This window comes from Pseudolysinimonas sp. (assembly GCF_039912695.1).
In the GTDB taxonomy this organism is placed as follows: domain Bacteria; phylum Actinomycetota; class Actinomycetes; order Actinomycetales; family Microbacteriaceae; genus Pseudolysinimonas_A.
The window spans coordinates 115,344-338,841 of record NZ_JBDSPJ010000022.1 but is presented as its reverse complement, the minus strand read 5'-3'; the positions used below and the strand labels follow the sequence as shown (position 1 = coordinate 338,841).

Below are 223,498 nucleotides of genomic sequence, written 5' to 3'. Positions count from 1 at the left end.
TGGCCGAGGCCGTTCGAGCCGTCGACGAAGTTGTAGCCGCGCCGCAGGATGCGCGTTGCGACCACATCGGGGTGCGCCAGGCGAATGTGCGCGTCGGGCGGGATGACCGTGTTTCCGCTCGTCGTGCCGAGCTTGAGGTCGGGCTCGTCGAACTCGCCGGTTCCCGTCAAAGGAGCGCCAGCATCCTTCGTGCGCCCGATGATGTTCTCTTGTTCGGCCAGCGCGGTGCGATCCCAGTTCTCGATGGTCATGCGGATCTTGCGGGTGACAAGGTAGGTGCCGTTCTGCATCCACGGTTGGTCGTCGTCGCCGACCCAGACGTACTCGCCGACCGCCGACGGATCTTCGGACTTGATGTTCGCGGTTCCGTCTTTGAATCCGAACAGGTTGCGGGGCGTCACCTGGCTCGTGGAAGTCGACGAGGTACGGCCGAAACCCAGTTGGGTCCAGCGGATCAAGGCCGTGCCGAAGGCGATGCGGGTGAGGTTGCGGATCGCATGTACGGCAACCTGCGGGTCGTGCGCACAGGCCTGAATACAGAGGTCGCCCCCTGAAATCGGTTCCTCGAGGAGGTCGAAGGCAAACGGCGGCAGCGGACGCAAGGCGTCGGGTCGGCGGTTGGTGAGACCGAATCGGTCGTCGAACAGTCCGGGTCCGAAACCGAAGGTGATCGTGAGCCCGCTCGGCGGCAGGCCTCGGGCCTCACCGGTGTCGTCGGGGGGAGCCAGCGGAGCGCCATCGACGGCGCCGTGCCCGATCTCGCGACCCTGAGTCATCGCAGCGGCGGCGGCCGTCCACGCGGTCAGCAACTGGACCAATCCGTCGCGCGTCGCCGTCGACGTGAGATCGAACGCGGCAAAGTGGAGGCGGTCCTGTGCCGGAGTGATGACGCCGGCTTGATGGTCGCCGTAAAACGGATAAGCGTCCCGCGGGTCGCCGTCGGGAGACCCGGATGCCGTCAGGGCCGCCGTGGTCGCCGCACCCCCGGCAAACCCCGCCCCGACCGCCCCGGCCCCGGCGATACCGCCGAGCAGAGCTCGCCGCGACAACCCGCGCTCGTGGGGCGAGCCTGCTTCGGTGGGTTCCTTCGACATCCCGCTCACGCTACGCCGACGGGATCGCAAGCACGGTGCTCGTGAGTTTCGAGAGCGGCTCGGAGAGGGCGTTGAGCTGCGCGCCGAGTTCATTGCGAGCGGCCTGATCGACAGTGTCGTAGGAGACAAACCCGGCGTCGTAGCTGCCGTAGCTGGTGAGCAGAGCCTTCATCGCCGCAAACTGCGCGTCGAGTTGGCTGACGAGTGCGGCACCCTCGGCATCCTTGCTTTCGGCGATCGAGCGCACGGCGAGGTAGGCCACCTCGGCACCTTCGACGTTGGCGAAAAAGTCGGAGAGGTCGGTGTGCGAGAACTCATCCTCTTCGCCGGGCAATTTGCCGTCGGGGGAGGAGATCTCGTCGAGCAAGCCGATCGCGCCGTTGGTGATGTCGGCGATCGTCAGCTCGAAGTCGGGCGCGGTCACCAGCGTCTGGAGTTTCGCCACGTCGGCGATGAGCCGTGCACCGACCTTCTCGCGGCCGGCCTGGTCGAGTGCGGCGATTGTCTCATTGGGGTAGTTCGCGCGGGCCTGAGTGATCCACAGGTCCATCTCGATGCGGTGGAACCCGGTGAACTCGATCCCTTCGGCTTCGGCGCCCGGCTTGCGGTAGTCAATCGCCGGATCGAGGTCACCGAACTGCTCGGCGGTCGGTTCGACGCGCTCGTAAAACGTGCGGGCAACCGGGTAGAGGCGGCGAGCGGTCTCGTCGTCGCCGGCGAGGTAGGCGTCGACGAAGTCCTGAACTGCCGGCACCAGTTGGGCGACCTGATCTTTCGTGTAGGCGGTGTACGCGGCGACGGCCTCGGCGATCTGCGCGGACTCATCTTCGGTGACCGCTACGGCATCCCCGGTGACGGTGAACGCCGCCGTGCCGACGCCGGCGCCAATCATGCCCGGCTTGCACTCGGTGAAGTAGGTGCCAGGTTGTGCAACGAGGGTGAGATCGCGCGAGGTGCCGGGGGCGATGTTCTCGACCTCCGAGACGATCGAGAGGCCGTCTTCGCCCAAGAGGTAGAACTCGGTCACGCGATCGCCAGAGTTGGTGACGTGGAAAGTCACCGTCCCGCTCGCGACGGTCGCCGCCTCGACGGCGCACGTGTCAGAGCTGCTCTCAACCGCGAGGGTGACGCTCGTGGAGCCCGCGGGTGCGTTGGGAACACACCCAGCGAGCAGGATGCCGGTCGCGCCGATGAGTGCGAAGGCGATGAGGAGGTGGTGCTTCATGCTTCTCCGGGGGATGAGGGGGCGGGGGTCGGTGTGAGGGCGCGAGGTCGGACCGTGGCGCGAATGAACAGGGGCACGATGATCCCGACATAGAGCACCCAGGTGCCCACCTCGAGCCAGGTCATCTCGGGTGAAAACCCGATGGTGCCCTTGAGGATGACGGCGAGCGGGCTGTCAGGCGGGATCACATCGGCGATTCGGAACGCCCACGCACTGTCGCCCCAGAGCCACGGGAAGGCCGCGCCGGGGGGCGCTGGCGCGAACGGGCCGGGGAGCACTCGCGACTCCTGCAAATCGTGGATCGCGTAGGCGAGCACTCCGCCTCCGACGACGATGAGGCTCGCCCCGACGGCGCGGAAAAATCGCCCGAGGTCGATGCGCAGCATCCCGTGCGAGAGCAGCCACCCCAACACGACGGCGAGCAGGATGCCGAGTACGGCTCCAGTGATGGCCAGCGGGGTCTGACCGAACTCCTTGGCCGCCGCCCAGAGGAACAGCGCGGTTTCGATCCCCTCGCGGGCGACCGAGACGAAGGCGAGTGCGATGAGGGCCCAGGGTGTTCCGGCAGAGGCGCTGCCTGCGACGGCGTGGTCGACCCCGAACTCGAGGTCGTTCTTGAGCGTCGGTGCCGTGCGAGCCATGAAGAACGTCATCCAGGTCATGAAGCCGACGGCGACGATCGAGAGCGAACCGCCGAGGATCTCCTGCGCTTCGAAGCTCAGCCCGTAGGCGCCGAAGGTGAGAACGGCTCCGACCACAAGCGACAGCACCACGGCGGCGACCACGCCGACCCAGAGAGCTGGGAGGAAACGACGACGCCCGGTCTTCGCGAGGTAGGCCACGACGATTCCGATGACGAGTGCGGCCTCAAGACCTTCGCGAAGTCCGATCAGAAAGGTGGCCAACACATTGGCAAGGCTAACCTAACCTGGCGCGGCCCGCCACACTTCGTAGACTGGGCAAGTGACGTACGTGATCGCCCTCCCGTGCGTGGATCTCAAAGACCGCGCCTGCATCGACGAGTGTCCCGTCGACTGCATTTATGAGGGCGACCGGATGCTGTACATCCAGCCCGACGAATGCGTCGACTGCGGAGCCTGCGAACCGGTGTGCCCGGTCGAGGCGATCTACTACGAAGACGATCTGCCGAGCAAGTGGTCGGACTATTACACGGCCAACGTCGAATTCTTCGCGGAGATCGGCTCTCCCGGCGGCGCCGCGAAGGTCGGCGTACTGCCCGGTGATCATCCGGTGATCGCGGTTCTGCCGCCCCAAGAGCACTGACACCCAGGCGACCGACCGTCGTGGCGCTGGACCTTCCCGACTTCCCGTGGGACTCACTTCTTCCGTATCGAGCGACCGCGGGCACGCATCCGGATGGCATTGTCGACCTCGCGATCGGGTCACCGATCGACCCGGTGCCGACCATCGTCGCCGAAGCGCTCGCGGCAGCGACCGGGTCACCCGGGTATCCGCAGACCTCCGGCAGTCCCGAACTTCGGCAGGCGATTGTCGACTGGCACGCGCGTCGGGGGATCGAGGTCGGGATCGACAACACCCTGCCGGCGATCGGCTCGAAGGAGTTCATCGCCCTTCTGCCGACCCTCCTCGGGCTCGGCCCCGGCGATGTCGTCGTGCAGCCTTCCCTCGCCTATCCGACCTACGCGGTGGGTGCGGCGATCGTCGGCGCCGACGTTCTCGTCTCGGATGAGCCCGACGAGTGGCCGTCATCCACGAAACTGGTCTGGCTTAACAGCCCGGGCAATCCCGACGGCCGCGTTCACGGGCTCGAGTTTCTGCGCCGTGCCGTCGTGCGGGCTCGCGAACTCGGTGCCGTCATTGCGAACGACGAGTGCTACGCCGACCTCAACTGGGAGGGTGACGAGCCGACCCCGTCGATCCTCGATCCCGCAGTCACTCAAGGGTCGAGACGGCTCACCCTTGCGGTGCATTCGCTGTCGAAGAGCTCCAACCTGGCGGGCTATCGGGCGGGCTTCATCGCCGGCTGCAGTGACCTAGTGGGGGAGCTGCTTGAGGTTCGCAAACACGCGGGCCTCATCCCCCCGGCCCCGGTGCAGCACGCGATGACGGTTGCCCTGGGCGACGACGCCCACGTCGCCGCGCAGAAGGCACGCTATGCGGGCAGGCGGGCCATCCTCGCCGCCGCGCTCACCACCGCAGGTTTTCGGATCGACTCAAGCCGCGCCGGGCTCTACCTCTGGGTGACCCGCGGGGAGGACGCCTGGACGACGGTCGCAACGCTCGCCGACCTCGGAATCCTGGTGACCCCCGGCACCTTCTACGGGGAGGCCGGACGCGATCATGTGCGCATTTCCCTGACCGCGACGGATAATCGCGTGGCCGCCGCCGCCGCACGTTTGGCGGCATCCTCCAACTGAACCCGCTGCATCCTGGCGCTCATCACTGTCGCCGGAAGCGGGCCCTAGGCTGTAGGGGTGAACGATTCCGAGCGGCCAGACACGGCCACGTTCTCTTATGGCGGCGCGACCACGGAGTTTCCCGTGCGTCACGCTGTCGAAGGTCGCGACAGCGTCGACATCTCGACGTTCATGCGCGACACGGGTCTTTCGACCCTCGACCAAGGCTTCGTGAACACGGCCTCGACCAAGAGCGCCATCACCTACATCGACGGGGATGCCGGCATCCTGCGGTATCGCGGCTACGCGATCGAAGATCTGGCCCGAAACTCCACCTACCTCGAGACGGCGTGGCTGCTGATTTACGGCGAACTGCCGACGCCTTCCGAACTCACTGATTTCGAAAACCGCATCCGCCATCACACGCTGCTGCACGAAGACCTGAAGACCTTCTTCTCGGCGCTGCCGCACACCGCGCATCCGATGTCGGTGCTCTCCTCAGCTGTCTCTGCTCTCTCGACCTACTACGAGGATGATCTCGACCCGCACAACCCCGAGATGGTCGAGATCAACACCATCCGCCTTCTCGCGAAGCTGCCGGTCATCGCCGCCTACGCTCACAAAAAGTCGCTCGGCCAGGCGTTCCTCTACCCCGACAACTCGCTGTCGTTCGTCGAAAACTTCCTCAAGCTCAACTTCGGCAACATGGCCGAGACCTACCAGATCAACCCGGTCTTGGTGAATGCGCTCGAACGCCTCCTGATCTTGCATGAAGACCACGAACAGAACGCTTCGACCGCGACTGTGCGGCTCGTGGGTTCGACCGAAGCCAACATCTTCGCGTCGATCTCGGCCGGCATCAACGCCCTGTACGGCCCGCTGCACGGTGGCGCCAACGAAGCGGTGCTCAAGATGCTGCTTCGGATTCAGGAGTCCGGCGAGAGCGTGCAGAAGTTCATCGAGCGGGTGAAGAGCAAGGAAGACGGCGTCAAGCTGATGGGCTTTGGCCACCGCGTGTACAAGAACTTTGACCCGCGCGCCAAACTTGTCAAGGAGAGCGCCGACGAGGTACTCGCCGACCTGGGTGTCAAGGACCCGCTGCTTGACATCGCGAAAGAACTCGAAGAAGCGGCGCTCGCCGACGACTACTTCATCGAGCGCAAGTTGTACCCGAACGTCGATTTCTACACCGGCGTCATCTACAAGGCGATGGGCTTCCCGGCTCGCACTTTCACGGTGCTGTTCGCGATCGGTCGACTGCCCGGCTGGATCGCGCACTGGCGCGAGGCGGCAACCGACCCGGCCACCAAGATCGGTCGACCGCAGCAGTTGTACACCGGCCCGGCCTCACGCGACTGGCCTACCGCGCGCTGAGCTACCTGACGGCGCCCGCCAGTGATCCGGTCGTGCGGCCGGCGGGGTCGTAGATCGTGCACAGCAACTCTCGGTCGCCGCTCGCCCAGCTCTCAACGGTGGGGTAGTAGCCACGAGTTTCTAGGCTGGAGTCGGCATACGACACCCCGACGAAACGGGTAAAGACGTCGCCGCCGCAGAAGGTGTGAAGGTCGGCGTCGAGCGTTGAGGACCCGGGAAAAGCGCTGTCGGTGACCTGACTGCTCGCGAAGACTTCCGAGTCGTGTTCTTGAGTGCAGGCAACGATCGGCACGCTGGTGACCTCGTCACCGACGGTGGCGTCTTCGAGACAGTCACCGATGGCGAGAGTAAAGACCCCGGGCGGCTGGACGCTTGAGCCTGCCGAGAGGGTGTCCAGCACGCTGCACCCGCTGAGCCCCGCACCCAGCACCGCCGCTGCGGCCAGAAGGCGCAGTCCGCGTATCTGCCGGGGGGCGCGGGTCACAGCGTCAGCATAGTCAGGTGGTGAGGCGTTGCAGCAGCTCGTCGTGCAGCGGCCCGTTGGTGGCGACAGCGGAACCGGTGTGCAGCGCTTCGCCGCCGTCGGCATCCGTGAACCGCCCGCCGGCTTCGCGCACGATCGGCACGAGCGCGGCGATGTCCCACGGTTTCAGGTCGAACTCGGCGACGATGTCGATCGCGCCCTCAGCGAGCAACATGTACGGCCACAGGTCGCCGAATGCCCGCGTCCGCCGCACGGCGCGGCTCAGGTCGATCAGTTGGTCGAGGCGGCCCGCCTGGTCCCAGTGCTTGAGGCTGTTGTACGAGATCGTCGCGTCGCTGAGGTCGTCGATTGCGCTGACCGAGATTCGGCGCGCCTCGCCCTCGCCCTCCTGCGCCCACGCGCCGTGGCCGGTTGCCGCCCACCAGCGTTTCCCCATCGCGGGGATGCTGACCACCCCGACCTGCGGGATGCCGTCAATCGCGAGCGAAATCAACGCACCCCAAATCGGAACGCCGCGCACGAAATTGCTGGTTCCGTCGATCGGGTCGATGATCCACCGTCGCCCCGTGTCATGGGCGGTAGTGCCGGCGCCGAACTCCTCGCCCAAAATGGCATCCTCAGGTCGCGCCTCGGCCAGATGCTGGCGGATGACGTGTTCGACGCGCGTGTCGGCATCCGTGACCTGCGTGCGGTCGGGCTTGAGTTGCACATCGAGGTCTTGAGCGCGGTAGCGGTCGATCGAGATGAGGTCGGCTTCGTGAGCGAGCACGAGGGCGACCGCGAGGTCGTCGGCGAGGGTGAAGGTCACGCCGCCAGGCTACCTACTCCGCGCTACCCGGCGAGAGTCGTCAGCAGGCGCTGCAGGGAGTCGACACGTGCGGCGGGGAGCCGGCCGTCGGCGACGGCGGCGTTGAGCTCGCAGTCGGGGGCGTCGGGCAGGTGGGTGCACCCGCGCGGGCAGTCCGCGGCGACAACCGCGAGGTCGGAGAACGCCTTCAGGATGTTGTCGGGATTCACGTGGCCCAAGCCGAACGAGCGAATCCCCGGGGTGTCGATAATCCACCCCCCGGTGGGAACTCTGAGGCTGACCGTCGACGACGAGGTGTGGCGCCCGCGACCTGTCGTCGCGTTGACAACCCCGACCGCGCGGTCGGTCCCCGGCACCAGGGCGTTCACGAGTGTCGACTTGCCAACTCCCGAGTGCCCGACGGCGACCGTGGTGTGCCCGGCGAGGGCCGGTTCGAGTTCGGCGAGCGGGAAAGCATCCTGAGCCGATCGAAAGATCGGGATGTCGAGGGCCGCGAAGTTGGCCAGGAACGGTTCCGGGTCGGCGAGATCCGTCTTCGTGATCACGATCAGCGGAGCGACGCCGGCGTCGTAGGCGGCAACCAGGTACCGGTCGACGAGTCGCGGACGAGGCTCAGGGTTCGCGGCCGCGATCACGATGAGCAACTGGTCGGCGTTGGCGACGATGATGCGCTCGATCTGGTCGGAATCATCGGCGCTGCGGCGCAGCAGCGTCACCCGCGGACTGATGCGCACGATCCGAGCGAGACTGCCCTCGTCGCCGGTGGAATCGCCGACGACATCCACGCGGTCGCCCGTGACGATCGCCTGCTTGCGCAACTCGCGGGCACGGGTTGCCGTCACAGTGCGTTCTTCGGGCCCGTCTTCGTCCACCAGCACGGTGTACCGGCCCCGGTCGACCGAGAGCACCCGGGCGTCAACGGCATCGACATGCTCGGGACGCTGCTTGCTGCGCGGCTTATTGCCCTTCGGATTCGGGCGCACGTGAACGTCGGATTCGTCCCAGGCTTCGAAGCCTTCGTCGTCCTCGTCGGGCGGCAGCCAGCTCACGAGGCGGCGATGGCCTTCGTCGTCACAGCCCAGAGCTCGGCGAACTGCGGAAGCGTCTTCGCGGTGGTCGCGATGTCGTCGACCTTGACGCCCGGCACCGCGAGTCCGAGGATTGCGCCGGCGGTGGCCATCCGGTGGTCTTCGTACGCGTGCCACCGGCCGCCGTGCAACGGTCGGGGCTCGATGAGGAGGCCGTCATCCAATTCGGTTACCTGTCCGCCGAGGGAGACGATCTCGGTTGCGAGGGCGGCGAGCCTGTCGGTCTCGTGACCGCGCAAGTGCCCGATGCCGATAATCCGGCTCGGGGTGCTAGCCAGGGCCGCGAGCGCCACGATCGCCGGGGCCAGTTCGCCGCCGGCCGACAGGTCGAGGTCGAGTCCCGGGATCTCGGCGCCACCGCGAATTCCGATACCGCCGTCGACGACGAGCGCGTCGCCGCGCCACGACACCCGCGCGCCATACCGAGGCAGCAGGTCGGCGAGCATCGCGCCCACCTGGGTCGTCGCGCGCGGCCAGCCCTCGACGGCGACAGTGCCTCCTGAGATCAGGGCTGCGACAAGAAAGGGTGCGGCGTTCGAGAGATCAGGCTCGATCGACACATCGAGTGCGCGAATCGCCTGGTGCTCGACGACCCAGGTACCCGGAGTGGGCGTCTTCACCTCGACGCCGCGCTGCTGAAGGCACGTGATCGTCATTTCGATGTGCGGCAGGCTCGGCAGGCGCTCGCCGGTGTGCCGCAACACCAACCCGCGTTCGAAGCGGGCGGCAGCCAGCAAGAGACCCGAAACGAACTGGCTCGACGCCGACGCGTCGATCGAGACTTCGCCCCCGGCGACAGTTCCGGTCCCGTGGAGGGTGAACGGCATCCCTCCGCGGCCGTTGTCGTCGGTTTCGATGCCGAGATCGCGCAGCGCCCCGATCATCGCCGACATCGGCCGACGGCGCGCCGACTCGTCGCCGTCGAACTCGACCGGACCGTTGGCGAGCGCCGCGACCGGCGGAAGGAAGCGCATCACGGTTCCGGCCAGACCACAGTCGATCGACCTGCCACCGACCAGGGGTGCGGGAGTCACCCGCAGGTCGGGACCGTACTCGGTGATGTTCTCGGTCTCGTCGATTCCCACCCCAAGCGCACGCAACCCGGCAATCATCAGGGCGCTATCGCGGGAGTGCAGGGGAGCGTGCAACGTGCCAGGGCCGGCGGCGAGCGCGGCGAGCACCAGTTCGCGATTGGTGAGACTCTTCGAGCCCGGCAACCGAAGTGTCGCGTCGAGCGGACCCGCAGCAACGGGCGCGATCCAGGGGGCGACGGTGCTGGCCCCGGGCGCGCCCGTGCCGATCCCGTTCTCAGGGGTGGAATATCGCTGCACATCCATCGGTTGTCTAGGGTATGCCCGCAGCCCTGCTCGAACGTCCTCGTGCGGGCACACCCGTAGACTCAACGGCGATGAGCGACACTGCACCGATTCGCAAGAAGCAGCCGACGGCTGAACTGCGGACGTTGTTCGAAGGGCAGGCCCTGGTCTTTATGGACCAGCTGTACGGTGCTGCGATCCGGATGACGCGCAACCCGGCGGATGCCGGCGACCTCGTGCAGGAGACCTACGCGAAGGCGTACGCGGCGTTCGGGTCCTTTGAGCAGGGCACGAACCTCAAAGCGTGGCTCTACCGCATCCTGACCAACACGTTCATCAACACCTACCGCAAGAACCAGCGTGGCCCTTACCAAGGCACGATCGACGACCTCGAGGACTGGCAGTTGGGCGGAGCAGAGTCGCTCACCCAGGGTCGTTCGACGCGGTCGGCCGAGGCAGAAGCCATCGATCACCTGCCCGACAGCGACGTCAAGGCGGCACTCCAGTCGATCCCGGAAGACTTCCGGCTCGCGGTGTACTTCGCCGACGTCGAAGGCTTCTCGTATCAAGAGATCGCCGACATCATGAAGACCCCCGTTGGAACCGTCATGAGTCGACTGCACCGTGGCCGCCGACTGTTGCGCGATCTGCTCGCGGACTACGCCCGCGACCGCGGCATCCCGGTTCCCACTCCCACCCCCAGGAGCGCGAAATGACCGACTGCGGCTGCGACAAAGCCAAGGCTGAACTCGAGGAGTACCTGCACCGTGAGCTGCAGCCTCAGGAGTTCCAGGATGTCAGCGATCACCTCGCGAATTGCGACGACTGCACGGGGGAGCACCTCGTCGGGCTGACCCTCACCCTCAAGATGCAGAAGGCGTGCCAGGAGACCGCTCCCGAAGAACTTCGCCAAGCGATTCTCGCTTCGCTCGACTAACGGGTCTCGACTAACGGGTCTCGACTAACCGGGTCGCACGACTTAGAGGGTGAAAGCCCGCGCAATCAGGTCGGTCTGTTCGGCTGCGGAACGCTTCGACGATCCCGTCGCGGGAGCCGCGGCTGCCCGCCGTGAGATGACTGAAATCGTGCGGTCCCGCAGTCGCGGGGCGAGCTCCATGTTCACGAACGGCCAGGCGCCCTGGTTCTCGGGTTCTTCCTGAACCCAGACCAGCTGAGCATTCGGGTAGCGCGCGACCACGGCATTCACCTCGGCGTCGGGCAGCGGGTAGTACTGCTCGAGGCGCACGAGCGCGAACGAGCCCGCGTCATCCCGCTTCTCGAGTTCTGCCAACAGGTCGTAGTGGAGTTTGCCGGCGTGCAGCAGCACCCTCTTCACGGCGTTCGGGTCGGCAATGCGAGCGTCATCGAGCACCGGCTCGAACTTGCCCGACGTGAAGTCGGCCACCTCGCTGGTTGCTCCGCGCAGGCGCAGCATCGACTTCGGCGTGAAAACGATGAGCGGACGACGTGGCCGCGAGTACGCCTGACGGCGCAGCAGATGGAAGTACGACGCGGGGGTCGAGGGTCGAGCCACGGTCATGTTGTTCTCGGCGCACATCTGCAGGAAACGTTCGATGCGGGCCGATGAATGGTCGGGCCCCTGACCCTCGTACCCGTGCGGCAGCAGCAGCACGACGGAGGAGCGCTGACCCCATTTTTGCTCGGCGCTCGAGATGAAGGTGTCGGTGATGGTCTGCGCCCCGTCGACGAAGTCGCCGAACTGGGCCTCCCAGAGCACGAGCGCGTCGGCGCGTTCGACCGAGTAGCCGTACTCGAAACCGAGCGCGGCGAACTCCGACAGCAGGGAGTCGTAGATCCAGAACCTTGCCTGCGTGTCAGAGAGGTTCGCCAGCGGCAGCCACTCCTGACCGTTCTCGCGGTCGTGGAATACCGCGTGCCGAGACACGAAGGTGCCCCGCCGCGCGTCCTGGCCGACCATCCGCACCGGGGTGCCCTCGACGAGCAGCGAGCCCAGCGCGAGCAGTTCGCCAAAGCCCCAGTCGATCAGACCGCTGCGGCTCATCTCTACCCGCTTGTTGAGCAACTGCCGCAGCTTCGGGTGCACCGTGAAACCTTCGGGCAGGTTGTCGTGCGCGTCACCGATGAGCTCGACGAGCGACTGGGCGACACCCGTGGTGGCGGGTTCGCCCGCGGCGTCATCCTGCTGCGACTCCGGTCGCTCGAGGTCGGCGACCGGCTGCTGATCGGTCGTGACCACCTGGATCGTGCCGGTCTGCGCGGCGTGGGTCTCGGCGAAGGCGCGCTCCAGGCGGTCCTGGAAGTCCTTGTGGGCCGCCTCGAACTCTTCCTGCGTGATGTCGCCACGACCGACGAGTGCCTCGGTGTAGAGGGTGCGCACGCTGCGTTTGGCCTCGATGAGGTTGGTCATCAACGGCTGGGTCATCGACGGGTCGTCGCCCTCGTTGTGCCCGCGACGGCGGTAGCAGATCAAGTCGATGACGACATCCCGCTTGAACTTTTCGCGATAGGCGAAGGCAATTTCTGCGACCCGCACGACGGCTTCAGGATCGTCGCCGTTCACGTGGAAGATCGGCGACTGCACTGTCTTCGCAACATCCGATGCGTACACCGACGACCGACCCTCGGAGGGCGGCGTGGTGAATCCCACCTGGTTGTTGATGACGACGTGCAGGGTGCCGCCGGTCTTGTACGCCCGCAGTTGCGACATTTGCAACTGCTCGTACACGATCCCTTGGCCGGCCATCGAAGCGTCGCCATGCACGAGGATCGGCAGCACTCCGGAGCGGCCGTCATCGGTGCGATCCTGCTTCGCGCGCACGATGCCCTCGAGAACGCCGTTGACGGCTTCGAGGTGCGAGGGGTTGGCGGCGATGTAGACCGAGATCTCTTTGCCGGATCCTGAGGTGAAGGTGCCTTCGGTTCCGAGGTGATACTTCACGTCGCCCGAGCCCTGAACCGTCTTCGGGTCTTGCGTGCCTTCGAACTCGCGGAAGATCTGGCCGTAGGTCTTGCCGGCAATGTTCGTGAGAACGTTGAGTCGGCCACGGTGGGCCATGCCGATGGCAACTTCTTCGAGGCCGGCCTCGCTGGCGCCCTGCAGAATCTCGTCGAGCAGCGCGATCGTCGACTCGCCGCCCTCAAGACTGAACCGCTTCTGTCCGACGTACTTGGTCTGCAGGAAGGTTTCGAAAGCCTCGGCTTCGTTGAGCTTGCCGAGGATGCGCAGCTGCTCTTCTTTGGTCGGCTTCTGGTACTTCTGCTCGAGGCGCTCCTGGAACCAGGCGCGTTCCTCGGGATCTTGGATGTGCATGTACTCGATGCCGACGGTGCGGCAGTACGAGTCGCGCAGCACGCCGAGCACGTCGCGAAGCAGCGCATTGCGTCGTCCCGCGAAACCGCCAACGACGAACTCGCGGTCGAGGTCCCAGAAGGTGAGGCCGTGGTTGGCGAGCTCGAGGTCGGGGTGCGAACGTTGCACATACTCGAGCGGATCAATGTCGGCCATCAGGTGGCCGCGCACCCGGAACGAGTTGATCAGCTCTTGCACGCGTGAGGTCTTCGAGACGCGTTCTGACAGGTCGACGCTGATGTCTTCGGCCCAGTGAATCGGGTCGTACGGGATGCGCAGCGACGCGAAGATTCCCTCGTAGAAGCCGCGCTGCCCGATCAGCAGTTCGTGCACCATCTTGAGGAACTCGCCTGACCCGGCGCCCTGGATCACTCGGTGGTCGTAGGTGCTCGTCAGGGTGATGGTTTTGCCGATGCCGAATTCGGCCAGCGCCTTTTCGCTCGACCCCTGGAAGGCGGCCGGATACTCCAACGCGCCAGCACCGATGATCGAGCCCTGGCCCTTCATCAGACGCGGAACCGAGTGCTCGGTGCCAATGCCGCCCGGGTTGGTGAGCGAGATCGTGGTGCCGGCGAAGTCATCCGCGGTCAGTTTGTTGGCGCGGGCCCGGGCGACGACGTCTTCGTACGCCGCAAGGAAGTCGGCGAAGGTCATGGTGTCGGCGCGCTTGATCGCCGGAACGAGAAGTGAGCGCGTGCCGTCCGGCTTCGGCAGATCGATGGCGATGCCGAGGTTGGTGTGCGCAGGCACGACGACGCTCGGCTTGCCGTCGGGTTCGTCGTAGAACACGTTCTGGCTCGGGAAGTCGTTGATCGTCTGCACCATCGCCCAGGCGATCAGGTGCGTGAACGAGACCTTGCCACCGCGCGCACGGCGCAGATGGTTGTTGATGACGATGCGGTTATCGATCATCAGCTTCGCCGGGATGGTGCGCACGCTCGTCGCCGTCGGAACGGTGAGGCTCGCATCCATGTTGGTCGCGAGGGTCTTCTGCATCCCGCGCAGCGGCGTGACGACATCTTCTTCAGCAGGCGCGTCGGATGGGGCTGCCGCTTGAGGTGCCTCGGCGGGAATCGGCTGCCGTTTCGCGGGCGCTGAGGTGGTGCGAGCGACGGGAGTGCTGCCGGTCGGCGGCACCGTCGCGACAGGGACGGTTGTCGCGACCTCGGCCGCGGGTGCCTCAGCCGCGGGTGCCTCAACGACCGGCGCTTCAGGTGCAGCGGCGTCAGGTGCCGGCGCGAAGCTCTCGACGACCGGGGCAACCGCGGTGCGGCGCTGCTCGAGCACCGGCCACCAGCTCTGGTCGACCGAATTCTTGTCAACGAGGTACCTCTCGTACATCTCGTCGACGAGCCATTCGTTGGCTCCGAATTCGTCTTCTGATGTGATCCCGGGTACGGGGCTCGACACTGCAGACCGCCCACTCTCGTGTGTCGTGGTTTTGGTAGATGTGGTGGCGTATGAAGCCGCTCTAGCTTAGGCCGACTAGCCGGATAGCGTTGGCGGCATGCGGTTCACCGGTCCCCTTCCTGCCCACGATCTGACGTACTCCGACGTGTTCCTCGTTCCGAGCCGCTCCGGTGTGACGAGCCGACTCGATGTCGACCTCACTCCGGATGACGCAACCGGGGCCACCATCCCGATCGTTTCGGCCAACATGAATTCGGTGACCGGGCCGCGGTTGGCTGCCGCGCTCGCCCGTCGCGGAGGTCTCGGCGTTCTGCCGCAAGACCTCGGTGTCGACGACCTGATCGCCGCGATCTCGTTCGTCAAGCAGCAATCGCCGCTCTGGGATGCCACGGTCGAGGGGCTCCCGTCGGTCACCGCCGAAAACCCTCGCGCCGCGTTCGATGCGCTGGTAGCGGGGGATGTCGATCGCGCCAACGTCGTCGTCGGTGGAGCGGCCGCCGGTTCGGTGACCCGCACCGGCGCCCTCCGCGGCACGATCTACCGTCCTGCCATCGACGCCTCGGGACGACTTCGGGTGGCGGCCGCGGTCGGCATCAACCGCGACGTCGCCGTCCACGCGCAGGCGCTCGCCGACGCGGGAGTCGACGTGCTCGTGCTCGACACCGCACACGGTCACCAGGAGGGGATGCTGCGCGCCCTCACCGCCGTGCGTGAACTCGACCTCGGCATCCCGATCGTGGCCGGCAACATCGTGACCGCCGACGGGGTGCGCGATCTCGTCTCGGCCGGGGCCGGCATTCTGAAAGTCGGCGTCGGACCGGGCGCAATGTGTACGACCCGCATGATGACCGCCGTCGGGCGTCCTCAATTCTCGGCGGTGCTCGAGACGACCTCGGCCGCCCTGGAACTTGGTGCGAAGGTCTGGGCGGATGGCGGGGTGCGCTATCCGCGGGACGTTGCGCTCGCGCTCGCCGCCGGGGCGTCATCGGTGATGGTCGGATCCTGGTTCGCGGGCACCCTCGAGTCCCCGGGCGAGATCGAGACCGACTCCGACGGGCGGGTGTTCAAACAGAGCTGGGGGATGGCATCCACGAAAGCTGTGCACGCCCGGTTCGGTGACCTCGATCCCTACGAACTCGCGCGCAAGGAACTCTTCGCCGAAGGGATCTCGTCGTCGAAGATCTACCTCGACCCGATGCGGCCGTCGGTAGAAGATCTGCTCGACATGATCACCTCGGGGGTGCGGTCGTCGTTCACCTACGCCGGCGCGGCCACGGTACCCGAGTTCCACGAGAGGGCGGTTGTCGGTTTCCAGTCTGCGGCCGGGTATGAAGAGGGCAAGGCTCTCCCCGTATCGTGGTGACAGTGGTGACGGTGGGGGCGAGTGCACGCAGCGGCAACGGGCCGACGCTTTCCCGCGAGGGCCCGCAGAGACAGCTTGACCAGCAGTCGCCGCCTGAGTTCTGGGGTCGTCTGGTCGCGGCAGTGTTCGAGTTGCCAGGTGTCGAAGAAGGCCACAGCCAAGTGAGTCCAGCGTCGAGTCGGGCTGTCTTTCTCACCCAGCGCATCGAGGAGTTGTCGCCTGAGCGCTCGCTCGCCCCGGGCGACCGACTCGAGCCGGTGCATCTCCACGGTGTTCACGACACGTCGGTCCATCTCGTTCTGCCGTCTGAACGTGGTGCGGAGCTGGTCCAATTGGGCTGGGCCGTCCCGCATCAGTACGCCGAGTTCGGAACCGAGTTCCTGATCTACGGCCCACGTGATGAAGCGGAACTCGGGATTGTCATCGACATTATTCGCGAGAGCCTGTCGTTCGCCGAAGCGGAGTCTTGACCGACTCCGATTTCCCTCACCGCGTCGATCGTCGGGCGTGTCCTCATTCGAGAAAGGCCCTCCCGGTCACATGGTGACGACATCCCGTCTGGTCTTCGCCGTCGAAATTGTCGACGAGGAAGACCGCGCGATCGCGCAACTCGGCGCCTTCGATACTGAGGAGGCCGCGCAGGAATGCCTCTCCCTCCTCGAAGCCGAGGGACGACACGGGATGCTCGCGATCAACCTCATCGACGTTCACTCGACGGTCACCGACTGGGCCGCCGATCGCTGAGAGTGGCACCGTAAGCTCCTGACATGCCTGAGCTGCACATTACGGGCGACGCCAGCGCCGACACGTTGCTCTCTGACAAGCCGCTCGCGCTGCTGATCGGGATGCTGCTCGACCAGCAGGTTCCGATGGAGACGGCTTTCGCCGGCCCGGCCAAGATCCACGACAGGTTCGGCACCATCGACGCAGCGAAAATCGCGGACGCCGATCCCGAGAAGTTCGCCGCCGTCTTCAAGCAACCACCCGCCGTCCACCGGTTCCCCGGCTCCATGGCTGACCGCACCCAGGCGCTGTGCGCGGCGATCGTCGCCGACTGGGGCGGCAAGGCCGAACGCCTCTGGACCGACGGGCAACCCGATGGGGCCACCATCCTGACCCGCCTCACCGCACTGCCGGGCTTCGGGGAGCAGAAGGCGAAAATCTTCCTCGCACTACTGGGCAAGCAGTACGGGCTGACCGCGACCGTGTGGCAGGATGCCGCGGGCCACTATGGCGACACCGGCAGTTATCGGTCGGTTGCCGATATCGTTGACCCTTCATCCCTCACCAAGGTGCGGGAGTTCAAGAAGGCGGCCAAAGCGGCCGCGAAGGAGACGTAACGCCCGCGATGGACGATCCTCCGTCCCACCGAATCTCGACGATTGACGTCACTCGATGAGTACGGATGTGATCCTGCTGATCGTCGGCCTCGTGCTGACCGTCGGCACCGGCGTGTTCGTGGCGAGCGAGTTCTCGCTGGTCAACCTCGAGCGTTCCGACCTTGAGGCGCGCGAGGAGCGGGGCGAGCGCGGCCTCGGCGCGATCATCCGAGCACTCAAGGTCACCTCGACCCATCTCTCGAGTGCGCAACTCGGCATCACTCTGACCACACTCCTCGCCGGGTTCACCCTCGAACCCGCGCTCTCGTCCCTCCTGACCCCACCCCTCACCGCGATCGGAACTCCGAGCGGTGCCATCGGACCTGTTGCCTACGTGGTCGCGCTGGCGATCGCCACGGTGGTGTCGATGATCATCGGCGAGCTGGTTCCTCAGAATCTCGGTCTCGCGGTGCCGCTGCGTATCGGGAAAATCGTGATCCCGTTCCAGATCGCGTTCACCACGGTGTTCCGACCGTTCGTTCTCGGGCTCAACGGGTCGGCGAACGCCATCTTGCGCGCGATCGGCATCGAGCCGCGCGAAGAGATCTCGGCTGCGCGAACTGCCGACGAACTGGTCAGTCTGGTTCGTCGCTCGGCGCGTGAGGGGGCGCTCAACCAAGGCACAGCGACCCTGCTCGCCCGAACCCTCGCGTTTTCGGAACACACCGCCGCCGACGTCATGACTCCTCGCCCGAAGATCTCGGGCATCTCGCGCACCGACAGCGCGGCCGCCGTCATCGCACTGGCGCGAGCGACCGGGTACTCGCGGTTTCCGGTGTTCGACGAGGACGTCGACGACATCACGGGGCTGGTGCACCTCAAACAGGCTGTCGCAGTGCCCCGCGAACGACGGGCCGACGTGCCCGTCATGGCTCTGCAGTCAGAGGCGCTGCGGGTGCCCGAGACGATGAAATTGGATGTGCTCCTCGCCGAGCTGCGCGGACGTGGATTCCAGATGGCTGTCGTCGTGGACGAGTACGGCGGAACGGCCGGCGTCACGACACTCGAAGACCTCGTCGAAGAACTCGTCGGCGAGGTCTCCGACGAGCACGACAGGTCTCGTGCCGACGTGGTGCGCAGCCGTGACTGGCTCACCTTCCCCGGCGCGCTGCGCCCCGACGAGTTGGCCGATCGCGCCAACGTCGTCGTGCCCGAAGACGGTCCCTACGAAACTGTCGCCGGCTGGATGATGGCCGAGCTCGGGCGGGTTGCTCAAGTGGGCGACACGGTTGATCTCGCGGAAGGCATCTTCCGCGTCGAGCGGATGGACGGCCGTCGCATCGACCGCATCCGCTTCACGCCCCAGGAAGCCGACCCTGCCGCGGGGGTGAAGCCGTGATCGCGTTCACCTCGACCGCGGCCGCCGCCGTGACGGCCGCCGAGACCGCAGGAACGGTCGACGGCTGGGGGATTCTCTGGCTCTTCATCCTGCTCCTCGGCAATGCGTTCTTCGTTGCGGCTTCTTTCGCCGTCATCACCGCGCGCCGCTCTCAGATCGAGCCTCGGGCAGAGAACGGATCCCGCGCCGCGAAGACCGCGCTCTGGGCGATGGAGCACGCGAACCTGATGCTCGCGACCAGCCAGCTCGGGATCACGATCTGTTCGCTGCTGATCCTGAACGTGTCCGAGCCAGCCATCCACCATCTGCTCGAGATCCCCCTGGCCTTGACGCACTGGCCCGAGGAGGTCATCGGCGGAATCGCATTCGGGGTGACGCTCGTGCTGGTGTCGTTCCTGCACGTTGTGTTCGGCGAGATGGTGCCGAAGAACCTCTCCTTCGCGGTGCCCGAACGCGCAGTCCTGATTCTCGCCACCCCCCTGGTCGCCGTCGCGACAGTCTTCCGGCCGATCATCCTGGTGCTCAACGCTGCGGCCCACGGCATCCTGCGGTTGCTGCGCGTTCAGCCGAAGTCGGAAGCAACGAGCGCCTTCACGGCCGACGAGGTGCAGACGATGATCCGTACCTCGACGCGAGAAGGGATGTTCAGCGACACCACCGGTGCCCTGAACAACGCTTTTGAGTTCACCTCGAAGCTGGTTCGGGATGTCGCGGTGCCCAGCGCGCAACTGATCACCCTCCCCGAAGACGGCACCCCGGGCGACGTCGAGCACGCGGTTGCCCAGCACGGTTTCAGCCGGTATGTGCTCATCGATGAAGCGGGCGAACCGACCGGCTACGTGCATCTCAAGGACGTCATCGACCTCCGCGACGACGAACTGGATGTGCCGGTTCCGCCGAAACGGATTCGCCAGTTGATCTCGGTGTACCGCGATGCCGAACTCGAGGATGCCCTCGCCCAGATGCGCCGGTCCGAGGCGCACATCGCGCGGGTGTTCGACGAGCACGGTGTCACGCACGGCGTGCTGTTCCTCGAAGACATCATCGAGACCCTCGTCGGTGAAGTGCAGGATGCCACGCGCCGCGGACGTTAGAGAGCGGCGTTGAGTCTCAGAGCGGGGCGCGCGCCCTGAGGTACTGCGGTGGCCAGTAGTCCAGCTCGACGCCGAGTTCGATCGCAGCGTGCAGGGCAAAGTGCGGATCACGAAGAGCCTCGCGGCCGATCATGACGGCATCCGCCTGACCCGACTCGACGATGTCGGCGGCCTGCCGCGCCTCGGTGATGCGACCCACCGCGTTGACCGGCACCCCGGCCTCGGTGCGAATGTACTGCGCAAACGGCACCTGGTATCCAGGACCTGACGGGATTGTCACCCCGGTCACCAGCCCGCCCGTCGAGATGTCGAACAGGTCGACCCCCGCGTCGCGGCACCATCCCGCGACCACCGCGGTCTGCTGCTCGTCCCAGCCGCCTTCGGCGTAGTCGGTCGCCGAGAACCGCACCAGCACCGGGATGTCGGGCCCGAGTTCTGCAGACACGGCACGCACGATCTCGAGCAGGAAGCGCGCACGATTCTCGAGAGATCCGCCGTACGAATCGGTGCGGTGATTCGAGAGGGGCGACAAGAACTGGTGCACGAGGTAGCCGTGCGCGGCATGGATCTCGACGAGATCGAAGCCCGCGTCAATCGCTCGGCGAGCTCCGGCGGCGAACGCAGCCACGACATCCTGAATCTCGTCGGTCGTCATTGCGCGCGGCGGGTCGTAGTCGCCGAACGCGATCGCCGACGCCGACACCGTCGTCCAGCCGCCCTCCGAGATCGGGATCGTTCCGCGCGACGAGGTACCCCACTCTGGGTAGACGGATGCCTTCCGCCCGGCGTGCGCGAGCTGTAGGCCGATCACCGCCCCCTGGGTGTGCGCGAAATCGGTGACCCGCTTCCAGCCCTCTACCTGAGCGTCGTTCCAGATGCCGGTGTCGTGCGGCGAGATGCGCCCTTCGGCAACGACGCCGGTGGCTTCAGCGACGATCAGTCCCGCGCCGCCGCGGGCGAACGACCCGAGGTGCACGAGATGCCAGTCGGTCGGGATGCCGTCCTTCGCTTCGACCGTGTACTGGCACATCGCTGGCACCCAGATGCGGTTGCGGATGTGCACAGCACGAAGTTCAAGCGGATCGAAGAGCGAAGTCACCGCGTCAACCTATCGTTGAACCCGTGAGCCTGCCTGCTGAGTACCACCTGTTCGGTCGCCACGACGCCGCACCCTGTATCGCGATCCCCGACGACGACTCCGACAAGTACTCCCGCGGGGTGCTCGGGTTCGTGACCGGGTCGGCACACTACCCGGGCGCCGCGGTACTCGGGGTCGAAGCCGCTCTGCATACGGGGGTCGGGATGGTGCGCTACCTCGGTCCCGGACGCGCGACGCGTCTCATCCTCCAGCGACGCCCCGAGGCTGTGACGGTCGACGGGCGGGTGCAGGCCTGGGTGCTGGGGTCAGGGCAGGATTCCGCCCAACGTGACGAACTCACCACCCTGGTGCTCGAAAACGCGTTGGCCCAGGTCGTTCCGACAGTTCTGGATGCCGGCGCACTCGACCTCTGGCCGAAGGTCGCCGGGCCGATCGTGATGACGCCCCACGCGGGCGAACTTGCCGCGCTGCTCGAGATGTCCCGAGCCGAGGTCGAGGCCGACCGGGAGGGAGCAGCGGTTCGCGCCGCCGAAGCGTTCGCCGCGACGGTATTGCTGAAGGGAGCGCAGACTTTGGTGGCGTCCGCCGACGGCGCCATCCTGCGGGTTCGCAACGCGACGCCGTGGCTTGCGACGGCTGGCGCGGGCGACGCGCTCGCCGGCATCCTGGGGGCGTTGCTGGCCACCCACTCGGATGCAACCGACCTCGCACCCTACGCGGCGGCGGCGGCCTGGATCCACGGCGAGGCCGCCCGTCGAGCATCGGCCGGGGGACCTTTCACGATCCTCGACCTGTGCGTCGCACTTCCCGCGGTCGTTGCCGATCTCGCCGGTAGCATGAGCGCATGAAGATGTTCGCGTTCCTGGTCTCGATCGTCCTCTTCGTCGGCGGCCTCGCCCTCCTGGGCTACGCCTTCGACCTGCCCGACTGGTGGCGCAGCGTCGCCTTCCTCGGTGGTCTCGGAGCTATCTCGCTCGCCCTGATCCTGCCGTTCCACGTCAACGAGGCTTTCGACTAACTCCTCGTCTCAATCACCCACCCGAAACGCGATCGGCGTCGAATCTCTCCCATGAGAACGCGATCCGCTTCCGCATCTGGGTTTGTCGCGATGGGGATCGAGCGCGCGTTCCCGAATATCACGACCCACGATCCGACCCGGTTCTACCCGAAGGATGGCGTGCTGCCCGCCGTTGTCGCGGTGCGCGACCAGACCGGGGCGTGGGATGCGGTCGGCCAGAGCCGCCAGTTGGTGCTGTCTGACCGAAGCACGGTTATCGAAACGCTGACCGTAGTCAACTCGCCCGACGTGTTCGGCTACCGCTTAACCGACTTCACGGGACTTTTTGGCACGCTGGTCGCCTGGGCGGAATCGGAGTGGCGGTTCACGAGCGTCAACGGAGGCACGTCGATCGTGTGGCGGTACTCCTACACGGCGCGCACCGGATGGGGGCTCGTCGTCGGCGCAATTGTGCGGTTCGCGTGGGCGCCCTACATGCGCAAGGTGCTGCCACCGATCCTGGCGTCCGTCGAGAACCTTCGGGCCTGAATTCACAGAGCACTCCCACCCGTCTTCCCCCGCTCGGGGATACTCTGGCGGCACGGAGGAGCGATGGGAATGAACGAGCGATCGTCGGTTCGCAACACCCCCATTGAGCCTGCCAAGTCGGTCGAAACGTCGGACTGGCTGGCAGAACTCGCCTCCAGTCTCGACCTCGTCACCCGCGTCACGACACGATTGCGGCCCGACGGGCTGATCGAGGTCGTCGTCTCCGGACTCGTGGTGGGCTACGTCGAGCACGTCGCACCCATCTTCGTCGCGCTCGCCGGCGACCGTCCCGGAGTCGCGATCGAGGTTGCGCAGCGACGTACTCTGCGCGCCGCGGTTGACGCGCTGCGTTCGCACAGCGACGGTCGGGCTTAGGCCGACGCGAGCACGCGTTCGGCGAATGCGTCGACCCGGGCGATGAGTCCCGCCGCGCGTTCGGCAACAACCTGCGCGGCATCGGGTTGCCCGGCAAACGAGGGCGGCGCGATGCGGATCAGCAGCGAGCAGGCCAGGTCGGCGCAGATATAGGTGCCAACGCTGTTTCCGGCACGACCCGCATCCCCCGCGCGAGAGGCGCTGAACATGGTGACTTGACTGGCGGGTTGGGTGGTCGTGCACATCGAACAGATCGCCGATCCGGGTCGCAGCCGTACCTCCGATGCGCGCACCGCGATGCCGATCGCCACCTCCCCGCGCCAGAAGACGAGGTACCCGCGGTGGGGAGCGCCGGGATCGCGCCAGCCGAGGTATTCGCGGTCGGCCCAGACGACCTCGTGCAGTCCCGGCATCGGCATCCGCTCGGCTTCGCCCGGGGCGGCATTGACCAGCGCCGCGCGGATCTCCGCCTCGCTCAGGGCCCTCATTGTGCCGACCAGCCTAACCCTGCGTGTACCGGACGCACCCGGTAGCGTGGCGGCGTGGCTCGGTGGTTCAGATGGCGGTGAGGCTCCCGCGGGCGTTGCATCCGTTCCGAACCCGGCAGTACCGCATCCTGACCACAGCTCTCGTGATCTCGATGCTCGGCGCGGGCACCTGGATCGTCTCGCTGGTCTTTCAGGTGAAGGCCTTGGGTGGGTCCCCGAGCGACCTGTCCTTCGTCGCCGCGCTCAACGCCCTCGGGTTGGTAGCTGCCGTACTCATCGCAGGGGCGGTCGCCGACCGGGTGCCGCAGAAACGCATCCTGATCGTCTGCGAAGCGACCAAGGTTGTCGGCTTCGCGGCGGCGGCGGTGCTCGGCCTCACCGGCACCGTCGAGATCTGGCAGCTCGCCGTCATTTCCCTCGCGCTCGGTATCGTCGACGGTTTCTTCTACCCTGCGTACTCGGCCCTGCTGCCGTCGATCCTGCCCGCCGACGACCTGCTGCCGGCCAACGGGCTGGAAGGCACCCTGCGTCCCGTCGTCGTCCAGGCCGCCGGACCCCTGCTGGCCAGCATCCTGATTGCCGCCTGGTCGCCCGCTCTGGCCTTCGGGGTCGTCGCCTGCGTGCAACTGATCGCCGTCGCCGCGCTGCTGTTCCTGCATACCACTCCGGTGCGCCGCGATATCAGTGCCGATGCTGGACAGCACCCGGTGGCGGCTCTCCTCGTCGATATCCGCGACGGGATGTCGTACATGGTGCGCACCCCCTGGTTGTTTGGAACCCTGCTGTTCGCCTGCCTCTGGGTGCTCGTCGTGCTGGGGCCGATTGAAGTTTTGCTGCCCTTCGCCGTCACCGGACAGACGGGCGGAGGTGCGGGTGCTTACGCGATCGTGCTCGCCGCATATGGCGCGGGCGGCGCGATCGCATCCCTCATCGTCGCGTCGAACAAGTTGCCGCGTCGGTATCTCACGACGATGAATGTGGCATGGGGTCTCTCGACGTTGCCGCTCGTCGTGATCGGCATCACGAACCAGCTATGGCTGATGGCCGCACTGCTGTTTGTGGTCGGGGCCGGTTTCGCGGTCGGCGGCGTGATCTGGGGAACCCTGCTGCAACGACGCGTTCCGCCCGCGATGCTCGGCCGGGTCTCGAGTCTCGACTTCTTCGTGTCGCTCGCGCTGATGCCGGTCTCGATGGCCATCGCCGGGCCGATCGGCGAGGCCATCGGGTTCGAATGGGCGTTCCTTGCCGCGGGCGTCATCCCTGCGGTACTCGCGGTCGTGACGATCGTGGCATTCCGGATGCGACGCGACGAGATCGCGAATCCGCTCGAACCGACGAGCCCACTCCAAACAGTTGGCGCCGTCGAATCGGGGGATAGCCCCCTGTCGTAGCTAGCCCGTTCACCGCAGGCTAAGTGACATGAGTGAACTTCGTCGTCCCCGTTCAGGTCGCGTCCTCGGTGGCGTGTGCGCCGCCCTTGCCCAGCGTTTTGGGTGGGATGTCACCCTCGTCCGCGTGCTCGCGGTCGCCTCGATCCTGCTCCCCGGCCCGCAGGTGATCTTCTACCTGGTCGCCTGGCTCGTCATCCCGACCGAGTCGTCGGTCGTGACTGTCCCGACGTCGACACCGATGGCAGGCTGATCCTCAGGAGTGCTTCAGCAGCCGTTCAGATGCCGCGCTTACTGTCGAAGACGGAGGTTCTTCGATCATGGGTTTTCTGGATCGGCTGTTCGGGACGCAACAGGATGATGTTTCCGTTGCGCCGCGCCGCCGTTCTGTGACCGACGACGAGCGCGTCGTGCAGCGCTACCGATACCTCCTGCGCACCGCACCCTCCGAGACCATCGAGCAGGTGCACGCCCAGGCGTTCGGCAATCTCAGCGACACCCAGCGTGCGCAGATCTACGAGGAGTTGAGCCGGGGAACGGGCACCGGCGAGCGGCCGCTCTCCAGTGAGCCCGCCACGCTGGCTCGTGCCGCAAGCCGTGCCGAATCGCGCATTCCGGGGAGCCTCGAGCGCATCCTCGCGGGCCCGACTTTTAGCACGAGCACCGGTTCGAGCACCGGCACCGGTGTCGTCAGCCCCCTGTTGGTTGAGGTCGCTGAGTACGTCGTCGGCTCAGCGCTGGTCAGCGCGTTTCTGCCGTGGGACGCGGCGTACGACCAGGCGTCGTCGCGGCATCCCGAGCGGTAACCGTTTCTGACCCACCCCAGCGCTGTGGCCATCGGCCCAAAAGCAGGATGGCGACCGAGAACATTCCGGCGCCGAGGATCGCCAGCCACAACTGCAAGAAGAGCACGGTCACGAGGAACGCCGGCACGAAGGTCAGCACCGCCGCCACGGCGACGACCACGATCGGCGGTGTCGGCCCCAGTTCCCGCGGCTGCTCCCAACGGCCCACGAGGAACGACAGCGCGAACAGGGCCGCGAGCACGATCAGGTAGACCAGAATCCGCGACCACCACCACGCCGGGCTCGCCGGCTCCGGGCTGGCACCGGGGATGAGCAGAGCGACGCCCGCGATCATGATGATGATCGGCAGGTGCCACAGGTAGATCGTCATCAGCCGGCTGCCCGCCAGGAACACCACGGCGCGCGCTCCCCGCGTCGACATCAACTTCGCCAGTGCCGGTCGCAGAAGGCGCAAGAGACAGGCCTGAGCAAGGGCGAGCAGCACGAGCGGCAGCGTTGGCGGGTTGAGGTTGGTCAGCATGTTGGTGTCGTACGGGCCGAGGAAGACGATCGGAACGAGCGCGGCGTAGCAAACGATCGGGATCAGGACCAACTGCCACCAGCGTCTGCGGGCGAACCAGCCGTCGGCGTACCAAAAACCGATCTGTTGAACGAGCAGCCAGACGAAGAACATGTTGAAGTACCCGAGTACCGGGATGGCGGTGCTGAATTGGACAGCATCCACGACGATCACGCCAACGAGCAGCACGACAAGCGTTGGCACCGCGGCGCGGGTGTGGAAGCGCACCATGACGGGCACAAACGCCTGGCAGAGGACGTAGGCGGCGACGAACCAGAGCGGCGACCCGGCGCCCATGACAACCGAACCGAGCAGTGCCGGGTCAATCCCGATGATCGTCGCCGCGCCAATCACGACGACGTAAAAGATGAACAGGGGAAGGGTCGGCTGCGCGAGCCGCAGCACGCGCGCCTTCACGTAATCCGCCGCGGTTCCCCCACGACGAACGCTGCTGCGCCAAGCCGTGATGCTCGCGAACCCGCCTACCACGAAAAACAGCGGCATGATCTGGCCGAACCAGGTCGCGGCGGCGAACCACGGTTGCAGTTCGAGAGGCCGAGAAATGACCAGTTGGCCGTCGGCTGAGAAGCCGACCCCGATGAACAGCAGGTGGATGACGACGACCAAGAGCACGCAGAAAACCCGTGCCAGGTCGAGGGTCAGGTCACGCTTGGAGAGATCAATCGACGAGGCTGTTGTGGCAGCGGATTGGGAGCTCGGCGTAGCTGACGACGTTGGCACCCGACCACTCTAGGGCGGCGTCGCGCGACGCTTGCGACCAAACCGCGGTGGGATTCCGCCGCTGGGCTCTGCGCACTTCACCAGGGGTTTGCCAGGACTCGTCCAGGACTGTTTCGCAGAGTGGTTCCTGGCCATCGCGCCCAGCTGTCATCCGATGGCCTTACCCGAAAGTTCTGCTCTGCTATGCCCTCTTTCTCCCGCCGTGCCCTCGTGACCGCAACCGCCACCCTCTGTCTCGCCGGAATCGCCGTCTTCGCAGCGCCCGCCGCAGTCGCCGCGATCCACCAATTCCAACTCGATGCGACCGCGCAGTCGTTCGTCTACGAACCCGTCGTTTCGAGTTCCGCGATGGCCACTTCGGCCGATGCTGTCCAACGTGACGCCTTCGTGATCAGCGAGTTCACCGTCATCCAATGGCCGGTCGACCCGTCGACGCCGATCTCAAGCTACTTCGGCTACCGCTCCTGCGACGGTTGTTCGACCTTCCACACCGGCGTCGACTTCGTTCCTGGCGACGGGCATCCGATCGAGGCGATCGCCGACGGCGTCGTCGTGGGCTCGACGGTGACCGACGGATCGTGGGGCGTGCACGTCACGATCCAGCACGACGTCGATGGAGTGATCTACTTCAGTTCCTACGCCCACATGAGGTCAGGGTCGATGACGCTCGCGCTCGGCGACACCGTCACGCGCGGCGAGGTCATTGGGTTGGTCGGGAGCACCGGTCAGAGCAACGGATCGCATCTGCACTTCACCATTCAGGATGCCGATCGCAACCTGATCGACCCACTCGACTGGATGCAGGCGCACGTCACGCAGGCTTGGGGCGAATAGCCTGGCGGAGTGCCCCCCGCGCTTCGTGCCTTCGTCGATGCCGACCTCCCCGCGCTCGTCGCGATCAACGACGGCGCCTACCCGGCGGTACCGATCACCCCGGCCGACGAACTGGCAGGGCTGATCGCATCCAGCCGTCTGACCCTCGTGGTTGACGATGGCGCGGTCGCCGGCTTCATCGTCGCCCTCGCACCAGGGCTCGACTACGCGAGTGAGAACTACCTCTGGTTCAGTGCGCGGTCGTCCGATTTTCTCTACGTCGACCGGATCGTGCTTGCCCCCCGACTCCAAGGTCAGGGCGTCGGCCCGCGACTCTACGCCGCCGTTGACGACGTCGCCCGCGTTGACGGAGCGACCGAGATCACCTGCGAGGTGAACGTAAGGCCTCCGAACCCCGGGTCGCTGGCGTTCCACACCCGGCTCGGGTTTGTCGAGGTCGGACGGCAGCAGACCAAGGGCGGCACGACCGAGGTTGCCCTGCTTGCCCGTCCGGTCGCGGGTACCCATTCGTGAGCGGCACACGGCGGGATAGGGTGGCGCCATGACCGGTGGACCGACCGTTTCGATCGTCGTTCCTGCCTACAACGAGGAACGCACGATCCGGGCCTGCGTCGTCGCGGCCGTTGAGCAGACAGTTCCCGCTCACGAGATCATCGTGGTCGACAACAAGTCGACCGATTCGACGGTGGCGATGCTGAAAGCGCTTCAGATCGAGTTTCCGGATGCGCCGATCGTCATCCTGCACCAGAACGAAAAACAGGGCATCACCCCCACGCGCAACCTCGGGTTCGACCACGCGACCGGCGACATCATCGGCCGCATCGACTCCGACTCCATCCTCGAACCCGACTGGGTTGAGCAGGTCACCGCGATCTTCCTCGACCCAATCGTGGATGCCGCGACGGGCCCGATGATCTACTACGACATGCCGCTGCGGCGGTTCGGCGCCCGGGCCGACGACAACATGCGTCGCGCGCTGCTGAAGCTGACGCGCGAATATCACTTCGTGTTCGGCAGCAACATGGCAATCAGGGCGACCGCCTGGCGGGACGTCCGCGATTCGACCTGCGCCGACGAGAAAGACGAGATGCACGAGGATGTCGACCTCGGCATCCACCTCTTCGAGTTGGGCCACAAGATCGCCTACGGGTCGAAGATGGTCGCAGGCATGTCGGCCCGTCGACTCGAGGCACCGCCGAAGCAGTACCTGAACTACATCCTTCGGTGGGAGCGCACCTACGACCACCACAAGATCTTCAACCCGGCGCTCCGGGCTCCGATGGTGGTGTTCTCAGCGATCTACCCGGTGCTGCGCGAGGTACGCAAGCAGCATCTGCGGCGGGTCACGAAGGATGGCGGGGTCGGCCCATCCGCCTGGGCCGGGTGAGCACATGAAGGGTGACCAGATGAAGACACTTGCCTATTGGCGCAAGAACTACCTCTTCGGAGTCGCTCGTCCGGCAGCTCTGATCTCGGACGGCACGACTCTGACCTGTCTCGACAACGCGCTGGCTACCGTGTTCAGCGGTCCGCTGTCGTCGGTGACGGTGAAGAAGGGCCTCGGCATCTTCACGGTGTCCGTCGATGGTGAACGGGTTGCATTTTTGACCCCGTCCGGCGGCTCGACCGCTCCTGAGCCGAGCGCAGCGCTGCTCGAGTATCTGCGACAGACTTCGGAGTCTCCTTCGGCCGCAGGGGTCGCCGTGTCGGCGGCTGGCGGAGTGGGCGCCGTGGTCGGCGGGGTTGCGGGCACCGCGCTGGACGCCGTCGCCGGGGCTGCCGACCAAGTCTTCGCGACCGCGAATTACATCAAGGGCACCAAGGCGCTCGGCGCCTTCTTCACGTCGATCGGCGCCTTCGCGCCTAGAGACGTCTGACGAAGGCCGTTAGGGCCTCAGGAACACATCGTCGAAGGTGACCGGCTGAAGGCCGCGATCACGAATCGTCTTCACCAGTTCGTCGAAGTGCCCGAGGATCGTCGGCTGGTTGGCGTGGCCGATCACGATGCGCTGTGCCGTGACCCAGCGGTCGATCAGCATCGACATGTTCTCGTCGGAGATCGGGCCGGAGTCACCAATCGAGCCGTACCAGTGCACGGCCTGCGGGTAACCGGCGGCGCGCGCGGCAGCTAGCACCCGGGCGTCCGCGTTGCCGTACGGCGGGCGGAAGTACGGCGCTGCCTCAACCCCGAAAGTCGTGCGGATGAAATCTCCGCACCGTTCGAGCTGGGAACGGATCTCGCCGTCGCTGATCTTCGTGAAGTCGGGATGGTTCCAGGTGTGGTTCGCCAGCTGGATCTGACCCGACTCGACCATCGGGCGCAGAGCATCCGCGTGGTCCCTCCATGCCGGGTAGCTCGCGGTGACAAAAAAGGTGATGCGCATCCCGGTCGTGCGTGCGAACTCGGCATACGCGCCGACGACGTCGCTGGAGACCCCGTCGTCAACCGTGAACGCGATGAGGTTGCCCTCGCCGGGAAGCCCGTGAATCATCCCGCCCGGGATCGGAATCTTCGTGAGGTGCGGGATCGGAAAATACGCTGGCATCAGCGTCGGTGCTCCTTTCACGTGCGGCACGACCCGAGCATGATCGACGGCGCGGGGAAGCGCGGGTGCCTTCGGCGTTTCCGCGTAGGCGAACCCTCCGCCGACCGCTCCGGCGGCAGCCCCCGCGCTGAGGGCCGCTATTCCGGCAATCAGGGTGCGGCGCTTCATCGCCACGTCCCTAACTCTTGGAAATCGGTGCCCTCGTGCGCAATACGTCGATGAGGGTGCCGATTCCCCAGAGTTACGTCGCCGGAGCCCACGAATTTCACCGCGGGTCTCCGTAGACCGTGGGGAAATGGGTGGTGTCGATGATCGAGGGAGGCCGTTCTTGCGGTGTCGCCCGGGCCTTACCGCGGGACGTCGTCAGAACCTTCTCGTGAAAGGGAGCGGCTTGCGCATCCTGACCAGCAGGAGCAGCGGCACGATCACGTACGGCAGGTTGAACGCCAGGAACTTCACCGGGTTCTGGGTCTGAAATTCAGGCTCGCCGAAGAATTCGACCCCAAAAACGACGATTCCGGTGATTCCCGCAATCATCGTGGCGTAGATGACGGCGGGGAGTTGGATCCGGTTCCAGCCGCGGATCAGCGACGGCACGAGCACGAGGTAGAAGGCCAGGTACACGAAAGCCGACAGACCGGTCACCATGCGCATCCACACCGGCGGATTCATGAAGAGTGGATCGGCGTCGTGGGCGTACCAGTAGTTGGAGTCGACCAAGAAAGATCCGGTGGGGTGCGTGAAGTCGATCCCGACGGTCGGCAGCATGTCCGCGATGCACGAGGTCACGATGAACAGCGTGAAGAAAACCGCGAACACGATGTCGATCGGACGCTGACGCAGGGGGAGGTTCGCAATGGCGGGACGGTGTGCCTCGGCGATGAGGGCGGGCTGACTCACGGCGTCAGCATAGACGCAGCCGGCGGCGCGGCGGGGTTATGCTCGGTGACGAACACGGGAGTCCGGTGTGCCGGGCTGAGAGGAAGCGATCCACGCTTCGACCGTCGAACCTGATCCGGATCATGCCGGCGCAGGGAGGCTATCTCTTCGGCAGCTGCCGACCCGTGCCCCTTCAACGGAAAGGGCACGACAGTGCACCACTCAACTCATCGGGTATTGGCGTCAGCCGCTGCTCTCGCCGCATCCATTCTGGTTCTCGTCGGATGCGCTCCCGCGTCCAACGCACCGGTCACCCTGACGCTGGTCACGCACGACTCGTTCGCGTTGAGCGAGGGAACGCTGGATCAGTTCACCCAAGCAACCGGCATCCGGGTCCAGGTTCAGGCGGCCGGTGATGCCGGCGAACTGGTGAACAAACTGGTGCTCACCAAGGATTCTCCGCTCGGCGACGTCGTGTACGGGATCGACAACACCTTCGCGAGCCGGGCGGCGTCAGGCGGGGTGCTCGAACCCTACGTCTCGGCAGACGTGACGGATGCCGAGGGGCAGTATCTGCTGCCAGCCGGCTCCGGCGGGGAGTACCTCACGCCGATCGACTCGGGGGACGTCTGCGTCAATGTTGATCACGAGTGGTTCGCCCAGGCGGGCATCCCGGAGCCGAAGACTCTCAACGACCTGATCGACCCGACCTACCAGGGGTTGCTCGTGGTCGAGGCGGCGAATTCCTCGTCGCCGGGACTCGCCTTCCTGCTGGCGACGATCGCCGCCTACGGCGACACCGGGTGGCAGGGGTACTGGGCCTCTCTGGTTGCGAACGGCGTGAAGATCGACGCCTCCTGGAGTGACGCGTATGAGGTCGACTTCTCGGGACCATCGAGCTCCGGCGACCGCCCCCTCGTCGTGTCGTATGCCTCATCGCCTCCTTTCGAGGTTCCCGAGGGCGGCACCGTCGCACCGACGGGCGCGCTGCTGGACACCTGCTTCCGCCAGACGGAGTACGCGGGAGTGATCGCCGGCACGGCGCATCCCGTCGAGGCGAAGGAGCTGGTCGACTTCTTGCATTCCACGACCGTGCAGAACGACATCCCCGACAACATGTACGTCTTTCCGGTGAATCCGGATGCCGTGCTGCCCGAGGCGTGGGCGAAGTTCGCGGAACGTGCGACTAACCCGTACAACCTCGACCCGGCACGGATCGACGCGAACCGTGAGAAGTGGATCGCCGAGTGGGCCGCGATCGCGACGCCGTGAGGCCTTCCACGCGCCTGAACGCGCACCCGGCGACGATCGCGGCGTGGACTCTCGGGATCGCGCTTCCGGTCGCCTTCATCGGAGTGTTTTTCGCGTGGCCGGTGGCGACGATCCTGGCGCGGGGTCTCTTCCCGAGCGGTGCACTCGACCTCGCGGGAATCGTCGAGGTGCTCTCGCGCCCCCGCACGATCCGGATCATCGGCTTCACGGTTGGCCTCGCCGCGGCCGCGACAGCGATCACGCTCCTGCTCGGGATGCCGGCCGCCTACGCGCTCTCGAGGTTGAGGTTCCGGGGGCGTGGTGTGCTGCGCGCCGCCGTGCTGGTGCCCTTCGTGCTGCCGACCGTCGTCGTGGGGATCGCATTTCGAACGCTGTTTCGGGGCACACCGCTCGACGGTTCGGTGCTTGCCATCCTCGCGGCGCTGGTGTTCTTCAACGTCGCCGTCGTGGTGCGAACTGTCGGCGTCTCGTGGGAGTCGCTCGACCCGCGGCAGGAGGAGGCCGCCCGGGTATTGGGTGCCGGCCCGGTGAGGGTTTTCGTGACGATCACGCTGCGGCGTCTGGGTCCCAGCGTGGCGGCGGCGGCATCCATCGTCTTCCTGTTCTGCTCGACCGCGTTCGGCACCGTGCTGGTGCTCGGTGGGGCGCAGTACTCGACGATCGAGACCGAAATCTGGTTGCTCACGACCCAATTTCTCGACCTTCGTGCGGCGAGCGTGCTGAGCATCACGCAACTCCTCGTTGTCGTCGCCCTGCTGGTGGTGACGGCGAGGGTGCGGGGCCGCACGACCTTCCAGCGTCGGTCCTTCGCTACCCGGCGCCCGCGTCGCGCAGATCGTCCGGTCGTCATCGTGACGTTCCTCGTGGCGGTGGCGTTGGTCATCCCGCTCGGCGCGCTGTTGAGGCGTTCCCTTCAGGTCGGCGACGACTGGGGGTTGGGCAACTATCTCGCGCTTGCGACGACCGGTTCCCGTAACGCGCTCGCGATTTCGCCGTGGACGGCGCTGGGTAACTCTCTCGGCTTCGCCGCCGCGGCGACCGGCATCGCGATGCTGCTGGGACTGGTCACGAGCGTGCTGCTCTCTCGTCGCCCGCGTTCGCCCTCCGCCCGCCGCGGACTCGACCTGCTCGATGGCGCGCTCATGTTGCCGCTCGGAGTCTCGGCAGTCACGGTCGGCTTCGGATTCCTGATCACCCTCAACGCCCCGCCGCTCGACCTGCGGGCCTCGCCGATTCTGGTCCCGATCGCACAGGCTCTGGTCGCGACGCCGCTCGTGGTTCGCACTCTGCTGCCGGTGCTGCGCAGCGTCGGATCCCGGATGCGCGAGGCGGCCGCCACCCTCGGCGCTGCTCCGTGGCGGGTCATCCTGACGATCGACCTGGGGGTTGCGGCGCGGGCGGCCCTGGCCGCGACCGGTCTCGCGTTCACGGTCGCGCTCGGTGAGTTCGGCGCGACGACGTTTCTTTCCCGCCCCTCGAACGCGACCCTCCCGGTCGTGATCTATCGCCTGATCGGCCTGCCGGGGGGAGACAATGCCGGCATGGCGATTGCAGCATCCGTGGTGCTCGCGGCGTTGACCGTTGCGGTCGTCGCCCTGATCGAGCGCCTGCGCATCGACTCTGCGGGAGCGTTCTGATGAGCAGCGCGGGCCTGCAACTTCGGGATGTGACGGTCGAGTTCGACGGTAAGCGCGCGGTCGACGCGGTGACTCTCGAGATCCCGGCCGGCGAGGTGTTCGCGCTGATCGGTCCGTCGGGGTCGGGTAAGTCGAGCCTGCTGCGGGCGATCGCCGGGCTCGAGCCGTGCACCGGCGACATCCGATGGGATGACGAGTCGGTGCTGAAAATTCCCGTGCATCGGCGCGGATTCGTGCTGATGTTTCAGGACGGACAACTGTTTCCGCACCTCGATGTCGCGGGCAACGTCGGGTATTCGCTGAAGGTCTCCGGTCACCGCGACCCTGCCCGAGTCGAGCAGTTGCTCGCGCTGGTCGGGCTGGCAGGATTTGGCGCGCGCCGGGTCACCGAGTTGTCCGGAGGGGAACAGCAACGCGTCGCGCTCGCCCGCTCCCTGGCGGCCACGCCTCGGCTGCTGCTGCTCGATGAGCCGCTGTCGTCGATCGACCGAGAACTACGTGAGCGTCTCGCGGGGGATCTCCACGACATCCTGCACGATGCGGGAGTGACGACGATCGTCGTGACGCACGACCATGAGGAGGCGGCCGTCATCGCGGACCGGATCGGCATCCTCGAAGCCGGACGCCTCGTTCAAGTCGGCTCGCTGACCGAGCTGCGCGCGCATCCCGTTGATGACCGCGTCGCTCGCTTTTTGTCCTGATCGACACCCGAACCGGGGACTCGAATCGCTGCGGAGTCTGCCGATACGATGTGCCCATGGCACGAGGGGGTCCTCGCGCAAGTGAGGTATTGGCGACGCGAATCCGCACGCTCGCAAAGTCGCAAAATTGGCCCCGCACCGTCGTTCTGATCGACGGCCACTCTGGTGCCGGAAAGACCACCCTCGCCGACGAACTCGCCTATGCAATCGGTGCGCAGCACATCGGGCTCGACGCCTTCTACCCCGGCTGGGGCGGGCTCGAGGTGGGCAGCGCGATGGTCAAGGGCGTACTCGATTCGGCGAACCCCGGTTTTCGTAAGTGGGACTGGAAGCGCAACGAGCCCGCAGGCTGGCAGAAGGTCAACGCCAAAAGGGACATTGTGGTCGAAGGCTCGGGATGCCTCAGCCGCGAGAACCGCGACCTCGCGACGTTCGCGGTGTGGATCCGCCTCGACCAGACGGAACGCAAGCGCCGCGCGATGAATCGGGACGGCGGGCAGTTTCTCGCCCACTGGGATCGCTGGGCGTCGCAGGAGCAGGCATTCTTCGCACGCGAACGCCCCGACCTGCTCGCCGACGCCGTCATCGACGGGCGCACCGGCGAAATCCAGTTCCGCGCCGACCACCTTCCGGCGGAAGCCCCTCTGGCGGAAACCCCTCCGGCTGACGTCCCCGCGTCCGACTAGGTCACCTTCCGTTTTCAGGAAATCTTGTTAACGGAGTTGGTCGTGATCACGATTCGGGTCCTGAAAGCAGACTCCTTCATCGTTTTGCCACAGAACTTCCTGAAAACCGAAAGCGACCGGATGTGACAGGTCAGCCGACGCGCGTCCAGACGCTCGTGAACGGGCTGGCATCCGGATGCGTGGTCAGGGTGTCGCCGTTGCACGTCGTCGTCATCGGCACGCCATCATCGCCCGATGCCGGGATCGCCAGAGGCATATCGGCATTTTGGCCGCCGATGGAGACCGAGTTCGTGATCGTGATGCCGTCGCTCCAGTTCGAGTAGACGACACTCGACTCGGTCGCCGACCACCGCCCGCTACTCGTGCCGGCCTGGTTCTGTGCGATCACCATGTCGAGTCCGTCGGAGAGCGACGCGGTCATCGTGTAGGTGATCGCCGAGGTGTAGGTCATGTTGGCGCCGGTCACGGTGAGGGTGACATCGCCGTCGACGGTGGTCGAGGTGACGGGAGTGCCGTGGTCGGTGAAATAGGCCTGCATCTGGTCGGCGTTGTTCTGACCGTCGAGTTTCCAGGTACCGGCAAGGCAGGTCACGAGGCCCGAGCCTGACCCACCGCCCGAGGCGCCGGGAGTGTCACCGCCGCCACCCGACCCCCCGGCGCCACAGCCGGCGAGAACAAGGAGTGAGGCGGCAGCGAGGCCGGCAGCGAGAAGGAGACGGTTGCGCATGATGGTCACGTTAACCGACGTGCGGGGCCCCGCGGAAGGTTGACAGCGGGTGGGAGTTCAGCCCCACCCGAGTCGGTGCAACTCGTCGTCGTCGATTCCGTAGTAGTGAGCGATCTCGTGCACGAGAGTCACGTGAACCTCATCGCGCAGCTCATCTTCGGTCTCGACGATCGCCAGGAGCGGCTCGCGATAGAGCACGATGCGGTCCGGCAGTTCTCCAAAACCGTAGTGGTCGCGGTCGGTGAGGGCGGTGCCCTCGTAGAGTCCCAGCAGATCGAGGCTTCCGTCGGCCGGGCGGTCCTCGGTCACGAACACGAGATTCTCGAGGCCCTCCACCATCTCGTCAGGAAGTTCATCGAGTTCGTCGATCACGAGTTTCTCGAAGCCTTCGGGCGAGAGATCGAAACTCACGGCTCCTCCAGAAGGTCGATCATCGAACCCTGCAGTCGCCCCAGCCACTCGTACACCTCACCGGCAGGAGTTTCCGGGATGGCATCGGAGTCGACCAGGATGCCGATGCGGTCGGCGATCACCAGCCGCAGGTCGGTGAGCAGCGGGAGCCACCGTTCTGTTTCGGCGAGGGTGAGACGCACGGTCTCTTCGTCAAGGGCGAGCGATACCTGGGCGGCATTCGACGCCTTGCGGTCGACGAGCCCGGTGCGGGTGTACTGCGCGAACTCGTCGGCGGCATCCTGATCGTCGCTGTAGGCCAGCGGAAAGAGCCGGGGGAGTGCCGGGTCTGATCCGGCATCCGCGCTGACGACTTCCAGGTACTGGTCGATCAACGAGCGCAACACCCCCGCCTCACCTTCGGCGAACTCCAGCACGATCGCGTCGTGGCTGCGTGAAACGCGCATCAGTCGTCGGCTTTCGCGACGGTCGCCCACAGTCCGAACTCGTGCATCGCCTCGGTGTGCCGTTCCATCTCTTCGCGCGGCCCGGTCGCGACGACGGCGCGACCCTCGGTGTGCACCAGCATCATGAGGCGTTCAGACTCTTCGCGGCTGAACCCGAAGTAGCCCCGAAAGACGTGGCTGACGTAGGACATCAGGTTGACGGGGTCGTTCCAGACGATCGTCACCCACGGCACGTCGGGAGCAACGAGCGACTCCCGCGAAGTCGCCTCGTCTACGTCGGGGACCGACGTGGACGAGGCTGACACTTCTGCGTGGGAGTTCTGAGGGCGACCGACGGGACTCGAACCCGCGGCATCCGGCACCACAAGCCAGCGCTCTACCAACTGAGCTACGACCGCCATGCGTTGCATACGCAACCTGACGATTCTAGGGTACCCAGCGCCGCCACGCCTCCACCGTTGCGGCGGAAGCGGCCTGCGCCTGTTCGGAGGTCGGGCCGGGCACCGCGATGAAGAGGGCTTTGCGGTAGTAGTCGAGTTCGCGGATCGACTCGAGGATGTCAGCCAGAGCCCGGTGACCGCCAGCCTTCGTTGGCGACTGGAAGTACACCCGGGGAAACCAGCGTCGGGCGAGTTCTTTGATGCTCGACACGTCGACGCTGCGGTAGTGAAGGTGGGCATCAACCCGCGGCATGTACTTGGCGAGGAACGCGCGGTCGGTGCCGATCGTGTTGCCAGCGAGCGGCGCCGTGCCGATCTCGGGAACGAATTTCAGGATGTACTCGTTGACCTCGTACTCGGCCTCGGCGAGGGTGACGCCGTTCGGGATCTCGTCGAGCAACCCCGAGGTCGTGTGCATCCCGACCACGACGTCGTTCATTTGGTCGAGCGCCGACTGGTCGGCTTTGATGACGACCCGAAACCCGGGGTCGACGGGGACGAGGTCGTAGTCCGTGATCACGACGGCGACTTCGACAAGTTGGTCGACGCTGAGGTCGAGACCGGTCATTTCGCAGTCGATCCAGACCAGACGATCCGGGTTCGATGCCATCCCCCCAGACTACAAGCGGGGTGCGGCACTCGCTTCCGGGCGTTGACGCGTCGTCGTCAGGTCAGGTCGTATCGCCGAGCCCGATCGCTTCCGCTTCGAGCAACTCGGGAACCGCGGGGCCGTCGATGCGGTGCAGAGCCTTTCGGCCGATGGCGATCGTGAGTGCCGCCACCACCACGAACGCGCTGGCGAGGAAGTACGGGATGGCGGGGCCGGCCAGGGCGGCAAGCGTCGTGGCGAGCGGGGGAGCCGCCGCTCCGCCGAGGAACCGAACCGAGGAGTACGCCGACGACGCGACGCGTGGCGGCAGGTCGGTCGCGTTCATCACCGACTCCGTGAACACGGTGTTCAGGATGCCGAGCAGGAGCCCGCCGCCAACGACGCAGCAGACGAGGGCGACGGGTGACGAGATGAACACCCCCATGACGACCAGGTCGGCCGCGAGGAGCGGAAGAACCGCCGTGAGCACCGACGTTCTGCGGAATCGGGAGGTCAGCAGTGGCGCACCCCAGACGCTGCTGATGGCCACCGCGACTCCCCAGCCGAAGAAGGTGAGTCCGAGTCCGATCGCCGTAAACCCCAGGGGGAAGGGCGTGTAGGCGAGCAGCACGAAGAAGCCGACGTTGTACCAGAGGGCCGCGATTGCGAGAACCAGGATGGCGGGGTTGCCGAGCGCACGCAGCGGCGCGGAGAGCGGCAGATGCACCCGAGCGACCTTGGCTTCGGCGGTTTCCTTCGGTAGCCACACCAAAATGGCGACGAATGCCACGCACATCAGGGTCGCGACTCCGAAGAACGGTCCCTTCCAACTCACGGTGCCCAGAAGTCCACCCAGCAGCGGACCGATCGCGATACCGAGGCCGAGGGCGGCCTCGTAGAGCACGATCGCGGCGCCACTTCCGCCGGCTGCCGCTCCGACGATCGTGGCGAGTGCGGTGGAGATGAAGAGGGCGTTGCCGAGCCCCCACCCTCCGCGGAATGCGATGACGACATCCACATCGTTCGCGAGGGCGGCGCACAGTGCCATCACGACAATGAGGGCCAGCCCGATCAGCAAGGTCGGCCGGGCGCCGATGCGGCTCGAGATGAAACTGGTGACCAGCATCGCCAAACCGGTGATGAACAGGTAGCTGGTGAACAGCAGTTCGGCCTGGGTGGGGGTGGCGTCGAGTTGTGCCGAGATTGCCGGCAGGATCGGGTCGACGAGGCCGATGCCCATGAAGGCGACGACGCAGGCGAAGGCGACGGCCCAGACGGTACGCGGCTGCTTCAGGATGCTGACCTTCCCGCTCATGACGCCACCGCCGTGGCGCTCGCGGTGCGGGTGGCGAGGATCTCGGCGGCGCGGGAGAGCGCGGCCCAGTCCTGCTCGTCGAGGGAGCCGAAGGCCGGCTCCATCGTGCGGGCGATCGTGTGACGCCATTCCTCAAGCGCGGCAACACCGACCCGGGTGACCGAGATCACTGACGCCCGCGAGTCGGTGGCATCCGAGATGCGTTCGACGTACCCGTCGTCATGCATTGTGCCGACCAAGCGGGTGATGCCCGGCTGGGTGACCCGGCTCAGCGCCGCGAGAGTGCCGACGCGGAGCGGCCCTTCGTGCTGCAGTACCGAGAGCGTGCGCCACACCGCAGCGGGAGTCCGGTCGCCGGTCGCCTGCGCCGCGAGTTGCGTGAGGCGGTGGGAGGCGACCACGAGAGATTCGATCACATCGACATTCATGAGGAAAGTATATGCGCGTGTTATATAACACAGGCATACAGAGTGCGCCTTTAGACTGGGCCAGCCCCCCTGTAGCTCAGGGGATAGAGCAGGTGGTTTCTACCCATCTTGTCGGGAGTTCGAATCTCTCCAGGGGGACATGATCCGCACATCACTGTCAAGGGTCACCTTCGCGGCGGCAGCCGCCACGCTCGGGATCGTTGCGCTTGCGGGCTGTGGGCCGGCGCACAATCCGGTTGCGACGTTCCAGGTGGTCGGGGAGACCTACAAGATCGAACTCGTCACCCCCGAACTGGTGCAGCACGCGCATGATCTGCTCGACGGCAAGGATGTCGCATCCATCCCCAACGGCACGGTCGTGCGCGACGACCCAGGTCCCAACGCCCCGTGGTCGTGGCACATCGACCCCGCGACGCTTGAATTCGCCGACTCCACGATCGAGGTCTGCGACGGACTGCCGTCCTACGTCGAAGACCGGACCGTGACGAGCGATCAGTACTGCCCGTGGAGCGCCAAGATCATCGCGATCAACTAGCTGGTCGGTGTCGTTGTCTCGGTTGCCGGGGCGGCTGGCTTCTGCAACTCGTCGACCGGGATGTTGTCGTAGTCCCACTTGTCGAGGTCGGAGGTGAACAGCTTCTTCGCCCGCTTGGGATGCCGCAGCCAGCTCACGAGACGGTTCTGGTACTCGGCAAGACTGTCGTCGGACTGCAGGCCGAAGTTCGCCGAGTTGACGCGCATCGCTTCGAGCTGGTGCGCGGCCCAGTCGGCGGCAAGGTCGGCGCCGACCACCGGCAGCAGCCGCACCGACACGTCCGCCTCGGTTGCGACTTGCTGCGAATGTTCGCGAGCGTCAGGTCCTTGGCTCTGCCAGCGCACGGCATTGTGCCCCGCGGTGACCAGTGCGGAGACCGCCGCGACACGCGTCTCATGGTCGCGCTGGTCGACTAAACGCTTGACGCCCGAGCGCCCGATACCGGCGCCAATAATGCCGGCGAGCACGATCGAGACGAACGGAATGATCGCACCGGATGTGATGCGCCACCCGTCGTCGGACGTGAACCACCTGACGATGTCATTCCACCACTGCATGCCCGGACCCTACCCTGTGCCCATGCGGAAGTCAGTCATCTGACGCGCTGACTCACCCGAAACGCAGGGCGTCGGTAGCGGCGGTCGCGGTGCGAAATTCGCCCAGCATCCGGAATCCGCGCTCGCGCACGCTGAACCTCATCGCCCGAAAGGCCTGCCCCGCTTCGGTATCGACGACTTCGAGGTGGCCGAGCATGGCTCCCTGGCGCGAGGTCACTCGCCATCTTCCGCCTGCGAGCGCGACGACGCTGACGCCCGGGGTCGAGACGTCAAGCGGAGCAGCGGGGGTGAGGAGGTTCACACCCCGAAACTATGTTCGACCACCGACACTGGGCTCGGCCCCGCGGTGTTGTGCGGGCAGGGGGTGCGCTGGCAGCACGAGGTCAGCATCCACCACCTTGTTGGCGCGGGCGGTCTGAGCCAGCACGATGCCGATCACGACGATCGAGGCACCGATGATGCCGAAGCTATCGACCGATTCGCCGAGCCAGACCCAGGCGACAGCGAAGGCGAAGATGACTTCCGCCGACGCCGTGATTCCGGCTGCCGTCGCACTGAGGCGTTTGAGTGCCGAGAGCGAGAGCATGAACGGCGCGAACGATCCCGCGACGACGGTCACGAGCAACGGGATGCCGAGCGGCAGCACCCATGAACCCCACTGGCCGCCGACATCCAGAGGTTTTGAGAAGATCCCGGGATCGAGGGTCCACCAGCCGCTGAACAGCGCCCAGAACGCGCTCGCGAACAGCATCGTCCAGAACGCGACGGCGAGCGGCGAGGTGCGGCCGACCTGACGTTCGCCGACGATGAAGTAGAGGGCGAGTGTGACGGCGGCGACGAGGGCAAACACAACGCCGAGGGGGTCGAGCCTCGCCTCCCACGGCCGCGCGACCGCGGTGAGGCCCAGCAGAACGAGGCCGATCGCGACCCAGAGGCGGGCTCTGACGCGTTCCTTGAAGAAGATGAACGCGACGACCGCCACCATCAGCACGGCTGTGTACTCGATCAGGAGGGTGATGCCGACCGGGAGCAGGCCGAGCGCGGCGGCGTAGCTCGATTGCAGCAGCGCGACGCCGGCAATACCGAGCACAGCCATGACTGCGAGCTGCCGCGGCGCCAAACGGAACTGCGCGCGATCGGTGATCAGCAGGATGAGCCCGGCCAGCAGCGCGGTGCCCAGGCTACGGAACAGGGTGAGCTGCGTCGCACTCAGGCCGCCGTTGACGAGCAGTTTCGCGAGACTGCCGTTCGCGCCGAACAGCAGAGCCCCGAGGAGGGCGTAGAGGTATCCCACGGGTCGCTAGTTGCCGCCGTTGGCCAGGGCGTGCGGTTCGATGGCGGCGAGTTCGGCATCCGTCAGTTTCGGGGCCTCGAGGGCTCCGACGCTCGACTCGAGTTGCCGCACGCTCGACGCTCCGATCAGCGCGCTGGTCACCTGCGGGTGACGCAGCACCCAGGTCAGCGCGAGTTGGGCGAGAGTCTGCCCGCGACCCTTCGCAATCTCGTTGAGGGCGCGAGCGTGCCCGAGGTACGTCGGCGAGATGTTCTTCTCGCTGATCCAACGACCTTCCGCGGCGCGCGAATCCGACGGGATGCCGTCCAGGTAGCGGTCGGTCAGCATGCCCTGCGCGAGCGGCGAGAACACGATGCTGCCGGCGCCGATCTCGTCGAGCACCGGGAACAGGCCGTCTTCGATGTGGCGGTCGAACATGTTGTATCGCGGCTGGTGGATGAGCAGCGGGACGCCGTCGGCCTTGAGCGCGGCCGCGGCGGCCCGCGTCTGCTCAGGGTCGTAATTCGAGATGCCGACGTAGAGCGCCTTGCCGCTGCGAACAGCGTGGGCGAGGGCGCCCATGGTCTCTTCGATCGGCGTCTCGCGATCGGGTCGGTGCGAGTAGAAGATGTCGAAATAGTCCAGCCCGGTGCGCGCGAGCGACGCGTCGAGGGAAGCCAGCAGGTACTTGCGCGACCCCCAGTTGCCGTACGGGCCGTCAAACATCTCGTAGCCGGCCTTGGACGACACGATCAGCTCGTCGCGGTGCGCGCGAAAGTCCTCGGCGAAGATACGACCGAAGTTCTTCTCGGCGGCACCTTCCGGCGGGCCGTAGTTGTTGGCGATGTCGAAGTGGGTGACGCCGAGGTCGAACGCCCGACGCAGGATCGCGCGCTGCGTCGCGATCGGATGATCGTCGCCGAAGTTGTTCCACAGCCCGAGCGAAATCTCGGGCAGTTTGAGGCCGCTTCGACCGACCCGCTGGTACGACATCCGCTCGTATCGGTCGGGGGCAGCGGCGTAGACGGCGATCGGTTCAGGCACGCACCCAGCCTAAGAGCGGCGCGACCGGGTCGCGGGCAGACGGGACGTCAGTTGACGCGGATCCGCCCCTGCTGCCACAGCCTGATTGCCGAGATGCGCGGGGAAGTCGACTCGTCGTCGTCGACCCCGAGCGCCGCGTAGAGGCGTGAGATCATCCCTTCTGCCGCGCGCAGGGTGGTTCCGCGCTGCTCCGCAATCGCCTTCGTCGTGAGGCCGCTCGCCAACATCCGCAGCATCCCGGCTTGCGCCGCCGTCACGGTAAGGGTCGGTGAGTCACTGTCGGCCTGTCGTCCGGTGCCTCGCCCGGCGAGCGCGTCTCGGATCGCTTCCGCGATGTCCTGCATCCGGCGCAACCGGGATTTGACGACGTAGACGAGGTCACGCGGCAGCGCGTCTGCGGCGCTGACGGCAAGTTCCGGCGACATGTGCGACGTGAGCACGACCAGGGGAATCCACGGTCGTTCCTCGGCCATCCGCCGAAGCAACGGACCCGCCGAGATGCCGTGGCCGAAATCCAGATCGCTCAACAGAACGTGAGCTCCTTCGCCCACCAAATCCCACGCCTCATCGGGAAGTCGCGCCTCGGCCACCTCGAACCCCTCGGCACGCAAGCCGTCGGCGACGAGTGAACGGGTGAAGTCGTCGTCCTCAGCGACCACGACGTGGATGGCACGGGAGTCGTCGGTCATTCCGGGCGCCCCGCCATCGCGACCCGGACAGCGTCCAGAAGGTCAAGAGACGAGAAGGGCTTGTCGAGACTCGCGACCACGTTGCGGCGAGCGAGGGATGCTCCGACCTGGATGGGCACGCCCGACATCGTTACGACGGGCAGAGCGGGGTGGTGCTTGGCGAGCCAGTCGAGAAACTGGCGTCCGGATGTGCCGGGCATGACGAGGTCAGTGAGCACGACATCGATGGGTGGCTCCTCTAGGGCGCGCTGTCCCGCGGCCGCGTCCCGCGCTTTGACGGGGATGCCACCCGCCGCGGCGATGACGAGGGATGCGACCTCCGCAATGGCATCGTCATCATCGACGATCAGGATGCGGGCTCCGTCGAGAGAAGGGAGCGCGGGTGCTTCCTCGAGCTGCGGGGCGTCGAGGTCGTCGTTCTCGATACGCGGCAATTCCATTCGGAAGGTGGTTCCGTGGCCGGGTGAGCTCGACACTTCGAGGGAGCCACCGTGCGTGCGCGCGATAGCCTGCGACACCGCCAGCCCGAGGCCCGTCCCGTGACCGATCCCCTTCGTTGTGAAGAACGGTTCGAAGATCCGTTCCACGACCGCGGCGGGCATGCCCGGTCCGTCATCGGCAACTTCGATGACGACCAGATCGCCGGCTCGCGCCGCGGTCAGCCGAAGGTGTCCCCCCTCGGGCATCGCGTCGCGTGCGTTCGTCGCGAGGTTCATGAGCACCTGCAGCAGCTGGGTGGGGTCTCCGAGTACCCAGAGATCGTCTTCGGACTTCACCGAGACCGCAAGGTTTTTAGGCAGGATGTCGGCACAGAAATCTTCAAAGCGACGGGTGACCTTGGCAATGTCGACGGTCTCCCGAACGCCTTCCACTCCACGTGCGAAAGTGAGCACCTGCCTGATCATCGCTGCGCCACGCTCGATCGTCGCCTGCATTCCGGTGAGGATGCGGGTGCGGTTCGGGTCAGTCTCCCCGTCTGCAAGCAGCTGGGTCGAGAGCATGAGCGGGGTGAGAACGTTGTTGAGGTCGTGCGAGATCCCGCTGGCGAGCGTGCCGATGCTCTCCATCCGTTGATCGCGAAACGCGAGCTCATCCTGCTTGCGTTGATCGGTCAGATCGGTGAGTACACAGAACACCCCGTCGGGAGTGCCATCGACCGCGGCGATGAGATGCCAACGGGCACGGGTCAGCCGTTGCTCGCCATCCGGCCGCACGACGAACAGTTCGCCTTCCCACTTTCCGGTGCGGCCCAGCTCGGCTTCCGCCACGTCGTAGGCAGCCAGGTTGCCGGTGCCGAGCAGTTCTCGCACCGGCAGTCCGTTCAGTTCTTCGACGGTTCGGCCGAGCAATACCCCCGCACTGTGGTTGCCGTAATCCACCGAGCCGGCCAGGCCGCGCATCAGGATCGCGTCCGACGCCTCATCCAGAAGCAGCTTCAGGGCATCCTGCCGCCGATCGCTCTCGTCGAGCTGGATACGGGCTTCTTCGATCTCGGTGACGTCGCGCGCGTGGAGACCGAGAAGTTCACCGGCAGGGAATGCTGAAATCTCGAACCATTTGGCGACCGACGGATCGAAGACGCGGCGAGCGTGACCCTTGCCGTCGCGCATCGTCATCCGAAGCGAGTCTTCGAGGTCGGAGCCGACCGGACGGACCTCCCAGAGGTCTGCTCCGACCAGTTCTTCGATGGTCTTGTTGAGATCGGCGGCGGCCTTCGAATTCGCAAAAATGACGCGCCAGTCATGATCGACGAACATCATCGCCTCATCGACGCCGTCGAGGGCAACGCGCAGCACATCTTCGGTGTGCCCGAGCGACGCGCGGATCCGATCGAATTCGTCGATGTCGTGGGAAATCCCGACGACCGCAACGACCTTGCCTTGGGAGCTGACCGGGATGTTGACCACGTCGGCGGTGAACGTCGAGCCATCGGGACGGATTCCGCGGCTCACATACTGCCGGACATCCCCGGAGACGGCTGCCTGGAACTCGGCCTCGACCAAGTCGATGTCGTCGGGGTGGACGGTCGGTCTGAAATCCATCTCGCGCAGGCGCTCCCACGGCACTCCGGTTCGCCGGGAGAGTGCAGGGTTGCCGGCGAGGTAATGGCCTGCAGTGTCGAGAACGTATACCGCGCTGGGCTTGCTCTCAAAAAGGGTTCGAAGCGCCAGAAGTTCCAGAGAGTCGTTCCACTCCCCGACCTTCTTCCGCGTGGAATCCATCAGTCGGCGCGCGCGTGGTGGCGCGGCGCGGGGAGTGCGCACTGCAGCGGAAGCAGCGAGTCCCGTAAGCATCTGATCATTCGCGCCCCCCTGGCCCGATGGCAGCGAACCACCATGCCTGGAGTGTAGGGGTGGCGCCGTCATCGCAGCAGCCCCCCATCTGGGACGTGAAGCGCATCGAGTTCCGCCGCCGCGCCCTCAAGATGCGCGCGCACGCCCGCAAGGATCGCCGGACGACGCGCATCATCGACCGATCCGTCGGCGAGAAATGCCAGCGCCATCGCTGACGCGGCTAACCGTCCGTTGAGATCGCCCCGCACGAGAGCGAGCAGGCTTTGCGCGGCGGCATCATCGGCTGCGCGCAGCTCGTCTCGCCGCCGATCGAGCGCGCGCTGATCCGCTTCGAGCGCGAGAGCGAGCTCGCCGTTGGAACTCCACAACCCGACGGCCAAGGCGAGCACTGTTGATGCGCCAGCGAAGAGAATCGGGAGCAGGACAAGCAGGGCAATTTCTTGAGCACCCAGACGGTAACCGGGCAGCAGGACGAGAAAGGCCGCGCCCGCGGTGCCCGCGACCAGCCCGGATCCTCTTCCCAGCAGAGTTCGTAGCCACGTACGGGAACGAAAACGCCTCAATAGGAATCCCCCTGCGATGGCCACTGCCACGGCAACCGCGACCGCGAGGGCGATCTCGGTTGCCCGCATCCACCCGCCGAACCTGATCGCGTCGGGAAGAAGCAGCATCGAGGTCATGACCCCGGTGATGAGCGCGGCGTAGACGGGCCGTCGCAGCTCGAAACCGGTCAGCGCTCGCAGCAGCGACACCCGGCGCAGGTGCGGTTGGGATGCGACCTGCGGCGTGACCGAGAACGACGAAGTGAGCTCAGTGAGCGTGTCCAATCGAGCGCGCAGCTCGTCGAAATCGCTGGGGGAGTGCACCCCGGTCGCGAGGCCGGCGCGGATTTCCTCGAGGGCGGGTCTGACACTGTCGTCGAGGGCCTCGGCCATGCGTTCTGCCCGGGCGTCTCCGGACTCGATGTGGCTCGCCTCCAGCGCGGCGAGCGAACGCTTTGCAGCGTCTCGTTGACTGAGCAGGCCGCGGCTTTCGTCAGCCTTTGCCAGAACATAGGTCACGATCGGCACCAGAGCCCAGGCCACCGCGATCCAAAAGCAGATCCGGTAGACCCAGTCTGGGTCGACGCCCGCAGCGAGCGCGACGAGGGCGCCTACGACACCGCGGGCAACCCCGATTCCGGTCCACATGATGCCGGATGCGATCAGCGTGACCCGCCCGGTCAGTGCGCGTGAGATGGCTGCCACGGTGAGCGCCCAGACCGCCATCGCGATCGACTGGAGGAGGGCCGACAGCACGATCCAGCCGAACGTGGGAAACGAGCTGGAGAGCTCCTGGAAGACGACCAGAAGCGAAATCGGGATGAAGGTCAACAGCCAGCTACGCCGATTTGCCGCCCACCGACCGGAGAAGGCCTGAGCGGTCGTAACCACCTGTGCCTCCTTGAGAACAGGATCGGGCCGGTTCCGGTGCTGTGAAGCTACCTGAACCGGCCCGAGCGCTGGATCCGAGTTACCCGTAAACATGGACCCAATACGATTCCCCCGAACCGTTTAAGCGCTTGTCCCAAAACTGATGATGCCCAGTCCCTGCCCCCAGGGCAATCGGGCGCGGCGCACGATGTTCGTGATCCCGAACGAAATCCCGTGTTTCGCCCCGAACGGGGGGCGAGCTGGGGGACTGCTGGGCATTCGCCGCCTCGCCAGGCGTTCGGGGATACCTTCGAACCATGGCTGAAAACACGATGATGACAGGTCAGCGCTGGATCGCTTTCGGTCCGGCCGGAGCCCTCGGCTCCATCCATCGCACCGCAGACGGATTCAGTGTGCGGCTGCTCGACGATTCGCCGGCCCGCGACTTCCCGTCGCTTGAGGTCGCGAAGAGCGCGTTGCACGCGACGCTCCCCACCGGCTCCGAGTGGCCGGAGTTCCGCGAGCACTGACCTCGCCGCTCCTCCCCAACCGCCGACGCCCGGCCGTGTTCCGCAGAACACGTGCCGGGCGTCGCTGCGTCTGGGCTGACGTCGAACGATGGGGAAACCGGATGTCGGCACCACTTCTAGGCACGAGCGGGTTGCCGGCATCCGGGCCATTCCATCCAGATGAGGAGCAGTCCCATGACCGACACGATCACTCTTACCGGCCTGGTCGCCACGCCGCCCAAGCACATCGTCACGAGCGAGGGGCTTCAGATCACCTCGTTCCGCCTCGCCTCCACCCAGCGCAAGTTCGACCGATCCGAACAGAAGTGGGTGGATGCTGACACCAACTGGTACACGATTACCGCGTTTCGCCAGCTCGCCGTCAATGCGATCGGATCGGTGCTCAAGGGTCAGCGCGTCGTCGTGACGGGCCGCCTGCGCATCCGCGACTGGCAGACCGACGAGAAGACCGGCACGACGATCGAGGTGGATGCCGACTCTCTCGGCCACGACCTCACGTTCGGCACCTCGGCGTTCACCCGGTCGACAGCGACTGCCGTCGTTGAAGCCGACACCGAGGCGAGCGCCGCCGCGGCCGAATCGATTCCGGCGGGACCTGATGCCCCGGAGCCCGTCATCGACGATCTCGCTGAAGCGCGGTCGAAGCGGCCCATGGAGTTGCCCGTTCCGTTCTGAGCATTCCCGCGCCGAGCCCCACGTACAATCATCCCGACTCGGTGATCCCGCCGAGTCGGGATGGGGTTTTTCGATGCGGATCGCGCACGCGGGACTCGCCGCGCTCGCCGCGGTGCTCCTGCTCGCTGGCTGCGGTGCGGCGACTCCCACCCCGACGCAGACCTCGGGCGGACAGCCGAGCGCGTCTCCGGCACCCGCGGCAACTCCCGAGATCCACCTTGAGGGTTCGGCCACGAGCAACAAGGCGTACTTCGATCTCGTCAACGAGCGGCTGATTGCTGCCGGCGGCACCCTTGACGGCCGCGCGTTCATCGACAATCTGGTCGCTGCCGGCTATGCCATCAACGTCATGGAGGTCACCTCGGATCGCACGGCGATCAACGGCCCGGCCGACAACATCTCGTTCTCGATCAAGATCAACGGCAACTGCCTCATTGGGCAGTACGGCAACATCGGCTACGACTCGACGACCGGCGCGATCCTCGAGACCGGCCGCTGCCTCATCGGCACCACGCGCACGATCGACTGGTAGTCATCTTCGGGTAGTCGTGTCGTGCGAGCGCCTGTCAGCTCAGGTCAGCCCGATGTTCTTGAGAAACGTCGACACCGCCGTGGGCGGTCGAGTGGGACCGGGTACCACCTCGCCCGCCTTCCGGCGTCGCGTGATCTCGGCCGCGACAGCATCCCGAAGCTCATTGAGCGCGCGGTTGTGAATCTTCGATGCGGCGCTCAGGTCGGGGAACTCCTCAACCGTCGCGAGCCAGCGCTTGTCGCTCTCGCGCCGCTCGATGAAGTAGCTGTAGCCCGTGACATCCATGCGGCCTCCGTCGCGTCCCTCCGACTGTAGCTTCGTCGGCCGAGGCTTCCGCCCGCTCCTAAGCTTGAGCCCATGGCCGAATACATCTACTCGATGGTGCGCGCCCGCAAAGCGGTCGGCGAAAAACTCATCCTCGACGACGTCACCATGTCGTTCTTTCCCGGCGCGAAGATCGGGATGGTCGGGCCGAACGGTGCCGGCAAGTCGACGATCATCAAAATCATGGCCGGGCTCGACACCCCGTCGAACGGTGAAGCGAAGCTCAGCGACGGGTACACCGTCGGCATCCTGATGCAGGAGCCCGAACTCGACGAGTCGAAGTCGGTGCTCGAAAACGTCAAAGAGGGGGTCGGCCCGATCATCGCGAAGCTCGACCGCTTCAACGAGATCTCGACCGCGATGGCTGACCCCGATGCCGATTTCGACACCCTGTTGGCCGAGATGGGCAAACTGCAGGAAGACATCGACGCCGCCGATGCGTGGGACCTCGACTCGCAACTCGAACAGGCGATGGATGCGCTCCGCACCCCGCCGGGCGACGCTCGGGTGAACAACCTCTCCGGTGGCGAGAAGCGCCGCGTGGCGCTCACCAAACTTCTGCTGCAGAAGCCCGACCTGCTGCTGCTCGATGAGCCCACTAACCACCTCGACGCCGAGAGCGTGCTCTGGCTTGAGCAGCACCTGAAGTCGTATCCCGGCGCTGTGATCGCAATTACCCACGATCGGTACTTCCTCGACAACGTCGCGCAGTGGATCGCTGAGGTCGACCGCGGCCACCTCTACCCCTACGAGGGCAACTACACGACCTATCTGGAAAAGAAGGCCGAGCGGCTCAATATCCAGGGCAAGAAGGATCAGAAGCTCGCGAAGCGACTGAAGGAAGAACTCGAGTGGGTGCGCAGCAGCGCCAAGGGTCGCCAGACGAAGTCGAAGGCGCGCCTCGCCCGTTACGAGGAGATGGCCTCCGAGGCTGACCGCACGCGGAAGCTCGACTTCGACGAGATCTCGATTCCGCCGGGTCCGCGTTTGGGCTCCATCGTGATCGAGGCCAAGAAGCTGGAGAAGGGCTTTGACGGTCGCGACCTGATCAGCAACCTGAGCTTCACGCTTCCGCCGAACGGCATCGTTGGCGTGATCGGCCCGAACGGTGTCGGCAAGACCACGCTGTTCAAGACGATCGTCGGACTCGAACCCATCGATGGCGGCGACCTCAAGATCGGCGAGACGGTCAAGATCAGCTACGTCGACCAGACCCGCTCGAACATCGACCCGAACAAGACGCTGTGGGAGGTCGTCTCTGAAGGCCTCGACATCATCACGATCGGCAAGACCGAGATCCCGTCGCGTGCCTACGTATCGAAGTTCGGCTTCAAGGGACCCGACCAGCAGAAGAAGGCCGGTGTGCTGTCGGGTGGCGAGCGCAACCGCCTCAACCTGGCGCTCACGCTGAAGGAGGGCGGCAACCTGCTGCTACTCGACGAGCCCACCAACGACCTCGACATCGAAACACTGTCGAGCCTCGAGAATGCGCTGCTCGAATTTCCCGGTTGCGCGGTGGTCATCACCCACGATCGGTGGTTCCTTGACCGCATCGCGACGCACATCCTCGCCTACGAGGGCACCGACGAAGATCCCGCCAAGTGGTACTGGTTCGAGGGCAACTTCGAGTCGTACGAAGAGAACAAGATCGAACGCCTCGGCCCCGAAGCCGCAGCTCCGCATCGTGCGACGCATCGCCGCCTAACCAGAGACTGACGGTGACTCGGCTGCACGTTCCCATCGGACTGCGGTGGAACGACCTTGACGCCTACGGCCATGTGAACAATGCTGCGATGCTGACCCTCTTGGAGGAGTCGCGCATCTCGGTGTTTTGGGGCGGCGACGGTTTCGGCGTCGAGGGACTCAGCGATGCCGCGTTCGGCCTGGGCGGCGACACGATCACCCTGATCGCGCGGCAGGAGGTCGAGTACCTCGCCCCGATCCCGTATCTGCGCGAACCGCTCGACGTGCAACTGTGGATCGGCCGCCTGGGTGGGGCGAGCATCGAGGTCTGCTACGAAGTGTGCTCACCCGTAGGCGTTGACCCGGTGGTGGTGTTCGCGAGGGCGGCATCCACGATCGTTCTGGTCGACACGGTCAGCCAGAAGCCGCGGCGGATGACGGATGCCGAACGCGAGGCGTGGAGCGCCTTCGTCGACGCCCCGATCGTCTTCGCAAAGCGCTCCTGACGACGTCGGGTCACATCGCATACAGTCACTTGACGATAGTGTGCGACACACAGTAACGTGTGACTCGTGACCGAGAGCGACAACGCACAACTCCAGGAACTGCGACGCGGCACCGCCGTGCTCGCCTGCCTTCTGATGCTGCGCACCGCGCAGTACGGCTACGCGCTCCTCGAAGAGTTGGCGGCAGCTGGCATCCCGGTCGAAGGCAACACGCTCTACCCGCTGCTGCGGAGGCTCGAATCGCAGGGTCTGCTCGTCAGCGAGTGGAACACCGACGAGTCGCGACCACGCAAGTTCTACCGCACGAGTCCCGCGGGGGACGCCCTCGCGACCGTCCTCCTCGACGACTGGAAGAACCTCCACACCTCCATCGACCGCATCTCCCGGAAGGGGAAATGATGACCACCCTCACCGACCGCTACGTGTGGGCCGTTCAGCGTGCGCTGCCCGAGGCCAAGCGCGCCGACATCGACCGCGAGCTGCGGGCATCCATCGCGGATGCCGTCGACGCACGTACCGAGAACGGTGAGCCAGAGTCGGCCGCCGAGCGCGCCGTGCTGCTCGACCTCGGGGAGCCGACTCGACTCGCCGCCGGGTACTCGAACCGTCCGCTGACGCTCATTGGGCCAGACCTCTACGTCGACTACGTCCGGCTGCTGCGCACGCTGCTGGTGATCGTGCTGCCGATCGTCGTTGTGGTGCTCGCCATCATCGGCATCTTCGCCGGCGCGGGGTTCGGCCAAACCGTCGGCACGGTCATCGGCACGACCCTCACTGTGGGCGTGCATATGTGCTTCTGGACGACGCTTCTCTTCGTGGTCCTCGAGCGCACCGGCAACCGGCGTCCGCTCAACGCATTCGACCCCGATCATCTGCCCGCCCTGCCCGTGAGCAAGGCCGTCAAGAACACCGATCTCGTCGCAACGGTCGTCTACGTGATCCTCTCGATCGGGGTGCTGTTCTGGCAGCAGAACCCCGGAATCTTCGTGACCGCCGATGGATCCGCGATCCCGGTCCTCAACCCCGACCTGTGGTCGTTTTGGTTCCCGTTCCTCATTGCGGTCGCCCTCGCCCAACTCATCCACGCCGTCTACGTGTATCGCCGAGGGCGCTGGACCTACGCGCTCGCGGGCGTCCATGCACTCATCCAGCTCGCGTCCGGCATCCCGATCATCGTGCTACTGATGAGCGGTCGCCTGCTCAACCCGGCGTTCTTCGCCGAGTTCGGAGCGGATGCACTGATGGCACCCGGCGGTGCCGGCAACCTGGTCGCGGCGGTCGCCATTGCCGTGATCGTGGTCGGGGCGAGTATCGATCGGTTCGTGAAAGCCGCCCGCACTCCCCGCACCTAGAGGGTCGGGATGCGCACCATGCCCTCTTGGGCGACGGTGGCGAGCAGATAGCCGTCCCGGCTGAAGATGCGCCCGAACGACAACCCGCGACCCCCGACCGCGACCGGCGACTCCTGTTCGTAGAGCAGCCAGTCTTCGTCGACCCTCCCGTCGCGGTGCCACCACATTGCGTGGTCGAGACTCGCGGCTTTGAGTCCCTGCGCCGCCCACGAAATGCCGTGTGCGCGCAGGATCGGTTCGAGGATCGCGTAGTCGCTCGCGTACGCGAGAGCGGCACGATGCAGGTTCGGGTCGTCGGGCAGCCGGCCGATCGCCTTCATCCAGACAGCCTGCTTCGTCGAGCGCTCACCCTCGCCAGGGAAATACACCGGATGCTGGATATGACGGATGTCGAACGCGCGCTGCGTCGCCCAGAAGTTCGCGACCGGATGGTCGTTCTCGCCGAGGGCTTCCGCAGTGCTGGGCAGCGACTCGGGGTCGGGCAACCCCTTCGGCATCTCGACGCTGTGCTCAAGACCGGGGTCGACATCTTGGAAGGACGCGATCATCGAGAGGATCGGCTCGCCATTTTGGTAGCACTGGGTGCGGCGGGTTGCGAACGATCGACCGTCGTGAATGCGGTCCACCGAGAACGTGATCGTCTGGCCGACATCCCCGGGTCGCAGAAAGTAGCCGTGCATCGAGTGCACGTGGCGATCCGGGTCGACGGTGCGGATCGCGGCAATCAGCGACTGCGCCAAAACCTGTCCGCCGAAGACGCGACCGGTCGGCATCCACTGGCTCGGCCCGGTGAAGATGTCTTCCCGTGTGCGCGCGCCGGTGTCGGTCAAATCGAGGGCGGCCAGGAACCCCGCCAAGGGATCGCTCACGGGTTGTAGTTTAGGAGCCAGATGAGCAGCTCCTTCACTTTCGCCGATGCGCCGTCCCTCGATGATCTGCAGGTGTTCCTGTCGCGTGCCGCGCGGGTCGAGGAAGGTTCGGTGCGCCTGATCGCGGGCTCCGGCGTGCTTGCCGTGTACGCCGCGATCTTCTATCCGGTCGGTCTGCTCGACGAGAGCCCGACGATTCTGGGGCTTCGCACGGTCGCGCTGAACGGCCCGGACACCTTCGATGTCGTTGTGCCGTTGCGATCCCTCCTGCAGCGCATCGAACGTGCGCAGGCTGAAGAAACCACGACCGTCGGGATGCCGATGGAGGTCAATACGGCGACCTGGGCGGCGATCTCTCCGCCGCGCGGCGGGTGGCAGGCTGTCGGCGAGGTGTCGGCAGCCGTGCTCGATGAGAGTGCCCGTGCCGGCATCCAGGATGTGGCGGCGGCCGTACCCGATGGGGCCGGTGAGGCGATCGTGCGCAAGGTGCGCGCCGAGGTCTGGAACAAACCCATCCCCGGCGCCGACCACGTTGTCGCCGCCGCAGCTTTCGCTGCCTTCGCCCTTGGTTTCCTCGGCGAAGATCAGGTCCGCCTCTACGAGTCCGGCCCCTGGGCACGACTCAGCACCTCTAGAGGTCACGTCCTGGTGAAAAGGAAGGCCTGGAACCTCCTCCGCTAGAGGTTGCACGTTCGTCCGAGCGCAGCGAAGGCGAGTGACAATCCGCGAGTCAATCGGGGTAGGGGTCCCCGCTTCTTGACTCGCGGATTGTCACTCGCCGCAGCGAGGAGCGCTCACAACGACTCGGCGAGAGCCCGACCGACGACTCGACCGCTGAACAGGCAGCCGCCCAGGAAGGTTCCTTCGAGGGACCGGTAGCCGTGCACCCCGCCGCCGCCGAAACCGGCGACTTCACCCGCGGCGTAGAGGCCGGGGATGGGGGTGCCGTCGGCACTCAGAGCCTGACCCGAAAGATCGGTTTGGATGCCGCCCAGGGTCTTGCGGGTGAGGATGTGCAGTTTCACGGCGATCAGCGGACCGTGCGCCGGGTCGAGAATCTTGTGCGGCTTAGCGACCCGAATGAGGCGATCGCCCCGGTAGCGGCGTGCTCCCCGGATGGCGGTGAGCTGGGCATCCTTCGAGAACGAGTTGTCGAGCTCGCGGTCACGTGCCTCGATTTCGTATTTCATTTCGGTGAAGTCGATCTCGACGTCGGGGGAGAGGCGCCGCATTCCCGAGAACAGTTCGTCGAGGTTGTCGGCGACGACGAAATCCGGCCCCTTGGCTTTGAATTTCTCGACCGGCTGGGTTGCGCCCTTGCCGAGCCGCTGCTTCAGGAGTTTGCGCACGCTCTTGCCGGTGAGGTCGGGGTTTTGCTCACTGCCCGACAGCGCGAACTCCTTCTCGACGATCGACTGCGTGGTCACAAACCAGGAGTGGTCGTACCCGGTCGTGCGCAGGTATTCGAGGGTGCCGAGAGTGTCAAAACCGGGGAAGAGTGGCACCGGAAGTCGCCGACCGGTTGCGTCGAACCACAGGCTCGACGGACCGGGCAGGATGCGGATGCCGTGACTTTTCCAGACCGCGGTGTGGTTGCGGATGCCTTCGACGTAGTGCCACATCCGGTCGCTGTTCACCAGCCGGGCGCCGGCATCCTGAGAGATCGCGAGCATCCGGCCGTCGACATGTTCGGGCACGCCACTGAGCATCGACGCGGGCGGGGCGCCGAGGTACTCGGGCCAGAACTGGCGAACCAGCTCAGGGTTGCCCCCGATGCCACCACTCGCGACGACGACAGCGGATGCCGTGAGAGTGAAGGTGCCCGTCACCTCGCGAGATGACGCGGTGCCGCGTTCGGCGTCATCGGCGGCCAGCACGCTGCCCGACGCGCCGGTAACCGCGCCATCCGAAACGGTTAGCTCGTCGACCCGGTGCCGAAAGCGCAGCTCGACGAGCCCCTTCTCGACGCCCTCCCGCACGGTGGCGATGAAGGGTTCGAGCAGCCCGGGACCGGTGCCCCAGACGATGTGAAAGCGGGGTACCGAGTTACCGTGCCCGGTTGCTGTGTAGCCACCGCGTTCGGCCCAACCGACGACGGGGAAGAATTTGATGCCCTTCGCCGCGAGCCAGTCGCGCTTCTCCTCGGACGCGAAAGCGAGATACGCCTCGGCCCACTGCCGCCCCCAGGCGTCTTCCTCTTCCCGGTCGAATTCGGCGCTGGCATACCAGTCCTGTCGCGCGAGAACGTGGGAGTCGGTGATGCCCATCCGTCGCTGCTCGGGGGAGTCTACGAGAAACAGTCCGCCGAACGACCACCAGGCCTGACCGCCGAGGCTTGCCTCGGGTTCCTGCTCGAGCACGATGACCCGCTTGCCCGCGTCGACGAGTTCGGCCGTCGCCACGAGCCCCGCGAGACCCGCGCCGATCACGATGACATCAGTGTCCGCCATGGTGTTCCTCCCTGGTTTGACAGTATCTCGCGCGAGCGGATCACTCGTCGAAGGTGTTCACCATCGCGTGCGCAGCGCGTTCGAGGTAGTCCCACAGCTGTCCTTCGTACAGCGGGGGGAGGTCGAGTCCGGTCACGGCGGTTCGCATGTGCAGCAGCCAGCGGTCGCGGGCATCCGGGTTCACCTTGAAGGGGGCGTGTCGGATGCGCAAGCGAGGGTGGCCGCGCTCTTCGCTGTAGGTGGCCGGACCTCCCCAGTACTGCTCGAGAAATCCGATCAGCCGCTGGATGGCCCCCTCAAGGTCGTCGTCCGGGTACATCGGGCGCAACACCGGATCGTCGGCGACCCCGACGTAGAACGCCCGCACGAGTTTCTCGAACGTCGGCCGTCCTCCGACTTCGCGCCAGAAGTTGCCGCCGACCGGCTCCCCGCCTTGGCCTGCGCGCAGGGTGAGGCGCTCGTTCACGGTTTACCTTTCACGACGCCGGGGATGACGGGGGAGTCCTTCTGCCCGGTCGCGCGTGACTGCCCGGTCGAGCGTGCCTGCCCGGTCGAAGGTGGCTGGGATCGATCGGTGACCGAGGTCAGCGACGCGACGCGAAGACCCATTCCGTCGAGGGTTGCTTTCATTCGGCTGCGCAGCTCTCGAGCGACCTCGTCTTTGCCTCCGGTGCGCGTTTTGGCCACCAAACGCAGGATGACGGCTTCGGCCGAGACCGACTCGATGCCCCAGATCTCGGGCCTTTCGGTCATCAGGCGGCGCCACTTCGGGTCGTTGCGCATGTCGTTTGCGGTCTCCAGCATCCGTTCCTTCACCGCATCGAGGTCGGCGTCGTACGGAATCGGAAGGTCGAGGATGACGCGCGCCCACCCTTGCGACATGTTGCCGATACGCAGGATCTCACCGTTGCGCACGTACCAGACGGTGCCTTTGACGTCTCGAACGGTCGTGATGCGGATGCCGACCGCCTCGACGACGCCGGTCGCCTGCCCGAGGTCAACGACATCCCCGACGCCCAACTGGTCTTCCGAGACGATGAAGAGACCGTTGAGCACGTCGCGCACGACGTTTTGCGCACCAAAGCCCAGGCCGGCGCCGAGGGCCGCGGTAATCAGCGAGAACGCTCCCGTCGCGTTCGGGTCGATCGCCGAGACGATCAGCACCAGGGCCACCACCACGACGAGGGTTGTCACCGTGCTCGACAGCAGACCGCCGAGCGCGCGGGTGCGCTGAACGATCCGCAGCGCGGCGACCGGAGAGGACTGCAGGGCGGCGGTGTCCTCGACGTTTTGCTTCTTCTTGACCCCGACGATCACCCGGTTGACGATGCGGCGGATGACCACTTGCAGCAGCAGGCGGATCAGCGCAGCGACGACGACGATGAGCACCACGCGCAGCGGGATGCCCCAGGGGCCCTCGAAAAACGCCGCAACTCGTGCCCAGAATTCGCTCACCCGACCATCCTCCCAGTGCTCGCCTGAGAGCGTGCGAGTGTTGGTAAATCCTCAACCTGCGGCCCCGTACTGTGAAAGAACACCACGAGAGGACCATCTTGAAACTGCCTGTGAAGACTTTCTTTGCCGCCCCACTGCTGGGTGCCCTGCTGCTGGCGGGCTGTGCTACGCCGGCGATCTCCCCCGGCACCGCTACCGACCCGGGCACGGCCACGAGCGCGAGCCCGACCGCCGATGCCGGTAACACGCCCGTCCTCGTCGACGGCGAAGCCGCTCCCCCCGGAACCAAGGTGGGCTTCGACACCTACCTGACGTACAGCTATGTCACCACCGACAAAGAGGACGCTCTGCTCAAGGCCAAGCTCGACAGCATTGAGCCGGCTACAGCGGACGAGCTCGCTGTGCTCACCACGAACTTCGGCGACAAGCTTGACCCCTACGACATCTACCTTCTGCGGATGACCGAGAAGAAGGTCTCGGGCGCCACCGTGAAGTACAACGACGACTGGTCATTCTTCGACGTCGTGGATGCTCAGGGCGAGCGCATCCAGAGCATCTCGCTCATCGGCTGGGATGGGTGCGACACGCAGAGCTTCTCCGAGGACTACGACACCGGCGGCGCCGAGATCGCGCAGTGCTACATCGGCGCCGTGAAGAAGGGCTCGGCCGCTCCCGGCGGAATGGCCTACACGGGTGGATACGAGGACGACAACCCGTACGACGCGTTCAGCGGTAAGCCGTTGCTGTTCATCCCGTGACTCTGAATACCTCAATCACGAAGGCCGGGTGCATCACGCACCCGGCCTTCGTCGTTCGTGCGACAGCTCAGTTTGACCTGTCGCGCTGTTGAGCGGTGAGGGCGCGCTCGACGCCCGCGAGGTTCTCGACCACGAGCCGACGAAGCGCCGGGATGTCGCGGTGCGCGTCGAGCCAGGCGTTGGTGGCGTCCACCAGTTCCTGCGACACGAGAGGCGCCGGGTAGAAGCCGAGGATGACGTACTCGGCGATCTTGTACGAACGCTCTTTCCAGATGCGATCGAGCGCGTCGAAGTAGGGCGCGATAAGCGACTCGAGCGCTGACGGGTCGTTGACGTGCTGGTAGCCCATCCCCGACGACCTCAGCACGACGTTGGGAATGGTCGCGTCGGTGAGTGCCGCGTCGAGGGCGCCCTTCTTGTCGCCGGTCGCCCGGGCACGGGCGGCGGCCTGCTGACCGTTCGCGGTGTTGTCCTTCGCCAGTTGCGCGGCGATCTCGGCTTCGCCCGCTTCGCCCAGCAGCACGAGACCTTCGAGCACCTCCCAGGTGAGGTCGGCGTCGATCTCGAGTTCAGGCAGCTTGACCGAGCCGTCGAGAAGTCCCTTCAACGTCGCCGCATGAGCCGAGCTCGACGGGATGTTGGCGAAGAACTTCACGAACTGGAACTGCGCGTCGCTTCCTGCCTGGGCCGTCTCGGCGAGTGACCAGAGCGCGTCGCCGATTCGCTCGATGGTGGCATCCCGCTTCTCCGGCGCGACGTAGAAGCGCGCGACCGTGAGCAACTGGCTGAGCGTCAGGCGAATGGTCGTCGACTCGGTTTCCGTCGCAATGTTGCCGAGTACCAGATCGACGTAGGCGCTGGGAGCTGTCTCGGCATCCCGAGTCGCGTCCCAGGCGGCACCCCACACCAGCGCCCGCGCGAGCGGGTCTTCGATGTCGGCGAGCTTGTCGATTGCGAACTCCCACGACAGCTCATCCATGCGGATCTTCGCGTAGGCGAGGTCGTCGTCGTTCAACAGAATGAGCGCGGGGCGCTTCAGGCCGACGAGTTCGGGCACGTCGGTCGAGGCGTCAGCGTCGAGGTCGAGTTCGATGCGGTGCGTGCGCACGACCTTGGGGGAGAGGTCGCCCTCGACTCCCTCATTCGGCGAACCATCCACGACGTCGTAGAACCCAATCGCCAGGCGGTGCGGCCGGATCGTGGGCTGCTCGGCGATCGCGGTCTGCGCGATCGAGAACGCCGTGATGACTCCGTGCTCGTCGACCGACACCTGCGGCTTGAGGGTGTTGACGCCCGCGGTTTCGAGCCAGAGTTTGCTCCACGTTGACAGGTCTCGGCCGGAGGTGATCTCGAGCTCGTGCAGCAGGTCAGAGAGTTCGGTGTTGCCCCACGCGTGCTTGGTGAAGTACGCCCCGACGCCGGCAAAGAAGTTCTCGATGCCGACCCAGGCGGCGAGCTGCTTGAGCACCGACCCGCCTTTGGCGTAGGTGATGCCGTCGAAGTTGACCTGAACATCCTCGAGATCGTTGATGGTCGCGACGATGGGATGCGTGCTCGGCAGCTGGTCTTGCTTGTACGCCCAGCTCTTCTCCATCGACTGGAAGGTCGCCCAGGCTTCGGTCCACTCGGTGGCTTCAGCGGTCGCGATCGTCGACGCCCACTCGGCGAACGACTCGTTGAGCCAGAGGTCGTTCCACCACTTCATGGTGACCAGGTCGCCGAACCACATGTGAGCCAACTCGTGCAGGATCGTGACGACCCGGCGCTCCTTGATCGCGTCAGTGACCTTGGAGCGGAAAACGTAGGTCTCGGTGAAGGTGACCGCACCCGCGTTCTCCATCGCTCCCGCATTGAACTCGGGCACGAACAACTGGTCGTACTTCGCGAACGGGTACGGGTAGCCGAACTTCTCCTCGTAGTAGGCGAAGCCCTTTCGGGTGATGTCGAAGACGTAGTCGGCATCCATGAAGCCCATCAGCGACTTGCGGGCGTAGACCCCGAGCGGGATCTTCTTGCCGCTCGACGAGGTGAGTTCGGAGTGTACGGAGTCGTAGGGTCCGGCGACGATCGCGGTGATGTACGACGAGATGCGCGGAGTGGTCGGGAACGCCCAGGTCTTGGCGCCCACTTCTTCCGCTCCCTGAGCCGCCCCCGCTCCCTGAGCCGCCCCCGCTCCCTGAGCCTGTCGAAGGGTCGGGTTGGGGGTCGGCGAGTTCGACACGACCACCCAGCTGCCCGGAGCCGTCACGGTGAAGGTGAAGGTGGCCTTCAGGTCGGGCTGTTCGAAGACGGAGTAGACCCGCCGGCTGTCGGGAACCTCGAACTGCGAGTAGAGGTACACCTCCCCGTCGACTGGGTCGACGAAGCGGTGCAGCCCCTCGCCGGTGTTCGTGTACGCGAAGTCGGCCTCGACGACGAGTTCGTTGTGCTCGTGCAGCTCGTCCAGCCGGATGCGGGCACCGTCGGCGACGTCGGCCGGGTCGAGCTCGAGGCCATTCAGGGTGACCGAGTGCACCTTGGCGGTCACAGCGTCGATAAACGTCGGGGCGCCACTCGAGGTGAACATCACCGTCGTCGTCGACCGGAACACCTCCGGCCCGGTGGTCAGATCGAGGTGGACGTCGTACGACTCCACGGCAATGAGCGCCTTGCGCTCTTGGGCTTCGACACGAGTCAGGTTCTCTCCGGGCATCCGACCACGATAGCCCGGGCCGGTTCTGGTCGGCTCCGTGCGAAGAACGATCCGCGAAGAACGATCAGGCGAACAGCGAAACCCGCGCCCTCGTCGCCACCGGTTCGTCGGGAGTACTGATGATCTCTTCGACATCCGTGATGGCGTCGCGCAGCGCCTGCACCAGCATCCCGTCGGCGTCGCCGATGCAGGCGTCGGCAATGCCTTCGATGGCCAGTTGGATGGCGGCGGCACATCCGGTGCGACGAAGGTCGCGCTCCTTAACCGGATGCCGGGTGAGGTGCTCACGCGCCCAGAGGTCGGCCTCTGGCGCAGCATCGAGTGCGTCTCGAACCGCGGAACGGATTGCCGGTGCAACGCCCGACGGCAAAAGTGCGGGGAGGGACAGCAGGGCGACGGCGAGTGCGTGCTGCCGGCTCAGGTTGGCGACCGGGAGTGCGGTGGCGGCGGCGCGCAGCGCGATGACCGGACCCAGGATGCGGTGGTCACCCCGCAGGCCGATCACCCGCGGGATGTCGGCGGCGATCTCGTCACGGCGGGTGTCGCCGAGCTGATCGTTGACGGCACGCGCGAGATGCGACAGCAGCGGGTCGGTGCACTGCGGGGAGTCGCTCCACGGCTCACCGGCGAGGTAGGAGGCGAATTCCATAAAGCAGGCGCCCGACTTCGCGGAACGGTGGCGTCCGCGCGACAGGGCGGGCATGCCATCCGGTATCAGGTCGAGGTCCATCTGAGCTCCCATCCGACTGCACCCATTGTGACTCGTCGACCCCGCGGACGCTGGGCGGGGGTCTTAAGCTGACGGGACCATGCGCATCCATCTGGGTACTGATCACGCCGGCCTTGAGTTCAGCACGGATCTTCAGCACCATCTCGCGGATGCCGGCCATGAGGTCATCGACCATGGCCCCGACGACTACGACGCACTCGATGACTACCCGAGTTTCTGCATCAATGCCGCGCTCGGAGTTATCCGCGACCAGGCGGCCGGCGTTGAGGCGCTCGGCATCGTGTTCGGTGGATCGGGCAACGGCGAACAGATCGCAGCCAACAAGGTGCACGGCATCCGTGCCGCGCTGGTCTGGAACATGGCGACGGCCGAACTTGCCCGCGAGCACAACGATGCCAACGTCATTGCGATCGGCGCCCGGCAGCATTCGTTCGCCGAGGTCGTGAAATTCATCGACGCGTTCCTGACGACTCCGTTCTCAGGGGAAGAACGACACTCGCGTCGAATCGCACAAATCGCGGAGTACGAAACCACCGGCGCAATCGTCGGTCATCCAATCGACCCCGCGGCCCAAGCCGAGGTTCGGTATGCCTGAAGGCCATTCCGTCCATCGGATCGCGCGACAGTTCGAGCGCTCGTTTCAGGGTCCCCCCGTCGAGGTCAGCTCACCGCAGGGTCGGTTTACGGCCGGGGCCGCCCAACTCGACGGGCACGCGATCATCCAGTCGCGGGCCGTGGGCAAGCAGATGTTCCTCGAGTTCGACCACCACCTCTGGCTGCGGGTACACCTGGGCATGTATGGCGCCTGGGATTTCGCGGGAGACATTGCGGTGGGGCCGATCTCGCCAGCCGAGCGTGGGGGGCGGGTCGTCGGCGCCAACGAAGACTCACCCTGGTCGATCGGTGCCCCCCGCAGAACTCGGCTCAGGATGGCCGAGTCGGAAAAGCTGCAACCCGCGCTCGACGTCTGGCCGCCCGAACCGATCGGACAGGTGCGGGTGCGGTTGCTGACCCCTGTCGCGGTGGCCGACCTCCGGGGTCCGACGGCGTGCGACGTGCAGACCGTGGAAGAAGTGGATGCCGTTATCGCCAGACTCGGACCCGACCCGCTGGTCGATGGGCCGAGCGGCGAAGAGGACTTCGTGGTCAACGTGCGCAAACGTGCCGTGCCGATCGGGCAACTGCTGATGGATCAAGAAGTCGTCGCCGGGATCGGCAACGTGTACCGGGCCGAACTGCTGTTCCGCGCCCGACTCGACCCGTACAGGTTGGGTAAAGACGTACCCGAAGAACTCCTCCGCGAGCTGTGGCGGGACTGGACCCACCTGCTGACCGTGGGTGTTGAGACCGGTCAGATGCTCACGATGGACGGACTCGACGGCGACGAACTTCTGAGGGCGAAAGCATCCCGCGATGATCGGCACTGGGTTTACCACCGCACCGGCGAGCCCTGCCGGGTGTGCGGAACCCCCATTGCGATGGCCGAGATGGCCACCCGCAACCTCTACTGGTGCCCGAAAGATCAGGTCTGAGATGCGCCACACCCCCCAGTACCTGGTGACCGAACCGGCCGAGGTGAAACGACTCATCCGCGATAACCCGTGGATGACCTACGTCTCGCCGACCTCCCACGGATTGGTCTCCTCGCACTACGCGACCCTGCTCGAAGAGACCGACCCTTCGACAGGCTCAGGGCGCGACGATGAGATCGTGATCGTCAGCCACTTCGGACGCCCCGACGAGCAGGCGCACGAACTCGGGTCGCACGAGGTGCTCGTCATCGTGCAAGGACCGCACGGCTACATCACCCCCAACTGGTACGCCGAAGGCGACTTCGTACCCACCTGGAACCACGTCACCGCCCACCTCTACGGCACCCCCGAGATCCTCAGCGACGACGAGAACTTCGCGATCCTGCAGCGTCTCGTCGACCACTTCGAGACCCGGATGCCGACTCCGGTCTCGCTCGACATCGACCTCGCAAAAGCCGAACGCATCGCCCGCGGCACCGTCGGGTTGCGCATCCGCGTCACCCGCTTCGACGCGCGCGCCAAACTTTCGCAGAACAAGGACCCCGAAGTCCGCGAAGCGATCATGACCGCACTAGAGGGCACCGGCCCCTACTCGTCCGCGGAACTCGCTGCCGAAATGCGTCGGGTTCACCCCGCATGATCCTTCGTAATGGTCGCGACTTGCGCGGGCTACTGGACGACATCCGCGAGTCAAGAGCGGGGACCCCTACCCCGATTGACTCGCGGATGTCGTCCAGCATCCCTCTCTCGGATATCACCGTTCCCGGTCCTTCGGATGTGGAGGTCGATCTTGAGGGGCGGTGGGTCCTGCCGGGGCTGTGGGACCATCATGTGCACTTTGGGCAGTGGGCGATGGCGTCGCGACGGCTGGATCTGTCGTCGGCGTCGTCTGCGGCACACGTCGCTTCGCTCGTGCGGGAGCGGCTCGCCAGCTCGCCGCCGGAGGCGGGGACTGTGCTGCTGGGCGCCGGGTTTCGGGATGGGTTGTGGGCGGATGCGCCGTCGATCGATCTGCTCGAGTTCGGTGACGTGCCGGTCGCACTGGTGTCGGGCGACGTGCACTCTCTGTGGACTAATCGGGCGATGCTGCGGATGCTGGGGCGGCCCGAGTCGGACTGGTGGCTGCGTGAGCAACCGGCGTTCGACCTCAATCGCGAGCTGAGCGCGGTGCCCGCCGAAGTGCTCGATCGCTGGGCCATCGAGGCGGCCGCGGCGGCGGCGGCACGTGGGGTGACGGGGATCGTTGACTTTGAGATGGAGGATGCGCCGGGGTCGTGGGCTCGGCGGTTCGGGGCAGGGTTCTCAGGGCTCCGGGTGAAGGCGGCCGTGTATCCGCACACGCCCGAATTGCCCGCGGTGGCGTCTGCGTTGTTCGAGATCGGACCGTACAAGTTGTTCACGGACGGGTCGCTGAACACCCGCACGGCGTGGTGCGATCACGCCTATCCGGGAACGGACGGCCACGGCCTTCCGACCTACGGCCCCGGTGAGCTGCTCGCCGCCGCCCGAGCTGGCGTCGCCCGCGGGCTCAGCCCCGCCATCCATGCCATTGGCGACCGTGCGGTGACCGAAGCGCTCGACGTCTTCGAGGCGTTGGGCGGCTCTGCTGCAGTGGTTGGTGGCAGCATCGAACACGTGCAACTGATCGAGGATGCCGACCTCCCGCGGTTCGCCGCGCTCGGGGTGCGGGCGTCGGTCCAGCCTGAGCATGCGATGGACGATCGGGATGTCGCCGAACGGTATTGGGCCGGACGCACCGGTCGATCGTTCGCCTACCGATCCCTGCTTGCGGCTGGCGCCGAACTTGCACTCGGTTCGGACGCCCCGGTGGCTCCGCTCGACCCGTGGATCACGATGGCCGCCGCCGTCACCAGGTCCCGCGACGGGCGTGAGCCGTGGCATCCCGAACAGGCTTTGACCTTTGCCGCGGCGCTCGCCGCATCGAGTCACGACCAGCTCGGCGATCTCGTCATCGTCGAGAGCGACCCGTTCGAGGCGACGAACCTGCGCGACATGCCGGTGCACGCGACGATGGTCGCCGGTATCTGGACTCACGGGCCGTGGGCCGACCGGTGACCTTCGATCCGATCGCGGGGCTTCGGCGACGCCTCGACACCGAACCCGACGCGGACGTGCTGATCAGCGCCACGTCGAGCCTCACCGTCTCCGAACTGTGGGATTCCGCGGCTCGCTGTGCAGCGCTGTTGGCTACCGAGGGGATCGGACCGGGAGCGGTCGTTGGGGTCGAGCTGCCGCCCCTGTTGCAGCCCGTGTTCGCGGTGGCGCTCTGGATGCGCGGCGCGATCGGAGCGATTGCACCGGTCGGTCGTGGCGAGGAGCTGGGCGATGTGCTGGATGTCATGGTGGGGCGCGCACGCCGTGAGGGTTTTCCTGCTGAGCGTTTCATGCAGGTTGACGACGCCTGGCTGATGCGGTCGGCCGAACTCGACCCGACCGTCGAACCGTTCCAGTGGGCCGACAACGACATCGCGCGGGTGGTCTTCTCAAGCGGTACGACGGGCGCGCCGAAGCCCATCGCGTTTACGGTCGCCGACCTTGAGGAACGCGTCAATCGCGGACGCGAGTTCTGGATGCCCACCGGCCCGTTCCTCACGATTCTCGGGATCGGGGCCGTCAGCGGATCGGCGACGTTTTTCGCGGCGCTCGAGGGCGGTATCCCGTACCTGGTTGGAGGCACGTCGGCCGAAAACGTCGCGGTCTTGGCGAAGACCGGGGTTCCCCTCGTGCACGGCTCGCCGATCCAGCTCTCCGACCTGCTGAGCGCGGCCGGTCGTACGGATGCCGACCTTCCGGGGTTGCGAATCGTTCAGTCGGTTGGGGGCGTGCTGTCGGAGGAGCTCGCGGCGCGCCTGGTCCGGCGGTTCGGTGCCGAGATCGAGATCATTTACGGCTCGACGGAGGTGGGTGGCGTGACCCTGCGTCGCGGTGCGCCGATCGCGCCGGGCGATGTCGGCGCGATCCTGCCGTTCGCGACGATCGAGGCCGTCGGTGCGGAGGGCGAACCGGTGGCCGACGGTGAGGAGGGTCTCATCCGGGTTCGACGACCTCGACAGGCGCGCGGGTCGTTCCGCGGGATGCTCGACGACGCGACCTTCCGCGACGGATGGTTCTTCCCTGGAGATGTCGGCAGGATCGCTGACGGGCACCTAATCGTGGTCGGACGCCGCGACGAACTGATCAACGCGGCCGGGATCAAGGTCGACCCGGAACGCGTCGAGCGGGTAGCGCTGCGGTTTCCCGGGGTGGGCGACGCAGTTGCGGTGGGGGTCGAGGATGCCCGCGGCGTCTCTGTCGTGGCGCTGGCCGTAGTAGCGGATTCCGCGGTCGACCTGGCCGAGCTGCGCGCAGCACTTGTGCGCGAACTCGGCGACGCTGCGCCACGGGTGCTCGAACGAATCGCAGTCGTGCCGAGAACGGTGAGTGGCAAGGCTCGTCGGCTCGAAGTAGCGGCCGATCTGCGTGCGCGACTTGGGCGCGCGATCGAGTTCTGATCCTTTGCGGTGCTACTCTCGGCGCAAGGCTTAGTCCGAGCTGTCTACCCCCTCGAGGAGTATCCGTGCACCGTCGTGAACTCGCCCGTGGAATTGCCGCGATCGGGGCCGTCGGCCTCGGAACGGGTGGACTCGTCGTCGGCTTCGCGGCTCCCGCCCTCGCGTTCACGGGCACCTGCCCCACGACTGTCCCAGCTGCCACGCTCGTCGCCGACGGAGTCTGCGAAGTGCGGATCACGGCCGATGGAACGTTCACTCCGCCCCCCGGAATCACCAAGCTCTCTGCGGTTCTGATCGCGGCTGGCGGCGGCGGCAATCATGACGTCACCTTTGGCGGGCTGTACGCGGGCAATGGCGGCGAGGTGGTGTACATCGACAGTGTGACCCTCGGTGCCGATCTCGTCGTCGTGGTCGGCCTCGGCGGCGTGGGCGGCGATGGCTCCGCAACCGGCGGCGACGACACCAGTCTCGATGCGACGATCGCGCACGGCGGCGGCTGGGGCGGCAGCGCCAACCCATGCTCGGGCGCCGATTGGAATCTGTACTTCGGCGACGGGTCACAGACGTTGGCGCAGGAGAGCCCGGATTGCGTCCCCGGCGTCGGCTACGCCCTTTCCGAGATCCCGACCGCTGACGCGACACTCTTCCCGCCTGCGGCCGACGGCACCGACGTCTACGGCAACGGCGGCAACGCAGCCGAGGTCACCGGTGTCCCCGGTGCGAACCCAGTCGCGGGAACCGGTGGCGACGTGAGCGCCGATGGCGCGGGCAACGGGTCGGCCGGACTCGTCATCCTCCGTTTCGCGCCTGCACCTCCCGCGACCGGCCCATCCCTCGCGGCAACGGGCTCCGAGTTGGCGCTCCCGGCGGCAACGCTCGGCGCCACGGCTCTCGCCGCTGGCATCCTGCTCATGGTTCTGCGCCGTCGTCGCACCACTCACGACTGACCGCTTCCTTCCGGGCCGCTTTGGGCGACGGGAAGTGGACTTTTCGTTTAACCGTTCGCCGTAACGCGCTGAGCAATCGCGACGATGATTCCGACGATCACGACGATCGCGGGCACGACCGCGAACGCGATGAGGTAGGTCATCTTCGTCGAGACATAGAACGAGCGGATGCCGGTTTTCCGCAGAGCGGCTACCCACGTCGTAATTCCCGACCGCGCGATCAGTTCGTCGTACTCGATGCTGTCGGCCATCGGGCCGTAGTTCGGGTCGGCAAACCACACCCGGATGGCGTCACCGTCTTTCGGCGTGAAAGTCAGGGACGACGTGAATCCGCCGATGCGCTTGAGATCGCCGATCGGCACGTCCCAGCCACTCGGCCCCACCTGGTGCGAGGTGTGGAGCACGATGTCGTCGCCGTCAGTCCACTCGAGCAGCTTGCTGGGCACCGAGCGTTGGATACCTCCGCCGACTCCGTAGGTGAGGGCGCGCAGTTTCGACATCAGCGATCCTCCGCGGTGCACACGCTTTTCAGCGTAACGGCGGTCGGCAGTCGCAACAGCCGGGGGTTAGCCCCACCGCGTTCGGGATGTGGGCACCATGCCGGTCTCGACGCGTTGTCGCGATGCTGAAGGCATCCCGATCGCGGGAGCCTTCTGCACCCCACAATGGAGCTGACCATGACCACAGTCACCCCGCCTCGCACCCTTCCGCACTACTGGCGGCTCTGGGCGGGCCTCCCTAAAGATTTGGCGTACCTGCTGATCGCGTTCCCGATCGCCTGCGTCACCTTCAGCCTGTCGATCACCTTCGTTTCGGCGGCGGCGGGAACGATCGCGACCTTCTTCTTGGGCATCGTGTTCCTGGTCGGTGCGCTGTACCTCGCGCGGATCGCGGGCACGCTGGACCTCGCACTGCTGCGCTGGATCGGGCGCCCCGCGATCCGCCTCCCGGAATGGAACGACCGCACCGCGAAGACCGGCTTCTTTGCCTGGCTGCGCGCATTGTTCGCCAACGCTCACTACTGGCTCTCCCTGGTCTGGACGACGATCGTGAACTTCATCGTCGCGACGTTCTCGTTCACAATCGCGGTCACCTGGTTCGCGACCGCGTTGGGTGGAGTGACGGCGTGGATCTGGAGCCCCTTCATCCCGAACCAAGACCGCGATTTTTCCCTCTCCCAGTGGGTTGTCGACGTCGTGCTGCACAACGGCACGCAGGTCGACGGGCGCACAGCCGATCTCGCGATCTACGTTGTGCTCGGCGTGCTGTTCACGGCGACGCTGCCGGTGGTGCTGCGCGGGCTGACCTGGATGCACTGGGGTATCGCCCGCGGGATGCTCGGTGCGTTCCGCACGGAGGCTCTCCAACGTGAGGTTGCCGATCTGTCGGAATCTCGGTCGGCTGCGGTTGCCGCAGAAGGCACCGCGCTTCGCCGGCTTGAGCGCGACATCCACGATGGTCCGCAGCAGCGTCTCGTGCGACTCCAGATGGATCTCGCCGCGGCCGAACGTCAACTCGACACCGATCCGGATGCCGCCCGCAAGCTGATCGCGGAAGCCACGCAGCAGTCGCGCGACGCCCTCGAAGAGCTGCGTGCGCTGTCGCGGGGATTTGCGCCGCCGATCCTGCTCGACCGCGGCCTGGTCGCGGCACTGGAGTCGCTCGCCGTGCGCAGTGCGGTGACGGTGCGGGTGGTGTCGACGCTGCCGGCGGGTACCGACCTGCCGATCGAACTGGAACGCAACGCCTACTTCATCGCGGCCGAAGGTCTCACCAACGCCGTGAAGCACAGCGGCTCGACCGCGATCGACCTGCGCCTGTCGCTGCGGCAGGTTGCTGGTGCCGCGTCGGAGTCGGATGCCACGTGGCTCGACATCGAAGTCACCGACGACGGCAAAGGCGGAGCGAAGGTGAAGGCGGATCACGGGATCGCCGGCCTCAAGGAGCGCGTACGCGGACTCGGCGGAACCCTCAACCTGTCGAGCCCTGCCGGTGGGCCGACGGTGCTGACCGCGCATCTTCCCGTTGCGGTCGCCACCCCGGCATCCGCTGGGTGAGCCGTTTCGCTGCGAGAGTCCCTTTCCGTTTTCAGGAAAAGTCCGCGGTTTTGCGACGGAACGGGACTCACAACAGGACAGCAGTAGACACCAGCAACATGGATTCCTGAAAACGGAAAGAACGGCAAGATGAAACAGGTGACCGGACTGCGCGTGGTGGTAGCCGACGACTCGGTGTTGCTGCGCGAGGGGTTGGTGCGCGTGCTGGTCGAGGCGGGGCACGAGGTCGTCGGCTCCTATGGGGATGCCGACGCCCTCCTCGCCGAGGTCGAGACTCTCGCTCCCGACCTCGCGGTGCTCGACGTTCGGATGCCGCCGACGTTTCGGGATGAGGGGGTGCGCGCCGCGATTCGGTTGCGGTCACTGGTGCCGCGCACCGGCATCCTGTTGCTGTCGCAGTACGTCGAAGTCGCCTACGCGCAGGAGTTGCTCGGCAGCGGGAGCGGTGGAGTCGGCTACCTGCTGAAGGATCGCGTCGCCTCACTCGCCGAACTGGTCGACGCGATCGACCGCATCGCCGACGGGGGCACGGTGCTCGACCCGGAGGTGGTGGCGCAACTGATCGGGCGGCGTCACGATCCGTTGGCGACCCTGACCCCGCGCGAGCGCGAGGTGCTGCAGCTGATGGCGGAGGGGCGCAGCAACGTCGCGGTCGCCGAGGCCCTGTTCATCGGAGTCGGCGCAGTCGAGAAGAACGTCACGGCAATCTTCGGCAAACTTGGCCTCGAAGATTCCGGCATCGACCACCGGCGCGTTCTCGCGGTGCTGGCTTGGCTGCAGCGCTAACCCAAGCGGTCACACCGAGGCGAGCAGCCCCGAGACCGTGTCGAGCGAGCCGGGGATCAGTCGGTAGTACGCCCAGGTTCCCCGCTTGCTGCGGGTCAGAAACCCGGCGTCGACAAGCACTTTGAGGTGGTGCGAGACCGTCGGTTGCGCGATGTCGAGCGGATCGGTGAGGTCGCAGACGCAGGCTTCGGCGTCGTCGTGAGCGGCGACCATCGACAGGATGCGCAGCCGCGTCGGGTCGGCGAGCGCTTTGAGTGAGCGGCTCAGGCTCTCGGCATTCGGTGTGCTGATCGCCGCTCGGGTGAGCGGGGCGCAGCAGGCGGCGAGATCGCGCAGCGGGATCAACTCGATGGCTGGCGCAGTGGCGACGGGCATGACGACATCCTCTCATATATTGACAACTATCGATGTTTAAGCCACGCTCACTACATCGACACCCGTCGATGGAAGGGAGAACGCCATGAGCGAGTGCTGCGACCCGATCGCCTGCCCGCCGGGGTCAGAAGACCTCTGCGAGCCGTACTGCTGCTGAGTTCACCGTCCGGCCGTCGCGCGCGGGCGGCCGGGCTCCATCCCTGTTTGACTTGACACTGTTCACCATGAGCGAGGCCCCCATGACCCCCACCGTTCTGTTTGTCTGCGTGCACAACGCGGGCCGCTCCCAGATGGCCGCCGGCTTCCTACGGTCGCTTGCCGGAGATCGCGTGCGCGTGCTATCCGCCGGGTCGGAGCCCGCGGCATCCCTCAACCCGGTTGCCGTCGCCGCGATGGCGGAGGAGGGCATCGACATCGCCGGAGAGAGCCCGGCACTTCTCGCGACGGATGACGTGCGAGCCTCCGATGTGGTCATCACGATGGGCTGCGGCGACACCTGCCCGATCTTCCCGGGGAAGCGCTACGAGGACTGGGAATTGACTGACCCTGCCGGGCTCGGAATCGACGAGGTACGCGTGATTCGCGACGACATCCGGATGCGCGTCGAACGGCTGCTCGTCGGCCTGGAGTGACCCGGAGGATGGCTGTCCTGCCGATCCCCGACGTATTGCCGCTGCCGCGGCGGCTGCTCGCCGAGTTCCTCGGCACCCTGCTCCTCGTCGCGATCGTCGTCGGGTCAGGGATCGCCGCCCAAACCCTCTCGCCGGGCGACGCAGGACTGCAGTTGCTTGAAACTGCGCTCGCGACCGCCTTCGGGTTGTTCGTGCTGATTGCGGTGTTTGCGCCCCTCTCGGGTGCTCACCTCAATCCCGCGATCACCGCGGTCGCGGCTGCGTTCGGGTCGAGCAAGCTTCGTGATGTGCTGCCGTATCTGCTCGCGCAGGTTTCGGGTGGCATCATCGGGGCAATCCTGGCGAACCTGATGTTCGGGCTCGCCCCCGTCGCGATCAGCACCCACGATCGGTGGAGCTGGCCGCACGCCCTCGCCGAAGTCGTCGCCACGGCAGGACTCGTGTTGGTCGTGTTCCTGCTCGAAAACTTCGGTCGCGAAGCGTTGATCGCCCCGGCGGTCGCGGCCTACATCGGAGCCGGCTACTTCTTCACCAGCTCGACGGCCTTCGCGAATCCGGCCGTGACAGTTGGCCGCATGTTCTCCGACACGTTCGCCGGCATCGCGCCTGGGTCGGCCCTCGGGTTCGTGGCAGCGCAGGTTATGGGCGGGGTGATCGGTGTGGTTCTTCTGCGTCTGTTGCTCCCGAAGCATCCGACGCTGCCCGCGACGTGATCAGATAGGCCATGGCCGTCTCAGCAACGCAGCTTCGCGACATCCACATTCCTGGTCGTGCCGAGGGTGGGAGCCCAGAACTGCGTGGCGTACTCGGGGTTCCCGAAGGCACGGGTCCGTTTCCGGCGGTCGTCGTCATGCACGAGGCATTCGGCGCCGACGAGCAGATGCGGCTTCAGGTGGCGAAGCTCACGAGCCTCGGCTACCTGACCCTGATGCCCGACCTCTACTCGATGGGCGGCACACGCAAGTGCCTCATTGCGACGGCACGCGCGCTTCGATCGGGCACCGGTCGCGCCTACGCCGACATCGAGTCAGCGCGGGTCCTGCTGCTCGAACGCCCGGATGCCAACGGCTCGGTGGGTGTCATCGGATTCTGCATGGGTGGCGGCTTCGCACTGATGACCGCTGCCGACCACGGCTTCGACGCGGCGGCGAGCAACTACGGCCTGCTTCCGCGCGACCTGGATGCCGCACTCGAGCACGCCTGCCCGATCGTCGGGAGCTACGGGGGCGCCGATCGGTCGCTGAAGGGCGCCGCCGCAAAGCTGGAGACCACCCTCAGCCGTCACGGCATCCCGCACGACCTCAAGGAGTATCCGGGCGCGGGCCATCAGTTCATGAACACCACCGTCAACGGGCCGGCAGTGTTCCGCCCGTTTGCGCGGGTGTCGGGGTTCGGCCCGAATCCCGACGCGGCGGCGGATGCCTGGCAGCGGATTGACGCGTTCTTCCGCGAGCACCTCGTGCCGCCCGCTGGCTAGCGACCGCGCTAGTCGATCCCGATGTGGAACTTCGGGCCGGGCCCGGCGCCGTCGGGACGTTCACCGGCGAGCACCGGGGCGAGGTCGTCGAGGGTGACGGTCGCCGCGATGAGGGGCCGCGGGTCGACGTCGCCGCGGGCGTAGGCGTCGATCGTCGCGCTGAGACCCGGAGAGGCACTCAGGATGCCGACCGCCGTGACGTCTTTCAGGGCCAGGGTGCGGGTGTCGATCAGACTCTGCGATCCGGCGAGTCCGACGTAGACGACCCGCTTGCCCGGCTCGACGAGTTCGAGCGCTTTGGCCGGGAGTGCCGGGGCGTTCGACGCGTCGATGACGGCATCCCACGGCAGTTCGGGGAGGGCGTCTTCGGTCCAGACCCCGTCGAAGCCGAGGGTGCGGGCGAACGCGAGTGACCGGTCGCCGCGACCCATCAGGTGCACCTCGGCGCCGGCAGCCCGTGCGAACATCCCCACGAGAAGGCCGATCGTGCCGGGTCCGAGCACAAGGGCACGATCCCCCGGTCGAAGTGCGGCGCCCTGTACCGACCGCAGCGCGTTGCCGCCGGGTTCGACGAGGGCGCCGAGTGCGTCATCCACCCCATCCGGTAACTCGCGCAGAGCGCGCTCGGGTACCGCGACCTGCTCGGCCAGCGCTCCCGGTCGCCCGTTCCTGATGCCGATTTCGGTGCGGTTCTCGCAGACGTGCTGATACCCGGAGGTGCAGCGGCGGCACTCCCCGCATCCCAACATCGTGTCGCCCGTGACGCGCCGGCCGAGCCACCGGGGGTTGACGCCGTCGCCGAGCGCGGTGACAGTTCCCATCCATTCGTGGCCCAGCCGCATCGGGTAGTGCGCGAACCCGTCGTGGAGGTACTGCATTTCGCCGGTGAAGAACTCGATGTCGGTGCCGCAGACTCCCGCTCGCTGCACGTCGACGACGACCTCACCTGGCCCGGCGACGGGAGGGTCAACCTCCTGCACGCCGGCCTGGTGCGGGCCGGTGACGACGAACGCTTTCATTCCGTCGCCGAAGCCCCTGGAGCCGAGACCCTCGGCGCGATGACGTTCTGCCGCTGACTGCCGAGTCCGTCAATACCGAGTTCCATGACATCCCCGGGTTGCAGCCAGACTTGCGGCTTCATGCCCATGCCGACGCCGGGCGGGGTGCCGGTGTTGATCAGATCGCCGGGCTCGAGCACGAGGAACTGGCTGAGGTAGTGCACGATGAAATAGGGATCGAAGACCATCGTCGAGGTCGAGCCGGTCTGCCGGCGCGCGCCGTTGATGTCGAGCCACATCCCGAGATTGAGAACGTCGGGAATCTCGTCGGGGGTGACCAGCCATGGGCCTGCCGGGTTGAAGGTCTCGGCCGACTTGCCTTTGCTCCACTGGCCGAGGCGTTCAATTTGGAAGGCGCGCTCGCTGACGTCGTTGACGACAGTGAACCCGGCGACGTGGTCGCGTGCCTCCTCGATCGAGTTCAGGTACGAGGTGCGCTTGCTGATCACGATGCCCAGTTCGACCTCCCAGTCGGGCTTGGTCGAGCCGCGCGGGATGCGCACGTCGTCGTTGGGCCCGATCAGGGTGTTCGGCGACTTGGTGAACAGGATGGGCTCGCTCGGCACCTCGGCGCCGGTTTCGGCGGCGTGGTCGCTGTAGTTCAGTCCGATGCACAGAATCTGGTGCGGCCGCGTGAATGGCGCACCGACCCGCACGCCTTCGAGCGACAGGGGCGTCCCGGATGCGATCCGCTCGGCGACGATCGGCCGGATGCGGTCGAGCCCGCCGCTTCCGAAGAATTCCTCGTTGAAGTCATCCACCACATCTGACAGGTCGACGTACGTGCTTTCCGAGACTGTGCCATCAGAGACCAGAGCGGCGGGCTTTTCCGACCCCACAGGGCCGACGCGCAAGAGCTTCATGTGTTCCTCTTCGTTGGGGTGATTAGGCGGGGAGCCCCGACCAGAGGTTCGCGGGCAGGCCGCGCACTCCCGGATCGAGGGTGAACAGGTGGCCCGACAGCGGGTACTGCGCGAGCGCTTCGGGCGCGAGGTCTTTGGTTGCGGTCGTGATGACCAGGGTGGCGAGGTCGGGTCCGGCGAACGCGACGCACGAGGTGTTCGGGGCGGGCACGTCGATCACCTGCACCAGTTCGGCAGCGGGGGAGTAGCGACGCACCTGGCCGAGGCTCCAGATCGCGATCCAGACGTGACCTTCGACATCCACACACATGCCGTCGGGGTAGCCCTCGTCGAGCGTGAGAAATACCTCGCGCGGTCCGAGGGCCCCGGTGACCGGATCGAATGGTCGAGAGTTCACAATCCGCGCGACGGTATCGATGCTGTACATCGTCGAGGCGTCGGGCGACCAGCCGAGTCCATTCGAGAGGGTCAGGTCGTCGTCGAGCACCTCGACGCGACCGTCGGAATGCACCACCGAGAGCGTCTCGATCACCGTGGGTCCGTCGTCGGGGCGGCAGGTTCCGACCAGGAACCGGCCCAGCGGGTCGACCTTCCCCTCGTTCAGGCGACGACCGGATGCCGGAGGGACGATCCGCGGACCGGTCACGATCTCGCCGCTCGGCTGGTGCACCAGGATCTCCTCGGCGCCGGCGACGATCCAGTCGCCCGCCTCAGAAACCGCGACTGCACCGGTAGTACCGGGAAACGCGACCCGGTCGAGCGTCGTGATCGTGCCGTTTGCATTGAGCGTGCCCGACAGAACCGTGCCCGTGCGGATGTCGACCCAGAGCAACACCCCGCGGATCGGATCCCAGAGCGGACCTTCCGCGAGGTCGAAACTTTCCCCCGTCGCGACGACCAGCGTCATACCCGCAGCGCTCCCATGCCGCCGTCGACGAGCAACACCAGTCCGGTGGTCGAACCAGCGGCCGGGTCGACGAGGTAGGCGATCGCGAGGGCGACCTCGTCGGGGGTGACCAGGCGCCCGATCGGCTGACGCTTACGCAGCGCCTCGGCCGCGGCGACCGGGTCATCGGCGGCGCCGATCAGCCGCCCGACCCAGGCCGTGTCGACGGTGCCGGGCGCGACAGCGTTGACCCGGATGCCGTCCTTCAGATGATCCGCCGCCATTGCGAGGGTGAGTGCTGAGACTGCGCCCTTCGTAGCGCTGTAGAGGGCACGGTTGACGACGCCGACGGTCTCGACGATCGACGAGACGTTGACGATCACGGGATGCGGCGACCTGCGCAGGTGGGGGAGAGCCGCCACACTCATCCGCGCGATCGACACGACGTTGACGTCGAAGACCCGGTGCCATTCGGCAGCGTCGTTCGCGGTCACGTCTCCGGTCGCGCCGATGCCCGCGTTGTTGACGACCACATCGAGTCGTCCGAAGCGCGCGACCACCGCATCCACGGCGTCCTTCACCGCGTCGTCGTCGGTGATGTCGCAGAGGAAGGCCGGGATGCCGTCAGGCGCGGCCGAGATGTCGCGATCGAAAATGACCGCTTCGAAGCCGCGTTCGCGCAGGAGCGCAACCGTGCGCTGGCCGATTCCGCCCGCGCCGCCGGTCACGATTGCGACGAGTTTCTCGGTCATCTCAGGCATCCGGGGCTCCGTTCGGGGTGATTCGCGGCGGTGTGATTCGAGTCAGTGAAATTCGGGTCAGTGGGATTCGCGACTGACGACCGAGCCCGACGATCCGACCAGAAAGTCGAGGTCGGCGCCGGTGTCGGCCTGCATGACGTGGTCGACGTACAGCCTCTCCCAGCCACGGCGCGGTTTCGCGTATCCCGCGACGGTGGCGGCGTTCGGTTGGCGCAGAGCGAGTTCTTCGGCCGAGACCTCAAGGTCGAGTTTCTTGCCCCGCACGTCGAGCGAAATCCAGTCGCCGGTTTGCACGAGCGAGAGCGGCCCTCCGGCGGCGGACTCGGGCGTGACGTGCAGCACGACGGTGCCGTAGGCGGTACCGCTCATCCGGCCGTCGCAGATGCGCACCATGTCGCGCACCCCCTGCTCGAGCAACTTCGTCGGCAGCGGCATGTTCGCGACCTCAGGCATTCCGGGGTAGCCGACGGGACCGCAGCCCCGCAGCACGAGAACCGAGTTGGCGTCGACATCCAGTTCGGGGTCATCGATGCGGGCGCGGAAGTCTTCGATCGAGTCAAACACGACCGCCTTGCCGCGGTGCTTCAACAGATGGGGGGATGCCGCGGCCGGCTTGATGATCGCCCCACCGGGAGCGAGGGTGCCACGCAGTACGGCGATTCCGGCCGACGGCAGCAGGGGGGCGTCGCGTGGAGTGATGACGTCGGCATCCCAGATCTGGGCATCGTCGAGGTAGTCGACGAGCGGCTTGCCGGTGATAGTCAGTGCCGACGGGTCGAGCAGGTCTTTCACCTCGCGCAGCACGGCGAGGAAGCCGCCCGCGCGGTAGAGGTCATCCATCAGGTACTGGCCGGCCGGCTGGAGGTTGACCAGCAGCGGAACGTTCGCCCCGATGCGGTCGAAGTCGTCGATGCTCAACTCGATGCCGAGGCGTCCGGCGATCGCGAGCAGGTGCACGACGGCGTTGGTCGAACCGCCGATCGCGGCGAGGGCGACGATCGCGTTGTGGAATGACGCCTTCGTCAGAAACGTGCTGGGCCGACGGTCTTTTCGCACTAGCTCGACGGCAAGGCGCCCGGTCTCGTGTGCAGCCTGCTTGAGGCGGTTGTCGGGCGCGGGCGTTCCGGCGAGCCCGGGGATGACCGTGCCGAGCGCTTCCGCGACCAGCGCCATCGTCGACGCCGTGCCCATCGTGTTGCAGTGGCCCGCGCTGCGGATCGTCGCGCCCTCCGACTGCAGGAACGACTCGTTCGACAGGGTGCCCGCACGAACCTCTTCGCTCAGGCGCCAGACATCCGTTCCGCAGCCGAGAGCTTCACCGCGGAAGTGTCCGGTCAGCATCGGCCCGCCCGGCACGACGACGGCCGGCAGATCGACGGATGCCGCCGCCATCAGCAGCGCCGGGATCGTCTTGTCACAGCCGCCGAGCAACACAACTCCGTCGATCGGGTTGGCGCGCAGCATCTCTTCGGTCGCCATCGCGGCCATGTTGCGCCACAGCATCGCCGTCGGCCGAACTTGGGTTTCACCCATCGACACCACCGGCAACTCGAGCGGGATGCCGCCGGCCTCGTAGATGCCGTTCTTCACCGACTGGGCGATCTCGGTCAGGTGGGAGTTGCACGGGGTCAGGTCGGAGGCGGTGTTCGCGATGGCGATCTGCGGCCGGCCCTCGAACGCGTTGCCCGGAACGCCCCGCCGCATCCAAGCCCGGTGGATGTAGGAGTTACGGTCGGTGCCCGCGTACCACTCGTCGCTGCGCAGCCCATCGTTGGACATCGTCATCCCGTTCGCTTGTTGCACGCCTGTCGATATTCTCGCGCAATTGTCGATGCGACCCGGACCTGAAAGGATCACGTCATGGAGTTCACACAGTGGTTCCCGAAGTTGTCCGAAGACACCAAGGTCTGGTTCTTGCAGAACATGGAGACACCGATTCCGCCGGAGATCAGCGCCGAGGTCGTCGCAGCCGGTGGCCCGTCGGGTGACATGTTGTCGGCCGCCGATGCCGAGTTGGTCGAGCGGATGAACAACGGCGACGACATCGGGATCTGACGCCGAGGCTTAGCCTCCTGAATTCGGTCGAGCAATCGAGGCCGGATGCGTGGGTGTGTGCGGTCGTGAAGGCGTCTCGTTGCCGCCGGGGTAGGGCTTGATATCATCAAGCAACCTGATAAAGTCAGGCACGCTGTTCGATCGGCCTGACAGGGCGGCGACGCACCCAAAGGAGCCTCGTATGCCCATCTCGCTCACCGGCAAAGTCGCGATCGTCACGGGCAGTGGAGCAGGACTCGGGGCTGCCTACGCGGCAGCCCTGGCGCGGGCGGGAGCGGCAGTCGTCATCAACGACGTGTCGGCTGAGGCTGCCGACCGAACCGTCGCGCGGATTGTGGCGGACGGGGGAAGGGCGACCGCGTTCGTTGCACCGGTCGCCACCTCTGGGGTGGCACAAAGCTTGGTCGACACGGCCGTGACCGAGTTCGGCTCGCTCGACATCCTCGTGACGAACGCAGGAATCCTTCGCGACAAGTCCTTTCTGAAGATGACCGATGACGACTTCGATGCCGTCATCGGTGTGCACCTGCGCGGCACCTTCACCTGCGCACGGGCGGCCTTTGGCTATTTCAAAGAGCACGAGAAGCCCGGCCGCATCATCGCGATCGGATCGCCGACCGGGCAGCGGGGCAACTTCGGCCAGACCAACTACGCCGCGGCGAAGGCCGGAGTGGTCGGGATGATCCGAACCTGGGCGATTGAGATGAAGAAGGCCGGCGTCACCGCGAACGCGGTCATTCCCGTCGCGGCGACGGCGATGACGGCAACGATCCCGTACTTCGCCGCGGCCGTGGAGGCAGCTGACCGGGGCGAGGCGATGCCGGCGTTCTTCCGGCACGATCTGGGATTCGGCACTGCGGAGGATGTCGCGGGCCTGGTCGTCTGGCTCGCCTCCGACGAAGCCGCGGCGATCACGGGACAAGTCATCGGAGCGGGCGGAGACCGGCTCCAGCTGTGGCGTCACCCCGAGGTGCTCGAGTCCTACTTCCATGAGGGCGGCTGGTCGGCCGACGACATCCAGGAAGACCTGTCCGTCGAACTCTCCGATCACCTCCAAACCGTTGGTGACCCACCCTTCCCCGCGCTCCCGGCGGAGCTCGACCGCAGTGTCACTCCCGCCTGAGCCGGGCGGGGGACAATCGTGATGAACCCTATCGAGGCGACGAGCTCGACGACCGTCCGCATCCTCGCGGTCGGCGATCTCGTGCTCGACCAACCCGACATCGCCCGCTGGTTCGAACCGACGCGTGATCTGATCAGAAGCGCGCACCTCGCGATCGGTCAGATCGAAGTGCCGCATTCGACATCGACCGAGGTCGCGACGCTCGACGTTCCCGCGCCACCCGCCGATCCCGCCAACCTGGTCGCCGCAGCGGAGGTCGGATTCGCGGTCGGCACACTCGCCGGCAACCACGTGTACGACTGCGGCCCCCAAGGGATCTCCGACACAATCGCGACAGCCACGGGCGCGGGGATGACGGTGACCGGAGCCGGCGCCCATCTCGCAGCAGCCCGAAAGCCGGCGATCGTCGAACGCCTCGGCCGTTCCATCGGGGTTGTGAGCTACAACTGCGTCGGGCCGCGCGAGTCGTGGGCGACGAGCGCAAAGGCCGGCGCGGCGTACGTGCGGGTCATCACGCACTACGAGCTCGACACCGCGAATCCTGGCGGCCCGCCGTCGGTCTACACGTTTGCCGACCGAACCTCTCTCGCTTCCTTTGTCGCTGATGTCAAAGACCTTGCCGCGACAGTGCAGATCCCCATCGTCGCGTTGCACAAGGGCATCGGGCACGTCCCGGTTGATGTTGCCGACTATGAGATCGAGGTCGCACATGCCGCGATAGATGCCGGAGCGCACGCCGTGATCGGGCATCACGCGCACATCCTGCGCGGAATCGAGATGTACCGAGGCAGGCCGATCTTTCATGGCCTCGGCAACTTCGTGACCGTCACGAACGCCCTCGCGACCAGTCAGGCCGATAGCCCCGAGCGGCAGGCATGGGCTCGTCGGCGTCGCCGTCTGTTTGGGTTCGAACCCGATCCGGCGATGCCGGTCTACCCGTTTCATCCGGAGAGCCGCAACACAATGATCGCCGTTCTCGATGCCGACGACGACGGGCTTCGGGCGGGCTTCATTCCCTGTTGGATTGACGACGACGCGCGGCCCGTGCCCCACGGCGACGACGATCGGGGGATTTCGGTGACCGCCTACATCGCGCGCATTTCGCGTGAGGCAGGATTCGACACGACCTTCACCTGGCAGGACGGCATCGTCAGGGTGGGGGAGCGCTCGACCTAGCGGTCAGTCGCGCGCGTCGCGGCAACCCACCGCGGGTTGACCGACTCGAGCAGTTCTTCAGCGTCCGTCGTCAGCAGCAGCCCGGCCTCGGTCAGCTGGCGCGTCGCCGCGGTAAACGCGGTGCGGTAATCCGATTCGAGAGGAAATCGCTCGAGGACCTGTGTGACGGGGAATCGCTCGACGGTCGCGCGCAGCCACGCCCCAATCGCGGGGTCTCCGAACGGCGTCCAATCCGGCAGCTTGCCGGCGCCGGGTGCGGGGGTGCGGGGTGCCGGGGTGCCGTGGGGAAAATACCGTCCGAGTGGCGCGACGATCCAGGGTGTGCGTACGCCCCCGGTCACGTTGCCGTCAGCGTCGCGCGAGAGATCGCGGCCCTTCGCCGGGGGCGAGTCGGGATCCACACCCTCGGGGTCTTCGGCGAACGTCAAGCGATCCGCGCGCGGCGGGACGCGTCGCTGGGCGACCCAGTCATCCATCCGTTGCAGCACCGCGCGCGCCACGAGGTCGAGCCGTCCATCCGACTCTTCCTCGAGTATCGGCGTCTCGGGCATTTCCTGGCCGATCGCGGCGAGCTGTGCGTTGTTGCTCAGACGTCCGTGCGACCACGCCTCGATGTGACCCGTGCCGGCGACCTGGTACAGCCGGTAGGCGTCGCCGATGTGGTCGGAGTCCTCCCGCAGCTGATGAAAGTGAGTCTCGGATTCGCATTCACTGAGCACCTCGAACACCGGCACGCCGACGTCGCGCACCATCCGACGCGGGTCGAGGGGCGGCAAGGGCGCCGATGCTGCCGACAGCGGGGGGTATCCGGCATCGCCCGCGCCGCCGGATGAGATGAAGATGACCGCGCCATCAACGGAGTTCGGGTGACGACCGGCAAAACCTTCGCGCAGGAACACGCGGACGAAGCTGCCCGTGGCGGACCAGCCCGACAACAGGATGCGTTCGGGGCGAAGTACGGGCACGCCGCCATCGCGAAGCGCGGAGGCGACACCGCCGAGGATGTCCCATTCGAGACCCTCAGCCGGAATGTCAAGTTCCGCGTAGCGGATGGGGTCGACGACTTCGCGGAGAAACGTGGCCATATGCGCGTATACCGTTACTCCGACCCAGGCATCTCCCGAACGCACGATGTGCTCTCCAGCTGCCGCCCAGGTAAGCGCCTCCTCCTGCATCGGGTGAAGCACCTCAAGGTGCACGGTTCCGCTCGCGCGGGAAGGGTCGAGCGGGCGGCGCACGAGTAGGCGCGTCACGTAGGCATGAGGGTGTCCAACTTCGGTCGGCACTCCGGGCACCTCAGAAACCGCCCAGGTCGAGGCCTCCCCTGCGGCGAGGAACTCGGTCTCGATGTAGCCGTGCGTCGCGAGATCGACGGCCGCCCCGAGCGTTGGAGTCGCACCAATGAGAAACTCGGCCGAGCCAAACGGCATTCCGGTCGGTGCGTCGAATGCGCGCAGATGCGGTGGAGTCGAAGTCATCGTTGTCTTCTTCCGAGGGTCAGTTGCAGATTATCAGGTTACTTGATAGGTTCCTCGTCACCGAGCGGCAGTTACAACCCCCGCCGCTCGGCCCGTGAATCGGGAAATTTCGGTTCTTGCAAAGGAGCAGTCCCATGAAACATTCCTCTCGCGTGGTCAAGCTCGCTGTCGCCGTAGCGGCCGCCGCGATCGCCCTCACCTCGCTATCAGCATGCACAACACCAGCACCCTCGCCCTCGAGTGAGCGCGGAGCCTTGCTCACGACGCAGTTCGGCGGCGTTCCGATCAGCCTCAACCCGGCGCTCGCCGGCACGGGCGGAAGCACCATTTTCACCTACCTCGCTTACGACCCGCTGATCTACACCGCGGGCAACGGTGACCTCCTTCCTGACCTCGCCACAGACTGGAAGTTCATCGACGACAACAACACGCAGCTCGAGCTCACCATTCGCGACGGCGTCAAATTCCAGGACGGCACCGATCTCGATGCCGCTGCCGTCGTCGGATCGATGAAGTACTTCCTCTCCGCGGGCGGGCCCTCGCTCGCCGATGCAGGTCCCATCGCGTCGGTCGAGGCGAAGGATGCCCAGACCGTCGTCGTTACCTATTCGACCCCGTTCCCGACCGGTCCCGAAAAGCTCGGGCAGTACAACATGATCGGCCTGATCATCGCGCCGGCGGGCGTCGCCAACCCGGGTTCGCTGCTGACCAAGCCGAACGGTACGGGTCAGTACATCTATAACGCCGATGAGACGGTCGCTGAATCGACCTACGTGTACGACCGCAACCCCGACTACTGGAATCCCGACGCGCAGCAGTACGAACGCATCGACGTGCAGGTCATCGGGGATCCAACGGCCGTGGTCTCTGCTGCGACCACAGGTCAGGTTGACTTCGCCTCGGCGAACCCCGACACCGCAAAGACCGCGGCGGATGCGGGGCTGCAGATCCTCCAGGCGCCGTTCTTCAACTGGGGCATCACGATCCTCGATCGGGATGGCACCCTCGTGCCGGCGCTCGCCGACGAGAATGTGCGCCAGGCGATCGGCTACGCCATCGACCGCGACGCGGTTGTGAACGCACTCGGTGCGGACTACAGCCACGCGAGCGGTCAGATCGCGAACACGGGCGTACCCGGATACATTGACGGCTACGGGTTCGACTTCGATCTCGCGAAGGCCAAGGATCTCATGGCGAAGTCGGCGTTCCCGAACGGTTTCTCGATGACCTTGCTGTCGGAAAGCATCCTCGACTCTCAGTCGACGATTGCCCAGACCGCGATCGCCCACCTTTCCGAGATCGGTATCGATGTGCAGCTGCAGGTAGAGGCGGCCGTGCCCACGTTTATCGGAAGCGCGGGCTCGAAGTCGTACGCTGCCGCCCTGTGGCCGATCGTCGGTCAGCGCGCGTCGGAGCCGGCCAGCAACATCACCGGGCCCGGATTCCTCAACGCGTTCCAGGTCGGGGATGACCAACTCGCCTCGCTCATCAAGGACTCGAACGTCGGGTCAGACCAGGATCGCCTTGCGGCACAAGAGGCCATCACGAAGCGCTCGAACGAGATCGGGTTCTTCATCCCGATCGTCGCGACCGACTCGGTCTACATGGTGTCCTCGAAGGTCGCGAACGTCACCATTTCGGCGATCAACTCGCAGCCCATGCCGATCGGCCCTGACGCCGACCACGCCTGGCACCCGGTGCGCTGATCGGGTGAAACGTCGTCGCCGGGTCGCCCAGAGATAAGGACAACGGATGCTGATCCTCATAGCGCGCCGCGCAGTGATGTCAGTGGTGCTGATCGTGGTGTCAAGCCTCGCGATCTTCGTTCTGATGTCCTTTGTCCCGGGCGACCCGGCGTTGACCATCCTCGGTGAACATGCGACCCCGGAGGCGCTTCAACGCCTCCGGGAGTCGCTGGGCCTCAATCGCCCGCTCTACGAGCAGTACGGCGATTGGCTGTTCGGACTCATCCGGGGAGACCTGGGCACCTCCATCTTCAGCGGTGAACCCGTCGCGAAACTCATCGGGTTGCGCGTCGGGGTGACGGTCTCGCTCATGGTGGGGTCAGTCGTCGTCATCGCGGTGTTCGGCGTCGCCTTGGGACTGCTCAGCGCGGTGAGGGAAGGATGGGTCGGACGGGTGGTCGACGCCGTGTCCCTCCTGGGCTTCGCCCTCCCCGGTTTCTGGATCGCGATTGTGCTCGTCGCCATCTTCGCCGTCACCCTGCGCGTGTTCCCGGCCACCGGCTACGTTCCGCCCACGGTCTCGCCGACCGGGTGGCTTCTCTCTCTCGTGCTGCCGGTGATCGCCCTGTCGATCGGCGGCATCACCATCATCGCCAAGCAGATGCGCGACTCAGCACGCGACGTCCTGGCTCGGGATTACATCCGCGTGCTGCGCGCGACGGGGCTCTCGGAACGTCGCATCCTGCTGCTGCACGTGCTGCGCAACGCGGCCGTCCCGACCACGACGCTGTTGGGGTTAACCGCGGTCAGCGTTCTGAGTGGTGCGGTGTTCATCGAGAACGTTTTCGTGCTCCCGGGGCTGGGCTCCCTGGTGACCTCGGCGACCCTTCGGCACGACCTGCCCATCGTGCTCGGCGTAGGGGTCGTGTTCGCCGTGATTGTGATTGTCATCAACTTGCTCGTCGACCTTGCCTACGGGGTACTCAACCCGAAAGCGCGAGTCGTCTCATGAGAGCCGCTGCTGCGCAGACCGGGTCGTTCGCTGTCCCGGCCCGACGCACGTCCACCGGGTTTACCGCGGCCCTGCTGCGTAAGCCCGTCGCGATCGCGGCACTCGTCGTGCTGATCGTGCTCGTCGTCGCCGCCATCGCCGCTCCGCTCATCGCTCCCTACGATCCAATCGTCCAGGACACCGCGGCGACCCGCCAGGGTCCGAGCTGGGTTCACCTTCTCGGGACAGACTCTCTCGGGCGCGACCTACTCAGCCGTCTCATCTGGGGTGGCAGGGACTCGCTCGGCGGCGTCGCGCTGGCGGTGGCTGTCATGCTCGTGATCGCGCTTCCGGTGGGCATCACCACCGCGTACGCGGGAGGTCGGGTCGACCGCGTGATCATGTCGATCATCGACATCGTCATGTCGGTCCCGACGATCATCATCACCTTTGCCGCCCTGGCGATCTTCGCCAACAGTATGACGGCAGCAATGATCACCGTCGGCGTCCTGGCGTCTGCGGCATTCGCCCGTATTTTCAGAAGCGCGGTGCTCGCGACCCGGAAAGAACTTTTCGTCTCTGCCGCAACGGTCACCGGTCTGCGACCGTTCCAGATCTTGACCCGTCACGTCTTGCCGCACGCGACCGGTGTCGTGCTGGTGCAGACCTCGCTGTTCGCGGCAGCAACGCTCGGCATCCAAACGGGCCTGTCGTTCCTCGCGTTCGGTCCTCCCCCGCCAGCTCCGACCTGGGGCGGGATGGTCGCCGACGCCTCGAAGGTGCTCGCAACCCACCCGTGGATGTTCGTCCCCACCGGCGGCGTGATCGCAGTCGCCACACTCGCCCTGGGCCTGCTCGGCGACGGCATCCGCGACGCGAACGCCGAACGCTTCACCGCGCCAATCCGAACGCGCGACCTGTTTCAGAAGCCGGCCGCCGTCGACTCGGTCGTGCCGACGGTGGCCAGCCCGCTACTTTCGGTCCGCGACCTGAGCATCGGTTTCGGCGAGCATTCCGGGCTCACCGTCGTGGATGCGGTGTCATTCGACATTGCGCCCGGCGAGATTGTCGGGCTGGTCGGCGAGTCGGGCAGCGGAAAGACGGTCACTGCGCTCGCGGTGCTCGGTCTGCTCGGGGGGACTGGCCGGATCACCCGCGGCTCGATTACCTTCGACGGGCTCGAGCTGGTTGGCGATCTTCGCGCCCTCGCCGCGACCCGAGGGTCGGGGATCGGCTACGTGTCCCAGGAGCCCATCACCTCCCTCGACCCGACATTCCGGGTCGGCAGCCAGCTCATCGAGGCGGTGCGCCACCACGATCGGTGCTCCCGCGCAGTGGCCCGCCGCCGTGCCCTGGAGCTGCTCGCCGCGGTCAAGATTCGCGAACCGGAACGGGTATTGCGCAGCTACCCGCACGAGATCTCTGGCGGTATGGCGCAACGGGTCATCATCGCGCGCGCTCTCGCGGGTCGGCCGCGGTTGCTGATCGCCGACGAACCGACGACCGCTCTCGACGTCACCGTGCAAGCCGAGGTGCTCACTCTTCTTCGTACCGTTCAGCAAGAAACCGGAATGGCGATCCTGCTCGTGACTCACGACTGGGGTGTCGTCGCAGAAACGTGCAGTCGCGCCCTCGTCATGTACGCCGGCCAAATCGTCGAGTCCGCGGGCGTCGACGATCTGCTCGATCGGCCGAGGCATCCCTACACGCGAGCCCTTCTCGCCTCGAACCCGCACGGTGCGCGCCGCGGCGAGACGCTGCCGACGATCGGCGGCACCGTGCCGTCACCTGCCGACTGGCCGGTCGGGTGCCGTTTCGCAGCTCGCTGCCCGCTGGCAGTGGATGAGTGCCGCGCGGCGCCCATTCCGCTCATCGAGGCCGGTCCCGCACGAACCAGCCGATGCATCCGGATCGACGCCCTCATCACCGACACCGCAGGTGGCCGACCGTGAGCGCCCCCATTGTCGCTGTCACCGACCTTGCCGTGGACTTCGGGTCCGGCCGCACCCGTCGCCGGGTCATCGAGGGGGTGTCGTTCGAGATCTTCCCGGGACGGACTCTCGCGCTCGTCGGAGAGTCGGGCTCCGGAAAGACGACGATCGGGATGGCGGTGCTCGGCCTGGTCCCCGCCGCGGAAGGCTCCGTCGAGTTCGACGGCAACGTCATCGCCAACCTGCGTGCCCGCGAGCGTCGGGCTCTGGGACGAGAGCGTCAAGTGGTCTTCCAAGACCCGTACAGCTCGCTCGACCCGACAAAGACCGTCGGGTACAGCTTGCTCGAGCCGGCCCGCGCCCACGGGATGGACCGCGCCGCGGCCCGCACTCGGGCCTTCGAGCTGCTCGCCCGGGTGGGGCTGGATGCCGTGGCCGCCCTGAGATATCCCGCACAGTTCTCGGGGGGACAGCGTCAACGGATCGCCGTGGCACGTGCGCTGATGAGCTCACCGCGGTTCCTCGTGTGTGACGAGCCGGTGAGCGCACTTGACCTGTCGGTACAGGCCGAAGTGATGAACCTGCTGACCTCGTTGCAACGTGAACTTGGCCTCGCGATGCTGTTCGTCTCCCACGATCTCGCGGTCGTGCGCCAGATCTCCGACGAGATCGTCGTTCTGCAGCACGGCCGCATCGTCGAGCGTGGCCCGGCCGAGACCATCCTCACGGACCCGACTAACCCGTATACCCGACGCCTGATCGATGCCGCCCCACGGCTCGATCGCCGAGCGTCGACCACTCCCGAGACGGAAGGGGCCAGCAATGCCCACCTGTGAAATTGACGGTGCACGAGTCTGGTACGACTCCTTCGGGGAAGACGAGCGACTCCCGATGTTCTCGAGCGCGATGGGATTCGAGGGCGGCGGCTATCCCGAGATCCTGGCGAGCTCGCCGACATCCCGCCGCGTCGTGCAGGTGCAGGCGCGCGGCTACGGTCGCTCCAGCCGCGTGACCGAGACCCCTCCCGAGGGCTGGCTCGCGCTCTGGGCCGACGACGTCTGCCGGGTTGCCGACGCGCTCGGCGTCGAACGCTTCTACTACACGGGTGTCTCGCACGGCGGCGGCATCGGGTGGTACATCGCCCTGCGTCACCCGGAGCGACTCGCGGGGTTCATCTCGGTGGTCGGCACTCCGCACGACCGGGAAGGCGGGACCGCCAGTTCGGCGGGCCGGGCGATCGTTCAGGCCAACCGCCACGATCCCGCGGTGATCCGCCAGCAGTTCGAGATTCTCGCGGGGTGGACTGACGATCCGACGCGACTCGAAGGCCGAGAACACATGTACGCGCACGTTGCCGCCCGAATGGCAGCACAGGACGAATCCGAGGCTGCGATCAACCAGGGCAAACCGTTCCCCGAGGCGACGACCGACGAGGAGCTCGCAGCGATTCTGCGTACTGTCGACGTGCCGACGCTCATTCTCGCGGGGATGCGCGACGGGGTGATCAGCCCCCTCTCGTCGCTGCGCGGAATCGTCAATGTGCCCCGGGCGAAGGCCGTGTTTTGGGAGGATGAGGGGCACATGATCGCGGGGGAGAGCCCGGCCCGGCTGGCCCGCGAGGTCGGCCTCTGGTTGTCCGAGCAGGAAGGCACCGCCGATCCGGCGGACGGCATCGTCTCGGAGGTGTACTCATCATGAGCCAGGAAGCCGCAGGCCCGGCCAGCCGGGAGTTCTACCACGTCGTCATGCGTCTGGCCCGAGCACTCGGGCGAGCAGGAGAGGACATCGCCTGGGAGACCGGGATCACCGTTGCGGAGTTCAACGTGCTTCTGGTGCTCGGCGAAGGCGTACCCCTGTCGTCGGCTCAGGTCGCCCGCCGTGCGTTCATGACTCCTCAAGCGAGTCACCAACTGGTGACCGGACTTCTCGCGCGCGGTGTGGTGGAGTCGCAACCGCATCCGACCGACGATCGGGTTCGCCTCGTGTCGCTCACCGACGCCGGGTGGGACATCCTGCACAACGCGCGGCAGGCGCTGCACGCGCTGCAGGACCGGGCGACGTCGAGGTTGACATTCCACGACCGGGTGCGTTTCGAGGAGGCACTCACGACGATTGCGGAGACGATTCAAGGTGGCTGGTTCGGCGATATCGACGCTGAGGCGCTCGCGGCCGAACATCGCGCGGGCCGCGGAGCCGGCGACGTTCCCAAGGCTCCGGGAGCGGGCACGCGATGACCGGCAAGCCGCTCGAGGGCATCACGGTCCTCGACCTCACCACCGCGCTCGCGGGACCATACGCGACCCTGTTGCTCGGCGGGCTCGGGGCGCGGGTGATCAAGATCGAGAACCCACACCGGGGCGGAGACAGCTCGCGCGGGAACTCGCCGTTCCTCACGCGTGACGGACTTTCGGCGACCCGGCTCGATCCGTCGGACCTGTCGGTATCGATGATGTTGCGCGGCCGTAACAAGGAGAGCATGACGCTCGACCTGAAGACGGTCGCTGGCGTTGAGATTCTTCATGAACTCGTGCAGCACGCCGACGTGCTGGTCGAAAACTACAGCGACGGGGTGACGCGCCGTCTCGGCATCGACTATGGCTCGCTGCGGACGGTCAATCCGCGCCTTGTCTACGCCTCGATCACCGGTTTCGGCACCGACAGCGACGGCGGGAAAGCGATGGACACCATCGTGCAGGCGCTGAGCGGGGTCATGATGACCGCGGGTGAGCCGGGCGACGCGCCGATTCGGTTCGGACTTCCCATCGGCGATCTCTCCGCCCCGCTGTTCTCGGTGATCGGTGTGCTGTCGGCGTTGCTCGAGGTGCAGCGCTCGGGCCAAGGCCAGCACGTGGATGTCTCCATGCTCGGCGCTCTCACCTCCATCGTCGCGTGCGAACCTTTCGACGCGTTCGAGGAACTCGGGTTGCCGATCCGCACCGGAGACTGGGTGCCGCGGCTCGCGCCATTCGGCACCTTCCGGGCCTCCGACGGCTGGTTCGCTCTCTGCGGCCCGACCGACCAGTTCGCGGCCGCCGTGTTCGCGGCAATCGGCCGCCCCGACCTGGGCGTGGATGCTCGATTCCAGACGCGAGACGCGCGCGTCGCGAACGCCGACGAACTGCACCGGATGATCGCGCGCTGGGCACTCGGGCGAACGGTCACGGAAGCGGTGGCGGATTTCACCCGCGAAGGTGCGCCGGCGGCTCCCGTCCGCTCCGTGGCGGAGGCCGTGCGCGACCCCCAGGTGCTCCGGCGCGGCGACGTTGTGCAGCTTGAGCATCCGTCGTACCACACCGACACCGAGCTCTTCGGGTCGGGGCTGCCCATTCATTTCAGCGAAAGCAAGGCTGGGCTCGATATCCCGGCAGCCCCGCTGGGAGCCCACACCGACACCGTTCTGCAGGGTCTGCTGGGGTACTCCCCGTCGCAGACGGATGAGCTGCGGCGTGATGGAGTCGTCTGAGCCGCGGGGCGCGCGCGTCACGGTTCTGGTCACGGGCGTTGACATCCCGGTCGCGCTCATCCGGGCCGCGGGGTTCGAACCCGAGCACGTGACGGTCGCGGACGCGGAAAGGCGAAGCACCGATCCATCGGTTGCGGCAATCGTCTTTTCGCACCTTCGCGACAGTGACGCTCAGGCCTACCATCGGCTCCGCTACCGAGCGGGGGCGGGCGAGACCGCGCTGCTCTTCCTCGACTTGCCCGCATCGGATGGCGAGGCTCAGCACAGGTACGCGGTGGCTCGGTTGCGGAGCCTCGCTGAACGACTCGCGAAGATCTCCGGGTTCGAGGTCACCGACGATCGGTTACGGGCCGAACTGGCGCATCCCGAGGCCGCGCCAGCGGCATCCATCGCTGATGGGCCGGTGGCTGCACTGGTCGGGCTCGACGGGCCCGCGCGTGATCTTCCAGAGCCCGCCACCTTCACGATTCGCTGGAGAGAACTCGAGCAAGGCTACGGCGCAGCGCCCGCCCCCGCGCTCGATAACAACGGCGACCCGTGGGAAGCGATGGCCCAACGCCACGCGGTGCGAGCTGCAACGACTTCGCGCGCCTCGCTCGAGCTTCGGGTGGCGGCGATCGCCGAGCACGCGCATGCGGCGGGGGTCGCCGTCATCCTGCTCGATGCGGGCGACGTCTCTGACTCGGCAGTGTGGTTCCGTTCGGTGCTGCGCCTGCGACTCGGCGATCAATTCCAGATCGTCACGCTCGGCGAGAGCACGCCCACGGTGGTCACGAAGCCGTCGCCCGACACTCCCGCCGAGCGGCCGCGTGCCCGCAAATTGCTCTCCTTTGCTGACGGTTTTTCGCAGTATCAGAGGGAGTGGTTCGCCGGCATCCGGCAACGGGCGCTGAGCGGCGAACCGTTCGCGGTGGTGAATGCCGACGCACCGCAGGAGGTGCTCCGGGCGCTCGACATCCCGTTCGTCGTGAATCAGTGGTGGGCATCGATCGTCGCAGCCAAAGGCAGCACCGCCGCGTATCAAGCAGCGCTCGCCCGCGCCGGCCTCCCCGCACGAGAGCAGGCCTACAACAGTCAGGGGCTCGCCGAGGCGATCGGAGTCGGGGAACCTCTGCCCTGGGAGGGGCTTCCGCGCCCCGCGATCCTCTCGGCGATGCGGGCTGAGGATGCTGTCGCCGGCATCTTCGAACAATGGGCCGAACGCACCGGCGCCGAAGTTTTGCTTTTCGATCGAACCATCGAGTCACGCGCGGAGTTTCCGCTGGAGTGGTGGGATCTGATGGCCGACGGGTGGGAGGAAGTCATTGAGCCGGAGCGGCTTGACCTGCTCGCGGCCCAACTCACGTCGAGCGTCACCGAACTGGAACGCATCTCAGGCCGGACGCTCGACCCCGCTCGTCTGCGCGAGGTACTCGACCTCGTCAACGAGCAGGAGGAATGGTTTCGACGCACCCGCGATCTGATCGCCCGCACCCGACCAGCACCGGTGAGTATCGTCGACACGATTCCCGCCACCATGATCCCGCAGTGGCATCGCGGCACCGAGTGGGGCCGGGATGCGGCGCGCGCCTTTCACGACGAGGTCGAGAGCCGCATCGCGGCCGGTCTTGGCGCCAGCACCGACGAACGGCTGCGGCTCATGTGGGTGGGGCGCGGCATGTGGGAGCAGATGTGGATCTATCAGGCGTTCGAGGAGTCGCACGGTGCCGTTTTCGTCTGGTCGATGTACCTAGGTCTCGCGGCCGATGGCTACCTTCGCCACATGCGCGAGGGCCAGAATCCGTTGCGCGCCCTGGCCTCTCGATTCGTGACAGTCGGGGACGAGCTCCGGATGCCAGCCTGGGCTTCCGCCTGGCACGTCGCCGAAGCGCGCCGGCACCAGGTCGACGCCGCGATCGCGATCGCTGATGCTGAGCCGGCGGTCATCGCCGCCCTGCGCCAGGCCGGCATCCCGGTGCTCGAACTGGGGATCGACAACCTCACGCTCGGCGAGCCCGAGAGTTTGCTCGCGTCGATCCGGGAGTTCCTTGACACCCTGTGATTCCACCGGCCGGGTGGCAACCTGACGAGTCGCGAATGAACTCAGAAGGCTGGCGCGCCAATGACGACTGAACCGCCGTCGATAAAGTCGCCCCAGCCGTCGAAGTCAAGCGGCAGCTGCTCGGGGTTAGTCAGGTCGTAGACCTCAAGGCCGGAAGCCTGGTCGGGGGATTGGTAGGCGGACGGGTCCGTGTCGGGGAACGGCTGAGTCCACCCGAGCTTCAGCAAGGTGTTTGTCACGCCCTCGCGGGCAATCCCCACGAGTTGCACTTGGGTACCAACGCCCTCCGACCCGCCGCCGTCGGTGGGTGTGGAAACGATCAGGCGACACCCGATCAGAGAGTCGATTTCGGCGGGCGGGAATTCCGCCGTCGCATCTTCCGTGACCGAGACTAAGTCGGCGTTCGCGTCGAACTTGTCAGCGAGATCTGACTGAAGCGCATCGACCAAACCCACCGGGCAACCGGGACTCGATTCGATCGCGGTGGGACTCGGGTCGACGGCTGTGGGCGTGCAACCCGCGAGAAGTGCCGTTGACACAATCGCCACGATCATCAATCTCACGGAGGCCACACCGACCAAGATAGGCCGGGACCGGTGGGATGCGAAGCGATGACTCACGTGCACGTTAACCCCCGAGATCGAAGGGGTGGGTCAGGCGCCACCAGGCGGTCGGTGGGTCGATGTCGGCATCCAAGATCAGCGGTGCCGTGACGGTCGTCGCCCCGGCAACCCAGGTGATCTCGCCGACCGTGTCGCCTCGTGCGCCGGTCGTCAGGGGCTCGACGGTAAACGTGGTCGTGATCGGGGTATCGGACCAGGTCAGCACGATCGAACTCTTGCCCAACACGATCTTCGCGGACTCACCCCACGGGGTCGCGTAGGTTCCGATCTCGTCGCCGCTGTTGCCGAGGTTGACGTTGTGAAATCCCGCGGTGATGCTCGCTAGCAGCGCCTTCACGTCGAGGTCGACCGACTCGTGAGAAAAGCCGCCGAGCACGACCCCCACAACGTTGAGCGGCGTGCCGGTGCCGACATCCATCGTCGCGGAGAAGAGCAGGTTCGAGCCGCTCGGGTCGAGGGTGCCGGTCTTGATTCCGCTGATGCCGTCGACGCCGAGCAGGTCGTTCGTGTTGAGCTGCGGCGGCACGTTGGGAACCTCGAGCGTCTGCATCTTCACGATTTCGGCGACCACCGGATTCGCCATCGCGATCTTCGCGAGCGCGATGAGGTCACTCGGGGTGCTCGTGTTGCGGGCGTCGATGCCGGTCGGTTCGACCATCGTCGTGTGGTCGAGACCGTTCGCGGCCAGCCAGGTCTTCGTCGCCCGCAGGAAGGAGCTCTGCGACCCGAACGCCCAGGTCGACACCGCTTCTGCATAGTTGGATGCTGAGATCACCAGCATCATTTCGAGGGCGTCGTGTTCCGACATCGAGCTGCCCGTCGGCATCGCGGCGATCGTGGCGTCGAGCACGTAGTACTTGTCGTAGAGGGCGTGGTCAGCCTTGTCGAAAGTGATGGTCGGGCCGTTTTCCCCGGCGCCCAGCGGCTTTGCGTCAAGCACGACCAGCGTCGTGATCAGCTTGCTGATGCTCGCGATCGGAAGCGGATCATCGCCGCCCCCCGACATCCAAATGCCGCTCGCGCTTGCCCCGAGGTAATCGTCGGCTCCACTCACGCTGATCGCGGACTCGCCCTCAGGGCTCATCGATATCAGCGTGGCCGCCGGAGGTGTGACGGTCGGAGCTGTCGCATCGATCGTGGCCGAACCGATCGGGGCGGTGAGGGCGAAGGTGATGTACCCGCCGAGGAGGGCGGCGACAACCAGGCCGACGATTCCGCCGATGATTGCGCGGCGTCGGCGGCGCTTGCGACGGATGACGGGGTCGACCGGCGGGGGAACATCGCGTTCGACCTCACGCTCGCGCACCATGGCCTCGGCGAAGTGAGAGAGGTCGTCGGTTGATCGCCGGGGGCGCAGCGGGGCGGTTTCGGCGACCTCGCGCGAGATTGTGACCTCGAGGGGTTCGACCTGCTTTTCTTGCGAGGTGACAGTCGCGGGTTCGGCGTCGCTCTGCGCCGTCAGTTCGGCTTCGAGTTCGGCGAGCCGGCGACGGTCGTCAGCTGTTCCGTCACGCGAGTAGGCGAGGCGTCGCAGTCGCTCGAGCTGCTCGATGGGAGGTTCCTGATCCGCCACCCTTGCACTCTAACTCGGGGCGTCGTAGTACTCGCCGGGCGCGGACGCGACCGGGTCGAATCGGAAAGCCTTCAAGACGAGCGTGTTGACTATGCCCTTCTCCATCACCTGCGAGGCGTAGTTGGTCAGTCCGTATTGCGCGTAGACCTCTCGGATCTGATAGCTAGCGTCATCGAGGTCGCCCTCGCGCCCGACAAGAGGTTCCGGAGGATCTGGCGCGGTCACGTCAGCGACGATATTGAGTTCGGAAGGATCGTCCTTGGGGGATCGGTCCGGCGCGAGCGCTGTCGTTCAGACGTACCCAATCACTTCTCGCGAGACTTCCTCGATCACGTCGGCGGGGATGCCGTCGACCGCGAGCCGATAGATGGCATCTAGCCGGGGATTGTAGACGCCGATGTGAGTCGGGGCGGGTCCGCGCAGGTCATCGGGCCAGGCGCGGTTTTTGAGCAGATAGTCATCGAGGTCCCAGGCTTCAAGCCAGTCCGGCTCCGACGTGGAGTGGTCCCAATGCCAGGTCGGTCGCCAGTTCCAGTCGGAGCGTCGTGCCATGAGCCAGTACATGAGAAGTTGCAAGGTGTCGTCCTTGGTCGGTGGATTCACTGACACTTTGAAATCCCACAGCGTGTCTCGCGTGACGAAGTCGCCATCTCCCGTATCTACGGTTTTCGTGTATCCGCCGAGCATCGTGAAGCCGTCAACGAGTACAGGGCCGTACTCCCACGCGAACGCGAGCGATGCCGCGATCATCTCGGCGATGTGCTCGCGCGTGATCGCGTCGGGGTCTGTCCTCGCGTCTGGGTTGTACGCCGCCATCCCCGCACGGAAGATGACGTCGAAGGACGCGAGTTTGATCGCAGCCTTGATCGCTTCATCGTCAGGGACCAGATAGACCTCGCGGTCGGTGGCCCAGTTCGGATTCTTCGGATTGGGGAGCGCGTGCCTCGCGCTCTCGTCATTCGGCAGCGCCAAGACTCGACCTCGGGATCCTTCGATCAGGTCACAGAGGTCAAGCGCGTATCCCCGCCAGTCATCCCCGAGACGTCCCGCTGCCGCTACCGAGACCGTGAACACTTCTGCGGCCGGCCTCCCCAGCGCGGAGCGCGTGAGGTAGTCGACAGCTAGACCGACGAGCGAGGCGTGGACGTTCTCAAGAGTGTGATCGACGACTGCGGCGACGCCGCCCGATCCGAGGTAGCGAACCTCCATCGTCTTCGGATGGATGTAGCCGCCGCGCGGCTGCTTTACCTGTCTAATGCGCTGAGTGACGCTAACCATGACGCCTCCCTTCATATGCACTCGGCTTGTTCCTGCATACGGGTCGCCCCGACCGCCTGAACTCCCTGCGCACCACATCTTCGCGGACGCGGGGTTTTCGCGGGGATCTCGAAATCGCCCTGTCGAGCGGTGCGGACGGAAACATCCTTCGACCATGAGTTTCTTTGGAGGTCCTAACGGAGGCGCTTTGGAACAGAGGTCCCGCCCTAGAACGGCTCCTTGAGCGGTCTCGCCGACCGGGGTCGCGGCCAGTCGCGGCTGCACCGCGGGTGTATCAGCGGCAAAGGCGACTCTCGGTTGAGGAGCGAGTGGACGTCGCCAGGCGGTACCTCACGGGGGAGACCATGGGTGCTCTGGCGGCTTCGTTCGGGTGTCATCGGGATGCGATTCGGAGGGCGCTCGTGAAGCAAGGTGTCGAGCTGCGCGACTGGCGATCGAAGGTGGCTGACCCGAAGCGGGTGATCGAGTTGTACAAAGCCGGACAGACGGCAGCGCAGATTGCTTCGAAGTTCGACGTCTCGCCTACGGCGGTGCTAAACCACCTACGCGGCGCGGGGGTCATCCTCAGACCGCGAGGGAAGGTCGCTCGCTGAGTCGCCGACTTTTTCTTCTTGCTGGTGACGCATCAGGGCGATGAAAGCCCGGCTGAGCTGATGGACGTCGATCTCCGGTTTCATGATCGGGGCGACGCTGATGTATCTCGCCTTCTGGCCAGACTTTCTTGGGATGTCTGGCTTACGCACGGCGTGCATTCGACGGCGCGGGTCGAGCGGACGAATGGCAGCACTGACTGCGAGGTGATTTGAAAGTGGGACGTCGTACTCGAGCAGCGTTTGATGAACTCGCTCGATGACGCGGTAGGTCTTGCCTACCTTGTTTGCCAGCGAGGGCTTGGTCTTGCGGAGGCCGGCCAGATGCTCGGCGAGTTCGGCTTCGGTGAGCTGCTCGTTCGGGCGGCTGAGCTCGTGCAGATCCCATTGCTCTTGGGGGGTGAGGATGCTGAAGATGACTGGCGCTTCGAGCCAGAGGAGTCGGAGGAGCTGGTGGCGATCAAGTTGCTGATTTGTGGTGACCCGAGGCACTATGCGGTCGAGGCCGACGGCTTGTTGTCGCCTCGGGCATCGATGACCACTGAGAACGGATCACCCCATCCGACACGGTCGACGCTGCCGTTACGGTCTCGACCCACGCATCCTGCGTGAGAGTCACGTCATCCCAGACTACTGACGTACCCACAGTGGCCGCGGCGACGTAGGTGATCTCGAGGTCATGCGAGGTGTCTGTCGCCGTGAACTGATACGACAACTGCTGATAGCCAGCGACGAGCCCCGTCGGTGTCGGCGCTCCGATTCCGGTGACACCGAGCGCGACATTCCACACGTACCCGCTCGAATCAGGATCGAACCAAATGGATGCCGTGTAAGAGCGCCCGATGGTCAGTCCCGTTAGGGTTCGCGTCGCGGAAACGTTCGCGTAGCCGTTGTCCGATGTCGAGGTCTCCATCGTGCCGGAACCTGAGCGTGGATTGGTTGAACCTTGCGCGACTGCCGAATCCACCCTCCCCGGGACCCAACCTCCAGCATCGGACTCGAAGTCTGACGTGTAGACACCCACCGCCGGATGAGTCGTCGTCAAGGCCGGGAATGACCAGGTCATCCCATCCGTCGACCCGGTACTCGCGTTGCGGGTGATCGCCGACAGGCTCGTGCCATTCGTGGGATACGCCACCGACTGCAACAACTGAGTCGAGGTGTAAGTCGGCTGGGCCATCAACACCCCACCCACCGTGAAGGTCAGGATCTTCCCATCCGGGTCATACGTGTGTTCAAGGCGGCGAAGGTTTGCCTGACCGGCTGCATGCGGTCAGCAATGAGCGGCAACCAAGTTGCCGCCCTGATCCAGCCAATCCCTGCCCGATACGCCTTCGTCGCGAAACTCACCCGAGATGGCCGTCTCGAAAATGCCGTCCACGTATTTTCCGATTGCGAAATCCACCCAATGGAAGTTGTCTGGGGCAGACCACGCGACATTTGGCGCGAACGGCTCAGGTGGCGGATTCGTCAAAATAAGGTCGCCTGTCGCAAATTTCACCTCTTCTGCAGAGGTCGCCTCCCAGCCCTTAATCAAACCCTCGTCGCTTCGCAAGAATTCCACTTGGAGCGTATTTCCCTCGACCTCTTGGCACACCACGAATTCGAACGTCGAGGCATCAGGACGATGCAAGTACACCTGAGTGAAAGGAACTCCTGGATAGACGCACGACGAGAGGGTCGCCGAGCTCAGGGACGCTATAACGACAGCTAATGCGCCGCTTTTCAATCGTTTAGCCGTGTGCATAATGCCCCCAAACAACGTTTGCTTCGACCTCGAATGAATTTAGACACTGCGCCACAAGACAATTACCTCGGAGGCTCGGATCTGTAATCAAACCCCAAGCCACCTCCGCCTTCCCCGCCTCGGTAAGGTACGCCGCGAGGAAATCGGACTCTGTATCATACCGTGCCCACTGTGGAGGGTGACCTTCCTCGTGGCGAATAACGTTTGGATCGCGCTGGAGTTCCTTCCAAGAGCTCCCGGTAATGAACACGTTCCCCCAAGTCGTCCCGCCGGAATACCAAATGTCATGCGAGATTTGTCCCAACGAAGCGCTTGCATTATGGCCCGCACCGGTGCAGATGATCAATTTCGTCTCTGTTACATGAGAACAGTCGGCACCGGCGGCGAAGGCTAGCGCCAGATATTTTCTCGTTATCGGGAGATTCTTATCCCACACCGCTCGAATTTTGGAATTTCCTCCACACCAATTGGGTCGGGAAGGGTCTCGCTTACATCCCTTTTCGCCAGTCAGATCCATCTGGTTGACTGGATCCCCAGGGTAGTCGTAGGAGTTGGTGACACCGCCTTCGACGGGGTCGGTTTCGAGGAACCGCCCGAGTGACGGGACATACTGGCGGGCACCCATCTCAATGGTGGCGACTGACCCGCGATGTTCGGTGTATTTCCCTGCACCGCCGACCCAGCCGAGGTCGGCATCCCCGTTAATCAGATCCGGGATCGCGTCATCCGCGGTGGTGGTGCCGATGGCCCAGGTGGTGGGGTTGATGGGTGGCCCGAACGGATCGTACTTCGACCGGTCCCCGACCCGGGTGCCGGTTTGGTCGGCGACGAGGATGTTGTCACCGTGCAGGTTCGGGTAACCCCACTTCTGCGACCCGTCCGCTGTCGTGATGGTGAGGGAGGCACCGCCGGGGAGGGAGATCATCCACTGATCCACATGACCGGTACCGTCCGCGATCGCCCCACCAGCCAGATACCGGACCGTGCCGTTGCCGACCCCGCCTGGGGAACCGGTGACGATGCGTTGCACCATCCGACCCCCCGCATCCAACAGGTAGGTGATTGTGGTGCCATCATCCAGAACCGTCTTGATGTGCCGATCCCCCACGTCATACGTGAGTACCTGATCGGCCAACCGGGTCGTGTTGCCGTGCGCGTCATACGTCAGGGTCGGTGTCGGGCCGGCGGTGGTCAGGGAGACCCCGCCGACCGGGTTCGCCCCGGATGGTGGGTTCGTGACAGTGGTGGCGGTGAGCCGGTCGGCGTTGTCGTAGCAATACGCCACCGACGTCGTCGACCCATCAAAATTGTCGCTGAACCCGGTACGGTTACCGTTCTTGCCGGCACCCGCATTCACTCCACACGCATTCGATGGGGCGAATGCGTAGGTGAGGGTGTGATGCGGGATGCTCGCCAGCACCAGGCGGCCAGCCGTGTCGAAGGTGTAAGTCGACACCTCGGGGGTTACCGTCGTGGTGTCGGTGAGGGCGTCACGAATGATCCGACCCGACTGCGACCGGATCACCCCATCCGACACCGTCGAGACGGGGACCGTTTCGGGCCACGCATCCTGGGTGAGCGTCACGCCATCCCACACCAACAGAGACCCGACATCATCCGCCGCCGTATACCCGACCGTGAGGTCGTGCGAGGTTGCGGTGGTGGTGAACGTGTACGTGAGCTGCCGATACCCGACACCCGGCGCTACCGGGGTCGATGTGTTCTGAAGGACCGGGCGCGACCGCGAACCGATCCCCTCGTCGGACAACGTCGAGGGCGCTGTGAGCATCTCGATCCCTGGTTCTCGACTCAGGTCAGGTCGCCTGCAGCGTGCCGATATCCTCGGCCGCGATGTACTGCAGGACTAGGCCCAGAGGGGCCGTCGATAGTGAGCTTCAAATTGTTAGATCAAAGGGAAGCGCCGGGACATTGCCTGGATCGGCGACGACATAGGGTTTCACGTTAGGAAGCGCCCTCATTAAAGCCAAGGACGCCTCCAGGTCATCGACATCTGTTAACTCCAGGATCGGAACAAGGAATGTAATCTCAATTGGGTCAGGTAGCGTCGATAGCCGAGCGCTGGTAAAGCCAAGACTTCGTAACGCGGTCGCAGCCGCATGTCGATCGCGTTCATTCGGAATGAGGTCCTCGATCTTTTGAACAATCAATCTCAAGTTTCCTCTCAGAAGTCCACTTTTACGGTGTACAGAAAAATTAGTTGCTCATTCGGGTTCAAGTATATCCATTCTGGCCCGCCACCCACATTGGGCACTCCATTGATGTCGCCGTAAGCCAACGCTGGTCTCGTGGCGTCGGGCAACACCAGAGCTCGTGCTACGACTACCCACTCACCCGTGTTGCCCGGCGCGTTGGGGGACCCAATCTTGAGCGTGGATTAGCCATGAGCGCGGGGTTTTCAGGAGTCCATGATCGGCCATCAATTGGCGCAAGCCCACCATATATCCGGTAAACAAAGACCCAATTCTTATCCTTGTCCTTAGTCACATTTGATGGCGGCTCGCCAAAGCTTACATGGCCAGCAAACTGACCCTTGGGGGCGACTAGAGTTGCCAACCCCCATCCTAAACCGAACCCAATGCGCCCCCAAATCGACGGCGCTATTACGGGGCTTGGGATCGGCGGTGCACTCCAGCCAGGCTTTCCGGAATTTCCCCTGGCCAAACCACTTAGGTCATAACCGTTGATGGGATCGGCGGGGTAGTCGTACGAGTTGGTGACCCCCCCTTCGACAGGGTCGGTTTCGAGGAACCTCCCGAGTGAGGGGACGTACTGTCGGGCACCCATCTCGATGGTGGCGACTGACCCGCGGTGTTCGGTGTATTTCCCTGCACCGCCGACCCAGCCGAGGTCGGCATCCCCGTTGATCAGATCCGGGATCGCATCATCCGCAACCGTGGTGCCGATGGCCCAGGTGGTGGGGTTGATGGGTTGCCCGAACGGGTCGTACTTCGCCCGGTCGCCGACCCGGGTGCCGGCTTGGTCGGCGACCAGGATGTTGTCACCGTGCAGGTTCGGGTAGCCCCACTTCTGCGACCCATCCGCTGTCGTGATGGTGACGGAGGCACCGCCGGGGAGGGAGATCAGCCACTGATCCACATGACCGGTACCATCTGCGATCGCCCCACCGGCGAGATACCGGACGGTGCCGTTGCCGACACCACCTGGGGATCCGGTGACGGTACGTTGCACCATCCGACCCCCCGCATCCAACAGGTAGGTGATTGTGGTGCCATCATCCAGAACCGTCTTGATATGCCGATCGCCCACGTCGTAGGTGAGGACCTGATCGGCCAGCCGGGTCGTATTGCCGTGCGCGTCGTAGATGAGAGTCGGCGACCCACCCGCCGTGGACAGGGAGACCCCACCAACCGGGTTCGCCCCCGACGGCGGGTTCGACACAGTGGTGCCCGTGAGTCGGTCGGCGTTGTCATAGCAATACGCCACCGACGTCGTCGACCCATCAAAATTGTCACTAAACCCGGTGCGGTTACCGTTCTTACCCGCGGCGTTGTTCACACATCCGGATGTCGTGCCGAACCCGTAGGTGAGGGTGTGATGCGGGATACTCGCCTGCACCAACCTGCCCGCCGTGTCGAAAGTGTAGGTCGAGGTCTCCGGAGCTGCAGCGGTGGAGTCGGTGAGAGTGTTCTGGATAATCCGACCCGACTGCGACCGCACCACCCCATCCGACACCGTTGATGCTGCAGTGACAGTTTCGACCCACGCATCCTGGGTGAGAGTCACGTCATCCCACACCAACAGCGACCCGACATCATCCGCCGCCGTATACCCGACCGTCAGGACGTGACTGGTGGCGGTCGCGGTGAACGCATACGTCAGCTGCTGATACCCGACACCCGGTGCCACCGGGGTCGAGGTGCCGACACCCGTGACTCCGAGAGAGAGACCGGTCACCCCGGTCGACGTGTTCGGGTTCACCCACGCGGAGGCGGTGTAGGAACGCCCCACCGTCAGACCGGTAACCGTTCGGGTTGCCGTCACCGGACCACCGGCCACATTCGTGGTGGATGTTTCGAGATCGCCGGAACCCGCATGCGGGTTCGTCGCACCCTGCACCGCAACCGTCGACGATTCGACTGAGGCCCACGAGTCGGTGGTTTCGAAACCACCGGCGTAAACCCCCGCCGCGGGATGGTTCACCGTTGAGGCGGGGAACGACCAGGTCATCCCGTCGGTAGAACCGGTACTCGAGTTGCGGTTGATCGCGGACAGGCTCGTGCCATTCGTGGGATACGCCACCGACTGCAACAACTGAGTCGAGGTGTAGGTCGGCTGAGCGGTGAGGGTCCCGTTCACCTTGAAGGTGAGAATCTTCCCGTCCGGGTCGTAGGTGTACGCCTGCACGAGCGGCGCACCCATCCCCGCGGCCGGGGTGACCGTCACCGACAACACCCGACCAGTCTTCGCCTCATAGATCGGCGTCGACACCGTGCCATAAACATCCGTCGACGACACCGACCGACCCAGCAGGTCACCGGTCGAGGTGAGGGTGCCGACCGGATCCGACACCGACGTCACCAACGGGTTACCACCCACCGCAAAGTTATTCGTCACCGTGCGGGCGGTCGTGGTGCCGTAGGCGGAAAGTACCGACGTCACCACCCTGCTGCGGGAATCGTAGGTGAGACACGACCAGGTGGTGTCACCTGACCGTTTCGTACCCGCAACGCGACCCAACACGTCATACACGTAGGAGGTGACGATCGCTGACCCGGATGCCGGGGTCGCCGTCGTGGAAGTCTTCAGGAACCCGTTCTCTTTCGTCCCGACCGGCACCCCACAGGTTGCGGTCGTCACCGTCTCGGCGTCGCCGTAGTAGGTGGAGATGCTGACATCCGCACTGCCTGACGGCATGGTGCGGGTCAGTCGGCGCAGCCAACTGTTCGCTGCCGTCGACGGTGCCTCGTAGGTGATCGAGGTGGTGAGGTTCAGCCCGGTCGGGTCGATCGAGGAGGTGGTCGCCATCCCGAGCCACGGCATGGTGCCGTATCCGGTGGCCGTGCTGATCGGGGTGACCAGACTCGACGACAACCCGCTCCCAGATGGGACGGAGTCATCTGTCGTACTTGAGGTTCCTAACCCGTACCCGGGGGTGAGTGCGGTGTCGGGGATGTTCGTCCAGGCACCCCCATTGATCGACCATTGCAGAGTCAGCGCGGCAGACGCGGTGAGTTCGAAGAAGTCGAGCCGGATCCTGCGTCGTTCACCGGCCGCAACCCCGGGGATGATCGGGCTGACGAGCGTTGAGGTGAGAGCATCCCCTGTCATGTCGTTGATGAGTAGTTCGTCGTTGAGGTAGAGCCGGCCACCGTCGTCGAGGGTCGTTCGGAACTGGTAGCTGCCCGCCGTGGGCAGGGTGAGGATGCCGTTCATCCGCAACGAGAAGTTGTCGGCGGGCACGCTTGCGGTCGGTGACCCGGTAGCCCAGTTGCGGGAACCGAGAGTGCCCGTACCCCCCACCAGGCCGAGGCTGAAATCGACGGGGCGGCCAGAGAGGTTGTTGGTGCCGAAATAGGTCACCTGCAGTCCCTGCATGCTCTCGTCATAACCGGAATGCGAATGCGCAACCGTGATCGGGCACGGCGTTGTGGGGCGACGGTCAGACCCGAAACACGCCACCGGCGCGGGGCCGTAGGAGTCGGTGGGCAGGTCGGTGAACGGGTCGTAGATCGTCGTCGCCATCAAACCTTGAGAGTTCGTGGCCGACAACAACTGGTCCTTGGGCCCCCACGTCTGAGTGGAGGTCAACCCGAGTGGGCTGGTGGCGGAGGTGGCTCGCCAGCTGCTGTCGTAGGTGACCTTCCCGGCATGGGCACCACTGGGTGCTGTGGACAGGTCGAGCCCGTCAACATCCACATAGGTGGTGCCGCTGCTGTAGGTGTAGATCTTCTTCGGTTGGAGAGTTGCCGTGACACCGTCGGGGGCCGGGGACGTCGTGGTCGACAGGCGACCGGCGCTGTCGTAGGTGAACACTGTCGCATCGGTATTGGTCGCCGCGCGGTGGGCGCTGTCAGCGGCGATCCAGTCGTTAACTCGCGGATCCCACACCCCGGTTAGCAACCCGCCGGTGTACCCGAAACGCACCTGCACGGTGCCGGGGTCGACAATCGACACCAGTTGACCGGTGGAGTTGTAGAACAGACGGGTGGTGTCATCCACCCCTCCGGCGCCGCCGACAACATGGCCGGGATAAACGATGCGGCACAAGAACCCGGTCGGCGCGGCACTGTAGCCAGAGCCTGCTGGGATGGGGCACGCGCTGCCCGATCCGTCACTGTCCCCAGCACCCAAGCCGAGAGCGGTGTTCGACACCAGGTCGCCCCCGTACACGAACTGCACCTTACGGTTCGTGCCGCCCGCGACCGGGTCGGCGATCAGGTCCGGGGTGCCGTTCGCCCGGTACTGCACGGTTGGGGTGGCCGGTTTCTTCGCATCCTGCGGGGTTGTTACTGAGATGACCAACCCGGCCGCACTGAACTGGCAGATCGTGCCGCCATCGTCGAGGGTGATCTGCCCAGAACCGTCGATGGACAGCACCCCGTACTCGCCGGCCGGGGCGGTGTAGCCGCCGTCGGTCTTCTTTGCGTAGGTGTGCACCGACCCAGTCACATCCGTCAGCGCGACCGTAGTGCTGGTCTTCGTCGCGAGGGTGTAGAAACCGCCCGACCCGTTGATCGGACCCGAGTTGGTCCACCCTGCAGGCAGGTACTGCACGGTGCGGGTGAACCAGGTTGCTGGCACCGGGATGCCGTCCGGATCCGTAATCCCGGGACCCTTCACCCGCAACTCCAGATTCGCGTTGCCGGTCGAATCGAAATAGTCAACCTGGATTGGTACGGCTGTACCCGCGGTCATCGACGATGCGGTCCCCCACTGCATCCCGGTCGCTGCGCCTGTCCACTGATCCAAAACTGTGGTGGTGCCGATCTTGACTCGGGCTCCGTCGTCATGGATCACCCCGAACGTGTACGAACCGCTCGAAGTGGGGACTGTGACGTACCCGTTCCACTGCGCCAACCAATAGTCAGCCGGAACTGCGGGGGCGACCTTGTCGGGTTGGTTAAACGAGATCGTCGGATCGGTCTGCACCAAAACCGGGGTGCGGCCCGTGAAAGAGAACGTGGTCGTGCTGGTCTGCCCGGGGTCGAGCGCGTTGTAGTACGACCCAACCAACCCTGCATTCGCGGTCGGGTCAGCCTGCGAGTTGTACGAGAAACTCAACCCCATCGGCCCGCCCACAGTCGGAATCGTGGGAGAGGCGAAGTTCAACGCCAGGTTGCCGTTGGCCAGGTTCACGGTCGCGGGGCCCGCCGCATCGAATGGGGACGGCCCCGAGGTGCCGAGCCGCTTGTTGACCGTGAAATGCCCGACCCACAACTGCTCGGCCTGATCGGTACCGTCATCAGCCCACACCCGCCAGGTGTAACTCACACCGTCTTGCAACGAATTCGCCGGAGGAGTCCAGGTGACCGGCGCACCCGTCGTCGTGCTCGGGGGAGTGACCCAACCGGAGTCGACCACAGCACCCGTGCGACCGTCGGCACCCGTAGTGACCACAAACTTGTAGTTCACCGGCACGGAATCGTCAGGATCCGGAGCGTACCCGATGCTCAACAGCGGCGACGTTGAGGTCACCACCTCACCATCCGCCGGAACGGTCGAACTCTGGGCGACGACTGGAGTGTTGTTGGTGGTGAAATACCAGGCGGCGTTCGTCGACACACGTTGGGTGTTGTTGCCCAGCTGACCGTCATACCCGTCGCGAACCGTGACCCGGTACCGGTACTGCGTGTTGAACTCCAACGCATTCGTCGGCACCTGGAAATCACCAGCCGGAACCCAGTTGCTGTCGTATGCAATCGCAGTAAACGGACCCGTCCCGTTGCCCGACCCGCCGGTCTTCTCAAACTCGTACCGGTACTGCAACGCCGTCCCGGAGTCGGTGGTCGCGCTGCCCTGCATCTTCGGGGTGCGCGCTGCTACCGCCCCACCGGACGGCGTCGTACCCGCGATCCCCGGCGACGACGGGTAGTGCGCATACCAGACATAGAGAGCCGAACTGGCACCCTTCAGGCTGTACGCGGAATACGCTTCCGAATCGCTACGGAACCCTAACCAGTTGCTATACGTCCCCGCCCGCATCCATGACGCGATCGTGTAATCGAGACCGTCAGTCGTGTATTCGCTGGCAACCCCGTCGCCACCGCACATGTCAAACGAAGAAACGTCGGTCCCATAGGTACCCACCCCGCTTGGGTTGCTGGTTCCTGAGCCGACATAGTTCGAATAACAGTTCGCTGTGCCGTAGTTGCGGGACAAGTCCAACTCCGTGTCATACACATACGTCCCCGCAATACCGCTCAACGCATACTGCGCCCACCCCCGCCAATACAACGAACGATTCGACTGCCACGGGTTGCCGAAATAGGTCACCCCAGACTGCGGCGTCCCATCTGACTTGTACGACTTCCGAGTACTTGAACCCCACCCAGTCGACGGATCCACCGTCACCGGATACACCCGATCCTTCGCCGTCAACCACTCAAAATCCGGCCTCAACGTCAGCAACCACTCATCGCCAAACGCCTCAACACTCGCACCAACCTGCGCAGACTCCGGTCCCGCACCCCGGCAACCCCCGAGGAATCCCACATCGTCGGAGTCGGAATCGTGAACCGCACCTCACCCGACGGATCAAGCACCACGAACCCGCCCGCGTCATCCGCCTGCACCGTCATACCCGGAGCCGACAACACCCACTGATACGCCGGCGCTGAGTCGGGCGCCGCGTCCAGGACCATCCCCTCCTTCACCAGGGACGGCTGCACCTGATAGTGGAGATCGACCCCGTCCAACACGCCCGGATACGTCACCTGGCTCGCCGGATCCTGACGCGCCTTCGGCGTCGAACCCGCCACATCCGCCGCACCCAACAACCGCCAACTCACCTGGTAACCGTCGTTGTTCAAGGTGACAACGTCACCCCCAGCCCGCGGCGCGAACTCAGGCGACAACGGATGCTCCGCATCGACCCAGCCGCCTGAAACGTGATCAAGCCCCGTATCGACCGGCACCCAATCCCCACCGATTTCAACATTCAAGGGCGACTCCCCAATCGCCATCACCGGCGACCCACCCGGCAAGGTGTAGGTCGTCGTGAACTCATCCCGCGCCGACACCGGCAACGAATCCACATCAACACCCGACAAATCAACCCGCGCATCAGCACGGGAACCAAACGACTTCACCCCACGTGCCGGCGCAGCCAGCTCCCAATCCGACGCGTCCCCGGCGTCGAGCGAGAAATCCCCCTTCGGAAGGGGTTCGGGCACAACCACCGCCGGAGTCGAATCGACCGGCGGAAGGATCTGCGGCACGAACGGATCATCAATAGCCACTTGCGGCGCAGCCTGCACCGGAGCCAACGCCGTCACCGTCAGCACGCCACTCAACAGCATCGCAATCGAAACACGACCCAAAACGCGCACCGTCGACATCGACATCGACATCCCTGATCCCTGAAAAACCCAGCCAGGCAACGACGGCCCAACTACTCCCTGATGGCGAGTCGGCTCACGCTAGTACCAACGATCGACCCTACGAAAGAGGCGAAACACAATGTTCACATTCGCCCTTGGGGGGAGAACTCCGCCCTATTGCGCAGCATGGGCGGAGTTCCAATAAGGAGCTTTTGGAGGGGACGACGGGAATCGAACCCGCGTAATCAGTTTGGAAGACTGAGGCTCTACCATTGAGCTACATCCCCGTGTTGCGCCCACGAGTCTACGTGAGCCCGCGGCATCCAGTTACTAGGCTTCGGGCATGACGTTCGTCGAAGCGATTCAGACCTGTGTCCGCAAGTACGCCGACTTCGAGGGCGTCGCGAAACGTCCCGAGTTCTGGTGGTGGATTCTGTTCGCGGCAATCGTGTCCGGCATCCTGGGCACCTTCGCCGTCATACCGGTCAGTCAGACCGGTACGGTGGGCGGCATCCTGACCGGCATCTGGACGCTTGCCACCCTGCTGCCGACGCTCGGCGTGACCGTGCGACGACTTCGGGATGCCGGCTACGTCTGGCAGAACATCCTCTGGATTCTGGTACCCGTCGCCGGCGTCATTGTGCTGGCCATCTACCTGGCGAAGCCGTCATCCCCGACTGCTCCCGCTCCAGCCGCCGGCTGAGTCGGAACGCGATTACCCGTTGGCCGTGCGACGGCGCGGTCGAGAAGCAGCGCGGGGCCGCTAACATCGCGGTGTGATCAGGCGGCGTCCCATCTTCAGTTGGATCGCCTTCGCCCTCGTCGTGCTCGGGTATGTCGCCATCGCCGGCGCGACGATCTACGGCTACACCCAGACGGCCGACGCCTTCGTTGAGGGGCCGCCCTGGTTCGCCGTGGCGTCATCCGTTGGCATTATCCCGGTCGGCGCGCTGTGCTTGGTCGGACTGCTGGTCGGCATCGTCGGGGTCGCGCGTCGCGAGAAGCCGGGCTGGCCGGCGATCGTCGGGATGATCTTTGCGCTACCCCCGCTCGGCGGCGTCGCTGTTGCGGTGTACGTGAATCTTGTGGTGACGGTCGCGTGTGCGAGCCCGCCGGGGGCGTGCGGCTGAACTTGTGCACTTCGGTTGCGCTCGAACTTATGTTCGAGTAAACTGAACCTGCTCGTGCCGAGTGATTGGAGTTTCGACTCCCCGATTTTTGGATCCCGGTATGCACGCGCCTGTGAGTTTCTCGATTGAGGTCCCTGACCTCTCGGGGGTGTCGCGTGTCTCCGATCTGCAGCTGTTTGAGTTGCTGGAGGCCTACGCGGCGACAGGACGTTTGGTGGATGCGGGGAAGCTAACCCTCGCAGCGGAGGTGGCTCGACGGTCGGATCGCACGCTCGGCTACGACGGGCTGGCGCAACGCACCGGTGACCGCACCCCTGAAGCGCTCGTGTCACGGTTGACCGGTGCATCGGGGTCGGATGCCCGGCAACTTGTCACCGTCGGCGTTCTGGTGGATGCGCCCGATCCGTGGTTGACGGATGTCGCCACGGCTGCCCGCACCGGCGACCTATCGGTGGGGGCGGCATCGGGGATCGCCACCGGACTCGGTAGGCCGAGTGCGGCAGTGAGCGCCGACGATCTGCTCGACGCCGCGAAACTCCTCGTCGCCGAGGCCGGCACCCTGCCGCCGGAGAAGATGCTGCGCCGTGCCCGCGAACTTCGCGACGACCTCGACAGCGACGGGGTGGGAGAGCGTGAGGACGCGTTGCGTGACAAACGGCTTCTTCGATTCACACGCCAATCCGACGGCACGACCCGAATGTTCGCGATACTCGACCCCGAATCCGCTGCCCTCGTCGTCGACGCGGTCGACTGCGTCACCGCACCCCGCCGCGGCGGACCCCGGTTCGTCGATACCGAAGAACTGGCGCGCAGCGAGGCGTTGATGAAAGACCCCCGTAGCACCGAGCAGATCGCCCTCGACGCCCTGGTCGACATGATCCGCATCGCTGCAGCCGCCGACCCTGGCCGCGTGTTCGGAGTGCGCAAGCCTTCAGTACGGGTGTCCGTTGATGCTCGTGACCTCGCCACTGGTACCGGCATCGCTCACCTCGAAGGGCAACCCTCCGCGATCTCGGTGCAGACTGCGGAGCGGATCGTGTGCACCACCGGCTACCTCACCGTGGTCCATCACCCCGACGGCAAACTCGACGTCGGACGGGCCCAACGCCTCTTCACCCCGAGACAACGAATCGCCCTCGCCATCATCTGGGGCGGTTGCGCGGTCGAAAACTGCGACCGACCACCATCCTGGACCGAAGCGCACCACATCACCCCCTGGTCCCACCACGGAGCAACCGACATCTCGAACGGCATCCTCCTCTGCCGCCACCACCACCTTCTCGTCCACAACAACGGCTGGCACATCACCCGCGACAACCGTGAACGCGGGAATGACTGGTGGATGCTGCCCCCACCTGGCGACACCGCAGCCCGGCCGATCCGACTCCTCGCCAAGGGTTCGATCCCGCGGGCTTCGGTCCCACCGGGTTCGATCGCGCGAGAACTCGCTGCGAAACGGTGATCCCGCGAATGGGGAGAGCTCTGCCCCGTCCGCATCCACGCAACATCGTTGGTGTTCACCTGGTCTCCGTCGGCGCGCACCCGGCATCCACCCGGCGCCCACCCGGCATCCACCTGGGCACCCACCCGACGACCACCCGGCATCCGGAGCATTCCGCTCCGTTAGACTGTGCCGGGCCGTTTCCCGCCGGGGCGTAGCTCAGCTTGGTAGAGCGCCCGCTTTGGGAGCGGGAGGCCGCAGGTTCGAATCCTGTCGCCCCGACCAGACTGGCCCCCGTATTTCCCGTAGTAGCAATGCATTCCACGCAGTAGCAATCCAGATGCAGTAGGAGACGTATTCCCATGGTCACGACGACCGTCGAGCGCCTGTCGCCCACACGCGTGAAGTTGAACATCACCGTCACGCAGGATGAGCTGAAGCCCGGCATCGCCCACGCGTACGAGCACATCGCCGAGTCGGTGAACATCCCCGGCTTCCGCAAAGGCAAAGTGCCGCCGCCGATCATCGATCAGCGTGTCGGTCGCGCCGAGGTGCTCAACCACGCGGTGAGCGAAGGAATCGACCGCTACTACCGCGAAGCGGCCACCGAACAAGGTTTGAAGCCGCTCGGTCGCCCGACTGCCGACGTGAAGCAGCTGCCCAGCGAGAAGGATTTCTCGGGTGACCTGATTCTTTCGGTCGAGGTCGATGTGCGTCCCGAGTTTGACCTTCCCAACTACGACTCGCTCAAGCTCGAAGTCGAGCCGGTCACGGTCAGCCCCGACGAGGTCGAGAACGAACTTGAGAACCTGCGCAGCCGATTCGGCACGCTGGTGACGGTTGACCGTCCGGCGAAGAGCGGCGACTTCGTCACGCTCGACCTGAACGCCACGATTGGCGGGGCCGAGGTCGACACCGCCAACAACATCTCGTACGAGCTCGGCTCAGGTGAACTGATCGAGGGCATCGACGAAGCGCTCGACACCCTGACCGCTGGCGAATCGACGACCTTCGAGTCGTCGCTGCTCGGCGGTGACCACGAAGGTGAGAAGGCGCAGATCGCTGTCACCCTGCTCACCGTCAAGGAGCGCGAACTCCCGGCGGCCGACGACGACTTCGCCCAGATCGCCAGCCAGTTCGACACCATCGGTGAACTGCGCTCCGACCTTCGCGAACAGCTCGGCAAGAGCAAAGAGTTCGCCCAGTCGATCGAAGCCCGCGACAAGATCGTCGACGTGCTGCTCGAGAAGCTCGACATCCCGATTCCTCAGCAGCTGATCGACGACGAGGTGCACCGCCACCTTGAGAACGAGAGCCGACTCGAAGACGACGTGCACCGTGCCGAGGTCATCGAATCGAGCACGAAGACGTTCCGTCAGCAGATCCTGCTTGACACGATCGCCGAAGCCGAAGACATCAAGGTCAACCAGAACGAACTCAGCGCCTACGTCGTTCAGGCCAGCGCCCAGTACGGCATGGACCCGACCGAGTTCGTGAAGTTGCTCGACCAGAACGGCCAACTGCCCGGCGTTCTCGGGGAGATCGCCCGATCCAAGGCGCTCGCGACCATCCTGGGCAAGGCGAAAGTTGTCGACACCAAGGGCAAGGCTGTGGATGTCACCGAGTTCGTCGCGCGTGTACTCGACGATGGCGGCCAGGGCGACGCGTTCGCCGAAGCCGACGATCACGCAGGTCACGACCACGCGCCGGGGTCCGGTTCTGGTTCCGGGTCTGCAAAGGGATCCGGCAAGGACTCGCACGGTCGCAAAGCCGGCAACGAACACTTCGGTCACGACCACAGCTAGCTCTCGGGTTCTGAGTTCGAAATGACTCGCTACGTCGCACTCCTTCGCGGGGTGAATGTCGGCGGGGTGACCATCAAGATGGCGGAACTCGCGCAGGTCATTCGTGGCCTCGGGTATGCCGACGTGAAGACGGTGCTCGCGAGCGGCAATGTGCTGCTGACGACCACAGATAGCGCTGAGGTCGCGAAAGAGAAACTCGAGACCGCCCTACGTGGGCACTTCGGGTACGAGGCGTGGGTTCACGTGCTGACTCAGGATGCGGTGGCCGACATCGTCGCGGCGTATCCGTTCACGCGCAGCGACGACCGCCACGCTTACGTCGTCTTTGTCGTACAGCCCGACGTGCGACGAGAACTGCTGGCAGTTCCCCTCGACCCAGCCCTCGAGCAGGCAGCCGAGCGCGAGGGGGTCATCTATTGGACAGTCCCGAAAGGCTCGACCCTCGACAGCGCGATGGGCAAAGCCCAAGGGTCGTCGAAGCACAAGCAGTGGTTGACCACCCGCAACCTCAACACCTTGGAAAAACTGTTGGGCTGACCCCCGTACCTCGGGCCCCGGCAAACCTCAGGCCCGGCAGACCTCAGGCCCGGCAGACCTCAGGCGCGGCAAACCTCAAGCCCCGGTAAGCCGTCCGGCCATCGCGGTCGCGAGGCCGCGCGGAAGCATCCTGACTGCTACCGCCCCGAACGCATTGCCGGCACCCGAGATCAGGCTGCCGCGCCCGTTGCGCTTGTCGAGTGCTTTCATTGCCCGTTTCACCACATTCGCGGCCGTGTCGCGGTTGAAACCGAACCGTTCGCCATTGCCCGCGACGTCGAAGAACTCGGTCTCCGTCGCGCCGGGGCACAGCGCCAGCACCCGCAAGCCACTGTGCCGCGACTCGTACCAGAGCGCCTCCGTGAAGCTCAGCACGAACGCTTTCGTCGCCCCGTAGATCGCCATCTTCGGCACCGGCTGGAAAGCGGCCGTACTGGCTACGGTGACGAGCGCACCGGTTCCGGCGGCAAGCATCGCCGGGTAAAACTCACGCGTGATGTCAACGACCGCCGCGACATTGAGCGCGACCTCATCCGCAACGCGATCGGCGTCCTCGTCTTGGAAGGCAGCGAAGGAGCCAAACCCGGCGTTGGCGATCACGGTGTTGACGGTGATCCCGCGTTTCGCGAGTTCCTTCCCCAAGGCGCGGCCCGGCCGAGCTTTCGAGAGATCGGCCGGGATGACATCCACCGTCACGCTGTGAGCCGCGCGCAGGTCGCTGGCGAGAGCTTCGAGCCGGTCGGCTCGCCGAGCGACGAGCACCAGGTTCGCGCCGCGAGCAGCGAGTTGCCGGGCGAATTGCTCGCCGAGCCCTGAAGATGCTCCGGTCACGAGTGCGGTCGTGCCGCGATAGTCGATGGTCATGGGCTGATCATCGCACCGCGCGCCCTCTCGTCAGTGTGTTGCGCTCTGCCCACGGCGAACAGAGCCACGGGGGGTCGAGCCCGCCAAGTAGATTCGACCTCGGAATCAAGCAGAAGGAGTTTCCGACATGGCCGAACCGGCATTCACGCCGAGCGTCTTCGATCGCCTGTTGAAGGACCGCATCATCTGGCTCGGGTCGGAAGTGCGTGACGACAACGCGAACGAGATCGCGGCGAAGCTGCTCTTGCTCGCCGCGGAAGACGCGGACAAAGACATCTTCTTGTACGTCAACTCACCCGGCGGTTCGATTACGGCGGGCATGGCGATCTACGACACCATGCAGTTCGTTCCCAACGACATTGTCACCGTCGGAATCGGCATGGCCGCCTCGATGGGGCAGCTCCTGCTGACGGCGGGCACCAAGGGCAAGCGCTACATCACGCCGAACGCGCGCGTGCTGCTGCACCAGCCGCACGGTGGATTCGGCGGTACGTCATCCGACATCCAGACCCAGGCCGCGCTCATTCTCGACATGAAGAAGCGTCTCGCCGAAATCACCGCCGAGCAGACCGGCAAGTCGGTCGAGCAGGTCAACGCCGACGGTGACCGCGACCGCTGGTTCACCGCCCAGGAAGCCCTCGAATACGGCTTCGTCGACCACATCCGCGAATCTGCTTCCGACGTCGTCGGCGGCGGCGGCACCAAGTAAGGATCGGAACGATCATGGAAACCCCCACCTTCCGCGCCGGTGGCGACGCCCTCTTCGACGTTGCGAAGATGCCGCAGAGCCGCACTCCACTCGTCGGTGCGCCCGAAGGGCGCTACATCTTGCCCTCCTTCGAGGAGCGCACCGCCTACGGCTTCAAGCGTCAAGACCCGTACGCGAAACTCTTCGAGGACCGCATCATCTTCCTCGGCGTGCAGGTCGACGACGCGTCGGCGGATGACATCATGGCCCAGTTGCTTGTGCTCGAGAGCATGGACCCCGACCGCGACATCGTGATGTACATCAACAGCCCCGGTGGCTCGTTCACGGCCATGACCGCGATCTACGACACGATGCAGTACATCCGTCCGCAGGTGATGACGGTCGTGCTCGGACAGGCGGCTTCCGCTGCCGCCGTCATCGCGGCCGCCGGTGAGCCGGGCAAGCGTCTCGCGCTGCCCAACGCACGGGTGCTCATCCACCAGCCCGCGGTCGGCGAGGCAGGCCGGGGTCAGGCGTCGGATATCGAGATTCAGGCAGCCGAGGTCATGCGTCTGCGCACCTGGCTCGAGGAGACGCTGTCGAAGCACTCGAACAAGACGGCCGAAGAGGTCAACCGTGACATCGAGCGCGACAAGATCCTGTCGGCCGCCGAAGCGCTGGAGTACGGCCTGATCGACCAGGTGCTCACCAGCCGCAAGAACCAGCCGGCCGCGCTCGTCAAGTAGCGCGCGTTCATCGCCCACGTGCGCATCCAGAACGGCCGCGGCCCCTCAGGGGACCGCGGCCGTTTCTCTTCTTACCTGTACGAGGTTCTGCTCCTCGGTTCCTAGTACTCGCTGATCTGATTGCTGCCGGGCTAGCCCCGGCTCCCGGCGGAGAACCAGACGAAATACGTCGCCGAGTCGAAATACCGGTCCATTCCGCTCAGATGCACGTAGTCCGCGACCGGGGTCGCGTGCACCAGCCAGTAGCGCTCGGCGTCGACGGCCAGCCCGTACTGGTAGGGAGCGTCGACGGGGAATGACTGGCTGAATCCATCGGCTACGAGCGCGGCGTCGACCTCGTCCCTCGACGCGCCCGGCAGGAAGACCCACCACTCGTCGTAAAGGATCTCGGCTTCCACGCCGCGTACCGTCAGAACACAGTCGCCCTCTGCGAGAGCGGCGACCGCGGCCGACGGCGTGAGGTCGGCGGGTTCGGCTTCGGCGACCTCGGTACCGTCAGGCTGGAACTGCCGCACATAGTCGACGAGGCCGTTGGGGCATGCGGTTGCTGGCTCAGTCGTCTCGGGTGAGGCGGGGTCGGCGGCGTCCTCAGGAGAGGATGTCCCGGCACAGCCCGAAAGGATCACGGCGGCGAACAGCATCACCCCCGCACCGAAGCGAATCGTCATGCTGCGCGAAGTTGGCTGGTTCATTTTTACTCCTTGGGTTGGTGGGAGGGGAGGGCCTGTCGGTCGAGAGCCGGTGCTGAGCGTGTTCTTTCCATCAATGACCCAGCACGACGGTCGTGCGGAAGGCGCCCGAAGCCATCGCGGCGATGAACACGAGTACGACGCCTGCGGCGACGAAGGTGGTCTTGTGAACGAGGCGCTCGAGCAGGTCGAAAACGCGCCGGGTCGAGTCGGAGTGCATCCGGATGTCTCCGCCCGGAGCTTTCACGGCCGCTGCGATCGCAACGGTCAGGTGGGTCAGGATCAGTCCGACCCCTAGGGCCAGTGCCGCCCACGAAACGATTTCGTTCACGTGCTTCCTTCCATCGGTTCTGATGTTGGTGGGTGGCTTCGATGGCCACGAGTCATGGAAACCCATGACGCCCACCCGGCATCAGCGGTGTGCGAGACTGCGGGCGTGACAGCCCAGGTCGCCACCCGAGTCGCGCTCGTCGACGACCACGAGCTGGTCGGAGTCGCGCTCGACGCAGCTCTCGCGTCTTCGCGTTCACTCGACTACATCGGCAGGTTCGCGACCGTGGCCGAATTCGTCGAGGCCCGACCACGCGCCGGGATCGTCGTGCTCGACCTCCGCCTCGCCGACGGATCGTCGCCGGTACAGAATGCCGAAATACTCATCGCTCGCGGGGCGGCGGTCGTCGTCTACACCGCCGGCGAGAGTCCCTACCTCATCCGGCTCGCTGCCCGGGCACCGATCTCGGGTCTCGTGCGCAAGTCGTCATCCGTCGCTGAGCTGGTGGATGCCCTCGAACGCTGCGCCGCCGGAGAACTCGCCTTCGCCACTGACTGGGCTGCTGCGGTCGCATCGGATGCGGGCATCGCAGACGCTGGGCTGAGCCCGCGTGAGCAGGACGTGCTGGGGCTGATGGCGTCCGGGATGCCGGCGAAGAACGTCGCCGCGAAACTGGGGATCGCGATCCCGACGATCGAGGTGCACCTGCGTCGACTGCGCGACAAGTACGCGCGGGTGGGGCGGTCGGCTGAGTCGCGCAGCGAACTGGTGTTCCGTGCTCTCGAAGACGGCCACCTGCCGTTGCCCGGCGACCCGGAGTGAGAGCGGCGGTCGGCAGCCCAGTGCTGCTCAGCAGGCAGCCCGGGCAGGCGGAGCTTCGGATCCGGCGGCTGATCACCTTCGCGCTCGGCATCGGCATCGTGAGCAACCTGGTCACCGACTTCGCGGTCTACCGCGGCCAGTTCCACCAGTACGGCGCGTGGTGGGCGTTTCCCACGATTGCGGGGCAGGTGCTGGCCGCGGCAGTGCTTCTGTCGCTCCCGTGGTTCTCACGCGGTCGGGCGTTGCAGGTCGCCGGCTTGGCATTCGCTGTCTTCGGTCTGCTCACGGTGGTTCTGATCGTCCCGGCCGCGGGCATCGGGGGGTTGCCTGACGCCGCCGGTGCAGCCTGGCCATTGCGGGTCTTGACGTCGTATGCCCTGGCGGCGATGTTGACCGTGACAGCGCGGTTCGGGTGGGTCTACCTCGCCACTCTCACGGTTGCTGGGTTCTTCGCGCGCCTTCTGAGTTCCGAGTCGGCGAACCCACGGCTCGCTCTGGAAGATTCCGTGGTCAACACAACGGTGACCGTGCTGCTGGCCATCCTCGTTCTGGCTGTCGTGCGCGCCGCGCGGGAACTGGATCGGTCGGCGGAGGAGGCGATCGAAGCGGTGCGCCGCGACAGCGCGGCGGAGGCGAAAGCGATCGAGCGTCGACGCATCGAGCTGCTCGCGCATGACGAGATTCTGCACGTGCTGCGCGTCGTCGGAATGGGCGTGCGGTCAGCGACGGTAACCCCTGCGCGCCTTGCCTCGGCCACGATGGAGCGGCTCGAGGCGCTCGAGTCAGAGACCGGTTTCGAGCCGGACGACGCCCCCCTTGCGGCTGATGAGTTCCTGCGTCGACTGCGGGGTTTGGTCACGGCGATCGCCCCCTTGGCGAGTTTTGAGGCAGCGGATCTCGGAGACCTCGTTCTGCCGGCCGACGCCGCAACGGCGCTGCTCGATGCGAGCGGCGAGAGCTTGCGCAACAGCATGGTGCACGCCGGCGATCAGGATGACTCCGTCGGCCGGACGGTGCGTCTCGAATTCTCGGACGGCATCCTCACCATTTCGATCGCCGACGACGGGCGTGGGTTTCGCCCCGGCGACGTTCCCTCCCGTCGTCTCGGAGTTGCGCGCAGCATCGTTGCCCGAATGCGAGAGGTACCGGGAGGTCGAGCCAGCATCGACTCGACGCCGGGAAAAGGTACTCGGGTGGATTTGCGGTGGGGATGACGACCCCCGCGGCGTCGAGCGTCGCGGACGTGCTGGGCGGTTCGTGGCGGATTAGCGCGCTGCTCTGGGTGCTGATCACCGGAACAGACCTCGCGTTGCTCCTGCTCGACCCAGCAGGCGGCATCCCGCGCTCCGGGGCGTGGCTGACCTGGGCACTCCTCGTGGTGGCCGCGGGTGCGGCACTCTTCCCGCGCCGCGACCCGCTCCGAGCGGGGTGGTCGGCCCTCGCCGCAGGTCTCGCGGTTGTCGCGGCCGCGGCGGTCTTCTGGGATCCCCCGAGCGAGGAATCGGGCTATTCGCCGTGGTACCTGCGAGCAGCAGCCACCGTTCTGATCGTGATCGTGCTGCGACGCCGCCCGGCGGTGGGATGGGTCGGGATGGCGCTGCTCACCGCTGTCGTGCTGACCTGGGCCGCCGTCAGCGGCGAGGACGTCGCACACTGGATCGGCGTCATCGCACGCCCGTTGGCGACTCTCGTAGCCGTACAGGTAGCAGCGATCGGGCTGTCCCTCGCCGCCCGCACTGTCGCCGCCTACCAAGCCGAGCAGCGGCAGCGGGTTCGATCCGAGGTGTTGCGATCCGCCGCCATTCGCGAGCGTCGCACCGAGCTCGCCGCGATTCGCTCGCTAAGCACCTCGGTGTTGGAGCGCATCGCCGCCGATGAGGATGACCCCGCCGTTCGTAAGGAGGCGATCTTGGTCGAGGGCGCCCTTCGGGACGTATTGCGGGGGCGGCGTCTAGCTAGGGAACCGCTGACGACGGAAGCGCGCGCGGCACGTCAACGCGGAGTCGAGGTCGTGCTCTTGGATGACCTCGGCGACGATCTTCGCGATGAACAACCCGGCAATGCTCTGGCGTCCGACGCGCTCGTTTGGGCGGCTGACTTGGTGCGTCGGGCGGCGGGAGCGACGGCGACGGTGCGCCTGAGCCGCCGAAGAGGTCGGCCCTACGTGACCGTTCTCGCGGGAGACGACGACATCGCCTCCCGCGAGTTTTAGATCGTCGGCGGGTTCTGAGGTGGCGTTGAGTCGGGAGGCTCGCGACGAGTGCGTGCCGCTGCTATGCCGATGAATACGGCGATGAGTGCTCCGAAGATGGCGACGCCGATTCCGATCCACAGCGCGGGCGATGAACCGTCGCGCGGGGGAGCGGTCGACGTCGACGGAGCTACGGAAGGCTCGCTCGCCGGATCCTCGCCGCAGGCCGGGGCGCTCGCGTAGTTCGGCGCCGGGGTGAAGCCCACGGGCGCCTCCCAACTGAAGGGAATTTCGCCACTCACCGGATGGCCGTCGGCCGAGATCACCTGCCAGAGCACCGTGTACGTGCCGGATGCTCCGAGGGCCGGTGTCGCCGACATGGTGGCGTCGACCACTTTCACGCAGCCGTCCCCGTAGTAGCGGCCGGCGGCATCCCGAATCTGGAGGGCGAACACCCCCTGGTCACCGAGGTTGAGCAGAGTCTCGTTTGCCGTCACGCTGAACGTGTCGGGGAGCGCGGTGAGCGTCTCGTCGGCGGTCGGGGTGGAGGCGATGATCACGCTGTGCGCCCACGCCGGCGCGGCGGCCCCGGTGAATAACATCACAGCGGCCACCGCCCCGGTGAGCATCGTCGTCGTGAACACCGTGGCGACCGTGCGAGTGCGCACGTTTACCTCACGTGGGTTCTTCATCAGGCCGTCGGCCGCCGACGGATCAGGCTGACCGCGAGGGCGATCGCGCCGAGGGCGAAACCGCCCCCTCCGAGGACGACACCAGCGACCGATGTCGGGTCCGGGCCGGCGCTCTCATGGGGTGCACTCGGTTCGGTGGTCGCCATCGGCGGCTCATCCCCATCCCCGTCGTCGTCGTGGTGCACAACGACCGGATCGTTGATGAACAGGGTGGGGGCATTCTCATCGGCCCAGGCCACGACGCTGCCGTCGCTGTAGCCCTGGTCGACCGGCATCGCGATCTGACCGGTGTCCGGCACCGGGCCGAGCGACACCGGGAACAGCCCCAGTTCGCTTTCGCCCAGTCCCGCGCCGGTTGCCGTCCAGACGATCGAGGTCGGCGCTTCGGTGATGGTCGTGTCGCCGATCTTCACCGGCGTCGCCAGCGTCGTGGTGATGACCTTCGCCTCCCAGCCGGGAATAGGGACCGTGCGCACGCTCACGAACGGCGTGTCGGTCGGCAGGGTCACCGTGACACTCGTCGTGGTCGCGGTGGCCGACTCGGTGGGTACCCGGAAGGTGAGCAGGGCGTAGCTGCCGGGAGCTGCGGTGTTCACGTCGAGCACGACGTGGGCCGACGCGCTCATCGGGATGGCGAGGGCAAGCGCGCCGCCGAGCAGGAATGCCGTTGCCGCCGCAGCGACGGATGTTCGCGTTCTCTTCTTCTTCTTGGTGATCGTCATCGTGATCGTCATAGTGATCGTGTTCTCTTTCGTTCGTCGTCAAGGTGCCGCCTCTGTTCGGGGCAGCGGGGGATTCAGGAAGTGAATCCGAGTCGCGGCGGGCCGCGGGTGGTGACGACGGACAGAAAGAGGGGGAGCGGATGCCGTGGCGCATTCGCGGAAACGATGCGACTCAGGGCGGGTCGGGCTTCGATCGCGGGAAGCCGGGATGCGACCCGATGGAAGGTATCCCGCAGGACCTGCCAGAGGCCGTGCTCGGCGCGGCGGAGGAAGGCGATCGTCGCGGCGGCGGCAAGGGCGTGGGCCACCCACATCGCGGCGTCGGTGTGTGCGAGGTGCCCGACGTGTGCGGCGCCGAACTGGGCGGTCGCGTGATGCCCGGCTGTCTGGTGTGCGGCGACAACAGTCGTCGCGACCGGACTCAGCCAGGAGAAGACCAGATGGAAGGCGCCCTGCGATCCCGCGACGACGAGGGTGAGGCGGGGCAGAGACGCTCGACGTCCGATCGCCAGGGTGCCCAGCATCCCGGCGAAAACCAGTCCCAGAAAGATCGCGAGAGCACTCGGTGCCGAGCCGTGTGCGAGGCCGTGCGACACGGCGGCGATGCCGGTTGCGAACGACCCGGCGATCCAGCCGCGCGCGACGTGCGACGCCCTGTTCTGCACGTCTCAACCCTAAGCGGCACGCCGCGGCAGTTCTGCACCGGCTGCGAGCCCAGGTCACCGGTTCGGGTTAGGCTCAAACACACCTACGGGGGAGGAGGCTGCCATGGCGAGGATCGGTGAGAGCGCCGACCTGCTCAAGTGCTCCTTTTGCGGAAAGAGCCAGAAGCAGGTTCAGCAGCTCATTGCAGGCCCCGGGGTCTACATCTGCGACGAATGCGTCGAGCTGTGTAACGAGATCATCGAGGAGCGTCTCGCCGAAGCCGGCGAAGAGACCAGCTCCGAGTTTGACCTTCCGAAGCCGAAAGAGATCTTCGCGTTCCTTGAGGAATACGTCATCGGCCAGGAGCCTGCGAAGAAGGCGCTCTCGGTTGCGGTCTACAACCACTACAAGCGCATCCGGGCTCGAAACACCCTGACCTCTGCCGACGCCGTTATCGATGACATCGACATCCAGAAGTCGAACATCCTGCTGATCGGCCCGACCGGCTGCGGCAAGACCTATCTGGCGCAGACTCTCGCGAAGCGCCTCAACGTGCCGTTCGCGGTCGCTGACGCCACGGCGCTCACCGAGGCCGGCTACGTCGGTGAGGATGTCGAGAACATCCTGCTCAAGCTCATCCAGGCCGCCGACTACGACGTCAAACGCGCCGAGACCGGCATCATCTACATCGACGAGATCGACAAGATCGCCCGCAAGGCCGAGAACCCGTCGATCACCCGGGATGTCTCGGGCGAGGGCGTGCAGCAGGCGCTGCTGAAGATTCTCGAAGGCACCACGGCGTCGGTGCCTCCGCAGGGCGGCCGCAAGCACCCGCACCAAGAATTCATCCAGGTCGACACGACCAACGTGCTGTTCATCGTGGCCGGCGCGTTCTCGGGACTCGAAGACATCATCTCGGCGCGGGTCGGTAAGCGCGGCATCGGGTTCGGTGCACCCCTCCACTCGAAGCGCGACGAATCGGAACTCTTCAGCGAGGTGCTGCCGGAAGACCTGCACAAGTTCGGTCTGATCCCGGAATTCATCGGTCGACTTCCGGTCGTGACGACAGTCTCACCGCTCGACCAGGACGCGCTGATGCAAATCCTCACCGTGCCCAAGAACGCCCTTGTGCGCCAGTACCAGCGCATGTTCGAGATCGACGGCGTCGAGTTGGAATTCGAGACGGATGCCCTCGAAGCGATTGCAGATCTCGCGAAACTGCGCCAGACCGGCGCTCGCGGCCTGCGCGCCATCCTCGAAGAGGTGCTCGGGCCGATCATGTTCGAGGTGCCCTCCGACGACGATGTCGCCCGAGTTGTGGTGACGAAGGCCGCCGTGCTCGAAAACGCGGCGCCGACGATCGTGCCTCGTACGGAGCAACGCCGCGAGAAGTCAGCGTGAGCGACTTCTCGCCAGCGAGCACCGAGAAGTCTGCCTAACCCCCGATGGCTGAACCGATCCGCCCGCCGCGGCTCAAGGCGGGCGACCGGGTCGCTGTCGTCGCCACCTCGCAGTCGCTGAGCGCTGTCTACCCGCGCGTCTATCAGGCGGGCCTGCGCACTCTGCGTGAGACGTTCGGGCTTGAGGTGGTCGAATATCCGTCGGTGTCGTTCGACCCCGAGTACAGCTACCGGCATCCCGAGGCCCGTGCGCAGGACCTGAACGACGCCTTCGCCGACCCCGGGATCGCCGCCATCATCTCCCAGATCGGCGGCAGCGATTCGATTCGGCTGCTGCCGCATCTCGACGTCGAAAGTGCCGTGCGCACGCCGAAGGTGCTGATGGGATATTCCGACACCGCCACCCAGCTGCTGACCTACGCCCGAGCCGGGTTGGTCACCTTCAACGGGCCGGCGGTCATGGCGGGCTTCGCTCAACTGCCCAACTTTCCGCACCTTGAGGCGCACATCAGGTCGGTGCTGTTTGAGCCGACGCCCGAGTACTCCTACGCTCCCTATCCCGACTGGGTGAACGACTATCCGAACTGGAGTCGGCAGGCGGGCCACGAAGTCGGCGTACTGCGGCCGTCCACCGGGTGGCGCTGGCTGCAGGGCGAAAGTCCCGCGCGGGGTCGGCTGCTGGGGGGATGCGTCGAAGTGCTGCAATTTCTCAAGGGGACGCGGTTCTGGCCTGAGCCCGACGAGTGGGCGAACCGGATTCTGTTCCTCGAGACGTCGGAAGAAAAGCCGCCGGTGTCGTTCATCGAGTACTGGCTGCGTAACTCGGGGGTGGCTGGAATGCTCGACGGGCTGTCGGCACTGCTGGTCGGCCGGCCGCGGGACTACACCGACGACGAATCGGCCGAACTCGACACCGTCATCGTGCAGGTGCTCGCCGAGTTCGGTCGCGAGGATCTGCTCGTGGTCAGCAACCTCGATTTCGGCCACACCGACCCGCAGTGGGTCATGCCGAACAACGTGCTCGCCGAACTTGATCCGACGGCGCGAACTTTCCGGCTGCTCGAACCCGCCGTGGCCTGAGCCGCGATTCTGCCGCTCAGCCCGGTCGGCTCAGCCGCTCAGTCGGTCAGCAGCCCGTCGCGGATTTCGACGGTGCGATCGGCGTAGGCCGCCATCCGCGGGTCGTGGGTCGAGACGATTGCGGCGACCCCACGGTCGTGCACAAGTGCGGCGATCAGCGCCATCATCGTCTCGGCGTTCGTCGAGTCCAACTGGCCGGTCGGTTCGTCGGCGATGAGCAGCTTCGGTTCATTGGCAAGCGCGCGGGCGATGCCGAGGCGCTGCTGCTGACCGCCGGAGAGCTCATCCGGTCGCTGGGCGGCGTGGTCGGCCAGTCCGACTGCCGCGAGCAACTCGGTCGTGCGCGCCAGGCGTTCCGGTGCGGCAACTCCGGCGATCCGCATCGGCAGTTCGACGTTCTCGAGTGCCGAGAGCACCGGAAGTAGAGCGAACCCTTGAAAAACGAAACCCAGTTCGTGGCGACGCAACTCCACGAGTTCGCTCTCCGAGGCGCCCGTGATCTCGCGGTCGTCGAGGCGCACGGTGCCGGAGGTGGGAACGTCGAGGCCACCCAGAATGTTGAGCAGAGTCGTCTTGCCCGAGCCAGAGGGGCCGCGCAGCACGATGAGTTCCCCGGCGTGCACATCGACGGTGACGCCGCGCAGGGCGTGCGTCGCTGTCGCGCCCGATCCGTAGGTGCGGGTGAGATTCTCGCCCCGCAGCACCACGGCATCCGTGCGGGTGGTCATCTTCTGCGTCGTCATCGGGTCTCCTCGTTGTCGTCGACCGAGCTGTCGTCGACCGAGCTGTCGTCGACCGAGTCATCGTCGCCCGAAGGGTGCACCTGCACGTGGTCCGACTCGAGTTCGAGCCGAACCCGGTCGCGCATCGAGAGCCGCGTCAGGTAGTCCTGGGGGAGTTGCAGCCGCCCGACCCGGTCGAGCACCGCGTACTCGCGGGCAAAGTGCTGCTCGACCCCGTGCTCGTCGCGGCTGGTGCTGCGCAGCACCTCGGTCGAGGTGCGCCCGTCCCGGATTTGCACGGTTCGACGCACCTGTTTTGATACCGCCTGGTCGTGGGTCACGATCACGACTGTCACGCCGAGGCGCTCGTTAACATCGCGCAGGGCGTCGAATACTCGTTGCGAGTTCACCTCGTCGAGCTCGCCGGTTGGCTCGTCGGCGAACAGCACCTCGGGCGAATTAGCGAGCGCGACGGCAATTGCAACACGCTGCTGTTGACCGCCCGACATCTGTGACGGCAGCCGGTCGCGTACGTCGGTGACATCGAGGAGTTCGAGCAGTTCGTCGACGCGCGCGGCGCGGTCGCGGCGGCGACTGTGGGCGATCGCGAGCGGGGTCGCGATATTCTGCGCCGCGGTGAAGTAGGGCAGCAGATTGCGAGCGGTCTGCTGCCAGATAAACCCGGCGACGTGGCGTCGGTAGCGCGTGCGTTCCCGCGATCCCATCGCGAGCAGATCATGCCCCGCGACGCGCGCTTTGCCCGCGGTCGGCACATCGAGACCCGACAGGATGGCGAGCAGCGTCGACTTGCCCGACCCTGACGCGCCAACGATCGCGGTGAGTTCTCCGCGGTCGACCGTGAGGGTCAGCCCCTGGAGAGCCTGCACCTCGACGCCCTCGGCCGAGAAAATCCGCACCAGGTCGCTGCACTCGATCTGCGTTTGCAGTGTCTGCGTGCTCATCCTTCTCCCATCTTGACGGCACCCGCTGGGGCGATCCGCCGTCCGACTACTCCAGCGACCGCAGCCGCAACGATGACCGCGATCGCAAACGCTCCGACCCCCACCAGGATCCAGAGCGGTTGGATCACGATGCCGGGTTGCAGGTTGCCGCCGACGAACGGCCGAAGGTCGACGACCCCGGTCACGATCGCCGACAGGGCGATTCCAAGGGCGACGCCGACAACGATGGCCGTGATCGCGAGCGGCCCCAGTTCCCACGCAACCACTCCGCGTATTTGGCGCGGCGACATCCCGATCATGCGCAGCACCCCGATCATGCGGTTGCGCGCGGTCGCGACCGTGACTGACGCGAGCACGATCGTGAGCACCATCAGGGCGAGGGCAGCGGCCGCGGCGATCAGCAGGGCGTTCTCAAGGCTCACGATCACGGGTGTCCGCGTCGTCTGGAGTTCAGTCGCGACGCTCTCGACGGTGAGCTTCGTGCCCGCCGTTGGCCTCGCCACCTCACGCACCCCTGCCGCGACAACGGCCGAGTCGGCACCGGGTTCGACGGTGATCAGCAGGTACTGCGCCGACGACACCGAGATGCCCAGCTGGTCGACCGAGGCCGCGTCGATGAGGAGCCAGTCGTTCGAAATCCCGGGCAGTGCGTCGGCGGGCAGCGCCCCCGCAATCGCGACCTCGCTCCCGGCCAGCGTCGAGTCGGGCCCCTGGATGGCGCTGCTCCAGTCGTCGGAGAGCAACACCGGCGGGGGCCCGGTGCCGCGATCGATCACCGGGATGTCGGGCCGAATCGAGTGAAGAGCCTCGGTGTCGGCGATGACGACGGTGATCTGGCGCGGGCGGTCGGTGTGCACGAAGTCGACGGCATCCAGCACGGTGAGCGCCGCGGTCTCTTTCACCCCGGCGACGTCTCCGATCGCACGAACCGTGGCGGCATCGAGCGCTGTCGCCTCGAGCCGTACATCGGCGCCGACGACCTCCCGCGCTGACTGTTCGATACCGGCCCGAAGGGTCCCGACGAAGACGATCGAGAAGACGATGACCGAGACGCCGACCACGAGGGCGAGTGCCGTCGCGAACCCGAGGGCGGGGTCGCGGATCGCGCGGGACGACCCCAGCAGGCCGACCGCGCCATTCCGGCGCCTGAATACCCGCTGCAGGGCGAGCAGCGGGAGCGGGTAGAGCCGCAGGACTACGACGCAGACAGCCAGGGCGAGCAGCAGCGGCGTCGCACTCAGCAACGGGTCGACGCCGACACTGGCTGCGGAGGTTGCCAGGCCGCGTCGGGACAGCAGGAACAGCGACAGCAGCGCCAGGCCGACGATCGTGAGTTCGGCGATCTCTCGCAGGCGGGAGCGTCCCCGCATCCGAAGGTCTGCGCGCGAGGGACGCAACCCGCGCGGTGCGGTGAATACTGCCGACAACACGATCGGCGCGACGGCGATCAGTCCCGGCAGAACCCAGGCGGCAACGGCGGACGGGCCGACGAGGGGTTCGGGCAGGATGAGCAGCGCCACGACTGCCCCCACGATCCCCGCCGGAATGGAGATCAGCGCCCCCTGGATCGCCATCAGGGTGCGCAGTTGAGTGCCGCTCGCCCCCCGTGCCGCCGCGAGCGAGAGGGCTGTGGCTCGGCGCGTGATGATGACCCGCACGCCGAGCGCGAACACCGCCAGCAGCACGCCCAGAAGTCCGGAGAGGCTGAGTGCCAGGAGTGCCGTGATCGTGGTGACCCGAGCGCCGACGAGCTGGATGCTGTCCGCCAGCGCCGTCTGGAGCTCGAGGTCTCCGTCATAGGGCAATAAGGTCATCTGCTTCGTAGCGAGGGCGCGGGCCTGGGTCGCGATGAGGTCGGCGTCGTTGGCGTCGATCTCGGCGCCGTCGATCGGTATCCAGGCGTTGAGGGTGCCGGCGCTGAAGTCCTCAGTAAATGCCGCAGCCGACTCCGTCGCCAGGTAGAAACCGGCGCTCACTGTCGGGAAGCCGCCGGCGGCGGGCGAGACAATCGGGGTGGCAAGGTCGGGTTGGTGCGCCCAGTACCGGTCGTTGGGTTCGAGGGGTTCGTAGATGCCAGCGACGACGAGAGGCACCAGCTGGTAGCCGATCCGATCACCAGCCTTGAGTCCCGTCGCCTGAGCTGTCGCAGCCGAGATCGCGACCTCGAGCGGTGCGTCGGGATCGGCCGTGGCATCCCGAGCGGCCGGCGGCGACCCCGCGATGAATCTCACCCGATCCATCCAGTGCAGGTCGAGCGCAAGGTCAGCCAACACATGGAGTCGGGGCACGCCGGGGAGGATGGCGTCGAGCGGCGCCGTACGGCTGACCCACTGCGGAGTTCCGGCCGCGGTCGCGAGAGGATTGGGGAGGACATTCGGCAGCGCCGCAATCACGGCATCGAGTTCCGAAACGCGTTTGGCGACCGTTTGACCGGGGCCAGCCGGCTTGAACGTCATGTATCCCGAGCCGTTGATGTCAACCAGCACGGGCGAGCGCGCCGCCAGGTTCGTATGCAACTCATCGGCCGCGACGACCGCCAAGGCGCGGGGGGCGATCACTGTCGCGAGAACCGCGACAGCCACGAGCGCTGCGACCAGAACCGAGGCCGCCCGACCGTATCCCAGGTGGCGGTTCACCAGCGCGAAGGTGCCGAGTCTGCTCATCGGCTTTCCTCGCGTCGAGCAGTCCGGGCTGCGACCCCGACGGAACCGCTCAGGATGGCGATCACCGTTCCCAGCGAAACGGCGAGCACGGCGAGGGCGAAACCCCAACCCGCAAAGTCCATCAGCAGGGGTGTGGCGATCCCGTCCGTCACACCGGGAACTGCCGATCGGGCGAGTGGTTGCACGGTGAGCAGGAGCGCCGCCACTCCGGCCGCCACGCCGACCGCCACCCCGGTGAGGGAGACCATGGTCAGTTCGCGACGGCTGATGGCGACCTGGTCACGGGACGAGAGGCCGAGCGCACGCAGCACGGCGATGTCGTCGCGTCGGTCGCGGCGTAGTGCTCGGCCGGAGGCAGCGACCCCGACGATAGCGAGGATGCCGCAGCCGCCTCCCGCTAGCCAGAGCGAGGTCGCCGCCGCAGCCAGCACCGCGCGAGCACCTGGGTCGGTGACGGTGTCGACGCGTGCGTTCGCGGGAAGGAAGGGTCGGATCGCGCCGACGACGGAATCAGGGTGATCGCTCGCGATCCACAGTGAATGCGGTCCATCGGGGGCCGCGTCTCGCTCGAGCGCAAAGGGTTGCAGCGCGCTCGCGTCGATGAGGATGGCCGGCTCCGCATCGGCGGAGGGAATGACCGGCACGACCGCGGCAACAATCACGAAGAGCTGTCGGCCGTTGGTCACCAACGTGGCCGTGAAATGGTCGCCGGTACCGAGGCGATAGTCGTGGGCCATCTTCTGCGAAATGACGGCGCGCACGGCGTCAAGCGGGGAGGGGGCCGCGATCAACCGGGCCCCGATGCTCTGTGCGTCGAAACGGAACCCGTGTCCGTCGGAGGTCGGGGTGGGAGTCGACACCTGCGGGGTTGGCGACGCGGCGTGCCAGCGGTTGCCGAGGTCGAGATCGACCTTCCCCGCGGCTGTCGTGGCCACCAGGGTGGCAAGAGTAAAGCTGTCGTCGAGGCCGTCGAGTGCGGTTCCCGGCGCGATCGAGACGTCGATCGCGACGATCTGCAGGGGCGAAACGCTGCTCAGTATCTCGGGCACCGCTAAGACGTACGTCGAGGGGGTTCCTGGGACGTGCGTGAGCGCCAGCACTCGCGTGATGCCGCCCGAGTCCCGCAGGTGGATCGCGAGGGCCGGATCGGCCGTGAGACCGTGTGTCGAAACTGTCAGCTGTAGTCCGGTCGTTCCCGCGGGCAGCACCGGACCGGGGGAGCTGGCCCGGAAGGCTTCGGCGACACCGGCAAAGCCGAGTGATGGGGGAAGGGTCGCGGCGACCGCGGCGAAGGCGTCCGGGGAGGCGGACACGAGAACCCCGTTGTCAGCGCCAAGTTGGATGGCCGCGTGGTCGAGTGCGGCGACAGAATCCACGCCGTCAATCGCGCGCAGGGCGTCGACAGTGTCGGTGGCGATGGCGAAGTCGGAGGTCACGCGAATGTCACCCCCCGTTGAAAGGCGCGATCCGACGTCGAAGGCCGATGCCCAGGTCGCCTGGTAGCCCGCAGCCGTCGTGAGACCTGCCACCGCAACGGCGACCAAGAGAAGAGGGGCAGCAGCCAGGGCTGGCCGGCGCGCGACGTTGCGCAGCGCGAGAAGACGCCGGATGCCGGCATTTCGACCCTGCCTCTCGGCCAGTGCGGCCAGGGTTGGGAAAAGGCTGAGCGCGACCAGGACAACAGCGACGAGAGCCAGCACGGGGGCAAGCACCGCAATCGGATCAACAGCAACTCCGCCGTCTGCCGTCGGCGTAAGCGAACCTCCGTAGAGCCGCAGCTGCCACACCGACACTGTCGCCGCCATGACGACGAGCACGACGAGTCCCGAGCCGGCGACCTGGCGCGCACGCCCGGCACCGCGGGAGGGATCCCGCACTGTCTGACGGGATGCCGACCGCGCTGCCGACACCGCGACCAGGACGACGGCGACGGCAACGGTAGCGACCCCCGCACCGAGACCGGAGAGCGGCCCGTCCGAATAGGTTCCGGTGTTCAGAGTGGTCACCATCAACCAGGCCGAGCCGAGTCCGAGTAGCGCGCCGACGATCGTCACGGCAGCGGCATCCACGACGGAACGACCGGCAATGGTCAGAGTCGACGCGCCCCGCGACCAGAGCAGTGTCGTCTCGGCGGCGCGCACTGTGGTCAGCAAACGCGCGAGCTCCGCGAAGGTCACGATCGCGACGATCGCGAGGAGCAGGACGCCGAGAGGCTGAACTGCGGCCAGGCCGGCGATGGTGGCATTCAAGGTGACCAACGTGGGCAAGAGTCCGCCGCTGAGGGCCAAGTCTTGGAGCCCGGCGGGGTCGCCTCGCCACGCGCGCGTCATATAGCGCCAGTCCGTGGGCAGGGCAGAGACGTCGTTCACGGCGAACTGCGGCCCATCGGGGATGAGGGTCCACTGTGCGACGGGCACGACCTTGAGGTCGGACCACACCGACTCATCGATCACCACCGGCCCGATGTCGAGGGTGGAGGCACCGGTCTCCAGGAGCGGGTCGCCGAGAGTGCGAGGGTCGAGGCGGTCGGCGAGCATCCAGGTTCCGACAACGTCGAACCTGACGCCGTCGATCTCGACCGAATCACCGGGTGCGATGCCGATCCCTGCCGCGGCCCCGGCCTGAACGGTGACCTGACGCGGACCTGATGGCCAGGCACCCGCGACAAGCGTCGCGCGGTTCTCCAGGTCAGGGATGCTCATGGCGACGACAGAACGCGCCCCCAAGACGCCCGCAGCCGTCACCGGTGCGAGCGGCACGACGCCCTGCACCGTGCGATCGACGGCGATCGACGCCTCGAGATTGCTAAATGCGCGAGCGACCATGTCGCGCGCGTCGCGGTCTTGGGTAGTCGGGTCAGCGGCAAGCGGCAGGCTGAAGCGCAGCGCTCGGGCCGCACCCGTGTGTTCGGAAAGGTCGGCGCGAACGCCATCCGTCGCCTGGCGGCCAAGAAGCCCCGAGGCCCCCGCGAGCAGCCCTGAGACGAGGAACGCCGTGATCAGGAACGCCGCAAACAAGCCCGCGTGTTCACGCATCCGCGTGAAGGTCGACAGCACCGTTTGACCTCATTAGAACTGGGTGTTTGGCGAGTCTAGCGGTGCGCCGGATGGCCCTGACATCACGAGCCCGTGTCGGCAATAGGCTCGTCTGGATGCGCTCCGCCACCCTCGCCCAGCCGGTCTTCGCGGGCATCGTCGCGGGTGTGACCGGGTTCGCCAGTTCGTTTTCGCTGTTGATCGCCGGGCTGCACAACGTGGGGGCGACCGACGATCAGGCGGCGTCGGGGCTGCTCGTGCTCTGCCTCGTGCCGGGGCTGCTGACTGTCGCGTTCAGCACGATCACCCGGCTGCCCATCTCGCTGGTGTGGTCGACGCCGGGAGCGGCGCTCATTCTCGCCTCGAAGGGGATCGACGACTACCGCAGTGCGGTGAGCGCCTTCCTGCTCTGTGGGGTGCTCATCGTGGTTACGGGGCTGTGGCCGTGGCTCGCGCGAACGGTCACCCGCATCCCGAAGCCGATCGCGAGTGCGATGCTCGCCGGCATCCTGTTTCCCATCTGTCTCGCGCCTGTGACAGCGAGCGTGCAGGAACCGCTCCTCGCACTCCCGATCGTGCTGACCTGGCTCGTGTTGGCCCGACTTGCACCCCGCTGGGCCGTCCCCGCCGCTGTTGTGGTCACGGTGATCGTCGTCGCCTTCTCAAGTTCGGGCGTCGACCTCTCGGCCGGGCGGATTCTTCCGGTGCTCGCCCCCGTCGTGCCGGGCCTTGATCCCGCGATCATCTTCGGGATCGGCATCCCGCTCTACCTCGTCACGATGGCGGGTCAGAATGTGCCGGGGTTCGCCGTCTTGCGCACCTTCGGATACGACCACCCTCCGGCCCGGGCGATCTTCATCACGACCGGTGCCGGGGCGATCGCCGCGGCTCCGTTTGGCGGGATCTCGCTCAACCTGGCGGCGATCACCGCGGCGATGGCGGCAGGGCCGGATGCGCATCCCGACCGTTCGAAGCGTTGGGTCGCGGCCGCCACGGCGGGCGGCACGCTCGCTCTCTTCGGACTGCTGTCGGGAGTGAGTACGGTGCTGGTTGCCGCGAGCCCGCCCATTCTGATCACGGCGGTCGCGGGCCTGGCTCTGCTGAACGCCCTGATTTCGGCGGTGACCGGAGCGCTCGAAGAGCCCGCGTATCGACTGGTCGCGATCGTGACGTTCCTGGTTGCGGTGTCGGGGCTCTCGATTGTCGGGATCGGCTCGGCACTCTGGGCGCTCGTGGTCGGCGGGATCGTGATGCTCTGGCTGGGGTGGCGGCGCCGACCCGCGGCCATGCCGCCCCGAGAGCCCACCCCGGACGACGTGGTATCAGAGTGATATGATCGCCTGATGGCAATCACGATTCGCATTCCGGAGAGTCTCGACGCGCGCCTCGACGAGGTCGCGGCGCAGCAGCACACCTCGAAGAGCGCACTCTTGCTTCAAGGTGCGTCGTGGGTCGTCGAGCGGCACGATCGCCGAGGCGACATAGCTGAGGGACTCGACTTCGTCCTCACTCACGACGCCGAGTTGCTCACCCGACTCGAAGACGCGTGACTCGTTACCTCGATCTCGACGACGCGATGCAGGCGGTCGCCCGTCTTGGATTCCACATCCGCGATGCTGGCCTGCTTTCCGCGGCGCTCGCGAGACCCGCGACCACGCTCTACGGGACCGACGCGTACTCGACCCTCGAGCTCAAGGCGGCAGCCCTGCTGGAATCTGCAGCGCGAAACCATCCCCTCATCGACGGCAACAAGCGACTCGCGTGGACCCTCACGGTGCTGTTCCTGTGGGTCAACGGCCGAAAGCATGACATGCCGTCTGACACTGCGTTCGACCTCGTGCTCGGGGTCGCGCGGGGCGAAATCGGGCTCGATGACGCGGCCGCGACCATCCGGCAGCACCTCGTCGCGCGGTAGCTCGGGCCGATAACGAAGTCGCTGGCTAACTCAGCCCGCGACGCTTCAGCAGCGGCTCGATCACCGCGTCACGGCCGCGGAAGTCGCGGTACGCCTCAAGCGGATCCTTCGAGCCGCCGACTCCGAGCAGCAAACTCCGGAAGCGGTCGCCATTCTCTCGAGTGAGTCCGCCGTTTTCCTTGAACCAGTCGACGGTGTCGGCATCCAGCACCCCGCTCCAGATGTAGGAGTAGTACCCCGCGTCGTAGCCGCCCGCGAAGGTGTGCGCGAAGTAGGCGCTGGAGTACCGAGTCGGCACCGCCGGGTTGTCGAGCCCGGCCTCTTTCAGCGCGCCGGCCTCGAAGGCAGCGACGTCGGTCACCTTGGCCGCGTCGGCAGCAGACAGACGATGCCACGACTGGTCGAGCATCGCCGCGGCGAGGTACTCGCTGGTCGCGAAGCCTTCGTTGAAGGTCTCCGACCCGCGGATGCGGGCGACAACTCCGGCGTCGATCGGCTCGCCGGTCTGGAAGTGGATCGCATAGGCCGCGAGAACTTCGGGCCAGAGCATCCACATCTCGTTGACCTGGCTGGGAAACTCGACGAAGTCGCGGTAGACGTTGGTGCCAGCGAACTTCGGATAGCTGACTCGAGCGAACAGCCCGTGCAGCGCGTGGCCGAACTCGTGGAAGAACGTCGACACCTCGTCGAAGGTGAGGAGCGTCGGCTCGCCCGCCGACGGCTTGGGCACGTTGAGGTTGTTGACGACAACGACCGGCTGATCGAGCAGGGTGTTCTGTGAGATGAGCGGATTCATCCACGCCCCGCCGCGCTTCGAATCGCGGGTGTACAGGTCGAGCAGGTAGAGGCCGACCGGCGACCCGTCGTCGTTCGCCACTTCGAAGATCCGCACGTCGGGGTGGTAGCCGATCAGGTCGGTGCGCTCGGTGAAGGTGATGCCGTAGAGCGCGTTTGCGGCTCCGAAGACGCCGAGTTTGAGCACTCGCTCGGCTTCGAACCAGGGGCGCAGCGCGGCGGTATCGACGTCGTACTTCTCTTGCCGAACCTTCTCGGTGTAATACGCCCAGTCGGCGGCGGTCACGGGATGCCCGGCCAGCTTCTCGAGGTCGGCCTGCTCCGCGCGGGCGTTCTTCGCCGCCGCGGGGGCGAGTTGGCCGAGCATCGCGGCGACCGCCTCGGGGGTGCCAGCGGTTTCGTCCTTGGTCACATAGGCGGCGTGACTGGTGAACCCGAGAAGTTCGGCCCGTTCGGCGCGCAGTCGCACGATTTCCAGGATGTTCTCGCGGTTATCGAAGTCGCCGCCGTGCGAGCCACGCGCGCGTGAGGCCGCCATGATCCGTTCCCGCGCTGCCGGCGTGGTGAGAGAGGCCAGGAATGGATGCCCGGTTGGCAACACGAGGGTGACCAGCCAGCCGTCGAGGTTGCGGTCGGCGGCGGCTTGCTGAGCGGCAGAGATCTCGCCGGGTTCGAGGCCCTCGAGGTCTTCGGGATCCGTGAGGTGAACCGCCAACTCGTTGGTGTCAGCGAGCAGGTTCTTCTCAAACCGCGTGGTCAGGGTCGCGAGCTGCTGGTTGAACTCTTTCAACCGGTCCTTCTGCGCGTCATCGAGTCCCGCGCCAGCAAGGGTCATCTGGGTGTACCAACGCTCGACGAGGTAGCGCTGCTCGGCCGTGAGGTCGGGGTTCTGCGCCAGGCTCTCGTGCACGGTGCGCACCCGGAAGTAGAGCTGACTATCGAGCACGATCGCGTCGTTGTGAGCCGCCAGTTTCGGGGCGATGCGCTCTTCGAGCTCGTTGGTGAAATCGGTGGAGTCGGCCGACGACTTGTTGTAGAACACGTTGGCCACCCGGGACAGGGTCTGCCCGCTCGCCTCGAGCGCCGGGAAGGTGTTCTCGAAGATCGGGGCGTCGCGCTTGCGGGTGATCGCCGAGATCTCCTGAAGCTGCTCGGTCATCCCGACCTCGAAGGCTTCCTCGTAGTGCTCGTCGCGGATCTCGGCGAACGGAGGCAACTGGTAGGGAAGGGTGCTCGGCGTGAGGAAGGGGTTCGTCATGCCTCCACCCTATGCACTCGAGTCATTTCGCAAAGAAACAGTTGCAAAGACTGCATTGCAAAGACTCCATTGCAAAGAACCTGTTGCAAAGAAACCTTTGCGGATGTACGGTAAGCACATGGCCCACGCATACGAGAACGAGCGCACTCTTGAGATGACAGCGCTCAAAGCTCTCGCCCACCCGCTTCGGGTACAGCTGCTCGACGCGCTCTCGGCGTACGGTCCGGCCACCGCGAGCGCTCTCGCCGACCGCTTGAGCGAGTCGAGCGGCGCCACCAGTTATCACCTTCGGCAACTCGAGAAGCACGGCTTCGTGACCGAGGATGCCACCCGCGGCAACGCACGCGAGCGCTGGTGGCAGCGGGTGCAGCAACCGATTTCGCTGAGCGTCGAGGGCACCGTCGACACAGCGACACGCGCGGCGAGTGAACTCGTGATGGCGGAGTGGCAACGCACCCGCGCGACTCGGTTGCGCGAATTCCTTGCACACGGGCTCGAGACCCTCGGGTCGGATTGGCTCAACGCCAGCGGCATCGTCACCTCGAACGTGCAACTCACCCAGGCTCAGTCGTCTGCTCTCCTCGAAGAGCTGTCGGCCGTCCTCGATAAATACCTCAAGAAGTACCGCAATCAGTCCAACCCGGGCGCTCGCCCGTTCCAGATCCACCTCGACGTCTTTCCCATCGTGGACGGCGTCGAACAGCCCGGCGTGAAGCCCGGTGACGTGAGTGGCTCCGGGAAGGATCAGGCCTGATGAACGAAGGGAAAGGCACCATGACTTACAACACGTTCCTGCCGACGCGTGCAATGACCGCGAGCTATCCGGGCGTTGCGGGCCTCGCAGTTCGACTCGGCCGCGCACTCGAGAATTGGGGCCGCGAGGCCGCCGATCCGATCGATCGCGACGCTCGGCGCCGTGAATACGAACGGCAGTTGGGGATCGCGACGAGGATGCAGCAGATGGAACGCCTCGGACTCCAGCGCCGGTAGGGCGAACGCAGCACCGAACGCCGTACCTAACGCAATTCCAGCCGTCAGTCGAGCGGACTCTCGACTGTCACGGAATCGTCGACCGGGTCGTAGCGGAGGGTCGTTCCATCGTCGAGTTCGACGACGGGGCGGCCCTCTAACCAGGTGAGGGTCCAGCGCCATCCGGTGGTGTCGAACCCCGCGAGGTCGATTTCTACCGACGCGATTGCGGCAAACATGGCGGCCGGGAGTCGCGAGGGCGGTTCCGCGCCAATCTCCCACCGGGTGCCGAGTTGCATAGGCCCACGCTAGCGCGCCCCCGAGAGCCTGCGCCCCTAAAGCCGCACTTCGTAGGTGACCCAGGTCGTGCGCGTCGCGACCCGGTCATAGACCCGCTGGGCACGCTCGTTGGTCTCGGCGGTGATCCAGCGCAGTGTGCCCGGTCCGGTTGCTTTGGCGAGGGCGGTGAGGTGCTCGATGAGCGCGGTCGCAGCGCCCTTGCCCCGTGCCGTCGGATCCACATACAGGTCGTCGAGAAACCAGTCTCGTCCCGCGCTAAATGTGTCGGGATGCGACCGGTAGTGCGCGAAACCCACGACATCACCGTCATGCTCAGCGGTCAGCGCGGCGACGCCCGCCCCCGGAGTCATCAGCAGCGTCCAGACCCTCTCGAGAACGTCATCCTCGAAATCGGTCTCATAGAAGACGCCGTAGTCGCGAAATAGCCGTCGCCACGACTCCTCGTCAGTCGCAGCGAGAGGGCGCACGTCGATCGTCATGCGGCCAGCCTAGGAGCCCGCCCGCCCTTCAGCGGGAGAGGTTAGCCAGCCTTCAGCAGAGTGCGACGGATGCCGACGGCTCCAGCGCCGGCAACGAGCAGCAGCAGAGCGACGCCGGCCGGAACCCACGGCAGCTCTGAGCCCGTCGCCGCCAGGACAGCCTGAACTTCGACGGACCCGATGTCGACGCGACCGCCGGAGATGCGGGCAAAGCCGGTACCACGCTGGTCGAACGACGGCGGGCTCGGCACAGCCGGGTCACCCAGGTTGATGGCGGGGCTGCCCGCGAGCGGGAGGCGGGTGAATGTCGGTCCACCGTTGTCGGCGAGGGGCGCAAGCATCGGGTCGGCGACCGAGAACTGGTTGCCCCCGAGGTCGTTGATCCACGGGTAGGTGCCGACGTCGGAGTCGATGTTGTAGCTCATCGTCACCCGGTAGGTCACCTGCGCGTCATCAAGAACCAACGCTTGGGTGCCCACCGCAGATGACGACAGGATGTTGTCGATCAGCACGGTCTGTCCCGAATTGCCCTGACCGATGTACAGGACACCCGGAGCGACGATGGTACTCAGACCGACGCCGATCGCCAGGCTCGCGTCGTCATCGGCGTCAACCGCACCGAACGCGAGGCCGAAGAGGCCGCCACCCGATTCGGGGTCGTCGATCGTCGACTGGGACATCGTGAACTGGGAGTCCACGGAGTCGACGTAGATGCTCGTCCCTCTCCCGTCCCCGGCGCCGTTGAACGCGTTCTCGACGACGTTGCCCGCGAACGTGCTCGAGACGATGGCGACGGTTCCTGAGATGGAGTTCTCGACCGCGAGAGCGCCTCCGAGGTGAGTCGCCGTGTTGTCGAAGAACGACGAGTCGGTTATCTGGGTGTCATTGGCGACCGCTTGGAATGCGATCGCGCCGCCGTTGCCGCTCGTCGAGTTCTCGGAGAAGGTGGAGCCGCTGATCGTCGTGGTGACTGGATCGGGTGAAGCCACGTAGAGCGCGCCACCGCTGATGGCTGCAGAGTTGCCGCTGAAGCTGGAGTTGGTGATATCGAGGGAGTTGGTGGGACCCGCCACGTAGAGCGCCCCCGCGCGATTGCCGGTGGAGGTGTTGTTGCTGAAAATCGACCCGTCGATCGACAGGCTCACCGCCGATGAGTAGATAGCGCCACCGCCGTTCGTGGTCGTATTTTTGCCGAATCCCGAGTTGGAGATGATGGCAGCGCCAGAGCCAGCGCTGCCCTCGATGGAGATGGCGCCGCCTGATTCCCCGAGGTTGTCGGTAAATGTCGAGTCCGTAATTGTCTTCGTTCCCGCGCCGCGATAGATGTACAGCGCGCCGCCGCCGTAGTTGATGGCGTTGTTGTGGTCGAAGACACTGCCCTGCACGATCGTGGCGCCAGCGACGCCCCACAGCGAAACCGCTCCGCCGCCGGTGCCCGAACCGCCCTTGTTGTTGGTGAATGTCGAGTCGGTGATGGTCGCGGTGCCGGTCAGCAGCGAGTCTTCTCGCAGTCCCGCGGCACCGTTTGTCGTCGTCATGCCGTCGATGGTCACGCGGGTGACGGTGAGGTTCTGCGGGGCTTGAGCTCCCGAGAACACGTGAATGCCGACGCCGCCACCGCCTACGACGCCCTGGATCGTGAGATCCGCGATGGCGAAACTCTGGTTCACGGCGAGCGGTGCGAAAGCCAAGAGGTCGAAGTCGGCGCCCGCGCCGCGAGTGATCGTCAGGTTCGCTTGTCCGGGGCCGGTGATCGTGAGGCCCTGAAGGATCGGGATGGACGAGAGCAGGGTGATCGTGTGAACCGTTGCTGAGAACGTGATCTCGTCGCCGGCATTGGCATCCAACACCGCATCTCGCAGGCTGCCCGCGCCGGAATCGTTCTCGTTCGTCACCGTCAGCGTGTTGGCGGATGCGGGAGTTGCCGTCAGCGCGACTCCCGCGAGGCCGAGGACGAGTGCTGCGACCGCCGCGAGAACGCGGGTACGGGTGGGGGAGGTGGCCTGGGCGGTCATCTGATCCTCTGACGGTAAACGGTGCGGCGCAGTCCGAATAGTTCGGAGTCGGCCAACGCTAGCAGTACTCAGGGAGCCGCCGGGGATTCCGCGAGCACGATTTCGCGCACCTCGATCTCGGCCGCTGCGACGAATTCGAGCGACGCGATGCGGCCGACACCTCTGAGATCGTCAGCAGCCTCGGCGAGCATCGTCGGACCGGCAAGCACAGCGCGCGAAACCTCGGTCTTCTGCGAAGCCTGAGCCTCGGTCTTCGCCCGACGGATGCCGATCAGCGCGGCGCTCACGGCGGGCAGCAACCCGCGCGGGGCTTCCGCTTCGAGAGTCGGCCAGGCGGCAGTGTGCACCGAGCCATCGTGGGTCCACGACCACACCTCTTCGGTCGCAAACGGCAGCACCGGAGCCAGCAGTCGTAGCAGGATGTCGATCGCTTCTCGCAGCGCGGCGACCGACGATCCGTCGCCGGCGTACGCGCGCTCCTTCACGAGTTCGAGGTAGTCGTCGCAGAAGGTCCAGAAGAACTGTTCGGTCACCTCGAGTGCGCGCGCGTGGTCGTACTCCTCGTATGCCTTGGTCGCGATCCGCACGACTTGGGCGAGTTCGGCGAGCATGTCGATGTCGAGGGGGGCGGTGACCGTGGCCGGGGTGGCCTCGAATGAATAGACGAACTTCGCGGCGTTGAGCACCTTGATCGCCAAGCGGCGCCCGATCTTCATCTGCTTCGGGTTCTGCGGGTCGAAGGCCGCGTCGGTGCCCAGCCGCGACGACGCCGCCCAGTAGCGCACGGCATCCGACCCGTGTTCGTCGAGCATCGCGGCCGGGGTGACCACGTTGCCCTTCGACTTCGACATCTTCTTGCGGTCGGGGTCGACGATGAAGCCCGAGATGCCGGCGTTCTTCCACGGGATGGCGCCGTGCTCGAGTTGCGCGCGCAGCACGGTCGAGAACAACCAGGTGCGGATGATGTCCTGCCCCTGTGAGCGCAGGGAGTAGGGGAACACCAGGTTGAACAACTCGTGGTCGGTCTCCCAGCCGCCCGCAATCTGCGGGGTGAGCGACGAGGTCGCCCAGGTGTCCATGATGTCGAGGTCGCCCTCGAATCCTCCGGCCACCCCGCGCTGATCTTCTGTGAACCCGGGCGGCACATCCGTCGAGGGGTCAATCGGCAGGCTGTCTTCGGTGGGCACGAGCACGTCACCGCGCTCACCGTCGGCACCGATTCGGTACCACACCGGAATCGGCACCCCGAAGAAACGCTGCCGTGAGATCAGCCAGTCGCCGGTCAGCCCGCCGACCCAGTTGTCGTACCGCACGCGCATGAAGTCGGGATGGAAGGCGACCTTCTTACCCGCGTCGACGAGTCGCTCGCGCAGGCCGGCATCCCGTGCGCCGTTCGCGATGTACCACTGCAGGGTCGACACGATCTCGAGCGGCTTGTCGCCCTTCTCGTAGAACTTCACCGCGTGCATCATCGGCTTGGGCTCGCCGATCAGGTCGCCCGATTCGCGCAGCAGTTCGACGGTGCGCGCCTTCGCGCTAAAGACGGTCTTACCCGCGAGGTCGGCGTAGGCGGCGCGACCCGCGTCGGTGAAGAGGTCGGCGGCGGGCGCCTCGGCGAGGAATCGGCCGTCGCGGCCGAGCACCGTGCGGTTGGGCAGGTCGAGTTCGCGCCACCACACGACATCGGTCACGTCGCCGAAGGTGCAGATCATCGCGATGCCGGTGCCCTTGTCTTTCTGGGCGAGATGGTGGGCGACCACGGGAACCTCGACGCCGAAGATCGGGGTCGTCACGGTCGTGCCGAACAGGTGCTGGTAGCGCTCGTCATCGGGATGCGCGACCAGTGCCACGCAGGCCGGAAGCAGCTCGGGGCGCGTGGTCGCGATCTCGATCGTCTCGCCGTCGGGGCGGTGGAAGGTCACCTGGTGGTAGGCCGCCGGCTGTTCCTTATCTTCGAGCTCGGCTTGCGCGACCGCGGTGCGGAAGGTGATGTCCCAGAGGGTCGGGGCGTCAGCCTGGTAGGCCTCGCCGCGCGCCAGGTTGCGCAGGAACGCGCGCTGCGCCACCGTCTGCGCCTCGTGCCCGATGGTGCGGTAGGTGAGCGACCAGTCGACCGACAGACCCATCGTGCGCCAAAGGTCTTCGAACTGCTTCTCGTCTTCGACGGTCAGCCGTTCGCACAGTTCGATGAAGTTGCGCCGCGAGATCGGCACCTGGTCGGCAGCCTTCGCGGAGGCGTTGTCGACGCCCTCCATCGGGGGAACGTAGCTCGGGATGTAGGGCAACTTCGGGTCACACCGCACGCCGTAGTAGTTCTGCACCCGTCGCTCGGTAGGGAGACCGTTGTCGTCCCAGCCCATCGGGTAAAAGATCTGCTCGCCGCGCATTCGGTGAAAACGGGTGGCGAGATCCATGTGCGTATACGAGAAGACGTGCCCGATGTGCAGACTTCCGGATGCTGTCGGGGGAGGGGTGTCGACGCTGAACACCGAGCCGGCCGCGAGCGCAGCTGCACGGTCGAAACGGTAGGTGCCCTGGGTTTCCCAGGCTCCGCTCCACTTGGCTTCGAGCCCTTCGAGGGCCGGCTTCTCGGGAATCTGCGGGGTGGGGATGACAGCGGTCATGGTGCTACTCCGTATCGCTATGTGCGGCACCGTGTCGGTTGGTGAGGTGCCTGAGTGTGCGTCCGTGGGGACGCGCTCAGCCTAAACCTTCGATGCCCCGAAACGGTGGGGAGCGAGCTACGGAGCGGGGCTCACCGAATGGGTGGGCGTGGGCGCCGCGCCGCTCGCGGTCAGGAAGGTGAACAAGCCGTACCCCACGAGGGCAACGCCGAGCACCGCGATCACCACCGTGCCCTGGGGCGACCCGAAAATCCCTCGGCTCGGTCGCCGCCGCATCGGGTCAGACTTCTGCTGCGTCATGTCGGCTCTACTTGGCCTTCAGGATGACGGTCTTGCTGGCCTTCGAGCCGTTCCCGAGGATGGTGATCGTGTAGGACTGCGTGTCGCCAGCCTTATCCGGACACGTCACCTCGTACGGACGGTAGCCGTCCGGGAAGTCGTGATCGCTCGTCCCCGAAGCCGGAAGATCCCAGCCCATTCCGCCCCCCTGGGCGTCTGTCGTGTTCACCCCGAAGTACGCGACGAGGCCGTTGGCGCTCTGCCACTTGATGTGCACCGTGACCTTCTCGAGGTGTGTGCAGGTTGTCGGCGAGATCGAGTACGAGGTCACGTGCACGTTGCCGTCATCCGGGGTCTGCGGCGGCGCGGCCGTGACGGTCACTGTCGGGGCGGGCGTCGGGTTGGGAGTGTCCGACGGCGTCCCGCTCGGGGTCGGCGAGGCGCTGTCGGTCGGGGTCCCACTCGCGCTCTGCGAGTTCGTCGGGAGCGCGGTGCCTCCGTCGCCCTTGGAACCGCCGAATACGACGATCAGCAGCACGATGATCGCGGCGAGGAAGAGAGCGCCAACGCCGGCCAGCACGAACAGCAGCGTCCGCGACTTCTTCTTCTCTTCGGCCAATTCGCTGCTCACGTCGCACCTCGCCTCGTGCCGGGGCGCGCCCCCGGACGGGTCACAGCCTAGGGCTAGCGCAGGACCGGCATCAATTGCACTTGTTCTAGAGCAACTAGAACTATAGGCTAACGATGTGCTCTTTCGAATCGATCCCGCGTCGAGCGTTCCGCTCTTCGATCAACTCGCCGCCTCGGTGCGTGCCGAGGTGTCGAGAGGGGCCCTGCGCGCGGGCGACCGGCTGCCGGCGGCGCGCGAACTCGCCGCATCGCTCGACATCAACGTGCACACCGTCCTGCACGCGTACCAAGAACTGCGCGACGAAGGGCTGCTTGACCTCCGCCGGGGGCGCGGAGCCGTGGTGACCGCCAACGCTGAGGCTTCCGGCGAACTCATCGCCGCCATCCGAACTCTGGTCATCGACGCGCAGTCCCGCGGCGTCGGCCTTGCCACCCTGACCGCACTTCTTCGAGAGGAATATCCATCATGAGCACCACCCGGGCGATCCGTCGCCTTCCGCTATTCGTCGTCGCCGCTGTCGTACCCGTCGTGGTGCTCGTCGGTTCGCTGATCGTCGCCGCTCTGCTGGCCGCGGGGATCACGCATCCGGTCGTCGTGCATTTTGGCGTCAACGGCAACTCGACCGCTCCCGCCTGGACGATTCCGATCGCGATGTTCGGCGTCGGCCTCATCGCGCTCGCGCTCGGGTTGGGGGTCGCCATCGCCCGCCCCGACTCCCGACACCTGTCGTTTGCGCAGAAGGTGCTTGCCGTGATCGCCCTGGGGCAGTCGGTACTCGTTGCTGCCCTCGGCGTCTGGTTGCTCGCGGTGCAGCAGTCAGCCGACGCGCCGACACCCCCGGTCCTCCCGGGAATCCCGATCATTGTCGGCGGCGGCCTGCTGATCGCTGTGATCGCCTGGTTCCTGCTGCCTCCGGCCGAAGCGTGGGGATCCCGGATGCGCACCGCCGAGCCGCTAGCGCTCGCCCCGGGAGAGCGGGCGGTCTGGACCGCGACCACTCGACTGACGACCCTCGCGATTGTCGTGCTCGTGGTCGCCATCCTGCTCGTTGCATCCGTCGCGATTGTCGTGACCGTGCTGACCGCGGGGGCCACGTGGATCGTGCTCGCGCTCCCCGTCATCCTGGTCGCGGTGCTGTTCAGTTCCTCGTCGTACGGCGTCCGTGTCGACGAGAACGGGCTCCGGGTGCGCAGTGCTCTGGGCTGGCCGGTGTTCAGCATCCCGGCGCGCGAGGTTGAGTCAGCCGGGGTGAGTGCTATCGAGCCGCTGCGCGAGTTCGGGGGCTGGGGGCTGCGCGGAACCCCGCGCCGCTTCGCCGTCGTCACTCGAGGTGGCGAGGGCCTCGAGGTGCACCGCCGTGACGGGCGCGTTTTTCTGGTCACCGTCGACGATGCCGCGACCGGCGCCGCCCTGCTGACCGCGGTCGCTGAGCGCTAAGCTCTCCACAACGACTTAGATCCGGCTATCACCGGGGAGTCTCCGGAAGAAAGCCCTCGTGTTCCGACGAACGCAGGGGTGACTAGAACCGGGCGGGTGAGGCCCGTCACAGCCTGTGATGAAGCGGCGTATCCGAGGGATGCGCAAGCGAGGTGGTACCGCGGTCTCCGATTCGAAAGAACGGATGTCGTCCTCGTGGTGAGTGAACCCACGAGGAGACCCATGTACCCCCTGCATTCCCAGAACGCCGGAGTCCCGTCGAGCCCGGACTTTCCCGAGATCGAGACCGGCATCCTCGCCTTCTGGAAGGGTGACGACACCTTCCGCGCATCCATCGCCAACCGCGAGGGATGCCAGGAGTGGGTGTTCTACGACGGCCCGCCGTTCGCGAACGGGCTGCCGCACTACGGCCACCTGCTGACCGGGTACGCAAAAGACCTGTTCCCGCGCTACCAAACGATGCGCGGCAAGAAGGTCGAGCGTCGCTTCGGCTGGGACACGCACGGGCTTCCGGCCGAACTCGAGGCGATGCGCCAGCTCGGTATCACCGAGAAGCAGCAGATCGAGGAAATGGGCGTCGCGGCGTTCAACGCCGCCGCGAAGAAGTCGGTGCTCACCTACACCGACGAGTGGGAGCAGTACGTCACTCGCCAGGCGCGCTGGGTCGACTTTGAGAACGACTACAAGACGCTCGATGTGACCTTCATGGAGAGCGTTGTCTGGGCGTTCAAGACCCTCTACGACAAGGGTCTCGCCTACGAGGGCTACCGCGTTCTGCCGTACTGCTGGCGCGATCAGACCCCGCTGTCGAACCACGAACTGCGGATGGATGACGACGTCTACAAGATGCGTCAAGACCAGTCGGTCACGGTGACCTTCCCGCTCGTCGGCGAGAAGGCCGAAGCGCTCGGGCTCACCGCTGTTCAGGCGCTCGCCTGGACGACGACCCCGTGGACGCTGCCCACCAACGCCGCACTCGCCGTTGGTCCCGACATCTCGTATGCGGTCGTCGAGGGGCCCGAAGGTCAGCAGTACCTGTTGGCCGCCGACACGATCGGTACCTACCTGAAAGAGCTGGGCGCCGAGTCTCGGGATGACGTGGTTGTCACGCGCACCCTGCTCGGCAGGGAGCTGGCCGGCATCCAGTACGACCGTCTCTGGGACTACTTCGCTGACGCCCCAGGGATGGAGCAGGCCTGGCAGATTCTGGTCGCGGACTACGTCGCAACCGGCGAGGGCACCGGCATCGTGCACCAGGCCCCAGCGTACGGCGAAGACGACCAGGTCACGGCGGCGGCGGCCGGCATCCCGGTCATCCTGTCGGTCGATGACGCGGGACGCTTCCTGCCGATCGTCGACGACTTCGTGGGCGTTCACGTCTTCGAGGCGAACCCCGGTCTGATCAAGAAGCTGCGGGATGACGGCCGGCTGTTTCAGGTGAAGTCGTACGAGCACTCGTACCCGCACTGCTGGCGCTGCCGCAATCCGCTGATCTACAAGGCGGTCTCGTCGTGGTTCGTGAAAGTCACCGACATCAAAGACCGGATGCTCGAGCTCAACCAGCAGATCACCTGGGTTCCTGAGAACGTCAAAGACGGCCAGTTCGGGAAGTGGCTCGCGAACGCCCGCGACTGGTCGATCTCGCGCAACCGGTACTGGGGCTCGCCGATTCCGATCTGGAAGAGCGACGACCCGGAATACCCGCGCGTTGACGCCTACGGATCTCTCGCCGAACTCGAGCGTGACTTCGGTCGCCTGCCCCTGAACACCGAGGGCGAGGTCGACCTGCACCGTCCGTACATCGACGAGTTGACGCGGCCCAACCCCGACGACCCGTCGGGTGCGTCGACGATGCGACGGATCCCGGATGTTCTCGACGTGTGGTTCGACTCGGGGTCGATGCCGTTCGCTCAGGTGCACTACCCGTTCGAGAACCAGGAGTGGTTCGACGGCGTGGATGGGGAGAACGGGCACAACCCGGCCGACTTCATCGTGGAGTACATCGGGCAGACCCGCGGCTGGTTCTACCTGATGCACGTGCTCGCAACCGCGCTGTTCGACCGGCCAGCATTCTCCAACGTCATCTCGCACGGAATCGTGCTCGGCAACGACGGACAGAAGATGTCGAAGTCGCTGCGCAACTATCCCGACGTGAGCGAGGTCTTCGATCGCGACGGTGCGGATGCAATGCGCTGGTTCCTGATGTCGTCGTCCGTCATCCGGGGTGGCAATCTGGTCGTCACCGAGGAGGGCATCCGCGGTGGGGTGCGTGAACTGCTGCTGCCGCTGTGGTCGACCTATTACTTCTTCACCCTCTACGCGAACTCATCGGGCGTCACGGCGACCTGGCGTACCGACTCGACGAACGTTCTCGACCGGTACATCCTGGCTAAGACCCGCGAGGTGCTTGAGCAGGTGCAGTCGCACCTCGACCAGCTCGACAGCCCCTTCGCGGCGCTTGCCCTGCGCGACTTCGGCGACGTGCTCACCAACTGGTACGTGCGACGCTCGCGTGATCGCTTCTGGGACGGCACCGATCGGGATGCCTTCGACACCCTCTACACGGTGCTCGAAACCCTTTCGCGGATGGCGGCGCCCCTGCTGCCGCTCGTCACCGAGGAGATCTGGAAGGGTCTCACCGGCGGTCGGTCGGTGCACCTGGAGGACTGGCCGTCGGCCGCTGACTTCCCCGAAGACCACGCCCTCGTCGCGGCGATGGATGAGGTGCGGGCTGTCGCGTCGGCCGGCCTCGCCCTGCGCAAGGTGCGTCAGCTGCGCGTGCGCCTGCCGCTCGCGCGGTTGACCGTGGTGGCGGATGCCGGTGGGCTCGACCAGTTCGCCGACATCCTGCGCGAGGAACTCAACCTGAAGGACGTGGTCTTCACGCCCCTGGTCGAATCGAGCCTCGGTGACTTCGGCATCGAGCGCCGTCTGACCGTGAACGCCCGAGCTGTCGGGCCGCGGCTGGGTAAGGATGTGCAGCGGATCATCCAGGCGGCGAAGGCCGGGAACTGGACGCAGGATGGCTCGGCCGTTGTCGTGGATGGAACTCCACTCGAAGACGGGGAGTTCGAGCTCGAGCTGTTCGCCGCCGATCCGGAGGCTGCGGTCGCGTTCCTGCCCGGAGGCGGGTTTGTCGTGCTCGACACCACCGTGACGCCCGAGTTGGAGGCCGAGGGACTCGCGCGCGACGTCATCCGTGCCGTGCAGCAGGCCCGTAAGGATGCCAACCTCGACGTGAGCGATCGCATCGCACTCACCATCCACGGTGATGATCTCGCGGTGGTGGCTGTCGGCATCCATCGTGATCTGATCGCGGGAGAGACTCTCGCCACAACGCTTGAGGTCACGGCGGGCAAGAATGGAGCAACGGCCGTCGGAGCCGGATCCATGGTGTCGATTGAAGTGGAGCGCTCGAAATGAGTGAGGATGCCCTCGATGAACTCTTCGACGACGACCCTCAGTATCAGTCGGCGGCCGACGAGGTGTACGCCGAACTGATTGCCCGTCTCGGCGAGGCCACCCCGCAGCCGCGCCTCGAGCCGACGCGCAAGGCCTGCGAACTGCTCGGCGACCCGCAGCACGCGGCACCGGTCGTGCACATCACCGGAACGAACGGTAAGACCTCCACGTCCCGGATCATCGAGTCGATCCTGCGCGCGTCGGGGCTCCGCACGGGACTGCTGACCTCCCCGCATCTGGTGCGGGTCAACGAGCGCATCATGATCGACGGTCTTCCGGTGCGCAACGAAGCGATGGCGCGCAACTGGAGCGAGATCGCCCCGGTGCTCGCGATCGTCGACGCCGAACTGGTCGCCAACGGCGAGGAACCTCTCACCTACTTCGAGGCTCTCACCGTGCTGGCGTTCGCGGTCTTCGCCGACGCGCCGGTGGATGTCATGGTGCTCGAAGTCGGCATGGGCGGCGAGTGGGATTCCACTAACGTCGCCGATGGCCAGGTCGCGGTGCTCACCCCGATCGCCCTCGACCATCAGGCACGCCTGGGCAACACCATCGCCGAGATCGCGCGCACCAAGGGCGGCATCATCAAGCCGTCGGCGTCGGTGGTCACCGCGATTCAGACCATCGAAGCGCTGGATGAGTTGCGCGAAGCGGCCGAGCACGACGAAGCGAGTCTGGCGATCGAGAAGGTCGACTTCGGGCTGGAGTCGACAACCGTCGCCGTCGGTGGCCAGGTCATCACGGTGCGCGGCAGGGCCGGGCGGTATGACGATCTGTTCCTGCCCCTCTACGGCGACTATCAGGCGCAGAATGCGACCCTCGCGATCGCGGCGGTCGAGTCGTTTCTCGGTGACGGTTCCCGCGCGCTGGAGCACGACATCCTGGTTGAGGGGTTGTCGCAGGTCACCTCGCCCGGTCGGTTGCAGCTCGTCGGCATCGAGCCGACAGTGCTGGTGGATGCCGCCCACAACCCGCACGGGGCGAAGGCTCTCGCCGGGGCGATGACCGAGTACTTCGACTTCGCCGAACTGTGCATCGTGATCGCGGTGCTCGGTGACAAAGACGCCCACGGCATCGTTGAAGAACTCAGCCCCGTCGCGACGCGGTTCCATGTGACTCGGTCGCATTCGGAGCGCGCCATCCCGGCCGACGAGCTCGCAGCGCTGGTGGCGTCGGTCGCCGGCCAGGATTCGGTGTACTCCTACCCGGAGGTCGCGGAAGCAGTGGAAGCGGCCCGCGAGTGGGCTGCCGAAGCGCCGAGTCGCGCGGTGCTTGTCACCGGATCGATCACCCTCGTCGGCGAGGCCATCGCGCTCGCCGAAGCGGGTGGCTGGAAGTGACCTCGGGCGAGGCGCGCGCGCCACGCACTCGGGTTCGGCGCGAGCGCGGTGTCGCCGAAAGTCTGCTGTCGATCGTGCTGGTGCTGGAAGCCGCGGTGCTGTTTTTCGCGACCCTCGCCATCCGCGGACTCACCGCCCTGCCGACCGGAGTCGTGATCGGCGGGGGAGCGGTGTTCCTCGTGCTCCTCGTGGCGGTGTCGCTCGTGCAGCGCTACCCCTGGGGAATTGCGATCGGCGGCGTGCTGCAGGTGGCGTACGTCGCGCTGGGGTTTCTGCATCCATTCATGTTCGTCATCGGGGCGGTCTTCGCCGGGATGTGGGTCTGGTGTCTGGTGCGCGCTCGGCGCATCGAGAATTCGCGGCGTCTGGCCGCAGAGGGAGAAAACGCATGAACGTCGAAGAGACTTTGGTGCTGGTCAAGCCGGATGGCGTTGCCCGCAATCTGACCGGCGAGATCCTGCGCCGCATCGAAGCGAAGGGCTACGTGCTGGTCGACATCCGGATGCTGCAAGCGCCCCGAGATCTGCTGGCTGCCCACTACGCCGAGCACGAGGGCAAGCCGTTCTACGAGCCGCTCGTGGAGTTCATGGAGTCGGGGCCGATCGTCGCTCTTCGGGTCACCGGCAACCGGGTGATCGAAGGATTCCGCGCGCTGGCCGGCACGACCGACCCGACGACCGCGGCGCCTGGAACCATCCGCGGTGACCTCGGCCGTGACTGGGGACTCAAGGTTCAGCAGAACCTCGTGCACGGGTCGGACTCGCCCGAATCCGCGACCCGCGAGCTCGAACTCTGGTTCCCGTTCTCCTGAGTGCTCGGTTCCTGAGTAGTTGGCTATTTGCCCAACTTCGGGCCTTCAGCGACCGTCGTGGACCTCAAGTCGGGCAAATAGCCTCGACTGTCGCTCCAAGACAGTACGCACTCGTGCGACCAGTTCGACGGGGTCGCGGAGGTCGTCGCCGTTGAGTTCCATGACGTACCAACCGAGAGCCTCGAGTCGGGAGCGGCGCGTCATGTCTCGGCGCCATTGCTCTCGCGACCGGTGATAGTCACCCTGGTATTCGATCGCGAACATCAGTTCAAGAAAAGCGAAGTCGGTTCGCATTTCGCGGCCCGACGAGGTGTCCACGAGCTCGTGGTTGATGCGGGCTGGTGGTAGTCCTGCTTTATCGAGAAGGACGCGAAGGATGGACTCAGGTCGAGACTCCGCACGCTCGTCGCAGAGTTCGAGCGCGTACCTGAGCCGCGGTGAACGAGTGATGCGATCGCCCACTTCGATTCGGGCGGATAGTTCTTTCAGCGATGCAAGCGGCGAACCGCGTCGGATGATGTGGTCGGCGATCGCGACCAGGTCCGAAATTGTGAGAACGCTCGCCATCTCGCACAACATCCGCGGAGCTGAGCTGAGGCGAATCCCGTCGTCGTCGACGAGCACGTCGCCGGGAGAGACCTGACGGCTGTGGCCGATCACTCCCTTCGAGTGCGGTGCGCGAGCGGGCGCCTCGACGGTTGCATGAAGTGAGGTCATCCGCTCGAATCGCAGGGGCAGCGGTGCGCCGAGAAGTCTTGCCGCCGTCGAGTGGCTGAAGAATGTCGCTTCAGGCAGACGCGCGGCGAACATCCGGCTGCGTTTACGGAGATCATCCGCGGATCCGGCCGGCGCTCGGATTCCGTAGACGCGGGCGTCGAGGTCGCGCGCTCGGAGTCGATCGGGCGAGACGCCGTGCTTGCGTGCATCGCCCGTTGTGAATGCTGCGTCACAAAGCGGCTCAGGTAGCGGCAAGGGTGCGCGAGGAGTCATCCTCTGATGCTGTTATGCGCGCTCGTAGCTCCCGATGGGCCGCGCGTGATCGGCTATTTGCCCGACTTGGGGCACTCCTGTGGAGGAGTAGCCGCAAAGTTGGGCAAATAGCCGAACGCGAAGCGCGCTACGGAGTCGGAGTCGGGGTCGGCGTGGGCGACGGCGTCGCGCCACCGCCCGAGCTGAAGTCCGCGTTCTTGGTGAGGAAGGTCGCGAACTCCTGCGGGTCGCTCAGGTTGCTCGGCTGGTAGAAGACGCCATTGACGATGATCGTCGGGGTGCCGAACTTGCCGGAACCCGGATTCTTGAGCGCGGGATCAGACAGCACGCGCGTAGTTGAGGCATTCACCCAACCCTTGAACTCCTCGTTGTTGACGCAGGAGGTGATCTTGTCGGAACTCGCCCCCGCGGACGCGAGCAGCGTCACAATCTCGGCATCCGTCAGGCCCGCGGTGTTTTCCGCCGGCTGCTGCTTGAAGAAGGCGTCGCTGACGTCGAGGAACTTGTCGGGCGCATAGGCCGCGACGCAGGCACCGGCGTTCGCGGACCGGAGCGAATACCCCGACCCGAGAAAGCTGGTCGACAACAGGTTGATCGGGTGTACTTCGAGGGTTCCGAGGCCGTCTTGCAGCAGCTGGCGGATCTGCCCCGAGTTGGCGGTCTCGAACTGGTTGCAGAACGGGCAACCGAAGTCGATGTAGGTGACGATGTGCACCGGCACGTCGTACTTCTTGGGGTCGGTGGGCGTCGGGTCGGCACCGGCCGGAACGCCGTCGGTCGTCACCGGGGTGATTGCCCCGTTCGATCCGGTTAACAGGATGCCGTCAGACGCCATGTTTGCCGGTCCCGCGCCTTCGGGCCGCGTGCCGATCCAAATGCCCCAGCCCACGGCCGCAATCACCGCGACGATCGCAACGGTCACGCCGCCGCGGATCAGGATCGTGTTGCGGGCCTCGGACTTCTGGCGCTTTTCGCGCTCAATCCGAGCGATCTCGCGCGCTTCGTCGCGACGCTGGTCCTTGGTCTGACGTTCTTGAGCCACGAGAGGAAACCTTATCGGTCGAGTTCTATGGATCTGCTTAGAGGCGAGGAGCTCAGAGCGAGCCGACCATGAGGTGCCCGATGATGTCGAGGCGCAGCTGGGCGAGCAGAGCCACCACGGCGTAACACACGACGGTCACCGGGATTGCCCACGACCGCAGGCCTTTCCCGAACCCCACGGCACGCGACCCGAAGACACCCTCGGCCAGATTCCTCGACGTCACGACCCAGAACAACGGGATGGTGACGAGCCAGACGAGCATGCACCACGGGCAGAGCGTGCCGAGCACGAAGATGCTCTGCGAGATCAGCCAGCCGATGAAGATGAGTGCGCCGAGGATGCCGACGTTGAATGCCGCCCAGAACCAGCGCGCGAAACGGGCGCCGGCGAGCAGCCCGACGCCGACGGCAATCGGTGCAACGAATCCGCCCATCCCGAGCAGCGGGTTGGAAAAGCCGAACACCGCGCCTTGCCACGACGAGAGGTTCTTGCCGCACTGCACGATCAGGCTGAAGTTGCAGTTCAAGGCGGCGTCGGGATTCTCGAGCACGAGGAACTTGTCGATCGTGAGCTGGAAGGCCGCCCACCAGCCCAGCGCACCAACAACGATCAGGAAGATTGCCATGGCGAGGGGGCGGCGCGGAGTTTCGATGTCGGTCACGGAGTGATTATCGCAACCCCCGTGTGATACTTGACCTCAAGTCAATCGGGCCGCGCCCGGTTGCACCAGAAAAGCTTGACCGGGCACTGTGCTAATCGCAAAGGCGATAGGCGCAGAACCGGGCCGCGAGTGCAGACGCTGTGTTGCTACACAGCATTTCGCACCGTGTCGGATGCCAGTTCCGAATCCGCTGTGACAGAGCGAGCGCAGTGACAGAGCGCATGGTGGCGCTGTACCCATACCAGGAACGTGAACCGTTCAGGGAATCGGTGACCACCGTCCACAAAAATTCGCGGGAACCGCAGAGCGACCCGCACGAGAGAGTACCGACGGGCGGCGCGGCCCCCTTCGGTCGAGGAAGCAGAGCTCCAACGATGGCGGAGAAGCGATCACCCAAGAGCGCAGTAGCGCACCTGTCGGCCGGATCCGAGATGGATATTCTCCCGGTCGCCGATGACACTGTCGAGAAGCCCAAGCGCGGGCGGATCAAGAAGGACAAGACCGTTCAGGATGCCGCTGACGCGGCTCCCGCGAAAGGGTCGCGCCTGAAGAGAGCGCTTCTCGGTCGCAACGACACCGCCACGGTCGCGAAGGAGTCGGTCGACACTGAGAACGTCGGCACTGAGAACGTCGGCACTGAGAACTCTGTCGACACGAAGCCGGCTGCCGCACCCGCCGCTGCCGAGGTGGCGCCCGGCGCTTTCTCGCTCCTGTTCCAGGCGCCTCCCATCCCGACGCCTGTGATTGGAGCGAACGGCCCCGACGACGATGCGACTCCCGCCGCGTCAGGTACTGGTACCGGCACGGCATCCCGTCGTCGGTCGCGTCGACGCCCGGGTGAGGGTCCGCAGGAGGGCGATGACGCGCCCAACACGACCGTGCGCGTGCGTCAGCCGCGCCCCCCGCAGGAACCGAGGCTCATCACCGAGCCGCAACGGATCAAAGGCTCGACCCGTCTCGAGGCGAAGAAGCAGCGCCGTCGCGACGGTCGGGATGCCGGTCGCCGTCGTCCCGTGATCACCGAGGCCGAGTTCCTCGCGCGCCGCGAAAGTGTCGACCGAGTCATGGTCGTGCGCAGCAAGTACGGCCGCATCCAGATCGCCGTTCTCGAAGATGGCGTGCTGGTCGAGCACTACGTCGCTCGGGCCGCCGACGCCAGCCTGATCGGCAACGTCTACCTCGGCCGCGTGCAGAACGTGCTGCCGTCGATGGAGGCCGCGTTCGTCGACATCGGTCGCGGCCGTAACGCCGTCCTCTACGCCGGCGAGGTCGACTGGGAGGCCGCCGCGGCTGCCGCCGAGGGTGACGGTAACAAGAACCAGGCGCGCAAGATCGAACTGGCGCTCAAGCCCGGCGACAAGTTGCTGGTGCAGGTCACGAAGGATCCGGTCGGTCACAAGGGTGCCCGCCTGACCTCGCAGGTCTCGCTCCCCGGTCGCTACCTGGTTTACGTGCCCAACGGGTCGATGAACGGCATCAGCCGCAAACTCCCCGACACCGAGCGGGCACGCCTGAAGCGCATCCTCAAGGAGGTGCTCCCGGACGAGGTGGGCGTCATCGTGCGCACCGCCGCCGAGGGCGCGACCGAAGAGCAGTTGACGCTCGACGTGCAACGTCTCATCACGCAGTGGACCGAAATCGATCACGCCGTGCAGACCCAACCGGCGCCGGCTCTGCTGCACAGCGAACCCGACCTGCTGTTGAAGATCGTTCGGGATGTCTTCAACGAGGACTTCCACAAGCTCGTGGTTGAGGGCGACGACGCTCTGGCAACTATTCAGGGCTACCTCGACGCCGTGGCACCCGATCTGGTCGACCGGCTCGAAAAGTACGACGATCAGGTCGACTCATTCGACAAGATGCGCGTCAGCGAGCAGATCGACAAAGCCCTCGACCGCAAGGTCTGGCTGCCGTCGGGCGGTTCGCTGGTCATCGACCGCACCGAAGCGATGACGGTTGTCGACGTCAACACCGGCAAGTTCGTCGGCTCGGGTGGCAACCTCGAAGAGACCGTGACGAAGAACAACCTCGAGGCCGCCGAAGAGATCGTGCGCCAACTGCGGTTGCGTGACATTGGCGGCATCATCGTCATCGACTTCATCGACATGGTGCTCGAGTCCAACCGAGACCTCGTCCTGCGCCGGATGGTGGAGTGCCTCTCACGCGACCGCACGAAGCATCAGGTCGCGGAGGTCACGTCTCTCGGGCTCGTGCAGATGACCCGCAAGAAGCTCGGACTCGGCCTGCTGGAATCGTTCAGCGAGAGCTGTGAGGTCTGTGCCGGACGCGGGCTCATCATCCATCACGACCCGGTGTTCAAGCACCGTGCGGGAAACGAAGGATCGTCGAGCAACGGTGGTGGCGCTCCTGCGTCGTCGTCGTCGGCATCGTCGCGCAGTCGTCGCGGTCGCGGTGGCGGAAGCGGCAGCGGACTGGCCGGCGTTGCGAGTTCGGGCGTCAAGAACGGCGTCGGCTCGACAGGCACCCACGCGATCACTGAGGACGTCAAGAACGCCCTCGCCCAGATCGCCAAGAGCACTGTCGTCCACGCCGAGGGTGAGGCATCCGCGCAGACAGTTGCGGTTGCTGCGGCCGAGACGGCCATCCAGATCCTCGATATCCCGGTCGCCAAGGCGTCGCGCAGTACCCGTCGAGTGAGCCCGAAGGACGCCGAAGACATCCTCGGGTCCGTCCTGGAGGCTCTGCCCGAGCCGAAGCAGCCCGGTCAGGGCCGCCGCGGATCGCGTCGCGCCTCAACCGGCGGGAACGTCACGCCGACCACGCCGACGGAGTAGTTGAGAGGCTCTCAGTGCGCGGAGCGGGGGTCTTTCGGCGACTTGTCTTTCTGCCGCACCCGCAGACCGGCGTGCTGAAGCCGACGCAATAGCTCGCGCCCGGTGACCGGCAGTGCGCCACGCTCGACGAGTTCGTTCCAGCGTTCCCGCGGCACGTCGTAGTGGTCGTTGTCGAACGCTCGTGGCGGGATGCCGGCCGCCTTCGCGAAGGCGTGCAACTCGGCATACGACGCGTCACTCACGAGGTGCGCCCAGACCGTGGCATGAGCCGGCCAGACGGGCTCATCGATGAGAATCACCTGGATAGTCTGCGCCCTGGCTAACCTGGCCCCATGACCGAGCAGGATGTCGCCCGAGTTCTCAAGCGTCGCGGCGCGTTGCCGGCACTGATGACCGCCGTGGGCATTTTCGTCGCCCTGATCGTGCTGGGCTTCCTCGGCGCTACGTTTTCTTCCCTTGCGGTAATCGCCGACCCCGTTGTTGACGGGCGATTCTTTGGATCGATCTGGTCGACCCAGCTCGTGGGGTCGCTGGCCGGTCCGCTGCCGATCGCCCTCGGAGTATTCCTGTGTTTCTGGCAGATCGCCCCGATCGCGGCCAGCCTGCGCCTGGGACATGTCGTGACCAGAGCGGTGCTCGCCGCAACGGTGGGGGCACTGCTGCTGTTCGTCGTCACCCTGGCTTACGCTCTCGCGGTCTGGGGGATTGAGGTGGCCGGATCGATGCTGGGCTCCACCGACACGTCGGGGCCAACCTCCCCGGCGGTGCTGGCGTTCCGGTCTCTCAGCGTGTTGGTGAACGTGCTTCCCGTGGTCGTTCTTGGCGCGATTTTGCTCTGGGGATGGCTTCAGCGGCATCCCCTCGACTACAAGGTGAGCGGCACGCTCGACGAGGTCTGAGCTGCGTTTGATAGTTCGCCCGTTTTGGCGCTAAACTCGACCCTTGGTGTGCTCCCGGCAGGTGCCGGGCTCTGTTTGCTCAACAGACTCTTCGCTCAGCGGAGGATGCACCCGAAATCTTCCCTAACAAAGGATTCTTCGTGGTTTACGCAATCGTGCGCGCCGGTGGGCGTCAAGAAAAGGTTGAGGTCGGCACCATCGTCGTTCTCGACCGCATCGCGGGCGACAAGGATGGAAACATCCAGTTGACGCCGGTGCTGCTTGTCGACGGAGACACGATCACCCACGAGGCCAAGGCGCTCGCGAAGATCACCGTCACGGCCGAGGTCGTCGGTGACGAGCGCGGCCCGAAGATCGTCATCCAGAAGTTCAAGAACAAGACCGGGTACAAGAAGCGCCAGGGTTTCCGCGCTGACCTCACCCGCGTCAAGATCACCGGCATCAAGTAGGGGCTGACAGACATGGCACACAAAAAGGGCGCATCATCCACCCGCAACGGGCGTGACTCGAATGCCCAGTACCTCGGCGTCAAGCGCTTCGGCGGCCAGGTCGTCAAGGCCGGCGAAATCATCGTTCGTCAGCGCGGCACTCACTTCCACCCCGGCGCCAACGTCGGCCGTGGCAAGGACGACACTCTGTTCGCGCTTTCTGCGGGCGCTGTGCAGTTCGGCCAGAAGGGCCGCCGCAAGGTTGTCAACATCGTCGCGGCGGTCGCTGCGGTCGTTCCGGCGGCCTGACGCCCCACCATCGATTTCGACGAGGGCGGACTTCGGTCCGCCCTTCGTTGCGTTTCAGCCCAATCTGCGTTTCAGCCCGATCTGCTCGGAAGGAGTGACACCGCATGACGACCTTCGTCGACGAGGTGACGCTCCATCTGCGGGCAGGTCACGGCGGCCACGGCTGCGTTTCGGTGCGCCGCGAGAAGTTCAAGCCGCTCGCCGGACCTGACGGCGGCAACGGTGGGCACGGTGGCGACATCACTCTCGTCGCCGACCCTCAGGTCACGACGCTCCTCAGCTACCACCGCGGGCCGCACCGCTCCAGCGGCAACGGCGGTCCGGGGATGGGCGATCACCGTGCCGGCGCGAGCGGCGAGTCTCTTGAGCTCGCGGTTCCGATCGGCACCGTCGTCTCGACTCCCGACGGTGTGCTGCTCGCCGACCTCGACGAGCCGGGAATGCGCATTGTCGTCGCCCCCGGTGGCCAGGGTGGTCTCGGAAACTCCGCGCTCGCGAGCACCAAGCGCAAGGCGCCCGGGTTCGCGCTGCTGGGCACCTACGGCTGGGAGGGCGATGTCCTCCTCGAGCTGAAGACCGTGGCAGATGTCGCGCTGGTCGGATTCCCGAGCGCGGGCAAATCGAGCCTCGTCGCCGCGATGTCGGCCGCGCGGCCGAAGATCGCCGACTACCCCTTCACGACCCTGCACCCGAACCTGGGGGTCGTCGAATCCGGGTCGACGCGTTACACCGTGGCGGACGTTCCCGGGCTGATCGAGGGCGCCAGCGAGGGCAAGGGTCTCGGGCTCGAGTTCCTGCGTCACGTCGAGCGGTGTTCCGCCCTGCTGCACGTGATCGACTGCGCCACGCTTGAGCCCGGACGCGATCCGCTCAGCGATTTGGATGTCATCCTCGGCGAGCTGGGCGCCTACCCGGTGCCCGAGGGGCAAGTGCCGTTGCTCGAGCGTCCGCAGCTGATCGCGCTCAACAAGGTTGACGTTCCCGATGCCCGCGACCTGGCAGAGATGGTGCGTCCCGACCTCGAGGCGCGCGGCTACCGGGTCTTCGAAATCTCGGCCGTGACCCGCGAGGGTCTTCGCGAACTGTCGTTCGCCCTCGCCGAACTCGTGGAGGTTGACCGGGTTGCCCGCGTCGCGGCCGCGCTGGCAAAGCCCCGCATCATCCTGCGTCCGAAGGCCGTCGACGCGATCGAGTTCACGATCCGTGTCGAGGGCGGCACCGAGACGCTGTACCGCGTGCTGGGGGAGAAGCCCGAGCGCTGGGTTCAACAGACCGACTTCAACAACGAGGAAGCTGTCGGGTTCCTCGCCGACCGGCTGGCGAAGATCGGCATCGAGCAGGCTCTGTTCGCGCACGGCGCCGTGCCCGGATCCGCCGTCGTTATCGGCGAAGGAGACGGGCAGGTCTTCGACTGGGAGCCCACGCTCACGTCGGCGGCCGAGCTCATCACGAGCCCGCGCGGCACCGACTCCCGGTTCGACGACAACCGCCGGGCCACCCGCGGCCAGCGTCGCGAAGAGTACTTCGAGCGGATGGATGCCAAGGCTGCTGCGCGCGCCGAACTCGAAGCCGAGCGCGAAGCCGGCATCTGGAACGTCGGAGACGAGCAGACCGACGCCCGCGCATCGGGAGCGGACGAGGAATGACGCGGGATGCCGTGCTGGCGGCTAAGCGGATCGTCGTGAAGGTCGGTTCCTCCTCGGTCAGTGGTGACAACGCGGGTCAGATCGAACCCCTCGTTGACGCCCTCGTCGCAACGTATCGTCGGGGGGTCGAGGTCGTGCTCGTCTCGTCGGGTGCGATTGCGAGTGCCCTGCCGATCCTCAACCTCGGCGGACGCCCTCAGGACCTGGCCACTCAGCAGGCTGCGGCCGCGGTCGGACAGAACATCCTGATGTGGCGGTATCAGACGAGCCTCGACCGCTACAGCATCCTGGCCGGCCAGATTTTGTTGACCGCGGGGGACCTCGAGAACCCCACACACCGTTCCAACGCCCAGCGCGCGATGGAGCGGCTTCTCGACCTGCGCGTGCTGCCGATCGTCAACGAAAACGACACTGTGGCAACGCAAGAGATCCGCTTCGGCGACAACGATCGGCTCGCCGCCCTGGTGAGCGAACTGGTCGGCGCCGATCTGCTCGTGCTGCTCTCCGACGTCGACGCTCTCTACACGCGACCGCCGTCGGAACCCGGCGCCCGCCCGATCCCCGAGGTGCCGTTCGACGACGACCTCTCGGGTGTCGAACTGGGGCCGATCGGCGCTGCCGGGGTCGGTACCGGGGGAGCGGGCACCAAGATTGCCGCCGCGAAGCACGCCGCCGCCGCCGGCATCCCGGTGTTGCTCACCTCGACCGCCAACGTCGCTGTCGCCCTCGCCGGCGAAGAGACCGGTACCTGGTTCAACGCTCGGGCGTAGCGTCCTTCGGCACCAGAGGGAGCGCGGCGGTCGGGAAGGCCGCGACGATCGCGAACGCCCAGGAGTATCCGACGGCCGTGATGAGCAAACCGAAGAGTGGGGCGACCAGGGCAGCCGCAATGAACTGACCGGTGTTTTGAGCGCCGAGCGCACGTCCCGACCACTGCGACCCCGCGATCTCGGCCACCGCGGTGAACGCGAGCCCGTTGTCGGCGACGCTGACGGCCGAAGCCAGCACGTAGAACAGCCCGACGGCGGGCGCCCAGTGCAGTGCTCCGGCGCCAGCGGTGAGCAGCACCAGCGGGATGCCGGCGAGGGCGACCCAGCGCAGCGGCTTCAGCCGACTCCCGACCCGGTCGCTCAGGATGCCGACTCCCACCCGTCCGCCGGCTCCGATCAGTTGGGAGCCTGCGACGAGCAATCCCGCGGCGAGCGGATCCCACCCCTGGTCGACGATCAGCCAGACCAGCCCAAAGGTCGCGAGCGCGTACTGCGGCACGACGAGCAGGGCAGACACGGCGTGGATGCGGGCCAGTATCGAATCGCCCCGATACGGGTTTGCCGGGCGGCCTTCGACATCCGTCGGGCGCGATGGCCGCGGCGGATTGACGATGAACAGTGCGCTCGCCGCTGCTGCGACCGCGACGATCGAACCCGCGACGACGAAGGCGGGCCAGAGCTCGTTGTGCGTGGTGAGGGCAGGAACGATGAGGGCGCCCGCTGCAGTGCCGAGCGGAAGAGCCATCTGACGCAGTCCCATTGCGAGCCCCCGACGGGACGCCGGGAACCAGCCGATCACGACGCGTCCACTGGTCGCGCTCGTCGCAGCCGCTCCGATGCCGCACAGCCCGAGAGCGAGACCCAGGGTCAGATAGTCCGGTGCGAGGGCGGCGGCTGCCGCCCCGGCGACCGCGACGACGAGGCCGGTGACCAGCACTACTCGCTCGCCCCAACGGTCGGTCGCCGCACCCCAGAGGATCAGGGTGAGCAGCACCCCGACGCTCGGCGCGGTCGCGAGCAGGCCCACTTCCGCGAGCGACAGGCCGCGGCGCGTGTGCAGGAGGGGAAACAGATACGCCGGGATCGAGATGAGGAGTGCGGTCGTGGCCTGCGACCCGCCGCCGACCGCGAGCATGAGCCACGCTCGAGGCCGCCGCGGCCAGGGGATCGGGGGAGCCGCGGTGGTCATCCCTCCCATCCTGCTCCTGCCGTCGGCCGCCCGTAGAATCGCGCGTATGTCCACTCCGGTTTTGGCGACCTCGATCGACGCGAAACTCGACCGCGCCCGCGTCGCCGCGCGCACCCTGGCGACCACGGCATCCGCCGCGAAGGATGCCGGCCTCGAAGCGATCGCGACAGCCATCGAGAACGGGGCCGATCGCATCCTGCCGGCCAACGAGCTCGACCTCGCGAATGGCCGCGAAAGCGGACTTTCCGCGGGGCTCCAGGACCGCCTCAAGCTCGACCCCGCGAGGCTGACAACGCTCGCCGACGCCGTGCGTCAGATCGCCACTCTGCCCGACCCGGTCGGCGTCGTGGTGCGCGGCTCGACTCTTCCGAACGGTCTGTTGCTCAGCCAGGTGCGGGTGCCATTCGGAGTTGTCGGCGCCATCTACGAAGCCCGTCCCAACGTGACGATCGACATCGCCAGCCTGGCGCTCAAGAGCGGCAACGCCGTCGTGCTGCGGGGCGGCCGGGCGGCGTTCAACACCAACGGGGTGCTGGTCGAACTGCTTCAGGAGGCCCTCGAAAGCGCCGGACTCCCGGGCGATGCCGTGCAGACGATCGACGAGTTCGGCCGCGAAGGCGGAACGCTCCTGATGCAGGCCCGAGGCAAAGTTGACGTGCTGATTCCCCGGGGCAGTGCCGACCTCATCGACACGGTCGTGCGCGAGTCGAAGGTGCCGGTGATCGAGACCGGCGCCGGCGTTGTGCACCTGTTCCTCGACGAGAGCGCCGACGCGGCGATGGCTGCCGAGATCGCGGTGAACGCCAAGGTGCAGCGGCCGAGCGTGTGCAACGCCCTCGAAACGCTGCTCGTCGATTCCCGATCTGCCGCGCGGCTGCTTCCGCCCGTGTTGAGCGCCCTTCGTCAGCAGGGGGTCACCCTGCACGCCGACGCGGCGACCCGCGCGATCTTCCCGGATGCCATCCCCGCGACCGACGAGGACTGGGCGACCGAGCACATGAGCCTCGACCTGAACGTCGCCGTCGTCGATGACCTGGATGCGGCGCTCGAGCACATCCGCCGGTTCTCGACCCACCACACCGAGTCGATCGTCACCAACGATCTGGCGCGCGCCGAACGGTTCCTCGCCGAGGTCGACTCGGCCGTCGTCATGGTGAACGCCAGCACGCGGTTCACGGATGGCGGGGAGTTCGGGTTCGGCGCCGAAGTCGGCATCTCGACCCAGAAACTGCATGCGCGTGGTCCGATGGGCTTGCCCGAACTCACGAGTACGAAATGGATCGTGCGCGGCAGCGGTCAGGTCCGAAGCTGAACGCGGTCGCAGTTTGCCACGGCTAGGCTGATCCCGGAGGAATGATGCTGCCCACCCTGCTTCTTGTTGACGCTCCCGAGGAGCTCGCCCAACTGGTGCTGCCTGCCTGGGGGTTCCCGCTGATCGTTGCCATCATCTTCGCCCTTCTCGCTCTCATCACCTGGAGCTTCCGCGACGTCGCACACCGTCACGCGAACAAGACCGACGCGGCCGCCGCGGCGCATCAGGACGCGCACCACTAAGGGCCCCGGGATCGTGACCACGGGCGCCGCGCGCCGACTTCGAGTCGGTGTCATGGGCGGCACCTTCGATCCGATTCACCACGGCCACCTCGTTGCCGCGAGCGAAGTGCAGCAGAGCTTCAACCTCGACGAGGTCGTCTTCGTGCCGACCGGCGAGCCGTGGATGAAGGTCGCCGTCACGGATGCGGAGCGCCGCTACGAGATGACCGTCATCGCCACCGCATCCAATCCGCGGTTCACGGTGAGCCGCGTCGACATCGAACGCAGCGGCCCCACGTACACGATCGATACCCTCCGCGACATCCGGAAACAGCGACCGGATGCCGAGCTGTTCTTCATCACCGGTGCCGACGCGGTCGCCCAAATCGTCGAGTGGAAAGACGTCGAAGAGCTCTGGGATCTGGCCCATTTCGTCGCTGTCTCGCGTCCTGGGCATCCGCTGAGTATTCGCGAATTACCGGAGCAAGGCGTAAGCTCCCTTGAGGTACCCGCCTTGTCGATCTCCTCCACGGATTGCCGACGGCGAGTCGGCCGGGGTTTCCCGGTGTGGTACTTGGTCCCCGATGGTGTTGTGCAATACATCTCCAAGCACCACCTGTACCGGAGTACCGCTGTCGGAGACATCGCCATTGGAGACAAGGCATGACCACTTACCAGGATCCGCCGTTGCAATCGCGACGCGCCTCCCGGCAGGGTGAGCGAGCTGAATTCTCGGCCCCCACGTTTACCCCGCCGCAGCTTCCGCGCGCCGCGGCTGGCGCCGGTGAACCGCTCAGCTACGTCACACAGAATCGCCCCGCGCTGCCCGGCTACGACGGAGCGCAGAACCGCGGCCGTCGCGCCGCCGAACCGCCGCGCGAATCCGCCGCCCCCGAAGCGCAGGCTCCGGTAGTACCAGCACAGGCACAGGCACAGGCACAGGCACAGGCACAGGCGCCGGCACCGGCGCCGGCACCGGCCTTCCGCCCCCGCGATTTCAGTCCCGAGGCTCGCACGGCACCGCCGGCCTGGTCTCCCGAGTACGACCGCGATGGCCTCGACGCCGACCGCGACCAGGGCGTCGTCGACTATCAGACGCAGGCGCGCTCCTCTGTTCAGATTCCCGATGCGGTCCGCGGATCGCTCGCCGCTGCGCTCGCGCGCGAGCCGCGGGAAGAGACTCTCTCGCGCCGCGAGCTTCGCGCGATCCGGGGCGCGGCGGGCATCACCGTCACGTCCCCCGAGTCAGCGCCCTACGACTCCGCACCGGCCGCTGAGGCACCCGTCGTAGCGGCTCCGGTCGCTCAGGCACGGGTTGCTGAGGCACCGGTTGCAGAGGCACCGGTTGTAGAGACACCGGCCGCCGCGGGCACGTCACGTCGACTTCGCCGCGCCGCCGTCGAACCGGCTCCGGAAGACGGCCTCGCCTCGTTCAGCGCCCTGTATGGACAGCCTGCTCCCGCAGCCGCCCCGCCCCAGCAGGATGTGCAGCCGCAGCAGCCGTATCAGCTGGTCGAACCGCAGCACTATGCGCCGCCCGAGCAGCCGCAACAGTTTGTTCAGCCCGTGCAACTTGCGCCCGAGCGGCAGGCGCCCGAACACCAGGCGCCCGTGCAACTTGCGCCCCAGCAACTTGCGCCCCAGCAGTTCGTTCAGCCCGAGCAGGCGCCCGAACCGGTCGCCCCCGCTGCCATGCCGACGACGGGCGAACGCCCCATCGGACACTGGACCAATCAGGGCGACATCGACGACCGCGTTCAGGTCAGCGAGACGAGGGTGTCGCGAACGGTGCGTTCCGGCGCGCTGACCACGAGCGCCCTCGTTCTGCCCTCGATCCCCGGGCACGACATGTCGACAGGCGAGGTGATGTTGACGGGTTCGATCAGTCTGCCGAGCTCGCTCTCCTCGATCGGCGCTCATTCGCCCATTGACGAGTCCGACATTGACCACCTCCTCGACGCCGGCGACCACCAGATGGTCAACACCGACTCGGTGCCGATCCGCGCGATCAAAGCGGTCTCGAGCAACACGGGAAGCCGTGCCGTGATCACCACCCAGAAGCCGCACCGCGCCAACCGTGCGCTGACCGCGCTGATCATCTCGGCATCCGCCATGGTCGTTGTCGTTGTCGTCTTGCTGGTCGTAGCTTTCGCGACGGGCGTGCTCTGATCGCCCGCTTCGACCCACTCACTATCGAAGGACATCGTGGCGGCATCTGAACGCGCCCGCGAACTGCTGCGCGTCGCAGCTCTCGCGGCCGACGAAAAACAGGCAGAAGATCTCGTGGCGCTCGACGTCTCGGGCCCCCTGCCGCTGACCGACATCTTCTTGCTCGCGACGGGACGCAATGAGCGCAACGTCATGGCGATCGCCGCGGAGATCGAAGACAAGCTCAACGAGTCCGGCGTGAAGACGCTGCGTCGCGAAGGCCGCAGCGAGGGTCGGTGGATTCTGCTCGACTTCGGTGACCTCATTGTGCACGTCTTCCACGAGGAAGACCGCATGTACTACTCGCTCGAGCGCCTCTGGAAGGACTGCCCCGTCCTGCCGCTCGACCTCACTCCTGCTACGGCCTAGCGCCGACCGCGTAGCAGCCAGGGCCTCAGCGCCCGGGTGACCAGGGGCAGCGCCAGGTAGGTCATCACGGGCGTCACCACCACGACGAGCACCAGCACGCGCAACGGCAGCGGCCACCCCGGAATCAACCCGCCGAGCAGCAGATTCGCGCCGAGACTCAGCGGGTAGAACACCAGGAAGATCGCCACCATCTGCTTCCAGCGTGGCGGGGACGGGGGAGACGAGTGGATGACTTCCACGCTCGCCGGCTGATCGAACCAGCCCTCGATCCCGGTGCGTCGCTCCTGAGTCTGGTTCTCGATCAGACCTTGAGCGGATGCCACCCACCACGCCCGCTCGGGCGACTTCTCCCAGGTGGCGAGGCTCTCGGCATCCTTGAACCTGAACAGCATGTGCCACTCGGAACTGTCAGGGTCAGGGCGGATCCAACCGTTGCCCAAGAAACCCGGACTTGCGCGCAGCAGATCCTCGCCGGCGCGCGCCCAGGCGGCGACCTCCTTCGCCCGCCCCGGATCGACGTGTCGGGTGATCGCGACGGTGATCGGCTCGTTCGTCATGGCATCCATCCTGGTCGGCGAGACCGGATTCGTCGGGCCGAACCGGTGTTGTAAGCTGATCCGGTTGTCCCGTTCGCGGGGCGATGCAAACACAACATGGGTCTGTGGCGCAGCTGGTAGCGCACCTGCATGGCATGCAGGGGGTCAGGGGTTCGAATCCCCTCAGATCCACTCAATCGCCGGTCCGGCGACTGTCCACCCAACCCGCTCTTGGTGCGGCGATCCACCAAAAGATACTGTCTTCGAACCCCGTCCGAGAGATCTCTCTGGGCGGGGTCGTTCTTCGCGCTCGCGAGGGACTTTAGCTAGTCGACGGCGAGGATCTCCCGAAGCGCCCTTCTCGCGCGCGAGTAGCGAGCACGAGCAGCTTCCGGTTTCACCTTCAGTATCTGGGCTGCCTCGACGAGCGTGAAGCCATCTCTGCCGACGAGGAGTACTAGTTCCCGGTCGTGCTCCTTTAGTTCCTTGAGGGCGCGTCGAAGGTCGATATCGACTGTGGGTTGGCGGCTGGTAGCCGGCGCCCAGGATCGAAGCTCCGCCGTGAGAGCTTCGTGCCTCCGCCGCCCGCGCCGTGCGTTCGCGAGGACTCGTCGTGCGATCCCAAACACCCACGGATCAAACTTCGCGGGGTCATCAGGGATGTCCCGGTGCCGCCTCCAAAGCACGACAAGTGTCTCGGCGAGAGCGTCGGCAGCATCGCCCGGGTCTCGCATTCGAAAGTTGAAATACGAATGCAGGCGAGGCATCAGGGGTAGAAGAGCGGTTTCGATCCGTTCCTCGTTGCCTTCTCGGCGCGGGGTCACTGCTGGTTGTAGTGGTCAGAAAACCACTCGGTCGGCGCCGAGCCATCGGCAGTCGAACAATGGTGGAACTGAGCGGCAACTTGCATGCCTTCCACATCTGTGTCGGTGGCGGCGGTGGCGAACACTTGCCGTGTAGCGATGCCGTCCGGGCTCTGAGTCATTGGCCCGTGCCAGTCGAGAGCACCGACGATCTCGGCTGTGGCGGTCGCGACGTCGGCGGTCCGTCCTTGAGCTTCAGCTCGATTCCACTCATCGACCCAGCCGCAGTAAACGATCTCTTCGTATGTGCCGACGATGTTGATATCGAAAGTCGTGGCGTTTTCCATCGGTGGGTTGAGGGTCTGAACTTGAAGGATCAGGTCGTCCCGCGTGAGACCGGGCGGCAAGGTCAGGTACTCCGGGTACAGGCTCGCGATATAGGGAGACAAGTCGGGTTGATTGAGATCGACCACAGCATCACCTTTGCCACACTCCGTGCTCCCGTCTGCACAATGCGCACCGGTGAGCGCCAAGAAGTGTTGAACCGTCGAAGCCACCGCAGGGGCGGCAGCGACCGACGCTCCTGCCGTGACCAGAAGTGCGATGGCGCCAGCCACAAACCGCCGCCGCGCACGCGACCGCGCAGCGTTGCGGGCGCCTCTGATTAGACGTCGATAAGTTTCAGAGCCGGACTCGGTCAGATCCGCTCGACTCGAGACCTTCGTTGCCTTGTTGGCTTCGTCCTCTAGCATGTCGTTCCCTACTCCCGTCGTGCTGTCACTTGTTAAGTGTCCGGCTGGGTCGAAGGTGTGACAATCCGTCTGTCGGGCTAGTGAGACGTAACAAGGCAGCCGACCCGAAGATCTCGGGTCGGCTGCCTTGTTGCAGTCGGCTAGCCCGAGATGTTATACACCAGTGTCCCGCTCCAAGTTGGCCCGAAGTCGCAGCCACAGCTGCCGAACCCGTACGAAGTAGTTAGCCAGAACATCCCGTACGGCAGATGCTGGCTCTGGCTCACGATCAACCGAAAGAATGAGGCGTTTGGCAGGTTCTGCATGGTCGCAGTCTTCGCGAAACTCGACACGTTTGCCGATGAATTGCGCATACCTGCTGTAAATGGGTAAGACCCGATGTTGGTCCCATTGTAAGGATTGATCGACGTAAGGTTGGATGCGAATGAGTTAGTTCGGGCGGTCGCCCAGAACACCGTGCTGTTATTGGTCTGACTCCCGTGAATCGCCGCGGTGGACGCGTACGCCGGGGTGACGTTGACGAAGACCAGTGCAAGGGCGACAAGAAGCGCCGCCAGGGCGATCTTTGTTCGCGGCGTCCGGTGCGTCGAGTTGGCTGTCGAGGTGTGCATCAGTTTTCCCATCCGCTGCAGGCGTACGCCAGCAATGCTTCGTTCGAAGACTTGAAGCCCTGCTCTTTCGCGATTGCAGCAAGGCGTTCGATTGTGAGGCCCGACTGGTCGAACTCAGCAACCGACGGTAGGGACCAATAGGTCGCAAGCGCGGCTGAGACTTCGTCCGGCGCCACGGTTCCCAGCTCGCCAGCGGTCAGCCACGAGCACCGGTAATCCTCAGCGATCATCATGTCGATGAGCGACGCCTCGAAGAAGAGCCTTTCGCCATCAGTCTTTTCGTATGTCGTTCGCAGATCTGTCGGCGGAGCGTAGCCCTTCGGATACGACTCGGGGAACGCGTCGACAACCGCCTTCCAAGCATCACGCGCAGTCGCCTCGTCGTACAGAAGCGAATCGCCGACCTTCTCCGTTGGGGGCACAAGATCCAAAGCAGAAGTTCTGGAGTGGCCCAATGTTGCTGCGTTAGCGGCAGTAACGGCGACACCCCCGCTTACCGCTACGACCGCAATCGCGGCCACTACCCAGCCAGTTCGTTTCATTGTCTTCCTCCATGGTTGGTCTAGGAACCTAGGTCCTCGGGGACATCCAATGCCTGTGTGAATGCGCGCGCTATGGGCCGAAGGTTGCATCTGATGTGGGCGGGGGCCCATCTCATGTCCGGACTAGCTCGTGCGGGCCACTCGCGTGAACCGAATGTGATGCAGCACCGGGGATCGGATGCGATTCTCGCGGCAACGGTGGGTCAGAGCCCGATGGCACCAAGACGTCTTGCGAGGGCGACGGCTTGGGAGCGAGAGCGCACTTCAAGCTTGCGCATCAGCTGGTACACGTGTCTCTTTACGGTCGCTTCTGCAATGAGGAGAGCGCCTGCGATTGAGCCGTTCGATTGCCCCTCGGCAATCAGGGCGAGGACCTCGAGCTCGCGATCTGTGAGCCCGAGGTCCTCGCGTTCGTCAAGGATCGACGGCACCGCGGGGAGCGATGACGTCATAGTCCCGAGCGCGCCTGCCTGTAGCGATCGCGCCAATTCGGGCCTCGACACTGAAATCGGAAGGATTCCCCAAAGGAGTTCGTGTGTTCGGCCCGCGAATGTTGCAGAGGTCACGCCAATCACCCGTGTCGTCCCGTGCCGCCGGCGGATCCGCTGCAGCAGGCTCGAAGCTACGCCACCGCACAGATCGAGGCTGACCAGGAGTGCGTCGGTTTCCCCTACAACAAGTTCGCGAAGTACCTCATCGGGCGTTCTTGCAAGCCAAACTTCACGCACGGCTTCAACGTTTGAGAGTAAATGACACGAGACCCGCGCCAATAACGTCCCTATCTTCTGCCACGCCAACGCGCAGCTGTGCATTGCCCAGCAAGCGGACTCCCTGAATCGTCCACGAACCACATCCCAGTACGGGCACGTTAGCTCGTCTCGCGCGACCCGTCTGTCCGCGCTACGGGGGACATAACGAAATTCCCTCAGATCCGGCCCCTTGAAGCGAAACCCGTGGCGGGCGTTCCGGCCTACGTCTAAAGGTGGATAGCGACCCTACGGCGCGGGCTGTTTACGTTGAGAAGCGCGCGAACGTTGTCATCTATGCACGGCGCGCAGTTGGGGTATCCCGTGTTTTCGAGTGCATTCGGCTGGCCGCACCTTCTGATCATCGTCGGCGTCCTCGTGCTCCTTTTTGGTGCCACGCGGCTGCCAGCCCTCGCCAAGAGCCTCGGTAGCTCCCTTCGTATCCTTCGAAATGAAGTGCGCGATCAGGAAGGCGACAGCGATGAACAAGCCAAGTAGCGGCGGGAGCCCAGATCTGGCTTCCCGCGGTACCTCTCGACGCGCATTTGTCATCGGCGCTGCCGGCGCGGCGACAGTTGCGGTGCTTGCGCAGGGCTCGCCCGCGAGCGCAGATGTGATGCCCGCGACTTCCAGCGTTGCTGCCAAGAATGGCCTTCTTTCGCCCGAGTCGTTGCGAAAGATTAGTTGGTTAGATGCCAGTGGATCGCATCAATTGGATTTGGATGTACCAACTTCCTTCAACGTCTTGTGGCCGTCCAAATGGGGGCGCACTGCAAATCTGACGCTAACTGGTGACCGCCGGCTGGTTGAGTTGGACGGCAGCGTGACCCTGCAGGGTGACGGCTGGCAACAGACTGTTCCATTAACGATTTCGCTCACGAGCGACCGGCAGGTTTCAGCTGCGGCGCGGTTCGAGATCCCCAAGACTCGTGTTGCCGAGATGTCTCTGGCGATCGGTTTCATCACGCTGAATCCCTACCCAAACGATCTGTTCGATGACGCTGAGCCGTTCACCGTTAGCCTCACAGGTGTTGTGAACTCGGCTCAAGCACTCTTCAGCTCGTCGAACCCGTACTCCCAGGGTGACGTCAGCGCGTGGGGTGTCGAGTTGTATCCGAGCTTTTCGTCCCTGGAAATCGACGGAGGGTATCGCAGGCCAATCTCATGCTTGATCGTGAGCGTCGGCCCGAATCCAATTCCGCAGGGAGCTCAACTGTTGGCAAGCGCCGACGCACGAAAGGTCAGCGGGTTTTCGATCGCGTCTGCAGCACTTGGCGAAAGTGAGCCGACTGCCCTATCGGCTGTCGTAGACCTTGACGCGACGGGGATCGCGCTTGTCGTAGATCTGCCGCCGCTCGCCGAGGGGGAGTCGATCACCCTAGGTATCGATTCGACGATTTTTGACTCGAAGCCTGGTATCGGCGATCTTTCGCCGGCAGCCGTGAATCTCTCGTGGAGCCAGGAAAGCCGTTCATTTCAAAGGGCGACCGGGCGCTACAGCGTTGCCGACCGAACGCCAACTGGTAACGCTGTAACGACGGGAGACTGAACATGGATGTGATGGTCGCTGCCACGCAGACTTGGATCAATAGCCACTACTCAACGGTGAGTGGAATCCCTCACCTCGACGTGGACGGTCAAACCGGATGGACGACGGTCAACGCGTTGACCCGCTGTTTGCAGCACGAGCTAGGGATCACCGCCCTCTCTGACTCGTTCGGGCCTACAACCCTTTCCTACCTAACTTCGCAGATCGGTAGCGTCTCCTCATCTACAACCAATGCCAATGTGCTCGGAATCATGCAGGGCGGCATGTGGTGCAAGGGATACGTGGGAGGGTACCAATTCGGCGATTGGTCGCTTTCCACTGAATTGAACGACTCGCTCCCTCAACTGAGGCAAAGTATGGGGCTCGGCTATATCGCGGCGCTGCCGCCGAAGGCGTTCAAGAGTCTCCTGAACATGGACTCTTACACGACCCGGCCGAGCGGATCGAGTGATTCCACGACGGCGCAGCGATGGCTCAACGGCACCTACTACGGGCGCGCTGACTTCTTCATCATCCCTTGTGACGGGATCTACTCCCGAGATGTACAGAAGGGGTTGATGCTTGCGATCCAGTACGAGCTCGGCATGGCGGATGGCGTGGCGAACGGCAACTTTGGCCCGGTACCCAGTCCGGCCTTCAGACCTACGGCAACTTCGGACTTGGTGCGACGGATTCCACGCGGAAACTCGTGCGTCTCTTTCAAGCGGCTCTGATCTTCAATGGCTACGTTGTGCCTCTCAGCGGAACCTTCGATTCGACCACTGCTTCGCAGACCACGGCATTCCAGTCTTTCTCGGGATTGTCGGCTACAGGTGCTGCGAACTTCCAGACGTGGGCCGCGCTATTGGTCAGCACCGGAGATCCCAACCGGGCCGTTTCGGCCGCAGACACGGCGACGCCGATCACAGCGTCGAAGGCGACAACTCTCGCGAACGGTGGATACCTCACCGTCGGGCGGTACTTGACGGTCTCGAGCAAGCGCATCCAACCCGACGAACTAGGCACAATGTTCGCGGCGGGCCTGCGTGTTTTCCCAATCATGCAAGAAAGCAACAACGCGCTGTCGCTGTTCACGCTGTCGGAGGGCAAGCGACAAGGCGAGATCGCGATAAGGCGAGCTCGCCAACTTGGACTTGCTAGCGGTACGACGATCTACTTCGCGGTGGACTTCGATGCGACCGACGACGACATCACCGCAGCGGTCCTACCGTTCTTCGATGGTGTCAAGCAGGCCGTCGGGTACTCAATGAACCCTTCGTATCAGGTCGGCGTCTACGGCACGCGTAACGTGTGTTCCCGTGTTAGTGCAGCGGGATTCGCGGTGAGCTCCTACATCGCCGCGATGTCTACTGGATGGAGTGGCAACCTCGGATTTCCAAAGCCTGCGAACTGGGCCTATGACCAAATCCAAACGGTGACCATCGGGTCTGGATCAGGATCGATAGCGATTGACCGGGACGCGAAGACTTCAAGTTCGCCGTCGTTGGGCTCCGGCAACGTTGCGCGTACGCCGCGGATAGTGTCCGGGGGAACCAATCAATATGACGAGTCTGGTTGGTGGAAGTGGGCTGCGCTCGCGATGCTTGCAGAACGTGCCGACAGCCTGAATCAGTGGACCACCGGTGACCGGAACTATGCCGCGCTCAGCAGGATTCGAAAGCCCGCCTACTGGCTGATGCCCGGGCAGAACCCCGCTGAGAATCCGACGGGACTCGCTTGGACCGTTGTCACAGCCGACCCGCCTATAGGCCTGGCCGGTTCGCTATTGAGCTCATGGATTTCCATGACCATCAATTTTGACAACCTCTACGGTACGGCCGAGTATCTTTCCCCCGTGGATTCAAGAATTGGAGACACTGCGCATTTCGCTGTGTCGACGCTGAGCCTTATGACGTGGGGCTCTCCGACGACGGGCGACACGTCGCCAGGGATCGGCGAGTACGGGAGTTGGGGCTTGGATTTGGCGACTGCCTGGAATGACTACGAGGAGGCAAGGATTAATGCGGGAGGGACATGGAACTACTCCGTCCGCACATGGATGGCTGCGTACATTGGGGCGGGCTCTGCACACTTCGGACGTAGGGACCTTCAAGCAGACATGGCAGCCGACATCTGCGCCCGAGTCTGCAACGGTCCCTCTGCGCTGACTCTCGACGAAGCTCTTCGTCGCATCTACGTTGGGGTAGAAGACAATCCAGGCTACTTAGCGACTACGTTCGTCGCCGATCGATTCGGGTCGCGCGCGACAATGGTGAGCGCGGCCACGGCTCTGCTTAGCAATGGCCCGCCTGCGAGCTGGCCTGTCAGGCTTCTCATGACGGCAAATCGAAAGCCGGGTCTTGTCACGGACTCTGCCGCGCCAACGCCCACGGTTCCGGATCCCCCGGCCGGTGTTCTCGCGACCGAGATCGATGACTTTGCTAATGGATTTGCGGATGCCGTATACGCTGCGATGGCTTGGACTACTGGGGACTAAACTCACAGCATGGTGCGGGGGCTGAGGGTTGTGCTCGTCGCTCTCTTCGTGATCCCGATGGGTGTGGTCGCGACGGCGTTTGGGTTCTTGCAAGTGACGCAGACCGCGAACTGCGTCAGCCCGGGAAGCCCGAACTCCGACTTATTCATCGGAATGGGTCTCAGTCTGCTGACGGTACTCGTTGGTGCTCTGCTCTTGCCGACCCCGATCGATGCGCTCGAAGGAGCGCTCTTCATCACTCTGGGGGTCGTCACCGTCAGCTTGATCGGGTTTCTCGTGGCGACTTTTGGCGTTCACGAGCAGAGCGCGGCGATGGAAGCAGCCTGGTCGGCATGCGGCCGAAATGCTGCTGGAGTGCGAATCCGCAGCTTGTCTCTAGTTCTGACCCTTGCTGGCCCGCTAGCCGTGGTCCCGATAACTGCGAAGAAGAAGACGCCCGCTCGCGTGTTGGTGTCTGCAGGAATCGCCGTCATTGGGTGGGTGCCCGCTCTTGTGGTTGCGAATCCGTTTAGCTAAGGCGTCGCTGAGCGATCCACCGATCAGGCGGTCGCTTCGACTCCTCTAGTCGACGGCTTACATCTGTGCGGCCTTTGACTTACGTCGCCTCGCGCGCTGGACCGGGTTCGGGCCGACTGCTTTCGCCATGTCTTCGTAGTCTGCGACTTCGGCAGTGGACTCTTGATCCGCTTCGTCTAGCGCTTCGTAGAAGTCGGGGCTACTCAGTAGTGCCTTCCCGAGGGGTGTCTCAACCCGAAGCCCCGGGAGAAGCGTTCCGATTTCCGGAAGCATTAGAAGGCTGAACAGGGCGAAAACTACCCACATCGCACCTATCGGGATGGCTGCTGGGCTGCAATCTGAGTCGGAGGAGTTGTCGTAGATACCAGGGTCGCCACCACCAACAGTCGTTTCCTGATGAGAACTGACTTCACAACTTAGGCCCGGCCCGAAGGGAGCGGGCCATCTCGTTGAGATGGCAAGGTACAAGATCACCAAGGCGGCGATGACGGCCAGAGTTAGGAGTACGGGCCTGAGTTTTGAGTCCGTCCACGACCCGACCGGGTTGTCCTTCAACCAGTGCCATGCATTGACCGCGGCTGAGCTTAGGTTCGGAAGCTCCTCGCGAAGGACCACCAAACCGGCCCTTCGGGCCGCGAACCACCAAATCGCTGTTTCGGCGACAATCCACCAAATCGCCGTTCCGGCGGCGCCGGACCATACAGACAACTTCTGCGCCAGTCAACGGCCAGCCGATTCACACCCTCGGCGGCTACTGTCCCATTACAGGCCACACGCGTTCGGTGTTTTCGGGCGTCGGCCAACCGGGTTGCAACGACGGGATCCCACGGGAGGTCCCGCTCAGCCGACAACTCGAGAGCGACCAGCCCCTCGCGGGATCGCCTCAGGATCGGAACGCACACGATGACCGTTTACGGATTTCTCAGTACGTACCCGCCCACGCGCTGCGGGCTCGCCAGCTTCACCGACTCGCTCGCCTCGGCGGTGCCTCGCCCCTGCGACCCAGACGCCCGCGTCGTGCGAGTCGATGACCTCGTGCCGACCGGCCCGCCAGTACTCGGTGCACACACGGTCGTCGTCGACGACCTCCACCCCGGCAGCTTGAACAGCCGCATCGCGGCAGCGGCGGCGCTCAACGCCTGCGATGTCGCGATCGTCCAACACGAGTACGGCATCTACGGCGGACGGGACGGGGACGAGATCCTCGACGTGCTGGATCGGATCACCGCCCCCTGCATCGTGGTGTTCCACACCGTGCTCGAGCAGCCCTCCGCCCACCAGCGATGGTTGCTCGAACGCATCGCGGAACTCGCTTCATCGGTCGTGGTCATGACGCGAACCGCCCACGATCTGCTTGAGCGTCACTACCAGATCGCCATGTCGAAGGTCAGTGTCATCGCCCACGGCGTTCCCGAGTGGTCGCCGTCCAGCGTCTCCGACCCCTCGCGGCGTCCGACGGTACTCACCTGGGGACTCCTCGGGCCCGGTAAGGGCATCGAGTGGGGGATCCGAGCGTTCGCCCGGCTCCGCGCGATGACACCGGCACCGCTCTACCGCATCGTCGGTCAGACGCATCCGAAGGTCCTGGCCGAGCAGGGTGATACCTATCGCCAGTCGCTCATTGACCTCGCCGCCGAGCTGGGCATCTCCGACAACGTCGAGTTCGACGACGGCTACCAGTCCGCCGCGCAGCTCGCCGCGATTGTGGCGGCATCGGATGTCGTCCTCCTCCCGTATGACACCCGTGCTCAGACGACATCCGGTGTTCTCGTCGAGGCGATCGCAGCGGGCAAACCTGTTGTCGCGACCCGGTTCCCACACTCGATCGAACTGCTCGGTCACGGCGGGGGCATCCTCGTCGATCACGAGAACCCGGAACAGATCGCGGCGGCCCTGCAACGTGTCCTCGACCGCAGCGGGGTCGGGGCCGACCTGGCCGAAGCCGCGCTCGCCGACGCACCCGCAACACCGTGGAGCGAGGTCGGCTCCGCATTTCGAGCGCTCGCGGCGAAGTTCGAGGGAGTACGTGCCGCATGAGTACCACTCAGACGGCATCCGTTCTCTCGCCCGCGGGCGCCCCGTCGTTCGAACATCTCGCCGCGATGACCACGCCGTGGGGTTTGTTCGAGCACGCTCGCCTCGACGCTCCGATGGTGGGCGAGGGCTACTGCGTCGATGACGTGGCGCGTGCGCTCGTCGTGATGGTGCGCGAGGGCGGCTCTTCGGCGACAGTGCTGCATCTCACGGAGATCTACCTGTCGTTCCTCGAAGATGCGATCAGCCCCGAGGGTCTCGTGCACAACCGGATGGCGCACGGCGGGGCCTGGACCGACGCCCCAAGTATCGGCGATTGGTGGGGTCGCGCCGTCGGCGCTCTCGGATTCACAGCCGCACACGCGACCGATCCCTTCCACCGCACTCGCGCGACCTACGCCTTCCTGCGGGCTGCCGCTCAACGCTCGCCTGACGTGCGCGCGTCAGCGTTCGCGGCGATCGGTGCCGCCGAACTACTCAAGGCCAGGCCGGATGCCGACGGCGCCCGCATGCTGCTGGAGGACTCGCTCGCTAACGTGCCGATCGCGCCGGGCGTCGAGTGGCCCTGGCCGGAGAGCCGCTTGCGTTACGCGAATGCCACCCTGTGCGAGGCCCTGATCATCGGGGGGCAGGTGCTCGGTCTCCGGGGGACGCTGAAGCGTGGTCTGGAGATGCTGGCGTTCCTCCTCGAACTCGAGACCGGCCCCCGAGGCCGACTCTCGGTCACCGGATCCGCGGGTCGCGGCTCGCGTGACACCGGTCCGCTCTGGGACCAGCAGCCGATCGAAACGGCTGCGCTCGCGGATGCCTGCGCACGTGCCTTCGAGGCGACCGGCGACGTTCAGTGGCTTCACGGCGTCGATCTCGCGTGGAACTGGTTCCTCGGGGCCAACGACAGCGACATCCCGATGTACGACGCGGCCTCGGGCGCGGGATATGACGGGCTGACTCCGACGGGCCGCAACGAGAACCGCGGCGCCGAATCCACGATCGCCGCGCTGAGCACCCTGCAGCGTGCCCGCTCGCTCGGCCTGTTGGACCAAGCATGACTCTCGAGGTTCGGGATGCCGGAGTCGAGCTCCGTCACGACCCGGCCCGCGTCGTCGTCGAACTGTTCGCTCCCGGTGAGAGCACGCCGGGCGGATCGTCGCGCACCCTCCAGGTGCTTGACCGCGTTCTCGCGATCCCTACTGAGGAGATCGGGCCGGCCGCGGAGCGCATCCTCACCGATTTCGGCGAACGCCACGTCGACCTGCGTGACACCCTCGTCGCAAACGCGATGAAGGTGCATCCCGGCGTAGCCGATCTGGATGCTGATCTCGGGGTCGTCCTCGGAGCGTCGTTCAGCGCCGAGCACTCGATCGAGGGCGCGGCCCTGTGCAACCCGAGCGCCGTCCCGCATCCCGATCAATCAGGTCTCGCCCCCGGCGCACTGCGCGTGGCCGTCTCGATGCGTTCGATCGGCGAGGGCCACGTCTCGACGATCTCGTTCGGCACTGCGGTCATCGCCGCCGATCGCACCTGGACCTTCGGCGAGCGGGCTCTGCCTCTCGTGCGGGCCGTGGTCTCCGAAGGGGAGTGGGAGGCGGATCATTTCCGCCGCGCGCTTGAGCATCACGGTCAGCTCACCGAGATCGCCCGGGTCGTTCTGCAAGGAGTAGGCGACCGTTTCAAGAGTTCCGATATCGAGGCGGTCATCCTTCGCTTGCCCAACGAATTCCTCACGCACTTCGATTCCCGGGCGAAAGTCGAAGCGGTGCGACTCATTGGTCGCTCGGCCTACGACGCCGCCTTTCCTGCGGGCAGCGACCTGTCGCAACGCGTGCTGCTCCCCGCGGCAGACGAGGAACGCCACGGGGTCGAGGACGCGCGTTTCGTGCGATTCGTCGGAGACCAGGGCGAGGTCGAGTACCGCGCGAGTTATACGGCTTACGACGGGCGATCCATCGCATCCCGCCTGCTCCTCACCGACGATTTCGAAACCTTCACGGTGCATCGCATGACGGGTGACCCGGCTCGCACGAAGGGGATGGCCTTCTTCCCGCGGCGGATCAACGGCTGGCTGTACGCACTCACCCGCAGCGACGGCGAGAGCAACCTCCTCGCTCGCTCGCGCGACGGTCTCGACTGGGGCGACGAAGTGCTCGTGCAAAGCCCCCGGATGCTCTGGGAAGTTGTGCAGACCGGCAACTGCGGTGTGCCGATCGAGACCGATCGCGGCTGGCTGGTGCTCACGCACGGAGTCGGGCCGATGCGACGCTACGGCCTGGGCGCGATCTTGCTCGACCTCGACGACCCGTCCCGAGTGGTGGCGCAGCTCGAGAGTTCGCTTCTCCAACCACGGGGCGCGGAGCAGAACGGCTACGTGCCCAACGTCGTCTACTCCTGCGGCGGCCTGGTGCACGACGGCATCCTGTGGATTCCGCACGGCGTCGGCGACGATCACATCCGGGTGGTGTCGGTCGTGCTGGACGACTTGCTCGACGCGATGGCGCCGACGGGCTGACGCCGTCGGGCTGATCTCGGGGTGGTCGCCTCGAGGTTGTCGCCTGACAGAGTCGCCTGACAAAGCAGAGGCGGGTACCGAGAGCCCTGATCGCTCGCGGTACCCGCCATGCCGCTGAGCGATACATCCCCAGCAGCTGCCAGAGACCTCATTTCCGACGGAGGCCGGAACCTTACGGAGCTAGCTAAAACACTTCCGGGGCTAGCTGAAACAGACGAGATCTGTGAGCGTGGCAGCGTTGGAGGGCTTCCCCGTGTTGGCAGCCATTGTGTAGACCACGGTTGCCCCGTTTACCGCGTTGACCGTTCCCGACGTGCGGGCATTGGCCGTCGAACGTACCAATCCGCCGAGGGGCGCCAGGCTGCTGGACGTTCCGCCTACGGAGCATGAGGTGAATGCCAACTTCGTGCCGGAGTAGAGGGTGTTGCTCCACGCGCAATATTGACCCGTCGAGCAGGTACCGATGGATCGGGCGCTGAACTCCGATTCGAGAGTGAGGGTGACGGCGCCCTTCTGCCACTCGATCACTCCGGGGGCGACCTCGATTCCGCCGGGAAACTCCTGGAGGATTTCTGCAACCCGGGAAGAAAGCGAGGTGAGCGGGTCGGCAGTTGCTGCGGCTGAGGCTCCCAGCAAGGCAAACGTCGCAATGGTGCAGGCGGCAAGGTGGAGCAGTTTCACGGTTGAGCCTTCCAGGCGACGTAGTTGAAAACTGAGGGCGACGCGAGTGAAATGTCGGGGTCCCCACCGAGGTAGATCTCCTCGGAGGCCAGGAGTGCACCGGACTCTTTGTCAAAGAGCAGAACATCCTCGAACGTGCCATGGGCGCGAGTGCTTGTTGCGACGGCGATGGCGGGTCTGCCGAGGCGATCCATGACCTCGCCCAGGATGGAAACGTCGGGGAGTGACGCGAGCATCTCCGTCAGGGCAGCGGTCTGTGCGCCATCCAATTCCCACTCGTTCCTGAGATTTTCGACCGCCCCGAAGTACTCGCCCGTCGTGGTCGCCTCGGTAAAGCCAAAAATCCCGCCCAGGTAGGCTCGCAAATCCTCACCGCTCGACGAAGGAGGAGGGGTCAGGAAGAGCCTCGGGCTCTCTGCTGCGGTGAAGTCGAGCCGTTCCAGCACGGTTCCCGGTTGGGGAGCTGCGGTCTCGTTCGGCACGGTGCCCCATCGCACGGAACCAGCGAGAGTGACAATCGAGGCAGAGCCGTCGGGGTGATACGTTCTCGTAACCTCACGGGGCTGCACAAATGTGGTCGTCGTGCCCGCTACCTCTGTCAGGTCTGCCGACCACGTTTCGCTCGCGATGACGCTGGATGTTGGGGTGAGGATGCTGCTGCGCGCCACTTCGCCTAGCCTTCCCAGCACGGTCGACGGAGATCCCGAGACGGGTATGAAGGTGAGAAGCGGCGGTGAAGCCACCGCGGGGGGTGTCGCGAACGGCATCGTGACCGTCAGGATGACCGCGATTGCCGCAGCCACCGCCGAACCCCAGATCAACCTCCGACGCCACCGCAGGTCACGATGAGCCGGGATCGGTGGCGACGCCGACAGGATCGCCGCAAGATCCGCTTCGGCACGGGGCGACAGTGACGAAGTTCGGCGCACCGGCGCCGCGTTAGCTTCTCGAATGAGGCGCTCGATGTCATCCATTTCTCTGACCCCCTGAGTTCCCTGAGTTCCCTGATTTCCCTGATGAGGCAGGTGCAAGTTCGGTCGACTCGAGTTGTCGTCGAAGGGCGTCTCGTGCCCGCGAGAGCCTCACCCACACCGCGGCCGCCGAGATCGTCAAGATCGCGGCGATCTCGTCTCCCGCGAGGTCTTCCCAATACGACATGAAGAGGATTTCGCGATCGGCCGACTTCAGACGGCTCATGGCCTCAAGCACGGGCGCATTTATCTGCGTCGACGTCACCAGGGCCTCTCCTTCCAAACGATCTCGAAGTGCTCGCGATCGCTTGGATCGTCGGTACTCATTGCCGACGACGTTGCGCGCTACGCCATACAGCCATGCCACCGACGGCGCGTCGCCGCCTTTGAACTGATCCCAGGCGATGCGAAACACCTCCGCCGTCGCATCTTCGGCGGCAGAGAAATCGCTCAACCGCCGGAAGCACGTAGACACAATGAGCGAGTAGTGCTGCCGGTAGAAGGCCGTGAAACGCGCAGTTGACTCCTCTTCCATCTGCACGCTCCCACCTGTTCTCATGGTTGTTGTTTCCGCCCGCGGCAAGATCCTTACGCCGCATCCCCGGTTGATGTGGGCGGACTCCATTTCTACGCCCTGTCGAAGGGGCAAGCATCCCGATTCTTGACCACCCCACCCCGAATACGATGGGCACATGGCAAAAGCGGACCTCATGGACTACGACAAGGCGCTCGAGCTGTACGAAGTGGTGATCGGCCTCGAGATTCACGTCGAGCTCAGCACGAAGACGAAGATGTTCTCGGATGCGCCGAACCCCGCCAACGAGGCGAACCATGACGCGGCGCCGAACACGCTGATCACTCCGGTCGATCTGGGACTGCCGGGCAGCCTCCCGGTGGTGAACCAGACGGCCGTCGAGTACGCCATCTCGCTGGGACTCGCGCTGGGGTGCGAGATCGCCGCGAAGAGCACGTTCAGCCGCAAGAACTACTTCTACCCCGACCTCGCGAAGAACTATCAGATCAGCCAGTACGACGAGCCGATCGCGTTCGAGGGTTCCGTCGAGATCGAACTCGCGGACGGTTCGCTGGTGCAGATTCCGATCGAGCGGGCGCACATGGAAGAGGATGCCGGCAAGCTCACGCACCTCGGCGGCGCGACTGGTCGCATCCAAGGTGCTGACGCGAGTTTGGTGGACTACAACCGTGCCGGTGTTCCGCTGGTTGAGATCGTGACGAAGCCGATCATGGGAACTGAAGGTTCCGCACCTGAGGTCGCGAAGGCGTATGTGGCGACGATCCGCGACATGGTGCGGTCGCTCGGCATCTCGGAGGCGCGCATGGAGCGCGGCAACCTGCGCTGCGACGCGAACGTGTCGATTCGCCCGCGCGGGCAGGAGAAACTCGGCACCCGCACCGAGACGAAAAACGTGAACTCGCTGCGGTCGGTGGAGCGCGCGGTGCGCCACGAGATCCAGCGGCAGGCCGCCATCCTCTCCGCCGGTGGTTCGATCACCCAAGAGACCCGTCACTGGCACGAAGACACCGGTACGACTTCACCCGGACGTCCGAAGTCGGATGCCGACGACTACCGGTATTTTCCGGAACCCGACCTGCTGCCGATCGAGCCGCCCGCGTCTCTGGTGGATCGTTTGCGGGCTAAATTGCCGGAGGCGCCCGCCATCCATCGCCGTCGTCTTCGCGAGGCCTGGGGGTTTACGGCGCTGGAGTTCCAGGATGTCGTCAACGCCGGACTGCTCGTCGAGATCGAGGACACCGTGGCCGCCGGTGCGGCGCCGGCTCAGGCCCGCAAGTGGTGGACCGGCGAGATCGCGCGGCTCGCGAACGCCGCTGGCGCCGAGTCCGGTGGCTTGATCTCCCCGTTGCACGTGTCGGAGCTGATCGCTTTGGTGGAGTCGGGGAAACTGACCGACCGCCTCGCCCGCCAGGTGCTCGAGGGCGTCATCGCGGGGGAGGGCCGGCCGTCGGAAGTCGTGGCTGCTCGTGGTCTCGCGGTGGTGTCGGATGATGGTGCCCTGCTTGCCGCGATCGACGAGGCACTGGCGGCTCAGCCGGATGTGCTCGAGAAGTTGCGGGACGGCAAAGTTCAGGCGGCTGGCGCAATCATTGGTGCCGTCATGAAGGCGATGGGCGGGTCGGCGGATGCCGCCCGCGTTCGCGAACTGGTGTTGGAGCGGGCGAATGTTTGAAGCGAAAGCCGCTGGCGGGCGACGCTCGAGCCGCTTTGCCTAGTTCGATTGTCCGAAAAGCTGGGTTACGTAGTCGATTCCGGCGCGCGATACTCGATAGCTCGTGCCGACTTTGAACACGCGCTTGGCTTTCAGGTTGTTCGTCATGGACTGAGACGGATTTCCGACCTTGTAGCCCTGCTCGAGCAAGAGACTGCTTGCGTCCTTTGTCGTGAATGTGTTGTCTGCCGACTGGCGCTGGGCAAACAAGCCCGCGACGAGCATCTGGTCCGTGCCAGTGACGGAGTTCGGAAGGCCGATCATCAGCTCCCCGAAGTCCGCAGACTCTAAGGCATTCTGAGCAACGCTCCCCGGTGCCGAGGTTGAGGACGTCGACGGCTGCGATTGATGCGTGTTGCTGCCGCGGAGCAACACGCGCATGAAGTCGAGCTCGGGGCTATAGGCGTCGAGCAGATTCTGGTCGCCAGAGACCGTGATGGCCTTGTCGGCGACCTGGATGTGAACGGTGTAGTCAACCATTCACGAATCGTACCACTGGAGTGAATCAAGTGGCGAGTCCTTACCCTGATACTTGTTCGAGAACACCGTCATTTTGTTGGCCGCTTCTAGCTCGGAGAAGGGAGAAGCATCATGATCTCATGCCTTGACAATCTTTCGTGGAGGAATGGAGGCAAGAAAATACCTGATCAACATGATAAAAAACTGGGAAATCATGTGTGACTATGGACGACGTGACTCACTGGTGCAGTCCTGATCCAAAACGGAGACCACAACCCAAAGAGTCGGCACCCGCTGTTCTGACTTGGCCGCCTAAGTCAGAACAGTGCCGATGATCCTTTAGGATCGCAGCGTGAAGCCCTCCATGGACTGGCCACTGCACGCTTCCGAGGTACGCCCCTGGCAGCAAATGGTACGAAGAGGTCCACGTGCCGACCGGACCGTTACTCAAGTAGAGGTGCGCCTTCCACCGTTCATTGGCGAACTCGATGTTCGTTTGAGCGGCCCCTTGATCGCGGTCGGCGAGAAGGCAGCTCGCGACGCCACCACTCTGGATTCAGGAATGGGGCGCCAACTCGCGTCGCTGGGTGGCTTCCTGATCAGAACGGAGTCGGTCGCCTCATCGAAGATCGAACACATCGATGCTTCAATCGAGGACTTCGCGCGGGCGCTCATCGGCATCAAGTCGAATGACTCGGCAACGAGCATGGTCGCTGCGATCGGCGCGCTGACTTCCCTCATCGAGAAAGCCGGCGATGGCGAGATCGCAATCTCGGACATTCTTGAAGCCCACCGACAGCTCATGTTCGAAGACCCGGTCGACGCCGCGACTGCCGGTCAGTTCCGACAGGTCCAAAACTGGATTGGTGGAAGCGACTTCTCTCCTCGCGGCGCGCTCTACGTGCCACCTCCATACGAGCTGGTTGAGGCATTGATGGCGGACCTAATGATTTTCGTCAACCGAGAAGACATCCCGGCACTGGCTCAGGCTGCACTTGCGCACGCTCAGTTTGAGTCGATACACCCGTTCGTTGATGGCAATGGGCGCATTGGGCGGGCATTGATCAACGCGGTCCTTCGCCGAAGAGGCGTGACCACGTCCACTGTGATTCCGATCGCGTCGGTCTTAGTTGCCGACCGCGACCGCTATTTCAGGCTCTTGGATGACTATCGACTCGGCGCCGTCGACGAACTGGTTGAGCTCATGTGTGCGGCGACTTCGCTCGCCAGCAAGGAGGCCGAAGCCTCGGCGACAGTGCTGGCTGGCCTGCCAGACATCTGGCGGTCGGCCGTCCGACCGCGGAAAGGGTCGGCGGCCGACCGAATGTTGGACTTCATGCTGGACCTTCCTGTCTTCACCGTTGATCAGGTGGTCACGAGGACAGGAACTAATCTCGCCAGCGCATACCAGGCAGTGGAACGGCTTGAGCAAGAGGCGATCATTTACGAGATCACGGGCCGAAAGAGAGACAGAGTTTGGGCCGCAAGCGATGTTCTGGAAGAACTTGACGCATTAAATGCAAGAGTCGCGATGAGAGTATCCCCGGCACCATGAGCTGACCGCGAAACTCAGGCTCGGTGGCCCCAGGAGGGTTCGGCGTATTCATGGCTAGGCAATTGGCCGCCGACCGCACTGAATACGAGTCAAGCCACTCGGAGGTGGCTAGCATCTGGGTAAACGCATCGGAGACCCAAATGGCTGTTAGCGAAATGATCGCCGAGGCGTGGAAGGCAGTCAAAGACGCCGGCGTTCCTGAGAACTTGCAAGAGGTCGCCTTCAAGGAGGCGATGGAAGAGCTCCGCGCCGCGCGCCATCCGATTGGCAAGCCGTGTGCCTTACGAGCTGCGGCGGACGCCGCAGTAGGCACGTCAGACCGCGCAAGCAAACAGAAGCGGAACACTGCGCGAGCTTCCGCGAGTCGAAGCCGGAAGCGACGGACGATGACGTACTGGGGCTAGTGCTGCCGAACGATGAGCTGTTCGCGAAGTTCGCTCTCGAGTCTGGTCTCGAGCAGCAGGTTCTTGAGGGACTGTTCCATTTCGAACGAGGCAGGCCGATTCTCAACGGCCGGACGATCCAGCTCGGAGCGAACTTCGCGGAGCAGTCGAGGTCGATCGCGGTCGCACTGACCGCCGCTTACCATTACGCACTCGGTGTTCGCGACGTGCCGGTGAGTCGGATCGCCGACGAGTGCCGGCGGAAGAATGCTTACGATGTCGACAACTTCTCCAGCTCGCTTGCTCGGGAGAAGGCAATCACGATCGTCGGTTCGCGGGGAAACCGTTTTGTGCACATCAAGGGTGGCGACACTCTCAAGCGGCTCGCGGTAATCATCGACGCCCACCGAGGACAAAAGGGTGAGTAGCTGTTGAGCTCGCTTGACACTTCGACACTGGAGTCTGGCTTTGTCGCCGCAGGAGTCCCTTCCGACTTGGCACGGGAGCTCATAGAGTCGTTCGTCGAAGCGAAGCGGCGCTACTACTTAGAGGACTTCATGCCGAACGCGGTCCAAGGCGGCCGCTTCGCGGAAGCGGTAATGAGGATCCTTGAGTGGAGAACGACCGGCTCATTTACCCCACTCGCAGACCCGCGTTTTTCCGTTGAAGCGACGATAAAGGCGCTCGGCGGTATCGCCGTCAGCGCCGAACCGGAGTCCGTTCGGCTCCATATTCCTAGATCCGTGCGGGTCGTCTACGACATCAGAAACAAGCGAAACACAGCTCACCTTTCCGATGGCATTGATCCGAATGTCCAGGACGCGACACTCGTGGTCGCGGTACTGAGCTGGATACTTGCCGAGCTCGTTCGCCTCTACCACGCCGTGTCAGCGGCCGATGCGCAAGCGTTGATTGAGGTACTCGTCACTCGAGAAGTCCCGATGATTCAGGTCTTTGATGGATCACCTCGTGTGTTGCGAACCCTGCCTGCCTCGGACCACTTGCTCGTCCTTGCGTACTGGGCGGGGCCGCTAGGAGTTGACCGGAAGACACTTGCGAGTTGGCTTCCCGCCAGCATGCAGGCCAACGCGCTGCGAACGCTCGGGCAGCTTCATGCGAAGCATCTCGTCCACCTGGTTGATTCATTAGTGCGAATTACAATCGTTGGTCAAAGGTCTGTTGAAGAGCGCGGTCTCGTTCAGCCCCTCTGACTTCGGCTCTTCAACCGCTCTGGTCGCCGTGGCTGCCCCTCCGTCCTTTGGGGTGACGCGCGTCGAGGTGACGCGACTCACAAGCGACCGGTCTTTCGAACGAGACTCTCGTCACCACCACGATCTCGAAGGGTCAGTCGCCAAGGCCCAGGAGCTGCTCGACCGCCCGTACCTGCCACGGCGGCGTCTTGCGGGTCAGGTACAGCAGGTCGCGCTCACTCTCGGGGAGGAGCGGCGCCAAGCCTGACTCGGTCACCGTTTGACGATAGCGGGCGGGGTGGAGGTGAGCGCAGGCTTGGTTTCCATACACCGCGCTGCGCACAGCAATGAACTGGCGGTTCGGCCTGACGAAGATACTCCAGCGGGATGAAGCGCCAGGACGCCGTCGCGCGTACCTTTGACCCCATGACGAGAGTGACCCTGCGCGCCCAGGCGCTGCTCGTCGCGCTGGCCGGCGTCGTCGCTCTCGTACTCGCGACCGCCCACGCGCCTACGCCGGGTTCCGTGTTGGCTGCGCTCGCGGCATCCACTCTTGCAGCCGCGGTGATCCTGGTCGCGCAGCGCACCGTCGCCGTGCCGATCGAACGCCAGACCTTCGTCGGGCAGCGCGCACGCACTCATGCGGAGTCGCTCAGCCGAATCGCGGAGCCGAGCCACCCTGACTCCGACGGACGGGTGCGCTCACGCGCTCCGGGCGGGATGTTCTCGGCCGCATAGTTTTCGTTCCTGCGAACGGATGTGCGGCCAGACGCGCCCACATCCCACCCATCGCAAGGAACTGAAAACCTATGAACATCCCATTCATCGGCGTGCTGCTCGACGGCGCGCACTCGCTCATCCTCAGCCTCGCCACACTGCTCGAACCCGTCGCCGGGGGAGCCGCCGCCGCAGCCGCCATCGTGCTCGTCACGCTCATCGTGCGTGCGGCGCTGATTCCGCTCGGCGTGCGGCTCATCCGCGCCGAGATCAACCGCAAGAGGATGGCGCCCAAGGTCGCCGAACTGCAGCGGCGCTTCAAGAAGAACCCCGAACTGCTGCAGCGCAAGACGCTCGAGTTGCACAAGGAGGAGGGCGTCTCGCCGTTCGCCGGCATCCTGCCGTCGCTCGCGCAGATCCCGGTCGTCTCGCTGCTCTACGGCGTCGCGGTGTCGGCGACGATCAACGGGCATCCTAATGAGCTGCTCACGCAACAACTGTTCGGAGCGCCGCTCGGTCACTCGTTCGTGACCGCTCTCACGTCGGGCGACTTCGTGGCGGCTCTCGTGCCGGCGGTGCTGCTCGTCGTGATCGGCGTCGTCGCGTGGTTCACGCGGCAGCAGGCGCTCAGGATGGCGACGCCCGTCGACCCCGCCAGTCCGCTTGCCGGTTTGACCGGGATGCTGTCGTGGTTGCCGTTCATCTCGGTGGTGATCTCGGCGTTCGTGCCGCTCGCCGCCGTGTTGTACGTCAGCGTTTCGACGACGTGGACGTTCTTTGAGCGAACGATTCTGCGGCGGCAACTGCCGGGAGGTGCATTGAATCCGGCGACCGCCTGACGGATGGCATGGAAGTGGGTGGAGCGCTTGCGCTCCACCCACGAGTTGCTAGTTCAGCAGCGCTCGCATTTCCGGTACCCGCCGATTCCGCTCACGCGATTGGCGGCCGGGATCTGCTTCCCAACGGGGCAATCATCCCGATCGTGGTAGACATCCGGATCGGAAGGGTTAGACGAGTGATACGTCATGGATCCACTCCATTCGTGATCTTGGCGGTTGGTTGGCCGCCTTCGACTCGAACGTTAGACCGGCTCGCCGACATCGCTGCTAGCCATACGGCCTCGCGTGGCGGCTAGCGTGATCACTGTTTTACAGCTCGGGACGGGTTGATTCCACCCCAGAGGTGTCTGTGCCCGATGCTTCCCCAGAACCGAAGCGCTCCCTCATCTTCAACGAGAGTCTCGGTCAGCCTGGCGGCGTGCGTGACTACATCGGACTGGTGGTCTGCGCGCCGAGTGTCGAAAGGAAGCTGAGGTCGAAGCACGGCCTCACCGCCGATCTGGTTCGCGAAGCGATCCAGTATCCGGCGCGCGTCATGCTCGCTTGGGATGACGATCCCCGGCACGGTGGGCGACTTGTCGTCCTTGGGACCACGGCAACGGGACGGCAACTTGTCGTCTGGCTCGTCCCGACGCCGGAGTGGGATCCCGACACCGATGTTTGGCTTATCAAGACTGCTAGGTGGGTGAGATGATGAAACGCATGGAGAAGGACTGGCTTGAAGACGACGATATGTCGCCCGAAGAGACCATGCGCCGCTTCGAGGCCCTGAACCCGCAGCCCAGTCGTGGACCCCGCCCGGGGCAGCATTGGTTCATCGAAGTCCCGGCTTCCGCCGACGATGAGGCCGACCAGACGGCTCGATAGGCTGCTCAGCACCGAGGGCAAGGGCGAGCACACTGGTGCCATGCCCGAACGCCGAACCGTCACGACCACCGTCGGGCCGGTGGAGTTCGTCGACCTCCCGGGTGAGAAGCCGCCGGTGCTGTTCTTCCCCGGCGGCCACTCCTCCGCCGCGGTCGACTGCGGGTGGGAACCGTACCGCCGGCTCGGCCACCGGGTCATCGCGTTCTCCCGCCCCGGCTACGGCGCCACCCGCGTCGGGCACCTCGACCCCGCCCAGTTCGCGGACCTCATTGCCGAGGTATGCGCACAACTCGGCGTCAGCACGATCGCGGCGGCGGTCGGGGTGTCCTTCGGCGGGATGCAGGCGGTCCACGTCGCCACGCATCCCAGTCTCGCGGTCGAGCGGCTCGCGTTGCACAGTTGTGCGCCGTCGGCCCTGTCGTATCCGGATACGCGGGCGGAACGCATCCTCGGCCCTATCGTCTTCTCGCCGCTTTTGCAGGGGGTGGTCTGGGGCCTCGTGCATCGAATGGTGCGATCCGAGAGCGGTCTGAAACGGATGCTGGCGCCGCTGTCGAGAATCCCGATCGACGAGTGGTGGGGCGACCTGACCGCTGATGACCGGGATGAGGCGCGCGACCTGTTTCTCTCGATGTCGTCGGATGCCGGCTTCGCGAACGACCTGCGCCATTCGGGTCCTGACGGCGCGGATGCTCGACGCGCGGCAATCATCAGCGTGACCTGCCCGACGCTCGTGACGGCATCCCGTGATGAGGGTGGGGTGAGTTTCGCGCACTCGGAGGAGTTCGCCGCGCTCATCCCGAACGCCACGCTCGTGGAGTTGGGTTCGCCGACGCACCTGGGATGGATCGGACCGGGCAGGCCGAAACTCGACGCCGCGGTTGAGGAGTTTTTCGGCTGACCGCCGTGTAACTGTCGAGTTCGAGGAGATGCTGACGTAACAGCATCAATGCTGCGATAATCGCAGTATGACCATTTCGATCACGATTCGCGACCTCCCCAACGAGACGCGTGACGTGTTGGCGGCCCGTGCTGCGCGGTCGGGCCGCTCACTTCAGGAATACCTCTCACGGGAACTTCGCCTGCTCGCAGCCCGCCCCAGCGTCGATGAGGCGCTCGACACCATCCGCGGTCGCGCGCGCGCCTACCCGCAGCTCGATGCGGCGGATGTTCTGAGCGATCTTGAGGCTGATCGTCGGTGAGAGTCGTCGTCGACGCATCGGCGGTGTTGACGCTGCTGCTCGAACCAGGGTCACGTGGTGACGAGGTGGCGGGGATGCTCGCCGACGCCGAATTGCATGCGCCCGACCACCTGCCCGTGGAGGTCGCGAACGTTGTGCACCGCCGCCGCAACGCGTCCCTGCTGAGCGAGGCGGAATCCCGGTTGGCCCTGGATGGCTTCTGGGCCTTACCGCTGCACCTCTGGCCGTTCGAAAAGCTCTCTGAACGGGCCTGGCAACTTGGCGCCAATCTCAGCAGCTACGACGCGGCGTACGTCGCGCTTGCCGAACAACTTGAGGTGGATCTGGTGACCGGCGACGTGCGCCTCAGCCGGGCACCGGGGATCGCCTGCAGCATCCGTCTCGTCTGAGCTGGCTTGTGTGAGCCGGCTTGTGTGAGCGGGCTGGTCTGAACCGCGTCACATCAGGCCGGCGGCCAGACCCCGACGATGACAGCCATCACGAGGATGGTGACGAGTTCATGCGCGCAGTTGAGCACGGTCAAACCCACAGTGTGCCGATCGAACTGGTCGTGGGTGATGAACCGCGCGGCCGTGAACCCCGCCCACAGGATCGCCGCCGTGACGAGAGCGTTCACGAAGAACGATCCGCCCAGGATGAGGTGAGGTGACCGCGTGTGACGGCGGTTTTCGTTCCGTGACTCCCGCGGTCGGAGTGTGACGTCACTATTGGCGGTGACGTCGAGATGCGGGCTACCGTCGCCGCCATGACACTTCTCGCACCCTCCACCATTCCCGCATCCACCGCCGCCGAGCGGTCGGAACGGCTCACCGCCGCCGGCTCCGCCTGGGGCGAGCGGATCGCCGCCGACACCAAGGCGGCCCACCTCACCTACACCGTGCACGGCACCGGTCACGGGTCGGTCGCGACGGCCGTTCGGGCCGGTAAGCACGAGTTCGTGATCGACGAGCCCGGCGCCCTCGCCGGTGACGACGTCGCGGCCAGCCCGGTCGAGTACGCGCTCGGTGCGCTCGCCGCCTGCCAGGTCGTCGTCTACCGTCTCTATGCTCAGGCCCTCGGCATCCAGGTCGATGAGGTCGACGTGAAAGCTGAAGGCGACCTCGACGCCCGCCGCCTGTTCGGGATCGACCACGAGGTGCGCGCCGGCTTCCACGACGTGCGACTCGAAGTCTCGATCACCGGACCCGAGACCGAGGAGCGCTACCAGGAACTGCGCGACGCCGTGGATGCGCACTGCCCCGTGCTCGACCTGTTCCAGAACGCGACCCCGGTCACGACGACGCTGGTCAAGCGCTAGACCGTACGGGTGGCCTTCTTGAGGTTCTCGAGCAGCTCGTCCCGGTTCTGACGCACGACATAGGCCGGTCGGTCCCGCTCGAAGCGCCACGACTCGTCGATCGCGACGCTCACCGAGTCGAACCCCAGCTCATCGAGCAACGCGGTGGCGAAGGCGAGGGCATCCGGGTCGTCCCCGGCGATCGGGAGAGCGCGGCGGTCGGGCGTTCCGGCGGGGGATCCGGTGGTCGGGATGTCGCTCGCGGTGATGTTGTTGAACACCTTGACGACCCGAGACTCGTGCAGGTGCTGCTGCATGAGGCGCGTCACGGTGGTCTCGCCGTCATCGAGCTCCGGGATGTGGCCGTCGCGCTCGAAATAGTAGTTGTCGGCATCCAGCACGATCTTGCCGGCGAGGGGCGTGACCGGCACCTCGCGGTAGGAGTTGAACGGAACCGCGATCAACGCAACATCAGCCGCAAACGCGGCCTCGTCGACAGTCGCTGCCCGCGCTGCAGGGCCGAGCTCGGCGACCAGGTCGGCGAGGGTCTCGGGTCCGCGGGAGTTCGCGATCAAGACCTCGTGGCCGTGGGCCAGGACGGCCCGTGCGAAGTTGCTGCCGATGTGGCCCGCGCCAATGATTCCGAAAGTGGTCATGGTCGCCTCAACCGCGACGGGAGACTCCGCATTCCGCGCCGAGGAGGACGAAACGGCGCGGAATGCGGTGGGTGGGGAGGCCGCTCGCACTCTCGCATGTCTGCGGCCTCCCCGTTCTTCCGAGGGTAGGGAGCGGGTCTATCTGTCTCGTTTGGTCATGCTGAGAGCACCCTATGGATGCCGGCGGCCGACGTAACTCTTGGAAATCCGGCCCCTCAGCCTTCATGCGTCGATGAACCCTCGGAATTCCGAGAGTTAGGTACGCGCGCGCAGGTTGAGAAGTACCCGAACGGGCAACGCTCAGCCCGAACGGGCAACGCTCAGGAGGCGGTGGCTGCCGATTTCGCCCGCCGGGGTGCCCGCTTAGCGGCGACGGGAGTCTCAGCTGGCGTCTCTTCGCGCATGCGCACGTACCGCTGCTGTCCCTCTTCTTTCACTTCGACGAGGTCAGTGCTGGCTGTGACGAAGTCCATAAAGCTCTTGTAGCCGAGGGTCTTCTCGTTGAACGACGGGTTGAGCCGTTTGATCTGCGACTTGAGCGCCGAGGCGTTCAACCATTCGTCGACTCCCGCCTTCGCACTGCTGAGGCCGATCGCGCGCACGAGCAGCCGGGAGGCGTCGTCTGTCGTCATCGCGGGCGGGGCGACGGTCTCGCTCACCGGATCGACCTCGGCCCGTTCGGCGCGAGTTTTGGAGGCTGCGATGGGGGCAGCGACTACGGCGACCGCCTCTTCGCGCTGGATCGCGTCGTACGACTCGAACTCGTCGAGCGCCGACATGAGTGCCTGGCTGGTCGATCCCGAGACGCCGATTCCGATGACGATGCGGCCCATGCGCTTGCAACGCTGCACGAGCGGGATGTAGTCGGAGTCGCCCGCGACCACAACCACGTGAGTGATGTCGGGCAGGCGGAACAGGTCGTCGATGACGTCGACGGCAAGCCGGATGTCTGCCCCGTTCTTGGTGCTGCTTGCCGGGAAGAGCTGGGTGAGGTCGATCGCGCGGTCGACGAGCTGCCTGCGGTATGCCGCATTGGCGGGCACCGACCAGTCGGCGTAGGCGCGACTCAGCGCGACAGTGCCGAACGACGACGCGTAGTCGAGGATGGCGCCGATGTCGACGCGGGCGACATCCAGCTTGCTCGCCAGTTTCGGATCGTTGCTGCGCGCCTCATCGCTGCGCCAGGCGTTGCGGCCGTGCATCTGGTCGTAGCGCGAGATGACGACGTTGTCGAAGTCGATGTAGACGGCGACGCGCGCCTCGGTCAGATCCCCGGACTCGGCCATGGTGCGACCCTAGCGCGCCCCCTCATAAACTCGGGGGATGCCTCCGAGTCCGTCCGTAATCGGCATCCTGGGCGCGGGAAAGGTCGGTACCGTCCTCGCTCGGTTGGCGCTCGCCGCCGGGCATCGGGTGCTCATCTCGGCATCCGGTTCGGCCGAGCGCATCGCCCTGATCATCGAGGTGCTCGCGCCGGGAGCTGAGGCCGCAACGACTTCCGAAGTGATCGAGCGATCGGATGTCGTCATCCTGGCCCTACCGCTCGGCAAAGTGCGCTCGCTGCCGGTCGATCTGCTCGTCGGCAAACTGGTCATCGACTCGACGAATTTCTGGGAGCCGGTGGATGGTCCGCTCCCGGAATTCACCGCCGACCCCCGTGGCACGAGCGAGGTTGTCGCCGACCTGCTGCCCGGCGCCCGCGTGGTGAAAGCCTTCAGCCACCTCGGTTACCACGACCTCGACGAGCGACCCCTCCCGACGGGTCACCCCGACCGCGTCGCCCTAGCAATAGCCGGCGACGACGAATGCGATATCGCCGAAGCGGCGACCCTCATCGACGAACTGGGTTTCGAACCCGTCCCCACCGGCCCACTCGCGACAGGCAAAGACTTCCAAGCCCACACGAGGGCATTCGGCTACCCCTTAACCCCTCAAGAACTCCGGGATGCGATAGCCAACCCGATCGAGCGAGAGGGGTGAGGAAGGGACCGCGCGAGTCAATCGGGGTAGGGGTCCCCGCTCCTTTGACTCGCGCGGTCCCTTCCTCACTCCGCCACACAGCAGAAGCATAGGAATGAGCTGTCTCATACCGGAGTGACCGTAACTCTGACCCGCGCCGACGGTTCCCCGATCCGCGCCCTGGTCGTCGACGACGAACCGATGCTCGCCGACATGCTGAGGATGGCGCTGCGGTCGGAAGGATGGGACACCCGGGTTGCGAACGACGGTCAGACGGCGCTGAAGTTGGCCCGCGAGATCCCGCCGGATGTCGTGGTGCTCGACATCATGATGCCGGGGATCGATGGGCTCACCGTGCTGCGCCGACTGCGCGAGGCGGGCAACGATGCCCCGGTCCTGTTGCTGACAGCGAAGGATGCTGTCGAGGATCGCATCGCAGGTCTCACTGCGGGCGGCGACGACTATGTGACGAAACCGTTCAGTCTCGAAGAGGTGATGGCGCGGCTGCGCGGGCTCGTTCGCCGGTCGTTGCGTGGCGCGAATGACGACGGACCGGTGTTGCGGGTCGGCGATCTCACCCTCGACGAGGAGAGTTACGAGGTCGAGCGGAGCGGGCATCCGATCGCCCTGACGCCGACCGAGTTCGAGTTGCTGCGCTATCTGATGCGCAACCCGAAGCGCGTGCTGAGCCGCGAACAGATTCTCGATCGGGTGTGGAGTTATGACTTCGGCGGCCGTGCCGCAGTCGTCGAGCTGTACATCTCCTATTTGCGCAAGAAGATGGATGTTCACGGCCCGACGATGATCCACACGGTGCGTGGCGTCGGCTATTCGATCCGACCGGGTAGCTGAGTGAGGCGCTGGTCGCTCAGCGGCCGCCTGGTCGCCGGGATCGTCGTGCTGCTCGCCGTGCTCTCGGTCGCGATCGGGGCGGTGACGGTTGCGGCATCCCGTGCGCAGCAGATCGGTCGGCTCGACGCGGTGCTGATCGCCGCGTCCGAGCGCACCACCCAGGCCGTCAACGGGGAGCCGACGGTGGGCACGGGGGGCATTGCCGCCATTTTGCCGGGCCAGGGGGCCGGGGCGGTCGGCCTCATCACCGACGGTGAGCACGTCAGCGCGGGGTACATCGGAGTCGACTCGCACCCGATCGGACTCTCGCACGACCAGGTTGCCGTTCTGCTCGCGGTGGCGGCCGACCGGGTGCCGCGTACCGTTTCGTTGGGCGACCTCGGGTCGTACCGGGTGGTGGCGACACCGATCACGAGCACCGGTTTCGTGGTGAACGGACTGTCGCTAGCCGAGGCGGATGCCACCACCAGTTCTCTGCTCGAGACGATCGCCGAGGTGACTCTGGGGGCGATCGCCCTCGCCATCCTGCTCGGCTCGCTCGTCGTGCGGCTCGCCCTGCGACCGTTGAACCGGGTGGTCGACACGGCGACGCGAGTCTCGGAACTTCCGCTGGAATCCGGCGAGGTTCTGTTGAGCGAGCGGGTTCCGGATGCCGATACCACCGCGAGCACCGAGGTCGGTCGGGTCGGGGCGGCGCTCAACCGGCTGCTCGGCAAGGTCGAGCACTCGCTCGCCGCGCGCCACGCGAGCGAGCAGAAGGTACGGCAGTTCGTCGCGGACGCCTCTCACGAATTGCGCACCCCGTTGGCGTCGATCCGCGGCTATGCCGAACTCGGGCTTCGCGAGGCCGGGGACCTTCCCCCTGACACCGCCCGCTCGCTGGCGCGGATCGAGTCGGAGTCGAAGCGGATGACCTCGCTCGTCGAAGACATGTTGCTGCTGGCCCGACTGGATGCGGGGCGCGACCTGCGCTCGGAGACCGTCGCCCTGGGCGCGTTGCTCGTCGAAGCCGTGTCTGACGCGCACGTCGCGGGGCCCGACCATCAGTGGGATCTTGAGCTGCCCCCCGATGACCTCGAGGTTCCCGGCGATCCCGACCGGTTGCGCCAGGCCATCGCGAATCTGTTGTCCAACGCTCGCCTGCACACCCCCGCGGGCACAACCGTGACGGCATCGCTGGAGGCGACCCCGACCGGAACCGCGATCCTGGTTGCCGACGACGGGCCCGGCATCGACCCGAATCTACTGCCCAACCTGTTCGAGCGCTTCAGTCGGGGTGACGACTCGCGCTCACGCGTCGCTGGCAGCACGGGGCTCGGCCTCGCGATCGTGGCGGCGATCGTCGAGGCCCACGGCGGAACTGTCACCGCCACCAGTGAGCCGGACCACACGGTCTTTCGAATCGACCTCCCGGTCGCCGACGCCGAGAACGGGCCAGCCGAGAAGGGGCCAGCCGAGGAGGGGCCAGCCGAGAAGGGTTAGCCCAGCTCCCGCCGCCGGGCGAGAGCTGTGTCGAGCGTGAGCCGAGCCTTCTCGTGGGTGTCGGCCACGACATCCCGCTGCCGTTCGATGGCCGCAGCCTCGCGTTCAGCCGCACTGAGAGTCTTGCGCGCCTCACGGAGCCGCAGGTCGAGGTCGCCGAGCTGCCGCGCGATCTCGGCGGCATCGTCGTCGGCGCGTTTCGCGACAGCGTCAGCACGGGTACGGGCACGGGCCAACTCCGCGTCGCCGTCGTCAACCAGGTGGGGTTTGGGGCGTTCGACGACGGCGCGCTTCTCGGCCGCCCGCGAGCCTCGGCCGGGCAGGGCCACCGCTTCGGCGAGGTCGACAGGCTCGAAGCCGATGGTTTCCAATGCCCGCACCAGACGACCGGTGCGGATCGCTTCGGCCGCTTCTGCGTCCGCAAGTCCGGCATCCAGGGTGCCGGCGACAGCGTCGAGCACGGCGGCCGTGACGGGATGCCCGGCGGCCTCGGCGAGTTCGCCCCCGGTGTGGGCAAGACCTGTCACGGCGGCTCGACGCTCCTTGCCGAGACGAGTGATCGCCTCCCGATCCAGAGAAGTCTGGGCGGCGCGCAGGGCGATCCCGAGGTCAAGCACCTCGTCGAGTTCGCCGCATCGCTCGCGTGCCAGCAGGTTAACCACCCAGGCTGCAGGTGCCGGACGCCGCAACGCTCGAAGTCGCGCGCCGAAGCCGGGCTCCGTTCGGTTCGCCTCGGCCGCCGCGGTGCGCGCCGAGATGAACTGCGCCGGCGGGAGCCCGTAGAGCTCCTGCGCGATGTCGTCCAGCTGGTCCGCCATGGGCACAGTCAAGCACTGTGACCTCTCGCAAGCACCGCGACCTCTCGCAAGCACTGTGACCTCTCGCAAGCACCGCGACCTCTAGCCTGGGGCGGTGTCTTCGCCTCGGGTGGTGGTTGTCGGGAGCCTCAACGTCGACCTCGTGTATCGAGTCGCACACCTGCCGCTCCCCGGCCAGACGCTGCTCGGTACCGGATTGCGTCGGCTGTCGGGCGGCAAGGGCGGCAACCAAGCTCATGCGGCGGCCCGGCTCGCCGCGCCGGGAACCACCGTGTCGATGATCGCTGGAGTCGGAACCGACGACGCTGGCACGTTCCTGCGCGACGACCTGCGCGCGGTCGGCGTCAACGTCGGGGGAGTCGTCACCGTGCCCGGACCCTCGGGGATGGCACTCATTGCCGTCGACGACGAGGGCGAGAACGCGATCGTTGTCATCCCGGGCGCGAATACCGGCTGGACCGACCTCCCTACTGACTTCGGCCCGGCGGACGTCGTCGTCGTCCAGCTCGAGATTCCGGTCGATGTCGCCACGCGGGAACTCAGTCAGGCGCGGGCGAGCGGTGCCCGCACGGTGCTGAACGCCGCTCCGGTCGACCGGGCCGTTCTCTGTCTGCTCGACGACGTGTCGGTTCTGGTGGTCAACGAGATTGAGGCTCGCGAGCTGTTTCCCGTTGATGGTGATCTCGACGACGTCACCATCGCGGATATTCGGGCCGGCATCCCGTGCGATCTCGTGGTGACGCTGGGGGCCGTGGGTGTGCTGGTCGCGACCGACCGAGTGACCCGCATCCCGGCCCTTGAGGTTCAGGCGATCGACACCGTCGGTTCGGGGGACGCGTTCGTCGGAGCGCTGGCTGCCGAGCTTGCCAACGGCTCCTCTCTGGAGGCCGCCGCGCGCTTCGGCGCAGTCGCCGGAGCGCTCACCGCAACCGTGTCAGGAGCACGATATTTGGGGCTCGTTCGGGGCGACGTTGAGGCCCTCGCGAGGTCGCTGGAGTAGACGGGAAGGTCTGTGCAGGCGTCGGGGGACAGATTATTAGGTTCTCAGAATTCCGTGCAACACTCTCATCAGCCGCGCCCGTGATCTGATGCACGCGCCGGTCAGGTGTCCGCCGCAGCATTCCCTGATCCGCCGCGGCGGGCACCGTTCTCAATCCAGAAGTCTCTCGGCACCGAGAGACTTCTGACCGAGGTTTTGAGCAAGAACAGCGCGGTCAGGCGACGCCCACCCAGAGCCCGTCGCGGGCGCGGGTCATTCCGACAAACAGTTCGCGCCGCTGAAGCGCCGTGCGCTCCGCGGCCGCGTCGTCACCCGTGTCGAGCCCGGGAGTCACGAGGTGCGGGGGAGTGCGAACGACCAGGACTTCGGCGAACTCGAGTCCTTTGGCACGCTTGATCGTGCCGACCTTGACGGCGTCGACAGGCGTTCCGTCGTACTCGGTCAGGTCGATGGTCGGGATGCCGGCCGCCTCAAGCGCGTCGGCCACCTCGCGAGCGTGCCAGGCGTAGAGGGCGAGCACGCCGATGTCGCCCAGGCTGATGTCGGCACCGGACGCTTCGGCGTCGGAGACGATGCGCCGCACCCGTTCGACGAGCGACCTGTCGTGGGCGGCCCGCGACGGAAAGACCGTGTGCACCGGTCGCGAGCCGTGCCGCGGAGTCTCCGCGAGATCCCCGACGGTTTCGCCGCCCTCGATGTCGGTGTGCGAGTCGCCCTTCACCAGCAGGTTCGCGAACCCGGCGATCTCGGCCGTGTTGCGGTAGTTCGTAGTCAGCACCACGGCACGGCCCGCGATCGAGACGCCCGCCTCGGCCAAGGTCGAGCCGCCCGGGTAGATCGTCTGCTGACCGTCGCCCACCAGGTTGAACCCGTCGGGTTGGTCGCCGACCAGCGAGTGCAGCATCCGGATCATGACGCACGACAGGTCTTGCGCCTCATCGACGATCACGGCGCGGTAGGTCGTCAGCGGCTCCTCGGCGAGCGACGCGTCAGCTTCGAGGATGACGTCTTGCCAATCGGAGACGTCGCTTGCGCGCAGCTGCTCCTCGTAAGCAACGTAGAGCTGCCAGACCGCAATGCGCTGGTCGACCGTGAGTGGCCGGCGGCGGCCGTGCCGGGCGAGCCCCGCGTACTGCTCGAAGCGCGTGAGGCCGCGGCCCTTGATGACAGCACACACCTCTTCGTACCAATACCCGGCGACGGGATCGATCGCGCCCAGCGGACCCTGCAGCCCGATCTTGCGCCAGATCGTGTCGAAGATCTTCGAGGCCGCTTCGGCATCGACATCGGGGTGGATGCCGCGGCTCGCGAGCACCTCGGTCGCGAAACTGTGCACGCTGCGAAATTCGACACGGTCGACAACATCCGGTGCGAGTCGACGCAGCAGAGACTCGAGCACGATCGGCAGGGTCCGCACGAAGGTCGTCACCAAAACCGGTCCGCCGGTCATCCGGGCTAGGTACGCGGCGCGGTGCAGGGCGACGACGGTTTTGCCGGTACCTGCGGCTCCGCGAATGCGCGACGGCCCGTTGAACGAGCGGCGCACGAGCCGAGCCTGCCCCGGGTGCAGCATCGTCATCCACTCTTCGATCGGCGCGCGGCGAAGACCTTCGTAGAGGGCATCCTGAATCTGCTCGGCGCTCAACGACTCGGCACTCGACGATTCGGCACCGTCGGTGGCGGCGAGCACCGGTTCCGGTATCGACGCGATCGGAAGGGGGACCGGGCCGGTGGCGTACGGCGGAAACAGTTTTTCGAGAACCGACCGCACCTCGCCGACTCGTGCCGGGCTGAGCCGACGTCCGAGGCGCGAGATCTCGGTCACCGCGACAGCATCGCCGAGCAGCGTCACCCCGAACAGTTCGGTCTTCGGGATGCGGTGGCCGGTGAACGCGACGATCGCGTGCACTTCGCCGGGGGCGAGTCCGATCTCGGCGAGTTCGCCCTGAGTGGAGTGCAGAAGGTCGGCGAGTCGTTCGACTTCGGTCGTCGCATCCTCGCTGCCGCGCCACACGCGCCCGTTCACAATCGTCACCTCGCGCCACGACTTCGCGTCGAGGATGATGACGCCGCCCGGTCCGACCAGGATGAGGTCGACATTGCCGCGCACCGAGCCAGGTCGACGACGATCGGCGAGCAACGTGTACCCGAGAGGTTCGAGTTCGATCAGGGTCTCGGCGAGGCGGCGCTCACTGTGTGCGGCAGCCTCGAACGACCGAGCCATCTGACGTGCGATCCCCGCGCGGCGGGCGTGCTCGTCCGCCAACTCTCGTTGCCGCGTCGCTTCCCACGCGGCGGATCCCCCCGCTGCCATGATCCCCCCGGATCGTTAGGCCCAGCTCCCCAAAAAATGCGAGTCCCCGGAAAACCTGACGGCGCCTATATACCCCTCATGGTGAGGCGCCGTCGAAACCCAGTGTGACGGTTTGTGACATGAGCGGGTAGCGCGTCTTTGGGGGTCATAGATTTCGGGTCGCGGGCGGTCAGGATTTGGGGAGGATCTCGGCCAGCACCGTCGGCAGACCGAACAACCCGAGCGAGTAGATGGCGCCGATGACGATCGCGAAGATCCCCGGAGCTTTCGAACCCGGCGCGAACATGCTGACGATTCCGAGGATGAGAGCCCCCACCGCAAGCGGCGAGGTGATCGAGATGACCTCGAGGATGACGATGAGGCCACCGAAGAGAACGATCATGATCGCGTTATCCCGGCTTTCCGCGCTGCCGGCGCCAGCGATCGCCAACACAATCCAGCCGACAATCGGGGCGACCACAAGAAAGAGGACGATCACCATTGCGACGATGCCGATCTTGTTGCGCGGTCGGCGCGCAGGGAGCGGCATCGGACCCGGGGTCGCAACGGGAGAGGCAGCATCCATCGTCATGTCGCCGAGATTACTGCGTCGCCGCCGCGCGTCGGTAACCTCAAGCTCATGCCTACGACGCGTCCCCTCGCCACCCGATGAGTCTCGACTGGACCGCGTTCACAGCGCCCGTGTCGCTTCAGCAGGTGCAGACCTGGAAGCTCGCGGCGAAGGCGAGCGGCGCCCGATGGGCGGGCGACAACACCGGGCGGATCGTGCTGGTGCTGGTACTCGCTGTTCCGATGATCGCGATCAGCATCCTGGTCGGATTTGCGTCGATCGCCGGGGCGATCGGCGGGTTTGGTGCGGGGAACTCGAGCGGAGCACTCTCCGGTGGCTTAGCGCTCCTCCTCAGTCTCTTCAGCTTCGGCCTCGTGGCACTCATGATCTGGGCATGTTTCAAGGTGTTCCCGAGCGAACGTCGCTGGGAACGCTGGTTGCGCCTCGACTGGTTCGCGCGTACCAACCGCATGACCTTCTCGCCCTTGGATCCGAAGCCCAACTACGTCGGCGCCATCTTTAGCAGCGGTGAAAGCCGCGCCGCGGTCGACCACTTCCGTTCGGTTGAGGGGCGATTCTTCGACGTCGGCAACTTCCGGTACGTCGTGAGTAACGGCAAAACCTCGCAGACCATCACGTGGGGGTTTCTCGCCCTCAACCTGGAGCGCAAGCTGCCGAACATGTTCCTCGACTCGATCGCGAATAACTCCTGGGCGTTTTCAGGCCTCTCCCGCCTCTACGCGCGCGACCAGGTGCTCTCGCTCGAGGGTGACTTCAACCGGTATTTCACGCTCTACTGCCCCAAGCAGTACGAGCGGGATGCGCTCTACGTCTTCACGCCCGACCTGATGGCCCTGTGCATCGACGAGGCCGCTCCGTTCGACATCGAGATCGTCGACGACTGGCTGTTCGTTTATTCGCCTCGCGCGTTCGCAATGGACAACCCGCAGTTGCTCTCGCGGCTTTTCCGAATCATCGACCTGGTCGGAGCGAAGGCACTGCGCCAGACCAACCGGTACCAGGATGACCGCGTCGCGGCCCCGTTCCCGGCGAACATCGTCGCTCAGCCCGGGCAGCGGCTTCGACGCCGGTTCCCGGTCGCGGTCATCGTTGTGCTCGCGCTCACACTCGTGTTGCCGATGGTCATCGGTGCAATCGTGTTGGTCACCGCGGTCCTCGGCGCGACTGCTGGCGGCTTAGTGGGGCACTAGCCCCCGGAACAATCCGCGAGCCGCGCCGAGTATTCTCGGGGGGTGAGCGCCCGCATCGAGACCCTCGTCATCCTGGGTGCCGGGGGAGACCTCACCTCGCGATTGCTGTTGCCGGGTCTGGCGTCGCTTCTGGCCTCGTCGCGGGCGCAGCCCATCCGGTTGATGGGCGTCGATCGCGGACCGATGACGGATGCCAAATGGCGCGCCCTGGTGACGAAGGCGTTCAAGGACTTTCCGTCGAAACTCGCCGAGAAAGTTATCGCCGAGACGACGTACCTCCAGGCCGACGCGACGAGCGCCGAAGATCTGGAACGGGTACTCACGACGGCGACAGGTCGCACGGCGCTCTATTTCGCGCTGCCTCCTGCCGTTGCCGCCATGGTGTGCTCGACACTCGCCGCGATCGATCTGACGCCTGGAATCGTGCTCGCCCTCGAGAAGCCCTTCGGCACCGACCTCGCGTCGGCCCGTTCGCTGAACCGACTCGTGACGCGTCTTGTTCCCGAAGAGCAGGTTTTTCGGGTCGATCACTTCCTCGGCAAATCGACGGTGTTGAATCTGCTCGGGTTGCGGTTCGCGAATCGCATCTTCGAGCCGCTGCTGTCGGCCCAGAACGTCGCCCACGTCGAGGTGCGCTTCGAGGAGGAGTTGGGCCTCGAAGGTCGAGCGGGCTACTACGACAAAGCCGGCGCACTGGTCGACATGATTCAGAGCCACCTGCTGCTCGTGCTCGCACTTGCCACGATGGAGCCGCCGGCCACTGTCGGGTCGGAAGATCTGCGCGGTTCGATGGCCCAACTGTTGCGCGCCACCCGGCCGTGGAAACGGGACGGCACCGAGGGTCGTCGGGCGCGCTACACAGCGGGCACCGTCGGACGCCGCAAGATGCCGTCCTACGCGTCAGAGAAGGGCGTCGAACCCGCGCGCAAGACGGAGACCCTTGCCGAGCTGACTGTCGCGATCGACAACTGGCGGTGGGCGGGAGTTCCGTTCGTGCTGCGGTCCGGCAAGGCGCTGGGGAATCCCCGCCAAGAGATCGTGTTCACCTTCCGCGATGTGCCGCACCTGCCGACCGGATTCGAGGGGCCGAGCCGTCAAGCAACCCTGCGCATTGGCATTAAGCCCGCAACGATGTCGCTGGACCTCGTCACCAACGGTCGCGACGACCCGTTCGATCTCGAGTGGGAGACCCTCAACGCCGAGTTCGGTCCGAGCGAGCTGAGTGCGTATGGCGAAGTGCTCGCCGAGTTGCTGGAAGGCGACCCGACCCTGTCGGTGCGCGGCGACATTGCCGAGGAATGCTGGCGGATCGTCAGCCCGGTACTGGCAGCATGGCGCAAAGATCTCGTGCCGTTGGAGACCTATCCGGCGGGGAGCCACGGACCGAAGTCCTGGCGTTAGTGCGTCGCGACCTTACGACGTCAGTTTCGCGATCGTCGCCGCGACGCGACGCTGACGGGTCTCTTCGGCCTTGGCCTCGGTGATCGACCGCGCGTGCTCCTTGCGATGCGTGTAGGCCAGCTTCTCCCAGGCAGCCGCGGCGGCCGGGTTCGCAGCGAGGGCGGAGGCGAGAACTTCAGGCACCTCGACCTCTCGCGGCGCCGTGTCGTGTTCGAGCGTGACGTCGACCTCATCCCCGCCTCCGAGCCCGGTGTCGGCACGCTGCGCGGAGTTGAATCCAACCAGGAATCTGCCCCCCATCGAGACAATCGTCGATCGGTACGTGTACCCGCCGTCGATTGTCACGTTCACCGGTACCCGCTTGCCCGCGTTGAGCGAGGCGACCACGTCATCCGGAACCACGATCCCGACGTTGTTGCCGATCTGGTGCAGTGTCGTGCGGAAGGTGGTCATGAGGACTCCTGCGTGAAGAAGCGGATGAATTCCGGCTTCAGGGCGGCTGGCGCGACCTGGTGGGTCTGGCCGTCGAGCACGCCCATTTCGGCGTTCGGAATCGTCGCGGCGATCTTCTGCTGTGCGGCCGCCATCTTCTTCGCAGCTTTGCCGCCGACGAGCACGAGCGTCGGGATGTCGATGCTCTTCAGCTCGTCGATCGGTGGCTCGAAGTCGCCGCCCATCACGCGCGTGTCGTACGGGAGGGTGTGCGCGACCGCCTGGAGCTGCCTCCAGACTTTGCCCATCATCCGCATCATCAGCGGCAGAAAGAACGGACCGCCGACCATATCGACCATAAAGAAGCCGACGGCCTTGCCGCGCTCACCCTTCGCGAGGTAGCCCTCGAGGGTGCCGAGGTAGTCCTTCGGGCTGCCGTCCTTGTTCTTGTTGAGCCCGACCCACGGCGCTTCGTAGCCGATCAGGCGTCGCATCGGCACTCCCGCGGCGGCGGCGCGGTACGCGATACCCGCGCCCGACGATTGACCCATGACGAAGGCATCCCCACCGGCCGCTGTGATCACGGCGGCGAGGTCGTCGAATTCGCGTTCCGCCGCGTACGGAGCGGTGTCGCCGCTCTCGCCACGCCCCCGACGGTCGTAGGACACGACCGTGAAGTCTTCCTTGAGCGCGCCCGCGAGTTCCGGTGAGGGACCAAACGCGCGGGAGCAGAGGGCGCCGTCGACCAGGACGAGCAGCGGTCCCCGTCCAGCCCGCTCGAACGCGATCTTCGTCCCGTCTTTCGACGTCGCGAACTCCGTAGCCGTCACCGTCTGAGTCTCGCTCATGCCGCACCGCCGGCCAGAATCGCGTCGACCTTGAGGAACGACTCGAGCCAGCCGTCGTTCGTCGCCTGCCGAAACTCCGGGTTGAACGGCCCCTGGTGCAGAGTGATCCGCGTTTTCGTACCGTGGTCGTGCAACCAGATACGCAGTGTCACGCCCGCGACCGTTCCCTCGGAAGTCTCGGCGGAGGCTTCACCCTCAAGATATTCCGGGGGGATGACTGCAGTCAGTCGCGCCCGCATGGGGTAGTGATCGCCGGTCTCGTTGTCGACCATGTCGAGCCCCCAGGCTCCGCCGACGTGCGGTTCGACGATCACCGATGCTTCGTCGACGTGCACCGTGCTGGGCCCAAACCACTGCGCGAGGTACTCCGGCTCGGTGAAGAATTTCCACACCACCTCCCGCGGGGCATCGAACGCCCGGGTGATGAATACGTCGCTGTCGGTGGCGACGGGGATCTCGGGGATGGCGCTCATTTCTCGTCCTTCTCTTCCGGTTCGGTGGGGGGTTCTGTCGTGGCGGCTAGATACTCGGCCAGGGCGGTGTCGAGGCGGTCGAAACTCTCGTTCCAGAAACGCTTGTAGGACTGCATCCAGGCGGTCGCCGCCTTGAGCGGTTCGGCCTCGAGGTGGCTGTACCGCGTGGTCGCGACCTTGGTGCGCGAGATGAGTCCGGCGGTCTCGAGCACCCTGAGGTGCTTCGACACGGCGGGCTGGCTCATCTCGAACGGCTGGCCGAGTTCGGCGACGCTTGCGTCACTGGTCATCAACCGGGTGAGGATCGCGCGGCGGGTTGGGTCGGCCAGGGCGGCAAACACGCTGCTCAGCGCATCTGCGCCCGCCTGATCAGCGTCCGCCTGATCCGCGCCCACCTGATCCGCGCCCGCGTGGTCTGCTTCGATGGTCGGCATCCATAACCTCCTGGTTTCGATAACCATAGGGTTATGTAGAGAGAGGGGTCAAGAGACCCCGCCTTTTGCCCGACCTGGGGCTATCCCCTGGCCCCGATTGCCCGAAGTTGGGCAAATAGCCGTGGTGCGGCGAGGATCAGCGCTCTCAGCCTGCGGTCAGGTGTCGAATCGTGACGCGATTACGCTGTGACCAATGAGAGCGATTGCGCGGAGTCCGATCGCCCTCTGGACCGGTTTCGTGCTCGCCCACCTCTGGCTTGGGTTCCTCGCGCTCTATGCGCCTGGGCAGCCGATCGGCGACGTCACGAACGTCTACAAGTTCTGGATGGAGTACGGCTTCCAGGGTCGGGGCTGGGTCGGCATCGACACCATCTGGGTCTACCCGATTGTCGCGATCGTGCCGATGTTGGCCTCATTCGCCCTGGGCGCGGCCCTGTACGCGAGCACCTGGCTGAGCCTCGTGATGATCATCGACGCGGCCGCGTTCGCCGTCATCGTGTCGATGAGTCGGCGCGCCGACCGCGGCCACATCGGTTGGTGGTGGCTCGGATTTCTGGTCGTACTCGGACCTGTCGCGATCGGGCGCATCGACTCGTTCACGGTCCCGATTGCAATCATCGGGATGCTCGTCCTGGTGACTCGTCCGCTGCTCGCCGGCGTGCTCCTCACCGTCGCCGCGTGGATCAAGGTCTGGCCCGCTGCGATAGTCGCCGCGGTGATCGTCGCGGGACGTGACCGCGTCCGAATCATCATCGGAGCGGCCGCCATCACAGCTGTCATCGTGATCGCCGATCTGGCGCTCGGCGGCGGGGGAACGCTTTTCAGCTTCTTGTCGGAGCAAACCGGGCGTGGACTTCAAGTCGAAGCGGTGATCGCGACCCCGTGGATGTGGGATGCCACCCTCGGTGTCGGGCACAGCCAGGTCTACTACGACCACGGCATCCTCACCTTCCAGTTGCGAGGTCAGAATGTGCTCGCTGTTGCGGCTGCCGCGACCCCGATGTTGGCGATCGTGGCCCTCGTGCTGCTGGGCCTGGGGATCCTCGCAACGCGTCGTGGTCGCACACCCTCCGAGGTGCTGCCGCCGCTCGTTCTCGCGCTGACTGTTGCGCTCATCATCTTCAACAAGGTCGGGTCGCCGCAGTTCGTGACCTGGCTCGCCGTGCCGATCGTCTTCGGACTGATGACCGCAGCGGTCAGCGGCGGGCGCTCGTTCCGCGTCCCCGCGGCTCTGGCGCTCGTCATTGCCGGTCTGACCCAGGCGTTCTATCCGTACCTGTACGCCGAACTACTCGCCGCGAACCTGCCGATGGTGCTCCTGCTGACGGCGCGCAACATCCTGTACGTGGTGCTGTTCGTGTGGGCGGTCGTCGCTCTGATCTCGGTGCTTCGGCGCCCGGTCGACCTCGCTGCTGGCGACCAGGGGGAGCACCTCGACGACTCCTTCGAGCGTGTCACCGCGGGCCGCGTCACCGAGAACCGTGTCACCGAGAGCTCAGGCACGCCCGAAAAAGTCACCCCGTGAATACTCTGTCGCCGACGCGCGTGCGGCTCGCGTTGCTCGCGCTTGCCCTCGGGGGCTTCGGAATCGGGTCTACCGAATTTGTTGCGTCGGGTCTCTTGCCGCAGATCGCAGCCGACCTCTTTCCGACGATGGCTTCCGTCGATCACGCGCAAGCGATCGCCCAGGCGGGGTGGATGATCACCGCCTACGCCGCCGGTGTCGTGGTCGGTGCCCCGACGATCGCGGTGTTCGCCGCCCGGATGCCGCGGCGCGGTCTGTTAGTTGCTCTGGTTGCGGCGTTCATCCTGGGCTCGATCGCCTCGGCTCTGGCCCCCAACTTTCCGACGCTCGTCATCGCCCGATTCGTCGCCGCACTGCCGCACGGCGCCTACTTCGGGATCGCCTCACTCGTGGCGGGTTCGCTGATGGGTCCCGGCAAGCAGGGTCGCGGTATCTCGATCGTGCTCGCGGGGCTCACGATTGCGAACGTGATCGGGGTGCCCGCGATCACTTTTCTCGGGCAGCAAGCCGGATGGCGCGCCGCCTATGTCGCGGTCGCCGTGGTCTTCGCGTTTGCACTCGTCGCGATTCTGGTGGCGGTGCCCAGCAGCCCCGGCGATCCGGGGGCGACGGTCAAACGCGAGCTCGGCGGATTCCGTCGCGGTGAGGTGTGGCTCGCCCTGCTGACCGGGGTCGTGGGTTTCGGCGGTTTGTTCGCCGTGCAGAGCTACATCGCCCCGATGACAACCCAGCTGACGATGCTCCCCGCCGTGATCGTGCCGGTCGTGCTCGTGGTCTTCGGGGTGGGGATGACGATCGGAAACTGGCTCGGCGGGCCGCTCGCAGACCGTCACGCGGTGCGAGCGATCGTGCTCAGCTTCATCGGATCGGCTGCCTCTTTCGTGGTGCTGATCGCGGTCGCCTCGACGCCGGTTGGACTCTTCGTCGGAATCTTCTTGATGGCTGTCGCGTCGTCGGTGCTCGCTGTCGCCATCCAGACCCGGCTGCTGGAGGTCGCGCGCGAAAGTCAGACGCTCGCCGCAGCTGTCAACCATTCGGGACTCAACCTCGGCAACAGCCTGGGCGCGGTGCTCGGTGGTCTGGTGATCGCGGGAGGTTACGGGTACGCCTCAACAGCATGGGTGGGCCTGCTCCTGTGCATTCCCGGCCTCGGGCTCGCGCTCCTCGGCGCACTCATCACGAGGCGCGCGGCAGAACGAGCCAGCTTGAATCAGAACGAGCCGGCAGGCGCATCCTGAATCAAGATGCCGTCCTGGATGGCACGCCGACGTAGCCCCACCTTGGTGCCGACATCGATGCCGGCGACTCGGTACTTCTCGCGGATGCGCTTGAGGTAACTCTTAGCGGTCTCTTCGGAGATGCCGAGCTGATAGGCGACTGCCTTGACCGGTTCACCACCGCCGTAAAGGGCCATGACGCGACGCTCCTGTGCCGACAGTTTCGGCGCCCCGCCGATATCGGCGGCGTTGATCGCCAGGTCGAGTTCGGCCGAGATGAAACTCTCGCCCTTCGCGGCGGCCCGGATGGCCTCAACGATCATCTCGGTGTTTTCGCTCTTCACGAGGTAGCCGAGAGCGCCGGCAGCGAGGGCTTCACGCACGACGTTGGGCTCCGAGTACGTGCTCATCAGCACCGTGCGCACCCCGGTGGTCTTCAGGGTCGAGATCTTCAGCGCGACCGGCAGATTGTCTTTGAGGTCGAGGTCGAGCAGCACGACGTCGACCGGGAATTCCGGATGCGTGAGCAACTCGGGCCAGGTTGGTACCGCGGCGACCATGTCGATGTCATCCGCAGCGCCGCGGATCCACTCCGTCAGCGCGCCCAGGATCATGCGGTGGTCGTCAACGAGGGCGACACGGATGTTGGCCACGAGTGTTCCTTCCGGTCAGGTACTACAGGCTTCTGCGGGGGGAGATCAGATGTCGGCAGGGTTGTCGACGATGCAGTCGATATCGACCCGCAGGCTGGCGTCCTGAGTTGAGTCAGAGTAGCGCCCGATGCGGCCGATGGCGTCCCAGACACCCGAGTCCACCCGATTTCGTCGAACGCCGGTCGAGGTCATGGTGACGGGGATCGAGATCTTGTGTTCGGGCACGTTCGGCGTACCCGGCAGCACCGGCCCGATCTGGAGGTTGAGGGTGCGGCTGGTGCTTCGCCGACGACTGGCCGCCGACGGGACGTCCGCCACGAGCAACCAGGCAGCGCTGAGCAGACCATCGCGCTGGGTCGCATCGAGAAGGCCGGCGAGGCTCGACTTGTCCGACAGCGTCACCGACTTGCCCAACTGTTCCGACTCGCTGATCGCGTGGTAGAGCCAGGTTTCGCGGCGGCCTTCGATGAGGTGCAACCGCAACTCGGTCGCCAACTGCGCGGCCACCGACGCGTTCTTCGGCGTGAGCGGCAGGTTCGTCTTTTTGTTGGCGACAGCGTCGAGCAGCTCTTCGGCCGCCAGGTCGAGGCGTGCGAGCTCTTCGGAGGCCAGCATGCCGACCGCAAAGCGTGGCGCTGACACGGTGCTCTGAACGAGCACCCGGTCGAGTTCGATCTGCACCATTCGCCGGAAGCCTTCGATGATGATCACGCCGATGACCGGTGGCAGCACCGCCCCGGCGATCGCCGTGATCTGCGTCGCGATCCAGGCGGAGTCGGATGCCTCGGCGCCCAGCGGCGCATCAAGGAAGATCACGACGGCAAGACCGACGCCGAGCACCGCGGATGCCGTGAGAATTTCGACCGACCCGCGGAGAGCAACCAGCACGAGAAGCGCCATCCCCGCGGTGAGGGCCGCTGTTGCGTAGCGCCCGATGTCGTGCAACGACCAGACGGCGATCACGTCGAGCGCGATCGCCGTCACGATCCCGGCCAGGAAGAGGCCGAACATCCAGTCGGGAAGGCGGTCGCTCCTCACCCGCGACATGACGATGGCGCCCGTCAGAACGGCCGCGAAGACGATCCAGGCCGCGAGGGCGGCGAACGGTTCGGGGTAGGCGCCCCATTGCGAGGCAAACCAGATCGCCCCGTAGACGGCGCGGAGGCCAACGATGATCGCCGCACCGAGGCCGAGGAACGCGGTGCCGAGGCTCGCGCGATGTGTGCTGGCGGCGCGACCGAGGCGGCGGGCGGTCGTGGTCATAGCGCGGCGAGCGTTGCCGACGACCACGCCGAGAGTGTTCTCGTCGGGACGCGAGAAGGTGATGGTGTCTTTGTTCATCGCCGGTATCCGCTCATGCCCGTGGTACCTCGAGTGCGACGGTGGTGCCCGAGCCGGGCGACGAGAACAGCCGCGCGTTGCCGCCGACTTCGCGTAAGCGTCCGACCACCGACTCGGCGAACCCCAGCTTGGTGGCCTCGATGTCGGTGATGTCGAACCCCACCCCGGCGTCGGTGACGAGCGCACGCACCATCTTGGCGTCGTCGGTGATCGTGACGTGCGCCTCGGTGACTCCGGAGTGACGTCGCACATTCTCGAGGCATTCCGCCAACGCCAGCAGGAACGCGTCGAGGACGTCGCTGGGCAGGAGAACCTGCCCGGTGCCGTGCCACGAGACTTTGAGGCCCATCCGTCCGAACCGCTGTTTGACGGACTCGAGGGTCGTGCCTAAGACGGTGTCGTCAGGATTCGGGTTACTCGCGGGCGAGCCGTCTGCCGTCCCGCCCGCTGCGGGCTGCGGGATCGGAACGGTGCCGAGCCGTAGCTGGCGCAGCAGTTTTGCGTCCTCGGCGGCCTGCTGGCGAAGAGCGTCGGGTTTGACGCCGACCCCCGAGTGCGCGAGCAGGGTCAGGCTGGCCAGCACGGTGTCGTGCAGGAGGCGAGCCGACTGGCGCCGCTGAGCCTCGAGCTCGCTGGCCTGACGTTCGGCCCGGTGGGCGCGACCGATGCTGGCGATGCGTTTAGCGACCTGCGGAACGCCCGCGCTTATCCACACCGTGATGAGGGCCGCGAGCCCCCAGCCCACGAGGACCGTTCCGGCGCTACGCAGGGCCTGTGCGGGGCTCGAAATTTCGGCGACAACGACCGTCGCGACGGTGGCAATACCACCCAGCGTGAGAAGGGCGATTCGAATCGGACTCGTGGTGAGGACGAGTGAGACGGAAGCGAGGGATGCGGCGCCCAGGTTGAGGATCGCGAGCCAGGCCGCGGGGCCGGGTGGAGCGTCAAGGAGGGCGACGACGAGCACGATCCCGTTCCCCCCGGCGAGTGCGAGCAGGGGCCACCAGATCGAGCGGCTCAGGCCGATCGCGACCTGCGCCGCCACCACCAGGACGTAGAACGGGATTCCGAGCAGGAGCACCCTGAACGAGACCGCACCGGGAAGTGCGAAACACAGCGCGGAGACAGCGGTAAAGGTGAGACCGTACGCGCGGGCGCTGCGCTGGAGCAGCCGGTCACGCTCCCTGCTGATCAAATCCATTCTGAACGAATCGTGACACACCGCGACACGCGAATGGGGGGTGCCACGCGGAGCGCGAGCAGTACGCTCCTGACAGCAACAGTTCCACCGCACTGCTGGGGGACACGAGGGGCCGACGATACTTCTTCGGACGTATTGCCGCCACACATTCACCAGGGGGTGTTCGAGGGTCGCGCTCACCACGCGACCCTCGCCAGCTTTACGCCCGAGCTTGCGCCCCTCGCGAGCTAGGTGGCCTCAGCTGGCGAGGAGTCGCCTCAACTGCGCGGCAACGAGAGCGTCTTCGATCAGGAACGCGTCGTGGCCGAACGGCGACGAGATGACGACCGGCACGTCGCCATCGATGTTGCCTGTCAGGTGTCGCGCGATGGTCTCTTGACCGACGACCGGAAAGAGCCGGTCGCTATCGATGCCGAGGACGAGCGCCTTCGCGCGCACCCGCGCGAGAGCGGATGCAACCCCGCCTCGGTCGCGACCGACGTCGTGGGAGTCCATGGCATCCGTGAGCACCAGATAGGAGTTCGCGTCGAAGCGACGGGTGAACTTGTTGCCGTGGAAGTCGAGATAACTCCCCACCGCAAATCGTCCGCCCCCGCCGAGAGGGCTGATGCCGCTCTGCCAGGATCGCTCGAACCTGTCGTTGAGTTCGGTGGGGGAGCGGTAGTTGAGCAGGGCCATCCGGCGTGCCAATGACAGACCGCGGTGCGGTCCCTCGCCTTCGGAGGCGTCGTAGTAGTCGCCGCCACGGAAAGCCGGATCCATGCGGATCGCCTCGGCCTGCACCGAGTTGAGCGCGATCTCGTCGGCACTCGAGAACGGGGGAGCGGCGAGCACCGCGATGCGTTCGACCCGATCGGGGTGCATGATGCCCCACTCGAGGACCTGCATGCCGCCCATCGACCCGCCGACGACGAGGGCCCAGCGGTCGATTCCGAGCAGTTCGCTGAGCGCAGCTTGCGCGGCGACCTGGTCGCGAATCGTGAGGTACGGAAACCGCGGCCCCCACTCCGCGCCGTCGGGCGCCAACGAGGCCGGTCCCGTGCTGCCTTGGCAGCCGCCGAGCATGTTGGGGGCAACCACGAACCACTCCGCGGGGTCGAGGACTTTTCCGGGACCCACCAATCCGCCCCACCAGCCGGCGGTCGGGTGTCCGGGCCCCGGCGCACCGACGACGTGACTGTCGCCGGTGAGGGCGTGAAGCACGAGCACCGCATTCGATCCGTCGGGGGCGAGTTCACCCCACGTCTCGTAGGCGATCGTCACATTCGGGATGCTGCCCCCACGCTCGAGCGTGAGGTCGCCAATCGCGGCGAAGCTGCGATCTCCCGGGTCGTCGCCCTGTCGCCATGCGCCCGACGTCGGCGGCTTGCCGGCGACCTGTCGTCGCTGTGACTCCGTCACAAACGCCGACGGCACGGCGTCTTCGGGAGTCTGCCAATCCATCGCACTGATTCTGTCGGAAAGCGGAGACCCCCGCCGTCATATGACGCGCGGGGGTCTGGCTCGGCCGGAAGACATCCGGGCCAGATCAGTGCTTAGACGGCTGCGTTCGCCGCGCTCACCTTGCGTGCTGCCGCGAAACCAGCCTCAAGGTCGGCCGTGAGGTCGTCGATGTTCTCCAGCCCGACGGAGAGCCGCACGAGGCCCGGCGTGACACCGGTCGTCAGCTGCTGCTCGGGGGTGAGCTGGGAGTGCGTCGTCGATGCCGGGTGAATGATGAGCGAGCGCACGTCGCCGATGTTGGCCAGGTGGCTGAACAGTGAAACGTTCTCGACGAGGGCGCGACCGGCATCCACGCCGCCCTTGAGTTCGAACGACACGACAGCTCCGACGCCGAGGGGGGCGTACTTGTTCGCGGCCGCGTACCACGGGCTCGACGGCAGGCCGGCGTAGTTCACCGTCGCGACGTCGGGGTGGTTCTCGAGCCACTCGGCGACAGCCTGAGTGTTTTGCACGTGACGCTCGATGCGCAGCGACAGGGTCTCGATGCCCTGGATCAGCGAGAACGAGCTGTCGGGGGAAAGGGCGGCACCCGTGTCGCGCAGCAACTGCACGCGGATCTTGATGACGTACGCGATCGCGTCGCCGAGCACACCGGTGTACGACGCGCCGTGGTACGACGGGTCGGGTTCGGTGAGGCCCGGGAACTTGTCGACGTGCTTGCTCCAGGCGAACTTGCCGCCGTCGACGATGACGCCGGCGATGACCGTGCCGTGGCCGCCGAGGAACTTGGTGGCCGAGTGCACGACGACGTCAGCACCGAACTCGAACGGACGAATCAAGTACGGCGTCGCGATCGTGTTGTCGACGATCAGCGGGAGGTCGTTGTCGTGAGCGATGCCCGCGACCAGCTCGATGTCGAGGATGTTGATGCGCGGGTTGCCGATCGTCTCGGCGAAGAACAGTTTCGTGTTCGGCCGAACCGCGGCCTTCCACTCGTCGGCGTCATCCTGGTTCTCGACGAAGGTGACCTCGATTCCGAGCTTCGCGAGGGTGTACTTGAAGAGGTTGTAGGTGCCGCCGTAGATCGAGGACGACGAGACGATGTGGTCACCGGCGCCAGCGATGTTGAGCACGGCGTAGGTGATTGCGGCGGAACCTGACGCGACGGCCAGGGCGGCGGTGCCGCCTTCGAGCGCGGCGACGCGCTGTTCGACGACATCCGTGGTCGGGTTCATCAGACGCGTGTAGATGTTGCCGAACTCGGCAAGGGCGAACAGGTTCTTCGCGTGATCGGCCGAGTTGAACACGTACGACGTCGTCTTGTAGATCGGCGTGGCCCGCGCGTTGGTGACCGGGTCGGGTGCAGAACCTGAGTGGATCTGCTTGGTCTCGAACTTCCAGTCCGACATGGTGGCTCCTTGCGATGAATCGGGGGTCGGGATCGACACGGGCGAGCCTAGGTTCGCTCATCGATCACCGCCAGCGGCGACGAAATCTGACGTAACCGGATGGTCATTCGCCGTCTCGGAGCGTCGTACGGTGGAGGGATGACGAGGCGCGTGATCGTGACGGGTGCGAGTTCGGGGATTGGTGCCGCCACGGCGCGGCTCTTCGCAGCGCACGGTTGGGAAGTCGTCGCTGTCGCGCGACGAGCGGAGCGGCTCGCTGCACTTGCCGCCGAAATCGGCGCGCACGTCATCGTGGCCGACCTCACGCAGGCCGACGACGTTGCGCGGGTGCGGGACGAGGTCTCAGCGCTCGGACCGCTGCACGCCCTGGTCAACAACGCGGGCGGCGCCTTCGGGCTCGCGAGCGTCGAAGAGAGCGACCCGAACGATTGGCGGGCGATGTTCGAGATCAACGTTCTCGCGGTCAAGAACCTGATCACGGCTCTGCTCCCCGCGCTGCGTAACGGGGCACGGGATGCCGGCAGCGCCGACATCCTGACCGTCACGTCGATCGCCGGACACACCGCGTACGAGGGCGGGTCGGGCTACATCGCCGCGAAGGCGGGCGCCCACATGCTGATGGCCGTGCTGCGGTTAGAACTTGCCGGCGAACCGATCCGCGTGCTCGAGATCGCGCCGGGCATGGTCAAGACCGACGAGTTCTCGCTCGTGCGGTTCGGCGGCGATCAGGCCCGCGCCGACGCCGTATACGACAACGTGCCCGAGCCGCTCACGGCCGACGACATCGCCAGTTCGATCGTGCACATGATCGAACTGCCCGCGCATATCAACCTGGACCTCGTGACGATCAAGCCTGTTGCTCAGGCGGCGCCGTGGAAGGTCATCCGCGGTCCGCTGACACCCAAGGCCTAGGGCTATTTGCCCTCAACCTCGCGGGGTCGCCGCGGCGATCTCCTCGGGTTCGACGGATTCCACATCTGCGAACGCCAGTTTTGGCACGAAGAACAGCAGCGCGGCCGAGACCAGGGCACCGATTCCGCAGACCAGCCAGACGACGACGTACCCGCCGTAGCTGGCAGCAGCGCCGACTCCCGCTCCCGCACCGACGGCGAGGACGACACCGAACACCGACGACGCGAACGACCCGCCAATGGTCTTCGTCGTGTTGGTCAGGCCCGCGGCGATCCCGGTCTGACCGCGTGGCGCTGCGGCGGCCGCAGCAGCGGGCAGCGCGGCGACGAGGGCACCCGAGCCGATGCCGGCAATCACCATGTTCATGATGACCTGCCATACCTGGCCGTGCAGGGGGAGGAACAGGAGGTATCCGGCCGCGACGAAGAACGACGCCACGATGAGGGCGATCCGCGGACTCGCGCGTTTCGACAGCACCGGCAGCAGCAGCGCGCCCACGATCATCGACACGAGGTAGGCGCCGATCAGGTACGAGATGACATCCGACTCGAGACCGAGACCGTACCCATTCTTCGGATCGGTGCCCGCGTAGGTCGACAGAGGCGCCTGCGCTCCGAGCACACTGATCCCGAACAGCGCGGCCGTGATGAGCACGGGCCACATGGTCGGCTGGCGAATCACCTTCAGATCGATGGCGGGATCGGGTTGCTTGCGTTCGTAGAGCACGAACGGAATGAAGGCCAGAATTCCGACGACAACGAGCGCAATCACCAGCGGCACGATCGGACCGTCGGTGCGCAGGTAGCCGAGCCCCGCGGTGATCAGCAGCAGCGCGATGGTGAGGATCGCGAACCCGCCCGCGTCGAGTTTGCGACCGGGCAACGGTTGCGATTCGGGAACCCCGAACAGGATGGCGAAGAACACCAGGCTCACGCAGATCGCCGGGACGAAGAGGGTGGGCGTCACGTCATGGCCGAAGGCCGCGAAGACCTTCGAGCTCGCGAGCGCGCCGATGATGGCCCCGGCCTCAAGGGCGACGACCAGGAATCCGGCCGCGCGGCGAGTCTGCGACGCCCCGGTCGCGGTGCGACGACCCCGGTCGAAGATCAGGGCGACCTCAAGGGGGAGCCATACGACGTAGAACCCCTGCAGCGCCCAGGCGATCAGAAAGGAGGTGAAGTCTCCGGTGAATGCCAGCCACCACGAGGCGCCCGCCGTCAAAACGGTGGAGATCAGCAGGATCTTCTTATGCCCGATCATGTCGCCGAATTTGGCGAGCACCGGCACGGCGATCGCCGAGAGCAGCAACTGCGCCGCCTCGAACCAGTTGAAGTCGGCATCCTGGATGCCCAGGTGCTTGACGAGGTCGGGGATGAGCGGAACGTAAAACCCCTGAAGGATTCCGCTGGTCAGCTCGACGAGGAACAGGAAACCGACGAGGCGGAACGTGATCGTGCGCATCGAAGTGGGAAGTGCGGCCGTCATGATCGGATGCTAGAGCTTCGCCGGGGTCGCTGTCCTCTCCGTGTTGCGGCCTCCTAGTGTTGGGGTGTGGCCGACGAACGCGAGATTCTCACCTATGAGCTGTTCGGAACAGCCGCTCGGCAACTCGCGACCACGATTGCTGCCGATGGTTTTCGCCCCGACGCGATCATCGGAATCGCGCGCGGCGGCCTGACCCTCGCCGGAGCGCTCGGCTACGCACTGGGCGTGAAGATGCTCGGCAGCCTCAACGTCGAGTTCTACACCGACGTCGAGAAGACTCTCGATGCGCCGATCGTGCTGCCACCGACTCTCGATCAGGAGGCGCTTCGGGGCAAGAGCATCCTGCTCGTCGACGACGTCGCCGACTCCGGTCGCACTCTCGACCTGGTCGTGAAACTTCTTGAGTCCGGAGGGAGCGAGGTGCGCACCGTGTGCCTCTACGCGAAGCCGCAGACGATCCACGCGCCCACCTACACCTGGCGCCACGTCGACGGCTGGATCATGTTTCCCTGGAGTTCCGAGGGAACCGTCAGCTACCCGGAGCTCTAACGTGCCTGAACCTCGCCCCCTGTCAGACCTGGTCGACTCCGGCTGGGCTGCCGCACTTCAGCCGGTCGCCGGTCAGGTGGCGGCGATGGGGGAGTTTCTGCGGGAGGAGGTCGAGGCCGGTCGTCGCTACCTGCCGGAGGGAAAAAACGTGCTGCGCGCGTTCACGACCCCGTTCGAGGCGGTGCGCGTTCTGATCGTGGGGCAGGACCCGTACCCGACTCCGGGACATCCGATCGGGTTGTCCTTCGCCGCCGAGCGGCACGTCAGGCCACTGCCGCGCAGCCTCGCCAATATTTACCGTGAGTTGAATGACGACCTCGGCATCCCACCCGCGGCGCACGGCGATCTGAGCGCGTGGGCGCAGCAGGGCGTTCTGCTGCTCAACCGGGTGCTGACCGTGCAGGCCGGGGTCTCCGGCTCGCACCGCGGCAAAGGATGGGAGCCGGTGACCGAGGCTGCCATCCGCGCCCTGGTCGCCCGCGACACCGCGACACCCCTCGTGGCGATCCTGTGGGGTCGGGATGCCGGCACCCTTCGCCCGATGGTGGGCGAGACCCCGGTCATCGCGTCGGCGCACCCGAGTCCGCTGTCGGCATCCAGCGGCTTCTTCGGGTCGCGGCCGTTCAGCCGCGCCAACGACCTGCTGGTTGCGGCGGGTGACGCGGCGATCGACTGGCGCGTCGACACTTAGGATCGACCCGTGCTGGAAGAGGAGTACAACCCGCCGCGCAAGCGTCCGCCGCACCTCACGCGTGCGGCACCGGCGGAGGCGCCGTTCGCGTTCTCGATTCGGGATGCCGTGATGACCGACGTTCCCCATCTCCTCGAGATCTACAACCACTACGTCGCGAACTCGACGGTCACCTTCGACGAAGACCTGCTCACGCTCAAAGAGATGCGGGCCAAGTTGGCTCACGTGCACGAGCTCGGCTACCCGTGGCTGGTCGCCGAGTCGCCCGGCGGAATCGTGCTCGGCTACGCGTTCGTCACCCCCTGGAAACCGAAGGCGGCCTATCGCTTCACGACCGAGAACTCGATCTACCTCGGGCCCGCTTCGACCGGCAAGGGGCTGGGCACCGCGCTGATGAAGGAGTTGTTGCCGCGGGCCAAGGCGGCCGGCGTCAAAGAGGTCATCGCCGTGATCGCCGACAAGGGCGCGGAAGCATCACTCAAGCTGCACGAGCAGTTTGGCTTCACCGAGATCGGTCACATGGGCAAAGTCGGCTTCAAGTTCGGGCGCTGGTTGGGCACCTACCTGCTGCAAAAAAGCCTGAAGTAAAAAGGCATCCTCAGGAGTAGACGATGCTCGTGACCTCGTCGACAAGTTCGGTCGAAGTCTGGAACAGGTCTTCGCCGCCGCGAGCTTGAAGCACCGAGATCCAGCTATCCGAGCGGATGACGTTGAACACCGAGGGGGAACTGACCTCGTCGCCGATTTGGGCGTAGGTGAGCGCGCCCTCGATCTGGTCTTCGACGAGACCCTGGGAGAGGAGATCGCTGACGATGCCGCTGCGGGTTGCTGTCGTCACGGGAGCAACGGAGATGGTGAATGTCGACTCGGGTCGTTGCTCGTCGCCCCATACGCAGGTGATGCCGCCGACGCGCTCTTCGGGGGTGTCGTCGGCGAAGTAGTCTCCGCCGTACTTTCCGCCCGGTCCGCCGAGCAACGCCAGCCCGTCAGAGGTGAAACGAGCGAGGGTCGCCGGGGAAACAATGTCGACGCACCTGGTGGGCATGACGAAGGCGCGAGCCTCGGGGGTCGGGGTGGGCGTCGCCGCCGGTGTCTGCTCAACGGTGGGGGTCGCGGTCGGTTTGTCCGCTACCGCGGGTACGCATCCCGTCAGCGCCCCGACCGTCACAACGGCGATCGTCAGCATTGCTGCCGCCATCGCCGTCGTTCGGCGGTCGGCACCGATCCGCTCGCCCATCGGTTCGCCTTCCCTGTCGTCGGGTGGCAATGTACCATCCGACCCCGTCAGGATCTCGGCGTCGCCCGTCGCATCACCAGGTACCCGGCCCATCCCGCGAGCGCGCTCACGACGAGGCTGAGCGAGAACCCGCCGAGGAATCCGATGGTCGTGAAGAACGACCCCACCGCCGGCCATGAACCGGTGAGCGAGATCAGTGCCGCGCCGCCGATCAGCAGGAATCCGGCAATCACCAGGCACGCCAGCAGGCCGCGCTGCTTCCAACGCACGTAGGTCGAGGCGATGGCGGCGCCGATGAAGAAGAAGAACACGAACGCGCAGAAGGCGAAGAAGTACCGCAACCCGATCGGAGAGTCGAGGCCGAAGTAGATGCTGGTGAACATTCGACCGTTCAGGCCCCAGCCGTTCGTCGCTTGCTCGATCGCGGCGAGAGTGCCGAAGATCGCGGCGTAGAAGACCGAGAGGCCGAGAAAGGTGAGGACCGACCCGAGGTAGAAGTCTCTCCGAGTTGAGGAGAAACCCAGGGCGAGCGAGAAGGTGAGGTTCATGGCCTGGATGGCGACGACCATCATGTAGACGAAAATCCAAAAGCTTGCGCCGCTGTAGGAGAGGCCCTCCGCGGCATCCGCCACGTCGGCCGGCTTGGCGACGATGGCGATGATCAGCCAGATCGCCCAGTTCGCAGCGAAGATGATGCCGAGGATCATCAGCGGCATCCCGATGATGGTGAATGGGTTCGCGAGGTGGAGCCTCACGACGTTGAGGATCCGGCGACTCAGCGGTGCCGTGTGGGACGGGGTGATGGCAAGGGCAGTCATGCGGACTCCTGGAATTCGTTGTTTGTGCTCTCGGTGAGTCGCACGACGAGTTGTTGAAGGGAAACAGCGGTGAGCTCGAGCCCGGCGTCGCGGGCTGCGGTGCGCTCGGCGTCGGTGAGTCGAGAAACGGTGGCGGAAACCAGGCCGCCGATGCCGTCGCTGTGCAGAACCTCGCGCCCGGCGGTGAACCTGTCGACGGCATCACGGCCGCCAACAACGTTCACCACCGAACCCCGCAGTTCGTCGGTAGGGGCATCGACGATGATCCGACCCGCATCGATGAGCAGCACATGCTCGAGGAGGTCGGCGACCTCGTCGATCAGGTGAGTCGAGAGCACGACGGTGCGCGGATGATCGGCATAGTCAGCGAGCAGACGGTCATAGAACAACTGCCGCGCGACAGCGTCGAGGCCCAAATAGGGCTCATCGAAGAAGGTGAGCGGCGCCCGCGACGCGAGGCCGACGATCACTCCGACGGCCGAGAATTGGCCGCGGGAGAGCTTCTTCATTTTGCGGTTGAGCGGAAGGTTGAAGTCGGTGACGAGTGCGGCAGCGAAGTCGGGATCCCAGTTCGGAAAGAACCAGGGGGCGCTTCGCAGAACGTGCTTGATCTTGAAATCGTCGGGATAGCGCTGGCTTTCCTTGATGAAGCAGACACGCTGCAGCACGGCGGCGTTCTCGACCGGCGACGTGCCGAACACTTCGATGTCGCCGGAGGTCGCGAACTCTTGACCGGTGAGCAGAGACATCAGCGTCGTCTTGCCCGCGCCGTTGCGGCCGAGCAGTCCGTAGATGCGGTTCTCATCGAGGCTGATGCTGACCCCATTGACGGCGGCGAGTGAACCGTAGCGTCGGGTGAGATCGCGGGTGTGGATGACGGGAGTCACTGCGATTCCTTCGTGGTCGTTGACGGGGATGGTGCGGTGGTCTGAATGAGCGCGGCGAGCTGACGTTCGTCGATCCCGAGTTTTCGGGCTTCGGCGAGGAGTGGCGCGAGGTACTCGTCACGGAAGCGTTCCCGACGCTCGGCGGTCAGCCGATCGCGGGCGCCGCGGGTGACGAACATTCCGATTCCGCGCTTCTTGTAGAGCACGCCTGAGTCAACGAGCAGCCCAACACCCTTGTTTGCGGTGGCCGGGTTGATGCGCAGGAAAGCGGCGAATTCGTTCGTCGACGGCACCTGCGTTTCTTCGGGGAGGGCGCCAGAGATGATGTCGTTTTCGATCCGTTCCGCGATCTGCTGGAAGATCGGCTTGCTCTCATCCATCGGTATTCCTCCTCTCGGTTCGTCGGTTCATTACTTGTGTAACTAACCAAGCAGGCTTACCCGACGATGTCAAGTTGTGAGGCTCACCTCCTTAGGCTCGGATCGTGTTCGAACTCCACCACCTCACGGCGCTCGAGCAATTGGATGGGCTCCGTCGAGGCGAGATCACCCCGGCAGAACTGACCGACCACTACCTCGCTCGAATTGAGCGGCTGAACGTCGAGCTCGGTGCATTCGCCCACGTGACCGCCGATCGTGCGCGCCAGAGGTGCGCGGAGGTAGCAGCGATGTCGCACGCGCTGCCGCTGTGGGGGCTCCCGTTCGCCGACAAAGATCTCGTGCGCCGCGCCGGAGTGCCCACCCGATTCGGATCGCGAGCTTTCGCCGATCACGTCCCCGTGCAATCCGATGAATTAGCAACGCTCTTCGACGCCGCAGGCGCGGTCAGCCTCGGAAAGACCACAACGCCCGAGTTCGGGCTCTCGAGCAACGCCGAGCCGCTCGTCGGCCCCGTCGCGCGCAACCCCTACGACCTCACGCTCGGGCCGGGTGGGTCAAGCGGGGGAGCCGCTGTCGCGGTGGCGGCTGGACTCCTCCCGTTTGCCCCGGGATCGGATGGCGGCGGCTCGATCCGCATCCCGGCCGCGGCCACCGGGCTGGTGGGGCTCAAGCCCTCCCGTGGCCGGATCGCGGCCGCGGCCGGTTTCGCGGGTCTCGCGGGACTCGTGGTGGCGGGACCTCTTGCTCGGACGGTGGCGGATGCCGCCCTCCTGCTCGACGCGCTGGTCGCACCGGGACCGCCGCACTGGGCAACGTCCCCGCCCACCTGGGATGGCGGCGCGTACCTGTCGGCTGCGGTGCGAGGAGAGGGACGGTTCTCGATCGGGGTGACTCGCGACACCCCGTGGGCGGCCGCGTACGAGCTCGAGCTCGCGCCCGAAGCGGAGGCAGCCCTTACCCTCACGCTGGCCGAACTTGACGCCCTCGGCCACGGGATTGACGAACTGAGCCTTGGCCCCGAGCCGGACTATGCGGCGATGTTCCGCAGGGTGTGGCAAGGCGGCGCGGCCGGGATCGAGCTCAACGAGGTGCAGCTCTCTCAGGTCGAGCCGCTCACCCGGTGGCTGGTCGGCCAAGGCCGTGCGCTCGGAGCGCGGGAGCTCGGCGCAGCGCTGTCTTGGTTGGCGGGCTACGAGCGGCGGCTGATCGCGCAGTTGGCGCCATTCGACGCTGTCGTGACTCCCGCGATGGCGCTCACCCCTCGCCCGATCGGGTGGTACGACGCCGAGGATGGCGACCACAACTTTGCGCAGCAGGTGCAGTACACGCCGTACACGAGCATGGTCAACGTCAGTGGACTGCCCGCGATCGTGCTTCCCGTGCACGTGACCGCCGACGGAGTGCCGATGGGAGTGCAACTCATCGGCCGACCCGGCGGCGAGCACGTGCTGTTGGCGATCGGGGCGCAGCTCGAGCGTCGCCTCGGGTGGGCGCGCCGGCATCCGCCTCAGTGGTAGCTAACGCAGTGGTAGGTCGCTACCGGGCAGGCACGTTGCCGAAGATCTCGTCGAGCCGCGGTTGGTCGTACCCGCAGGCTGCGCCGCCGCTGTAGTCGAACGAGCAGGCGAAGACCACTCCGGTGCTGAGGGGGTCGAGAGCGTAGTCAGCACCCGAGGCGGTCGGTGTTTCGGTCCAGCCAGCCGACACCAGTGCGGCCCGGAAGTCAGCCGAATTTTCTTTCGTGAACGGAGCCCAGCCGTACCATTCGACCGGCGTCGTGCCGTCGACGACCTCGCAGAGGACGCCGCCCACGTCGAAAAACGCCGCGAAAGGATCTTTCTGGGCGTGCAGGTCTGCCGAAAATGCGGCCGGGTCGGCGAGGTCGAGTCCGCTGTCAACGAGTTCGTCGAGGGACTGTTTCTGAAGGATGCTGGTGCAACTCACCGCGCCGGAGCTGGCCGTTGGACTCGGAGTCGGAGCCGGAGCACCCGAGGCCGAGCACGATGTCAGCCCCATGACGACTCCGCCGACGAGGATCACCATGAGCCGGATCATGGGGGGAGCGTACCTCGCGTCCCTTGTCTAACAGCCCTACGGGTTCGGCGAGGGGTGGTGGGGAAGGGCATGCGGCCGCAGGTAGCCGCCCTTCTCGAGGCCCGCCTCGACCTCGAACCGGTTGGTGAGAGCCGGCGATCCGGCTGCGATGTAGAGCGGGATGAAGGCGAGACCGTATGCCCGCCACTGGGTGCGGTGCACCGCCTCGTGTTCGAGGATGCGTGGGGCGACGTTGTCAGTGGTGAGGTAGATCGCGCCGATCGTCGTGCCGCCGCGACCGTATGACCACTTCGGCATCCTCCAGAAGTACCAAATCTGCGGCCCCTTGGTGAAGCGACCGAACAGGATGCGGCCCCAGACAAATGCGCACGCCGTCGCGAACCAGTAGCCGGGTCGCGCGATCGGCGGCCACATCAGCAGGCGCCGCAGTCCGGGGATGCGGGCTCCGCCGCGGACGAACGACCCCATGCCCCGTTCGAACCGCGACAGTTTCGCGGGATCGGGGCGCACCGGGAGGCTCATCGCCCGGTGAACTCGGGTTCGTCGCGAGCCAGGAACGCGCGGATGCCTTCGGCGGCATCCTGACTTGCCGCGAGCCTGACCAGTTCAGGCTGAAGTCGCGTTGCTGCGGCTTCGTCGCCCTCCCGGATTGCCGTTCGGGCATTGGCGAGCGTGGCCTGCACGGCGAGAGGAGCCTGAGCGGCAATGCGCTGGGCGAGCTCGAGCGCCCGGTCCAACTGGGTTCCGTGCGGCACGACTTCCTGCACGAGCCCGATGCGCAGCGCCTCGGTGACGGGGAACATGTCACCGGTCAGCATCCACCGCATCGCGTTTCCCCAGCCGACCGCGCGGGGAAGGCGGATGGTTGCGCCGCCGAAGGGCAGGATGCCGCGCTGCACCTCGATCTGTCCGAAGGTCGTGGAATCGGCCGCAATCACAATGTCGCTGGCCAGCGCGAGTTCGATGCCGAGAGTCAGGCAGGTGCCCTGCACCGCAATCACGACCGGCTTGCTGATTGACGGCCCGCCCACCTGCCAGGGATTGATCCCGCCCTCCGGAACGAGGTCGAGCCCGTCCCGACCGATCCGGGGTGCGACATCTGCAAGATCTAGGCCCGCGGTGAAGTGATCCCCATGCGCGAACACGACGGCCGCGCGAAGCTGCGGGTCGCGTTCCAACTCGCCATACGCCAAACACAGCTCTTGCAGCATTGCGAAATCGGCGGCGTTGCGTTTTTCCGGCCGGTTCAGCCCGATGAGCAATACCTGGCCGTCCCGTTCGACACTCACACGTTCGCCCACCGCTCCAGCGTAGGGGCCGGTTTCCGATAGCGTTCAAGCAACGACAAGAATCTCAAGGAGCCGCTCGTGCCGTTGCGTCCGTTCACCCTCGTCCCGGTGGCCGCCTTTGCGCTCGCCGTGCTCGCCGGCTG

General features: G+C 65.7%; 234 protein-coding genes, 5 tRNA genes, 1 pseudogene and 1 riboswitch (2 of these 241 only partly in view). Of the genes and pseudogenes, 129 read left to right on the top strand and 111 right to left on the bottom strand.

Annotation, left to right across the window (positions count from 1 at the left end):
- The 3 genes in view from efeB to efeU are tightly spaced (at most 10 nt apart) and all read right to left on the bottom strand, a layout consistent with a single transcriptional unit that may run on beyond the window.
- Positions 1 to 1,094, bottom strand: the 5' portion of a protein-coding gene (gene efeB, locus ABIR17_RS09990; protein WP_348004225.1) for an iron uptake transporter deferrochelatase/peroxidase subunit. It extends 181 nt beyond the left edge of the window; the window shows 1,094 of its 1,275 coding nt (coding positions 1–1,094); it begins with the start codon at positions 1,092 to 1,094; its stop codon lies off the left edge, out of view.
- Between the two features lie 10 nt (positions 1,095 to 1,104).
- Positions 1,105 to 2,319 (bottom strand): iron uptake system protein EfeO, encoded by a 1,215-nt coding sequence (gene efeO / locus ABIR17_RS09985; RefSeq protein ID WP_348004224.1) that lies wholly within the window; start codon positions 2,317 to 2,319, stop codon positions 1,105 to 1,107.
- Positions 2,316 to 3,227, bottom strand: coding sequence for an iron uptake transporter permease EfeU (efeU, locus tag ABIR17_RS09980; protein ID WP_348004223.1), 912 nt, complete (start codon positions 3,225 to 3,227; stop codon positions 2,316 to 2,318). The genes efeO and efeU overlap by 4 nt, the downstream gene beginning before the upstream one ends.
- Positions 3,228 to 3,282: 55 nt before the next feature.
- On the opposite strand from efeU, the gene fdxA reads away from it, so the two are divergent.
- Genes fdxA through ABIR17_RS09965 form a run of 3 tightly spaced genes read left to right on the top strand, consistent with a single transcriptional unit; the run spans position 3,283 to position 6,071 of the window.
- Positions 3,283 to 3,603 carry a ferredoxin gene (fdxA, locus tag ABIR17_RS09975; protein ID WP_348004222.1) on the top strand — a complete coding sequence of 107 codons (321 nt, stop codon included), beginning with the start codon at positions 3,283 to 3,285 and terminating at the stop codon, positions 3,601 to 3,603.
- Between the two features lie 20 nt (positions 3,604 to 3,623).
- Positions 3,624 to 4,718, top strand: coding sequence for a succinyldiaminopimelate transaminase (gene dapC, locus ABIR17_RS09970; protein ID WP_348004221.1), 1,095 nt, complete (start codon positions 3,624 to 3,626; stop codon positions 4,716 to 4,718).
- A gap of 57 nt (positions 4,719 to 4,775) precedes the next feature.
- Complete coding sequence (locus ABIR17_RS09965) at positions 4,776 to 6,071, top strand: citrate synthase (protein ID WP_348004220.1); 1,296 nt, start codon at positions 4,776 to 4,778, stop codon at positions 6,069 to 6,071.
- A gap of 1 nt (position 6,072) precedes the next feature.
- Here ABIR17_RS09965 and ABIR17_RS09960 read toward each other — a convergent pair whose 3' ends face one another.
- Genes ABIR17_RS09960 through aroA form a run of 4 tightly spaced genes read right to left on the bottom strand, consistent with a single transcriptional unit; the run spans position 6,073 to position 9,788 of the window.
- Positions 6,073 to 6,555 (bottom strand): septum formation family protein, encoded by a 483-nt coding sequence (locus tag ABIR17_RS09960; RefSeq protein WP_348004219.1) that lies wholly within the window; start codon positions 6,553 to 6,555, stop codon positions 6,073 to 6,075.
- Positions 6,556 to 6,568: 13 nt separating this feature from the next.
- Entirely contained in the window at positions 6,569 to 7,363 is a 795-nt protein-coding gene (gene hisN / locus ABIR17_RS09955) for a histidinol-phosphatase (RefSeq protein WP_348004218.1), read from the bottom strand.
- Positions 7,364 to 7,386: 23 nt separating this feature from the next.
- A complete protein-coding gene (gene rsgA, locus ABIR17_RS09950) occupies positions 7,387 to 8,412 on the bottom strand; it encodes a ribosome small subunit-dependent GTPase A (protein ID WP_348004217.1) in 1,026 nt (341 codons plus the stop codon).
- Complete coding sequence (gene aroA, locus ABIR17_RS09945; RefSeq protein WP_348004216.1) at positions 8,409 to 9,788, bottom strand: 3-phosphoshikimate 1-carboxyvinyltransferase; 1,380 nt, start codon at positions 9,786 to 9,788, stop codon at positions 8,409 to 8,411. Before aroA ends, rsgA begins: the two co-directional genes overlap by 4 nt.
- A gap of 71 nt (positions 9,789 to 9,859) precedes the next feature.
- On the opposite strand from aroA, the gene ABIR17_RS09940 reads away from it, so the two are divergent.
- Together ABIR17_RS09940 and ABIR17_RS09935 are read left to right on the top strand one after the other, a co-directional pair.
- The gene (locus ABIR17_RS09940; RefSeq protein WP_348004215.1) at positions 9,860 to 10,483 is read left to right on the top strand and encodes a sigma-70 family RNA polymerase sigma factor; all 624 of its coding nucleotides are present in this window, start codon (positions 9,860 to 9,862) and stop codon (positions 10,481 to 10,483) included.
- The gene (locus ABIR17_RS09935; RefSeq protein WP_348004214.1) at positions 10,480 to 10,704 is read left to right on the top strand and encodes an alpha-ketoglutarate decarboxylase; all 225 of its coding nucleotides are present in this window, start codon (positions 10,480 to 10,482) and stop codon (positions 10,702 to 10,704) included. Before ABIR17_RS09940 ends, ABIR17_RS09935 begins: the two co-directional genes overlap by 4 nt.
- Before the next feature lie 42 nt (positions 10,705 to 10,746).
- Here ABIR17_RS09935 and ABIR17_RS09930 read toward each other — a convergent pair whose 3' ends face one another.
- Positions 10,747 to 14,508 carry a multifunctional oxoglutarate decarboxylase/oxoglutarate dehydrogenase thiamine pyrophosphate-binding subunit/dihydrolipoyllysine-residue succinyltransferase subunit gene (locus ABIR17_RS09930; RefSeq protein ID WP_348004213.1) on the bottom strand — a complete coding sequence of 1,254 codons (3,762 nt, stop codon included), beginning with the start codon at positions 14,506 to 14,508 and terminating at the stop codon, positions 10,747 to 10,749.
- Positions 14,509 to 14,605: 97 nt separating this feature from the next.
- Here ABIR17_RS09930 and ABIR17_RS09925 point away from each other — a divergent pair, with 97 nt between their 5' ends.
- From ABIR17_RS09925 to ABIR17_RS09900, 6 genes are read left to right on the top strand one after another with little or no spacing between them, the layout of a single operon-like run.
- On the top strand, positions 14,606 to 15,871 hold the full coding sequence (locus ABIR17_RS09925) for an IMP dehydrogenase (RefSeq protein ID WP_348004212.1): 1,266 nt from the start codon (positions 14,606 to 14,608) through the stop codon (positions 15,869 to 15,871).
- A 2-nt stretch (positions 15,872 to 15,873) separates the two neighbouring features.
- On the top strand, positions 15,874 to 16,341 hold the full coding sequence (locus ABIR17_RS09920; protein WP_348004211.1) for a hypothetical protein: 468 nt from the start codon (positions 15,874 to 15,876) through the stop codon (positions 16,339 to 16,341).
- A gap of 37 nt (positions 16,342 to 16,378) precedes the next feature.
- Entirely contained in the window at positions 16,379 to 16,615 is a 237-nt protein-coding gene (locus ABIR17_RS09915; RefSeq protein ID WP_348004210.1) for a hypothetical protein, read from the top strand.
- 23 nt (positions 16,616 to 16,638) lie between these two features.
- Positions 16,639 to 17,211: an HhH-GPD-type base excision DNA repair protein gene (locus ABIR17_RS09910; protein WP_348004209.1), complete on the top strand. Its 573-nt coding sequence runs from the start codon at positions 16,639 to 16,641 to the stop codon at positions 17,209 to 17,211.
- Between the two features lie 55 nt (positions 17,212 to 17,266).
- Positions 17,267 to 18,589, top strand: coding sequence for a hemolysin family protein (locus ABIR17_RS09905; protein WP_348004208.1), 1,323 nt, complete (start codon positions 17,267 to 17,269; stop codon positions 18,587 to 18,589).
- Between the two features lie 29 nt (positions 18,590 to 18,618).
- Positions 18,619 to 19,683: a hemolysin family protein gene (locus tag ABIR17_RS09900; RefSeq protein ID WP_348004309.1), complete on the top strand. Its 1,065-nt coding sequence runs from the start codon at positions 18,619 to 18,621 to the stop codon at positions 19,681 to 19,683.
- Between the two features lie 16 nt (positions 19,684 to 19,699).
- Here the strand turns inward: ABIR17_RS09900 and ABIR17_RS09895 are convergent, their stop codons facing one another.
- The gene (locus ABIR17_RS09895) at positions 19,700 to 20,782 is read right to left on the bottom strand and encodes an NADH:flavin oxidoreductase/NADH oxidase (RefSeq protein WP_348004207.1); all 1,083 of its coding nucleotides are present in this window, start codon (positions 20,780 to 20,782) and stop codon (positions 19,700 to 19,702) included.
- Between the two features lie 23 nt (positions 20,783 to 20,805).
- Here ABIR17_RS09895 and ABIR17_RS09890 point away from each other — a divergent pair, with 23 nt between their 5' ends.
- The 4 genes from ABIR17_RS09890 (at position 20,806) to ABIR17_RS09875 (ending at position 22,703) form a co-directional block, all read left to right on the top strand.
- The gene (locus ABIR17_RS09890; protein ID WP_348004206.1) at positions 20,806 to 21,630 is read left to right on the top strand and encodes an ADP/ATP-dependent (S)-NAD(P)H-hydrate dehydratase; all 825 of its coding nucleotides are present in this window, start codon (positions 20,806 to 20,808) and stop codon (positions 21,628 to 21,630) included.
- Positions 21,627 to 21,800: a hypothetical protein gene (locus ABIR17_RS09885; protein ID WP_348004205.1), complete on the top strand. Its 174-nt coding sequence runs from the start codon at positions 21,627 to 21,629 to the stop codon at positions 21,798 to 21,800. Before ABIR17_RS09890 ends, ABIR17_RS09885 begins: the two co-directional genes overlap by 4 nt.
- A 51-nt stretch (positions 21,801 to 21,851) precedes the next feature.
- The gene (locus ABIR17_RS09880) at positions 21,852 to 22,328 is read left to right on the top strand and encodes an SRPBCC family protein (RefSeq protein ID WP_348004204.1); all 477 of its coding nucleotides are present in this window, start codon (positions 21,852 to 21,854) and stop codon (positions 22,326 to 22,328) included.
- A gap of 63 nt (positions 22,329 to 22,391) precedes the next feature.
- On the top strand, positions 22,392 to 22,703 hold the full coding sequence (locus ABIR17_RS09875; RefSeq protein ID WP_348004203.1) for a hypothetical protein: 312 nt from the start codon (positions 22,392 to 22,394) through the stop codon (positions 22,701 to 22,703).
- Here ABIR17_RS09875 and ABIR17_RS09870 read toward each other — a convergent pair.
- Positions 22,700 to 23,191, bottom strand: a complete 492-nt coding sequence (locus ABIR17_RS09870) for an FBP domain-containing protein (protein WP_348004202.1) — start codon at positions 23,189 to 23,191, stop codon at positions 22,700 to 22,702. The genes ABIR17_RS09875 and ABIR17_RS09870 overlap by 4 nt on opposite strands.
- A 71-nt stretch (positions 23,192 to 23,262) precedes the next feature.
- Between ABIR17_RS09870 and ABIR17_RS09865 the strand changes: the two genes are divergently transcribed.
- From ABIR17_RS09865 to ABIR17_RS09855, 3 genes are all read left to right on the top strand, one after another.
- The gene (locus tag ABIR17_RS09865) at positions 23,263 to 24,582 is read left to right on the top strand and encodes an MFS transporter (protein WP_348004308.1); all 1,320 of its coding nucleotides are present in this window, start codon (positions 23,263 to 23,265) and stop codon (positions 24,580 to 24,582) included.
- Between the two features lie 28 nt (positions 24,583 to 24,610).
- Positions 24,611 to 24,832 carry a PspC domain-containing protein gene (locus tag ABIR17_RS09860; RefSeq protein WP_348004201.1) on the top strand — a complete coding sequence of 74 codons (222 nt, stop codon included), beginning with the start codon at positions 24,611 to 24,613 and terminating at the stop codon, positions 24,830 to 24,832.
- A 67-nt stretch (positions 24,833 to 24,899) separates the two neighbouring features.
- Positions 24,900 to 25,385, top strand: coding sequence for a hypothetical protein (locus ABIR17_RS09855; RefSeq protein ID WP_348004200.1), 486 nt, complete (start codon positions 24,900 to 24,902; stop codon positions 25,383 to 25,385).
- Here ABIR17_RS09855 and ABIR17_RS09850 read toward each other — a convergent pair.
- Positions 25,321 to 26,685, bottom strand: coding sequence for an acyltransferase family protein (locus ABIR17_RS09850; protein WP_348004199.1), 1,365 nt, complete (start codon positions 26,683 to 26,685; stop codon positions 25,321 to 25,323). The two genes, ABIR17_RS09855 and ABIR17_RS09850, sit on opposite strands and share 65 nt — an antisense overlap.
- A gap of 183 nt (positions 26,686 to 26,868) precedes the next feature.
- On the opposite strand from ABIR17_RS09850, the gene ABIR17_RS09845 reads away from it, so the two are divergent.
- From ABIR17_RS09845 to ABIR17_RS09830, 4 genes are read left to right on the top strand one after another with little or no spacing between them, the layout of a single operon-like run.
- Positions 26,869 to 27,519, top strand: coding sequence for a M23 family metallopeptidase (locus tag ABIR17_RS09845; protein ID WP_348004198.1), 651 nt, complete (start codon positions 26,869 to 26,871; stop codon positions 27,517 to 27,519).
- 9 nt (positions 27,520 to 27,528) lie between these two features.
- On the top strand, positions 27,529 to 28,032 hold the full coding sequence (locus ABIR17_RS09840; RefSeq protein WP_348004197.1) for a GNAT family N-acetyltransferase: 504 nt from the start codon (positions 27,529 to 27,531) through the stop codon (positions 28,030 to 28,032).
- A gap of 28 nt (positions 28,033 to 28,060) precedes the next feature.
- On the top strand, positions 28,061 to 28,906 hold the full coding sequence (locus ABIR17_RS09835) for a glycosyltransferase family 2 protein (RefSeq protein WP_348004196.1): 846 nt from the start codon (positions 28,061 to 28,063) through the stop codon (positions 28,904 to 28,906).
- Positions 28,907 to 28,925: 19 nt separating this feature from the next.
- Positions 28,926 to 29,396 (top strand): hypothetical protein, encoded by a 471-nt coding sequence (locus ABIR17_RS09830; protein ID WP_348004195.1) that lies wholly within the window; start codon positions 28,926 to 28,928, stop codon positions 29,394 to 29,396.
- 9 nt (positions 29,397 to 29,405) lie between these two features.
- Here the strand turns inward: ABIR17_RS09830 and ABIR17_RS09825 are convergent, their stop codons facing one another.
- Positions 29,406 to 30,233, bottom strand: a complete 828-nt coding sequence (locus ABIR17_RS09825; RefSeq protein ID WP_348004307.1) for a polysaccharide deacetylase family protein — start codon at positions 30,231 to 30,233, stop codon at positions 29,406 to 29,408.
- A 195-nt stretch (positions 30,234 to 30,428) separates the two neighbouring features.
- Positions 30,429 to 30,965 carry an emopamil-binding family protein gene (locus tag ABIR17_RS09820; RefSeq protein WP_348004194.1) on the bottom strand — a complete coding sequence of 179 codons (537 nt, stop codon included), beginning with the start codon at positions 30,963 to 30,965 and terminating at the stop codon, positions 30,429 to 30,431.
- A 53-nt stretch (positions 30,966 to 31,018) separates the two neighbouring features.
- Positions 31,019 to 31,119: riboswitch (TPP riboswitch) on the top strand.
- 38 nt (positions 31,120 to 31,157) lie between these two features.
- On the opposite strand from ABIR17_RS09820, the gene ABIR17_RS09815 reads away from it, so the two are divergent.
- The 4 genes from ABIR17_RS09815 to ABIR17_RS09800 are packed head-to-tail and all read left to right on the top strand — an operon-like array spanning position 31,158 to position 35,240.
- Positions 31,158 to 32,216: a thiamine ABC transporter substrate-binding protein gene (locus ABIR17_RS09815; protein WP_348004193.1), complete on the top strand. Its 1,059-nt coding sequence runs from the start codon at positions 31,158 to 31,160 to the stop codon at positions 32,214 to 32,216.
- Entirely contained in the window at positions 32,213 to 33,853 is a 1,641-nt protein-coding gene (locus ABIR17_RS09810; protein ID WP_348004192.1) for an ABC transporter permease subunit, read from the top strand. The genes ABIR17_RS09815 and ABIR17_RS09810 overlap by 4 nt, the downstream gene beginning before the upstream one ends.
- A complete protein-coding gene (locus ABIR17_RS09805) occupies positions 33,853 to 34,554 on the top strand; it encodes an ABC transporter ATP-binding protein (protein ID WP_348004191.1) in 702 nt (233 codons plus the stop codon). The genes ABIR17_RS09810 and ABIR17_RS09805 overlap by 1 nt, the downstream gene beginning before the upstream one ends.
- Positions 34,555 to 34,610: 56 nt before the next feature.
- Positions 34,611 to 35,240, top strand: a complete 630-nt coding sequence (locus ABIR17_RS09800; RefSeq protein WP_348004190.1) for an ATP-binding protein — start codon at positions 34,611 to 34,613, stop codon at positions 35,238 to 35,240.
- 130 nt (positions 35,241 to 35,370) lie between these two features.
- Here the strand turns inward: ABIR17_RS09800 and ABIR17_RS09795 are convergent, their stop codons facing one another.
- The 8 genes from ABIR17_RS09795 to ABIR17_RS09760 form a co-directional block, all read right to left on the bottom strand.
- Positions 35,371 to 35,967 carry a hypothetical protein gene (locus ABIR17_RS09795; RefSeq protein WP_348004189.1) on the bottom strand — a complete coding sequence of 199 codons (597 nt, stop codon included), beginning with the start codon at positions 35,965 to 35,967 and terminating at the stop codon, positions 35,371 to 35,373.
- Positions 35,968 to 36,024: 57 nt separating this feature from the next.
- Positions 36,025 to 36,306, bottom strand: coding sequence for a metallopeptidase family protein (locus tag ABIR17_RS09790; RefSeq protein ID WP_348004306.1), 282 nt, complete (start codon positions 36,304 to 36,306; stop codon positions 36,025 to 36,027).
- 68 nt (positions 36,307 to 36,374) lie between these two features.
- Positions 36,375 to 36,824 carry a DUF2017 family protein gene (locus ABIR17_RS09785; RefSeq protein WP_348004188.1) on the bottom strand — a complete coding sequence of 150 codons (450 nt, stop codon included), beginning with the start codon at positions 36,822 to 36,824 and terminating at the stop codon, positions 36,375 to 36,377.
- Entirely contained in the window at positions 36,824 to 37,129 is a 306-nt protein-coding gene (gene clpS / locus ABIR17_RS09780) for an ATP-dependent Clp protease adapter ClpS (protein WP_348004187.1), read from the bottom strand. The genes ABIR17_RS09785 and clpS overlap by 1 nt, the downstream gene beginning before the upstream one ends.
- Positions 37,130 to 37,149: 20 nt before the next feature.
- Positions 37,150 to 37,222 (bottom strand) — tRNA-His (locus ABIR17_RS09775).
- A gap of 28 nt (positions 37,223 to 37,250) precedes the next feature.
- On the bottom strand, positions 37,251 to 37,874 hold the full coding sequence (gene orn, locus ABIR17_RS09770; RefSeq protein ID WP_348004186.1) for an oligoribonuclease: 624 nt from the start codon (positions 37,872 to 37,874) through the stop codon (positions 37,251 to 37,253).
- Positions 37,875 to 37,935: 61 nt separating this feature from the next.
- Complete coding sequence (locus ABIR17_RS09765; protein ID WP_348004185.1) at positions 37,936 to 39,168, bottom strand: MFS transporter; 1,233 nt, start codon at positions 39,166 to 39,168, stop codon at positions 37,936 to 37,938.
- Positions 39,165 to 39,596 (bottom strand): MarR family transcriptional regulator, encoded by a 432-nt coding sequence (locus ABIR17_RS09760; protein ID WP_348004184.1) that lies wholly within the window; start codon positions 39,594 to 39,596, stop codon positions 39,165 to 39,167. The genes ABIR17_RS09765 and ABIR17_RS09760 overlap by 4 nt, the downstream gene beginning before the upstream one ends.
- Positions 39,597 to 39,661: 65 nt before the next feature.
- On the opposite strand from ABIR17_RS09760, the gene ABIR17_RS09755 reads away from it, so the two are divergent.
- Together ABIR17_RS09755 and ABIR17_RS09750 are read left to right on the top strand one after the other, a co-directional pair.
- Positions 39,662 to 39,734: transfer RNA gene (locus ABIR17_RS09755), tRNA-Arg, on the top strand.
- Between the two features lies 1 nt (position 39,735).
- Positions 39,736 to 40,131, top strand: a complete 396-nt coding sequence (locus ABIR17_RS09750; protein WP_348004183.1) for a hypothetical protein — start codon at positions 39,736 to 39,738, stop codon at positions 40,129 to 40,131.
- Here ABIR17_RS09750 and ABIR17_RS09745 read toward each other — a convergent pair.
- The 7 genes from ABIR17_RS09745 to ABIR17_RS09715 all read right to left on the bottom strand — a co-directional run bounded on the left by ABIR17_RS09745 (position 40,128) and on the right by ABIR17_RS09715 (position 47,421).
- Entirely contained in the window at positions 40,128 to 40,688 is a 561-nt protein-coding gene (locus ABIR17_RS09745; protein WP_348004182.1) for a hypothetical protein, read from the bottom strand. The two genes, ABIR17_RS09750 and ABIR17_RS09745, sit on opposite strands and share 4 nt — an antisense overlap.
- A 52-nt stretch (positions 40,689 to 40,740) precedes the next feature.
- Complete coding sequence (locus tag ABIR17_RS09740; protein WP_348004181.1) at positions 40,741 to 40,989, bottom strand: hypothetical protein; 249 nt, start codon at positions 40,987 to 40,989, stop codon at positions 40,741 to 40,743.
- Between the two features lie 9 nt (positions 40,990 to 40,998).
- Positions 40,999 to 41,982 (bottom strand): DMT family transporter, encoded by a 984-nt coding sequence (locus ABIR17_RS09735; RefSeq protein WP_348004180.1) that lies wholly within the window; start codon positions 41,980 to 41,982, stop codon positions 40,999 to 41,001.
- A 6-nt stretch (positions 41,983 to 41,988) separates the two neighbouring features.
- Positions 41,989 to 42,954 (bottom strand): aldo/keto reductase, encoded by a 966-nt coding sequence (locus tag ABIR17_RS09730; RefSeq protein ID WP_348004305.1) that lies wholly within the window; start codon positions 42,952 to 42,954, stop codon positions 41,989 to 41,991.
- Between the two features lie 98 nt (positions 42,955 to 43,052).
- The gene (locus ABIR17_RS09725; protein ID WP_348004179.1) at positions 43,053 to 43,694 is read right to left on the bottom strand and encodes a response regulator; all 642 of its coding nucleotides are present in this window, start codon (positions 43,692 to 43,694) and stop codon (positions 43,053 to 43,055) included.
- A complete protein-coding gene (locus ABIR17_RS09720; protein ID WP_348004178.1) occupies positions 43,691 to 45,916 on the bottom strand; it encodes a PAS domain S-box protein in 2,226 nt (741 codons plus the stop codon). Before ABIR17_RS09720 ends, ABIR17_RS09725 begins: the two co-directional genes overlap by 4 nt.
- Before the next feature lie 140 nt (positions 45,917 to 46,056).
- Complete coding sequence (locus ABIR17_RS09715; protein WP_348004177.1) at positions 46,057 to 47,421, bottom strand: hypothetical protein; 1,365 nt, start codon at positions 47,419 to 47,421, stop codon at positions 46,057 to 46,059.
- Between the two features lie 296 nt (positions 47,422 to 47,717).
- Here ABIR17_RS09715 and ABIR17_RS09710 point away from each other — a divergent pair, with 296 nt between their 5' ends.
- From ABIR17_RS09710 to ABIR17_RS09700, 3 genes are all read left to right on the top strand, one after another.
- Entirely contained in the window at positions 47,718 to 47,930 is a 213-nt protein-coding gene (locus tag ABIR17_RS09710; protein WP_348004176.1) for a methyltransferase, read from the top strand.
- 174 nt (positions 47,931 to 48,104) lie between these two features.
- Positions 48,105 to 48,605 (top strand): single-stranded DNA-binding protein, encoded by a 501-nt coding sequence (locus tag ABIR17_RS09705; RefSeq protein WP_348004175.1) that lies wholly within the window; start codon positions 48,105 to 48,107, stop codon positions 48,603 to 48,605.
- 73 nt (positions 48,606 to 48,678) lie between these two features.
- On the top strand, positions 48,679 to 49,137 hold the full coding sequence (locus tag ABIR17_RS09700) for a hypothetical protein (RefSeq protein WP_348004174.1): 459 nt from the start codon (positions 48,679 to 48,681) through the stop codon (positions 49,135 to 49,137).
- 39 nt (positions 49,138 to 49,176) lie between these two features.
- On the opposite strand, the gene ABIR17_RS09695 is transcribed toward ABIR17_RS09700, so the two are convergent.
- Complete coding sequence (locus tag ABIR17_RS09695; RefSeq protein WP_348004173.1) at positions 49,177 to 49,422, bottom strand: hypothetical protein; 246 nt, start codon at positions 49,420 to 49,422, stop codon at positions 49,177 to 49,179.
- 72 nt (positions 49,423 to 49,494) lie between these two features.
- Here ABIR17_RS09695 and ettA point away from each other — a divergent pair, with 72 nt between their 5' ends.
- From ettA to ABIR17_RS09675, 4 genes are all read left to right on the top strand, one after another.
- Entirely contained in the window at positions 49,495 to 51,177 is a 1,683-nt protein-coding gene (gene ettA, locus ABIR17_RS09690; protein ID WP_348004172.1) for an energy-dependent translational throttle protein EttA, read from the top strand.
- Positions 51,178 to 51,179: 2 nt separating this feature from the next.
- Entirely contained in the window at positions 51,180 to 51,650 is a 471-nt protein-coding gene (locus ABIR17_RS09685) for a thioesterase family protein (protein ID WP_348004171.1), read from the top strand.
- A 66-nt stretch (positions 51,651 to 51,716) separates the two neighbouring features.
- Positions 51,717 to 52,049 carry a helix-turn-helix transcriptional regulator gene (locus tag ABIR17_RS09680; RefSeq protein WP_348004170.1) on the top strand — a complete coding sequence of 111 codons (333 nt, stop codon included), beginning with the start codon at positions 51,717 to 51,719 and terminating at the stop codon, positions 52,047 to 52,049.
- Entirely contained in the window at positions 52,049 to 53,002 is a 954-nt protein-coding gene (locus ABIR17_RS09675; protein WP_348004169.1) for a permease prefix domain 1-containing protein, read from the top strand. Before ABIR17_RS09680 ends, ABIR17_RS09675 begins: the two co-directional genes overlap by 1 nt.
- Here the strand turns inward: ABIR17_RS09675 and ABIR17_RS09670 are convergent.
- A complete protein-coding gene (locus ABIR17_RS09670; protein WP_348004168.1) occupies positions 52,999 to 53,871 on the bottom strand; it encodes an acyl-CoA thioesterase II in 873 nt (290 codons plus the stop codon). The two genes, ABIR17_RS09675 and ABIR17_RS09670, sit on opposite strands and share 4 nt — an antisense overlap.
- A gap of 21 nt (positions 53,872 to 53,892) precedes the next feature.
- On the opposite strand from ABIR17_RS09670, the gene ABIR17_RS09665 reads away from it, so the two are divergent.
- Positions 53,893 to 54,552 (top strand): hypothetical protein, encoded by a 660-nt coding sequence (locus ABIR17_RS09665; protein ID WP_348004167.1) that lies wholly within the window; start codon positions 53,893 to 53,895, stop codon positions 54,550 to 54,552.
- Between the two features lie 113 nt (positions 54,553 to 54,665).
- On the opposite strand, the gene ABIR17_RS09660 is transcribed toward ABIR17_RS09665, so the two are convergent.
- From ABIR17_RS09660 to ABIR17_RS09650, 3 genes are read right to left on the bottom strand one after another with little or no spacing between them, the layout of a single operon-like run.
- Positions 54,666 to 56,321: an FAD-binding dehydrogenase gene (locus tag ABIR17_RS09660; protein WP_348004166.1), complete on the bottom strand. Its 1,656-nt coding sequence runs from the start codon at positions 56,319 to 56,321 to the stop codon at positions 54,666 to 54,668.
- Positions 56,322 to 56,361: 40 nt separating this feature from the next.
- Entirely contained in the window at positions 56,362 to 56,787 is a 426-nt protein-coding gene (locus ABIR17_RS09655; RefSeq protein WP_348004165.1) for a globin, read from the bottom strand.
- The gene (locus tag ABIR17_RS09650; protein ID WP_348004164.1) at positions 56,784 to 57,776 is read right to left on the bottom strand and encodes a mechanosensitive ion channel domain-containing protein; all 993 of its coding nucleotides are present in this window, start codon (positions 57,774 to 57,776) and stop codon (positions 56,784 to 56,786) included. The genes ABIR17_RS09655 and ABIR17_RS09650 overlap by 4 nt, the downstream gene beginning before the upstream one ends.
- 98 nt (positions 57,777 to 57,874) lie before the next feature.
- Here ABIR17_RS09650 and ABIR17_RS09645 point away from each other — a divergent pair, with 98 nt between their 5' ends.
- Positions 57,875 to 58,534 (top strand): hypothetical protein, encoded by a 660-nt coding sequence (locus tag ABIR17_RS09645; protein ID WP_348004163.1) that lies wholly within the window; start codon positions 57,875 to 57,877, stop codon positions 58,532 to 58,534.
- A gap of 67 nt (positions 58,535 to 58,601) precedes the next feature.
- On the opposite strand, the gene pepN is transcribed toward ABIR17_RS09645, so the two are convergent.
- A complete protein-coding gene (pepN, locus tag ABIR17_RS09640) occupies positions 58,602 to 61,226 on the bottom strand; it encodes an aminopeptidase N (protein WP_348004162.1) in 2,625 nt (874 codons plus the stop codon).
- Between the two features lie 64 nt (positions 61,227 to 61,290).
- Positions 61,291 to 61,968, bottom strand: coding sequence for a hypothetical protein (locus ABIR17_RS09635; protein ID WP_348004161.1), 678 nt, complete (start codon positions 61,966 to 61,968; stop codon positions 61,291 to 61,293).
- A gap of 67 nt (positions 61,969 to 62,035) precedes the next feature.
- On the opposite strand from ABIR17_RS09635, the gene ABIR17_RS09630 reads away from it, so the two are divergent.
- From ABIR17_RS09630 to ABIR17_RS09605, 6 genes are all read left to right on the top strand, one after another.
- A complete protein-coding gene (locus ABIR17_RS09630; RefSeq protein ID WP_348004160.1) occupies positions 62,036 to 62,551 on the top strand; it encodes a ribose-5-phosphate isomerase in 516 nt (171 codons plus the stop codon).
- Positions 62,544 to 63,488: a DNA-formamidopyrimidine glycosylase family protein gene (locus ABIR17_RS09625; RefSeq protein WP_348004159.1), complete on the top strand. Its 945-nt coding sequence runs from the start codon at positions 62,544 to 62,546 to the stop codon at positions 63,486 to 63,488. The genes ABIR17_RS09630 and ABIR17_RS09625 overlap by 8 nt, the downstream gene beginning before the upstream one ends.
- Before the next feature lies 1 nt (position 63,489).
- Positions 63,490 to 64,128: an FMN-binding negative transcriptional regulator gene (locus ABIR17_RS09620; protein ID WP_348004158.1), complete on the top strand. Its 639-nt coding sequence runs from the start codon at positions 63,490 to 63,492 to the stop codon at positions 64,126 to 64,128.
- An 86-nt stretch (positions 64,129 to 64,214) separates the two neighbouring features.
- Entirely contained in the window at positions 64,215 to 65,564 is a 1,350-nt protein-coding gene (locus tag ABIR17_RS09615) for an amidohydrolase family protein (RefSeq protein ID WP_348004157.1), read from the top strand.
- On the top strand, positions 65,549 to 67,000 hold the full coding sequence (locus ABIR17_RS09610) for a long-chain fatty acid--CoA ligase (protein ID WP_348004156.1): 1,452 nt from the start codon (positions 65,549 to 65,551) through the stop codon (positions 66,998 to 67,000). Before ABIR17_RS09615 ends, ABIR17_RS09610 begins: the two co-directional genes overlap by 16 nt.
- Positions 67,001 to 67,065: 65 nt before the next feature.
- Positions 67,066 to 67,947: a hypothetical protein gene (locus ABIR17_RS09605; RefSeq protein ID WP_348004155.1), complete on the top strand. Its 882-nt coding sequence runs from the start codon at positions 67,066 to 67,068 to the stop codon at positions 67,945 to 67,947.
- A gap of 47 nt (positions 67,948 to 67,994) precedes the next feature.
- Here the strand turns inward: ABIR17_RS09605 and ABIR17_RS09600 are convergent, their stop codons facing one another.
- A complete protein-coding gene (locus ABIR17_RS09600) occupies positions 67,995 to 68,447 on the bottom strand; it encodes a hypothetical protein (protein ID WP_348004154.1) in 453 nt (150 codons plus the stop codon).
- 177 nt (positions 68,448 to 68,624) lie between these two features.
- Here ABIR17_RS09600 and ABIR17_RS09595 point away from each other — a divergent pair, with 177 nt between their 5' ends.
- Positions 68,625 to 70,004 (top strand): sensor domain-containing protein, encoded by a 1,380-nt coding sequence (locus ABIR17_RS09595; RefSeq protein WP_348004153.1) that lies wholly within the window; start codon positions 68,625 to 68,627, stop codon positions 70,002 to 70,004.
- 138 nt (positions 70,005 to 70,142) lie between these two features.
- Positions 70,143 to 70,790 carry a response regulator transcription factor gene (locus ABIR17_RS09590; RefSeq protein ID WP_348004152.1) on the top strand — a complete coding sequence of 216 codons (648 nt, stop codon included), beginning with the start codon at positions 70,143 to 70,145 and terminating at the stop codon, positions 70,788 to 70,790.
- A 9-nt stretch (positions 70,791 to 70,799) separates the two neighbouring features.
- Here the strand turns inward: ABIR17_RS09590 and ABIR17_RS09585 are convergent, their stop codons facing one another.
- The gene (locus ABIR17_RS09585; RefSeq protein ID WP_348004151.1) at positions 70,800 to 71,165 is read right to left on the bottom strand and encodes a metalloregulator ArsR/SmtB family transcription factor; all 366 of its coding nucleotides are present in this window, start codon (positions 71,163 to 71,165) and stop codon (positions 70,800 to 70,802) included.
- Between the two features lie 224 nt (positions 71,166 to 71,389).
- Here ABIR17_RS09585 and ABIR17_RS09580 point away from each other — a divergent pair, with 224 nt between their 5' ends.
- Genes ABIR17_RS09580 through ABIR17_RS09570 form a run of 3 tightly spaced genes read left to right on the top strand, consistent with a single transcriptional unit; the run spans position 71,390 to position 73,274 of the window.
- Positions 71,390 to 71,797, top strand: a complete 408-nt coding sequence (locus ABIR17_RS09580; protein ID WP_348004150.1) for an arsenate reductase ArsC — start codon at positions 71,390 to 71,392, stop codon at positions 71,795 to 71,797.
- Between the two features lie 8 nt (positions 71,798 to 71,805).
- Positions 71,806 to 72,510, top strand: a complete 705-nt coding sequence (locus ABIR17_RS09575; RefSeq protein ID WP_348004149.1) for an MIP/aquaporin family protein — start codon at positions 71,806 to 71,808, stop codon at positions 72,508 to 72,510.
- 11 nt (positions 72,511 to 72,521) lie between these two features.
- A complete protein-coding gene (locus tag ABIR17_RS09570) occupies positions 72,522 to 73,274 on the top strand; it encodes a dienelactone hydrolase family protein (RefSeq protein ID WP_348004148.1) in 753 nt (250 codons plus the stop codon).
- 8 nt (positions 73,275 to 73,282) lie between these two features.
- Here ABIR17_RS09570 and ABIR17_RS09565 read toward each other — a convergent pair whose 3' ends face one another.
- The 5 genes from ABIR17_RS09565 to ABIR17_RS09545 form a co-directional block, all read right to left on the bottom strand.
- Complete coding sequence (locus tag ABIR17_RS09565) at positions 73,283 to 74,293, bottom strand: alcohol dehydrogenase catalytic domain-containing protein (protein WP_348004147.1); 1,011 nt, start codon at positions 74,291 to 74,293, stop codon at positions 73,283 to 73,285.
- Positions 74,290 to 75,195: a fumarylacetoacetate hydrolase family protein gene (locus tag ABIR17_RS09560; RefSeq protein WP_348004146.1), complete on the bottom strand. Its 906-nt coding sequence runs from the start codon at positions 75,193 to 75,195 to the stop codon at positions 74,290 to 74,292. Before ABIR17_RS09560 ends, ABIR17_RS09565 begins: the two co-directional genes overlap by 4 nt.
- Positions 75,196 to 75,217: 22 nt before the next feature.
- Entirely contained in the window at positions 75,218 to 76,102 is an 885-nt protein-coding gene (locus tag ABIR17_RS09555) for an SMP-30/gluconolactonase/LRE family protein (RefSeq protein ID WP_348004145.1), read from the bottom strand.
- On the bottom strand, positions 76,099 to 76,833 hold the full coding sequence (locus ABIR17_RS09550) for an SDR family oxidoreductase (protein WP_348004304.1): 735 nt from the start codon (positions 76,831 to 76,833) through the stop codon (positions 76,099 to 76,101). Before ABIR17_RS09550 ends, ABIR17_RS09555 begins: the two co-directional genes overlap by 4 nt.
- A gap of 66 nt (positions 76,834 to 76,899) precedes the next feature.
- Complete coding sequence (locus ABIR17_RS09545; protein ID WP_348004144.1) at positions 76,900 to 78,627, bottom strand: IlvD/Edd family dehydratase; 1,728 nt, start codon at positions 78,625 to 78,627, stop codon at positions 76,900 to 76,902.
- 75 nt (positions 78,628 to 78,702) lie between these two features.
- On the opposite strand from ABIR17_RS09545, the gene ABIR17_RS09540 reads away from it, so the two are divergent.
- The 3 genes from ABIR17_RS09540 (at position 78,703) to ABIR17_RS09530 (ending at position 81,196) form a co-directional block, all read left to right on the top strand.
- Positions 78,703 to 78,897, top strand: coding sequence for a hypothetical protein (locus ABIR17_RS09540; RefSeq protein ID WP_348004143.1), 195 nt, complete (start codon positions 78,703 to 78,705; stop codon positions 78,895 to 78,897).
- A gap of 187 nt (positions 78,898 to 79,084) precedes the next feature.
- Positions 79,085 to 80,020, top strand: coding sequence for an SDR family oxidoreductase (locus ABIR17_RS09535; protein WP_348004303.1), 936 nt, complete (start codon positions 79,085 to 79,087; stop codon positions 80,018 to 80,020).
- A 21-nt stretch (positions 80,021 to 80,041) separates the two neighbouring features.
- Positions 80,042 to 81,196: a CapA family protein gene (locus tag ABIR17_RS09530; RefSeq protein ID WP_348004302.1), complete on the top strand. Its 1,155-nt coding sequence runs from the start codon at positions 80,042 to 80,044 to the stop codon at positions 81,194 to 81,196.
- Here ABIR17_RS09530 and ABIR17_RS09525 read toward each other — a convergent pair.
- Entirely contained in the window at positions 81,193 to 82,674 is a 1,482-nt protein-coding gene (locus ABIR17_RS09525) for an alpha/beta hydrolase domain-containing protein (RefSeq protein ID WP_348004142.1), read from the bottom strand. The two genes, ABIR17_RS09530 and ABIR17_RS09525, sit on opposite strands and share 4 nt — an antisense overlap.
- A 134-nt stretch (positions 82,675 to 82,808) precedes the next feature.
- Between ABIR17_RS09525 and ABIR17_RS09520 the strand changes: the two genes are divergently transcribed.
- From ABIR17_RS09520 to ABIR17_RS09485, 8 genes are read left to right on the top strand one after another with little or no spacing between them, the layout of a single operon-like run.
- Positions 82,809 to 84,380 carry an ABC transporter substrate-binding protein gene (locus ABIR17_RS09520; RefSeq protein WP_348004141.1) on the top strand — a complete coding sequence of 524 codons (1,572 nt, stop codon included), beginning with the start codon at positions 82,809 to 82,811 and terminating at the stop codon, positions 84,378 to 84,380.
- Between the two features lie 46 nt (positions 84,381 to 84,426).
- Positions 84,427 to 85,371 carry an ABC transporter permease gene (locus ABIR17_RS09515; RefSeq protein ID WP_348004140.1) on the top strand — a complete coding sequence of 315 codons (945 nt, stop codon included), beginning with the start codon at positions 84,427 to 84,429 and terminating at the stop codon, positions 85,369 to 85,371.
- Positions 85,368 to 87,302: a dipeptide/oligopeptide/nickel ABC transporter permease/ATP-binding protein gene (locus ABIR17_RS09510; RefSeq protein ID WP_348004139.1), complete on the top strand. Its 1,935-nt coding sequence runs from the start codon at positions 85,368 to 85,370 to the stop codon at positions 87,300 to 87,302. Before ABIR17_RS09515 ends, ABIR17_RS09510 begins: the two co-directional genes overlap by 4 nt.
- Entirely contained in the window at positions 87,299 to 88,117 is an 819-nt protein-coding gene (locus ABIR17_RS09505) for an ABC transporter ATP-binding protein (protein ID WP_348004138.1), read from the top strand. The genes ABIR17_RS09510 and ABIR17_RS09505 overlap by 4 nt, the downstream gene beginning before the upstream one ends.
- Entirely contained in the window at positions 88,104 to 88,979 is an 876-nt protein-coding gene (locus ABIR17_RS09500) for an alpha/beta hydrolase (RefSeq protein WP_348004137.1), read from the top strand. Before ABIR17_RS09505 ends, ABIR17_RS09500 begins: the two co-directional genes overlap by 14 nt.
- Positions 88,976 to 89,515, top strand: a complete 540-nt coding sequence (locus tag ABIR17_RS09495; protein WP_348004136.1) for a MarR family winged helix-turn-helix transcriptional regulator — start codon at positions 88,976 to 88,978, stop codon at positions 89,513 to 89,515. The genes ABIR17_RS09500 and ABIR17_RS09495 overlap by 4 nt, the downstream gene beginning before the upstream one ends.
- Complete coding sequence (locus tag ABIR17_RS09490) at positions 89,512 to 90,744, top strand: CoA transferase (RefSeq protein ID WP_348004135.1); 1,233 nt, start codon at positions 89,512 to 89,514, stop codon at positions 90,742 to 90,744. Before ABIR17_RS09495 ends, ABIR17_RS09490 begins: the two co-directional genes overlap by 4 nt.
- The gene (locus ABIR17_RS09485; protein ID WP_348004134.1) at positions 90,731 to 92,785 is read left to right on the top strand and encodes a 2-hydroxyacyl-CoA dehydratase family protein; all 2,055 of its coding nucleotides are present in this window, start codon (positions 90,731 to 90,733) and stop codon (positions 92,783 to 92,785) included. The genes ABIR17_RS09490 and ABIR17_RS09485 overlap by 14 nt, the downstream gene beginning before the upstream one ends.
- 41 nt (positions 92,786 to 92,826) lie before the next feature.
- Here ABIR17_RS09485 and ABIR17_RS09480 read toward each other — a convergent pair whose 3' ends face one another.
- The 11 genes from ABIR17_RS09480 to ABIR17_RS09430 form a co-directional block, all read right to left on the bottom strand.
- On the bottom strand, positions 92,827 to 93,357 hold the full coding sequence (locus tag ABIR17_RS09480) for a hypothetical protein (protein WP_348004133.1): 531 nt from the start codon (positions 93,355 to 93,357) through the stop codon (positions 92,827 to 92,829).
- A gap of 55 nt (positions 93,358 to 93,412) precedes the next feature.
- Complete coding sequence (locus ABIR17_RS09475; RefSeq protein WP_348004132.1) at positions 93,413 to 94,981, bottom strand: D-alanyl-D-alanine carboxypeptidase; 1,569 nt, start codon at positions 94,979 to 94,981, stop codon at positions 93,413 to 93,415.
- 9 nt (positions 94,982 to 94,990) lie between these two features.
- On the bottom strand, positions 94,991 to 95,206 hold the full coding sequence (locus tag ABIR17_RS09470) for a hypothetical protein (protein WP_348004131.1): 216 nt from the start codon (positions 95,204 to 95,206) through the stop codon (positions 94,991 to 94,993).
- A gap of 66 nt (positions 95,207 to 95,272) precedes the next feature.
- The gene (locus ABIR17_RS09465) at positions 95,273 to 96,259 is read right to left on the bottom strand and encodes a hypothetical protein (RefSeq protein ID WP_348004130.1); all 987 of its coding nucleotides are present in this window, start codon (positions 96,257 to 96,259) and stop codon (positions 95,273 to 95,275) included.
- Positions 96,260 to 96,801: 542 nt separating this feature from the next.
- A complete protein-coding gene (locus ABIR17_RS09460) occupies positions 96,802 to 97,341 on the bottom strand; it encodes a hypothetical protein (RefSeq protein WP_348004129.1) in 540 nt (179 codons plus the stop codon).
- Positions 97,310 to 98,029: a hypothetical protein gene (locus ABIR17_RS09455; protein ID WP_348004128.1), complete on the bottom strand. Its 720-nt coding sequence runs from the start codon at positions 98,027 to 98,029 to the stop codon at positions 97,310 to 97,312. The genes ABIR17_RS09460 and ABIR17_RS09455 overlap by 32 nt, the downstream gene beginning before the upstream one ends.
- 93 nt (positions 98,030 to 98,122) lie before the next feature.
- Positions 98,123 to 98,413 carry a hypothetical protein gene (locus tag ABIR17_RS09450; protein ID WP_348004127.1) on the bottom strand — a complete coding sequence of 97 codons (291 nt, stop codon included), beginning with the start codon at positions 98,411 to 98,413 and terminating at the stop codon, positions 98,123 to 98,125.
- 169 nt (positions 98,414 to 98,582) lie between these two features.
- Entirely contained in the window at positions 98,583 to 100,181 is a 1,599-nt protein-coding gene (locus tag ABIR17_RS09445; RefSeq protein ID WP_348004126.1) for an RHS repeat-associated core domain-containing protein, read from the bottom strand.
- A gap of 755 nt (positions 100,182 to 100,936) precedes the next feature.
- The gene (locus tag ABIR17_RS09440) at positions 100,937 to 106,885 is read right to left on the bottom strand and encodes a PA14 domain-containing protein (RefSeq protein ID WP_348004125.1); all 5,949 of its coding nucleotides are present in this window, start codon (positions 106,883 to 106,885) and stop codon (positions 100,937 to 100,939) included.
- Positions 106,886 to 107,199: 314 nt separating this feature from the next.
- The gene (locus tag ABIR17_RS09435) at positions 107,200 to 108,147 is read right to left on the bottom strand and encodes a hypothetical protein (RefSeq protein WP_348004124.1); all 948 of its coding nucleotides are present in this window, start codon (positions 108,145 to 108,147) and stop codon (positions 107,200 to 107,202) included.
- Positions 108,148 to 108,330: 183 nt separating this feature from the next.
- Positions 108,331 to 108,404, bottom strand: a tRNA-Gly gene (locus ABIR17_RS09430).
- Positions 108,405 to 108,460: 56 nt separating this feature from the next.
- Between ABIR17_RS09430 and ABIR17_RS09425 the strand changes: the two genes are divergently transcribed.
- The 6 genes from ABIR17_RS09425 (at position 108,461) to ABIR17_RS09400 (ending at position 113,030) form a co-directional block, all read left to right on the top strand.
- Positions 108,461 to 108,820: a DUF805 domain-containing protein gene (locus tag ABIR17_RS09425; protein ID WP_348004123.1), complete on the top strand. Its 360-nt coding sequence runs from the start codon at positions 108,461 to 108,463 to the stop codon at positions 108,818 to 108,820.
- 73 nt (positions 108,821 to 108,893) lie between these two features.
- Positions 108,894 to 109,247, top strand: a complete 354-nt coding sequence (locus ABIR17_RS09420; protein WP_348004122.1) for a hypothetical protein — start codon at positions 108,894 to 108,896, stop codon at positions 109,245 to 109,247.
- 100 nt (positions 109,248 to 109,347) lie between these two features.
- On the top strand, positions 109,348 to 110,709 hold the full coding sequence (locus ABIR17_RS09415) for a DUF222 domain-containing protein (RefSeq protein ID WP_348004121.1): 1,362 nt from the start codon (positions 109,348 to 109,350) through the stop codon (positions 110,707 to 110,709).
- Between the two features lie 187 nt (positions 110,710 to 110,896).
- A tRNA-Pro gene (locus ABIR17_RS09410) sits at positions 110,897 to 110,973 on the top strand.
- Between the two features lie 77 nt (positions 110,974 to 111,050).
- A complete protein-coding gene (tig, locus tag ABIR17_RS09405; RefSeq protein ID WP_348004120.1) occupies positions 111,051 to 112,493 on the top strand; it encodes a trigger factor in 1,443 nt (480 codons plus the stop codon).
- 21 nt (positions 112,494 to 112,514) lie between these two features.
- Positions 112,515 to 113,030 (top strand): DUF1697 domain-containing protein, encoded by a 516-nt coding sequence (locus tag ABIR17_RS09400; RefSeq protein WP_348004119.1) that lies wholly within the window; start codon positions 112,515 to 112,517, stop codon positions 113,028 to 113,030.
- 75 nt (positions 113,031 to 113,105) lie between these two features.
- Here the strand turns inward: ABIR17_RS09400 and ABIR17_RS09395 are convergent, their stop codons facing one another.
- A complete protein-coding gene (locus ABIR17_RS09395) occupies positions 113,106 to 113,894 on the bottom strand; it encodes an SDR family oxidoreductase (protein WP_348004118.1) in 789 nt (262 codons plus the stop codon).
- Positions 113,895 to 114,021: 127 nt separating this feature from the next.
- On the opposite strand from ABIR17_RS09395, the gene ABIR17_RS09390 reads away from it, so the two are divergent.
- A complete protein-coding gene (locus ABIR17_RS09390) occupies positions 114,022 to 114,603 on the top strand; it encodes an ATP-dependent Clp protease proteolytic subunit (protein WP_348004117.1) in 582 nt (193 codons plus the stop codon).
- 68 nt (positions 114,604 to 114,671) lie between these two features.
- Positions 114,672 to 115,328 (top strand): ATP-dependent Clp protease proteolytic subunit, encoded by a 657-nt coding sequence (locus ABIR17_RS09385; RefSeq protein WP_348004301.1) that lies wholly within the window; start codon positions 114,672 to 114,674, stop codon positions 115,326 to 115,328.
- A 131-nt stretch (positions 115,329 to 115,459) separates the two neighbouring features.
- On the opposite strand, the gene ABIR17_RS09380 is transcribed toward ABIR17_RS09385, so the two are convergent.
- Both ABIR17_RS09380 and ABIR17_RS09375 read right to left on the bottom strand, forming a co-directional pair.
- Complete coding sequence (locus tag ABIR17_RS09380; protein WP_348004116.1) at positions 115,460 to 116,020, bottom strand: hypothetical protein; 561 nt, start codon at positions 116,018 to 116,020, stop codon at positions 115,460 to 115,462.
- 70 nt (positions 116,021 to 116,090) lie between these two features.
- Complete coding sequence (locus ABIR17_RS09375; RefSeq protein ID WP_348004115.1) at positions 116,091 to 116,348, bottom strand: hypothetical protein; 258 nt, start codon at positions 116,346 to 116,348, stop codon at positions 116,091 to 116,093.
- A gap of 105 nt (positions 116,349 to 116,453) precedes the next feature.
- Between ABIR17_RS09375 and ABIR17_RS09370 the strand changes: the two genes are divergently transcribed.
- From ABIR17_RS09370 to ABIR17_RS09360, 3 genes are read left to right on the top strand one after another with little or no spacing between them, the layout of a single operon-like run.
- Positions 116,454 to 117,110: a response regulator transcription factor gene (locus ABIR17_RS09370; RefSeq protein ID WP_348004114.1), complete on the top strand. Its 657-nt coding sequence runs from the start codon at positions 116,454 to 116,456 to the stop codon at positions 117,108 to 117,110.
- Positions 117,107 to 118,324 carry an ATP-binding protein gene (locus ABIR17_RS09365; RefSeq protein ID WP_348004113.1) on the top strand — a complete coding sequence of 406 codons (1,218 nt, stop codon included), beginning with the start codon at positions 117,107 to 117,109 and terminating at the stop codon, positions 118,322 to 118,324. The genes ABIR17_RS09370 and ABIR17_RS09365 overlap by 4 nt, the downstream gene beginning before the upstream one ends.
- The gene (locus ABIR17_RS09360; RefSeq protein WP_348004112.1) at positions 118,321 to 119,322 is read left to right on the top strand and encodes a hypothetical protein; all 1,002 of its coding nucleotides are present in this window, start codon (positions 118,321 to 118,323) and stop codon (positions 119,320 to 119,322) included. Before ABIR17_RS09365 ends, ABIR17_RS09360 begins: the two co-directional genes overlap by 4 nt.
- Here ABIR17_RS09360 and ABIR17_RS09355 read toward each other — a convergent pair.
- The 3 genes from ABIR17_RS09355 to ABIR17_RS09345 form a co-directional block, all read right to left on the bottom strand.
- Positions 119,319 to 119,969, bottom strand: coding sequence for a copper resistance CopC family protein (locus ABIR17_RS09355; protein ID WP_348004111.1), 651 nt, complete (start codon positions 119,967 to 119,969; stop codon positions 119,319 to 119,321). The genes ABIR17_RS09360 and ABIR17_RS09355 overlap by 4 nt on opposite strands.
- A 23-nt stretch (positions 119,970 to 119,992) precedes the next feature.
- Positions 119,993 to 120,727 (bottom strand): DUF1775 domain-containing protein, encoded by a 735-nt coding sequence (locus ABIR17_RS09350; protein ID WP_348004110.1) that lies wholly within the window; start codon positions 120,725 to 120,727, stop codon positions 119,993 to 119,995.
- A 62-nt stretch (positions 120,728 to 120,789) separates the two neighbouring features.
- Positions 120,790 to 121,380: a hypothetical protein gene (locus ABIR17_RS09345; RefSeq protein ID WP_348004109.1), complete on the bottom strand. Its 591-nt coding sequence runs from the start codon at positions 121,378 to 121,380 to the stop codon at positions 120,790 to 120,792.
- 103 nt (positions 121,381 to 121,483) lie between these two features.
- Between ABIR17_RS09345 and clpX the strand changes: the two genes are divergently transcribed.
- Together clpX and ABIR17_RS09335 are read left to right on the top strand one after the other, a co-directional pair.
- Positions 121,484 to 122,761 carry an ATP-dependent Clp protease ATP-binding subunit ClpX gene (gene clpX, locus ABIR17_RS09340; RefSeq protein ID WP_348004108.1) on the top strand — a complete coding sequence of 426 codons (1,278 nt, stop codon included), beginning with the start codon at positions 121,484 to 121,486 and terminating at the stop codon, positions 122,759 to 122,761.
- A 44-nt stretch (positions 122,762 to 122,805) separates the two neighbouring features.
- Complete coding sequence (locus tag ABIR17_RS09335; protein WP_348004107.1) at positions 122,806 to 123,840, top strand: S66 peptidase family protein; 1,035 nt, start codon at positions 122,806 to 122,808, stop codon at positions 123,838 to 123,840.
- A 38-nt stretch (positions 123,841 to 123,878) separates the two neighbouring features.
- Here ABIR17_RS09335 and ABIR17_RS09330 read toward each other — a convergent pair whose 3' ends face one another.
- The 4 genes from ABIR17_RS09330 to ABIR17_RS09315 are packed head-to-tail and all read right to left on the bottom strand — an operon-like array spanning position 123,879 to position 131,243.
- Positions 123,879 to 124,583, bottom strand: a complete 705-nt coding sequence (locus ABIR17_RS09330) for an ABC transporter ATP-binding protein (protein ID WP_348004106.1) — start codon at positions 124,581 to 124,583, stop codon at positions 123,879 to 123,881.
- Entirely contained in the window at positions 124,580 to 125,524 is a 945-nt protein-coding gene (locus tag ABIR17_RS09325; RefSeq protein WP_348004105.1) for an ABC transporter ATP-binding protein, read from the bottom strand. Before ABIR17_RS09325 ends, ABIR17_RS09330 begins: the two co-directional genes overlap by 4 nt.
- The gene (locus tag ABIR17_RS09320; protein ID WP_348004104.1) at positions 125,521 to 128,187 is read right to left on the bottom strand and encodes an FtsX-like permease family protein; all 2,667 of its coding nucleotides are present in this window, start codon (positions 128,185 to 128,187) and stop codon (positions 125,521 to 125,523) included. Before ABIR17_RS09320 ends, ABIR17_RS09325 begins: the two co-directional genes overlap by 4 nt.
- The gene (locus ABIR17_RS09315) at positions 128,184 to 131,243 is read right to left on the bottom strand and encodes an FtsX-like permease family protein (protein ID WP_348004103.1); all 3,060 of its coding nucleotides are present in this window, start codon (positions 131,241 to 131,243) and stop codon (positions 128,184 to 128,186) included. The genes ABIR17_RS09320 and ABIR17_RS09315 overlap by 4 nt, the downstream gene beginning before the upstream one ends.
- A 95-nt stretch (positions 131,244 to 131,338) precedes the next feature.
- Between ABIR17_RS09315 and ABIR17_RS09310 the strand changes: the two genes are divergently transcribed.
- The 3 genes from ABIR17_RS09310 to ABIR17_RS09300 are packed head-to-tail and all read left to right on the top strand — an operon-like array spanning position 131,339 to position 133,137.
- The gene (locus ABIR17_RS09310; RefSeq protein ID WP_348004102.1) at positions 131,339 to 132,553 is read left to right on the top strand and encodes a benzoate/H(+) symporter BenE family transporter; all 1,215 of its coding nucleotides are present in this window, start codon (positions 131,339 to 131,341) and stop codon (positions 132,551 to 132,553) included.
- A gap of 12 nt (positions 132,554 to 132,565) precedes the next feature.
- A complete protein-coding gene (locus ABIR17_RS09305) occupies positions 132,566 to 132,772 on the top strand; it encodes a ribbon-helix-helix protein, CopG family (protein ID WP_348004101.1) in 207 nt (68 codons plus the stop codon).
- Entirely contained in the window at positions 132,769 to 133,137 is a 369-nt protein-coding gene (locus tag ABIR17_RS09300; RefSeq protein WP_348004100.1) for a Fic family protein, read from the top strand. Before ABIR17_RS09305 ends, ABIR17_RS09300 begins: the two co-directional genes overlap by 4 nt.
- A 25-nt stretch (positions 133,138 to 133,162) precedes the next feature.
- Here the strand turns inward: ABIR17_RS09300 and ABIR17_RS09295 are convergent, their stop codons facing one another.
- Positions 133,163 to 135,190, bottom strand: coding sequence for a M3 family metallopeptidase (locus ABIR17_RS09295; protein ID WP_348004099.1), 2,028 nt, complete (start codon positions 135,188 to 135,190; stop codon positions 133,163 to 133,165).
- 118 nt (positions 135,191 to 135,308) lie between these two features.
- On the opposite strand from ABIR17_RS09295, the gene ABIR17_RS09290 reads away from it, so the two are divergent.
- On the top strand, positions 135,309 to 135,944 hold the full coding sequence (locus ABIR17_RS09290; RefSeq protein WP_348004098.1) for a helix-turn-helix domain-containing protein: 636 nt from the start codon (positions 135,309 to 135,311) through the stop codon (positions 135,942 to 135,944).
- A 20-nt stretch (positions 135,945 to 135,964) separates the two neighbouring features.
- Positions 135,965 to 136,180: a hypothetical protein gene (locus ABIR17_RS09285; RefSeq protein ID WP_348004097.1), complete on the top strand. Its 216-nt coding sequence runs from the start codon at positions 135,965 to 135,967 to the stop codon at positions 136,178 to 136,180.
- A 44-nt stretch (positions 136,181 to 136,224) separates the two neighbouring features.
- Here ABIR17_RS09285 and ABIR17_RS09280 read toward each other — a convergent pair whose 3' ends face one another.
- From ABIR17_RS09280 to ABIR17_RS09255, 6 genes are all read right to left on the bottom strand, one after another.
- Positions 136,225 to 136,458, bottom strand: a complete 234-nt coding sequence (locus ABIR17_RS09280) for a hypothetical protein (RefSeq protein ID WP_348004096.1) — start codon at positions 136,456 to 136,458, stop codon at positions 136,225 to 136,227.
- 36 nt (positions 136,459 to 136,494) lie between these two features.
- Complete coding sequence (locus ABIR17_RS09275; RefSeq protein WP_348004095.1) at positions 136,495 to 136,938, bottom strand: GNAT family N-acetyltransferase; 444 nt, start codon at positions 136,936 to 136,938, stop codon at positions 136,495 to 136,497.
- Positions 136,939 to 136,979: 41 nt separating this feature from the next.
- Complete coding sequence (locus tag ABIR17_RS09270) at positions 136,980 to 138,953, bottom strand: choice-of-anchor Q domain-containing protein (protein ID WP_348004094.1); 1,974 nt, start codon at positions 138,951 to 138,953, stop codon at positions 136,980 to 136,982.
- Between the two features lie 68 nt (positions 138,954 to 139,021).
- Positions 139,022 to 141,577, bottom strand: coding sequence for a valine--tRNA ligase (valS, locus tag ABIR17_RS09265; protein ID WP_348004093.1), 2,556 nt, complete (start codon positions 141,575 to 141,577; stop codon positions 139,022 to 139,024).
- 117 nt (positions 141,578 to 141,694) lie between these two features.
- Positions 141,695 to 141,877: a hypothetical protein gene (locus ABIR17_RS09260; protein ID WP_348004092.1), complete on the bottom strand. Its 183-nt coding sequence runs from the start codon at positions 141,875 to 141,877 to the stop codon at positions 141,695 to 141,697.
- 7 nt (positions 141,878 to 141,884) lie between these two features.
- The gene (locus ABIR17_RS09255) at positions 141,885 to 142,487 is read right to left on the bottom strand and encodes a hypothetical protein (protein ID WP_348004091.1); all 603 of its coding nucleotides are present in this window, start codon (positions 142,485 to 142,487) and stop codon (positions 141,885 to 141,887) included.
- Between the two features lie 115 nt (positions 142,488 to 142,602).
- Here ABIR17_RS09255 and ABIR17_RS09250 point away from each other — a divergent pair, with 115 nt between their 5' ends.
- From ABIR17_RS09250 to ndk, 6 genes are all read left to right on the top strand, one after another.
- Entirely contained in the window at positions 142,603 to 142,956 is a 354-nt protein-coding gene (locus tag ABIR17_RS09250) for a GntR family transcriptional regulator (protein WP_348004090.1), read from the top strand.
- Positions 142,953 to 143,924, top strand: a complete 972-nt coding sequence (locus tag ABIR17_RS09245; RefSeq protein ID WP_348004089.1) for a hypothetical protein — start codon at positions 142,953 to 142,955, stop codon at positions 143,922 to 143,924. The genes ABIR17_RS09250 and ABIR17_RS09245 overlap by 4 nt, the downstream gene beginning before the upstream one ends.
- Positions 143,925 to 144,146: 222 nt before the next feature.
- Complete coding sequence (gene ileS / locus ABIR17_RS09240) at positions 144,147 to 147,347, top strand: isoleucine--tRNA ligase (protein ID WP_348004088.1); 3,201 nt, start codon at positions 144,147 to 144,149, stop codon at positions 147,345 to 147,347.
- Entirely contained in the window at positions 147,344 to 148,726 is a 1,383-nt protein-coding gene (locus ABIR17_RS09235; protein ID WP_348004087.1) for a folylpolyglutamate synthase/dihydrofolate synthase family protein, read from the top strand. The genes ileS and ABIR17_RS09235 overlap by 4 nt, the downstream gene beginning before the upstream one ends.
- Positions 148,723 to 149,118 carry a DUF4233 domain-containing protein gene (locus tag ABIR17_RS09230; RefSeq protein ID WP_348004086.1) on the top strand — a complete coding sequence of 132 codons (396 nt, stop codon included), beginning with the start codon at positions 148,723 to 148,725 and terminating at the stop codon, positions 149,116 to 149,118. The genes ABIR17_RS09235 and ABIR17_RS09230 overlap by 4 nt, the downstream gene beginning before the upstream one ends.
- Positions 149,115 to 149,537, top strand: coding sequence for a nucleoside-diphosphate kinase (gene ndk / locus ABIR17_RS09225; protein WP_348004085.1), 423 nt, complete (start codon positions 149,115 to 149,117; stop codon positions 149,535 to 149,537). Before ABIR17_RS09230 ends, ndk begins: the two co-directional genes overlap by 4 nt.
- A gap of 45 nt (positions 149,538 to 149,582) precedes the next feature.
- Here the strand turns inward: ndk and ABIR17_RS09220 are convergent, their stop codons facing one another.
- The 3 genes from ABIR17_RS09220 to ABIR17_RS09210 form a co-directional block, all read right to left on the bottom strand.
- Complete coding sequence (locus ABIR17_RS09220) at positions 149,583 to 150,527, bottom strand: hypothetical protein (protein WP_348004084.1); 945 nt, start codon at positions 150,525 to 150,527, stop codon at positions 149,583 to 149,585.
- A 127-nt stretch (positions 150,528 to 150,654) separates the two neighbouring features.
- Positions 150,655 to 151,569, bottom strand: coding sequence for a thioredoxin domain-containing protein (locus ABIR17_RS09215; protein WP_348004083.1), 915 nt, complete (start codon positions 151,567 to 151,569; stop codon positions 150,655 to 150,657).
- A 52-nt stretch (positions 151,570 to 151,621) separates the two neighbouring features.
- Positions 151,622 to 152,230, bottom strand: coding sequence for a vitamin K epoxide reductase family protein (locus ABIR17_RS09210; protein ID WP_348004082.1), 609 nt, complete (start codon positions 152,228 to 152,230; stop codon positions 151,622 to 151,624).
- 374 nt (positions 152,231 to 152,604) lie between these two features.
- Between ABIR17_RS09210 and ABIR17_RS09205 the strand changes: the two genes are divergently transcribed.
- Positions 152,605 to 155,025, top strand: a complete 2,421-nt coding sequence (locus ABIR17_RS09205; RefSeq protein ID WP_348004081.1) for an Rne/Rng family ribonuclease — start codon at positions 152,605 to 152,607, stop codon at positions 155,023 to 155,025.
- Positions 155,026 to 155,036: 11 nt separating this feature from the next.
- Here ABIR17_RS09205 and ABIR17_RS09200 read toward each other — a convergent pair whose 3' ends face one another.
- Positions 155,037 to 155,324 (bottom strand): DUF4031 domain-containing protein, encoded by a 288-nt coding sequence (locus ABIR17_RS09200; RefSeq protein WP_348004080.1) that lies wholly within the window; start codon positions 155,322 to 155,324, stop codon positions 155,037 to 155,039.
- 33 nt (positions 155,325 to 155,357) lie between these two features.
- On the opposite strand from ABIR17_RS09200, the gene ABIR17_RS09195 reads away from it, so the two are divergent.
- From ABIR17_RS09195 to proB, 5 genes are all read left to right on the top strand, one after another.
- Positions 155,358 to 155,924, top strand: a complete 567-nt coding sequence (locus ABIR17_RS09195; RefSeq protein WP_348004079.1) for a hypothetical protein — start codon at positions 155,358 to 155,360, stop codon at positions 155,922 to 155,924.
- Positions 155,925 to 156,064: 140 nt separating this feature from the next.
- A complete protein-coding gene (rplU, locus tag ABIR17_RS09190; protein ID WP_348004078.1) occupies positions 156,065 to 156,373 on the top strand; it encodes a 50S ribosomal protein L21 in 309 nt (102 codons plus the stop codon).
- Positions 156,374 to 156,385: 12 nt separating this feature from the next.
- Positions 156,386 to 156,661, top strand: coding sequence for a 50S ribosomal protein L27 (rpmA, locus tag ABIR17_RS09185; RefSeq protein ID WP_348004077.1), 276 nt, complete (start codon positions 156,386 to 156,388; stop codon positions 156,659 to 156,661).
- Between the two features lie 104 nt (positions 156,662 to 156,765).
- Positions 156,766 to 158,307: a GTPase ObgE gene (gene obgE, locus ABIR17_RS09180; RefSeq protein WP_348004076.1), complete on the top strand. Its 1,542-nt coding sequence runs from the start codon at positions 156,766 to 156,768 to the stop codon at positions 158,305 to 158,307.
- Positions 158,304 to 159,077, top strand: coding sequence for a glutamate 5-kinase (gene proB / locus ABIR17_RS09175; protein WP_348004075.1), 774 nt, complete (start codon positions 158,304 to 158,306; stop codon positions 159,075 to 159,077). Before obgE ends, proB begins: the two co-directional genes overlap by 4 nt.
- Here proB and ABIR17_RS09170 read toward each other — a convergent pair.
- Complete coding sequence (locus ABIR17_RS09170) at positions 159,061 to 160,266, bottom strand: MFS transporter (RefSeq protein WP_348004074.1); 1,206 nt, start codon at positions 160,264 to 160,266, stop codon at positions 159,061 to 159,063. The two genes, proB and ABIR17_RS09170, sit on opposite strands and share 17 nt — an antisense overlap.
- Before the next feature lie 46 nt (positions 160,267 to 160,312).
- Between ABIR17_RS09170 and ABIR17_RS09165 the strand changes: the two genes are divergently transcribed.
- The 5 genes from ABIR17_RS09165 to rsfS are packed head-to-tail and all read left to right on the top strand — an operon-like array spanning position 160,313 to position 164,376.
- Positions 160,313 to 161,578, top strand: coding sequence for a glutamate-5-semialdehyde dehydrogenase (locus ABIR17_RS09165; protein ID WP_348004073.1), 1,266 nt, complete (start codon positions 160,313 to 160,315; stop codon positions 161,576 to 161,578).
- Between the two features lie 41 nt (positions 161,579 to 161,619).
- The gene (locus ABIR17_RS09160) at positions 161,620 to 161,820 is read left to right on the top strand and encodes a hypothetical protein (protein WP_348004072.1); all 201 of its coding nucleotides are present in this window, start codon (positions 161,620 to 161,622) and stop codon (positions 161,818 to 161,820) included.
- Positions 161,821 to 161,833: 13 nt separating this feature from the next.
- Entirely contained in the window at positions 161,834 to 162,466 is a 633-nt protein-coding gene (gene nadD, locus ABIR17_RS09155) for a nicotinate-nucleotide adenylyltransferase (protein WP_348004071.1), read from the top strand.
- Positions 162,463 to 163,968 carry a hypothetical protein gene (locus ABIR17_RS09150; RefSeq protein ID WP_348004070.1) on the top strand — a complete coding sequence of 502 codons (1,506 nt, stop codon included), beginning with the start codon at positions 162,463 to 162,465 and terminating at the stop codon, positions 163,966 to 163,968. Before nadD ends, ABIR17_RS09150 begins: the two co-directional genes overlap by 4 nt.
- 36 nt (positions 163,969 to 164,004) lie before the next feature.
- Positions 164,005 to 164,376, top strand: a complete 372-nt coding sequence (gene rsfS / locus ABIR17_RS09145; protein ID WP_348004069.1) for a ribosome silencing factor — start codon at positions 164,005 to 164,007, stop codon at positions 164,374 to 164,376.
- Here the strand turns inward: rsfS and ABIR17_RS09140 are convergent.
- Complete coding sequence (locus ABIR17_RS09140; RefSeq protein ID WP_348004068.1) at positions 164,373 to 164,933, bottom strand: antibiotic biosynthesis monooxygenase; 561 nt, start codon at positions 164,931 to 164,933, stop codon at positions 164,373 to 164,375. The genes rsfS and ABIR17_RS09140 overlap by 4 nt on opposite strands.
- 98 nt (positions 164,934 to 165,031) lie before the next feature.
- Here ABIR17_RS09140 and ABIR17_RS09135 point away from each other — a divergent pair.
- Positions 165,032 to 165,104: transfer RNA gene (locus tag ABIR17_RS09135), tRNA-Ala, on the top strand.
- A 134-nt stretch (positions 165,105 to 165,238) separates the two neighbouring features.
- On the opposite strand, the gene ABIR17_RS09130 is transcribed toward ABIR17_RS09135, so the two are convergent.
- From ABIR17_RS09130 to ABIR17_RS09110, 5 genes are all read right to left on the bottom strand, one after another.
- Positions 165,239 to 165,736, bottom strand: a complete 498-nt coding sequence (locus ABIR17_RS09130) for an RNA polymerase sigma factor (RefSeq protein WP_348004067.1) — start codon at positions 165,734 to 165,736, stop codon at positions 165,239 to 165,241.
- Positions 165,733 to 166,188, bottom strand: a complete 456-nt coding sequence (locus tag ABIR17_RS09125; protein WP_348004066.1) for a hypothetical protein — start codon at positions 166,186 to 166,188, stop codon at positions 165,733 to 165,735. The genes ABIR17_RS09130 and ABIR17_RS09125 overlap by 4 nt, the downstream gene beginning before the upstream one ends.
- A gap of 419 nt (positions 166,189 to 166,607) precedes the next feature.
- Entirely contained in the window at positions 166,608 to 167,090 is a 483-nt protein-coding gene (locus tag ABIR17_RS09120; RefSeq protein ID WP_348004065.1) for a hypothetical protein, read from the bottom strand.
- Positions 167,078 to 167,620, bottom strand: a complete 543-nt coding sequence (locus ABIR17_RS09115; RefSeq protein WP_348004064.1) for a hypothetical protein — start codon at positions 167,618 to 167,620, stop codon at positions 167,078 to 167,080. The genes ABIR17_RS09120 and ABIR17_RS09115 overlap by 13 nt, the downstream gene beginning before the upstream one ends.
- Before the next feature lie 203 nt (positions 167,621 to 167,823).
- On the bottom strand, positions 167,824 to 168,072 hold the full coding sequence (locus ABIR17_RS09110; RefSeq protein WP_348004300.1) for a helix-turn-helix transcriptional regulator: 249 nt from the start codon (positions 168,070 to 168,072) through the stop codon (positions 167,824 to 167,826).
- Between the two features lie 591 nt (positions 168,073 to 168,663).
- On the opposite strand from ABIR17_RS09110, the gene ABIR17_RS09105 reads away from it, so the two are divergent.
- From ABIR17_RS09105 to ABIR17_RS09095, 3 genes are read left to right on the top strand one after another with little or no spacing between them, the layout of a single operon-like run.
- Positions 168,664 to 168,864 (top strand): twin-arginine translocase TatA/TatE family subunit, encoded by a 201-nt coding sequence (locus ABIR17_RS09105; RefSeq protein ID WP_348004063.1) that lies wholly within the window; start codon positions 168,664 to 168,666, stop codon positions 168,862 to 168,864.
- Positions 168,848 to 169,915 carry a hypothetical protein gene (locus ABIR17_RS09100; RefSeq protein ID WP_348004062.1) on the top strand — a complete coding sequence of 356 codons (1,068 nt, stop codon included), beginning with the start codon at positions 168,848 to 168,850 and terminating at the stop codon, positions 169,913 to 169,915. The genes ABIR17_RS09105 and ABIR17_RS09100 overlap by 17 nt, the downstream gene beginning before the upstream one ends.
- Before the next feature lie 2 nt (positions 169,916 to 169,917).
- Positions 169,918 to 170,628: a hypothetical protein gene (locus tag ABIR17_RS09095; RefSeq protein WP_348004061.1), complete on the top strand. Its 711-nt coding sequence runs from the start codon at positions 169,918 to 169,920 to the stop codon at positions 170,626 to 170,628.
- A 10-nt stretch (positions 170,629 to 170,638) separates the two neighbouring features.
- On the opposite strand, the gene ABIR17_RS09090 is transcribed toward ABIR17_RS09095, so the two are convergent.
- On the bottom strand, positions 170,639 to 170,899 hold the full coding sequence (locus ABIR17_RS09090; protein ID WP_348004314.1) for a hypothetical protein: 261 nt from the start codon (positions 170,897 to 170,899) through the stop codon (positions 170,639 to 170,641).
- On the opposite strand from ABIR17_RS09090, the gene ABIR17_RS09085 reads away from it, so the two are divergent.
- From ABIR17_RS09085 to ABIR17_RS09065, 5 genes are all read left to right on the top strand, one after another.
- Positions 170,877 to 172,391, top strand: a complete 1,515-nt coding sequence (locus ABIR17_RS09085) for a glycoside hydrolase domain-containing protein (RefSeq protein WP_348004299.1) — start codon at positions 170,877 to 170,879, stop codon at positions 172,389 to 172,391. The genes ABIR17_RS09090 and ABIR17_RS09085 overlap by 23 nt on opposite strands.
- 9 nt (positions 172,392 to 172,400) lie before the next feature.
- On the top strand, positions 172,401 to 172,907 hold the full coding sequence (locus tag ABIR17_RS09080) for a hypothetical protein (protein WP_348004060.1): 507 nt from the start codon (positions 172,401 to 172,403) through the stop codon (positions 172,905 to 172,907).
- Positions 172,908 to 173,810: 903 nt separating this feature from the next.
- A complete protein-coding gene (locus ABIR17_RS09075; RefSeq protein ID WP_348004059.1) occupies positions 173,811 to 174,944 on the top strand; it encodes a glycosyltransferase in 1,134 nt (377 codons plus the stop codon).
- Positions 174,941 to 175,990, top strand: coding sequence for a glycosyltransferase (locus ABIR17_RS09070; RefSeq protein WP_348004058.1), 1,050 nt, complete (start codon positions 174,941 to 174,943; stop codon positions 175,988 to 175,990). The genes ABIR17_RS09075 and ABIR17_RS09070 overlap by 4 nt, the downstream gene beginning before the upstream one ends.
- Complete coding sequence (locus tag ABIR17_RS09065) at positions 175,987 to 177,447, top strand: glycosylase (RefSeq protein ID WP_348004057.1); 1,461 nt, start codon at positions 175,987 to 175,989, stop codon at positions 177,445 to 177,447. The genes ABIR17_RS09070 and ABIR17_RS09065 overlap by 4 nt, the downstream gene beginning before the upstream one ends.
- Before the next feature lie 201 nt (positions 177,448 to 177,648).
- Here ABIR17_RS09065 and ABIR17_RS09060 read toward each other — a convergent pair whose 3' ends face one another.
- Genes ABIR17_RS09060 through ABIR17_RS09050 form a run of 3 tightly spaced genes read right to left on the bottom strand, consistent with a single transcriptional unit; the run spans position 177,649 to position 179,634 of the window.
- Positions 177,649 to 178,128 carry a peptidase inhibitor family I36 protein gene (locus ABIR17_RS09060; protein ID WP_348004056.1) on the bottom strand — a complete coding sequence of 160 codons (480 nt, stop codon included), beginning with the start codon at positions 178,126 to 178,128 and terminating at the stop codon, positions 177,649 to 177,651.
- On the bottom strand, positions 178,125 to 179,102 hold the full coding sequence (locus ABIR17_RS09055; RefSeq protein WP_348004055.1) for a hypothetical protein: 978 nt from the start codon (positions 179,100 to 179,102) through the stop codon (positions 178,125 to 178,127). The genes ABIR17_RS09060 and ABIR17_RS09055 overlap by 4 nt, the downstream gene beginning before the upstream one ends.
- Positions 179,095 to 179,634 carry an RNA polymerase sigma factor gene (locus tag ABIR17_RS09050; protein ID WP_348004298.1) on the bottom strand — a complete coding sequence of 180 codons (540 nt, stop codon included), beginning with the start codon at positions 179,632 to 179,634 and terminating at the stop codon, positions 179,095 to 179,097. Before ABIR17_RS09050 ends, ABIR17_RS09055 begins: the two co-directional genes overlap by 8 nt.
- A 157-nt stretch (positions 179,635 to 179,791) precedes the next feature.
- Between ABIR17_RS09050 and gatB the strand changes: the two genes are divergently transcribed.
- Positions 179,792 to 181,306, top strand: coding sequence for an Asp-tRNA(Asn)/Glu-tRNA(Gln) amidotransferase subunit GatB (gatB, locus tag ABIR17_RS09045; protein WP_348004054.1), 1,515 nt, complete (start codon positions 179,792 to 179,794; stop codon positions 181,304 to 181,306).
- Between the two features lie 39 nt (positions 181,307 to 181,345).
- On the opposite strand, the gene ABIR17_RS09040 is transcribed toward gatB, so the two are convergent.
- Positions 181,346 to 181,825, bottom strand: coding sequence for a hypothetical protein (locus ABIR17_RS09040; protein WP_348004053.1), 480 nt, complete (start codon positions 181,823 to 181,825; stop codon positions 181,346 to 181,348).
- 331 nt (positions 181,826 to 182,156) lie between these two features.
- On the opposite strand from ABIR17_RS09040, the gene ABIR17_RS09035 reads away from it, so the two are divergent.
- The 3 genes from ABIR17_RS09035 to ABIR17_RS09025 all read left to right on the top strand — a co-directional run bounded on the left by ABIR17_RS09035 (position 182,157) and on the right by ABIR17_RS09025 (position 184,953).
- Complete coding sequence (locus ABIR17_RS09035) at positions 182,157 to 183,359, top strand: Fic family protein (RefSeq protein ID WP_348004052.1); 1,203 nt, start codon at positions 182,157 to 182,159, stop codon at positions 183,357 to 183,359.
- A 403-nt stretch (positions 183,360 to 183,762) separates the two neighbouring features.
- Positions 183,763 to 184,170 carry a hypothetical protein gene (locus ABIR17_RS09030; RefSeq protein WP_348004051.1) on the top strand — a complete coding sequence of 136 codons (408 nt, stop codon included), beginning with the start codon at positions 183,763 to 183,765 and terminating at the stop codon, positions 184,168 to 184,170.
- Positions 184,171 to 184,173: 3 nt separating this feature from the next.
- The gene (locus ABIR17_RS09025; protein ID WP_348004050.1) at positions 184,174 to 184,953 is read left to right on the top strand and encodes a hypothetical protein; all 780 of its coding nucleotides are present in this window, start codon (positions 184,174 to 184,176) and stop codon (positions 184,951 to 184,953) included.
- A gap of 133 nt (positions 184,954 to 185,086) precedes the next feature.
- On the opposite strand, the gene ABIR17_RS09020 is transcribed toward ABIR17_RS09025, so the two are convergent.
- Positions 185,087 to 185,209 carry a hypothetical protein gene (locus tag ABIR17_RS09020; RefSeq protein ID WP_348004049.1) on the bottom strand — a complete coding sequence of 41 codons (123 nt, stop codon included), beginning with the start codon at positions 185,207 to 185,209 and terminating at the stop codon, positions 185,087 to 185,089.
- A gap of 110 nt (positions 185,210 to 185,319) precedes the next feature.
- Here ABIR17_RS09020 and ABIR17_RS09015 point away from each other — a divergent pair, with 110 nt between their 5' ends.
- From ABIR17_RS09015 to ABIR17_RS08985, 7 genes are all read left to right on the top strand, one after another.
- Positions 185,320 to 185,670, top strand: a complete 351-nt coding sequence (locus ABIR17_RS09015) for a hypothetical protein (RefSeq protein ID WP_348004048.1) — start codon at positions 185,320 to 185,322, stop codon at positions 185,668 to 185,670.
- Positions 185,671 to 185,741: 71 nt separating this feature from the next.
- Positions 185,742 to 186,488: a YidC/Oxa1 family membrane protein insertase gene (locus ABIR17_RS09010; RefSeq protein ID WP_348004047.1), complete on the top strand. Its 747-nt coding sequence runs from the start codon at positions 185,742 to 185,744 to the stop codon at positions 186,486 to 186,488.
- A 418-nt stretch (positions 186,489 to 186,906) separates the two neighbouring features.
- Positions 186,907 to 187,182 (top strand): hypothetical protein, encoded by a 276-nt coding sequence (locus ABIR17_RS09005; protein WP_348004046.1) that lies wholly within the window; start codon positions 186,907 to 186,909, stop codon positions 187,180 to 187,182.
- The gene (locus tag ABIR17_RS09000; RefSeq protein WP_348004045.1) at positions 187,179 to 187,355 is read left to right on the top strand and encodes a hypothetical protein; all 177 of its coding nucleotides are present in this window, start codon (positions 187,179 to 187,181) and stop codon (positions 187,353 to 187,355) included. The genes ABIR17_RS09005 and ABIR17_RS09000 overlap by 4 nt, the downstream gene beginning before the upstream one ends.
- 40 nt (positions 187,356 to 187,395) lie before the next feature.
- The gene (locus ABIR17_RS08995; RefSeq protein ID WP_348004044.1) at positions 187,396 to 188,256 is read left to right on the top strand and encodes an alpha/beta hydrolase; all 861 of its coding nucleotides are present in this window, start codon (positions 187,396 to 187,398) and stop codon (positions 188,254 to 188,256) included.
- Between the two features lie 67 nt (positions 188,257 to 188,323).
- Positions 188,324 to 188,557 carry a hypothetical protein gene (locus ABIR17_RS08990; RefSeq protein WP_348004043.1) on the top strand — a complete coding sequence of 78 codons (234 nt, stop codon included), beginning with the start codon at positions 188,324 to 188,326 and terminating at the stop codon, positions 188,555 to 188,557.
- Positions 188,554 to 188,946 carry a type II toxin-antitoxin system VapC family toxin gene (locus ABIR17_RS08985; RefSeq protein ID WP_348004042.1) on the top strand — a complete coding sequence of 131 codons (393 nt, stop codon included), beginning with the start codon at positions 188,554 to 188,556 and terminating at the stop codon, positions 188,944 to 188,946. The genes ABIR17_RS08990 and ABIR17_RS08985 overlap by 4 nt, the downstream gene beginning before the upstream one ends.
- A 53-nt stretch (positions 188,947 to 188,999) precedes the next feature.
- Here ABIR17_RS08985 and ABIR17_RS08980 read toward each other — a convergent pair.
- Positions 189,000 to 189,188 (bottom strand): annotated as a pseudogene (locus ABIR17_RS08980) (DUF1761 domain-containing protein); the annotation flags it as partial.
- 114 nt (positions 189,189 to 189,302) lie between these two features.
- On the opposite strand from ABIR17_RS08980, the gene ABIR17_RS08975 reads away from it, so the two are divergent.
- The gene (locus tag ABIR17_RS08975; protein ID WP_348004041.1) at positions 189,303 to 189,854 is read left to right on the top strand and encodes an OsmC family protein; all 552 of its coding nucleotides are present in this window, start codon (positions 189,303 to 189,305) and stop codon (positions 189,852 to 189,854) included.
- Here ABIR17_RS08975 and ABIR17_RS08970 read toward each other — a convergent pair.
- Positions 189,851 to 190,579 (bottom strand): NAD(P)-binding domain-containing protein, encoded by a 729-nt coding sequence (locus ABIR17_RS08970; protein ID WP_348004040.1) that lies wholly within the window; start codon positions 190,577 to 190,579, stop codon positions 189,851 to 189,853. The genes ABIR17_RS08975 and ABIR17_RS08970 overlap by 4 nt on opposite strands.
- Positions 190,580 to 190,809: 230 nt before the next feature.
- Complete coding sequence (locus ABIR17_RS08965) at positions 190,810 to 191,775, bottom strand: NYN domain-containing protein (RefSeq protein ID WP_348004039.1); 966 nt, start codon at positions 191,773 to 191,775, stop codon at positions 190,810 to 190,812.
- A 37-nt stretch (positions 191,776 to 191,812) separates the two neighbouring features.
- On the opposite strand from ABIR17_RS08965, the gene ABIR17_RS08960 reads away from it, so the two are divergent.
- The 3 genes from ABIR17_RS08960 (at position 191,813) to ABIR17_RS08950 (ending at position 194,782) form a co-directional block, all read left to right on the top strand.
- Positions 191,813 to 192,469 (top strand): NAD(P)-binding domain-containing protein, encoded by a 657-nt coding sequence (locus tag ABIR17_RS08960; RefSeq protein ID WP_348004038.1) that lies wholly within the window; start codon positions 191,813 to 191,815, stop codon positions 192,467 to 192,469.
- Positions 192,470 to 192,583: 114 nt separating this feature from the next.
- Positions 192,584 to 193,300, top strand: a complete 717-nt coding sequence (locus tag ABIR17_RS08955; RefSeq protein WP_348004037.1) for a response regulator transcription factor — start codon at positions 192,584 to 192,586, stop codon at positions 193,298 to 193,300.
- A complete protein-coding gene (locus tag ABIR17_RS08950; protein WP_348004036.1) occupies positions 193,301 to 194,782 on the top strand; it encodes an ATP-binding protein in 1,482 nt (493 codons plus the stop codon).
- Here the strand turns inward: ABIR17_RS08950 and ABIR17_RS08945 are convergent.
- Complete coding sequence (locus ABIR17_RS08945; protein WP_348004035.1) at positions 194,779 to 195,600, bottom strand: hypothetical protein; 822 nt, start codon at positions 195,598 to 195,600, stop codon at positions 194,779 to 194,781. The genes ABIR17_RS08950 and ABIR17_RS08945 overlap by 4 nt on opposite strands.
- Positions 195,601 to 195,694: 94 nt before the next feature.
- Here ABIR17_RS08945 and ABIR17_RS08940 point away from each other — a divergent pair, with 94 nt between their 5' ends.
- Entirely contained in the window at positions 195,695 to 196,600 is a 906-nt protein-coding gene (locus ABIR17_RS08940) for a ribokinase (RefSeq protein WP_348004034.1), read from the top strand.
- A 214-nt stretch (positions 196,601 to 196,814) separates the two neighbouring features.
- On the opposite strand, the gene ABIR17_RS08935 is transcribed toward ABIR17_RS08940, so the two are convergent.
- Positions 196,815 to 198,914 carry a UvrD-helicase domain-containing protein gene (locus ABIR17_RS08935; protein WP_348004032.1) on the bottom strand — a complete coding sequence of 700 codons (2,100 nt, stop codon included), beginning with the start codon at positions 198,912 to 198,914 and terminating at the stop codon, positions 196,815 to 196,817.
- A 169-nt stretch (positions 198,915 to 199,083) separates the two neighbouring features.
- On the bottom strand, positions 199,084 to 199,485 hold the full coding sequence (locus tag ABIR17_RS08930; RefSeq protein WP_348004031.1) for a hypothetical protein: 402 nt from the start codon (positions 199,483 to 199,485) through the stop codon (positions 199,084 to 199,086).
- A gap of 77 nt (positions 199,486 to 199,562) precedes the next feature.
- Here ABIR17_RS08930 and ABIR17_RS08925 point away from each other — a divergent pair, with 77 nt between their 5' ends.
- Positions 199,563 to 200,675, top strand: coding sequence for a hypothetical protein (locus tag ABIR17_RS08925; RefSeq protein ID WP_348004030.1), 1,113 nt, complete (start codon positions 199,563 to 199,565; stop codon positions 200,673 to 200,675).
- Between the two features lie 42 nt (positions 200,676 to 200,717).
- Positions 200,718 to 202,076, top strand: a complete 1,359-nt coding sequence (locus ABIR17_RS08920; protein WP_348004029.1) for a glucose-6-phosphate dehydrogenase — start codon at positions 200,718 to 200,720, stop codon at positions 202,074 to 202,076.
- 12 nt (positions 202,077 to 202,088) lie between these two features.
- Here ABIR17_RS08920 and ABIR17_RS08915 read toward each other — a convergent pair whose 3' ends face one another.
- The 4 genes from ABIR17_RS08915 to ABIR17_RS08900 are packed head-to-tail and all read right to left on the bottom strand — an operon-like array spanning position 202,089 to position 204,263.
- On the bottom strand, positions 202,089 to 202,529 hold the full coding sequence (locus ABIR17_RS08915; RefSeq protein ID WP_348004028.1) for a YdeI/OmpD-associated family protein: 441 nt from the start codon (positions 202,527 to 202,529) through the stop codon (positions 202,089 to 202,091).
- A complete protein-coding gene (locus ABIR17_RS08910) occupies positions 202,526 to 203,356 on the bottom strand; it encodes an alpha/beta fold hydrolase (protein WP_348004027.1) in 831 nt (276 codons plus the stop codon). The genes ABIR17_RS08915 and ABIR17_RS08910 overlap by 4 nt, the downstream gene beginning before the upstream one ends.
- Positions 203,353 to 203,829 carry an SRPBCC domain-containing protein gene (locus tag ABIR17_RS08905; RefSeq protein WP_348004026.1) on the bottom strand — a complete coding sequence of 159 codons (477 nt, stop codon included), beginning with the start codon at positions 203,827 to 203,829 and terminating at the stop codon, positions 203,353 to 203,355. The genes ABIR17_RS08910 and ABIR17_RS08905 overlap by 4 nt, the downstream gene beginning before the upstream one ends.
- Positions 203,826 to 204,263, bottom strand: a complete 438-nt coding sequence (locus tag ABIR17_RS08900) for a metalloregulator ArsR/SmtB family transcription factor (RefSeq protein ID WP_348004025.1) — start codon at positions 204,261 to 204,263, stop codon at positions 203,826 to 203,828. The genes ABIR17_RS08905 and ABIR17_RS08900 overlap by 4 nt, the downstream gene beginning before the upstream one ends.
- A gap of 193 nt (positions 204,264 to 204,456) precedes the next feature.
- Here ABIR17_RS08900 and ABIR17_RS08895 point away from each other — a divergent pair, with 193 nt between their 5' ends.
- Together ABIR17_RS08895 and ABIR17_RS08890 are read left to right on the top strand one after the other, a co-directional pair.
- Complete coding sequence (locus ABIR17_RS08895) at positions 204,457 to 205,788, top strand: glycosyltransferase 87 family protein (RefSeq protein ID WP_348004024.1); 1,332 nt, start codon at positions 204,457 to 204,459, stop codon at positions 205,786 to 205,788.
- Entirely contained in the window at positions 205,785 to 207,026 is a 1,242-nt protein-coding gene (locus ABIR17_RS08890) for an MFS transporter (RefSeq protein WP_348004023.1), read from the top strand. Before ABIR17_RS08895 ends, ABIR17_RS08890 begins: the two co-directional genes overlap by 4 nt.
- On the opposite strand, the gene ABIR17_RS08885 is transcribed toward ABIR17_RS08890, so the two are convergent.
- From ABIR17_RS08885 to ABIR17_RS08865, 5 genes are all read right to left on the bottom strand, one after another.
- A complete protein-coding gene (locus ABIR17_RS08885) occupies positions 206,999 to 207,658 on the bottom strand; it encodes a response regulator transcription factor (RefSeq protein ID WP_348004022.1) in 660 nt (219 codons plus the stop codon). The genes ABIR17_RS08890 and ABIR17_RS08885 overlap by 28 nt on opposite strands.
- Positions 207,659 to 207,703: 45 nt before the next feature.
- Positions 207,704 to 208,999, bottom strand: coding sequence for a hypothetical protein (locus ABIR17_RS08880; RefSeq protein WP_348004021.1), 1,296 nt, complete (start codon positions 208,997 to 208,999; stop codon positions 207,704 to 207,706).
- 13 nt (positions 209,000 to 209,012) lie between these two features.
- On the bottom strand, positions 209,013 to 210,200 hold the full coding sequence (locus ABIR17_RS08875; protein ID WP_348004020.1) for an ATP-binding protein: 1,188 nt from the start codon (positions 210,198 to 210,200) through the stop codon (positions 209,013 to 209,015).
- A gap of 237 nt (positions 210,201 to 210,437) precedes the next feature.
- Entirely contained in the window at positions 210,438 to 211,643 is a 1,206-nt protein-coding gene (locus ABIR17_RS08870) for a homoserine O-acetyltransferase (protein WP_348004019.1), read from the bottom strand.
- Between the two features lie 92 nt (positions 211,644 to 211,735).
- On the bottom strand, positions 211,736 to 213,085 hold the full coding sequence (locus ABIR17_RS08865; RefSeq protein ID WP_348004297.1) for a bifunctional o-acetylhomoserine/o-acetylserine sulfhydrylase: 1,350 nt from the start codon (positions 213,083 to 213,085) through the stop codon (positions 211,736 to 211,738).
- 105 nt (positions 213,086 to 213,190) lie between these two features.
- Here ABIR17_RS08865 and ABIR17_RS08860 point away from each other — a divergent pair, with 105 nt between their 5' ends.
- Positions 213,191 to 213,964, top strand: a complete 774-nt coding sequence (locus ABIR17_RS08860; RefSeq protein ID WP_348004018.1) for an SDR family oxidoreductase — start codon at positions 213,191 to 213,193, stop codon at positions 213,962 to 213,964.
- Positions 213,965 to 213,976: 12 nt separating this feature from the next.
- On the opposite strand, the gene ABIR17_RS08855 is transcribed toward ABIR17_RS08860, so the two are convergent.
- Positions 213,977 to 215,449 (bottom strand): MFS transporter, encoded by a 1,473-nt coding sequence (locus ABIR17_RS08855; RefSeq protein WP_348004017.1) that lies wholly within the window; start codon positions 215,447 to 215,449, stop codon positions 213,977 to 213,979.
- 66 nt (positions 215,450 to 215,515) lie between these two features.
- Here ABIR17_RS08855 and ABIR17_RS08850 point away from each other — a divergent pair, with 66 nt between their 5' ends.
- Genes ABIR17_RS08850 through ABIR17_RS08840 form a run of 3 tightly spaced genes read left to right on the top strand, consistent with a single transcriptional unit; the run spans position 215,516 to position 217,277 of the window.
- On the top strand, positions 215,516 to 215,998 hold the full coding sequence (locus tag ABIR17_RS08850) for a phosphoribosyltransferase (RefSeq protein ID WP_348004016.1): 483 nt from the start codon (positions 215,516 to 215,518) through the stop codon (positions 215,996 to 215,998).
- Position 215,999: 1 nt separating this feature from the next.
- Positions 216,000 to 216,689, top strand: coding sequence for a uracil-DNA glycosylase (locus ABIR17_RS08845; RefSeq protein ID WP_348004015.1), 690 nt, complete (start codon positions 216,000 to 216,002; stop codon positions 216,687 to 216,689).
- A 9-nt stretch (positions 216,690 to 216,698) separates the two neighbouring features.
- Complete coding sequence (locus tag ABIR17_RS08840; RefSeq protein WP_348004014.1) at positions 216,699 to 217,277, top strand: N-acetyltransferase family protein; 579 nt, start codon at positions 216,699 to 216,701, stop codon at positions 217,275 to 217,277.
- A 10-nt stretch (positions 217,278 to 217,287) separates the two neighbouring features.
- Here the strand turns inward: ABIR17_RS08840 and ABIR17_RS08835 are convergent, their stop codons facing one another.
- Genes ABIR17_RS08835 through ABIR17_RS08820 form a run of 4 tightly spaced genes read right to left on the bottom strand, consistent with a single transcriptional unit; the run spans position 217,288 to position 220,011 of the window.
- Entirely contained in the window at positions 217,288 to 217,926 is a 639-nt protein-coding gene (locus tag ABIR17_RS08835; RefSeq protein WP_348004013.1) for a hypothetical protein, read from the bottom strand.
- Positions 217,927 to 217,973: 47 nt separating this feature from the next.
- Complete coding sequence (locus ABIR17_RS08830) at positions 217,974 to 218,744, bottom strand: hypothetical protein (RefSeq protein WP_348004012.1); 771 nt, start codon at positions 218,742 to 218,744, stop codon at positions 217,974 to 217,976.
- A complete protein-coding gene (locus tag ABIR17_RS08825) occupies positions 218,741 to 219,631 on the bottom strand; it encodes an ABC transporter ATP-binding protein (protein ID WP_348004011.1) in 891 nt (296 codons plus the stop codon). The genes ABIR17_RS08830 and ABIR17_RS08825 overlap by 4 nt, the downstream gene beginning before the upstream one ends.
- Positions 219,628 to 220,011 (bottom strand): GntR family transcriptional regulator, encoded by a 384-nt coding sequence (locus ABIR17_RS08820; protein ID WP_348004010.1) that lies wholly within the window; start codon positions 220,009 to 220,011, stop codon positions 219,628 to 219,630. The genes ABIR17_RS08825 and ABIR17_RS08820 overlap by 4 nt, the downstream gene beginning before the upstream one ends.
- Positions 220,012 to 220,115: 104 nt before the next feature.
- Here ABIR17_RS08820 and ABIR17_RS08815 point away from each other — a divergent pair, with 104 nt between their 5' ends.
- The gene (locus tag ABIR17_RS08815) at positions 220,116 to 221,528 is read left to right on the top strand and encodes an amidase (RefSeq protein ID WP_348004009.1); all 1,413 of its coding nucleotides are present in this window, start codon (positions 220,116 to 220,118) and stop codon (positions 221,526 to 221,528) included.
- A gap of 19 nt (positions 221,529 to 221,547) precedes the next feature.
- Here ABIR17_RS08815 and ABIR17_RS08810 read toward each other — a convergent pair whose 3' ends face one another.
- Genes ABIR17_RS08810 through ABIR17_RS08800 form a run of 3 tightly spaced genes read right to left on the bottom strand, consistent with a single transcriptional unit; the run spans position 221,548 to position 223,367 of the window.
- Positions 221,548 to 222,066: a hypothetical protein gene (locus tag ABIR17_RS08810; RefSeq protein WP_348004008.1), complete on the bottom strand. Its 519-nt coding sequence runs from the start codon at positions 222,064 to 222,066 to the stop codon at positions 221,548 to 221,550.
- Positions 222,067 to 222,102: 36 nt separating this feature from the next.
- Complete coding sequence (locus tag ABIR17_RS08805; RefSeq protein WP_348004007.1) at positions 222,103 to 222,588, bottom strand: hypothetical protein; 486 nt, start codon at positions 222,586 to 222,588, stop codon at positions 222,103 to 222,105.
- The gene (locus ABIR17_RS08800; RefSeq protein ID WP_348004006.1) at positions 222,585 to 223,367 is read right to left on the bottom strand and encodes a crotonase/enoyl-CoA hydratase family protein; all 783 of its coding nucleotides are present in this window, start codon (positions 223,365 to 223,367) and stop codon (positions 222,585 to 222,587) included. Before ABIR17_RS08800 ends, ABIR17_RS08805 begins: the two co-directional genes overlap by 4 nt.
- 66 nt (positions 223,368 to 223,433) lie before the next feature.
- On the opposite strand from ABIR17_RS08800, the gene ABIR17_RS08795 reads away from it, so the two are divergent.
- A protein-coding gene (locus ABIR17_RS08795) for a hypothetical protein (protein WP_348004005.1) crosses the window boundary here: on the top strand, positions 223,434 to 223,498 show its beginning. It continues 514 nt past the right edge of the window; 65 of the gene's 579 nt are visible here — the first part of the coding sequence; it begins with the start codon at positions 223,434 to 223,436; its stop codon lies off the right edge, out of view.

Coding starts and splice junctions, on each gene's coding strand:
- efeO (WP_348004224.1), bottom strand. CDS start 2,319: ATGAAGCACCACCTCCTCATCGCCTTCGCACTCATCGGCGCGACCGGC.
- aroA (WP_348004216.1), bottom strand. CDS start 9,788: ATGGATGTGCAGCGATATTCCACCCCTGAGAACGGGATCGGCACGGGC.
- ABIR17_RS09940 (WP_348004215.1), top strand. CDS start 9,860: ATGAGCGACACTGCACCGATTCGCAAGAAGCAGCCGACGGCTGAACTG.
- ABIR17_RS09935 (WP_348004214.1), top strand. CDS start 10,480: ATGACCGACTGCGGCTGCGACAAAGCCAAGGCTGAACTCGAGGAGTAC.
- ABIR17_RS09925 (WP_348004212.1), top strand. CDS start 14,606: ATGCGGTTCACCGGTCCCCTTCCTGCCCACGATCTGACGTACTCCGAC.
- ABIR17_RS09910 (WP_348004209.1), top strand. CDS start 16,639: ATGCCTGAGCTGCACATTACGGGCGACGCCAGCGCCGACACGTTGCTC.
- ABIR17_RS09905 (WP_348004208.1), top strand. CDS start 17,267: ATGAGTACGGATGTGATCCTGCTGATCGTCGGCCTCGTGCTGACCGTC.
- ABIR17_RS09885 (WP_348004205.1), top strand. CDS start 21,627: ATGAAGATGTTCGCGTTCCTGGTCTCGATCGTCCTCTTCGTCGGCGGC.
- ABIR17_RS09880 (WP_348004204.1), top strand. CDS start 21,852: ATGAGAACGCGATCCGCTTCCGCATCTGGGTTTGTCGCGATGGGGATC.
- ABIR17_RS09875 (WP_348004203.1), top strand. CDS start 22,392: ATGGGAATGAACGAGCGATCGTCGGTTCGCAACACCCCCATTGAGCCT.
- ABIR17_RS09870 (WP_348004202.1), bottom strand. CDS start 23,191: ATGAGGGCCCTGAGCGAGGCGGAGATCCGCGCGGCGCTGGTCAATGCC.
- ABIR17_RS09865 (WP_348004308.1), top strand. CDS start 23,263: ATGGCGGTGAGGCTCCCGCGGGCGTTGCATCCGTTCCGAACCCGGCAG.
- ABIR17_RS09860 (WP_348004201.1), top strand. CDS start 24,611: ATGAGTGAACTTCGTCGTCCCCGTTCAGGTCGCGTCCTCGGTGGCGTG.
- ABIR17_RS09855 (WP_348004200.1), top strand. CDS start 24,900: ATGGGTTTTCTGGATCGGCTGTTCGGGACGCAACAGGATGATGTTTCC.
- ABIR17_RS09845 (WP_348004198.1), top strand. CDS start 26,869: ATGCCCTCTTTCTCCCGCCGTGCCCTCGTGACCGCAACCGCCACCCTC.
- ABIR17_RS09835 (WP_348004196.1), top strand. CDS start 28,061: ATGACCGGTGGACCGACCGTTTCGATCGTCGTTCCTGCCTACAACGAG.
- ABIR17_RS09830 (WP_348004195.1), top strand. CDS start 28,926: ATGAAGACACTTGCCTATTGGCGCAAGAACTACCTCTTCGGAGTCGCT.
- ABIR17_RS09825 (WP_348004307.1), bottom strand. CDS start 30,233: ATGAAGCGCCGCACCCTGATTGCCGGAATAGCGGCCCTCAGCGCGGGG.
- ABIR17_RS09805 (WP_348004191.1), top strand. CDS start 33,853: ATGAGCAGCGCGGGCCTGCAACTTCGGGATGTGACGGTCGAGTTCGAC.
- ABIR17_RS09800 (WP_348004190.1), top strand. CDS start 34,611: ATGGCACGAGGGGGTCCTCGCGCAAGTGAGGTATTGGCGACGCGAATC.
- ABIR17_RS09795 (WP_348004189.1), bottom strand. CDS start 35,967: ATGCGCAACCGTCTCCTTCTCGCTGCCGGCCTCGCTGCCGCCTCACTC.
- ABIR17_RS09790 (WP_348004306.1), bottom strand. CDS start 36,306: ATGGTGGAGGGCCTCGAGAATCTCGTGTTCGTGACCGAGGACCGCCCG.
- ABIR17_RS09785 (WP_348004188.1), bottom strand. CDS start 36,824: ATGCGCGTTTCACGCAGCCACGACGCGATCGTGCTGGAGTTCGCCGAA.
- orn (WP_348004186.1), bottom strand. CDS start 37,874: ATGGCATCGAACCCGGATCGTCTGGTCTGGATCGACTGCGAAATGACC.
- ABIR17_RS09765 (WP_348004185.1), bottom strand. CDS start 39,168: ATGAGCGGGAAGGTCAGCATCCTGAAGCAGCCGCGTACCGTCTGGGCC.
- ABIR17_RS09760 (WP_348004184.1), bottom strand. CDS start 39,596: ATGAATGTCGATGTGATCGAATCTCTCGTGGTCGCCTCCCACCGCCTC.
- ABIR17_RS09750 (WP_348004183.1), top strand. CDS start 39,736: ATGATCCGCACATCACTGTCAAGGGTCACCTTCGCGGCGGCAGCCGCC.
- ABIR17_RS09745 (WP_348004182.1), bottom strand. CDS start 40,688: ATGCAGTGGTGGAATGACATCGTCAGGTGGTTCACGTCCGACGACGGG.
- ABIR17_RS09730 (WP_348004305.1), bottom strand. CDS start 42,954: ATGTCGTACCAGCGGGTCGGTCGAAGCGGCCTCAAACTGCCCGAGATT.
- ABIR17_RS09725 (WP_348004179.1), bottom strand. CDS start 43,694: ATGACCGACGACTCCCGTGCCATCCACGTCGTGGTCGCTGAGGACGAC.
- ABIR17_RS09720 (WP_348004178.1), bottom strand. CDS start 45,916: ATGGATTCCACGCGGAAGAAGGTCGGGGAGTGGAACGACTCTCTGGAA.
- ABIR17_RS09710 (WP_348004176.1), top strand. CDS start 47,718: ATGGCTGAAAACACGATGATGACAGGTCAGCGCTGGATCGCTTTCGGT.
- ABIR17_RS09705 (WP_348004175.1), top strand. CDS start 48,105: ATGACCGACACGATCACTCTTACCGGCCTGGTCGCCACGCCGCCCAAG.
- ABIR17_RS09700 (WP_348004174.1), top strand. CDS start 48,679: ATGCGGATCGCGCACGCGGGACTCGCCGCGCTCGCCGCGGTGCTCCTG.
- ABIR17_RS09695 (WP_348004173.1), bottom strand. CDS start 49,422: ATGGATGTCACGGGCTACAGCTACTTCATCGAGCGGCGCGAGAGCGAC.
- ettA (WP_348004172.1), top strand. CDS start 49,495: ATGGCCGAATACATCTACTCGATGGTGCGCGCCCGCAAAGCGGTCGGC.
- ABIR17_RS09675 (WP_348004169.1), top strand. CDS start 52,049: ATGACCACCCTCACCGACCGCTACGTGTGGGCCGTTCAGCGTGCGCTG.
- ABIR17_RS09665 (WP_348004167.1), top strand. CDS start 53,893: ATGAGCAGCTCCTTCACTTTCGCCGATGCGCCGTCCCTCGATGATCTG.
- ABIR17_RS09660 (WP_348004166.1), bottom strand. CDS start 56,321: ATGGCGGACACTGATGTCATCGTGATCGGCGCGGGTCTCGCGGGGCTC.
- pepN (WP_348004162.1), bottom strand. CDS start 61,226: ATGCCCGGAGAGAACCTGACTCGTGTCGAAGCCCAAGAGCGCAAGGCG.
- ABIR17_RS09635 (WP_348004161.1), bottom strand. CDS start 61,968: ATGGGAGCTCAGATGGACCTCGACCTGATACCGGATGGCATGCCCGCC.
- ABIR17_RS09630 (WP_348004160.1), top strand. CDS start 62,036: ATGCGCATCCATCTGGGTACTGATCACGCCGGCCTTGAGTTCAGCACG.
- ABIR17_RS09625 (WP_348004159.1), top strand. CDS start 62,544: ATGCCTGAAGGCCATTCCGTCCATCGGATCGCGCGACAGTTCGAGCGC.
- ABIR17_RS09620 (WP_348004158.1), top strand. CDS start 63,490: ATGCGCCACACCCCCCAGTACCTGGTGACCGAACCGGCCGAGGTGAAA.
- ABIR17_RS09615 (WP_348004157.1), top strand. CDS start 64,215: ATGTCGTCCAGCATCCCTCTCTCGGATATCACCGTTCCCGGTCCTTCG.
- ABIR17_RS09600 (WP_348004154.1), bottom strand. CDS start 68,447: ATGTCGAAACTGCGCGCCCTCACCTACGGAGTCGGCGGAGGTATCCAA.
- ABIR17_RS09595 (WP_348004153.1), top strand. CDS start 68,625: ATGACCACAGTCACCCCGCCTCGCACCCTTCCGCACTACTGGCGGCTC.
- ABIR17_RS09585 (WP_348004151.1), bottom strand. CDS start 71,165: ATGCCCGTCGCCACTGCGCCAGCCATCGAGTTGATCCCGCTGCGCGAT.
- ABIR17_RS09580 (WP_348004150.1), top strand. CDS start 71,390: ATGAGCGAGGCCCCCATGACCCCCACCGTTCTGTTTGTCTGCGTGCAC.
- ABIR17_RS09575 (WP_348004149.1), top strand. CDS start 71,806: ATGGCTGTCCTGCCGATCCCCGACGTATTGCCGCTGCCGCGGCGGCTG.
- ABIR17_RS09570 (WP_348004148.1), top strand. CDS start 72,522: ATGGCCGTCTCAGCAACGCAGCTTCGCGACATCCACATTCCTGGTCGT.
- ABIR17_RS09565 (WP_348004147.1), bottom strand. CDS start 74,293: ATGAAAGCGTTCGTCGTCACCGGCCCGCACCAGGCCGGCGTGCAGGAG.
- ABIR17_RS09560 (WP_348004146.1), bottom strand. CDS start 75,195: ATGAAGCTCTTGCGCGTCGGCCCTGTGGGGTCGGAAAAGCCCGCCGCT.
- ABIR17_RS09555 (WP_348004145.1), bottom strand. CDS start 76,102: ATGACGCTGGTCGTCGCGACGGGGGAAAGTTTCGACCTCGCGGAAGGT.
- ABIR17_RS09550 (WP_348004304.1), bottom strand. CDS start 76,833: ATGACCGAGAAACTCGTCGCAATCGTGACCGGCGGCGCGGGCGGAATC.
- ABIR17_RS09545 (WP_348004144.1), bottom strand. CDS start 78,627: ATGACGATGTCCAACGATGGGCTGCGCAGCGACGAGTGGTACGCGGGC.
- ABIR17_RS09540 (WP_348004143.1), top strand. CDS start 78,703: ATGGAGTTCACACAGTGGTTCCCGAAGTTGTCCGAAGACACCAAGGTC.
- ABIR17_RS09530 (WP_348004302.1), top strand. CDS start 80,042: ATGAACCCTATCGAGGCGACGAGCTCGACGACCGTCCGCATCCTCGCG.
- ABIR17_RS09525 (WP_348004142.1), bottom strand. CDS start 82,674: ATGACTTCGACTCCACCGCATCTGCGCGCATTCGACGCACCGACCGGA.
- ABIR17_RS09520 (WP_348004141.1), top strand. CDS start 82,809: ATGAAACATTCCTCTCGCGTGGTCAAGCTCGCTGTCGCCGTAGCGGCC.
- ABIR17_RS09515 (WP_348004140.1), top strand. CDS start 84,427: ATGCTGATCCTCATAGCGCGCCGCGCAGTGATGTCAGTGGTGCTGATC.
- ABIR17_RS09510 (WP_348004139.1), top strand. CDS start 85,368: ATGAGAGCCGCTGCTGCGCAGACCGGGTCGTTCGCTGTCCCGGCCCGA.
- ABIR17_RS09500 (WP_348004137.1), top strand. CDS start 88,104: ATGCCCACCTGTGAAATTGACGGTGCACGAGTCTGGTACGACTCCTTC.
- ABIR17_RS09495 (WP_348004136.1), top strand. CDS start 88,976: ATGAGCCAGGAAGCCGCAGGCCCGGCCAGCCGGGAGTTCTACCACGTC.
- ABIR17_RS09490 (WP_348004135.1), top strand. CDS start 89,512: ATGACCGGCAAGCCGCTCGAGGGCATCACGGTCCTCGACCTCACCACC.
- ABIR17_RS09485 (WP_348004134.1), top strand. CDS start 90,731: ATGGAGTCGTCTGAGCCGCGGGGCGCGCGCGTCACGGTTCTGGTCACG.
- ABIR17_RS09465 (WP_348004130.1), bottom strand. CDS start 96,259: ATGGTTAGCGTCACTCAGCGCATTAGACAGGTAAAGCAGCCGCGCGGC.
- ABIR17_RS09455 (WP_348004128.1), bottom strand. CDS start 98,029: ATGGCCCAGCCGACTTACACCTCGACTCAGTTGTTGCAGTCGGTGGCG.
- ABIR17_RS09435 (WP_348004124.1), bottom strand. CDS start 108,147: ATGTCGATGTCGATGTCGACGGTGCGCGTTTTGGGTCGTGTTTCGATT.
- ABIR17_RS09425 (WP_348004123.1), top strand. CDS start 108,461: ATGACGTTCGTCGAAGCGATTCAGACCTGTGTCCGCAAGTACGCCGAC.
- ABIR17_RS09415 (WP_348004121.1), top strand. CDS start 109,348: ATGCACGCGCCTGTGAGTTTCTCGATTGAGGTCCCTGACCTCTCGGGG.
- tig (WP_348004120.1), top strand. CDS start 111,051: ATGGTCACGACGACCGTCGAGCGCCTGTCGCCCACACGCGTGAAGTTG.
- ABIR17_RS09400 (WP_348004119.1), top strand. CDS start 112,515: ATGACTCGCTACGTCGCACTCCTTCGCGGGGTGAATGTCGGCGGGGTG.
- ABIR17_RS09395 (WP_348004118.1), bottom strand. CDS start 113,894: ATGACCATCGACTATCGCGGCACGACCGCACTCGTGACCGGAGCATCT.
- ABIR17_RS09390 (WP_348004117.1), top strand. CDS start 114,022: ATGGCCGAACCGGCATTCACGCCGAGCGTCTTCGATCGCCTGTTGAAG.
- ABIR17_RS09385 (WP_348004301.1), top strand. CDS start 114,672: ATGCCGCAGAGCCGCACTCCACTCGTCGGTGCGCCCGAAGGGCGCTAC.
- ABIR17_RS09380 (WP_348004116.1), bottom strand. CDS start 116,020: ATGAACCAGCCAACTTCGCGCAGCATGACGATTCGCTTCGGTGCGGGG.
- ABIR17_RS09360 (WP_348004112.1), top strand. CDS start 118,321: ATGACGACCCCCGCGGCGTCGAGCGTCGCGGACGTGCTGGGCGGTTCG.
- ABIR17_RS09350 (WP_348004110.1), bottom strand. CDS start 120,727: ATGACGATCACGATGACGATCACCAAGAAGAAGAAGAGAACGCGAACA.
- clpX (WP_348004108.1), top strand. CDS start 121,484: ATGGCGAGGATCGGTGAGAGCGCCGACCTGCTCAAGTGCTCCTTTTGC.
- ABIR17_RS09335 (WP_348004107.1), top strand. CDS start 122,806: ATGGCTGAACCGATCCGCCCGCCGCGGCTCAAGGCGGGCGACCGGGTC.
- ABIR17_RS09330 (WP_348004106.1), bottom strand. CDS start 124,583: ATGACGACGCAGAAGATGACCACCCGCACGGATGCCGTGGTGCTGCGG.
- ABIR17_RS09325 (WP_348004105.1), bottom strand. CDS start 125,524: ATGAGCACGCAGACACTGCAAACGCAGATCGAGTGCAGCGACCTGGTG.
- ABIR17_RS09320 (WP_348004104.1), bottom strand. CDS start 128,187: ATGAGCAGACTCGGCACCTTCGCGCTGGTGAACCGCCACCTGGGATAC.
- ABIR17_RS09310 (WP_348004102.1), top strand. CDS start 131,339: ATGCGCTCCGCCACCCTCGCCCAGCCGGTCTTCGCGGGCATCGTCGCG.
- ABIR17_RS09305 (WP_348004101.1), top strand. CDS start 132,566: ATGGCAATCACGATTCGCATTCCGGAGAGTCTCGACGCGCGCCTCGAC.
- ABIR17_RS09295 (WP_348004099.1), bottom strand. CDS start 135,190: ATGACGAACCCCTTCCTCACGCCGAGCACCCTTCCCTACCAGTTGCCT.
- ABIR17_RS09290 (WP_348004098.1), top strand. CDS start 135,309: ATGGCCCACGCATACGAGAACGAGCGCACTCTTGAGATGACAGCGCTC.
- ABIR17_RS09285 (WP_348004097.1), top strand. CDS start 135,965: ATGACTTACAACACGTTCCTGCCGACGCGTGCAATGACCGCGAGCTAT.
- ABIR17_RS09280 (WP_348004096.1), bottom strand. CDS start 136,458: ATGCAACTCGGCACCCGGTGGGAGATTGGCGCGGAACCGCCCTCGCGA.
- ABIR17_RS09275 (WP_348004095.1), bottom strand. CDS start 136,938: ATGACGATCGACGTGCGCCCTCTCGCTGCGACTGACGAGGAGTCGTGG.
- ABIR17_RS09270 (WP_348004094.1), bottom strand. CDS start 138,953: ATGACCGCCCAGGCCACCTCCCCCACCCGTACCCGCGTTCTCGCGGCG.
- valS (WP_348004093.1), bottom strand. CDS start 141,577: ATGACCGCTGTCATCCCCACCCCGCAGATTCCCGAGAAGCCGGCCCTC.
- ABIR17_RS09260 (WP_348004092.1), bottom strand. CDS start 141,877: ATGACGCAGCAGAAGTCTGACCCGATGCGGCGGCGACCGAGCCGAGGG.
- ABIR17_RS09245 (WP_348004089.1), top strand. CDS start 142,953: ATGAGCACCACCCGGGCGATCCGTCGCCTTCCGCTATTCGTCGTCGCC.
- ileS (WP_348004088.1), top strand. CDS start 144,147: ATGTACCCCCTGCATTCCCAGAACGCCGGAGTCCCGTCGAGCCCGGAC.
- ABIR17_RS09235 (WP_348004087.1), top strand. CDS start 147,344: ATGAGTGAGGATGCCCTCGATGAACTCTTCGACGACGACCCTCAGTAT.
- ndk (WP_348004085.1), top strand. CDS start 149,115: ATGAACGTCGAAGAGACTTTGGTGCTGGTCAAGCCGGATGGCGTTGCC.
- ABIR17_RS09220 (WP_348004084.1), bottom strand. CDS start 150,527: ATGACTCCTCGCGCACCCTTGCCGCTACCTGAGCCGCTTTGTGACGCA.
- ABIR17_RS09205 (WP_348004081.1), top strand. CDS start 152,605: ATGGCGGAGAAGCGATCACCCAAGAGCGCAGTAGCGCACCTGTCGGCC.
- ABIR17_RS09195 (WP_348004079.1), top strand. CDS start 155,358: ATGACCGAGCAGGATGTCGCCCGAGTTCTCAAGCGTCGCGGCGCGTTG.
- rpmA (WP_348004077.1), top strand. CDS start 156,386: ATGGCACACAAAAAGGGCGCATCATCCACCCGCAACGGGCGTGACTCG.
- obgE (WP_348004076.1), top strand. CDS start 156,766: ATGACGACCTTCGTCGACGAGGTGACGCTCCATCTGCGGGCAGGTCAC.
- proB (WP_348004075.1), top strand. CDS start 158,304: ATGACGCGGGATGCCGTGCTGGCGGCTAAGCGGATCGTCGTGAAGGTC.
- ABIR17_RS09170 (WP_348004074.1), bottom strand. CDS start 160,266: ATGACCACCGCGGCTCCCCCGATCCCCTGGCCGCGGCGGCCTCGAGCG.
- ABIR17_RS09165 (WP_348004073.1), top strand. CDS start 160,313: ATGTCCACTCCGGTTTTGGCGACCTCGATCGACGCGAAACTCGACCGC.
- ABIR17_RS09160 (WP_348004072.1), top strand. CDS start 161,620: ATGATGCTGCCCACCCTGCTTCTTGTTGACGCTCCCGAGGAGCTCGCC.
- ABIR17_RS09150 (WP_348004070.1), top strand. CDS start 162,463: ATGACCACTTACCAGGATCCGCCGTTGCAATCGCGACGCGCCTCCCGG.
- ABIR17_RS09140 (WP_348004068.1), bottom strand. CDS start 164,933: ATGACGAACGAGCCGATCACCGTCGCGATCACCCGACACGTCGATCCG.
- ABIR17_RS09120 (WP_348004065.1), bottom strand. CDS start 167,090: ATGGGAAAACTGATGCACACCTCGACAGCCAACTCGACGCACCGGACG.
- ABIR17_RS09115 (WP_348004064.1), bottom strand. CDS start 167,620: ATGAAACGAACTGGCTGGGTAGTGGCCGCGATTGCGGTCGTAGCGGTA.
- ABIR17_RS09110 (WP_348004300.1), bottom strand. CDS start 168,072: ATGACGTCATCGCTCCCCGCGGTGCCGTCGATCCTTGACGAACGCGAG.
- ABIR17_RS09105 (WP_348004063.1), top strand. CDS start 168,664: ATGCACGGCGCGCAGTTGGGGTATCCCGTGTTTTCGAGTGCATTCGGC.
- ABIR17_RS09100 (WP_348004062.1), top strand. CDS start 168,848: ATGAACAAGCCAAGTAGCGGCGGGAGCCCAGATCTGGCTTCCCGCGGT.
- ABIR17_RS09095 (WP_348004061.1), top strand. CDS start 169,918: ATGGATGTGATGGTCGCTGCCACGCAGACTTGGATCAATAGCCACTAC.
- ABIR17_RS09090 (WP_348004314.1), bottom strand. CDS start 170,899: ATGCGCTTGCTCGAGACCGTCAAGTACCGCCCGACGGTGAGGTATCCA.
- ABIR17_RS09080 (WP_348004060.1), top strand. CDS start 172,401: ATGGTGCGGGGGCTGAGGGTTGTGCTCGTCGCTCTCTTCGTGATCCCG.
- ABIR17_RS09075 (WP_348004059.1), top strand. CDS start 173,811: ATGACCGTTTACGGATTTCTCAGTACGTACCCGCCCACGCGCTGCGGG.
- ABIR17_RS09070 (WP_348004058.1), top strand. CDS start 174,941: ATGAGTACCACTCAGACGGCATCCGTTCTCTCGCCCGCGGGCGCCCCG.
- ABIR17_RS09065 (WP_348004057.1), top strand. CDS start 175,987: ATGACTCTCGAGGTTCGGGATGCCGGAGTCGAGCTCCGTCACGACCCG.
- ABIR17_RS09055 (WP_348004055.1), bottom strand. CDS start 179,102: ATGGATGACATCGAGCGCCTCATTCGAGAAGCTAACGCGGCGCCGGTG.
- ABIR17_RS09050 (WP_348004298.1), bottom strand. CDS start 179,634: ATGGAAGAGGAGTCAACTGCGCGTTTCACGGCCTTCTACCGGCAGCAC.
- gatB (WP_348004054.1), top strand. CDS start 179,792: ATGGCAAAAGCGGACCTCATGGACTACGACAAGGCGCTCGAGCTGTAC.
- ABIR17_RS09040 (WP_348004053.1), bottom strand. CDS start 181,825: ATGGTTGACTACACCGTTCACATCCAGGTCGCCGACAAGGCCATCACG.
- ABIR17_RS09015 (WP_348004048.1), top strand. CDS start 185,320: ATGAAGCGCCAGGACGCCGTCGCGCGTACCTTTGACCCCATGACGAGA.
- ABIR17_RS09010 (WP_348004047.1), top strand. CDS start 185,742: ATGAACATCCCATTCATCGGCGTGCTGCTCGACGGCGCGCACTCGCTC.
- ABIR17_RS09000 (WP_348004045.1), top strand. CDS start 187,179: ATGATGAAACGCATGGAGAAGGACTGGCTTGAAGACGACGATATGTCG.
- ABIR17_RS08995 (WP_348004044.1), top strand. CDS start 187,396: ATGCCCGAACGCCGAACCGTCACGACCACCGTCGGGCCGGTGGAGTTC.
- ABIR17_RS08990 (WP_348004043.1), top strand. CDS start 188,324: ATGACCATTTCGATCACGATTCGCGACCTCCCCAACGAGACGCGTGAC.
- ABIR17_RS08975 (WP_348004041.1), top strand. CDS start 189,303: ATGACACTTCTCGCACCCTCCACCATTCCCGCATCCACCGCCGCCGAG.
- ABIR17_RS08965 (WP_348004039.1), bottom strand. CDS start 191,775: ATGGCCGAGTCCGGGGATCTGACCGAGGCGCGCGTCGCCGTCTACATC.
- ABIR17_RS08960 (WP_348004038.1), top strand. CDS start 191,813: ATGCCTCCGAGTCCGTCCGTAATCGGCATCCTGGGCGCGGGAAAGGTC.
- ABIR17_RS08945 (WP_348004035.1), bottom strand. CDS start 195,600: ATGGCGGACCAGCTGGACGACATCGCGCAGGAGCTCTACGGGCTCCCG.
- ABIR17_RS08935 (WP_348004032.1), bottom strand. CDS start 198,914: ATGGCAGCGGGGGGATCCGCCGCGTGGGAAGCGACGCGGCAACGAGAG.
- ABIR17_RS08930 (WP_348004031.1), bottom strand. CDS start 199,485: ATGACGATGGATGCTGCCTCTCCCGTTGCGACCCCGGGTCCGATGCCG.
- ABIR17_RS08925 (WP_348004030.1), top strand. CDS start 199,563: ATGAGTCTCGACTGGACCGCGTTCACAGCGCCCGTGTCGCTTCAGCAG.
- ABIR17_RS08915 (WP_348004028.1), bottom strand. CDS start 202,529: ATGACCACCTTCCGCACGACACTGCACCAGATCGGCAACAACGTCGGG.
- ABIR17_RS08910 (WP_348004027.1), bottom strand. CDS start 203,356: ATGAGCGAGACTCAGACGGTGACGGCTACGGAGTTCGCGACGTCGAAA.
- ABIR17_RS08905 (WP_348004026.1), bottom strand. CDS start 203,829: ATGAGCGCCATCCCCGAGATCCCCGTCGCCACCGACAGCGACGTATTC.
- ABIR17_RS08900 (WP_348004025.1), bottom strand. CDS start 204,263: ATGCCGACCATCGAAGCAGACCACGCGGGCGCGGATCAGGTGGGCGCG.
- ABIR17_RS08895 (WP_348004024.1), top strand. CDS start 204,457: ATGAGAGCGATTGCGCGGAGTCCGATCGCCCTCTGGACCGGTTTCGTG.
- ABIR17_RS08880 (WP_348004021.1), bottom strand. CDS start 208,999: ATGAACAAAGACACCATCACCTTCTCGCGTCCCGACGAGAACACTCTC.
- ABIR17_RS08875 (WP_348004020.1), bottom strand. CDS start 210,200: ATGGATTTGATCAGCAGGGAGCGTGACCGGCTGCTCCAGCGCAGCGCC.
- ABIR17_RS08870 (WP_348004019.1), bottom strand. CDS start 211,643: ATGGATTGGCAGACTCCCGAAGACGCCGTGCCGTCGGCGTTTGTGACG.
- ABIR17_RS08860 (WP_348004018.1), top strand. CDS start 213,191: ATGACGAGGCGCGTGATCGTGACGGGTGCGAGTTCGGGGATTGGTGCC.
- ABIR17_RS08855 (WP_348004017.1), bottom strand. CDS start 215,449: ATGACGGCCGCACTTCCCACTTCGATGCGCACGATCACGTTCCGCCTC.
- ABIR17_RS08835 (WP_348004013.1), bottom strand. CDS start 217,926: ATGGGCGAGCGGATCGGTGCCGACCGCCGAACGACGGCGATGGCGGCA.
- ABIR17_RS08830 (WP_348004012.1), bottom strand. CDS start 218,744: ATGACTGCCCTTGCCATCACCCCGTCCCACACGGCACCGCTGAGTCGC.
- ABIR17_RS08820 (WP_348004010.1), bottom strand. CDS start 220,011: ATGGATGAGAGCAAGCCGATCTTCCAGCAGATCGCGGAACGGATCGAA.
- ABIR17_RS08810 (WP_348004008.1), bottom strand. CDS start 222,066: ATGATCCGGCTCATGGTGATCCTCGTCGGCGGAGTCGTCATGGGGCTG.
- ABIR17_RS08805 (WP_348004007.1), bottom strand. CDS start 222,588: ATGAGCCTCCCGGTGCGCCCCGATCCCGCGAAACTGTCGCGGTTCGAA.